This window comes from Streptomyces sp. NPDC056987 (assembly GCF_042673865.1).
Taxonomy (GTDB): Bacteria; Actinomycetota; Actinomycetes; order Streptomycetales; family Streptomycetaceae; genus Streptomyces.
Genome location: NZ_JBHURV010000012.1, coordinates 1 through 212,361, shown reverse-complemented (window position 1 = coordinate 212,361; position 212,361 = coordinate 1). Strand labels below are relative to the sequence as shown.

The 212,361-nt window shown below is 70.9% G+C and carries 184 protein-coding genes, 6 tRNA genes and 5 pseudogenes; 107 read left to right on the top strand and 88 right to left on the bottom strand.

Going from position 1 to position 212,361, the window contains the following annotated elements; genetic code table 11:
* Positions 1 to 54: 54 nt before the first annotated feature.
* Together ACFTZC_RS17030 and ACFTZC_RS17025 are read right to left on the bottom strand one after the other, a co-directional pair.
* Positions 55 to 1,575 (bottom strand): glycosyltransferase family 87 protein, encoded by a 1,521-nt coding sequence (locus ACFTZC_RS17030; RefSeq protein ID WP_382890346.1) that lies wholly within the window; start codon positions 1,573 to 1,575, stop codon positions 55 to 57.
* 171 nt (positions 1,576 to 1,746) lie between these two features.
* Positions 1,747 to 4,398, bottom strand: coding sequence for a transglycosylase domain-containing protein (locus ACFTZC_RS17025; protein WP_382890344.1), 2,652 nt, complete (start codon positions 4,396 to 4,398; stop codon positions 1,747 to 1,749).
* 380 nt (positions 4,399 to 4,778) lie between these two features.
* On the opposite strand from ACFTZC_RS17025, the gene ACFTZC_RS17020 reads away from it, so the two are divergent.
* From ACFTZC_RS17020 to ACFTZC_RS17010, 3 genes are all read left to right on the top strand, one after another.
* Complete coding sequence (locus tag ACFTZC_RS17020; RefSeq protein WP_382890342.1) at positions 4,779 to 5,495, top strand: helix-turn-helix transcriptional regulator; 717 nt, start codon at positions 4,779 to 4,781, stop codon at positions 5,493 to 5,495.
* Positions 5,496 to 5,553: 58 nt separating this feature from the next.
* Complete coding sequence (locus ACFTZC_RS17015; protein WP_382890340.1) at positions 5,554 to 6,636, top strand: inositol-3-phosphate synthase; 1,083 nt, start codon at positions 5,554 to 5,556, stop codon at positions 6,634 to 6,636.
* A gap of 171 nt (positions 6,637 to 6,807) precedes the next feature.
* A complete protein-coding gene (locus ACFTZC_RS17010) occupies positions 6,808 to 8,070 on the top strand; it encodes an MFS transporter (RefSeq protein ID WP_382890338.1) in 1,263 nt (420 codons plus the stop codon).
* Positions 8,071 to 8,133: 63 nt separating this feature from the next.
* Here the strand turns inward: ACFTZC_RS17010 and ACFTZC_RS17005 are convergent, their stop codons facing one another.
* A complete protein-coding gene (locus tag ACFTZC_RS17005; protein WP_382890335.1) occupies positions 8,134 to 9,600 on the bottom strand; it encodes a CCA tRNA nucleotidyltransferase in 1,467 nt (488 codons plus the stop codon).
* Between the two features lie 209 nt (positions 9,601 to 9,809).
* Here ACFTZC_RS17005 and ACFTZC_RS17000 point away from each other — a divergent pair, with 209 nt between their 5' ends.
* From ACFTZC_RS17000 to trxA, 7 genes are all read left to right on the top strand, one after another.
* Positions 9,810 to 12,299, top strand: a complete 2,490-nt coding sequence (locus tag ACFTZC_RS17000) for a DUF6049 family protein (protein ID WP_382890332.1) — start codon at positions 9,810 to 9,812, stop codon at positions 12,297 to 12,299.
* Between the two features lie 45 nt (positions 12,300 to 12,344).
* On the top strand, positions 12,345 to 14,486 hold the full coding sequence (murJ, locus tag ACFTZC_RS16995; RefSeq protein ID WP_382890330.1) for a murein biosynthesis integral membrane protein MurJ: 2,142 nt from the start codon (positions 12,345 to 12,347) through the stop codon (positions 14,484 to 14,486).
* 119 nt (positions 14,487 to 14,605) lie between these two features.
* A complete protein-coding gene (locus tag ACFTZC_RS16990; RefSeq protein WP_382890328.1) occupies positions 14,606 to 16,312 on the top strand; it encodes a protein kinase family protein in 1,707 nt (568 codons plus the stop codon).
* 25 nt (positions 16,313 to 16,337) lie between these two features.
* The gene (sigM, locus tag ACFTZC_RS16985) at positions 16,338 to 17,042 is read left to right on the top strand and encodes an RNA polymerase sigma factor SigM (protein ID WP_382890326.1); all 705 of its coding nucleotides are present in this window, start codon (positions 16,338 to 16,340) and stop codon (positions 17,040 to 17,042) included.
* The gene (locus tag ACFTZC_RS16980; protein WP_382890324.1) at positions 17,039 to 18,016 is read left to right on the top strand and encodes a hypothetical protein; all 978 of its coding nucleotides are present in this window, start codon (positions 17,039 to 17,041) and stop codon (positions 18,014 to 18,016) included. Before sigM ends, ACFTZC_RS16980 begins: the two co-directional genes overlap by 4 nt.
* 119 nt (positions 18,017 to 18,135) lie before the next feature.
* Positions 18,136 to 19,107, top strand: a complete 972-nt coding sequence (gene trxB / locus ACFTZC_RS16975) for a thioredoxin-disulfide reductase (RefSeq protein ID WP_382890322.1) — start codon at positions 18,136 to 18,138, stop codon at positions 19,105 to 19,107.
* Between the two features lie 42 nt (positions 19,108 to 19,149).
* A complete protein-coding gene (trxA, locus tag ACFTZC_RS16970) occupies positions 19,150 to 19,479 on the top strand; it encodes a thioredoxin (RefSeq protein WP_382890320.1) in 330 nt (109 codons plus the stop codon).
* Between the two features lie 100 nt (positions 19,480 to 19,579).
* Here the strand turns inward: trxA and ACFTZC_RS16965 are convergent, their stop codons facing one another.
* The 9 genes from ACFTZC_RS16965 to rpmH all read right to left on the bottom strand — a co-directional run bounded on the left by ACFTZC_RS16965 (position 19,580) and on the right by rpmH (position 26,459).
* Positions 19,580 to 20,197 carry a GNAT family N-acetyltransferase gene (locus ACFTZC_RS16965; protein WP_382890318.1) on the bottom strand — a complete coding sequence of 206 codons (618 nt, stop codon included), beginning with the start codon at positions 20,195 to 20,197 and terminating at the stop codon, positions 19,580 to 19,582.
* Between the two features lie 303 nt (positions 20,198 to 20,500).
* Positions 20,501 to 21,598, bottom strand: a complete 1,098-nt coding sequence (locus tag ACFTZC_RS16960) for a ParB/RepB/Spo0J family partition protein (protein ID WP_382890316.1) — start codon at positions 21,596 to 21,598, stop codon at positions 20,501 to 20,503.
* A complete protein-coding gene (locus ACFTZC_RS16955; RefSeq protein WP_382890314.1) occupies positions 21,595 to 22,671 on the bottom strand; it encodes a ParA family protein in 1,077 nt (358 codons plus the stop codon). Before ACFTZC_RS16955 ends, ACFTZC_RS16960 begins: the two co-directional genes overlap by 4 nt.
* Before the next feature lie 265 nt (positions 22,672 to 22,936).
* Positions 22,937 to 23,653: a 16S rRNA (guanine(527)-N(7))-methyltransferase RsmG gene (gene rsmG, locus ACFTZC_RS16950; protein ID WP_382890312.1), complete on the bottom strand. Its 717-nt coding sequence runs from the start codon at positions 23,651 to 23,653 to the stop codon at positions 22,937 to 22,939.
* Positions 23,654 to 23,757: 104 nt separating this feature from the next.
* Complete coding sequence (locus tag ACFTZC_RS16945; RefSeq protein WP_382890311.1) at positions 23,758 to 24,270, bottom strand: protein jag; 513 nt, start codon at positions 24,268 to 24,270, stop codon at positions 23,758 to 23,760.
* A gap of 14 nt (positions 24,271 to 24,284) precedes the next feature.
* Positions 24,285 to 25,568 carry a membrane protein insertase YidC gene (gene yidC / locus ACFTZC_RS16940; protein ID WP_382890309.1) on the bottom strand — a complete coding sequence of 428 codons (1,284 nt, stop codon included), beginning with the start codon at positions 25,566 to 25,568 and terminating at the stop codon, positions 24,285 to 24,287.
* Between the two features lie 3 nt (positions 25,569 to 25,571).
* Complete coding sequence (gene yidD, locus ACFTZC_RS16935) at positions 25,572 to 25,931, bottom strand: membrane protein insertion efficiency factor YidD (protein WP_382890307.1); 360 nt, start codon at positions 25,929 to 25,931, stop codon at positions 25,572 to 25,574.
* A complete protein-coding gene (gene rnpA, locus ACFTZC_RS16930) occupies positions 25,928 to 26,299 on the bottom strand; it encodes a ribonuclease P protein component (protein WP_382890305.1) in 372 nt (123 codons plus the stop codon). Before rnpA ends, yidD begins: the two co-directional genes overlap by 4 nt.
* A gap of 22 nt (positions 26,300 to 26,321) precedes the next feature.
* Positions 26,322 to 26,459 (bottom strand): 50S ribosomal protein L34, encoded by a 138-nt coding sequence (rpmH, locus tag ACFTZC_RS16925; RefSeq protein WP_003975051.1) that lies wholly within the window; start codon positions 26,457 to 26,459, stop codon positions 26,322 to 26,324.
* A gap of 399 nt (positions 26,460 to 26,858) precedes the next feature.
* On the opposite strand from rpmH, the gene dnaA reads away from it, so the two are divergent.
* The 11 genes from dnaA (at position 26,859) to ACFTZC_RS16870 (ending at position 42,160) form a co-directional block, all read left to right on the top strand.
* Positions 26,859 to 28,637: a chromosomal replication initiator protein DnaA gene (gene dnaA / locus ACFTZC_RS16920; RefSeq protein WP_382890303.1), complete on the top strand. Its 1,779-nt coding sequence runs from the start codon at positions 26,859 to 26,861 to the stop codon at positions 28,635 to 28,637.
* A gap of 936 nt (positions 28,638 to 29,573) precedes the next feature.
* A complete protein-coding gene (gene dnaN / locus ACFTZC_RS16915) occupies positions 29,574 to 30,704 on the top strand; it encodes a DNA polymerase III subunit beta (protein ID WP_365807550.1) in 1,131 nt (376 codons plus the stop codon).
* 77 nt (positions 30,705 to 30,781) lie between these two features.
* Positions 30,782 to 31,666, top strand: coding sequence for a phosphogluconate dehydrogenase (NAD(+)-dependent, decarboxylating) (gnd, locus tag ACFTZC_RS16910; protein ID WP_382890301.1), 885 nt, complete (start codon positions 30,782 to 30,784; stop codon positions 31,664 to 31,666).
* Between the two features lie 28 nt (positions 31,667 to 31,694).
* Positions 31,695 to 32,873, top strand: coding sequence for a DNA replication/repair protein RecF (recF, locus tag ACFTZC_RS16905; protein WP_382890299.1), 1,179 nt, complete (start codon positions 31,695 to 31,697; stop codon positions 32,871 to 32,873).
* Positions 32,870 to 33,478 carry a DUF721 domain-containing protein gene (locus tag ACFTZC_RS16900; RefSeq protein ID WP_382890297.1) on the top strand — a complete coding sequence of 203 codons (609 nt, stop codon included), beginning with the start codon at positions 32,870 to 32,872 and terminating at the stop codon, positions 33,476 to 33,478. The genes recF and ACFTZC_RS16900 overlap by 4 nt, the downstream gene beginning before the upstream one ends.
* Before the next feature lie 1,085 nt (positions 33,479 to 34,563).
* Positions 34,564 to 36,645 carry a DNA topoisomerase (ATP-hydrolyzing) subunit B gene (gene gyrB / locus ACFTZC_RS16895; protein WP_382890295.1) on the top strand — a complete coding sequence of 694 codons (2,082 nt, stop codon included), beginning with the start codon at positions 34,564 to 34,566 and terminating at the stop codon, positions 36,643 to 36,645.
* A 50-nt stretch (positions 36,646 to 36,695) separates the two neighbouring features.
* Positions 36,696 to 39,374 carry a DNA gyrase subunit A gene (gyrA, locus tag ACFTZC_RS16890; protein WP_382890293.1) on the top strand — a complete coding sequence of 893 codons (2,679 nt, stop codon included), beginning with the start codon at positions 36,696 to 36,698 and terminating at the stop codon, positions 39,372 to 39,374.
* An 86-nt stretch (positions 39,375 to 39,460) separates the two neighbouring features.
* Positions 39,461 to 40,156 carry a DUF3566 domain-containing protein gene (locus tag ACFTZC_RS16885; protein WP_382890291.1) on the top strand — a complete coding sequence of 232 codons (696 nt, stop codon included), beginning with the start codon at positions 39,461 to 39,463 and terminating at the stop codon, positions 40,154 to 40,156.
* Positions 40,157 to 40,215: 59 nt separating this feature from the next.
* Positions 40,216 to 40,289 (top strand) — tRNA-Ile (locus ACFTZC_RS16880).
* 216 nt (positions 40,290 to 40,505) lie between these two features.
* Positions 40,506 to 40,640 carry a DLW-39 family protein gene (locus ACFTZC_RS16875; protein WP_003958712.1) on the top strand — a complete coding sequence of 45 codons (135 nt, stop codon included), beginning with the start codon at positions 40,506 to 40,508 and terminating at the stop codon, positions 40,638 to 40,640.
* 194 nt (positions 40,641 to 40,834) lie between these two features.
* Positions 40,835 to 42,160, top strand: coding sequence for a hypothetical protein (locus ACFTZC_RS16870; RefSeq protein ID WP_382890289.1), 1,326 nt, complete (start codon positions 40,835 to 40,837; stop codon positions 42,158 to 42,160).
* Positions 42,161 to 42,293: 133 nt separating this feature from the next.
* On the opposite strand, the gene ACFTZC_RS16865 is transcribed toward ACFTZC_RS16870, so the two are convergent.
* Positions 42,294 to 43,691, bottom strand: a complete 1,398-nt coding sequence (locus tag ACFTZC_RS16865) for a serine/threonine-protein kinase (RefSeq protein ID WP_382890287.1) — start codon at positions 43,689 to 43,691, stop codon at positions 42,294 to 42,296.
* A 73-nt stretch (positions 43,692 to 43,764) separates the two neighbouring features.
* Positions 43,765 to 44,313 (bottom strand): DNA-binding protein, encoded by a 549-nt coding sequence (locus ACFTZC_RS16860; RefSeq protein ID WP_329822797.1) that lies wholly within the window; start codon positions 44,311 to 44,313, stop codon positions 43,765 to 43,767.
* A 185-nt stretch (positions 44,314 to 44,498) separates the two neighbouring features.
* On the opposite strand from ACFTZC_RS16860, the gene ACFTZC_RS16855 reads away from it, so the two are divergent.
* From ACFTZC_RS16855 to ACFTZC_RS16840, 4 genes are all read left to right on the top strand, one after another.
* A tRNA-Ala gene (locus ACFTZC_RS16855) sits at positions 44,499 to 44,571 on the top strand.
* A gap of 374 nt (positions 44,572 to 44,945) precedes the next feature.
* Positions 44,946 to 45,710 carry a rhodanese-like domain-containing protein gene (locus tag ACFTZC_RS16850; protein WP_382890286.1) on the top strand — a complete coding sequence of 255 codons (765 nt, stop codon included), beginning with the start codon at positions 44,946 to 44,948 and terminating at the stop codon, positions 45,708 to 45,710.
* Positions 45,711 to 45,912: 202 nt separating this feature from the next.
* The gene (locus ACFTZC_RS16845) at positions 45,913 to 47,283 is read left to right on the top strand and encodes a rhodanese-like domain-containing protein (protein ID WP_382890285.1); all 1,371 of its coding nucleotides are present in this window, start codon (positions 45,913 to 45,915) and stop codon (positions 47,281 to 47,283) included.
* A 169-nt stretch (positions 47,284 to 47,452) separates the two neighbouring features.
* Positions 47,453 to 48,202 (top strand): sulfite exporter TauE/SafE family protein, encoded by a 750-nt coding sequence (locus ACFTZC_RS16840; protein WP_382890283.1) that lies wholly within the window; start codon positions 47,453 to 47,455, stop codon positions 48,200 to 48,202.
* A gap of 27 nt (positions 48,203 to 48,229) precedes the next feature.
* On the opposite strand, the gene ACFTZC_RS16835 is transcribed toward ACFTZC_RS16840, so the two are convergent.
* On the bottom strand, positions 48,230 to 48,841 hold the full coding sequence (locus ACFTZC_RS16835; RefSeq protein ID WP_382890281.1) for a TetR/AcrR family transcriptional regulator: 612 nt from the start codon (positions 48,839 to 48,841) through the stop codon (positions 48,230 to 48,232).
* A 215-nt stretch (positions 48,842 to 49,056) separates the two neighbouring features.
* Here ACFTZC_RS16835 and ACFTZC_RS16830 point away from each other — a divergent pair, with 215 nt between their 5' ends.
* From ACFTZC_RS16830 to ACFTZC_RS16815, 4 genes are all read left to right on the top strand, one after another.
* On the top strand, positions 49,057 to 49,233 hold the full coding sequence (locus tag ACFTZC_RS16830; protein ID WP_382890279.1) for a hypothetical protein: 177 nt from the start codon (positions 49,057 to 49,059) through the stop codon (positions 49,231 to 49,233).
* A gap of 28 nt (positions 49,234 to 49,261) precedes the next feature.
* Positions 49,262 to 49,753, top strand: coding sequence for a nuclear transport factor 2 family protein (locus ACFTZC_RS16825; protein WP_382890277.1), 492 nt, complete (start codon positions 49,262 to 49,264; stop codon positions 49,751 to 49,753).
* A gap of 206 nt (positions 49,754 to 49,959) precedes the next feature.
* Complete coding sequence (locus tag ACFTZC_RS16820; RefSeq protein WP_382890275.1) at positions 49,960 to 50,946, top strand: PDR/VanB family oxidoreductase; 987 nt, start codon at positions 49,960 to 49,962, stop codon at positions 50,944 to 50,946.
* 77 nt (positions 50,947 to 51,023) lie between these two features.
* Positions 51,024 to 51,983: an MBL fold metallo-hydrolase gene (locus ACFTZC_RS16815; protein WP_382890273.1), complete on the top strand. Its 960-nt coding sequence runs from the start codon at positions 51,024 to 51,026 to the stop codon at positions 51,981 to 51,983.
* 41 nt (positions 51,984 to 52,024) lie between these two features.
* Here ACFTZC_RS16815 and ACFTZC_RS16810 read toward each other — a convergent pair whose 3' ends face one another.
* Together ACFTZC_RS16810 and ACFTZC_RS16805 are read right to left on the bottom strand one after the other, a co-directional pair.
* Positions 52,025 to 55,864 (bottom strand): hypothetical protein, encoded by a 3,840-nt coding sequence (locus ACFTZC_RS16810; protein ID WP_382890271.1) that lies wholly within the window; start codon positions 55,862 to 55,864, stop codon positions 52,025 to 52,027.
* Positions 55,865 to 55,884: 20 nt separating this feature from the next.
* On the bottom strand, positions 55,885 to 57,192 hold the full coding sequence (locus ACFTZC_RS16805) for an MFS transporter (protein WP_382890269.1): 1,308 nt from the start codon (positions 57,190 to 57,192) through the stop codon (positions 55,885 to 55,887).
* 229 nt (positions 57,193 to 57,421) lie between these two features.
* On the opposite strand from ACFTZC_RS16805, the pseudogene ACFTZC_RS16800 reads away from it, so the two are divergent.
* A pseudogene (locus tag ACFTZC_RS16800) lies at positions 57,422 to 57,751 on the top strand (DUF6344 domain-containing protein); the annotation flags it as partial.
* 241 nt (positions 57,752 to 57,992) lie between these two features.
* Here ACFTZC_RS16800 and ACFTZC_RS16795 read toward each other — a convergent pair.
* On the bottom strand, positions 57,993 to 58,730 hold the full coding sequence (locus ACFTZC_RS16795) for a DUF5324 family protein (RefSeq protein ID WP_382890267.1): 738 nt from the start codon (positions 58,728 to 58,730) through the stop codon (positions 57,993 to 57,995).
* Positions 58,731 to 58,995: 265 nt separating this feature from the next.
* Between ACFTZC_RS16795 and ACFTZC_RS16790 the strand changes: the two genes are divergently transcribed.
* Both ACFTZC_RS16790 and ACFTZC_RS16785 read left to right on the top strand, forming a co-directional pair.
* Entirely contained in the window at positions 58,996 to 59,523 is a 528-nt protein-coding gene (locus tag ACFTZC_RS16790; protein ID WP_382890265.1) for a peptidylprolyl isomerase, read from the top strand.
* Positions 59,524 to 59,668: 145 nt separating this feature from the next.
* Positions 59,669 to 60,571, top strand: coding sequence for a rhomboid family intramembrane serine protease (locus ACFTZC_RS16785; RefSeq protein WP_382890263.1), 903 nt, complete (start codon positions 59,669 to 59,671; stop codon positions 60,569 to 60,571).
* 287 nt (positions 60,572 to 60,858) lie between these two features.
* On the opposite strand, the gene crgA is transcribed toward ACFTZC_RS16785, so the two are convergent.
* Entirely contained in the window at positions 60,859 to 61,116 is a 258-nt protein-coding gene (gene crgA, locus ACFTZC_RS16780) for a cell division protein CrgA (protein WP_382890261.1), read from the bottom strand.
* A 139-nt stretch (positions 61,117 to 61,255) separates the two neighbouring features.
* On the opposite strand from crgA, the gene ACFTZC_RS16775 reads away from it, so the two are divergent.
* The 5 genes from ACFTZC_RS16775 (at position 61,256) to ACFTZC_RS16755 (ending at position 65,283) form a co-directional block, all read left to right on the top strand.
* Entirely contained in the window at positions 61,256 to 62,071 is an 816-nt protein-coding gene (locus ACFTZC_RS16775) for a DUF881 domain-containing protein (RefSeq protein WP_382890260.1), read from the top strand.
* Positions 62,072 to 62,184: 113 nt separating this feature from the next.
* Positions 62,185 to 62,358: a hypothetical protein gene (locus tag ACFTZC_RS16770; RefSeq protein ID WP_365807594.1), complete on the top strand. Its 174-nt coding sequence runs from the start codon at positions 62,185 to 62,187 to the stop codon at positions 62,356 to 62,358.
* A complete protein-coding gene (locus ACFTZC_RS16765; protein ID WP_382890257.1) occupies positions 62,355 to 62,993 on the top strand; it encodes an aminodeoxychorismate/anthranilate synthase component II in 639 nt (212 codons plus the stop codon). The genes ACFTZC_RS16770 and ACFTZC_RS16765 overlap by 4 nt, the downstream gene beginning before the upstream one ends.
* Positions 62,990 to 64,438, top strand: a complete 1,449-nt coding sequence (locus ACFTZC_RS16760; RefSeq protein ID WP_382890255.1) for a class E sortase — start codon at positions 62,990 to 62,992, stop codon at positions 64,436 to 64,438. The genes ACFTZC_RS16765 and ACFTZC_RS16760 overlap by 4 nt, the downstream gene beginning before the upstream one ends.
* A gap of 77 nt (positions 64,439 to 64,515) precedes the next feature.
* Positions 64,516 to 65,283 (top strand): class E sortase, encoded by a 768-nt coding sequence (locus ACFTZC_RS16755; RefSeq protein WP_382890253.1) that lies wholly within the window; start codon positions 64,516 to 64,518, stop codon positions 65,281 to 65,283.
* A gap of 130 nt (positions 65,284 to 65,413) precedes the next feature.
* On the opposite strand, the gene pknB is transcribed toward ACFTZC_RS16755, so the two are convergent.
* The 6 genes from pknB to ACFTZC_RS16725 all read right to left on the bottom strand — a co-directional run bounded on the left by pknB (position 65,414) and on the right by ACFTZC_RS16725 (position 73,601).
* Positions 65,414 to 67,456 (bottom strand): Stk1 family PASTA domain-containing Ser/Thr kinase, encoded by a 2,043-nt coding sequence (gene pknB, locus ACFTZC_RS16750; protein ID WP_382890251.1) that lies wholly within the window; start codon positions 67,454 to 67,456, stop codon positions 65,414 to 65,416.
* 167 nt (positions 67,457 to 67,623) lie between these two features.
* The gene (locus tag ACFTZC_RS16745) at positions 67,624 to 69,090 is read right to left on the bottom strand and encodes a peptidoglycan D,D-transpeptidase FtsI family protein (RefSeq protein WP_382890248.1); all 1,467 of its coding nucleotides are present in this window, start codon (positions 69,088 to 69,090) and stop codon (positions 67,624 to 67,626) included.
* Positions 69,087 to 70,502 (bottom strand): FtsW/RodA/SpoVE family cell cycle protein, encoded by a 1,416-nt coding sequence (locus tag ACFTZC_RS16740; RefSeq protein ID WP_382890246.1) that lies wholly within the window; start codon positions 70,500 to 70,502, stop codon positions 69,087 to 69,089. Before ACFTZC_RS16740 ends, ACFTZC_RS16745 begins: the two co-directional genes overlap by 4 nt.
* Before the next feature lie 26 nt (positions 70,503 to 70,528).
* Positions 70,529 to 72,052: a PP2C family protein-serine/threonine phosphatase gene (locus tag ACFTZC_RS16735; protein ID WP_382890244.1), complete on the bottom strand. Its 1,524-nt coding sequence runs from the start codon at positions 72,050 to 72,052 to the stop codon at positions 70,529 to 70,531.
* 141 nt (positions 72,053 to 72,193) lie between these two features.
* Entirely contained in the window at positions 72,194 to 72,712 is a 519-nt protein-coding gene (locus ACFTZC_RS16730; protein ID WP_365807604.1) for an FHA domain-containing protein, read from the bottom strand.
* Between the two features lie 10 nt (positions 72,713 to 72,722).
* A complete protein-coding gene (locus ACFTZC_RS16725; RefSeq protein ID WP_382890242.1) occupies positions 72,723 to 73,601 on the bottom strand; it encodes an FhaA domain-containing protein in 879 nt (292 codons plus the stop codon).
* A gap of 338 nt (positions 73,602 to 73,939) precedes the next feature.
* On the opposite strand from ACFTZC_RS16725, the gene ACFTZC_RS16720 reads away from it, so the two are divergent.
* From ACFTZC_RS16720 to ACFTZC_RS16705, 4 genes are all read left to right on the top strand, one after another.
* Positions 73,940 to 74,023: transfer RNA gene (locus ACFTZC_RS16720), tRNA-Leu, on the top strand.
* A 301-nt stretch (positions 74,024 to 74,324) separates the two neighbouring features.
* A complete protein-coding gene (locus ACFTZC_RS16715; protein ID WP_382890241.1) occupies positions 74,325 to 75,809 on the top strand; it encodes a DUF2252 domain-containing protein in 1,485 nt (494 codons plus the stop codon).
* A gap of 70 nt (positions 75,810 to 75,879) precedes the next feature.
* Complete coding sequence (locus ACFTZC_RS16710; protein ID WP_382890239.1) at positions 75,880 to 76,764, top strand: hypothetical protein; 885 nt, start codon at positions 75,880 to 75,882, stop codon at positions 76,762 to 76,764.
* Between the two features lie 89 nt (positions 76,765 to 76,853).
* Positions 76,854 to 77,198, top strand: coding sequence for a rhodanese-like domain-containing protein (locus tag ACFTZC_RS16705; RefSeq protein ID WP_365807610.1), 345 nt, complete (start codon positions 76,854 to 76,856; stop codon positions 77,196 to 77,198).
* 22 nt (positions 77,199 to 77,220) lie between these two features.
* Here the strand turns inward: ACFTZC_RS16705 and ACFTZC_RS16700 are convergent, their stop codons facing one another.
* From ACFTZC_RS16700 to paaA, 5 genes are read right to left on the bottom strand one after another with little or no spacing between them, the layout of a single operon-like run.
* Positions 77,221 to 78,279, bottom strand: coding sequence for a 2Fe-2S iron-sulfur cluster-binding protein (locus ACFTZC_RS16700; protein ID WP_382890237.1), 1,059 nt, complete (start codon positions 78,277 to 78,279; stop codon positions 77,221 to 77,223).
* The gene (gene paaD, locus ACFTZC_RS16695) at positions 78,280 to 78,828 is read right to left on the bottom strand and encodes a 1,2-phenylacetyl-CoA epoxidase subunit PaaD (RefSeq protein ID WP_382890235.1); all 549 of its coding nucleotides are present in this window, start codon (positions 78,826 to 78,828) and stop codon (positions 78,280 to 78,282) included.
* Complete coding sequence (gene paaC, locus ACFTZC_RS16690; RefSeq protein WP_382890233.1) at positions 78,822 to 79,556, bottom strand: 1,2-phenylacetyl-CoA epoxidase subunit PaaC; 735 nt, start codon at positions 79,554 to 79,556, stop codon at positions 78,822 to 78,824. The genes paaD and paaC overlap by 7 nt, the downstream gene beginning before the upstream one ends.
* Positions 79,557 to 79,582: 26 nt before the next feature.
* Positions 79,583 to 79,873 (bottom strand): 1,2-phenylacetyl-CoA epoxidase subunit PaaB, encoded by a 291-nt coding sequence (gene paaB / locus ACFTZC_RS16685; RefSeq protein WP_382890231.1) that lies wholly within the window; start codon positions 79,871 to 79,873, stop codon positions 79,583 to 79,585.
* Positions 79,870 to 80,865, bottom strand: coding sequence for a 1,2-phenylacetyl-CoA epoxidase subunit PaaA (gene paaA, locus ACFTZC_RS16680; RefSeq protein WP_382890229.1), 996 nt, complete (start codon positions 80,863 to 80,865; stop codon positions 79,870 to 79,872). Before paaA ends, paaB begins: the two co-directional genes overlap by 4 nt.
* A gap of 114 nt (positions 80,866 to 80,979) precedes the next feature.
* Between paaA and ACFTZC_RS16675 the strand changes: the two genes are divergently transcribed.
* From ACFTZC_RS16675 to ACFTZC_RS16665, 3 genes are read left to right on the top strand one after another with little or no spacing between them, the layout of a single operon-like run.
* Entirely contained in the window at positions 80,980 to 81,684 is a 705-nt protein-coding gene (locus tag ACFTZC_RS16675) for a DUF5819 family protein (protein WP_382890227.1), read from the top strand.
* A gap of 47 nt (positions 81,685 to 81,731) precedes the next feature.
* On the top strand, positions 81,732 to 83,078 hold the full coding sequence (locus ACFTZC_RS16670) for an HTTM domain-containing protein (protein WP_382890357.1): 1,347 nt from the start codon (positions 81,732 to 81,734) through the stop codon (positions 83,076 to 83,078).
* On the top strand, positions 83,079 to 83,756 hold the full coding sequence (locus tag ACFTZC_RS16665; RefSeq protein WP_382890225.1) for a TrmH family RNA methyltransferase: 678 nt from the start codon (positions 83,079 to 83,081) through the stop codon (positions 83,754 to 83,756).
* Between the two features lie 41 nt (positions 83,757 to 83,797).
* Here the strand turns inward: ACFTZC_RS16665 and paaN are convergent, their stop codons facing one another.
* Positions 83,798 to 85,504: a phenylacetic acid degradation protein PaaN gene (gene paaN / locus ACFTZC_RS16660; RefSeq protein ID WP_382890223.1), complete on the bottom strand. Its 1,707-nt coding sequence runs from the start codon at positions 85,502 to 85,504 to the stop codon at positions 83,798 to 83,800.
* Positions 85,505 to 85,707: 203 nt separating this feature from the next.
* Between paaN and ACFTZC_RS16655 the strand changes: the two genes are divergently transcribed.
* Both ACFTZC_RS16655 and ACFTZC_RS16650 read left to right on the top strand, forming a co-directional pair.
* Positions 85,708 to 87,231 carry a 3-hydroxyacyl-CoA dehydrogenase gene (locus ACFTZC_RS16655; RefSeq protein WP_382890221.1) on the top strand — a complete coding sequence of 508 codons (1,524 nt, stop codon included), beginning with the start codon at positions 85,708 to 85,710 and terminating at the stop codon, positions 87,229 to 87,231.
* Positions 87,228 to 87,818: a TetR/AcrR family transcriptional regulator gene (locus tag ACFTZC_RS16650; protein ID WP_382890219.1), complete on the top strand. Its 591-nt coding sequence runs from the start codon at positions 87,228 to 87,230 to the stop codon at positions 87,816 to 87,818. Before ACFTZC_RS16655 ends, ACFTZC_RS16650 begins: the two co-directional genes overlap by 4 nt.
* A 44-nt stretch (positions 87,819 to 87,862) precedes the next feature.
* On the opposite strand, the gene ACFTZC_RS16645 is transcribed toward ACFTZC_RS16650, so the two are convergent.
* On the bottom strand, positions 87,863 to 88,369 hold the full coding sequence (locus ACFTZC_RS16645; protein WP_365807627.1) for an Lrp/AsnC family transcriptional regulator: 507 nt from the start codon (positions 88,367 to 88,369) through the stop codon (positions 87,863 to 87,865).
* A 205-nt stretch (positions 88,370 to 88,574) separates the two neighbouring features.
* On the opposite strand from ACFTZC_RS16645, the gene pdhA (ACFTZC_RS16640) reads away from it, so the two are divergent.
* The 7 genes from pdhA (ACFTZC_RS16640) (at position 88,575) to ACFTZC_RS16610 (ending at position 96,723) form a co-directional block, all read left to right on the top strand.
* On the top strand, positions 88,575 to 89,756 hold the full coding sequence (pdhA, locus tag ACFTZC_RS16640) for a pyruvate dehydrogenase (acetyl-transferring) E1 component subunit alpha (RefSeq protein WP_382890218.1): 1,182 nt from the start codon (positions 88,575 to 88,577) through the stop codon (positions 89,754 to 89,756).
* Positions 89,753 to 90,778 (top strand): alpha-ketoacid dehydrogenase subunit beta, encoded by a 1,026-nt coding sequence (locus ACFTZC_RS16635; protein ID WP_382890216.1) that lies wholly within the window; start codon positions 89,753 to 89,755, stop codon positions 90,776 to 90,778. The genes pdhA (ACFTZC_RS16640) and ACFTZC_RS16635 overlap by 4 nt, the downstream gene beginning before the upstream one ends.
* The gene (locus ACFTZC_RS16630) at positions 90,778 to 92,211 is read left to right on the top strand and encodes a dihydrolipoamide acetyltransferase family protein (RefSeq protein WP_382890214.1); all 1,434 of its coding nucleotides are present in this window, start codon (positions 90,778 to 90,780) and stop codon (positions 92,209 to 92,211) included. Before ACFTZC_RS16635 ends, ACFTZC_RS16630 begins: the two co-directional genes overlap by 1 nt.
* Positions 92,212 to 92,280: 69 nt before the next feature.
* Positions 92,281 to 93,162 carry an NTP transferase domain-containing protein gene (locus ACFTZC_RS16625; protein ID WP_382890212.1) on the top strand — a complete coding sequence of 294 codons (882 nt, stop codon included), beginning with the start codon at positions 92,281 to 92,283 and terminating at the stop codon, positions 93,160 to 93,162.
* Positions 93,159 to 94,562, top strand: a complete 1,404-nt coding sequence (locus ACFTZC_RS16620; protein ID WP_382890210.1) for a molybdopterin molybdotransferase MoeA — start codon at positions 93,159 to 93,161, stop codon at positions 94,560 to 94,562. The genes ACFTZC_RS16625 and ACFTZC_RS16620 overlap by 4 nt, the downstream gene beginning before the upstream one ends.
* A 20-nt stretch (positions 94,563 to 94,582) precedes the next feature.
* Positions 94,583 to 95,638 (top strand): potassium channel family protein, encoded by a 1,056-nt coding sequence (locus ACFTZC_RS16615; protein ID WP_382890208.1) that lies wholly within the window; start codon positions 94,583 to 94,585, stop codon positions 95,636 to 95,638.
* 104 nt (positions 95,639 to 95,742) lie between these two features.
* Positions 95,743 to 96,723, top strand: coding sequence for an NAD(P)H-quinone oxidoreductase (locus ACFTZC_RS16610; RefSeq protein ID WP_382890206.1), 981 nt, complete (start codon positions 95,743 to 95,745; stop codon positions 96,721 to 96,723).
* A 144-nt stretch (positions 96,724 to 96,867) separates the two neighbouring features.
* On the opposite strand, the gene ACFTZC_RS16605 is transcribed toward ACFTZC_RS16610, so the two are convergent.
* The 6 genes from ACFTZC_RS16605 to ACFTZC_RS16580 form a co-directional block, all read right to left on the bottom strand.
* On the bottom strand, positions 96,868 to 97,410 hold the full coding sequence (locus ACFTZC_RS16605; protein ID WP_365807639.1) for a bacterial proteasome activator family protein: 543 nt from the start codon (positions 97,408 to 97,410) through the stop codon (positions 96,868 to 96,870).
* Between the two features lie 115 nt (positions 97,411 to 97,525).
* Entirely contained in the window at positions 97,526 to 100,369 is a 2,844-nt protein-coding gene (locus ACFTZC_RS16600; protein WP_382890203.1) for an ABC transporter permease, read from the bottom strand.
* On the bottom strand, positions 100,366 to 101,184 hold the full coding sequence (locus ACFTZC_RS16595) for an ABC transporter ATP-binding protein (RefSeq protein ID WP_382890201.1): 819 nt from the start codon (positions 101,182 to 101,184) through the stop codon (positions 100,366 to 100,368). The genes ACFTZC_RS16600 and ACFTZC_RS16595 overlap by 4 nt, the downstream gene beginning before the upstream one ends.
* Positions 101,185 to 101,675: 491 nt before the next feature.
* The gene (locus ACFTZC_RS16590) at positions 101,676 to 102,347 is read right to left on the bottom strand and encodes a PadR family transcriptional regulator (RefSeq protein WP_382890199.1); all 672 of its coding nucleotides are present in this window, start codon (positions 102,345 to 102,347) and stop codon (positions 101,676 to 101,678) included.
* A gap of 119 nt (positions 102,348 to 102,466) precedes the next feature.
* Entirely contained in the window at positions 102,467 to 103,336 is an 870-nt protein-coding gene (locus tag ACFTZC_RS16585; RefSeq protein WP_382890197.1) for a hypothetical protein, read from the bottom strand.
* Positions 103,337 to 103,445: 109 nt separating this feature from the next.
* Positions 103,446 to 105,125, bottom strand: a complete 1,680-nt coding sequence (locus ACFTZC_RS16580) for a protein kinase (protein WP_382890195.1) — start codon at positions 105,123 to 105,125, stop codon at positions 103,446 to 103,448.
* A gap of 438 nt (positions 105,126 to 105,563) precedes the next feature.
* Between ACFTZC_RS16580 and ACFTZC_RS16575 the strand changes: the two genes are divergently transcribed.
* Complete coding sequence (locus tag ACFTZC_RS16575; RefSeq protein WP_382890193.1) at positions 105,564 to 107,201, top strand: protein kinase; 1,638 nt, start codon at positions 105,564 to 105,566, stop codon at positions 107,199 to 107,201.
* Positions 107,202 to 107,272: 71 nt separating this feature from the next.
* On the opposite strand, the gene ACFTZC_RS16570 is transcribed toward ACFTZC_RS16575, so the two are convergent.
* The 3 genes from ACFTZC_RS16570 to ACFTZC_RS16560 all read right to left on the bottom strand — a co-directional run bounded on the left by ACFTZC_RS16570 (position 107,273) and on the right by ACFTZC_RS16560 (position 109,674).
* Positions 107,273 to 108,247 (bottom strand): phosphotransferase, encoded by a 975-nt coding sequence (locus ACFTZC_RS16570; protein ID WP_382890355.1) that lies wholly within the window; start codon positions 108,245 to 108,247, stop codon positions 107,273 to 107,275.
* A gap of 198 nt (positions 108,248 to 108,445) precedes the next feature.
* Complete coding sequence (locus ACFTZC_RS16565) at positions 108,446 to 108,865, bottom strand: pyridoxamine 5'-phosphate oxidase family protein (protein ID WP_382890191.1); 420 nt, start codon at positions 108,863 to 108,865, stop codon at positions 108,446 to 108,448.
* A 149-nt stretch (positions 108,866 to 109,014) separates the two neighbouring features.
* Positions 109,015 to 109,674, bottom strand: coding sequence for a response regulator transcription factor (locus ACFTZC_RS16560; RefSeq protein WP_365807704.1), 660 nt, complete (start codon positions 109,672 to 109,674; stop codon positions 109,015 to 109,017).
* Positions 109,675 to 110,007: 333 nt separating this feature from the next.
* Between ACFTZC_RS16560 and pdhA (ACFTZC_RS16555) the strand changes: the two genes are divergently transcribed.
* From pdhA (ACFTZC_RS16555) to ACFTZC_RS16545, 3 genes are read left to right on the top strand one after another with little or no spacing between them, the layout of a single operon-like run.
* Complete coding sequence (gene pdhA / locus ACFTZC_RS16555; protein WP_382890189.1) at positions 110,008 to 111,291, top strand: pyruvate dehydrogenase (acetyl-transferring) E1 component subunit alpha; 1,284 nt, start codon at positions 110,008 to 110,010, stop codon at positions 111,289 to 111,291.
* Between the two features lie 2 nt (positions 111,292 to 111,293).
* The gene (locus ACFTZC_RS16550; protein ID WP_382890187.1) at positions 111,294 to 112,277 is read left to right on the top strand and encodes an alpha-ketoacid dehydrogenase subunit beta; all 984 of its coding nucleotides are present in this window, start codon (positions 111,294 to 111,296) and stop codon (positions 112,275 to 112,277) included.
* A gap of 14 nt (positions 112,278 to 112,291) precedes the next feature.
* A complete protein-coding gene (locus ACFTZC_RS16545; RefSeq protein WP_382890185.1) occupies positions 112,292 to 113,800 on the top strand; it encodes a dihydrolipoamide acetyltransferase family protein in 1,509 nt (502 codons plus the stop codon).
* Positions 113,801 to 113,940: 140 nt separating this feature from the next.
* On the opposite strand, the gene ACFTZC_RS16540 is transcribed toward ACFTZC_RS16545, so the two are convergent.
* Positions 113,941 to 114,873 carry a D-alanyl-D-alanine carboxypeptidase family protein gene (locus tag ACFTZC_RS16540; RefSeq protein ID WP_382890184.1) on the bottom strand — a complete coding sequence of 311 codons (933 nt, stop codon included), beginning with the start codon at positions 114,871 to 114,873 and terminating at the stop codon, positions 113,941 to 113,943.
* 181 nt (positions 114,874 to 115,054) lie between these two features.
* Positions 115,055 to 115,987, bottom strand: a complete 933-nt coding sequence (locus ACFTZC_RS16535; protein ID WP_382890182.1) for a bifunctional DNA primase/polymerase — start codon at positions 115,985 to 115,987, stop codon at positions 115,055 to 115,057.
* Positions 115,988 to 116,384: 397 nt separating this feature from the next.
* Between ACFTZC_RS16535 and ACFTZC_RS16530 the strand changes: the two genes are divergently transcribed.
* From ACFTZC_RS16530 to ACFTZC_RS16520, 3 genes are all read left to right on the top strand, one after another.
* Entirely contained in the window at positions 116,385 to 116,699 is a 315-nt protein-coding gene (locus ACFTZC_RS16530; RefSeq protein WP_382890180.1) for a hypothetical protein, read from the top strand.
* A gap of 311 nt (positions 116,700 to 117,010) precedes the next feature.
* Complete coding sequence (locus ACFTZC_RS16525; RefSeq protein ID WP_382890178.1) at positions 117,011 to 117,604, top strand: SigE family RNA polymerase sigma factor; 594 nt, start codon at positions 117,011 to 117,013, stop codon at positions 117,602 to 117,604.
* 176 nt (positions 117,605 to 117,780) lie between these two features.
* Positions 117,781 to 119,463, top strand: coding sequence for a long-chain fatty acid--CoA ligase (locus ACFTZC_RS16520; RefSeq protein WP_382890177.1), 1,683 nt, complete (start codon positions 117,781 to 117,783; stop codon positions 119,461 to 119,463).
* Between the two features lie 95 nt (positions 119,464 to 119,558).
* Here ACFTZC_RS16520 and ACFTZC_RS16515 read toward each other — a convergent pair whose 3' ends face one another.
* On the bottom strand, positions 119,559 to 123,884 hold the full coding sequence (locus ACFTZC_RS16515) for a PAS domain-containing protein (RefSeq protein ID WP_382890175.1): 4,326 nt from the start codon (positions 123,882 to 123,884) through the stop codon (positions 119,559 to 119,561).
* A 232-nt stretch (positions 123,885 to 124,116) separates the two neighbouring features.
* Positions 124,117 to 124,590 carry an SSI family serine proteinase inhibitor gene (locus tag ACFTZC_RS16510; RefSeq protein WP_382890173.1) on the bottom strand — a complete coding sequence of 158 codons (474 nt, stop codon included), beginning with the start codon at positions 124,588 to 124,590 and terminating at the stop codon, positions 124,117 to 124,119.
* A gap of 228 nt (positions 124,591 to 124,818) precedes the next feature.
* On the opposite strand from ACFTZC_RS16510, the gene ACFTZC_RS16505 reads away from it, so the two are divergent.
* Positions 124,819 to 124,909, top strand: a tRNA-Ser gene (locus ACFTZC_RS16505).
* Positions 124,910 to 125,082: 173 nt separating this feature from the next.
* Positions 125,083 to 125,155: transfer RNA gene (locus ACFTZC_RS16500), tRNA-Arg, on the top strand.
* An 81-nt stretch (positions 125,156 to 125,236) separates the two neighbouring features.
* Here the strand turns inward: ACFTZC_RS16500 and xerC are convergent.
* From xerC to ACFTZC_RS16450, 10 genes and pseudogenes are all read right to left on the bottom strand, one after another.
* Positions 125,237 to 126,386, bottom strand: a pseudogene (xerC, locus tag ACFTZC_RS16495) (tyrosine recombinase XerC).
* A complete protein-coding gene (locus ACFTZC_RS16490; RefSeq protein ID WP_382890171.1) occupies positions 126,383 to 126,589 on the bottom strand; it encodes an excisionase family DNA-binding protein in 207 nt (68 codons plus the stop codon). The pseudogene xerC and the gene ACFTZC_RS16490 overlap by 4 nt, the downstream one beginning before the upstream one ends.
* Positions 126,586 to 127,875, bottom strand: coding sequence for a replication initiator (locus tag ACFTZC_RS16485; RefSeq protein WP_382890353.1), 1,290 nt, complete (start codon positions 127,873 to 127,875; stop codon positions 126,586 to 126,588). The genes ACFTZC_RS16490 and ACFTZC_RS16485 overlap by 4 nt, the downstream gene beginning before the upstream one ends.
* A 161-nt stretch (positions 127,876 to 128,036) precedes the next feature.
* Positions 128,037 to 128,306 carry a hypothetical protein gene (locus ACFTZC_RS16480; protein ID WP_382890169.1) on the bottom strand — a complete coding sequence of 90 codons (270 nt, stop codon included), beginning with the start codon at positions 128,304 to 128,306 and terminating at the stop codon, positions 128,037 to 128,039.
* Between the two features lie 14 nt (positions 128,307 to 128,320).
* Positions 128,321 to 128,518: a hypothetical protein gene (locus ACFTZC_RS16475; RefSeq protein WP_382890167.1), complete on the bottom strand. Its 198-nt coding sequence runs from the start codon at positions 128,516 to 128,518 to the stop codon at positions 128,321 to 128,323.
* Between the two features lie 15 nt (positions 128,519 to 128,533).
* Complete coding sequence (locus ACFTZC_RS16470; RefSeq protein WP_365639555.1) at positions 128,534 to 128,722, bottom strand: mobile element transfer protein; 189 nt, start codon at positions 128,720 to 128,722, stop codon at positions 128,534 to 128,536.
* 15 nt (positions 128,723 to 128,737) lie between these two features.
* Positions 128,738 to 129,379 (bottom strand): DUF2637 domain-containing protein, encoded by a 642-nt coding sequence (locus ACFTZC_RS16465; protein WP_382890165.1) that lies wholly within the window; start codon positions 129,377 to 129,379, stop codon positions 128,738 to 128,740.
* A 94-nt stretch (positions 129,380 to 129,473) separates the two neighbouring features.
* Positions 129,474 to 130,847 (bottom strand): FtsK/SpoIIIE domain-containing protein, encoded by a 1,374-nt coding sequence (locus ACFTZC_RS16460; RefSeq protein WP_382890163.1) that lies wholly within the window; start codon positions 130,845 to 130,847, stop codon positions 129,474 to 129,476.
* A 1-nt stretch (position 130,848) separates the two neighbouring features.
* The gene (locus tag ACFTZC_RS16455; protein ID WP_382890161.1) at positions 130,849 to 131,205 is read right to left on the bottom strand and encodes a hypothetical protein; all 357 of its coding nucleotides are present in this window, start codon (positions 131,203 to 131,205) and stop codon (positions 130,849 to 130,851) included.
* A gap of 206 nt (positions 131,206 to 131,411) precedes the next feature.
* On the bottom strand, positions 131,412 to 132,200 hold the full coding sequence (locus ACFTZC_RS16450) for a GntR family transcriptional regulator (protein ID WP_382890159.1): 789 nt from the start codon (positions 132,198 to 132,200) through the stop codon (positions 131,412 to 131,414).
* Between the two features lie 89 nt (positions 132,201 to 132,289).
* On the opposite strand from ACFTZC_RS16450, the gene ACFTZC_RS16445 reads away from it, so the two are divergent.
* The 7 genes from ACFTZC_RS16445 (at position 132,290) to ACFTZC_RS16415 (ending at position 139,099) form a co-directional block, all read left to right on the top strand.
* Positions 132,290 to 132,724, top strand: a complete 435-nt coding sequence (locus tag ACFTZC_RS16445; protein WP_382890157.1) for an NUDIX hydrolase — start codon at positions 132,290 to 132,292, stop codon at positions 132,722 to 132,724.
* Positions 132,725 to 132,770: 46 nt separating this feature from the next.
* Positions 132,771 to 133,196, top strand: coding sequence for an ATP-binding protein (locus ACFTZC_RS16440; RefSeq protein ID WP_382890155.1), 426 nt, complete (start codon positions 132,771 to 132,773; stop codon positions 133,194 to 133,196).
* On the top strand, positions 133,190 to 133,534 hold the full coding sequence (locus ACFTZC_RS16435) for a hypothetical protein (protein ID WP_382890153.1): 345 nt from the start codon (positions 133,190 to 133,192) through the stop codon (positions 133,532 to 133,534). The genes ACFTZC_RS16440 and ACFTZC_RS16435 overlap by 7 nt, the downstream gene beginning before the upstream one ends.
* Positions 133,531 to 133,926, top strand: a complete 396-nt coding sequence (locus tag ACFTZC_RS16430; protein WP_382890151.1) for a hypothetical protein — start codon at positions 133,531 to 133,533, stop codon at positions 133,924 to 133,926. Before ACFTZC_RS16435 ends, ACFTZC_RS16430 begins: the two co-directional genes overlap by 4 nt.
* Positions 133,927 to 134,196: 270 nt before the next feature.
* Entirely contained in the window at positions 134,197 to 135,528 is a 1,332-nt protein-coding gene (locus ACFTZC_RS16425; protein ID WP_382890149.1) for an AAA family ATPase, read from the top strand.
* Positions 135,529 to 136,359, top strand: coding sequence for a DUF4435 domain-containing protein (locus ACFTZC_RS16420; protein ID WP_382890147.1), 831 nt, complete (start codon positions 135,529 to 135,531; stop codon positions 136,357 to 136,359).
* A 1,213-nt stretch (positions 136,360 to 137,572) separates the two neighbouring features.
* Complete coding sequence (locus tag ACFTZC_RS16415) at positions 137,573 to 139,099, top strand: FAD-binding oxidoreductase (protein ID WP_382890144.1); 1,527 nt, start codon at positions 137,573 to 137,575, stop codon at positions 139,097 to 139,099.
* Positions 139,100 to 139,389: 290 nt separating this feature from the next.
* On the opposite strand, the gene ACFTZC_RS16410 is transcribed toward ACFTZC_RS16415, so the two are convergent.
* Positions 139,390 to 140,034 (bottom strand): dihydrofolate reductase family protein, encoded by a 645-nt coding sequence (locus tag ACFTZC_RS16410; RefSeq protein WP_382890142.1) that lies wholly within the window; start codon positions 140,032 to 140,034, stop codon positions 139,390 to 139,392.
* 244 nt (positions 140,035 to 140,278) lie between these two features.
* Here ACFTZC_RS16410 and ACFTZC_RS16405 point away from each other — a divergent pair, with 244 nt between their 5' ends.
* The 3 genes from ACFTZC_RS16405 to ACFTZC_RS16395 all read left to right on the top strand — a co-directional run bounded on the left by ACFTZC_RS16405 (position 140,279) and on the right by ACFTZC_RS16395 (position 143,037).
* Positions 140,279 to 140,908: a signal protein gene (locus tag ACFTZC_RS16405; RefSeq protein WP_382890140.1), complete on the top strand. Its 630-nt coding sequence runs from the start codon at positions 140,279 to 140,281 to the stop codon at positions 140,906 to 140,908.
* A 14-nt stretch (positions 140,909 to 140,922) separates the two neighbouring features.
* Complete coding sequence (locus ACFTZC_RS16400; protein WP_382890138.1) at positions 140,923 to 141,276, top strand: hypothetical protein; 354 nt, start codon at positions 140,923 to 140,925, stop codon at positions 141,274 to 141,276.
* Positions 141,277 to 141,429: 153 nt separating this feature from the next.
* Positions 141,430 to 143,037: a hypothetical protein gene (locus tag ACFTZC_RS16395; RefSeq protein ID WP_382890136.1), complete on the top strand. Its 1,608-nt coding sequence runs from the start codon at positions 141,430 to 141,432 to the stop codon at positions 143,035 to 143,037.
* Positions 143,038 to 143,231: 194 nt separating this feature from the next.
* Here ACFTZC_RS16395 and ACFTZC_RS16390 read toward each other — a convergent pair whose 3' ends face one another.
* Both ACFTZC_RS16390 and ACFTZC_RS16385 read right to left on the bottom strand, forming a co-directional pair.
* A complete protein-coding gene (locus tag ACFTZC_RS16390) occupies positions 143,232 to 143,954 on the bottom strand; it encodes a dienelactone hydrolase family protein (RefSeq protein WP_382890134.1) in 723 nt (240 codons plus the stop codon).
* A 185-nt stretch (positions 143,955 to 144,139) separates the two neighbouring features.
* Positions 144,140 to 144,601, bottom strand: a complete 462-nt coding sequence (locus tag ACFTZC_RS16385; protein WP_382890132.1) for a hypothetical protein — start codon at positions 144,599 to 144,601, stop codon at positions 144,140 to 144,142.
* Between the two features lie 65 nt (positions 144,602 to 144,666).
* Between ACFTZC_RS16385 and ACFTZC_RS16380 the strand changes: the two are divergent.
* From ACFTZC_RS16380 to ACFTZC_RS16340, 9 genes and pseudogenes are all read left to right on the top strand, one after another.
* Positions 144,667 to 145,577: pseudogene (locus tag ACFTZC_RS16380) on the top strand (DUF2797 domain-containing protein).
* Between the two features lies 1 nt (position 145,578).
* Positions 145,579 to 146,493 (top strand): amidohydrolase family protein, encoded by a 915-nt coding sequence (locus ACFTZC_RS16375; protein WP_382890130.1) that lies wholly within the window; start codon positions 145,579 to 145,581, stop codon positions 146,491 to 146,493.
* Between the two features lie 171 nt (positions 146,494 to 146,664).
* Positions 146,665 to 147,420, top strand: coding sequence for a response regulator transcription factor (locus ACFTZC_RS16370; RefSeq protein WP_382890128.1), 756 nt, complete (start codon positions 146,665 to 146,667; stop codon positions 147,418 to 147,420).
* Positions 147,417 to 149,057: a sensor histidine kinase gene (locus ACFTZC_RS16365; protein WP_382890126.1), complete on the top strand. Its 1,641-nt coding sequence runs from the start codon at positions 147,417 to 147,419 to the stop codon at positions 149,055 to 149,057. Before ACFTZC_RS16370 ends, ACFTZC_RS16365 begins: the two co-directional genes overlap by 4 nt.
* 25 nt (positions 149,058 to 149,082) lie before the next feature.
* The gene (locus tag ACFTZC_RS16360; protein WP_382890124.1) at positions 149,083 to 150,426 is read left to right on the top strand and encodes a glycosyltransferase; all 1,344 of its coding nucleotides are present in this window, start codon (positions 149,083 to 149,085) and stop codon (positions 150,424 to 150,426) included.
* Complete coding sequence (locus ACFTZC_RS16355) at positions 150,423 to 152,630, top strand: glycosyltransferase family 39 protein (protein WP_382890122.1); 2,208 nt, start codon at positions 150,423 to 150,425, stop codon at positions 152,628 to 152,630. Before ACFTZC_RS16360 ends, ACFTZC_RS16355 begins: the two co-directional genes overlap by 4 nt.
* A 113-nt stretch (positions 152,631 to 152,743) precedes the next feature.
* Positions 152,744 to 154,291: an MFS transporter gene (locus ACFTZC_RS16350; protein ID WP_382890120.1), complete on the top strand. Its 1,548-nt coding sequence runs from the start codon at positions 152,744 to 152,746 to the stop codon at positions 154,289 to 154,291.
* Positions 154,292 to 154,315: 24 nt separating this feature from the next.
* Positions 154,316 to 155,131, top strand: coding sequence for a TetR/AcrR family transcriptional regulator (locus ACFTZC_RS16345; RefSeq protein ID WP_382890118.1), 816 nt, complete (start codon positions 154,316 to 154,318; stop codon positions 155,129 to 155,131).
* A 135-nt stretch (positions 155,132 to 155,266) separates the two neighbouring features.
* On the top strand, positions 155,267 to 156,676 hold the full coding sequence (locus ACFTZC_RS16340; RefSeq protein WP_382890117.1) for a hypothetical protein: 1,410 nt from the start codon (positions 155,267 to 155,269) through the stop codon (positions 156,674 to 156,676).
* 33 nt (positions 156,677 to 156,709) lie between these two features.
* On the opposite strand, the gene ACFTZC_RS16335 is transcribed toward ACFTZC_RS16340, so the two are convergent.
* Both ACFTZC_RS16335 and ACFTZC_RS16330 read right to left on the bottom strand, forming a co-directional pair.
* On the bottom strand, positions 156,710 to 157,339 hold the full coding sequence (locus tag ACFTZC_RS16335) for a class I SAM-dependent methyltransferase (protein ID WP_382890115.1): 630 nt from the start codon (positions 157,337 to 157,339) through the stop codon (positions 156,710 to 156,712).
* Positions 157,340 to 157,623: 284 nt separating this feature from the next.
* Complete coding sequence (locus ACFTZC_RS16330; protein ID WP_382890113.1) at positions 157,624 to 158,142, bottom strand: ester cyclase; 519 nt, start codon at positions 158,140 to 158,142, stop codon at positions 157,624 to 157,626.
* A 63-nt stretch (positions 158,143 to 158,205) separates the two neighbouring features.
* Here ACFTZC_RS16330 and ACFTZC_RS16325 point away from each other — a divergent pair, with 63 nt between their 5' ends.
* A complete protein-coding gene (locus ACFTZC_RS16325; RefSeq protein ID WP_382890111.1) occupies positions 158,206 to 158,541 on the top strand; it encodes a winged helix-turn-helix transcriptional regulator in 336 nt (111 codons plus the stop codon).
* Positions 158,542 to 158,678: 137 nt separating this feature from the next.
* Here ACFTZC_RS16325 and ACFTZC_RS16320 read toward each other — a convergent pair whose 3' ends face one another.
* The gene (locus tag ACFTZC_RS16320; protein ID WP_382890109.1) at positions 158,679 to 159,527 is read right to left on the bottom strand and encodes a helix-turn-helix transcriptional regulator; all 849 of its coding nucleotides are present in this window, start codon (positions 159,525 to 159,527) and stop codon (positions 158,679 to 158,681) included.
* 136 nt (positions 159,528 to 159,663) lie between these two features.
* Between ACFTZC_RS16320 and ACFTZC_RS16315 the strand changes: the two genes are divergently transcribed.
* Positions 159,664 to 160,518 carry an NAD-dependent epimerase/dehydratase family protein gene (locus ACFTZC_RS16315; RefSeq protein ID WP_382890107.1) on the top strand — a complete coding sequence of 285 codons (855 nt, stop codon included), beginning with the start codon at positions 159,664 to 159,666 and terminating at the stop codon, positions 160,516 to 160,518.
* A gap of 204 nt (positions 160,519 to 160,722) precedes the next feature.
* Here ACFTZC_RS16315 and ACFTZC_RS16310 read toward each other — a convergent pair.
* Both ACFTZC_RS16310 and ACFTZC_RS16305 read right to left on the bottom strand, forming a co-directional pair.
* Positions 160,723 to 160,830 (bottom strand): annotated as a pseudogene (locus ACFTZC_RS16310) (hypothetical protein); the annotation flags it as partial.
* A gap of 65 nt (positions 160,831 to 160,895) precedes the next feature.
* A complete protein-coding gene (locus ACFTZC_RS16305) occupies positions 160,896 to 161,600 on the bottom strand; it encodes a GntR family transcriptional regulator (protein ID WP_382890105.1) in 705 nt (234 codons plus the stop codon).
* 159 nt (positions 161,601 to 161,759) lie between these two features.
* Between ACFTZC_RS16305 and ACFTZC_RS16300 the strand changes: the two genes are divergently transcribed.
* Both ACFTZC_RS16300 and ACFTZC_RS16295 read left to right on the top strand, forming a co-directional pair.
* Positions 161,760 to 162,299, top strand: coding sequence for a YbhB/YbcL family Raf kinase inhibitor-like protein (locus ACFTZC_RS16300; protein WP_382890103.1), 540 nt, complete (start codon positions 161,760 to 161,762; stop codon positions 162,297 to 162,299).
* A 508-nt stretch (positions 162,300 to 162,807) separates the two neighbouring features.
* The gene (locus ACFTZC_RS16295) at positions 162,808 to 163,044 is read left to right on the top strand and encodes a hypothetical protein (protein WP_382890101.1); all 237 of its coding nucleotides are present in this window, start codon (positions 162,808 to 162,810) and stop codon (positions 163,042 to 163,044) included.
* Between the two features lie 171 nt (positions 163,045 to 163,215).
* Here the strand turns inward: ACFTZC_RS16295 and ACFTZC_RS16290 are convergent, their stop codons facing one another.
* The 4 genes from ACFTZC_RS16290 to ACFTZC_RS16275 all read right to left on the bottom strand — a co-directional run bounded on the left by ACFTZC_RS16290 (position 163,216) and on the right by ACFTZC_RS16275 (position 167,875).
* Positions 163,216 to 163,680 (bottom strand): PPOX class F420-dependent oxidoreductase, encoded by a 465-nt coding sequence (locus tag ACFTZC_RS16290; RefSeq protein WP_382890099.1) that lies wholly within the window; start codon positions 163,678 to 163,680, stop codon positions 163,216 to 163,218.
* A gap of 100 nt (positions 163,681 to 163,780) precedes the next feature.
* Complete coding sequence (locus ACFTZC_RS16285; RefSeq protein ID WP_382890097.1) at positions 163,781 to 164,608, bottom strand: YceI family protein; 828 nt, start codon at positions 164,606 to 164,608, stop codon at positions 163,781 to 163,783.
* Positions 164,609 to 164,751: 143 nt separating this feature from the next.
* Positions 164,752 to 167,307: an MFS transporter gene (locus tag ACFTZC_RS16280; protein ID WP_382890095.1), complete on the bottom strand. Its 2,556-nt coding sequence runs from the start codon at positions 167,305 to 167,307 to the stop codon at positions 164,752 to 164,754.
* Positions 167,308 to 167,320: 13 nt separating this feature from the next.
* Entirely contained in the window at positions 167,321 to 167,875 is a 555-nt protein-coding gene (locus tag ACFTZC_RS16275; RefSeq protein ID WP_382890093.1) for a MarR family winged helix-turn-helix transcriptional regulator, read from the bottom strand.
* Positions 167,876 to 168,140: 265 nt separating this feature from the next.
* Between ACFTZC_RS16275 and ACFTZC_RS16270 the strand changes: the two genes are divergently transcribed.
* Complete coding sequence (locus ACFTZC_RS16270) at positions 168,141 to 168,350, top strand: hypothetical protein (protein ID WP_382890091.1); 210 nt, start codon at positions 168,141 to 168,143, stop codon at positions 168,348 to 168,350.
* A 284-nt stretch (positions 168,351 to 168,634) separates the two neighbouring features.
* On the opposite strand, the gene ACFTZC_RS16265 is transcribed toward ACFTZC_RS16270, so the two are convergent.
* The 6 genes from ACFTZC_RS16265 to ACFTZC_RS16240 form a co-directional block, all read right to left on the bottom strand.
* Positions 168,635 to 169,516, bottom strand: a complete 882-nt coding sequence (locus ACFTZC_RS16265) for an RNA polymerase sigma factor SigF (RefSeq protein WP_365810715.1) — start codon at positions 169,514 to 169,516, stop codon at positions 168,635 to 168,637.
* Positions 169,517 to 169,749: 233 nt separating this feature from the next.
* Positions 169,750 to 170,610: an RNA polymerase sigma factor SigF gene (locus ACFTZC_RS16260; RefSeq protein ID WP_382890089.1), complete on the bottom strand. Its 861-nt coding sequence runs from the start codon at positions 170,608 to 170,610 to the stop codon at positions 169,750 to 169,752.
* A gap of 200 nt (positions 170,611 to 170,810) precedes the next feature.
* Complete coding sequence (locus ACFTZC_RS16255; RefSeq protein WP_382890087.1) at positions 170,811 to 171,104, bottom strand: Dabb family protein; 294 nt, start codon at positions 171,102 to 171,104, stop codon at positions 170,811 to 170,813.
* Between the two features lie 94 nt (positions 171,105 to 171,198).
* The gene (locus ACFTZC_RS16250) at positions 171,199 to 171,363 is read right to left on the bottom strand and encodes a hypothetical protein (protein WP_365810710.1); all 165 of its coding nucleotides are present in this window, start codon (positions 171,361 to 171,363) and stop codon (positions 171,199 to 171,201) included.
* A gap of 388 nt (positions 171,364 to 171,751) precedes the next feature.
* Positions 171,752 to 172,396 carry a response regulator gene (locus tag ACFTZC_RS16245; protein WP_382890084.1) on the bottom strand — a complete coding sequence of 215 codons (645 nt, stop codon included), beginning with the start codon at positions 172,394 to 172,396 and terminating at the stop codon, positions 171,752 to 171,754.
* A 4-nt stretch (positions 172,397 to 172,400) separates the two neighbouring features.
* Positions 172,401 to 173,648: a sensor histidine kinase gene (locus tag ACFTZC_RS16240; RefSeq protein ID WP_382890082.1), complete on the bottom strand. Its 1,248-nt coding sequence runs from the start codon at positions 173,646 to 173,648 to the stop codon at positions 172,401 to 172,403.
* Positions 173,649 to 173,832: 184 nt separating this feature from the next.
* Between ACFTZC_RS16240 and ACFTZC_RS16235 the strand changes: the two genes are divergently transcribed.
* The 3 genes from ACFTZC_RS16235 to ACFTZC_RS16225 all read left to right on the top strand — a co-directional run bounded on the left by ACFTZC_RS16235 (position 173,833) and on the right by ACFTZC_RS16225 (position 178,144).
* Positions 173,833 to 174,657 carry an ABC transporter ATP-binding protein gene (locus ACFTZC_RS16235; protein ID WP_382890080.1) on the top strand — a complete coding sequence of 275 codons (825 nt, stop codon included), beginning with the start codon at positions 173,833 to 173,835 and terminating at the stop codon, positions 174,655 to 174,657.
* Positions 174,654 to 177,380: an FtsX-like permease family protein gene (locus ACFTZC_RS16230; protein WP_382890078.1), complete on the top strand. Its 2,727-nt coding sequence runs from the start codon at positions 174,654 to 174,656 to the stop codon at positions 177,378 to 177,380. Before ACFTZC_RS16235 ends, ACFTZC_RS16230 begins: the two co-directional genes overlap by 4 nt.
* 110 nt (positions 177,381 to 177,490) lie before the next feature.
* A complete protein-coding gene (locus ACFTZC_RS16225; protein WP_382890076.1) occupies positions 177,491 to 178,144 on the top strand; it encodes a TetR/AcrR family transcriptional regulator in 654 nt (217 codons plus the stop codon).
* Between the two features lie 28 nt (positions 178,145 to 178,172).
* On the opposite strand, the gene ACFTZC_RS16220 is transcribed toward ACFTZC_RS16225, so the two are convergent.
* On the bottom strand, positions 178,173 to 179,147 hold the full coding sequence (locus ACFTZC_RS16220) for an AraC family transcriptional regulator (protein ID WP_382890074.1): 975 nt from the start codon (positions 179,145 to 179,147) through the stop codon (positions 178,173 to 178,175).
* Between the two features lie 82 nt (positions 179,148 to 179,229).
* On the opposite strand from ACFTZC_RS16220, the gene ACFTZC_RS16215 reads away from it, so the two are divergent.
* The 4 genes and pseudogenes from ACFTZC_RS16215 (at position 179,230) to ACFTZC_RS16200 (ending at position 181,788) form a co-directional block, all read left to right on the top strand.
* Positions 179,230 to 180,069: an NAD(P)H-binding protein gene (locus ACFTZC_RS16215; protein WP_382890073.1), complete on the top strand. Its 840-nt coding sequence runs from the start codon at positions 179,230 to 179,232 to the stop codon at positions 180,067 to 180,069.
* A gap of 96 nt (positions 180,070 to 180,165) precedes the next feature.
* Positions 180,166 to 180,633 carry an Lrp/AsnC family transcriptional regulator gene (locus ACFTZC_RS16210; protein ID WP_382890071.1) on the top strand — a complete coding sequence of 156 codons (468 nt, stop codon included), beginning with the start codon at positions 180,166 to 180,168 and terminating at the stop codon, positions 180,631 to 180,633.
* A gap of 15 nt (positions 180,634 to 180,648) precedes the next feature.
* A pseudogene (locus ACFTZC_RS16205) lies at positions 180,649 to 180,972 on the top strand (two-component system response regulator); the annotation flags it as partial.
* A gap of 114 nt (positions 180,973 to 181,086) precedes the next feature.
* Positions 181,087 to 181,788, top strand: a complete 702-nt coding sequence (locus ACFTZC_RS16200) for an endonuclease (RefSeq protein WP_382890068.1) — start codon at positions 181,087 to 181,089, stop codon at positions 181,786 to 181,788.
* A gap of 31 nt (positions 181,789 to 181,819) precedes the next feature.
* On the opposite strand, the gene ACFTZC_RS16195 is transcribed toward ACFTZC_RS16200, so the two are convergent.
* From ACFTZC_RS16195 to ACFTZC_RS16155, 9 genes are all read right to left on the bottom strand, one after another.
* Positions 181,820 to 182,647 carry a hypothetical protein gene (locus tag ACFTZC_RS16195; protein ID WP_382890066.1) on the bottom strand — a complete coding sequence of 276 codons (828 nt, stop codon included), beginning with the start codon at positions 182,645 to 182,647 and terminating at the stop codon, positions 181,820 to 181,822.
* A 298-nt stretch (positions 182,648 to 182,945) separates the two neighbouring features.
* Positions 182,946 to 185,666, bottom strand: coding sequence for a cation-translocating P-type ATPase (locus tag ACFTZC_RS16190; protein WP_382890064.1), 2,721 nt, complete (start codon positions 185,664 to 185,666; stop codon positions 182,946 to 182,948).
* 65 nt (positions 185,667 to 185,731) lie between these two features.
* On the bottom strand, positions 185,732 to 186,691 hold the full coding sequence (locus ACFTZC_RS16185; protein ID WP_382890062.1) for a polyphosphate kinase 2 family protein: 960 nt from the start codon (positions 186,689 to 186,691) through the stop codon (positions 185,732 to 185,734).
* Positions 186,692 to 187,186: 495 nt separating this feature from the next.
* Entirely contained in the window at positions 187,187 to 187,498 is a 312-nt protein-coding gene (locus tag ACFTZC_RS16180) for a YidB family protein (protein ID WP_382890060.1), read from the bottom strand.
* The gene (locus tag ACFTZC_RS16175) at positions 187,498 to 187,632 is read right to left on the bottom strand and encodes a hypothetical protein (RefSeq protein WP_382890058.1); all 135 of its coding nucleotides are present in this window, start codon (positions 187,630 to 187,632) and stop codon (positions 187,498 to 187,500) included. Before ACFTZC_RS16175 ends, ACFTZC_RS16180 begins: the two co-directional genes overlap by 1 nt.
* A 352-nt stretch (positions 187,633 to 187,984) precedes the next feature.
* Positions 187,985 to 188,069: transfer RNA gene (locus ACFTZC_RS16170), tRNA-Ser, on the bottom strand.
* Positions 188,070 to 188,125: 56 nt separating this feature from the next.
* Positions 188,126 to 188,596 carry a tRNA adenosine(34) deaminase TadA gene (tadA, locus tag ACFTZC_RS16165; RefSeq protein ID WP_382890056.1) on the bottom strand — a complete coding sequence of 157 codons (471 nt, stop codon included), beginning with the start codon at positions 188,594 to 188,596 and terminating at the stop codon, positions 188,126 to 188,128.
* The gene (locus ACFTZC_RS16160) at positions 188,597 to 189,154 is read right to left on the bottom strand and encodes a hypothetical protein (protein ID WP_382890054.1); all 558 of its coding nucleotides are present in this window, start codon (positions 189,152 to 189,154) and stop codon (positions 188,597 to 188,599) included.
* Between the two features lie 289 nt (positions 189,155 to 189,443).
* Positions 189,444 to 189,653, bottom strand: a complete 210-nt coding sequence (locus ACFTZC_RS16155) for a hypothetical protein (RefSeq protein WP_382890052.1) — start codon at positions 189,651 to 189,653, stop codon at positions 189,444 to 189,446.
* A gap of 140 nt (positions 189,654 to 189,793) precedes the next feature.
* On the opposite strand from ACFTZC_RS16155, the gene upp reads away from it, so the two are divergent.
* Positions 189,794 to 190,429 carry a uracil phosphoribosyltransferase gene (gene upp / locus ACFTZC_RS16150; protein WP_365810687.1) on the top strand — a complete coding sequence of 212 codons (636 nt, stop codon included), beginning with the start codon at positions 189,794 to 189,796 and terminating at the stop codon, positions 190,427 to 190,429.
* 62 nt (positions 190,430 to 190,491) lie between these two features.
* On the opposite strand, the gene ACFTZC_RS16145 is transcribed toward upp, so the two are convergent.
* Positions 190,492 to 191,115 (bottom strand): LytR C-terminal domain-containing protein, encoded by a 624-nt coding sequence (locus tag ACFTZC_RS16145; RefSeq protein WP_382890048.1) that lies wholly within the window; start codon positions 191,113 to 191,115, stop codon positions 190,492 to 190,494.
* A 128-nt stretch (positions 191,116 to 191,243) separates the two neighbouring features.
* The gene (locus tag ACFTZC_RS16140) at positions 191,244 to 191,552 is read right to left on the bottom strand and encodes a type II toxin-antitoxin system VapB family antitoxin (RefSeq protein ID WP_382890046.1); all 309 of its coding nucleotides are present in this window, start codon (positions 191,550 to 191,552) and stop codon (positions 191,244 to 191,246) included.
* Between the two features lie 840 nt (positions 191,553 to 192,392).
* On the opposite strand from ACFTZC_RS16140, the gene ACFTZC_RS16135 reads away from it, so the two are divergent.
* The 3 genes from ACFTZC_RS16135 to ACFTZC_RS16125 all read left to right on the top strand — a co-directional run bounded on the left by ACFTZC_RS16135 (position 192,393) and on the right by ACFTZC_RS16125 (position 194,384).
* Entirely contained in the window at positions 192,393 to 193,355 is a 963-nt protein-coding gene (locus ACFTZC_RS16135) for a Scr1 family TA system antitoxin-like transcriptional regulator (RefSeq protein WP_382890044.1), read from the top strand.
* A complete protein-coding gene (locus ACFTZC_RS16130; protein ID WP_382890042.1) occupies positions 193,312 to 193,443 on the top strand; it encodes a DUF397 domain-containing protein in 132 nt (43 codons plus the stop codon). Before ACFTZC_RS16135 ends, ACFTZC_RS16130 begins: the two co-directional genes overlap by 44 nt.
* 161 nt (positions 193,444 to 193,604) lie before the next feature.
* Complete coding sequence (locus ACFTZC_RS16125; RefSeq protein WP_382890351.1) at positions 193,605 to 194,384, top strand: VOC family protein; 780 nt, start codon at positions 193,605 to 193,607, stop codon at positions 194,382 to 194,384.
* 92 nt (positions 194,385 to 194,476) lie between these two features.
* On the opposite strand, the gene ACFTZC_RS16120 is transcribed toward ACFTZC_RS16125, so the two are convergent.
* The gene (locus ACFTZC_RS16120; protein ID WP_382890349.1) at positions 194,477 to 196,036 is read right to left on the bottom strand and encodes a M20/M25/M40 family metallo-hydrolase; all 1,560 of its coding nucleotides are present in this window, start codon (positions 196,034 to 196,036) and stop codon (positions 194,477 to 194,479) included.
* Between the two features lie 172 nt (positions 196,037 to 196,208).
* Entirely contained in the window at positions 196,209 to 196,796 is a 588-nt protein-coding gene (locus ACFTZC_RS16115) for an HhH-GPD-type base excision DNA repair protein (RefSeq protein ID WP_382890040.1), read from the bottom strand.
* 155 nt (positions 196,797 to 196,951) lie between these two features.
* Between ACFTZC_RS16115 and ACFTZC_RS16110 the strand changes: the two genes are divergently transcribed.
* From ACFTZC_RS16110 to ACFTZC_RS16075, 8 genes are all read left to right on the top strand, one after another.
* Positions 196,952 to 199,348, top strand: a complete 2,397-nt coding sequence (locus ACFTZC_RS16110) for a germacradienol/geosmin synthase (RefSeq protein WP_382890038.1) — start codon at positions 196,952 to 196,954, stop codon at positions 199,346 to 199,348.
* A 162-nt stretch (positions 199,349 to 199,510) separates the two neighbouring features.
* Positions 199,511 to 200,701, top strand: coding sequence for a beta-ketoacyl-ACP synthase 3 (locus ACFTZC_RS16105; RefSeq protein ID WP_382890036.1), 1,191 nt, complete (start codon positions 199,511 to 199,513; stop codon positions 200,699 to 200,701).
* The gene (locus ACFTZC_RS16100; protein ID WP_382890034.1) at positions 200,685 to 202,139 is read left to right on the top strand and encodes a beta-ketoacyl-[acyl-carrier-protein] synthase family protein; all 1,455 of its coding nucleotides are present in this window, start codon (positions 200,685 to 200,687) and stop codon (positions 202,137 to 202,139) included. Before ACFTZC_RS16105 ends, ACFTZC_RS16100 begins: the two co-directional genes overlap by 17 nt.
* Positions 202,140 to 202,263: 124 nt before the next feature.
* Positions 202,264 to 204,447, top strand: a complete 2,184-nt coding sequence (locus ACFTZC_RS16095; RefSeq protein ID WP_382890032.1) for an acyl-CoA dehydrogenase — start codon at positions 202,264 to 202,266, stop codon at positions 204,445 to 204,447.
* 142 nt (positions 204,448 to 204,589) lie between these two features.
* On the top strand, positions 204,590 to 204,847 hold the full coding sequence (locus ACFTZC_RS16090; protein ID WP_365810667.1) for an acyl carrier protein: 258 nt from the start codon (positions 204,590 to 204,592) through the stop codon (positions 204,845 to 204,847).
* On the top strand, positions 204,844 to 206,088 hold the full coding sequence (locus ACFTZC_RS16085; RefSeq protein WP_382890030.1) for a beta-ketoacyl-[acyl-carrier-protein] synthase family protein: 1,245 nt from the start codon (positions 204,844 to 204,846) through the stop codon (positions 206,086 to 206,088). The genes ACFTZC_RS16090 and ACFTZC_RS16085 overlap by 4 nt, the downstream gene beginning before the upstream one ends.
* An 82-nt stretch (positions 206,089 to 206,170) precedes the next feature.
* Positions 206,171 to 207,049 carry an SDR family oxidoreductase gene (locus ACFTZC_RS16080; RefSeq protein WP_382890028.1) on the top strand — a complete coding sequence of 293 codons (879 nt, stop codon included), beginning with the start codon at positions 206,171 to 206,173 and terminating at the stop codon, positions 207,047 to 207,049.
* A 114-nt stretch (positions 207,050 to 207,163) separates the two neighbouring features.
* Entirely contained in the window at positions 207,164 to 209,365 is a 2,202-nt protein-coding gene (locus ACFTZC_RS16075) for a TerD family protein (RefSeq protein WP_382890347.1), read from the top strand.
* Positions 209,366 to 209,576: 211 nt separating this feature from the next.
* Here ACFTZC_RS16075 and ACFTZC_RS16070 read toward each other — a convergent pair whose 3' ends face one another.
* Positions 209,577 to 210,338, bottom strand: coding sequence for a hypothetical protein (locus ACFTZC_RS16070; protein WP_382890026.1), 762 nt, complete (start codon positions 210,336 to 210,338; stop codon positions 209,577 to 209,579).
* Between the two features lie 381 nt (positions 210,339 to 210,719).
* On the opposite strand from ACFTZC_RS16070, the gene ACFTZC_RS16065 reads away from it, so the two are divergent.
* Both ACFTZC_RS16065 and ACFTZC_RS16060 read left to right on the top strand, forming a co-directional pair.
* Positions 210,720 to 211,634: a PP2C family protein-serine/threonine phosphatase gene (locus ACFTZC_RS16065; protein WP_382890024.1), complete on the top strand. Its 915-nt coding sequence runs from the start codon at positions 210,720 to 210,722 to the stop codon at positions 211,632 to 211,634.
* A gap of 266 nt (positions 211,635 to 211,900) precedes the next feature.
* Positions 211,901 to 212,361, top strand: a 461-nt coding sequence (locus ACFTZC_RS16060; protein ID WP_382890022.1) for an MASE1 domain-containing protein, incomplete at its 3' end; no start/stop codon positions are given.

Here is a 212,361-nt window from a genome sequence, read left to right as displayed (position 1 = left end):
GGTGAAGGCGCCACCTCGCGCGAGGTGGCGCCTTCACCCGTTTCCCGGAGGCGATCAGCCGAAGTCGGGTGATCGTTCCTGGGCGCTCGGCAGGCTCTTGCGGACCCCCCATTCGAGCCTGACCCCGCCGAAGTGGGTGGCAGGCGTCCCGGCGGGCTCCGGCGCGGCCCTGCCGAGGACGAAACGGTCCTCCGCGCCGTCCAGGACGCCGCCGGAGGGGTCGTCCGAGCCGTCGGTGCGCACACCGTCCCGTTCGGGCAGGAGGATGTCCCGTACGACCAGGGCACAGAGATAGAGCGTGCCGAGCAGATGCAGGGCGATGGCGAGCTGGTAGCCCTCGGCGGGCAGCCCCTTGTGGGCGTCGCCGCTGGTCGTGTACGCGAGGTACATCCAGATCCCGAGGTAGTACATGACCTCGCAGGCCTGCCAGATGAGGAAGTCGCGCCAGCGGGGGCGGGCCAGGGCGGCGAGCGGGATCAGCCAGAGGACGTACTGCGGCGAGTAGACCTTGTTGGTGAGGATGAACGCGGCGACGACGAGGAAGGCGAGCTGGGCGAAGCGCGGCCGGCGGGGCGCGGTGAGGGCGAGGGCGCCGATGCCCGCGCAGGCCAGCACCATGAGGATCATGGCGTACGTGTTGACCGTGGTGACGTCGATCGACCGGCCGGTGCGCTGCGTGATGATCAGCCAGAAGGAGCCGAAGTCGATCTGGCGTTCCTGGCTGAAGGTGTAGAACTTCTTCCACCCTTCGGGGGCGAGCAGCATCACCGGCAGGTTCACCGCCAGCCAGGCACCGGCGGCGCCCAGGAGGGCCGTGCCGTACGCGCGGTAGCGCCCGGCGCGCCAGCACAGGACGAGCAGGGGCCCCAGGAGGAGTGCGGGGTAGAGCTTCGCGGCGGTGGCGAGTCCGATGAGGATGCCGAAGGCGAGGGCGCGGCCGCGGGACCACATGAGCATGGCGGCGGCGGTGAGGGCGACGGCCAGCAGGTCCCAGTTGATGGTGGCCGTGAGGGCGAGGGCGGGCGCCAGGGCGACGAGGAGGGCGTCCCACGGGCGGCGGCGGTGGGTGCGGGCGACGCAGACGGCGATGACCGTGGCGCAGATCATGAGCATGCCCGCGTTGACCATCCAGTACATCTGCTCGCGGTACTGGATGGAGCCGCCCGGGGTGAGCCAGGAGGCGACCTCCATGAAGAGGCCGGTCAGAACGGGGTACTCCAGATACTGCATGTCGCCGCTGAGCCGGTCGAAGTACGGCACGAGGTTGTCGGCGAAGCCGCGCCCGAGGAAGAGGTGCGGGATGTCCGAGTAGCAGGCGTGGGTGTACTGGGAGCTGGCGCCGCGGAACCACGCCCAGTTGTAGCAGGGCATCTTCTGCACCATGCCGAGTGCGAACATGCCGATCGCCACCAGCGCGACGACGCGTACGGGGGAGAGCCGCCCGCTGCCCGGCCAGGCCCAGCGTCCGGCGGGTCCGCCGATCAGCTCGCTGCCGGCCGTGGCGATCTCGTCCCGCCGGGTGGGCGCCACGTCCGGCCGGTCCTGGTGCACGGTTGTCTCTTCTGTGCTCGGCATGGCGCCCATCCTGCCGTATACCGCTGTGGACGGGGCGAGGGCCGCCGCACCGTACGTACATGGAGCTGTACGTGTCCGGTGCGACGGCCCTCGCGGGTGTCGCGTACATGTCCCCGGCCTGTCGTGACGGCCGTGCGGTGGCGCCCCGGGGTTCGCGGGCCCCGGGGCTGATCAGCCTCTCTGGCCTGCGAAGAAGCCGGTGTCGTTGGACTCTTCGTCGCTCGGTGAGGCCGAGGGGCTCTCCTCGCCGCCGCCTCCGCCGCCGTTGCCGTTTCCGCCGTTGTTCCCGTTGCCGCCGTTGCCGTTGCCGCCGTTGCCGTTGCCCTGGTTGGTGTTGCCCTGGTCGGCACATCCGAAGATGTTGGTGCACTCCTCGGTGTCGCCGCTCGGGCTCTCGGACGGGTCCGCGGACGGGCTCTCGGACGTGCTCTCGGACGGGTCCGCGGACGGGCTCTCGGGCGTGCTCTCGGACACGGTCGGCTCCGGGGAGTCGGCGCCGCCGCCGTAGTAGGAATCGCCAATGGGCTCGGGCTTGGGGAACTTCTCGACGGGCTTCCCCTTGAGGGCCTCCGTCATGTAGTCCTTCCAGATCTGGGCGGGGAACGAGTTGCCGTGGATCTTGTCCTCGCCACCCGTGCCGAACATCTTCTCGAACTGACGCTTCGCGTTCTTCGCGTCGTCGTCCATCCGGTACATGTCGATGGCGGTGGAGAGCTGCGGGGTGTACCCCACGAACCAGGCCGACTTGTTGCCGTCCGTAGTACCGGTCTTGCCGGCGGCGTCGCGGTCGGGGAGCTTCGCGGTGATTCCGGTGCCCTCCTCGACCACCGACTTCAGCACGTCGGTGACGTTGTCCGCGACCGCGGCGGGGAAGGCGCTGGTCGCCGTCGCCTTGTGCTGGTAGATGGTCTTGCCACCCTTCAGCACCCGGTCGACGGAGTACGGGTCACGCTGCTTGCCGCTGGTCGCAAAGGTCGCGTAGGAGCCGGCCATCCGGATGGCGCTGGGGTCGGAGATCCCGAGCGAGAAGGAGGGCACATTGGACTTGCTGAGGGAGTCCGGGCGCAGACCGGCGTTGATGGCGGCCTGGCGCACCTGGGGGATGCCTACGTCCATGCCGAGCTGCACATAGGGCGAGTTGGCGGACTCCTGCATGGCCTCCCGCAGGTCCATGTCGCCGTACGACTTACCGCCGTCGTTGGTCTGGAGCCACTCCTTGTCCTCTTCGTTGGTCCAGATCGAGCCGTCGTAGTTCTTGATCTTCAGCTTGTTGTCGCCGTTGTAGATGGCCTTGTCGGGCGCGATCTGTGTCCGCTGCTCGTTGGTCTGGTCCGAGGGGAGCTTGGGGTCGCGCACGCCGTTTTCCATGGCCGCGGCCAGGACGAACGGCTTGAAGGTCGAGCCGACCTGGGCACCGGTCTGGTCGGCGTTGTTGGTGAAGTGCTTGGTCGCGTCCTCGCCGCCGTAGATCGCGACGATCTTTCCGGAGGAGGGTTCGACGGAGGCGCCGCCGAACTGGACGTGGGTGTCGGTCTCCGGACGCTTCTCGGGGTCGATCTTGGCGTCGTAGATCTTCTTGACCGACTTCTCCAGCGCTTCGACCTTCTTCTTGTTGAAGGTCGTGTGGATCTCGTACCCACCCGCGCTGAGGTCGTCCGCCGTGGTGCCCTGGTCGTTGTTGTTGATGAAGTTCGCCTTGGCGAGGTCGACCAGGTACCCGACCTGGCCACCGAGTTCGTCGGACTTCTTCGGCGAGTCGGGCATCGGGAACTCGGTGTACTTGGCGCGCTCGGACGCGTCGAGCCGCTTGTCCTTCACCATCCCGTTGAGGATCGACTCCCAACGGATCTTGGCGCGCCGCGTGTTGTCCTCGGCGGTGGCGGCCGGGTTGAGCTCGGTGGCGCCGGCCGGGTCGTAGAGGGTCGCGCCCTTGAGCAGCGAGGCGAGGAAGGCGCACTCGCTCGCGTTGAGGTCCTTGGCGTCCTTGCCGTAGTACGTACGGGCCGCGGCCTGGATGCCCCAGGCGCCGCGCCCGTAGTACGACGTGTTCAGGTACCCCTCCATGATCTGGTCCTTCTTCATGTCCGTGCCGACCCGCATGGCGATGAAGAGTTCCTTGAACTTACGGCTGAAGGTCTGGCTCTGGTCACCCAGCCGGGCGTTCTTCACGTACTGCTGGGTGATGGTGGAGCCACCCTGCGTGTCGCCACCCATGGCCATGTTGAACACGGCCCGGCCCATGCCCTTGAAGTCGACGCCGGGGTCGTCGTAGAAGGTCTTGTTCTCGGCCGAGACGACCGCGTTCTGCATGGCCTTGGGGATCTCGGTGATGTTGATGATCTGCCGGTTGACCGCGCCGTCGGCGGAGGCCATCTGAGTGCCGTCGTCCCAGTAGTAGACGTTCTTCTGGGCCACGGACGCCTTGTTGACGTCGGGAACCTCGACCATGGCGTACGCGATGGTCCCGGCCGCCAGGATGGAGCCGACGAAGGCGATGGCGAGCCCGGTGGTCTGCTTCCAGGAGGGCACCCAGCGGCGCCACCCGTACTTGTTGTGACGCGGGTAGTCGATCAGCCGCTTCTTGTACGGCTCGGCGCGGCTGTGCCCGTCGTCCCCGCCGCGCCGGCGCCCGCCCCGCTGGGCCGCGCGTCTGGCCTCGGCGCGGCCGCCGTAGGCGGGCTCCTCCTCGTACGGCTCGGCAGGGGAGACCGTGGTCTCTCGTGACGGGGCTGCACGGCGACCGGACGGCTGCTGGGCCGCACGCCTGGACGCAGCACGGCCGCCACCTTGTGGCTGCGGTGGTTTGCGACGGTGCTCGCTCATCGAACGACTACTCCTCGGGCAGGCGCATACGCCTGGAAGCGGCAGTTGGGTTCCGGTCCCCCGAAATGAATACGGACCGGCCCGGCATAGGGCTCATCCGACATGCATCCGGTGAGCCGTCAGTCTGGACGCTCTGGGGCGTCGCTGGGTTCCCGGTGGTCTGCATGCCGCACAGACTACGCACGGTCAAAACCCTCCGAGAGCTGAAGTTCACCCTAAATCAGGCAAGTTGCATCATGAGAATCAGGGATGTGACGCCGTTCACTAAGGCCCCCCTTGTCCCTACCGACTCTCCGTTCTATCGTCGGGATGTATCGAGTCGATACATCGGTACGGCATAAGAGTCCGGGACCGTGTCCTGGACCGTGGAGGAGGCGAGGGTGAGCAGACGCTCGGGCATCCTTGAGTTCGCTGTCCTCGGCCTGCTCCGCGAGTCCCCCATGCACGGCTATGAGCTGCGAAAACGGCTCAACACCTCGCTGGGGATCTTCCGTGCCTTCAGTTACGGGACGCTCTATCCCTGCCTCAAGACGCTGGTCGCCAGCGGTTGGTTGATCGAGGAGCCGGGCAGCGCCCCGGAGGACGCGCTCGCCGCCTCGCTCGCGGGGCGCCGGGCCAAGATCGTCTATCGGCTGACGGCCGACGGCAAGGAGCACTTCGAGGAGCTGTTGTCGCACACCGGTCCCGACGCCTGGGAGGACGAGCACTTCGCTGCTCGGTTCGCCTTCTTCGGGCAGACGGAGCGCGAGGTGCGTATGCGGGTCCTCGAAGGCCGTCGCAGCAGGCTGGAGGAGCGCCTGGAGAAGATGCGCGCCTCTCTGGCCCGTACCCGTGAGCGGCTCGACGACTACACGCTTGAGCTGCAGCGCCACGGCATGGAGTCCGTGGAGCGCGAGGTGCGCTGGCTGAACGAGCTGATCGAGAGCGAGCGGGCAGGGCGGGATCAGATGCGGTCCGGCCCCGAGGACCCCGCCGAGCCGGAAGGCACATCCGGAGAAGCTGACGGCCTGCCCCGGCACCGGGACGCCGCGTCTCCCGGGGGCACGCCCCCGGGACGTCCAGGACCGCCGGATCCGTCCGCGGACCCCACCAAGTGAGGTCCTGCACCTCCGCAGGACCTCATCACGAACACTGATCACACAGGGAGCAACCGCAATGGGTTCGGTTCGCGTAGCCATCGTCGGTGTGGGCAACTGCGCCGCCTCGCTGGTGCAGGGTGTCGAGTACTACAAGGACGCCGACCCGGCGGGCAAGGTACCGGGTCTGATGCACGTCCAGTTCGGCGACTACCACGTACGGGACATCGAGTTCGTGGCCGCGTTCGACGTGGACGCGAAGAAGGTCGGCCTCGACCTCTCGGACGCCATCGGTGCCAGCGAGAACAACACCATCAAGATCTGCGACGTGCCCTCCACGGGCGTCACGGTCCAGCGCGGCCACACCCTCGACGGTCTGGGCAAGTACTACCGCCAGACGATCGAGGAGTCCCCCGAGGCCCCTGCCGACATCGTCCAGACCCTCAAGGACCAGCGGGTCGACGTCCTGGTCTGCTACCTGCCCGTGGGCTCCGAGGCCGCCGCGAAGTACTACGCGCAGTGCGCCATCGATGCCAAGGTCGCCTTCGTCAACGCCCTCCCGGTCTTCATCGCCGGCACGAAGGAGTGGGCGGACAAGTTCACCGAGGCCGGTGTCCCGATCGTCGGTGACGACATCAAGTCGCAGGTCGGCGCCACGATCACGCACCGCGTCATGGCGAAGCTCTTCGAGGACCGGGGCGTTGTCCTCGACCGCACGATGCAGCTCAACGTCGGCGGCAACATGGACTTCAAGAACATGCTGGAGCGTGAGCGCCTGGAGTCCAAGAAGATCTCCAAGACGCAGGCAGTCACCTCCCAGATCCCCGACCGCGATCTCGGCGCCGACAACGTGCACATCGGCCCGTCGGACTACGTGGCCTGGCTCGACGACCGCAAGTGGGCCTACGTCCGTCTCGAAGGCCGCGCCTTCGGCGACGTCCCGCTGAACCTGGAGTACAAGCTGGAGGTCTGGGACTCCCCGAACTCCGCGGGCGTCATCATCGACGCGGTGCGCGCCGCGAAGATCGCCAAGGACCGCGGCATCGGCGGCCCGATCCTCTCGGCTTCGTCGTACTTCATGAAGTCCCCGCCGGTGCAGTACTTCGACGACGAGGCGCGGGCGAACGTCGAGAAGTTCATCGCGGGCGAGGTGGAGCGCTGACCGCCGCGCCACTCGCGCCGGCCGTCGAGCGCTGACACCCGCACCGGTCTCGGTGCGGAGCGACCGCGGCAAGTACCGCCCTCGCGAGGGCCGTACGAGAAGGGGCACCGGACCGATGGGTCCGGTGCCCCTCTCGCGTGTGCCACAGGGCCGTATGTGACGCTGGCCCACATGCCTGTCGTACGGGATCTGCGCGTACTCCTGCGTCTCAGGGACTTCCGCCGGCTTCTTGCCGTCCGGCTGCTCTCGCAGGCGGCCGACGGCGTCTTCCAGGTCGCGCTCGCCGCGTACGTCGTCTTCTCCCCCGAGAAACAGACCTCGCCCGCCGCGATCGCCTCCGCGATGGCCGTCCTGCTGCTGCCCTACTCGCTGGTCGGCCCGTTCGCCGGGGTGTTCCTCGACCGCTGGCAGCGCCGCCAGGTCTTCCTGTACGGAAACCTGCTGCGCGCCCTGCTGGCCGGGTGCACCGCCCTGCTGATCCTGGCGTCGGTACCCGACTGGCTCTTCTACGCGTCGGCGCTCTCGGTGACCGCCGTCAACCGGTTCGTGCTCGCCGGGCTCTCGGCCGCCCTGCCCCGGGTCGTCGACGACGAGCGCCTCGTCCTGGCGAATTCACTCTCCCCCACCGCCGGCACCCTCGCCGCGACCGCGGGCGGCGGGCTCGCCCTCGTCGTACGGCTGACCGCGTCCGACTCGGATGCCGCGGTGATGCTGCTGGGCGCTGTCCTCTACATCTGCTCGGCGCTCACCTCGCTACTGCTGGCGCGCGGGCTGCTCGGCCCCGAGCGGGCGGCCGTACCACCCCGACTGGGGGCCGCACTCGCCTCGACCGCGCGCGGGCTCGCCGACGGAGTGCGCCATCTCTCCGAGCGGCGCCCGGCTGCGGGCGCGCTGGCCGCCATGACCGTGATGCGCTTCTGCTACGGATCGCTGACGGTGATGGTGCTGATGCTCTGCCGCTACGCCTGGACGGACCGGGAGTCCGACGGGCTGGCACTGCTCGGGCTCGCCCTCGGAATCTCCGGAGCGGGGTTCTTCGCGGCGGCGCTCGTCACCCCGTGGACGGTGGGGCGGCTCGGGGCTCCCGGCTGGATGGCGCTCTGCGCGGCCGCGGCGGCGGTGCTCGAACCTGCGCTCGGGCTGCCCTTCGCACCCGTTCCGCTGATGATTGCCGCGTTCCTTCTCGGCCTGATCACCCAGGGCGCGAAGATCGCCACCGACACCGTGGTGCAGACGACGGTGGACGACGCCTTCCGCGGCCGGGTCTTCTCCCTCTACGACGTTCTGTTCAACGTCGCCTTCGTCGGGGCCGCCGCGGTGGCGGCACTGATGCTGCCGCCGGACGGCCGGTCCGCACCCCTGGTGGTGATGGTCGCCCTTCTCTATGCGGCCGTGGCCACGGGACTGATACGCAGGAGGCGATGTTTCACGTGAAACATCGCCTCCTGAGAGATCGCGCACGCGTCATGTTTCACGTGAAACATCGCCCGCACCCCATCAGCTCTGCGTCGCCCACCACTCCGTGAGAGCGGAGACGGCGGCGTCCTGCTCCATCGGACCGTTCTCCAGCCGCAGCTCCAGCAGGAAGCCATAGGCCCGGCCGATCGCCGGTCCGGGACCGATGCCGAGGATCTCCATGATCTGGTTGCCGTCCAGGTCCGGCCTGATCGCGTCGAGCTGCTCCTGCTCCTGAAGCTGGGCGATGCGCTCCTCCAGCCCGTCGTAAGCGCGGGAGAGCGCGTTCGCCTTGCGCTTGTTACGGGTCGTGCAGTCGGAGCGGGTCAGCTTGTGGAGCCGGTCCAGCAGCGGGCCCCCGTCGCGCACGTACCGCCGGACCGCCGAGTCGGTCCATTCACCCGTGCCGTAGCCGTGGAAGCGCAGATGCAGCTCGACCAGGCGCGAAACGTCCTTCACCATCTCGTTGGAGTACTTGAGCGCCGTCATCCGCTTCTTGGTCATCTTCGCGCCCACCATCTCGTGGTGGTGGAAGGAGACCCGCCCGTCCTTCTCGAAGCGGCGGGTACGGGGCTTGCCGATGTCGTGCAGGAGCGCGGCCAGCCGCAGGACCAGGTCCGGTCCGTTCTCCTCCAGGTCGATGGCCTGCTCCAGGACCGTCAGCGAGTGCTCGTAGACATCCTTGTGACGGTGGTGCTCGTCGCTCTCCAGCCGCAGCGCCGGCAGCTCGGGCAGAATCCGGTCGGCGAGCCCTGTCTCGACGAGCAGCGCCAGCCCCTGGCGCGGGCGCGGCGCGAGGATCAGCTTGTTCAGCTCGTCCCGGACCCGCTCGGCGGAGACGATCTCGATACGTCCGGACATGTCCTTCATGGCCGCGACGACGTCCGGGGCCACCTCGAAGTCCAGCTGCGCGGCGAACCGCGCCGCCCGCAGCATGCGCAGCGGATCGTCGGAGAAGGACTCCTGGGGCGTACCGGGCGTACGCAGCACCTGAGCCGCGAGGTCCTCCAGCCCGCCGTGCGGATCGATGAACTCCTTCCGGGGGAGGGCCACAGCCATCGCGTTGACCGTGAAGTCCCGGCGTACGAGGTCCTCCTCGATGGAGTCGCCGTAGGACACCTCGGGTTTGCGTGACGTACGGTCGTAGGCTTCCGAGCGGTATGTGGTGACCTCGATCTGGAAGCGCTGGTCGACGTCCCCGACGCGGGCGTCCTTCTGGCAGCCGACCGTCCCGAAGGCGATTCCGACCTCCCACACCGCGTCCGCCCAGGGCCGCACGATCTTCAGCACGTCCTCGGGGCGGGCGTCGGTCGTGAAGTCCAGGTCGTTGCCGAGCCTGCCCAGCAGGGCGTCCCTGACCGAGCCTCCGACCAGGGCGAGACCGAATCCGGCTTCCTGGAAGCGGCGCGCGAGATCGTCGGCGACAGGGGACACCCGCAGCAGTTCGCTGACCGCGCGGCGCTGCACCTGGCTGAGTGCACTGGGGTTGTCTTCATTGGCTTTCGGCACAACAGAAAAGGGTACGTGCCATGACTCATCCGGTCGTCCCCGTTTCGGGCACGCCCTCCGATTCACGGGTTTCCGGCAGCGCATGAGATTCTTCCGATCATGTGGAGCAGTCCCCAGCACTTCGCCACAGCGCACATCGTTACCATGCGTGGACGCAGGAACCGACAACCACCGACGGCAGCAGACGATGACGAGGGACGGGCGAGCGCGTGGCCGAGGCGGCAGACTTCCAGGGGACGGGTCATTCCCCTGCCCGTCGATGGCTGCGGCGCACAGCCTCCCTCCTCGCCGGGGTACCGCTCGTGGCGGGTCTGCTGGCCGGCACGGCGGCTCCCGCGGCCCAGGCCGCGACACAGGCCACCGGGGGCCAGACGGTCCGTGTGGCGCTCGACACACTGGCGCCCAGCGCCCCGGTGAAGGGTGACACGCTCACCATTTCCGGGACGGTGACCAACGAAGGTAAAAGTCCCGTCACCGGTGCTCAGGTGGATCTACGGGTCGGGCCGCGGATGGCCGGCCGGACCGCCATCGACGACGCCGCGGCGCGCTCCGGCGTCTCAGGGGACGTGGCCCCGATCGGCGGGCCGTACAAGGTGGTCATCCCCCGGCTCCCGGCCGGCATCCCGCAGGACTTCGCCCTGTCCGTACCGGTCAGCAAGCTGGGGCTCGACGAGGACGGTGTCTACCAGCTCGGCGTCTCGGTGACGGGAAAGACCTCGTCCGCCCAGTACGACCATGTGCTGGGCATCCAGCGCACCTTCCTCCCCTGGCAGCCGGACGGCACGGACAAGAAGACCCAGCTCACCGTGGCGTGGCCGCTGATCTCCGCCACGCATCTCTCCGCCGAGACCGGGCGGGACGATCAGCAGACCCCTGTCTTCGAGAACGACGACCTGGCGGAGGAGCTGGCGTCCGGTGGCCGGCTGGAGCAGATGGTCTCCCTCGGCAGTCAACTACCGGTGACCTGGGTGATCGATCCGGATCTGATCGCCACCGCCGACGCGATGACCAGGAACTACCGCGTCAGAAGCGGCGACACGACGGTGCCGGGCCGGAACCAGGCCGTGGCGGTCAAGTGGCTCGACTCGCTGGAGAAGGCGGTCAAGGACAGCAAGGTCGTCGCGCTGCCCTTCGCCGACCCGGACCTGGCATCGCTCGCGCACCGCGGCAAGAGCGTCTCGGGGGCGCTCAGCCATCTCCAGCCGGCCACCGACGTGGCCGACGACACCGTGGAGACCATCCTCCACGTCAAGCCGTCCGTGGACTTCGCCTGGCCGGTGGACGGCGCGATCGACCCGTCGATCGTCGATGTGGCGACCTCGGCGGGTGCCGACAAGGTCATCACCCGCAGTGACAGCCTCCAGGACAACCTCTCGTACACCCCGAACGCCGCCCGGCCGATCGGCGGCGGCACGACGGCCGTCGTCTCGGACTACCGGCTCTCGACCGCCTTCCAGGGCGACATGTCGGCGTCGAGCAGCTCCACCCTCGCCGTCCAGAAGTTCCTCGCCCAGTCGCTGGCCGTGACGCTCCAGGAGCCCGGGAACGAGCGGAACATCGTGGTCGCCCCGCAGCGGACACTGACGGCGGCCCAGGCACAGTCGATGGCACGCGCGCTGCGCGCCCTGGAGCCCGAGCGCTGGACGGAGCCGACGGATCTGGTCGCCGCGGCGGCGGTCGGCCCGGACGAGGACGCCACCACGAAGGTGCCGAGCGCGGCCCGCTACCCGAAGAAGCTGCGTGCCCAGGAACTCCCGACCCGCACGTTCCTCGACATCAAGAACACGCAGGACCGGTTCGACAAGTTCCAGGCCATCCTCACCGCGCCGGACCGGGTCGCCGCCCCCTTCGGCAACGCGATCAGCCGGGCGATGTCGACGTCCTGGCGCGGCGACCCGGGCGGCGCCGAGCAGTACCGGGACACGGTCGACACGTATCTGCAGAGTCTCACCGACGAGGTACGGCTCATCCCCAAGTCCGTGCTCACCCTGTCCGGGCGCAGCGCGACGATTCCGGTGACCGTCCAGAACCAGCTGCTCCAGGGCGTCCAGAACCTCGTGCTGCGTCTGAAGTCGGACAACCCGACCCGGTTGAAGCTCGACGGCGATCTGGCGGTCGCGGAGCGGCCGATCAAGATCGACGGCGGGCACAGCCAGTCGGTGAAGTTCACCGGCGCGGGCAACGCCAACGGCCCGGTCCAGGTGACCGCCCAGCTCTACACGGTGGACGGCAAGCTGTACGGCGACCCGATGACCTTCCAGGTGAAGGTTTCCGAGATCACCCCCACCGTGATGCTCGTCATCGCGGGCGGTGTGCTGCTGCTGGTGCTCGCCGGGGTGAAGATGTACAGCCAGCGCAAGCGGGCCGTGGCACGCAAGGCCGGCGCCGGGCCCGCGGACGGCTACGGTGTCGGCGAGAGCGGCGGCGACGGCGAGGGCCCGCAGGGCGGCAACGGCGACGGCGACCGGGACGGCCGGGACGATCGGAGCGCCACCGGCCAGGACACCACCGGGCCCGTTCCTCCCGGGCCGTCCGGCTCGGCCGCGCGGGATACCACCGGGGACACGCACGGCACGAAGAACACGGCCGGCCCGAAGGCCGTCGAGGACACAGAACCCGGGCAGCCGAGTGACCCGACACCGGACACCGGTCCGGAAAGCGCGGACGCGTCGGGCGCGGGTGAGAAAGTGGACCGTTGAGCGATGTCGTGGCCGGTCGGCCGGGGACGATGAGGTGGGGTAACCATGAACGCGCCGTACGACGGTGACCGTGGGCCGGGCACGGGCGGCGATCCGGCAGGCCAGGTCCCGCCGCCTCCGCCACCTGCCCAGGATCCCTATGTCCAGGACGCCTACGCACAGGACCCCTACTGGGCACAGGACCTGTCCGCGCAGGACCCGGTGACCGAGGCGCTGTACGACCGCGCCTCGCACCCGCCGCCGCCTCCGGGCACCTACCCGGACCACCAGGACCTGTACCGGCAGCCGCGCGCCCAGCAGCCCGCGCCGGATCCGCGGATCTGGGCGGGGACCCCGCCGCCCGAGCCCTCGGGCCCTTCCCGCCTCCTGCCGTACGGGGACGACGCCCGGACCACCCAGTTCACCGGCGTCGACGAGCTGGTCACCCGGGCCGGTGACGAGAGCCCGGCACCGGACGCCTTCGCCCACCTCTACCGGGACCAGCAGGCCACGGCACAGGCCGTGGCGGCACCGGAACCCGAGGCGGCGCCCGCGCCGGCGCCCGCCAAGAAGTCGGGCGGCAAGGCCGCCGGTCTGCTCAAGTCCAGCGCGCTGATGGCCGCCGGCACCCTGGTGTCCCGGCTCACCGGCTTCGTACGGAGCCTGGTGATCACGGCCGCGCTGGGTGCGGCCCTCCTCGGCGACTCGTTCACCGTCGCGTACACCCTGCCGACGATGATCTACATCCTCACCGTCGGCGGCGGCCTCAACTCCGTCTTCGTACCGCAGCTCGTACGGGCGATGAAGAACGACGACGACGGTGGCGTCGCCTACGCCAACCGGCTGCTGACCCTCGTCATGGTCGCGCTCGGCGCGATCGTCGCGCTGGCGGTGTTCGCGGCGCCCGTGCTGGTCCAGGCGATGTCGGACCCGATCGCGAGTGACGCCGCCGCCAACAACGTCGCCGTCACGTTCGCCCGCTACTGCCTGCCCACGATCTTCTTCATGGGTGTGCACGTGGTCATGGGGCAGATCCTCAACGCGCGCGGGAAGTTCGGCGCGATGATGTGGACCCCGGTCCTCAACAACATCGTCATGATCACCACGTTCGGCCTGTTCATCTGGGTGTACGGCACAGCGGCCGACTCCGGCATGACCGTGCAGACGATTCCGCCGGACGGCGTGCGGCTGCTCGGCATCGGCACGCTTCTCGGCCTCATCGTCCAGGCGCTCGCCATGATCCCGTACCTCAGGGAGACCGGGTTCCGGTTCCGTCCCCGCTTCGACTGGAAGGGCCACGGCCTCGGCAAGACGGTCAGGCTCGCCAAGTGGACCGTCCTGTTCGTCCTCGCCAACCAGGCGGGCGTCCTGGTCGTCACCCAGCTCGCGACCGCCGCGGGCAAGGAGTCCGGCACCGACGGCGCCGGCATCCTCGCCTACAGCAACGCCCAGCTCATCTGGGGCATGCCGCAGGCCATCATCACCGTCTCGGTCATGGCCGCCCTGCTGCCCCGGATCTCCCGCGCCGCCAGCGACGGCGACCCGGGCGCGGTCCGCGACGACATCTCCCAGGGGCTGCGCAACTCCGCGGTCGCGATCGTCCCGATCGCCTTCGGGTTCCTCGCCCTCGGTGTCCCGCTCTCCGTCCTGATGTTCTCGTCCAGCGGCCTGGAATCGGCACGCTCCATGGGCTTCATCCTGATGGCGTTCGCCCTCGGTCTCATCCCGTACTCCGTGCAGTACGTCGTCCTGCGCGGCTTCTACGCCTACGAGGACACCCGGACGCCCTTCTACAACACGGTCATCGTCGCCGCGGTCAACGCCGCGGCCTCCGCCCTCGCCTATGTCCTGCTGCCCCCGCGCTGGGCCGTGGTCGGTATGGCGGCGGCGTACGGCCTGGCCTACGCCGTCGGTGTCGGCGTGGCCTGGCGCCGGCTGAAGAAGCGGCTGGGCGGCGATCTGGACGGCGGACGCGTCCTGCGGACGTACGCCCGGCTCTGCCTCGCGTCCGTCCCCGGCGCCCTCGCGGCCGGCGCGGTCGCCTACTTCGTACTGGAAGGCCTGGGCAGCACTGCCCTCGCCTCGGTCGTCGCGCTGATCGGCGGCGGCATCGTCCTGCTGGGGCTCTTCTTCGTGGCGGCGAAGAAGATGCGGATCGAGGAGATGAACGCCATGGTCGGCATGGTCCGAGGCCGTCTCGGACGGTGACCCGGCCCGGCCGAGTACAACCATCATCGGCTGCCGCGTGTCGTGCATAGCGTCCGGCTGTGGGCACAATTGGTTTGGCTGTTGGACAGGGCGCAATGGATGGGGAGGCAGGAGCGACGGTGGCGGAACGTAGCACGGCTGCCGTCGACGTGGCCGGCAACAGCGGCGATGAGCCGCTGACCGCCAAGGCGGACAAGGCCACGACCGACGGGTTGGCGGAAGCCCAGGACACGGCGGAGCAGACGACCGCCGACACGGGCAGTGAGCAGCGGGACACCGAGCCGGGCAGCACGGCTCCCGAACTCCACAGCGGCCACAGACTCGCCAGACGCTACCGCCTGGAGGAGTGCGTCACCCGTCTGGACGGTTTCAGCAGTTGGCGTGCGGTCGACGAGAAACTGCGCCGTGCCGTCGGGGTACACCTCCTGCCCGCCGACCATCCGCGAGCCCGTTCCGTGCTGGCGGCCGCGCGGTCCGCCGCCCTGCTCGGCGATCCCCGCTTCGTCCAGGTCCTGGACGCCGTCGAGGAGGGCGACCTCGTCTACGTCGTCCACGAATGGCTGCCGGATGCCGTCGAACTCACCACGCTGCTCGCCGCGGGCCCCCTGGAGGCCCATGAGGCGTACCAGCTCGTCAGCCAGGTCTCCCAGGCCATGGCCGCCGCGCACCGCGAGGGCCTGGCCCATCTGCGGCTGACACCCGGCGCCGTGCTGCGGACCTCCACCGGCCAGTACCGGATCCGCGGCCTCGCCGTGAACGCCGCGCTGCGCGGCATCCGCGCCGACCGCCCCCAGCGCACCGACACCGAGGCGATCGGTGCGCTCCTGTACGCCGCGCTCACCCAGCGCTGGCCCTACGAGAGCGATGCCCACGGCCTCTCCGGCCTCCCCAAGGGTGTCGGGCTGATCGCCCCCGACCAGGTACGCGCCGGTATCCACCGCGGTCTCTCGGAACTCGCCATGCGGGCCCTGGTCAACGACGGCGCCACGGCGTCCCGGCAGGACCCCCCGTGCACCACACCGGACGAGCTGTCCGCGGCGGTCGCGGAGATGCCGCGTATCCGGCCGCCGGAGCCCACGTTCACCGCCCCGCCGGAGTATCAGCGCACCACCTACCAGCAGGGCACCTACGGGCGGACCCAGCCGGGCATCGGCGTGACGGCCCCCGCACCGGTGCCCCCTCCGCCGCCCCCACTCCAGAGCCCTACCGGCAAGGCCCTCAAGTGGACCGTCGCCGCGCTCCTCATCGCCGCCCTGGGGCTGGGGAGCTGGCAGGTCGCCGACCGTCTCCTCGATGACCGCGGCACACCGGAGACGACTCCCACGCAGACCACCACCGATGACAGCGACAACGCCGTGAAACCCGCCAAACCCCTCAAAATCGACGGGGCGACGGAGTTCATGCCCGAGGGATCAGGGATAAGGCCGGAACTGGCGGCGAAAGCCACCGACGGCGACAGCGGCACGGCCTGGATCACCAAGCAGTACTGGAACTACCCCAATTTCGGCAACCTCCTTGATCAGGGCAGCGGAATCGTCGTCGACCTCGGCAGTGTGAAGGACGTGTCCGGTCTCGACATCCGTATGTACCGGTCCGGTCAGAAGGCCGAAGTGCTGGCCGCCGGCGCGGACGCCTCGGATCCGACCTCGCTCGCGGACTTCTCGCAGCGGCTCACCAAGCTGGAGACGGTGGGTTCCACTCTGAAGACCACCCTCGACAAGCCTGTGCGGACCCGGTACGTATTGATCCACATCACCGAGCTGCCGCAGGACGGATCCGCCACCCGCTTCCGCGGGGGCATCTCGGAGATCCAGATCACCGGCTGACCGGAAACAGGGGAGGGGCCCACCGTTGGACGACGCCGCACTGGGCGACTCGAGCGACCAGGACCTGCTGAGCGCTCATGTAGCGGGCCATCCTCGGGCCTTCGGCGAGCTGGTACGGCGCCACCGTGACCGGCTCTGGGCCGTCGCGCTGCGTACGCTCGGGGACCGCGAGGAGGCTGCCGACGCCGTGCAGGACGCCCTGGTGTCCGCCTTCCGGGCCGCCCACACCTTCCGCGGGCAGTCCGCCGTCACCACCTGGCTGCACCGCATCACCGTCAATGCCTGCCTCGACCGGGCGCGCAAGGCCGCCTCCCGCAGGACCTCCCCCGTGGACGACACCGAACGGCTGGAGCAGCTCCTCGAACCCCACGAGTCGGCCGAGGCGCCCGCCGAGCGGCAGGATCTGCACCGGGAGCTGCTGGCGGCTCTCGCCACGCTCCCCGTCGACCAGCGGGCCGCCCTGATCCTCGTCGACATGCAGGGCTACCCCGTGGCGGAGGCCGCCGCCGTGCTGGGTGTGCCCGTCGGCACGGTGAAGAGCCGGTGCGCACGCGGCCGGGCCAGACTTCTCCCCCTGCTCACTCATCTGCGCGGGGACACCAGGGATAACAGCGGTGCCGAGCGGGGAAGGAACCGGACGCCGCGGGCATCCGTCCCACCGGCATCGGGACCCAAGGATTCAGGATCGAGCGATCCTGCTGGAGTGAAGGGCGGAGGTGGGCGCACGTGACATCTACGACCGATACCGCTCAGCACCCGGATGTCTCGGAGATCTCCGACCTCGCCGAGGGACTGCTGTCCCCGGCCCGCAGCACCGATCTGCGGCAGCACCTCGACGGCTGCGAGCTCTGTGCCGATGTCCATGACTCCCTTGAGGAGATCAGAGGCCTGCTGGGCACCCTGCCGGGGCCGCCCCGGATGCCCGCCGATGTCGCGGGGCGTATCGACGCCGCGCTCGCCGCGGAAGCTCTCCTCGACGCGACCGCACCCGGTGATGCCTCGACTCCGGAGGAGTCCACAGCCGCCGCCGATGTTTCACGTGAAACATCATTCGCGCCGGAACCGTCGTCCCCGGCGGCCACACCGGCCGTCGCGGCGGGGACCGTACGGACCGACCGCCCCGCCGGCCGCCCGAAGGCCGCGACCGGGCCCGGTCGCGGCGGGTCGTCGCGCTGGCGGCGTCACCGTACCACTGTCCTGGGTGCCGCCTTCGGAGCGGCCTTCGTGGGAATCGGCGCGCTGCTGCTTCCGTCGCTCCAAGCCTCGGACTCCGACGTGACCTCCAAGCAGGCCTCCGCTCCGGCCAACTCCGCCGCGGGTGACCACGAGCTGTTCTCCGAGACGCGTCTTCAGGACCGCGTGGACACCCTGCTGTCCGCCGGCGCGGGGGCCTCGGAGGAGAGCGGGACCACTCCGGGGCAGCCACGCTCCATGGAGGGTGGCGACCGGAGCACATCGAACTCCCCCCTGCTCACGCCCGCACCCGACGTTCCCGCCTGTATCCAGCGGGGCATCGGCAGCAGCCTCTCGGCACTGGCCGCGGAGCGGGGTACCTACCAGGGAAGCGACGCGTATCTCGTCGTCCTGCCGGACTCAGGAGACAGCACCCGGGTCCAGGCCTATGTGGTCGACGCGGCCTGTGTGACGAAGGCTCCCACGACCGACGGAACCGTTCTGCTGACGCACTCCTACCTCCGGCGCTGAAGCCCCTCGCGTCGAGCCGGGCGACCTCGGGAATGCGGGACCCGTAGGATCCGTTGGATGGGGTGAAAGTCGTTGATCCGGCCCCAGTAGTGCAGTCTGCAGAGACGAGGAAGAATCCCGTGAGCGACGTCCGTAATGTGATCATCATCGGCTCCGGGCCCGCCGGCTATACGGCCGCGCTGTACACCGCGCGCGCATCGCTGAAGCCGCTGGTCTTCGAGGGCGCCGTCACCGCCGGTGGCGCCTTGATGAACACCACCGACGTGGAGAACTTTCCCGGCTTCCGCGACGGCATCATGGGACCGGACCTGATGGACAACATGCGGGCCCAGGCTGAGCGCTTCGGTGCCGAACTGGTCCCGGACGATGTCGTCTCGGTCGACCTCACCGGCGACATCAAGACGGTCACCGACACCGCAGGCACCGTGCACCGGGCGAAGGCCGTGATCGTCACGACGGGCTCCCAGCACCGCAAGCTCGGCCTGCCCAACGAGGACGCGCTCTCCGGACGTGGCGTCTCGTGGTGTGCCACCTGTGACGGCTTCTTCTTCAAGGACCAGGACATCGCCGTGATCGGCGGCGGCGACACCGCGATGGAGGAAGCCACCTTCCTTTCGCGCTTCGCCAAGTCCGTCACGATCGTCCACCGTCGGGACACGCTGCGCGCCTCCAAGGCCATGCAGGACCGCGCCTTCGCCGACCCGAAGATCAAGTTCGCCTGGGAGAGCGAGGTCGCCGAGATCCACGGCGAGCAGAAGCTCTCCGGCCTGACGCTGCGCAACACGAAGACCGGCGAGACCTCGCCGCTCGCGGTGACCGGCCTGTTCATCGCGGTGGGCCATGACCCCCGGACCGAGCTGTTCAAGGGTCAGCTCGGTCTGGACGGGGAGGGCTACCTGACCGTGGCCGCTCCGTCGACACGGACGAACCTCGCGGGAGTTTTCGGCGCCGGCGATGTCGTGGACCACACCTACCGCCAGGCGATCACTGCCGCGGGCACCGGCTGCTCCGCCGCCCTCGACGCCGAGCGCTTCCTCGCCGCGCTGAGCGACAGCGAGAACGCCGAGCCGGAGAAGACCGCCACCGTCTGATCAGCCCCCCATCCACACCCCTCAACCCGTAAGGAGGCCGCCGTGGCCGGCGACCTGAAGCATGTGACCGACGATTCCTTCGACGAGGATGTCCTCAAGAGCGACAAGCCCGTTCTGGTGGACTTCTGGGCCGCCTGGTGCGGACCGTGCCGCCAGATCGCCCCGTCGCTGGAGGCCATCGCCGCCGAGCACGGCGACAAGATCGAGATCGTCAAGCTCAACATCGACGAGAACCCGGGCACCGCGGCCAAGTACGGAGTCATGTCCATCCCGACCCTGAACGTCTACCAGGGTGGAGAGGTCGTCAAGACCATCGTCGGCGCCAAGCCCAAGGCCGCCCTCGTCCGCGACCTCGACGAGTACATCGGCTGACGCAGCCACAGGCGTCGTCAGACGCACGATGTTTCACGTGAAACGGGTCCGCCCCCACTCGGGGACGGACCCGTTTCACGTTCTCATCCCAGGGCCCGCCTCAGAGCGGTCGTAGCACCGGCTCCTTCTTCACCGCGCCCAGAAGCCGGTCGAGCGCCAGCTCCACGTCTTCTTTCCAGGAGAGTGTGGTGCGCAGTTCCAGCCGCAGCCGGGGATACCGCGTGTGCGGGCGTACGGTCTTGAAGCCCACCGCGGTGAGATGGTCGGCAGGCAGCACACAGGCCGGCTCTTTCCAGCGGGTGTCACCGAACGCCTCGATGGCCTTGAAATCCCGCCGCAGCAGATCCTTGGCCACGGTCTGTGCCATCACCCGGCCCAGTCCCTGCCCCTGATAGCCGGGCATGATCCAGGCGGTCATCAACTGGACGGCGTCCGGGGAGACCGGACTGGTGGGGAAGGCCAGGGAGCGCGGCACATACGCGGGAGGCGCGTACAGGACGAAGCCGACCGGCAGATCATCGATGTAGACGATACGGCCGCAGGATCCCCACTCCAGGAGAACGGCCGAGATCCATGCTTCCTTCTCCGCACCCGACCGGCCCGCTGCTACCGCGGCTTCACCGCTGACCGGATCAAGTTCCCAGAAGACACACGTACGGCAGCGATGGGGGAGGTCCGAAACGTTGTCCAGCGTGAGCGGTACGAGCCGACGCCCCATGGAGGCTGTTCCTCACTTCTTTCCCCTGCCGCGCCACGGGCGGCCGTCAGCGCGGTCCGTTCCCGGAGCAGGCCCCCGACGAAGCCACCGAGCACGCCGAGTCCCAGTCCGGCCGACACCAGTTGGCCGCGGCTCACCGATCGCATGGCCCTCGCTCTCCTTCTGAGGTGGATCAGAGTGGATGCGCCCTACCAGAACGCATCGTATCCACCCAGAGATGCCCGGGACACCGCGGGAGCGCAAAGGGCGGGCCGTGTTCCCGTCAGCAGGGAACACGGCCCGCCCCAAGAGCGCGGTGGAGCCTCAGCTCTCCTCTTCGTCCCCTGCGTCCTCGGTGAGTCCCTGGTCCAGGACGCGCCCCTCACCGGGGGCGAGGGTGCCGAGGATCCGGTCCAGATCGTCTATCGAAGCGAACTCGACGACGATCTTCCCCTTCTTCTGTCCCAGGTCGACCTTCACCCGGGTCTCGAAGCGGTCGGAGAGCCGCGACGCCAGATCGGTCAGCGCCGGCGACAGCCGGGCCCCGGCCCTCGGCCCCTTGGACTTGGCGGTGCTCTGAGGACGGGACCCCATCAGGGTCACGATCTCCTCGACGGCCCGTACGGAGAGGCCCTCGGCCACGATGCGGTGCGCCAGCCGGTCCTGCTCCTCGGAGTCGTCCACCGACAGCAGCGCCCTGGCGTGCCCCGCGGACAGCACTCCCGCCGCGACCCTGCGCTGCACCGGAGGGGAGAGACGCAGCAGCCGCAGCGTGTTGGACACCTGCGGACGTGAGCGTCCGATCCGATCTGCGAGCTGGTCGTGTGTGCAGTTGAAGTCCTTGAGCAACTGGTCGTAGGCCATGGCCTCTTCCAGCGGGTTCAGCTGGGCCCGGTGCAGGTTCTCCAGCAGGGCGTCCAACAGCAGCTTGTCGTCGTCCGTGGCGCGGACGATCGCCGGGATGCGCTCCAAGCCGGCTTCCCGGCAGGCGCGCCAGCGCCGCTCACCCATGATGAGCTCGTAGCGCTCCGCCCCCACCTGCCGTACGACGACGGGCTGGAGGAGCCCCACTTCCTTGATGGAAGTGACCAGCTCGGCGAGTGCGTCCTCGTCGAACACCTCACGGGGCTGCCGAGGATTCGGCGTGATCGAGTCGATCGGCACTTCGGCGAAGTGGGCCCCCGCGACCGCGAGTGCGGGCGCCGCCTCCGGCTCCGGTGCAACAGCCTCCGACTCCGGGGAGACGGTGGCTGTCGGCAGCGAGGTCACCTTCGCGGCGGCCACGCCCCGATCCGCCGTCAGCACCGGGGCTGTGCCCGGAGAGGCGGTGGTCACCCCAGAGGTGGCCACCGACTGCTCCTGCGGAGCGGCAGGGATCAGTGCACCGAGCCCACGCCCCAATCCTCTACGTCGCTCGCTCACTGGATCCCCTCCGACATGCTCTGCTGGCTGTTCTGGATACTCACATGGGCCTGCTGGGCGTCATAGTGCACCCCCACCCCCCGCAGGGCGATTTCACGGGCGGCTTCGAGATACGAGAGGGATCCACTGGAACCCGGATCATAAGTCAGCACCGTCTGGCCATAGCTCGGTGCCTCCGAGATACGGACGGACCGGGGAATGCTGGTCCGCAGCACCTCTTTGCCGAAGTGGCTGCGGACCTCGTCCGCCACCTGCGAGGCAAGACGCGTCCGGCCGTCGTACATGGTGAGCAGGATCGTCGAGACATGCAGCGTCGGGTTGAGATGCCCCCGCACCAGATCGACGTTCCGCAGCAACTGGCCCAGCCCCTCCAGCGCGTAGTACTCGCACTGAATGGGGATCAGGACCTCTGCTCCCGCGACCATCGCATTGACGGTCAGCAGGCCGAGCGAGGGCGGGCAGTCGATGAGGATGTAATCCAGCGGCTGCTCATACGCTTCGATCGCCCGTTGCAGTCGGCTCTCCCGTGCCACCAGCGACACCAATTCGATCTCCGCACCGGCGAGATCGATGGTGGCCGGGGCACAGAAGAGACCTTCGACGTCCGGGACCGGCTGGACCACGTCGGAGAGCGGCCTGCTCTCCACCAGGACGTCATAGATCGAGGGAACTTCGGCATGATGGTCGATCCCCAGCGCCGTGGAGGCGTTGCCCTGCGGATCGAGGTCGACCACCAGTACCCGCGCACCGTGGAGCGCGAGCGACGCGGCAAGGTTGACCGTGGTGGTGGTCTTCCCCACGCCGCCCTTCTGGTTGGCGACGACGATGACGCGTGTCTGCTCGGGGCGGGGCAGACCCTCGCCGGCCCGGCCCAGTGCCTCCACCGCCAGTTGGGCAGCACGGCCGATGGGGGTGTCGTCCATCGGGGGCGGTGTTTCACGTGAAACATCCTCCCCCGGCGACTCGGTACGGGGACCGGGGACCGGATCGGCCATCGGTCCCGCGATGTTGGCGTTGGACCGCAAGGATTCACTCTCCTCGACTTCAGACTCGCAATGGACAGAGCCTGCCATGCTTTCGGGGTCGTGAACCAGCGAGGCCCGTGGATCTGTGGATGAATCCGCGTCTGTGGACAACCCCGCCCCCCGTACGAGGGGTTTTCGGCCGCGCGGTGTGGCGGACGCGCGGCCTCGGGTGATGATGCCCTGCAGCAGTGAGCGACGTTTCACGTGAAACACGATGCACGCGCCGCAGAGCTAGACCATCACGACACTCCGCAATGCTTAGGTATGGCAGCTTGTATGGACCATCACTGATAGCCAGTGAGGACTGTACGGCTCAACGGCGGCGGCGCGCACGGCCGGCCCTCGCGGCCTTGGCCCGCTTCGCCGCGAATCTCACGCCTCCGGGGCTCTCCCCGACCTCCACCCGCACCACCGTGGCGAGCGGATCGACGATGCCCTGCCCGACCTGAAGCACCGAGGCCTCCACCACGCCGAGCTTGCTCAGCGCCGCCCGGGCCCCGTTGATCTCTTCCTCCGCCGTGTCGCCCTTCAGGGCCAGCATCTCGCCGTAGGGACGCAGCAGCGGCACTCCCCAGCCCGCCAGCCGGTCCAGCGGCGCCACCGCCCGCGCCGTCACCACATGGACCGGCTGAAGCGTGCCGAGGACCTCCTCGGCCCGGCCGCGTACCACCGTCACATGGTCCAGGCCCAGCAGCTCGACCACTTCCTGGAGGAAGTTCGTCCGGCGCAGCAGCGGCTCCAGCAGCGTGATCTTCAGGTCCGGCCGGACCAGCGCCAGCGGGATCCCGGGAAGCCCCGCGCCCGAGCCGACGTCGCAGACCATCACCCCCTCGGGCACGACCTCGGAGAGCACCGCGCAGTTCAACATGTGCCGCTCCCACAGGCGCGGCACCTCGCGGGGACCGATCAGACCGCGCTTGACACCCGCGTCCGCCAGCAGCTCCGCGTAGCGGACAGCCTCCGGAAAGAACTCACCGAAAACAGTGCGCGCCTCGTCCGGTGCGGGGGGAAGCTCTGCTGCCTCCGTCACGGGAACCGTCCTTCCATACCGAACCACCGACCGGTGGCTGACTATCAGGCTGACAAAGATCGGCCCCGCCTGCGCGACAGGCGGGGCCGAAGACGTTGAACCGCTCAGGCAGGGAGCACCACGACGAAGCGCTCGGGCTCCTCGCCCTCGGACTCGCTGCGCAGACCCGCGGCGGCGACCGCGTCGTGCACGACCTTCCGCTCGAACGGCGTCATCGGGTTCAGCTTCACCGGCTCACCGGTGCTCTTCACCTCGTCCGCCGCCTTGGCGCCCAGCTCTGCCAGCTCGGTGCGCTTCCTGGCCCGGAAGCCCGCGATGTCCAGCATGAGCCGGCTGCGGTCCCCGGTCTCTCGGTGAACAGCGAGCCGTGTCAGCTCCTGAAGCGCCTCCAGGACCTCACCGTCCCGCCCGACCAGCTTCTGGAGATCCCCACCGGCCGCGTCACTGATGATCGAGACCGCGGCCCGGTCTGCCTCGACGTCCATGTCGATGTCGCCGTCGAGATCGGCGATGTCGAGCAGGCCCTCAAGGTAGTCGGCCGCGATCTCCCCTTCCTGCTCCAGGCGGGTCAGGGTGTCGCCCCCCTCGGGGGCGGCGGAGATGGTGCCTTCCGTCACGGATGGACTCCTTCTTACTTCTTGGACGGGTGCTTGGGCCGCTGCTGGCCCTTGCGCTGTCCCGACTTGGCCTTCTGGCGTGTGGCACCGGCGGCGGGCTTGCCCGACGGCTTGGACGTGGTGTCCTGCGGCTCGTCCTTCTTCTGCAACGAGGTCTTCGCCTGCGGGGCGGCCGGCTCGGAGTCACCCGATGCCGGCTTGTCCGCCCCGGCCGTCTGGGAGCCGGCGGCCTGCCGCTGTGCCTTGGTCTGGCGCTTGGGCTGCTGACGCTTGGCGGCCGCACTCGCCTCGGCCTTGGCAGCGGCGGTGTCGCTCTTGATCACCGTGCCGTCGGGCTGCGCCGCCAGACCCGACTTGGCCAGGCCCACGACGAACTTGCGCTCGTTGTCGTTGCGGTCCGGACCCTTGGCCACGATCGCCTGCACGACGGAACGCTTGCGGCGGGACCGCACCTCGCCACGCGCGGTGATGGCCTTCAGCAGACGCTGCAGGTACTGGTCCTGCGCCTTGCTGCCCGGGGTCGGGTTCTGGTTGATCACGTACATCTGCTGGCCCATGGTCCACACGTTGGTGGTCAGCCAGTAGACGAGCACACCGACCGGGAAGTTCACACCGGTGACGGCGAAGATCACGGGGAAGATGTACATCAGCATCTTCTGCTGCTGCATGTACGGCGTCTTGACCGTCAGGTCGACGTTCTTCGTCATGAGCTGGCGCTGCGTGTAGAACTGCGACGCCGACATCAGGATGATCATGATCGCGGTGACGATCCGCACATCGGTCAGCGAGGCGTTGAGCGACGCGACCTTCTCACTGCTGTCCAGGAACTTGGCGGCCAGCGGGGCGCCGAAGATGTGCGCCTGCCGCGCACTGTCCAGCAGCCCCTGGTCGATCACGCCGATGGTCTTGCCGCTCGCGATGCTGGAGAGCACGTGGTACAGCGCGAAGAAGAACGGGGACTGCGCCAGGATGGGAAGACACGAGGAGAGCGGGTTGGTGCCCGTCTCCTTGTACAGCTTCATCATCTCTTCGGACTGACGCTGTTTGTCGTTCTTGTAGCGCTCCTGGATCGCCTTCATCTTGGGCTGGAGCACCTGCATGTTCCGCGTCGACTTGATCTGCTTCACGAAGAGCGGAATCAGGCAGATACGGATCAGTACCACCAGGGACACGATGGACAGTCCCCAGGCCCAGCCCGTGTCGGGGCCGAACATCATCCCGTACAGCGAGTGGAACTGGACGATGACCCAGGAAACAGGTGTGGTGATAAAACTGAAGAAACTGGCAATCGTGTCCACTAATCAGGCTCCTTGAGCTTTGGGCGAGGTCTCTGCGGCCGGACTGGAGGCGTCGGGGGCCGATCCCCCGGAAGGCACGCCAGCGGCGGGCCGCCCGCCCTTACCGCCGCGCCACGCATTGCGCAGCAGTTCATGCCATCGAGGCCGTTTGCGCGGCGGGACATGGTCCACACCCCCCGGCGACCACGGGTTGCACCGCAGAATCCGCCAGGCGGTCAGAGCCGTGCCCTTCACCGCGCCATGCCGGTCGATGGCCGTATATCCGTAGTGCGAACACGACGGGTAGTACCGGCAGACAGGCCCGAGGAGCGGGCTGATCGTCCACTGGTACAGCTTGATCAGAGCCAGCAGCGGGTACTTCATCGCGCGCCCCCTCCCAGCAGCCGCCGGAGAGCGGCGTCCAGGTCTCGGGCCAGTAGTGCATGATCGGCGTCGCCCGACCCGGGCAGCGCCCGTACGACAACCAGGCTACCGGGGGGCAGCGCGGACAAGCGGTCGCGTATGAGATGGCGCAGGCGCCGCTTCACGCGGTTCCGTACGACCGCTCCGCCCACTGCTTTGCTTACGACGAAACCCGCACGTACCGGGGAGGCGCTCTCCCCAGGCGCGTGCGGGTCCGTTGCACCGCTGTTCAGATGGACGACAAGGAGCGGGCGTCCAGCCCGGCGTCCTCGCCGTACCGCGGTCGCGAAGTCCTCGCGCCGCCTCAGCCGATTCTCGGTAGGCAGCACGTCATGACCTGTTTGTCAGCGATCAGGCGGACAGACGGGCGCGACCCTTGCTGCGACGCGTCGCGAGAATCGCGCGGCCGGCACGGGTACGCATCCGCAGCCGGAACCCGTGGGTCTTGGCGCGACGGCGGTTGTTCGGCTGGAAGGTGCGCTTGCTCACTCGAGGCTCCAGAAAATGATGTGTGGACGACGGGACATCGCCTGGCTGTCACCGTGCGCCCACGAGAAGCTTGAGAAGCTCGCGATCACGCCCGAGTGCACCGCTTCACAACCACAGATCGTGATCTTTGCCCATCGGAGGCAGGCGGCAGCAGCCATCGACAACTCGACCTGGTCACGGTACGCGCGGCTACGCCATCCGGTCAAACCAGCTCCGTGCCGGTCCCCATTGTGCACAGGCTGTGGACAACAACTTGAACCGCGCGGGTCAGCCTGACTACCTTGGCGGAGGCCGCCCCTGTATGCCGGTCGGTCTTCACCCCGGCTTTCCCTGACCGCCGGCCTTCCCACCCCGTCCCGGGAAGCACACATCCGTGGGACCAGCGAGAGAGCGTGCCTTGTGGCTGATGTACCTGCCGATCTTGCCGCAGTGTGGCCACGAGTGCTGGAGCAACTCCTCAGGGAGGGCCAGCAGGGCGTGGAGCCCAAGGACAAGCAGTGGATCGAACGCTGCCAGCCGCTGGCCCTGGTCGCCGACACCGCGCTGCTCGCCGTCCCCAATGAATGGGGCAAGCGCGTCCTCGAAGGACGTCTCGCCCCCCTCATCAGCGAGACCCTGAGCCACGAGTGCGGCCGGCCCATCCGGATCGCCATCACCGTCGACGACTCGGCCGGCGAGCCCACCCCGCCGGCCCCGCCCGTGCCCCAGCAGCACCGCTACCAGGGCCCGCTCCACGACGAACCGCGGCAGGACGACGCGTACGACGGCTACGGACACCGCCCCTCCGACGACGGCATGCCGTCCGTACGCCCCGCCTACCCGGACTACCAGCAGCAGCGCCCCGACCCCGGTGCCTGGCCACGCACCCAGGAGGACCTGTCCTGGCAGCACCGCCCCGGCGGCTACCAGGAACGGGACCCGTACGCCACCACCCGGCCGCCGCAGCACGACTACCGGGGGCCGCAGGGCCCCGACCGGTCTCCGTACGAGCGCCCCGCCAACCAACACGACCGGCACGACCAGCACGACCTCCAGGAGCCGCCGGCGCCCCGGCACGGCGGCGGGCAGAGCGTCGGCCGCGCGCGCGGCGGGGCACCGGGCCCGCTGGGCGCCCAGCCCGCCCCTGCGCCGGGCCCCGGTGAGCCGCAGGCCCGGCTCAACCCGAAGTACCTCTTCGACACCTTCGTCATCGGCGCGTCCAACCGTTTCGCGCACGCGGCGGCGGTCGCCGTCGCCGAGGCACCGGCCAAGGCGTACAACCCGCTCTTCATCTACGGCGAGTCCGGGCTCGGCAAGACCCACCTGCTCCACGCCATCGGGCACTACGCGCGCAGCCTCTACCCCGGTACGCGGGTGCGGTACGTCAGCTCCGAGGAGTTCACCAACGAGTTCATCAACTCGATCCGGGACGGCAAGGGCGACACCTTCCGCAAGCGCTACCGCGATGTCGACATCCTCCTCGTCGACGACATCCAGTTCCTGGCGTCCAAGGAGTCGACGCAGGAGGAGTTCTTCCACACCTTCAACACGCTCCACAACGCCAACAAACAGATCGTGCTCTCCTCGGACCGGCCGCCCAAGCAGCTGATCACCCTGGAGGACCGGCTGCGCAACCGCTTCGAGTGGGGACTGACCACGGACGTCCAGCCGCCCGAGCTGGAGACCCGTATCGCGATCCTCCGCAAGAAGGCGGTCCAGGAGCAGCTCAACGCGCCGCCGGAGGTGCTGGAGTTCATCGCCTCGCGGATCTCGCGCAACATCCGCGAGCTGGAGGGCGCCCTCATCCGGGTCACGGCGTTCGCCTCGCTCAACCGGCAGCCGGTGGACCTCGGGCTCACCGAGATCGTGCTGAAGGACCTCATCCCCGGGAGCGAGGACGCGGCCCCGGAGATCACCGCGGGCAACATCATGGCGGCGACCGCCGACTACTTCGGGCTGACCGTGGACGACCTCTGCGGCTCCTCGCGGAGCCGGGTGCTCGTGACGGCGCGCCAGATCGCGATGTACCTCTGCCGGGAGCTGACCGATCTCTCGCTGCCGAAGATCGGCGCGCAGTTCGGCGGGCGCGACCACACGACGGTCATGCACGCGGACCGGAAGATCCGTGCGCTGATGGCCGAGCGCCGCTCCATCTACAACCAGGTGACCGAACTCACCAACCGCATCAAGAACGGCTGACAGCGCTCACGAGGGCGCCCGGGGATCCCGTCCGCAACGGTTCCCCGGGCGCCTTTTCGCGCTCCCGGACGTCATGAGGAGCCGCTCTGGACGTCACGAGGAGCCGTCCTGGAGAGCCCGTGAGACCGCCCCCGGAGGCCCGCGGCGCCCTTCCCGAGGCGCGTGACGCCCTCCGCGGCGTGTCGCCGGCCGCCCTCGCTGTTCGAATCCGCGGCGGCGCGGGCGTCTTCTCCACAGATTCGGGCAGAATCTTCCGTCCACAGCCTGGGGACCCAGGAGTTGTCCCGATCGTATCCACAGGGGAACCGGCCGACCAGGCATCGCTCCAGGTCAGAAGGGTGTGGAATTGTGGTTGACGCCGCTCCACAGGCTGTGGACGGAAATTTCGTCCACAGGGCGTCCCGGATCTTGTCCACCGGCGGCCCACAGGCGGGCCGCCGTCGCCCACAGCTTCTCCACAGCCCTGTCCACTGTTCGGCAACGAAACACCCGGGATCGCTGAGTTGAGTGAAAGGCGTCACACCAAGGAGGTCGGTTGGGCTGTGGGGAACGTGGGTAAAGCTGGGGACGCGGCTGGGGAGAAGTCACGGTGTCCTGTGCATGGGGTGTGCAGAACTTTCCGCCATCCACAGAAGAGCCGAGTTCTCCACGGTCCCGCCCACAAGCCCGGTGGATAAAAAAACGGGCTTGACCTGCGCATACGGCGTTATCCACGGTTTCCACAGGGCCTACTACTACTACCCCTGAGAGTTAGCCAGGAGTCCGTTTCGAAGCAGGGCCTGTGCACAACTTCGCGGTCGGCCGTCCGGAGCGTCTCGCCCCGACTTGACCCGCGACAGCACCGACTGTCGGTGCCGTACGTCAGACTGGTCCCCGGCGTCACAGCCGACGACGAAGGCCAGCAGGGCGAGCCAGCAACAGCAGGAGGCGGTTCCGGTGAAGATCCGGGTGGAGCGCGATGTACTCGCGGAGGCGGTGGCCTGGGTGGCCCGTAGCCTTCCGGCCCGTCCGCCGGCACCGGTGCTCGCGGGCCTTCTGCTGAAGGCCGAGGACGGGGCTCTCAGCTTCTCCAGCTTCGACTACGAGGTGTCGGCGCGAGTCTCGGTGGACGCGGAGGTGGAGGAGGACGGCACCGTCCTCGTCTCCGGCCGGCTGCTCGCCGACATCTGCCGCGCCCTCCCCAACCGTCCGGTGGAGATCTCCACAGACGGTGTACGGGCGACCGTCGTCTGCGGCTCCTCGCGGTTCACGCTCCACACACTCCCTGTGGAGGAGTACCCGGCGCTGCCGCAGATGCCGACGGCCACCGGCACCGTCCCCGGTGAGGTCTTCGCCTCCGCCGCCTCCCAGGTCGCCATCGCCGCGGGCCGCGACGACACGCTGCCCGTGCTCACCGGCGTCCGGATCGAGATCGAGGGCGACACGGTCACCCTGGCCTCGACCGACCGCTACCGCTTCGCGGTCCGTGAGTTCCTGTGGAAGCCCGAGGCGCCGGACATCTCCGCGGTCGCCCTGGTGCCCGCCAAGACACTGCTGGACACCGCCAAGGCGCTCACGAACGGCGACACGGTCACGCTGGCGCTCTCCGGCTCCGGCGCGGGCGAGGGCCTGATCGGTTTCGAGGGCGCGGGACGGCGTACGACGACCCGGCTGCTCGAAGGCGACCTGCCGAAGTACCGCACGCTCTTCCCGACCGAGTTCAACTCGGTCGCAGTGATCGAGACCGCCCCGTTCGTCGAGGCCGTCAAGCGTGTGGCCCTGGTCGCCGAGCGGAACACGCCCGTACGGCTCAGCTTCGAGCAGGGCGTGCTCATCCTGGAGGCAGGGTCCAGCGACGACGCACAGGCTGTGGAGCGCGTCGACGCGCAGCTGGAGGGCGACGACATCTCGATCGCCTTCAACCCGACGTTCCTGCTGGACGGTCTGAGCGCGATCGACTCCCCGGTGGCCCAGCTCTCCTTCACCACGTCCACGAAGCCGGCGCTGCTCAGCGGCCGACCGGCCGTCGACGCGGAGGCGGACGAGGCGTACAAGTACCTGATCATGCCGGTACGCCTGAGCGGCTGACCCCACAGGTGAGTGCTCGGGTCCGGGCGTAGGCTCGGACCCGGGTACGAATCGCCTCAACGCTTAAGGAACGCCTGATGGAGCTCGGTCTTGTGGGTCTCGGCAAGATGGGCGGCAACATGCGCGAGCGCATCCGCCGCGCCGGCCACACCGTCATCGGATACGACCGCAATCCGGACCTCGCGGACGTCCACAGCCTGAACGAACTGGTGGACAAGCTCAAGGGCCCCCGCGTCGTGTGGGTGATGGTCCCCGCGGGCGGCGCGACCCAGGCGACCATCGACGAGCTGGCCGAGCTGCTGTCCCCCGGGGATGTCGTGGTGGACGGCGGGAACTCCCGCTGGACCGACGACGAGAAGCACGCGGTCGAGCTGGGCATCAAGGGCATCGGCTTCCTCGACTGCGGTGTCTCCGGCGGCGTCTGGGGCCTCGACAACGGGTACGCGCTGATGTACGGCGGCGACGCGGAGCATGTGGCGAAGGTCGAGCCGATCTTCGACGCGCTCAAGCCCGAGGGGAACTTCGGCTCCGTCCACGCCGGCAAGGTCGGCGCGGGCCACTTCGCCAAGATGGTCCACAACGGCATCGAGTACGCCATGATGCAGGCGTACGCCGAGGGCTGGGAGCTGCTGGAGAAGGTCGACTCCGTCACCGATGTCCGCGAGGTCTTCCGCTCCTGGCAGGAGGGCACGGTCATCCGCTCCTGGCTGCTGGACCTGGCGGTCAACGCGCTGGACCAGGACGAGCATCTGGACCAGCTGCGGGGGTACGCGGAGGACTCGGGCGAGGGCCGGTGGACGGTCGAGGCGGCCATCAACCACTCGGTGCCGCTGCCCGCGATCACCGCGTCCCTGTTCGCGCGGTTCGCGTCGCGCCAGGAGGACTCGCCGCAGATGAAGATGGTCGCGGCGCTGCGCAACCAGTTCGGCGGCCATGCCGTCGAGTCGGCCGACGACAAGTAGTGACACCGGGGGAGGTCCGCGCACAGCCATGCACGTGACGCATCTGTCGCTGGCCGATTTCCGGTCGTACGCCCGGGTCGAGGTGCCCCTTGACCCGGGCGTCACCGCGTTCGTGGGGGCGAACGGGCAGGGCAAGACGAATCTGGTCGAGGCGGTCGGCTATCTGGCGACGCTCGGCAGCCACCGGGTCTCGTCGGACGCGCCGCTGGTCCGGATGGGTGCCGAGCGCGCGGTGATCCGGGCGGCGGTCACGCAGGGCGCGCGCTCGCAACTCGTGGAGCTGGAGCTGAACCCCGGGCGGGCCAATCGGGCCCGTATCAACCGGTCGTCGCAGGTCAAGCCGCGTGATGTGGTCGGGATCGTACGGACGGTGCTGTTCGCTCCGGAGGATCTGGCGCTGGTGAAGGGCGATCCGGGCGAGCGCCGCCGGTTCCTGGACGAGCTGATCACCGCGCGCTCGCCGCGGATGGCGGGGGTGCGGTCGGACTACGACCGGGTGCTCCGTCAGCGGAACACGCTCCTGAAGTCCGCGGCGATGGCCCGGCGGCACGGCGGGCGTGGCATGGACCTGTCCACGCTGGACGTGTGGGACCAGCATCTGGCGCGCGCCGGGGCGGAACTGCTGGCACAGCGGGTCGATCTGATCGGGACGCTGCAGCCGCTGGCGGACAAGGCGTACGAGCAGCTGGCGCCGGGCGGCGGTCCGGTGGCGCTGGAGTACCGTTCCTCCGCCGGTGGCCCGGACGGTGACGAGGCCGGCGGTGCGCCGGGCGGCGGTGGTCCGGGCGAGCCGGGCGCCGGGTCCTCGCGCGACGAGCTGTACGCGCATCTGCTGGCGGCGCTGGCCGGGGTGCGCAAGCAGGAGATCGAGCGGGGCGTGACGCTGGTCGGGCCGCACCGGGACGATCTGGTGCTGAAGCTGGGCCGGCTCCCGGCGAAGGGGTACGCGAGCCACGGCGAGTCCTGGTCGTACGCCCTGGCGCTGCGGCTGGCCTCGTACGACCTGCTGCGGGCCGAGGGGAACGAGCCGGTGCTGGTGCTGGACGACGTCTTCGCCGAGCTGGACGCGCGGCGCCGGGAGCGGCTGGCGGAGCTGGTGGCTCCGGGGGAGCAGGTACTGGTGACGGCCGCGGTGGACGACGATGTGCCGGGTGTGCTGGCCGGGGCGCGGTTCGCGGTGGCCGAGGGCGCGGTGGAGCGCGTATGAGTCTGCCGGGAATGCCGGGGATCCCGGGAACACCGGGGTCCGAGGGCCGGTCCGGAGCCGGTCCGTCGGCGTCTGCGTCTGTGTCGGCGTCGGTGCCGGAGGCGTCCGGGGTGGATCTGGCGAGGGTCGCGCTGCGGGCGGCGAAGGAGCAGGCCCGCGCCCGGGGCAACGCCGTACAGCAGCGGAAACAGGCCAGGCGGGGCGGCGGGCTGCGGTCGGGGGCCCGGGCCGACGGGCGCGATCCGCTGCCGCTGGGCGCGGCGATCAACCGGCTGATCACGGAGCGGGGCTGGGAGACGCCGGCCGCCGTGGGCGGGGTGATGGGCCGCTGGCCGCAGATCGTCGGAGAGGACCTGGCGAAGCACTGTGTGCCGCAGCGGTACGACGACGCGGAGGACGCGCGGGTGCTGACCGTGCAGTGCGACTCGACGGTGTGGGCGACGCAGCTGCGGCTGCTGGCGCCGCGCCTGGTGGCCCGGCTGAACGAGGATCTGGGGCACGGCACGGTGCGGATGATCAAGGTGCTGGGGCCGGGCGGCCCGGCCCAGCGGTACGGACCGCTCCGGGCACCGGGCAGCTCGGGCCCCGGGGACACGTACGGCTGAGCCCGGGCCCGAGCCCGCGCGGCTGAGCCCGGGCCACGGGCGCGTGAGGCTGCGCCTGGGCCGCGCGGCTGAGCCCGGGGCGCGTGTGCGTGCGCTTGGGCGCTTGGATCCGTTGCCGCTGATGCCTCGGGCCGGTGGCCGCGTGAGCCTGGGTCCGGGCCCCGGGGCGGGGTGCCTGGGCCCGTTGCCGTTGACGGCCCCGTGCCGGTGGCCGCGTATGCCCGGGGCCGTTGCCGCTGATATTCCGGGTCGGCGGCCGCGTACACGAGGGCCTGCTGCCGCAGCCACCCGGGTATGTGCCCGCGTATGCGCGAGCCCGGTCCTGAGGGCATCCGGGCAGCTGCCCGCGTAGGACCGGCCTCGTTGCCGCGGTCACCCCGTATGCGCCCACGTGCGTCCGGGCCCGGTCCCGCGGCGGCCCGGGCAGGTACCTGTGCAGGACCGGTCCCGCAGCCGCAGCCGCCCGGGTACGTGCCCGCGTACGTCCGGGGCCCGGTCCTGCGGCGATCCGGTACCTGCCCGCGTAGGCAAGGTCCCGTTTCCGTAGCCACCCCGGTACGTGCCCACGTGCGTCCGGGCCCGGTCCCGCAGCCACGCCGGCCGGTGGCCACGTAGACCGGGCATGTCCAGGGCGCCCCCCCCGCGTGCGGCCCGCCGCGCGCTCGCCGCCCCCGGTCCGTTCCTCTGTTCCCCCGCCGTTCCTCCGCGTGCGGCGGTGACCGTGGGCGGACCTCACGAGCCGTCCTCCGCACGGGGACGGCTCGTCCCCTTCCGTCCCGCGCTGAGGGCGCTGTGACCTGGGAAAGCGCCTGGGGAGATTGAGGTGTCCCTCACCGTAGCCGGAGGTTGACAGGTCGAAGCGCTCAATGCCGGTGTGAGCCTCTTGGAGCCCCTTCCCGAATATGGGGAGTCGGAGGCCGCTCATCCAGGGCGGCACATGCGGACTCAGGTACCGGCAAACCCCCATTCGGGTCGGCGCTACCGGTAGACTGGTGGAAAATCCCGCGTGCTTGCGGGGAACCGTCAACAGATGCTGACACAAGCCGAACGACGCAGCCGACCCCGCTTGCTCGGAGAAACGGCCTGTGCTGTGCCAGAAAGGGCGCTTCGTGGCCGATTCCGGCAACCCCAATGAGAAGATCCCGTCCGCCGCGGCCGGTGAGAACGGTGAGGTGACCGCCTCGTACGACGCCAGTGCCATCACCGTTCTCGAAGGCCTGGACGCGGTTCGCAAGCGGCCCGGCATGTACATCGGCTCGACCGGTGAGCGCGGGCTCCACCACCTCGTGCAGGAGGTCGTCGACAACTCCGTCGACGAGGCGATGGCGGGCCACGCGGACACCATCGACGTCACGATCCTCGCCGACGGCGGGGTCCGGGTGATCGACAACGGCCGTGGTATCCCGGTGGGCATCGTTCCGTCCGAGAACAAGCCGGCCGTCGAGGTCGTGATGACGGTGCTGCACGCGGGCGGCAAGTTCGGCGGCGGCGGGTACGCCGTCTCCGGCGGTCTGCACGGCGTGGGCGTCTCCGTCGTCAACGCGCTCTCGACGAAGGTCTCGGTCGAGGTCAAGACCGACGGCCACCGCTGGACGCAGGACTACAAGCTCGGTGTGCCGACGGCGCCCCTCGCCCGTAACGAGGAGACGTCCGAAACCGGTACGACGGTGACGTTCTGGGCGGACCCGGACGTCTTCGAGACGACGGACTACTCCTTCGAGACGCTGTCGCGGCGCTTCCAGGAGATGGCCTTCCTGAACAAGGGCCTGACCCTGACCCTGACGGACGAGCGCGAGTCGGCGAAGGCCGTCGTGGGCGCGGACGTCGCGGGTACGGACGCGGTGGAGAGCAAGGACGAGGAGCCGCCGGCCCGTACGGTGACGTACTTCTACGAGGGCGGCATCGTCGACTTCGTGAAGTACCTCAACTCGCGCAAGGGCGAGCTGATCCATCCGACGGTCATCGACATCGAGGCCGAGGACAAGGAGCGGCTGCTCTCGGTCGAGATCGCGATGCAGTGGAACGCGCAGTACAGCGAGGGTGTGTACTCGTTCGCGAACACGATCCACACGCATGAGGGCGGCACGCACGAGGAGGGCTTCCGCGCGGCGATGACCGGGCTGGTCAACCGCTACGCGCGCGAGAAGAAGTTCCTGCGGGAGAAGGACGACAACCTCGCGGGCGAGGACATCCGCGAGGGTCTGACCGCGATCATCTCGGTGAAGCTGGGCGAGCCGCAGTTCGAGGGCCAGACGAAGACGAAGCTGGGCAACACGGAGGCCAAGACCTTCGTCCAGAAGATCGTGCACGAGCACCTGACCGACTGGTTCGACCGCAATCCGAACGAGGCCGCGGACATCATCCGCAAGTCGATCCAGGCCGCCACGGCCCGGGTCGCGGCCCGTAAGGCGCGGGATCTGACCCGCCGTAAGGGGCTGCTGGAGAGCGCGTCCCTGCCGGGCAAGCTGAGCGATTGCCAGTCGAACGACCCGTCGAAGTGCGAGATCTTCATCGTCGAGGGTGACTCCGCCGGCGGTTCCGCGAAGTCGGGCCGTAACCCGATGTACCAGGCGATCCTGCCGATCCGCGGCAAGATCCTGAACGTCGAGAAGGCGCGGATCGACAAGATCCTCCAGAACACCGAGGTGCAGGCGCTGATCTCGGCGTTCGGCACGGGGGTGCACGAGGACTTCGACATCGAGAAGCTCCGCTATCACAAGATCATTCTCATGGCGGACGCCGACGTCGACGGGCAGCACATCAACACGCTGCTGCTGACGTTCCTGTTCCGCTTCATGCGTCCCCTGGTCGAGGCCGGGCACGTCTACCTCTCCCGTCCGCCGCTCTACAAGATCAAGTGGGGCCGGGACGACTTCGAGTACGCCTACTCCGACCGGGAGCGCGACGCGCTGGTCGAGCTGGGCAAGCAGAACGGGAAGCGGATCAAGGAGGACTCGATCCAGCGCTTCAAGGGGCTGGGCGAGATGAACGCCGAAGAGCTGCGCATCACCACGATGGACGTCGACCACCGGGTGCTCGGCCGGGTCACGCTGGACGACGCCGCCCAGGCCGACGACCTGTTCTCGGTGCTGATGGGCGAGGACGTCGAGGCGCGGCGGTCCTTCATCCAGCGCAATGCCAAGGACGTCCGCTTCCTCGACATCTAGTCGGTCACTGCTGACGGATTCGACAAGGCCGAAAGGAACACTGACCAGCGATGGCCGACGAGAACACCCCCCAGACCCCCGCTCCGGACGACTCCGGTGACTCCGGCGCCCCCGGTACCCCTGGTACCCCTGTGGCTCAGGAGATCGCCGAGGCCGCCGTGGCGGTCGAGGGGCTGGCGATGCGCGTAGAGCCCGTCGGGCTCGAAACGGAGATGCAGCGCTCGTACCTCGACTACGCGATGTCCGTCATCGTGTCGCGCGCGCTGCCGGACGTACGGGACGGTCTCAAGCCCGTGCACCGCCGGGTGCTGTACGCGATGTACGACGGCGGTTACCGGCCCGAGAAGGGCTTCTACAAGTGCGCCCGCGTCGTCGGTGACGTGATGGGTACGTACCACCCACACGGCGACTCCTCGATCTACGACGCGCTGGTCCGTCTCGCGCAGCCGTGGTCGATGCGGATGCCGCTGGTGGACTCCAACGGCAACTTCGGTTCGCCGGGCAACGACCCGGCCGCCGCCATGCGGTACACCGAGTGCAAGCTGATGCCGCTGTCGATGGAGATGCTCCGGGACATCGACGAGGAGACCGTCGACTTCACGGACAACTACGACGGCCGCAACCAGGAGCCGACGGTCCTGCCGGCCCGGTTCCCGAATCTCCTGATCAACGGCTCGGCGGGGATCGCCGTCGGGATGGCCACCAACATCCCGCCGCACAACCTGCGGGAGGTCGCGGCCGGCGCGATGTGGGCGCTGGAGCACCCGGAGGCCTCGCACGAGGAGCTGCTGGACGCGCTGATCGAGCGGATCAAGGGCCCCGACTTCCCCTCGGGGGCCCTGGTGGTGGGCCGTAAGGGCATCGAGGAGGCGTACCGGACGGGCCGCGGCTCGATCACGATGCGCGCGGTGGTCGAGGTCGAGGAGATCCAGAACCGCCAGTGCCTGGTGGTCACGGAGCTGCCGTACCAGACCAACCCGGACAACCTCGCCCAGAAGATCGCCGACCTGGTCAAGGACGGAAGGGTCGGCGGCATCGCGGACGTCCGCGACGAGACGTCCTCCCGTACGGGGCAGCGCCTGGTCGTCGTCCTGAAGCGGGACGCGGTCGCCAAGGTCGTGCTGAACAACCTCTACAAGCACACCGACCTGCAGTCCAACTTCAGCGCGAACATGCTGGCGCTGGTGGACGGGGTGCCGCGCACGCTGTCGCTGGACGCGTTCATCCGGCACTGGGTGGCGCACCAGATCGAGGTCATCGTCCGGCGTACGCGCTTCCGGCTGCGCAAGGCGGAGGAGCGGGCGCACATCCTGCGCGGTCTGCTCAAGGCGCTGGACGCGATCGACGAGGTCATCGCGCTGATCCGGCGCAGCGACACGGTGGAGATCGCGCGTGAGGGCCTGATGGGGCTGCTCACGATCGACGAGATCCAGGCGAACGCGATCCTGGAGATGCAGCTCCGCCGGCTGGCGGCCCTGGAGCGGCAGAAGATCGTCGCGGAGCACGACGAGCTCCAGTCGAAGATCAACGAGTACAACGCGATCCTGGCGTCGCCGGAGAAGCAGCGCGCCATCGTCCGTGAGGAACTGGCCGTCCTCGTCGACAAGTTCGGCGACGACCGGCGGTCCAAGCTGGTTCCCTTCGACGGCGACATGTCCATGGAGGACTTGATCGCCGAGGAGGACATCGTCGTCACCATCACGCGGGGCGGCTATGTGAAGCGTACGAAGACGGACGACTACCGCTCGCAGAAGCGCGGCGGCAAGGGCGTCCGCGGGACGAAGCTCAAGGAAGACGACATCGTCGACCACTTCTTCGTCTCCACGACCCACCACTGGCTGCTGTTCTTCACGAACAAGGGCCGGGTCTACCGGGCGAAGGCGTACGAGCTGCCGGACGCGGGCCGGGACGCCCGGGGGCAGCATGTGGCCAATCTGCTCGCCTTCCAGCCGGACGAGCAGATCGCCGAGATCCTCGCGATCCGGGACTACGAGGCCGTTCCGTATCTCGTTCTCGCAACAAAGGCGGGGCTGGTCAAGAAGACGCCGCTCAAGGATTACGACTCTCCGCGGTCGGGCGGTGTCATCGCGATCAACCTGCGGGAGACCGACTCGGGCGCGGACGACGAGCTGATCGGCGCCGAGCTGGTGTCGGCGGAGGACGATCTGCTGCTCATCAGCAGGAAGGCGCAGTCGATCCGGTTCACGGCGACGGACGACGCGCTGCGGCCGATGGGCCGTGCCACGTCCGGGGTCAAGGGGATGAGTTTCCGCGAGGGCGACGAGCTCCTCTCCATGAATGTCGTCCGGCCCGGTACTTTCGTCTTCACTGCCACGGACGGCGGATACGCGAAGCGGACGGCCGTCGACGAGTACCGCGTCCAGGGCCGTGGCGGCCTCGGCATCAAGGCCGCCAAGATCGTGGAGGACCGCGGGTCGCTCGTCGGCGCGTTGGTGGTCGAGGAGACTGATGAGATCCTTGCCATCACCCTCGGCGGTGGTGTGATTCGCACGCGAGTCAACGAAGTCAGGGAGACGGGCCGTGACACCATGGGCGTCCAACTGATCAACCTGGGCAAGCGTGATGCCGTCGTCGGTATCGCGCGCAACGCCGAGGCTGGCCGTGAGGCCGAAGAGGTCGACGGGAGCGATGACCCGGCGGCCGAAGAGTCCGGTACGGCCGAGGTCGCCGGGGGCAGCAAGCCTCCGGCCGGGGAGCACGAGGAGTAAGCGTGAGCGGAGCCACGGGCGCCGGATCTGCCGCTTCCGGAGCGAACGGTGCCCGTGGCTCTGCCACGGACTCCCAAGGGAGTGCGGTGACCGATACCAGGGGGAACAAACCCCCGTACGACACCTATGGCGCTGGGCAGCCGCAGCCGGCCGCTCAGCCGTACCACCCGCCGCAGGCGTATCCCTCTCCGGGCGGCGGAGCCACTCAAGCCGGACAGGGACCCATGCCGACGGCACACCAGGGTCAACAGGGAGCTTCCGTGACATCTGCCCCTTCCGCCACCGGGACCGCCCGGACCACCGGGCCCGCCGGTGCCGCCGGATCCGCCGCGCCGCCGCCGGCGGGCCCGGCCGCCGCCTCCGCCACGGCGTCGGTGCGTCTGCCGAGGACGGGCGCGCGGACCACGCCCCGGACGCGCAAGGCGCGGCTGCGGGTCTCCAAGGCCGACCCGTGGTCGGTGATGAAGGTCAGCTTCCTGCTCTCCATCGCGCTCGGTATCTGCACGATCGTGGCGGCGGCGGTGCTGTGGATGGTCATGGACGCGATGGGCGTCTTCGCGACCGTCGGCGGGACGATCAGCGAGGCGACGGGGTCCAACGAGAGCAACGGGTTCGACCTCCAGTCGTTCCTGTCGCTGCCGCGGGTGCTCGTCTTCACGTCCGTCATCGCCGTGATCGACGTGGTGCTGGCGACGGCTCTGGCCACGCTCGGGGCCTTCATCTACAACCTTTCCGCGGGCTTCGTGGGCGGCGTCGAGCTGACGCTCGCCGAGGACGAGTGAGGTCCGGGTCATCGATTTTGGGGCTGGCCCTGAAGTGCGCTAATCTTCAGGGGCAGCGCGGGGCTATAGCTCAGTTGGTTAGAGCGCATCCCTGATAAGGATGAGGCCACAGGTTCAAATCCTGTTAGCCCCACCGCGAATGTCGGCCCGTACGGAGATTTCCGTACGGGCCGATTGCATGGTGCGGTTCTTTCCGTACTGTCCTGCTGAGCGACCGTTCTTTTACTGTCGGTGTCCACCCCTGACGAAGACGGCAGTTGGGGTGTGGACAGGTCACCGATCGATATCGATCGGTGTGTATAGTCGGGCGCCAGAAGTCCCCTACGTCAAGGAAAGACGAGGTCGCGCGGTGAAGAAGCTTCTCTTGGTCGCACTGGCCGCCATCGGCGGGCTCCTCGTGTACCGCCAGATCCAGGCGGACCGCGCCGAGCAGGATCTGTGGACGGAGGCGACCGACTCCGTGCCCGCAGGTTCGGGTGTGTGAGACGCAGCAGTCCTGATGCGAGCCCCGGTCGCCGAGCGGCCGGGGCTTCGTGCTGCCCGGGCACCGCCCGGCCCGCCGGCCCGTCGGGCCGTTCCGCCGGGCGGTGGAGGGACAGCGGGCAGACACGGGCGCGGCTGCCGGGGCAGGATGGGACCTCGCAGGCGGAACGTGGGCACAGGCAGGGGGAGAAGCGCGTGAACGGGCAGCGCAGCAGGGGCCGGGTGGCGTCGGCCGCGACGTCGGTGATGTGCGTGGCGGCGGCCATGGGCGCGGTGGTGGCAGTGCCGGGGCAGGCGTGGGCGGCCGGCGGGCCGGCTCCGTACGCCTTCGAGCCCGGCGGACGGCCGATCGCCGGCGCGACGACCACGAGCGACGCGAAGACGCTCGACACGGGCGCGGTCTACCGTGACGCGATCGAGCCGGGCGAGAAGCGCTTCTACCGGCTGGACCTGACGAAGAACACGAGCGACTACGTCTCGGCGGTCGCGGTGCCCGAGCCCGGTACGAAGGTCGCCTACGGGGACCAGATCGAGGTCTCCCTCCAGAACCGCGAAGGCACCGACTGCGGCTCGAACCGGTCGAATTTCGGTGCGCAGGGCGTGTACGCCCGGCCGATCGCCGCCTACGCCTACCGCGTGATCGAGGAGGGGGCGTCCACCTGCCAGGAGTCGGGGACGTACTACGTCGTCATCGAGCGCACCAGTGACAGCAAATCCTCTCCCGCGCCGTGGGAGCTGGAGATCCGGCACGTCACCGAACCCGGGCTCAAGGAGACCGGACCGGCCGAGGCTCCCTCCCAGTGGCCGAGCGCCTCCCCCGAGCCGGTCGCGGGAACCGTGCGCGAGCGGGCGGGCGGCAGCGGTTTCGCCGACGCCAAGGGGCTGGAAACGGGCGAGTGGACGACGCGGATCGAGCCGGGTGAGTCGCTCTTCTACCGGGTGCCCGTCGACTGGGGGCAGCAGCTCTTCGCCAGCGCGGACCTCGGCAGCTCGGACGGGGACAAGTTCGTGGGCGGCGCGTTCTCCGTGTCGCTGTACAACCCGGCGCGCGGGTTCGTGGACGGCAGCAACGCGGTGTCGTACGACGGCAAGCAGAAGACGACGGCCCTCGATCCGCTGCCGCCGGTGGCCTACGAGAACCGCTTCGGCAGCCGCTCCGGCGACCAGGACATGCGGTTCGCGGGCTGGTACTACCTACGGGTGGACCTCAGCCCGGAGATGGCCGCGGCGTACGGGAGGAAGCCGTACGGGCTGACGCTGCGGGTCAACGTCAAGGGCACGCCGAAGGCCGGACCCGGGTACGACGGGCCCGCGGGCCTGTTCGCCGTGACCGACGACGACCGGGACGCGGCCGCGTCCGGGCAGGGCGTCCAGGACGCGGCGAAGAGCGACACGATGGCGCTGGTCGCGGCGGGCGGGATCGGCACGGGCACGGTGCTGGTGCTCGGCCTCGGGGTGTGGACGCTGCTCGCGCGGCGCGGCGGCGACGGGGGCCGGGACGGGGCCGCACCGGCGCGGTGAGGCGTACCGCGGCGCGGTGAGGCGTACCGCGGCGCGGTGACGGCCACGCCGGCCCTAGCGGGCGCGCTGGGCCGCACCGAGCGCGCTGCGGCCTTACGCGGCGCGGACGGCCCGTACGCGTCGGCTCCGCGTGTCAGACCTGGGTCAGCGCCCAGAAGCCGACCGCGAAACAGGCCAGCGCCAGCAGCAGGACCGGGACCGTCACCTTCGGGGGCGGTCCCGGGCGCCTGCGGGGCGCGTGGTGGGCGACGGTACGGGGCGCCTGCGGGGTCTCGGCGGTGTACGGGCGCGTGAGGCTGTGGTCCTGCCGTACGGCCGAGGTCGGGGCCTGCGACTGGGCCAGCTCGGCCGGCGAGGGGTACGGCTGGGGCTGGGGCTGCGCGTACGGCTGCGGGAGGGGTGCCGCCTGGGGCTGCGGCCGGGACTCCTCGTGGCGGGCCGGCGGCGGGGGGAGATGGAAGCTGCCGGTCTCCGACATGGAGGTGGGGGGCGCAGGCGCGGGCGTGTGCGGGGACGCGGCGGACGGATCGGCGGGCGGCTCCGGCGTCGGTGCCGGTGTCGCCTGTGGGGCCGGAACCGGGGGCGGTGGCGGTGTCGGCTCGGGCTGCGGGGCCTGCTGCGGCTGCGGCTGGGGTTCCGGTGCCGGCTCCTTCACGGGGCCGGAGGGGCCGAACCCGGGCGGCAGCGGACCGATCTGGTCGAAGATCTCGACCGGCTCCTCGTCCTCCCCGGCCTCGGGCAGCAGATCCACGGCCGTCGTCAGCGCCTTGCGCGCGCCCGTGGCCGTACGGAACCTGGCGTGCGGGTCCGGCTGGACCAGCCCGGCCAGGACCTGCCACAGCGGCTCCGGGATGCCCTGCGGCGCGCCCGGGGTGCCATGTGCCTCGAAGTGTTCGACGAGCGCCTTGGCGTCGGGTTTCTGACCCTGCAGCAGGTAGAGCGCGACCAGGCCGACCGCGAAGAGATCGGCGGGGAAGTCGGGCTCCGCGCCCATCAGCTGCTCGGGCGCGAAGTAACCGGGTGTCCCCACCACGTAGTTGGTCTCCGTCAGCCGCGGCTCCCCCTTGCGCATGGAGATGCCGAAATCGGACAGGCGCAGGTGCGGCCGCGCCGTTCCGGTGGCGTCGAGCAGGATGTTGGCCGGTTTGATGTCGCGGTGCACGACCCCCTCCGCGTGCACCGCGGCCAGACCGGCGAGGAGCTGATCGAGCAGGGTGCAGACGAAGCGCGGCGGCAGCGGGCCGTAGTCGCCGATGACATGCGCCAGCGACCCGCCGGTCACCAGGTCCATGGTGAACAGCACCTTGTCGTCGTCCGCCGCCCAGCTCGCCGGGGCGAGGACATGCGGATGATCGATCCGGAGCGCCTGCTCGCGGACGAACCGGAGCAGGGTGTGCGCGTCGCTCTGCTGGAGGACCTTCGCGGCCACGTAACGGCGGCGCCGGTGGTCCCAGGCACGCCAGACGGCGCCCACACCGCCGCGGCCGATCGGGTCGATCAGCTCGTACCGCCCCGCGAAGACCTCACCCATGGTGCCGCGCTCGCTCCCCGTCGTCGTGTCCGGCGGACTTCCGCCCTTGCCCTTGCCCGTGGCCGGTACCGCGTCAGCTCTGGTGCGCCTCGTAGTGGGCGACCGCGTCCGCGGTGCGTCCGGCACCGTAGACCCGGAGGAACTCTGCCAGTTCGGGCTGGGTCGGGGCGAGGGAGTCCGCCGCGTCTATGATGTCGCCGGCCGCGGCGACCGACCGCAGCAGGGACTGGATCTCCCGCACGACCCGGCGCACGGTGGGCGCGCCCGAGCTGTTCGTGGTCTGGCTGGTCCCGGTCAGGACGGAGCCCCCCTGGGACTTCTTGATCTCCTCCATCCGGTCCGTGGCCTCCCCGGCGCTGACGCTGCCGTCCGCCACCTGACCCGCCAGATCCTGCAGCGCCTGCACCCGCTGGACCACCGCGGGGTTGCCGATCTTCGCGCGCTGGCCGCTCATCAACTGAGAGAGCATCGGAGCGGACAGCCCCAGCACGGCCGCGAGCCGCGCCTGGTTCAGGCCCAGGTCATCGATGAGGCGACGGAAGAGCGCCCCCAACGGCTCCCCGTACCAGCTTCTCTGGAGCTCTCTGGCTCTGGCAGTCGATTCCTGCTGTGCGGCATCCATACGCGTCTCCCCATCGCTTCCCCAATGCGGCAGCTTCACTGCTGCGAACCTCGTGGGGCATCTTACGGAGCGTGGTCGCGGACGGGGAGCCCCAATCGTTTTGCGGGATCACCTGGTGCACCCGGTACTCTGGTGCGCGGTGACGGGAGTGCCGGTCTCTGCTGGTCGGCGTACCCATTCGTCCCGGGGCCTTAGCTCAGTTGGTAGAGCGCTGTCTTTGCATGGCAGATGTCAGGGGTTCGACTCCCCTAGGCTCCACAAGTAGATGCCCTCTGGCCTGCGGAAACGCGGGTTATGGGGGCATTTTTCGTGCCCGTAGGTGGGCGCGTGGGTGCTCGTCGGCCCCTTGGGAGCCCTGGCCCGTCCCGCCCGCACCGTCCGCCCGCACCGTCCCGCCCGTACCGTTCGGCCTGCCCCGGCACGTCCGGCGGCGCATCGGCCGCACCAATGGTCACCGGCACTCTGCGCGTCCGTACGCGCTGCCCGCCCTCGTCCCCCGCCTGTCGGATCGGACCGCGCCGACCGTCTTGCCGGTTCGGCAAAGACATTTGCCGCTTGCGGACACGTGTGTGCAGGCTCCGTCCAGAAGGTTCTGGCTCACCACCGAAAGCCGGTGCCTCTTGGACTCGGTCGTGTTCCCGCATTCGCCGGGAACGCCTCCGGCTCGTCGAGCAGCCCGCCGGTGGTCGAAATACCCGAGGAAGCAGCAGATGGAAAACAGCCATGTCGTGATCATTCCGATTGAGATCGACGAGGAGAAGGAGAGCGCTTATCTCGACGCCTGGCAGGACGCCGCGGAGGTGATGGCGGCTCAGCCCGGTTTCATTCGGACGTACATGTTCCGCACGATCGTTCCGGGGAGCACATTCTCTCTCGTCAACGTGGCGGAATGGGAGTCCACCGCGCACTGGGAAGAGGCGATGAACGTCTGCCCGATGATGGGACAGCAGATAGCCGTCGTCCATGCCTCGAACTACGAGGCGGTCCGGACGGTCCTGCCCGCCACGAAGCAGGGCCCGGGCTCCGGCGACGGTCACCTGCCCGCCGACCTGTCTCCTGTCGAGGCGCGTCGCCGCGTCGTGGACGGGGAACTCACGCTGGTCGATGTCCGTGAGGACGATGAATGGGCGGCGCGTCACCCGGTCGGCGCCGTCCATGCGGCGCTCAGCACCTTGCCGGCCTCGCTGTCGGATCTGCCTGACGGCCCACTGGCCTTCGTCTGCCGCACGGGCACACGCAGCGTGCAGGGCGGCGCGCAGGCGATCCGCGCGGGCCGGTCCTCCGTCCACAGCGTGGCAGGCGGTCTTGAGGCATGGGAAGCGGCGGGGCTGCCGGTCACCCTCCCCGGCGCGGTGGACAACGGCGGCCGTGCCGAAGCCGCGGTACGTGAGGGCTGACGAAAGCAGAACCGGCGGACAACCGTCGCACGCGTCCGCCGGAATGAGGCCGGCCGGGTACGCCATCCGCCTCGCGTCCTTCGGGAATTCACCTGCGCCATTTCGGACCGCGGCTCGGAGTGGTGGGGGTGTTCCGGAGCTGCGGCGGCGGTTTCCCGAGAAGAAATCACCCGGGTACGTGATCCCGGAAAGGAGTCGCACCATGTTTTTTGTCGACACCCTGGAATTCGAGGGTCTGGGCAACCGTAGTTACCTGGCGGGCGGTCCGAGAACGGCGGTCGTGGTCGATCCGCCGCGGGACGTCGATCAGGTGATCGCCACCGCCGCTCGGCGAGGGGTGCGCATCGCGTATGTGGCGGAAACGCACCTGCACAACGACTACGTCACCGGCGGGCTGGAACTGGCCCGCCTCACCGGCGCCCGCTACCTGGTCCCGGCCGACGCCGGCGTCTCCTTCCCTCGCACCCCCGTCGCGGACGGGGACACGTCCGAGGTGGACGAGCACCTGGTGCTGCGTGCGATCGCCACCCCGGGCCACACCCCGCACCACACCTCGTACGTCCTGGAGGAGGACGGCCGCGCGGTGGCGGTCTTCACGGGCGGCTCGCTGCTGATCGGCTCCGTGGGGCGTCCGGACCTGGTGGACCCGCGGCTGACCGAGCACCTGGCCCGCGCGCAGCACGCCTCCGTCCACCGGTTGGGGGCGACGCTCGACGACGAGGTGCCCGTGCTGCCCACGCACGGCTTCGGCAGTTTCTGCTCCTCCTCCCAGGCCGAGGGCGATGCGAGCACGATCGGCCGGGAACGCGCCGGCAACGACGCTTTCACCCTGGATGCGGACACCTTTGTGAAGCAGATCCTGGCCGGGCTGGAGGACGTGCCCGCCTACTACACGCACATGGGCCCGGCCAATGCCGCCGGCCCCGCGCCCGTCGACCTGACCCCGCCCGAGCCCGCCGACGCCGCACAGATCGCCGAGCGGCTGGCGGCGGGTGAGTGGGTGGTGGACCTGCGCAACCGGGTTGCCTTCGCCGACGGCCATGTGGCCGGATCGTTCAACTTCGAGGGCACCGGCAAGTTGGCCACCTATCTGGCCTGGCTGATCCCGTGGGGCAAGCCGGTCACCCTGCTCGGCGACACCCCGGCGCGGATCGCCGACGCGCAGCGGGAGCTGACCCGGGTCGGTATCGACCGTCCGGCCGCCGCCGCCACCGGAGATCCGGCCACCTGGGTCCGTGCGGGGGAACCGCTCGCCTCCTTCCCCCGCGCCCGCTTCGCCGACCTCGCCGACGCACACGAGCGCGGCGAGGACGAGGGCGTGGTGGTGCTGGATGTGCGCCGGGATTCCGAACGCGCGACCGGCTTCATCGAGGGCTCCGTGCACATTCCGCTCCACGAACTGCACGGCCGGACCGGCGAGATGCCGGACGGCACGGTGTGGGTGCACTGCGCCGGCGGGATGCGCGCCGCGATCGCCGCTTCCTTCCTGGACGCGGCCGGACGGAAGGTCGTCGCCGTCGATGACGACTTCGAGGCCGCCGCCGGTACGGGCCTGAGCATCACCCGGCCCTGAAACCCCTGCTCCACCCGTACAGAAGGCATGCGATGCACCTCTTCCGCCACGGTCCCGGCCGCCTCTTCCGCCACGGTCCCGGCCGCCACGGCCCCGAACACGCCCACCCCCGCGTCACCGGGACCGGACCGCCGGTGACGGACGGCGGCGGACCCAGCGGGCGAATAGCGTGACCGCCCTGATCCTGGCCCTGATCGCGGGAGCCGCCGTCGGGCTGGCGCTCGGCGCCCTCGGCGGCGGCGGCAGTGTCCTGGCGGTGCCCGCGCTGATCTACCTGCTCGGCTTCACCCCTGCCGCGGCCACCACCGCCGGCCTGATCATCGTCACCGCCACATCCCTGACCGCCCTGTACGCGCACGCCCGGGCCGGGCGGGTGCGGTGGAAGGCCGGAGCGGCGTTCGCAGCCGCCGGGATCCTTCCGGCGGCTGCCGCCGGGGCCGCCGCCGCCCATGTGCCCCAGACCGTCCTCACCCTTGCCTTTGCCGCCGTAGCCGCCCTCTCCGCCGCCAACATGCTCCGGCCCGCCGACACCGCGCGCTCCGGGAGCGGCGGCGTACGGCCGGGCAAGGCAGCCGGGGCCGGGGCCGGCCTGGGCACGCTGACCGGACTGCTCGGCGTGGGCGGCGGCTTTCTCGCCGTCCCCACCCTGGTCACCGTCCTGGGCTTCGAGATGGAGGCCGCGGTCGGCACCAGCCTGCTGGTCATCACGGTCAACTCGCTCGCCTCCCTGGCCACTCGCTCCGGCACCGCCGCCTCGCTCGACTGGGCGGTGATCGGCCCGTTCGTCGGAACCGCGATCCTCGGCGCCTGGGACGGCAAGCGCATGGCCGCGAAGGTCTCCGGGCCCCGCCTGCAACGTATCTTCGCGATGGTCCTGCTGGCCGTGGCCGCCTTCATGCTCGCCGACGCCGTGACGTGACGGGCCTGCACCGTCCGACGGGTCGAATCAGCCGCTTGTCCCGACGCGCCGGGTGAAGGTGTCGGCGAGGCGGTGGGCCAGCGCGCTCGCCTCGTCAGGGGTGGCCAGGCCGGTGAGGGACTGCAGTGCGCCGCCGTGCACCAGCAGGACGAGTCCGTGTGCGGCGGCCCAGGCCAGCAGCGGCACATCGTGCGCGTCGGCACTGAGTTCCCCCGTGGTCTCCATCGCGGTGCCGACCAGGATCGAGAACGACTCGCGGTGCGCCCGGACCAACTCGGGGTCGTCGCGGTCGAGTTCGACGGAGCGGAACATCAGGTCGAACAGCTCCGGATTATCCAGGCCGAAGTCCATGTAGGTGCGCCCCAGCGCGGTGAAGCCGGCCGCGGGATCGGTCGAGTCCTTGACGGCTTCCGCCAGGGCGTCGCCGAGTTGCGCGAATCCCTCGACGGCGAGCGCGGTGAGCAGGCCGGCGCGGTTGCCGAAGTGCCACTTGGGGGTGGCGCGCGAGACCCCGGCGCGGGCCGCGATGGCCCGCAGACTGAGGCCGCCCGTTCCGTTTTCCAGCAGCTCGGCGCGGGCCGAGGCCAGCAGGGCGGCACGGACGTCGGTCGGATAGGTGGCGTCGGATGCGGGCGTCATGAAGCGATTCTGACAGAACGGTTTGACACCGTCAAAGTGGAGGAGCACAGTGGAGCCAAGAGACTTTGACGCCGTCAAACTAGGAGTTGGTCATGCCGGCCTCTTCCGCGAACTCCGCAATCCGACCCGTTCTCCCTGGCGCTTCGGCGCGTCGCGGCCGGTCGCCCCGCCGAGTCCGGGACACCTTCCGGGCGCTTCACCTCGGCGCCGCGGCCGTGCTGCTCGTGTACGTCTACGGGCCCGACGGCCTGACCGAGGCCATGCGGCCGTGGCTGCGACTGCTCCTGTTCCCGGTGCTGAGCCTGAGTGGACTCGCCCTGTGGAAGCAGGCACAGCTGCGCCGATTCCTTGCCGGGGTACGCGGCAAGGACCGCGCCCCCCTGTCGTCCTGAACCCCGCACCGACCCTTGGAGGTCTGTCATGTGTCGCTGGTTCGTCCGCCGTAACGTCCGCGCGGCCTTCGCCGCGCTCTCCCGCGGAGAGATGTCGCTGCTCGACACCATGGCCCCGGACGTGCATCACGCCTTCCCCGGCCGCGGCGCGCTCGGCGGTGAGCGCACCACCCGCGACGACGTCGCCGCGTGGCTGGCCCGGCTCCACCGCGTCCTGCCGGGCCTTCAGTTCCAGGTCCGCGCCGTCGCGGTCGACGGCTGGCCCTGGCACACCACCGTCGGCGTGGAGTGGACCAACGAAGCGCTCCTGCCCGACGGCAGCATGTACACGAACACCGGCGCGCACGTCCTGACCCTGCGCAACGGAAAGATCGTCGCCTTCCACGCCTATCTCCACGACGTCGAGGCCATCGACGACGCCTTGGACCGGGTCGCCGCGAGCGGCGTCGGCGAAGCCGCCGCCCCGGCCATCGTCTCCTCGCGTGGGGTGCCGGGGCCCGGCCCGGGGTGGCCGGAATGAGGCGCTCACCCTCGTCCGTAAGGTAACGATTCGATTACGCGCCTGCTGTGGGGCGGGTAGTGTTGATCTCGGGAAACGCCGTCCGTCGCCATGCCTTCCGTCGCGCGCCCATGACCTGACAGCCCCAGCGTCAGCTCATGCGCCGGCCCTCGTGGTGACAGGTGACATGGGTGTCGCTCCGTCTCCTGTGAAAGCGGGAAGCCTCTGTGAGCCATCCCTCCACTCCCGGTGAAGAGCTCTCGCTCGTCGTCGCGGAACGGGTCGAATCCGCCGACGACGTAGCCGCCCTGACCCTCCGCCACCCCGGTGGCGAGCCGCTCCCGCGGTGGCGGCCCGGCGCCCACGTCGACCTGCTGCTCGACAACGGGCAGGTCCGCACCTACTCGCTGTGCGGCGACCCCGGTGACCGGTCGTCCTGGCGCATCGGCGTGCTGCGCGTCCCGGACGGCCGCGGCGGCTCGGCGTACGTGCACGGCACGCTGCACGCCGGGGCGCCGGTACGGGTGCGGGGGCCGCGCAACCACTTCGCGCTGCGGGCGGCCGGGCGCTACCTGTTCGTGGCGGGCGGCATCGGCATCACGCCGCTGCTGCCGATGATCGCCGCCGCCGAGGCCGCCGGGGCGCGGTGGCGGCTGCTGTACGGCGGCCGGACGCTCTCCTCGATGGCCTTCCTGGACGAACTGGCCGGCTACGGGGACGCGGTGACCGTCCGTCCGCAGGACCGGTACGGCCTGCTCGACCTCGACGGCCTCCTCGGCGAGCCGGACGACGGCACCCTCGTCTACTGCTGCGGCCCGGAGCCGCTGCTGGCCGCCGTCGAGGAGCGGTGCCGCGCGTGGCCGCCCGGGGCGCTGCGGGTGGAGCGCTTCCGGGCCAAGGAGCCGGAGGAGCCGGAGCCGGAGGAGCGGGCGGCGGCGACGGGCGGCGTTGCGTTCGAGGTGGTCCTCTCCCGGTCGGGGCACACCCTTCAAGTGCCTCCGGGGAAGAGCGTATTGGAGACGGTGCGGAAGGCCGGGGTGTCCGCGCTCTCCTCCTGCGCCGAGGGCATCTGCGGCACCTGCGAGACCGAGGTGCTGGAGGGCGAGCCGGACCACCGGGACTCCGTGCTCAGTGCGGAGGAGCGGGGGTCCGGCGAGACGATGATGATCTGCGTCTCCCGCTCCCGCGGCCCCCGGCTGGTCCTCGATCTGTGACGGACGCGTCCCCCGAAAGCACCATCCGACAGGACGCCCGACCGTCGGGCGTCTCCCCTCACACGAGAGCGGAGTCCATGAGCACCACACAGGCAGACCAGGCAGACCAGGGAAACCGGGCGACTGACACGGCGACGGAGACCGGGAAGGGCTGGCACGTCGACGACCGCTGTCTGAACTGCAACATCGCCCGTCAGATCGCCCCCGGCATGATCGGCTACACGGAGGGCGGGGAGTACGGCGGCCTGTCGACGGTCATCCGCCAGCCCGAGACCGCGGCGGACGTCGAGAAGCTGTACCTGGCCGCGCACGCCTGCCCGACCCGTTCCATCCACCCCCCGGCCGACGACCTCGGGGCGGACTCGGACCCGTACCCGATGGCGCTGGACGAGGACGCGACCGTATACCTCTGCGGGCACGCCTCCCCGCAGACCTACGGGGCCACCTCGTACCTCCTGCGCCGTCCCGACGGCACCGGGATGATGATCGACACCCCGCGCTGGCGGCCCGCGCTCGCCCGGCGCTACGAAGAGAAGGTCGGCAGGATCACCGATGTCCTGATCACCCACCTCGACCATGTGGCGCACGCCCGGAAGTACGCCGACGCCTTCAAGGCCCGGCTGTGGATCCACGAGGGGGACCTCCACTCCCTCCCCTCGGCCGACCAGGTCATCCGGGGCACGGACCCGGTCGAGATCGGTCCTGGCGTGATCGCCCACCCCTTCCCCGGGCACACCGCGGGCTCCACGCTCTTCATCGCGGACGAGAAGTTCTGCTTCTCCGGCGACGCGTTCTTCTGGTCGAACGGTCAGCAGACCCTGGAGGTGGCCCACAGCGTCGTCTACGACTCGATCACGACCCTCGCCGAGTCGGTGGCCCGTGGCGCCGAGGAGCTGACCTTCGAGTGGGTGCTGCCGGGCCACGGTGATCTGCGGCACCTCCCCGCCGACGAGATGCGGGAGCGGATGCGCGGTCTCGGCCGCCGCGCCGCGACCTACCCCGCCGAGGGCATCGACTACGGGGCCGTCCGCTACTGACGGACCCCGGTACGGGCCGACCCGGGCCGCGGAGGAGACGCTTATGCCCTCTCCGCCGCGGCGCGGGGCGGCCCGTCGTGGCGTACCAGCCGTACCGGTCCGAAGAGGCCCGTACGGACCTGGCCCGCGGTGACCGCCGTCGTCGGGGACGCGTCGTCCAGGTAGCCCGCGAGGGTGCCGCGGACCACGATCTCCAGGTCGTTCTCCCCGGGGCGCAGGGCGCCGGTGACCTCGGTGCGCCAGGGGCCCCAGACGAGCCGGTCGACCAGCGCGCCGTTGACCAGCACGTCGGCCGTGCCGCGCACCTCGCCGAGGTCGAGCACCAGGCGACCGCCGGGCGGTGCGCGGAAGACCGTACGGTGGCGGACCTCGCCGCCCAGGGCGCGCAGCCCGAGCTCCTCCCAGGCCACCAGCTCCGCCGGGGCCTCGGCGACCTCGGCCTCGATCGCCGTGTCCAGCAGGGCGCCGCCGTGCCGGCCGTCGGTCGCCGTGACCCGCAGCAGGACCTCCGTCCCGGCGGGCAGCGGGGCGGGGAAGCGGACCCGGCCGTCCGCCGCCGGACGGTACGTGCGGTCCGCCGCCGTCACCGCCACATCGAGGGCGGTGGGGATCCGCAGCGCGGTCGTCCCCAGCGGCGCCGGGAAGCGGAGCCACTCGGTCCGTACGCCGGCTTCCCCGGCCGCCGGTGACCGGGGCACCAGGGGCAGTACGACACCGCCCGGCGCCGCGCCCGGCTCCAGCCAGCTCGCGCCGGGCAGCGGATGCGGTCTGACCCGGGCGCACAGGAAGCGCGGGTCGCGCGGGTGGTGCCGGCGCGGCGCGGCCGACACCCAGCCCGGGCCGCTGAGCACGTCCAGGGTGCGGGAATCCACCGTCGCCGCGCCGCCCTCGCCGAGCCGCAGCGTCAGCGTGTTCTCCCCCGGGCGCAGCACCGTGCGCAGGTCGTAGGGGTGCACCCGGATCTCGCGGTGGCCCGGGTACGGGTTGAAGTCGCCCTGGCGGCCCACCTCGACGCCGTTGACCAGCACCGTACAGGCGCCCTCGCAGCCGACCAGGACCTCCGCGTCATCCGGGACCTCCGCGAGCCGGAAGACCCGGGTGGGCTCCGTGCCGGTCAGCCACTCCGGCCTGCGGTAGGCGGCGGGGTCGGTGACCACGGCGAAGGAGGCGCGCAGCGGCCCGTCGTGCTCGGCGGTGAACTCGATCTCCACCTCGACCGAGCGCCCCGCCGTGTGCGCGGGCAGCGGGCTGAAGGACTGGTACCCCTCGCCCTCGGCCGGCAGTGCGGTGCCGTCAACCCGTACCCGGCGCGCGGCCCCCGCCCCCACGGCGAGCCAGCGCGCCGCCCCGTCGGGCTCGGGCAGCTCGATCCGGGTGCGTACGGCGACGGTGGCGCCGCGCGGCACATGGCGCCAGTCGAGGAACTCCTCCGGTACGTACCCCTTGGGGCCCAGCGGCCCTTGGTGCGCGGGGTCCTTGTGGATGCCGCGCGAGAGCGACCACCGCGCGGGGCGCCAGGTTCCGTCCGGGTCGCGGACCTCGGCGAACGGGCCGTACCCGGCGACGACCGGCCGCCAGCCGCCGGGCCTGTCGCCGTCGGGCCCGTCGCCGTCGGCCCGGTGTTCCAGGCGCCAGACCTCCAGAGGCAGGACGCCCGTACGGTCGGCGGCGGCCAGGTCGCCGTGGGTGTTGTCCAGCGTCGAGCGGGCCAGCGCCCGCCACGGGCCCTCGACCGGGGTGCTGTCCAGGGGCTCGCCCAGCGGCTCCCGGGTGGCGTCGGGCAGCTCCGCGCCGAGCACGAGCAGGGTCATGGGGCCGTCCGCGAAGTCGACCTCCACCGTCCAGAAGTCCCCGTCCCCCTCGTCGGCCACCGTCAGCTCCGTACGCGCCCCCGTCCGCGGGTCCCAGCGCTGCGCCCGCAGCGGCGGCAGGCCCTCGACGGTGACCCGTGCGCGCCGGTCGCCCGGCGGCACGAAGACGTAGCCGTCCTCCCGCAACTGGCGCCAGTACTCGTCCCACGGGAAGCCCGCGTCGGCCCAGTCGTGCCGGTCCAGCCCCTCCAGCCGCGTCATCGGCGCCTTCGTACCGCTCAACTCGTCGTGCGCGGCGAGCAGCACCACCCAGGTGTCGTCCGAGGGTCGCGCCGAGTTCTCCCGGGTCCCCAGCCGCCGCAGCAGATACGGCGCGTCGGCCCGTACCCGGACCGGCCCCGCCGCCAGCGCGGCCGGTACGTCCTCCGGAGCGGCGACCCGCACCGCGAGCCCGGCCAGGGCCGGGCCCACGGGGCTCCGGCCGACGCGGATCACCCGGCCGCCCGCCCGCGCGAACTCCGCGAGGACCGACTCCGCCGCCGCGTCGACGAGCGCCACGTCGGGGATCACCACGTTGCGGTAGGTCTCCCGGCCGATCCGCAGCCCTCCGTCCCCGGTGACCGTGGCGCCCGCGACGGTCGCCTCGTCCAGCGTGTCGTGATCGACTCCGGCCCGCTCCAGCACCCCGCGGCGCTCCGCGAACCAGGCGCTCACGCCGTTCAGTTCGTGGTACGCGGCGACCGCGCGCCGTGCGGGCGGCAGCGGCCCGTCCAGCGTCAGATACGCCTGGGCGGTGCTCGTCGGGGAGAGCAGCACCGTGTCGCAGACGTGCGTACCGGCCGACAGCACCGAGCAGAGCCGGGTCACCGCCCCGGCGAACTGGTGGTACGAGGGCCAGTACGGCTGACGCCAGCAGGTGGACGGCGGGGCCCACTCCCACCAGCCCCCGGCCGTCGAGTAGTAGACGGCGTGCGGGTCGTAGAGGTTGGCGCCCCGGCGCAGAAAGGGCGCGAGCCAGTCGTACGTCTCCTCCAGCGTGCCGCCCCAGCCGGAGGAGTGGAACGCCTCGATCCAGGTCCGCGGCCCGCCGTGCGCGTGCGCCAGCGAACTGTGCGCCTTCGGGTCGCCCCAGTGGTCGCTGCCGGGCGCCCCGTACCCCTTGTGGGTGCCCAGGTAGTCGCCGTAGAGCAGCACCCCGCCCACCGGGTCGCCCTCCCGCGCCGGGGACGCCTGGTCGAAGCCGCAGACCAGCCCCCGCTCGGCGAACCAGTCGTCCAGCGGGCCGAAGAACGCCCGGCGCGCCAGCGTGGCCCGGTGCGCGTGGTAGTCCCGGCGGACGGTCGCCGCGTCCCGGCTCACGGCCCCGAGATACCGGGCGCCCTCGGCACTCCGGCCGCCCGCGAACAGCGCGGAGCGCAGCGGCACCAGGTCGTACCCGTACGCCTTCTCGAACGTGGCCGCGAAGTCCCGCCCCCAGGTCGGCATCGGCGGCAGCTCGTCCTGGAAGAACCCGGGGATGACCGTGCCGAACCAGTGCCCCACCTGGCGCTCCAGCTCGCCGTGCACCTGGTCGAGCAGGGCCGCGCACGCCTCGGTGCCGAAGTAGTCGAAGCCGCTGACCCGCTCCTCGATCACCCCGTGGGCCCCCTGGTGCAGGGCGAGTCCGGCGAAATCGGGGCGTACGGCGGTCAGCCTGCCCTGGAAATTGGCGCCGGAGAAGCCGATCTGGTCGTACATCCACAGGTGGAAGCCCAGCTCGCGCGCGTCCTCGCAGGCGCCGTCCAGCAGCTCGATCCACCGCGGGCTGAGGAAGGGCGGATCGTCGGCGAGCGAGCCGAACATCGGCCCCGTCGGCGCCAGACACATCACCACGGCCTGCCGTACGCCCTGCGAGACCAGCTCCGTCATCTGGCGCCGCAGCCCCCGGCGCGTGACCTTCGCGCCGCTCCACCACCAGAGGGGCAGCGGGGTGTACTCCGGCCCCGGTGCGGTGAACCGGGCCAGCAGCTCGCCCGCGCTCGTGCGGGTGCCCGTGTGCGTCTTCGCGGACCCGCTTGATCCCGGATTCATGCCCGCATTCCTGCCCCTGCTCATGCCGTGGCACGCTCCGCCTCGATCAGCTCCAGCGGCTTGCCGGAGGTATTGGGCATGAAGAAGAACCCGACCACGCCGCTGACCAGCAGGAACAGCGACAGCAGACCGCCCACGACGCCGAGCCCGACCTGTGCGAGCGTCGGTACGAAGAAGCTCCAGACGCCGAGGAACATGCGTGCCACCCCGAAGGTGAAGCCCTGCGCCGTGCCGCGCAGCATGGTGGGGAACAGCTCCTGGCTGAAGACCTTGTAGAACGCCTCGCCCGCGAGCGCGCCGCCCGCGCTGAACAGCACGATGTTGACGATGATCACCGGGATCGTGAACGGCAGGACCAGGAAGAGCGCGTACGCCACGATCTGCAGCACCGAGCCGACGCCCCACAGCATCCTGCGTGTCCCGTGCGCACCGTCCGCATGCCGCATGAACACCAGCACCGTCACCGCGATGCTGATCACGAAGCCCGCGCACGACAGCGCCACGCCCGCCGCCTGGCCCCCGGCGCCCAGCGTCCTGACGAAGTACGGCGTGAAGATGCCCGCCGTACCGGCCGCCAGCCCCCAGAAGACATAGATCGTCCCGGTCCACGCCAGCGCTCGCAGATGGGCCCCGCGGAACAGGCCCCGTACGCCGTGGCACGCGACCGTCCCGGCGGCCGCCGCGGCGGCGGACGCGGCCTGCCAGCGCGGCGACTCGGTGAGCCCCTGGCGCAGCGCCCAGGTGATCAGGGCGACGACGAGCAGATGGAGGAAGACGATCCGGATGCCCAGCAGTCCCAGCGGGGCGAGCACCAGGGCCAGCAGCAGGACCACCACGGGCCCCAGCGACCAGGCCACCTGGGTGAAACCGAGCAGCCTGCCGCGCGACTTCGGCGGCGAGAACTCGCCGACCAGCGCCAGTGAGGTGGGCACGTCCGCGCCGACCGCCACCCCGATGACGAAGACCCCGAGGAAGAGCATGAGGGAGTCGAAGGAGAGCGCGACACAGAGCACCCCCGCCGCGTACACCAGCAGGTCGTACTTGTAGATGCGCTTACGGCCGAGACGGTCACCCAGCCGGCCCCCGATGAACGCGCCGATCGCGCAGCCGACCGCGTTCGGGCCGATCGCGGCGAGCGCGCCCACCACCGTGCTGCTCAGCTCCAGATACGTCTGGAACAGGGCCAGCCCGGCGCCGAGGGCCACGATCGATCCCGCGTCCAGGTAGGACGCCATACCGGCCAGGACGGACCATCTCCACTGCTGGGAGCTGACCTCCTCCCGGCCGACGGCTTCGCCAGGGGCAGCGCCGACCGTCCGCTGGGCCATGGCTGTTCCTCCTACACGACGTTGTGCCGGGGGGATTTCGGGGCCGGTTGGACCGTACGAGTGGTGTTCATCCGAAGAACTGCGAAGCGGCGGCGTAGCTCCTGGGTTTCTCAAGATGCGTACACATCATGAGGAAGGTATGTAGATCGCCCCGACCGAAAGCGCAACTCGAAGCTCATCCGAACGCGAAGCAACAGCAGATCCGAAGCTCGATCGAAAGCGAGGGGTCATGGCCGCCTTCAAGGTCAAGAAACTGTGGACCGTCTTCCTCACCGCGTTCTTCGCGGTGCTCGCCTCCCTGGGGCTCACCACCCCGGCCACCGCCGCCGCCCGTGGCGCCCAGCAGCCGGCCGACCGGTCCGGCGCCGACACCGCCGGCCGGCCGGCGCAGTCGCCCGCCGCCGCGCACCGGGCCGCCGCGTCCGTACCGGCGGCCAGATCGGCGGTACCCAGGGCGACCGTGCCCCGGGCCCTGCCGCGGGCCCGCTCCCTGCCGCCCACGATCAAGCAGCGCATCCGTGCCGAGGCGCACGGGTCGTCACCGTCGGTCCGTCACCTGCCGGCCCTCGCGGTGCCGGACGGTGAAGGCGTTCACTCCGGTGCCGGTGCCGGTGCCGGTGCCGGTGCAAGTGCCCGCTCGGACGCCTATTTCGCCGCCCACGGTGACACCCGCCCGGACGCCTCCTCCGGTGCCTACGCTGACGCCCGTCCGGACACCCGCTCGGACTCGGACGGCCGGCCCGGCGCCCGTGCCGCCGCGGCACTCGTCGCGGCGTGAGGCGCTCGTACGGTCCGGGTGGTCAGGGACGGTCGTCCCGGTTCCGGTCCCGGTCCCGCTCCGCGGCCTCCGCGTCGTCCTGCTTCGCCTGTACCTCGGCGTCGAGCGGATCGACCACATGGCTGCCCTCCAGGGGACTGCCGTCCACCGATGTCAGCGGGGCGCGCTCCGAGACCTCCGTGGCGGCCGGCGGCTCGACCAGCCAGTCCGGGTTCGCCTGCTTGTCCCACCACTTCCACGCCGCGAAAGCTCCACCGGCCACCACACCGGCGACCGCGAGGCCCTTGGCGATCCGGCCGGCCCTGGCCCGGCGCTCGTGCTTGCGCACCAGCTTCCGGATCTCCTTCGGGGTGACCTGTCCGCGCAGGGCGGCCAGCGCCGCAACCGAACGCGCCGCGGCCTGCTCCGCCACCGGCTGGGCCGTGGCCACCGCCAGACCGACCCGTGGCACCGTGTAGTCCGCCGCCTGACGGGCGGCCCTGCGGGTGCGTACGGCGGCACGGTGAGCCGCGTCATCGACCTTCGGGGGTACCCGGGGCGCTACATGGGCTCCGTACTGAACACGAGCCTGCTCGGCGGCTTTCGAGACCGCCGGCGCGAGCCGTACCCGTGCCTCGCGGGCGTACAGCGCCGCTTGTTCCTTGGCCAGAGTGGCCTGCTCCTTTGCCGTGCCGGCGTAAGGGGCCACCGCTTCCGCGGCGTGCTGCACGCTGTCCTTCGCCGAACCGGTAGCGGCGAGCACGCTGTCCATGCGGGTCACAGGATCATCCTCCTCGGTGGCGTTCCGTATGTCGCCTGTCCACCCTTTTCGAAATCATGCCTGCCGGTGACGATCCCGGCACGCTTTACGGGCATCCGTGTCATTCCGGGCGTCCGTCCCTTCGGCATGCCCGACGGGCCGTCTGAACCCGCCCTCCGGCCCTGACTTCCGGACCTTCCCCGGGACCTGCCGTCCGCAGCCGCGTTCCGCCGCTGCTTCCGTGCGAGGATCGTGCACGTCAGCGACGACTCACGGAAGGCACATCGTGGCCGAGCAGCTTTACGCCACCCTCAAGACCAGCCAGGGCGACATCGAGCTGCGGCTTCTGCCGTACCACGCGCCCAAGACGGTCAAGAACTTCGTCGAACTGGCCCAGGGCGAACGGGAGTGGACCCATCCGGCGACCGGCCGGAAGACGACGGACCCGCTCTACGACGGCACGGTCTTCCACCGCGTGATGAAGGGCTTCATGATCCAGGGCGGTGACCCCCTGGGCAACGGCACCGGCGGTCCGGGGTACGAGTTCGCGGACGAGTTCCACCCCGAGCTGGCCTTCGACAAGCCGTACCTGCTGGCGATGGCCAACGCGGGACCGGGGACCAATGGCTCGCAGTTCTTCATCACCGTCTCGCCGACCGACTGGCTGAACCGCAAGCACACCATCTTCGGTGAGGTCAGCGGCGCCGCGAGCAAGAAGGTCGTCGACGCGATCATCTCCGTCCCGACCAACCCGGGCACCCACCGTCCGCTCCAGGACGTCGTGATCGAATCGGTCGTCGTCGAGACCCGCTGAACCACCGGCCCCCGTGCCGACCCGCCGCCGACGGGTTTCCGCACTCCGGGAACCTTCCCGCCCTGCCCGTCCGTAGTGGTTACATACCGGACGGGCGGGGCGGTGCGCTGCGTACCGCCCGCCGCCACGAAGACCGAGGGGACCGATGGACCAGCCGCCAGGAGGCCGCGGAGGCCAGGACCAGCCCGCCGTCACCGACGGCCCGCCGAGCTGCTACCGCCATCCCGGCCGGGAGACGGGCATAAGCTGCACGCGCTGCGACCGGCCCATCTGCCCGGAGTGCATGATCAGCGCCTCGGTCGGGTTCCAGTGCCCCGAGTGTGTCCGACAGGGATCCGGTACGGGCCACGGCGCCACCGCCAACCTGCCGCGCACCCTCGCGGGCGGCACCGTCGCCGCCGACCCGCGGCTGCTCACCAAGATCCTGCTCGGTATCAACGTCGCCGTCTTCGTCGCCGTCCTCGCCGTGGGCGGCAACCGGCTCGTCATCGACCTCGGGCTCATCGGCGGCGCCTACAGCTCGGGCCAGGTCATCGGTGTCGCGGACGGCGAGTGGTACCGGCTGGTCACCTCGATGTTCCTGCACCAGGAGGTGTGGCACATCGCCTTCAACATGCTGGGCCTGTGGTGGCTCGGCGGTCCGCTGGAAGCCGCGCTCGGGCGCGCCCGCTTTCTGGCGCTCTACCTGCTCTCCGGGCTGGCCGGCAGCGCGCTCACCTATCTGATCGCCGCGCCCACCCAGCTCTCGCTGGGCGCGTCGGGTGCCATCTGGGGGCTGCTCGGCGCCACCGCCGTGCTGATGCGCCGGCTCAACTACGACATGCGGCCGGTCCTCGCCCTGCTGGCGCTGAACCTGCTCTTCACCTTCACCTGGAGCGGTATCGCCTGGGAGGCCCATATCGGCGGCCTGGTCGCCGGCGTCGCGATCGCCATAGGGATGGTCCACGCGCCCCGGGCACACCGGGCGGTGGTGCAGTACGGGACGTGCGCGCTGGTGCTGCTGGTGACGGTCGGGATCGTCGTGGCCCGGACGATGCAGCTCACCTGAAGCGCGCCGAAGGCTCAGCCGGGGCTCAGCGGGGGCTCACCTGAGGCCAGTTGTCCACAGAGTGTGCCGGATCTTGTGCATCGTGTGGGGAACATGCGTGCCCCTTGTCGCCGGTACGGGTTTGACCAGCGGAGACAAGGGGCTGTCACATGATCGGAGGGACCGGATCGGTCACACCGGTGTCAACGACCCGCGGGGTTATCCACAGATCTTCTGACCTTTTCCCCTGCCTGTGGATAACAATGTGGACAAGCGTGGGGAGAGCTTGACGGGAAGCGGCCGGGCCGCTACTTCCACTGGGTGGAGACGCCGAAGCCGGCCGCGATGAAGCCGAACCCGACCACGATGTTCCAGTTCCCGAAGCTCTTCATCGGGAGATCGCCCTCGGTCACGTAGAAGACGACGATCCACGCCAGCCCGAGCAGGAACAGGGCCAGCATGACCGGAGCCACCCAGCTGCGGTTGGTGAGCCTTATGGCGGTCGCCTCCTTCGCCGCCGGGGGCGGTGTGAAGTCGGCCTTCTTGCGGATACGTGACTTCGGCACGAGGGACTCTCCTGTCGATGCGCTGCGTGACCGCGCAGGGGACTGTTAACGGGTCCCGGGGCGGAGAGCAGGGGGAACCGCCGCCCCCGGGCGTCCGTTAGCGTAGTGCTTCCGCGGCGCCTAAGGAGATAAGGGTACGTTGAGCAATTCAGCCGACTCTCCCCCAGGGCCGGTGAACCGGCCGGACGAACAGCCGGGAAACCCGCCGGGCCGCCGGTCACGGATACGCCCCGTCCGGGGCCTCACGGCCGCCGTCTTCGCCCTCGCCGGGCTGATCTTCGTGACGAGCTTCAACACGGCCAAGGGCACCAACATCCGTACGGACACCTCGCTCCTCAAGCTCTCCGACCTGATCCACGAACGCGACCGGAAGAACGCCGAGCTGGGCGACACCACCGCCGCGATACGGCGGGAGAACGACCGGCTCGTCAGCCGCGACCACGGCACCTCCGAGGCGGAGAACGCCGAGCTGCGTGCCCTGGAGAGCGCCGCGGGCACCAAGGAGGTCACGGGCCCCGGCCTCACCGTCACCCTCGACGACGCCCCGCCCAACGCCACCGCCAACCCCGGCTACCCCGAACCGCAGCCCAACGACCTCGTCATCCACCAGCAGGACCTCCAGGCCGTGGTGAACGCGCTGTGGCAGGGCGGCGCCGAGGGCATCCGCGTCATGGACCAGCGGCTGATCTCCACCAGCGCCGTCCGGTGCGTGGGCAACACCCTGATCCTTCAGGGCCGCGTCTACTCCCCGCCGTACCGGATCACGGCCGTCGGCGACCGGACCAAGCTCCGCAAGGCGCTCGACAACTCGCCCGCGATCCAGAACTACGAGCTGTACGTGAAGGCGTACGGACTCGGCTGGAAAGTCGATGAGCTGCGCAAAGAGACACTCCCCGGCTACTCCGGCACGGTCGACCTGCACTACGCGACGCCCGCGGACGACGGGGACGAGTGACGAAGAGCAAGCCCGGAACCTCCGCGCAGCTGGCTCATCACCGCCCACGTGCCCCCGCGGCCCTTTAGTCTGGTGCCGTACCGCCTGGTGCGGTACCGAACGGAAGGGACAGCATGTACGGCTGGATCTGGCGTCATCTGCCGGGCAACGCATTGGTACGGGCGGCGATCTCGCTCGTGTTGGCGCTCGCCGTCGTCTACGCGCTGTTCCAGTACGTCTTCCCGTGGGCGGAGCCGCTGCTGCCGTTCAACGACGTGACGGTCGACGGAGCGGGGGCGGCCCGATGAGCGCGCGGATCCTGGTCGTGGACAACTACGACAGCTTCGTCTTCAACCTCGTCCAGTACCTCTACCAGCTCGGGGCCGAGTGCGAGGTCCTGCGCAACGACGAGGTGGCCACCTCGCACGCCGAGGACGGCTTCGACGGCGTCCTGCTCTCCCCGGGCCCCGGCACCCCCGAACAGGCCGGTGTCTGCGTCGAGATGGTGCGCCACTGCGCCGGGATCGGCCTGCCCGTCTTCGGCGTCTGCCTCGGCATGCAGTCGATGGCCGTGGCGTACGGCGGCGTCGTCGGGCGGGCGCCCGAGCTGCTGCACGGCAAGACGTCGCTCGTCACGCACGAGGGCAGGGGCGTCTTCGCCGGGCTGCCCTCGCCGTTCACCGCGACCCGCTACCACTCGCTCGCGGCCGAACCGGCCGAACTGCCGGCCGAGCTGGAGGTCACGGCGCGGACCGAGGACGGGATCATCATGGGGGTACGCCACCGTGAACTGCCCGTCGAGGGCGTGCAGTTCCATCCGGAGTCGGTGCTCACCGAGCACGGCCACCTGATGCTGGCCAACTGGCTGGCGCAGTGCGGCGATCCGGGCGCCGTGGACCGCTCGACGGGACTGGCGCCGGTGGTGGGCAAGGCGCTCGCGTGACCCCACCGCGCCCCGAACACGGCGCCGGTCACGGGTCCGCGTACGAGCCGGAGGGATACGGACCGGGCAGATACGGACCGGACGGGTTCCAGCCGGGTCCGTACGGGGACACCCGCGCGTTCGAGGCGGCGGTGGACGGCCTCGCCGACCCGCTGAACGACCCCCTCCCGGGGCAGGGTGCCCCGGAACAGCGACAGCCCCCGGAGCGGCGGCAGGGGCGGCACAGGGGCCCGCGGCGCGACGAGCCCCCGGCGCCGGGACCCGGGCGCCCGCCGGCGCCCGCGCAGGGGGCCGCGGCCGGGCCCGAGTGGTCCGGGGACTACTACCGGCAGTACGCGGCGGAGCCGCCACGGCCGCTGTACGACGGCGGGGCACCCGCGGCCCCGGCACCGCAGCAGGCGCTGCCCCACCCGGATCCGGCCCCGGCACCCGGCTCCATATCCACAGCCGGCGTGGCGGAGTTCGCGACGCAGCAGATGTCCGTGGTGGAGCCCGTGCCGGGCCCGGGACCGCTGCCGGCGGCCGTGCCCGTACCGGCGGCGACCGAGCCCCGTACCGGCGGCCGTGCGGAGCGCCGGAGAGCGGCGGCCAAAGGCGGCGGCAGGGGCCGCAGACGCGCCGAGGCGCCGGAGGACGAGGACACACCGGAAAGCGGCGGAAACGGCCGTAGCGGCCGGAACGAGGCGCAGCGGACGCCCCCGGGCCCGGCGTCGGCGGCGGCGTCCTCCCGGCCGCTCTCCCGGCTGGAGGCGCGGCGGGCGGCGCGCGCCCTCAAGGAGAGCCCCGCGGTGATCGCGAGCCGGGCGATCGGTGAGCTGTTCATCAGCTTCGGTGTGCTGATGCTGCTGTTCGTCACGTACCAGCTGTGGTGGACGAACATCCGGGCCGACCAGATCGCCGGCAAGGAGACGAACAAGATCCAGAGCAACTGGGCGGAGGGACGGCAGCCCGGGACCTTCGCGCCCGGTCAGGGCTTCGCCATCATGCACATCCCGAAGCTGGACGTCGTCGTGCCGATCGCGGAGGGCATCAGCAAGGCGAAGGTCCTGGACCAGGGCATGGTCGGCCATTACGCGGAGGGCACGCTCAAGACGGCGATGCCCTCCGACAAACAGGGCAACTTCGCGGTGGCCGGGCACCGCAACACCCATGGTGAGCCGTTCCGTTACATCAACCGGCTGCAGCCCGGGGACGAGATCATCGTCGAGACGCAGAACGCGTACTACACGTACGACATGACGAGCATTCTGCCGCAGACCCCGCCGTCGAACGTGAGCGTGATCACTCCGGTGCCGCCGGGATCCGGGTTCACCAAGCCCGGCCGCTACATCACGCTGACGACGTGCACCCCGGAGTTCACCAGTACCTACCGCATGATCGTGTGGGGCAAGATGGTGGAGGAACGGCCGCGCAGCAAGGGGAAGCCGGACGCGCTCGTCGGCTGAGACCCTCGGGGACCCTTGCGAGGCCCGACCGACGAACGAGCGGCCGGAATCACGACAGGGAAACGGGGACGGGTGCCGTGGCAGCGAGTACCGGGCACGAGGAACAGGCCCAGGAACAGGAACGCGACCCGGACCGGGACCCGGCGCCCGCCCCGGTCCGCCGCCCCCGGGGCCGGGTGGCCGCCGCAGTCAGCGTCTTCGGCGAGCTGCTCATCACCGCGGGGGTGGTGCTGGGCCTCTTCGTCGTCTACTCGCTGTGGTGGACGAACGTGCTGGCCGACCGTGCGGCGGACCGGCAGAGCGACGACGTACGGCACAACTGGGCGCGTGAGGCGACCGGTGGCGGCCCCAAGAGCTTCGACCCGGCGGACGGCATCGGCTTTCTGCACGTCCCGGCGATGGGCGGCAGCGAGGTGCTGGTGAAGAAGGGCACGAGTACGTCCCTGCTGAACGACGGCGTCGCGGGGTACTACACGGATCCGGTCAAGTCGGCGCTGCCCTGGGACGAGAAGGGCAACTTCACGCTGGCGGCCCACCGGGACGGGCACGGGGCGCGGTTCCACAACATCCACAAGATCAGGACGGGTGACGCGGTCGTCTTCGAGACGCGGGACACCTGGTACGTCTACAAGGTCTACAAGGACCTTCCGAAGACCTCGAAGTACAACGTGGACGTGCTGTCACCGGTGCCCAAGGAGTCGGGGAAGACCAAGCCGGGCCGCTACCTGACACTGACGACCTGCACGCCCGTCTACACCTCGGACTACCGCTACATCGTCTGGGCCGAGCTGGAGCGTACGGAGAAGGTCGACAAGGAGCGCACACCCCCGCCGGAGCTGCGCTGACGCCGGTCACGGCCGGGGGACTGCCGGACGGCCGCAGACACGCGCACTGCCCCGGTACCCATGAGGTGGGTACCGGGGCAGTGCGCTGAGCCGTTGAGCTGAGGTGGCGGGCCGGGGCGCCGGTGTCCGGCTACTGGTCCCCGTTGCGGAAGCCGGACTGGCCGGCGATGAAGCCGCCGCCGTTGTTGTTGCCGCCGTTGTCCCCTCCGTTGTTGCCTCCGTTGTTGCCGTTGTTCCCGCCGCCGAAGGTGGTCAGGGTGACCGTGTCGCCCTTGTTCACTTCCTGGCCGGGGCGCGGGTCGCTGTTGATGACGATGGCGTTGTCGTCGTTGGACGAGCCGCCCGCGACCGCGACGTTCAGGCCCTGGCCCTGGAGGGTGCCCCTGACCTCGCCGAGCCGCTTTCCGGCGAGGATGTCCGCGGGGATGGTCACCTTCTCCTGCTGGGGCCCCTTGGAGACGTCCAGGGTGATGGTGGCGCCCTTGGCGGCCTTGGTGTCGCCCGGCGGGTCCTGCTTGACGACGGTGCCCGGGGGCTGGTCGGAGTCGACCGGGTTGCGGACGACCACGAATTCGAGCGTCTTGAGCTGCGCCTCGGCGTCGTCCACGGCGTTGGTGGTCACGTTCGGGACAGGGATCAGGGTGTTCGTGGCGATCGTCAGCGTGACCGTGGAGTTCTTCTCGGCCTGGGTGTTGCCCTCGGGGTCCTGGGAGAGCACCGTGCCGGCGTCCCGGTCGGACTCCTCCTCCTTGTAGTCGACCTTGAAGCCCTTGTTCTCCAGCTGGACGGTCGCCTTGTCCTTCTGCTTGTCGGTGACGTCCGGGACCTCGATCTGCGGCGCGCCCTCGGAGACGACGACCTGGATCGTGTTGCCCTTGTCCATCTGGCCGCTCTCGGGCGTCTGGCTGCAGACGGAGCCCTTGGGCTGCTCGCAGCGCTCCGAGCTCGACTGGGCGACCTTCACGGAGGCGTTGTCCGCGAGGGTCTGGGCTTCTTCGAGCGTTTTGCCGACGAGCTGCGGGACCGGCACCTGGCCGGTGTCCTCGCCGCCGCTGCCGTCGAAGAGCCACTTGCCGATGAGGATCGCGCCGACCAGCACCAGGACGCCCGCGACCGCGAGCAGGATGGTCGACGTGTTGGACTTCTTCGGCTGCTGGCGGCGGCGGGCGGGGCGGTCGTCGTACCCGCCGAAGCCGCCGTCGTCCGGGTTGACCGGCGGGAGCATCGAGGTCTGGCCGGCCGGGTCGCCCGCGCGCATCGCCGTGGTCGGCTGGTCGGCGCCGTAACCGCCGCCGTAGCCGACCGCGCCCATGGCGGCGGTGGCGGCGACGGGCTGGCCGTCGAGGCAGGCCTCGATGTCGGCGCGCATCTCGTCGGCGGACTGGTAGCGGTAGTCCGGGTCCTTGACGAGGGCCTTGAGGACGATCGCGTCCATCTCGGGCGTGATCTCGGGGTCGAAGACGCTGGGCGTCTGCGGCTCTTCCCGTACGTGCTGATAGGCGACGGCGACCGGGGAGTCGCCGATGAACGGCGGCCGGACCGTGAGGAGTTCGTAGAGCAGGCAGCCGGTGGAGTAGAGGTCGGAGCGCGCGTCGACCTGTTCGCCCTTGGCCTGCTCCGGGGAGAGGTACTGGGCGGTGCCGATGACCGCCGAGGTCTGGGTCATCGTCATGCCGGAGTCGCCCATGGCGCGGGCGATGCCGAAGTCCATGACCTTGACCTGGCCGGTGCGCGTCAGCATGACGTTGGCCGGCTTGATGTCGCGGTGGACGATCCCGTTGCGGTGGGAGTACTCCAGCGCCTGGAGGATGCCCACGGTCATCTCCAGCGTGCGCTCCGGCAGCAGTCTGCGTCCGGAGTGCAGCAGCTCGCGGAGGGTGGAGCCGTCGACGTGCTCCATCACGATGTACGGGAGGGAGACCCCGTCGACGTAGTCCTCGCCGGTGTCGTAGACCGCGACGATGGCCGGGTGGTTGAGCGAGGCCGCCGACTGGGCCTCTCTGCGGAACCGGGCCTGGAAGGACGGGTCGCGGGCCAGGTCGGCCCGCAGGGTCTTGACGGCCACGGAGCGGCCGAGCCGGGTGTCATGGGCGAGGTAGACCTCCGCCATGCCACCACGACCGAGCACCGAGCCCAGTTCGTACCGGCCGCCGAGGCGACGCGCCTCTTCCATAACGTTCCAGCCCTCTCCGTCAGTCCCGACCGCACCGGCGAGTGGTCCGGCGGTGTGCTGTTCGCGCCTACGCTACCGGGCACGTCGTATGAGGTTGGCCCGTAACGGTGAGCTGATATACGACCGGTATCGCATTGTGCGGGTATGGACGTGCGTCGTGACGGGCGTCACTTCTTGCTGTCGATGACCGCCTTCATCACGTCCTTGGCGATGGGGGCCGCGAGGCCACCACCGGAGATGTCGTCACGGCTGGCATCGCTGTCGGCGACGACGACAGCGACGGCAACCGGGGAGCCGTCACCCGTCTTGGCGTACGAGATGAACCACGCGTACGGGTTCTTGCTGTTGTTCTCGCCGTGCTGGGCGGTGCCGGTCTTCCCGCCTACTGTGACGTTCGGGATCTTGGCGTTGGTTCCCGTGCCCTCGTCGACGACGGTCTCCATGATGCTCTGGAGCTTCTGGGCGTTCTCCTGCGAGAGGGGCCGGCTCAGCTCCTCGGGCTCGGTCTTGCTGAGCACATCGACGCCCGGGGTCTCCAGACGGTCGACCATGTACGGCTTCATCAGCTTGCCGTCGTTGGCGACCGCCGCGGCGATCATGGCCATCTGGAGGGGTGTGGCGCGGGTGTCGAACTGGCCGATGGAGGAGAGCGCCGTCTGCGAGCTGTTCATCTCCTCGGGGAACGCCGAGGCCGCCGCGCGGACCGGGACGAACTGCTCCTCGTTGAAGCCGAACTTCTTCGCGGTCTCCAGCATCTTCTCTTTGGTCAGGTCCGAACCCAGCTTGCCGAAGACGGTGTTGCAGGAGTAGCGCAGGGCCACCCGGAGCGTGGCGTCCTTGCAGGGGATGTTGCCCTCGTTCGGGAGCGGGGTGGTCGTCCCGGGCATGATCCAGGGGAGCGGCGTTTCGGTGGGGGCGTCGACGTCGCTGACCTTGCCGTGCTCCAGGGCGGCGGCGGCGGTCAGCACCTTGAAGGTGGAGCCCGGCGGGTAGGTCTCGCGCAGCGCCCGGTTGAGCATCGGGTCGTCGGGGTTCTTCTTCTTGTCGAGGGCGACCCAGGCTTCCGAGTCCTTCTCCGAGTTGCCGGCGAAGGTGGACGGGTCGTAGCTGGGGGTGGAGGCCAGCGCGAGGATCTTGCCGGTCGCCGGTTCGATCGCGGCGACGGCGCCCTTCTTCTTGCCGAGGCCCTCGTACGCGGCCTTCTGGGCGGCGCTGCTGAGCGTCGTGACGACGTTGCCGCCCTTCTTCTCGTCGCCGGTGAACATCGACATGGTCCGGTCGAAGAAGAGCCGGTCGTCGTTGCCGGTCAGGACGCCGTCCTCGATGGACTCGATCTGGGTGGCGCCGAAGGCCTGCGAGGCGAAGCCGGTGACGGGCGCCCACATCGCGCCGTCAGTGTAGGTGCGCTTGTACGTGAAGTCGGTGTCGTCGGTCTTGGCGGAGCCGGTTATGGGCTTGCCGTCGACGATGATGTTGCCCCGTGCGTTGCTGTACCGCTCGATCTGCACCCGGCGGTTGAACTCGTGCGAGGTGAGTTCGCTGGAGCGTACGAAGCCGAGCCAGTTCTCCCGGATCAGCAGGGCGAGCATGAGGAGCCCGCAGAAGATGGCGATACGGCGCAGGGGCTTGTTCACGGTCGGACCACCTGGGTCATCTCGGCGTCGGGGGACGGGGCGGGGGCCGGGGCGGGTCGGCGCGCGGTGTCGCTGATGCGGATGAGGATGCCGATCAGGGCCCAGTTGGCGAGGACGGAGGAGCCGCCGTACGCGACGAACGGCATGGTCATACCGGTCAGCGGGATGAGTCCCATGACGCCGCCGGCGACGACGAAGACCTGGATGGCGAAGGCGCTGGAGAGCCCGATGGCGAGGAGCTTGCCGAAGGGGTCGCGGGCGGCGAGGGCGGTACGTACACCACGCTCGATGATCAGCGCGTAGATCATCAGGACGGCCATGGTGCCGGCCAGACCCAGTTCCTCGCCGATGGTGGTGAGGATGAAGTCGGCGTTGGCGGCGAAGCCGATGAGGTCGGAGTTGCCCTGGCCGAGCCCCGTGCCGAGAGTGCCGCCGGAGCCGAAGGAGAGCAGGGCCTGGCCGATCTGCTCGCAGGCGCCGCTGTCCTTGTAGCAGGCGAAGGGGTCGAGCCAGGCCTCGACGCGGGACTGGACGTGCGACTCGAAGGAGGCGACGCCGACGGCCCCGCCGACCGACATCAGCAGCCCGAAGACGATCCAGCTGGTCCGCTCGGTGGCGACGTACAGCATCACCACGAAGAGGCCGAAGAAGAGCAGGGAGGTACCGAGGTCGGTCTCGAAGACCAGGATCAGGATCGAGATGGCCCAGATACCGAGGATGGGGCCCAGGTCGCGGCCTCGGGGCAGGTAGAGGCCCATGAAGCGGCGGCTGGCGAGGGCCAGGGCGTCCCGCTTGACCATCAGGTAGCCGGAGAAGAAGACCGCGATGATGATCTTCGCGAACTCGCCGGGCTGGATGGAGCCGAGGCCGGGGAGGGTGATCCAGATCTTGGCGCCGTTGATGGCGGGGAAGAACATCGGCAGGACCAGCAGGAAGAGCGCCAGAGCCATCGAGATGTACGTGTAGCGCTGCAGGACGCGGTGGTCCTTGAGCAGGACCAGTACCCCGACGAAGAGCGCGACGCCGACCGCGGAGTTGAGGAGCTGGCCGGGGGCGTCCGGGCTGTACGAGCCGAAGAGGATCTCGGCCCGCTTGATCAGCCGCGGCGACTGGTCCAGCCGCCAGATCAGCACCAGCCCGAGGCCGTTGAGGAGCGTCGCCAGCGGCAGGAACAGCGGATCGGCGTACGGGGCGAACTTGCGCACCACGAGGTGCGCGACGCCCGCGAGCAGGCTGAGCCCGGCGCCGTAGCCGAGCATGCCCGCGGGGACCTTGCCGTCCATGGCCAGCCCCACGTTCAGATACGCGAACACGGGGATGGCTACGGCGAAGGCGAGCAGGACGAGCTCGGTGTTGCGGCGGCTCGGTGCTTCGATCGCGCCGATGGTGGTCGTGTTGGTGACAACGCTCATGGTGGTGAAGGGCCCCCTACGGCCGGCTACTGCTGCTTACCGCAGTTCGAGGCCACTTTCTGCTCCTCTTCCGAGAGGCTGGGGCCTGGAGTGGGAGTCGCGGCTTTCGGGTTGACGGTGGACTGCGTGAGAGGCGTACCGGTCGTACCGCCGGCCTCTCCCTCACCTGTGACCACATTGGACTCTTGGTCGGCGGTGCGGCGCTGCTCTTCCTTCTTGCACGCCGACGCCTGGGTGGCGAGTTCCTCGATCTTCTTCCTGCCGTTGGCGAGGCTGCCTTCGGCGATGGTGTCCTCCACCTGCTTGCGCTGGTACGGAGGGAGGTACTTGAGTTCGATCTCGGGGTGGTCCTTCTCGACCTTCGAGAGCGAGAGCCAGGCGAGGTCCTGGCTGATGCCCCGGTAGAGGGCGACGTGCTGGTCGCTGGCGCCTACGTAGTACTGCGTCTGGGTCCAGCGGTAGCCGCTGTACAGACCGCCGCCGACGACGGCCAGGGCGAGCACGGAGTAGAGAGATCTTTTGAGCCACCGGTGGCGCGGGCGCTCCTTGACGAAGCCGTCCGAGGCGCTGTCGTACGCGCCGAAGCCGTCGGAGCCGCTGCCGGGCGGCATCGCGCCGTACCCGTAGTCGGTGTCGTCGCCGCTGCCGGGCGGGCCGAAGCTGCCCGCGGCCTGCGGGGGTACGGAGCGGCCGAGGCCGGCGGCGCGGCCGGCCGGGGTCTGCATCGCCGCGGCGTTCTCGGCGGAGTTCAGCGGGAGCTGGTTCTCGGCGACGGCGCCGACGACGACGGGGGTGTCGTTGAGCTGTCCCGCCAGGGTGTCGTTGGCCTCGGCGTCCAGGACGTCGGCGACGATGCAGGTGATGTTGTCGGGTCCGCCGCCGCGCAGGGCGAGCTGGATGAGGGCCTGGATGGTCTCCTGGGGGCCCTGGTAGCCGGCGAGGGTCTCTTCCATCGTCTGGTGCGAGACCACGCCGGAGAGGCCGTCCGAGCAGATCAGGTAGCGGTCGCCGGCGCGGACCTCACGGATGGAGAGATCGGGCTCGACGTGGTCGCCGCTGCCCAGCGCGCGCATCAGCAGGGAGCGCTGCGGGTGGGTGGTGGCCTCTTCCTCGGTGATCCGGCCCTCGTCGACCAGCCGCTGCACCCAGGTGTGGTCCTGGGTGATCTGGGTCAGTACGCCGTCGCGCAGGAGGTACGCGCGGGAGTCCCCGACATGGACGAGGCCGAGCCGCTGGCCGGTCCACAGGAGGGCGGTGAGCGTGGTGCCCATGCCCTCCAGCTGGGGGTCCTCCTCGACCATGACGCGGAGCTGGTCGTTGGCGCGCTGCACCGCGGAACCGAGCGAGGTGAGGAGGTCGGAGCCCGGTACGTCGTCGTCGAGCTGCACGAGGGTGGAGATCACCTCGGACGAGGCGACCTCTCCGGCCGCCTGGCCGCCCATGCCGTCGGCGATGGCCAGCAGCCGGGGGCCGGCATAGCCGGAGTCCTCGTTCCCCTCCCGGATCATTCCTTTGTGCGACCCGGCGGCGAAACGCAGAGACAGACTCATGCGCACCTCGCCCGTCGGCTCGCCGGTCGACTGTCGCGCCAGCCGGTCTCGAGCCACACTGCCCACCCTCCGGTCGGGAGCCTGCTGCGGTCCGCTGTGGGGACCGTCGCGGCTCGCTCGCTCCGCTCGCTCATTGTCGTACTACTTCCGCAGCTCGATGACGGTCTTTCCGATGCGGATCGGAGCGCCCAGTGCGATCGGCTGCGGGGTCGTGAGCCGGGTCCGGTCGAGATACGTGCCGTTGGTGGACCCGAGGTCCTCGACGATCCATTGACCGTCACGGTCCGGGTAGATCCTGGCATGCCTGCTGGACGCGTAGTCGTCGTCCAGCACGATGGTCGAATCGTGGGCGCGGCCCAGCGTGATCGTCTGTCCCTGGAGCGCCACCGTGGTGCCGGTGAGGCTTCCTTCGGAGACGACCAGCTTGGTGGGTGCTCCCCTGCGCTGCCGGCCCCCCTGCTGCTGTTGCTGGCGCTGCTGGGGCGGCGCCGCGGACTGGCGTCCCTGCTGCGGGCGGGCATCTGCGTTGCGGCGTGAGCCGCGCTGCGTGACGCGTGTTCCGAACAGGTCGCTGCGGATGACCTGTACGGCCACGATCACGAACAGCCACAGAACGGCCAGAAAACCTAGCCGCATGACCGTCAGGGTCAGCTCTGACATTGCCCCCGCTTCACCCTTCGGCTTGCCTGAAAACGATGGTGGTGTTGCCCACGACGATCCGCGAGCCGTCGCGGAGCGTAGCGCGGGTGGTGTGCTGTCCGTCTACCACGATGCCGTTGGTGGACCCGAGGTCCTGGATCGTGGAGGGCGTTCCTGCCCGGATTTCGCAGTGCCTGCGCGAGACCCCGGGGTCGTCGATCCGTACGTCGGCGTCGGTGCTGCGGCCCAGGACGAGAGTGCCGCGGGAGATCTGGTGGCGGGTGCCGTTGATCTCGATCCAGCGGCGCACCTGGCCGTGCGGCAGCGGGCCGGGGCCGGGGCCCGCGGGCCGGCCGCCGGGGCCGCCTGCCGGGCTTCCGGGCGGCGAGGAGGAGGGCATCGGGGGCACGGCGCTGGGCGGGTAGCCGTAGCCGCCAGGGGCGCCCCGGGGAGGCGAGGCGGGGGCCGCCGCGGGGCCGGGACGGCCGGAGGCGCCCACGGGTCCGCCGGGTCCGCCGGGTCCGTCCTGTGACGTACTCGACGCCAGGGTCCGGCTGCGTACCCGGTACAGACCGGTGTCGAGGTCCTCGGCCTTCTCCAGGTGGACCTTGATCGGCCCCATGAAGGTGTACCGCTGCTGCTTCGCGTAGTCGCGGACCAGCCCGGACAGTTCGTCGCCGAGCTGGCCGGAGTACGGGCTGAGCCGCTCGAAGTCCGGTGTGCTCAGCTCCACGATGAAGTCGTTCGGGACGACCGTCCGCTCGCGGTTCCAGATCGTCGCGTTGTTGTCGCACTCGCGTTGGAGGGCACCCGCGATCTCGACGGGCTGGACCTCGGACTTGAACACCTTCGCGAAGGTGCCATTGACCAAACCTTCGAGACGCTGTTCGAAACGCTTCATGACTCCCATGGGGCACCTCCTCCGTCGTTGCCGTCCTGGTACTGCTTACTGATCGTATCCACGCGTCGGGAAATCGGCTGGTTCCCCTTGTCTGCCCCGTCGATGAGTGTCACCTCTCACACGGATCGTAGAGGCGGCCCGACGCCAGTGTCCCGCACCCTGGGTGCACTCAGGAGGAGTGGGTGGCGCCCGTTGTCCGTTCCCTGCTTCCGCGGTCGATCCGTCGAAGGGTCCCGGAAACAAACGGATGTGATTCCACCCTCCGCAGCGTGCTAATCTTCTCGATGTCGCCAGGAGCACACACCAGCTCAACACCAGCAGGTGAAGCACCGGACGACACACCCAATGCGCGGGTGGCGGAATAGGCAGACGCGCTGGATTCAGGTTCCAGTGCCCGAAAGGGCGTGGGGGTTCAACTCCCCCCTCGCGCACAGCGGGTAGTCAGTGACTACCCACAGCGGATTGGTCGAACCCCCGCTCCGGAGATCTTCCGGAGCGGGGGTTCTTCCGTATGCCCGGACGGCGGCGTCGTGCGTGGTCAGGCGGGTGTGGGGCCAGTCTGTACGTGGTCCGGCTCTGTGACGCAGGTTACTGCCGGGCGGCCGGGCGCGGCCCGTTCCGGGGTTTTCCACAGGGGCGGGCACCTGGCCGAAACCGGCGGTACGGTCGTGAGCGGTTGATCTCACACGACGGGTCACGACGGGCAGACGAGTACGGGGGAGGCGGCGCGCCATGGGCGGTGTCGGGTCCGGGACGGCTGGGCCGCGGGCGGCGGGTCCGGCGACGGCGGCCGGAGCGGTACGGATTCCGGAGGTGCCGGGGTTCGCGCCGCGCGCCGTGCGGGCGGAGGCGGACGGCGCGCGGACGCCGAAGGCGCGGGGGCGCGCGCTGCGGGAGCGGGTGCCGCGCTCCTCGCACGCCGCGTGGGCCGCGGTGGCGGGGCGGCCGGACGCGGTGCGGGCCGTCGAGGAATCCGGCCGCGGCCGGGTGGCGAGGCTCACTCCCCTGCGGGTGGGGCGGATGGCCGCGACCCCCTTCGCCTTTCTGCGCGGCTCCGCCGGACTGATGGCCCATGACCTGACGGGCACGCCGGTCACCGGGGTCGGCGCGCAGCTCTGCGGTGACGCGCACGCGGCCAATTTCGGCCTGTACGGGGACGCGCGCGGCCGGCTCGTCATCGATCTCAACGACTTCGACGAGACCGTGGTCGGCCCCTGGGAGTGGGACGTCAAGCGGCTCGCCGCCTCGCTGGTGCTGGCGGGGCGCGAGGCCGGCGCCGACGAGGACACCTGCCGGGGCGCGGCGTACGACGCGGTCGGGGCCTACCGGCGCACGATGCGGCTGCTGGCGAAGCTGCCCGTGCTCGACGCGTGGAACGCCATCGCCGACGAGGAGCTGGTCTCGCACACGGACGCCCGTGATCTCGCCGGCACGCTGGAGCGTGTCTCGGAGAAGGCGCGCAACAACACGAGCGCGCGGTTCGCGGCGAAGTCGACCGAGGCGGTGGACGGCGTGAGCGGGAAGGGCCCCGCCGGGCGGCGCTTCGTGGACGCCCCGCCCGTGCTGCGGCGCGTGCCCGACGAGGAGGCGGCGGCCGTGGCCGCCTCGCTGGAGGAGTATCTGACCACCCTCCCGGCGGACCGGCTGCCGCTGCTCGCGCGGTACGCGATCCACGACGTGGCGTTCCGGGTCGTCGGCACCGGCAGCGTGGGGACTCGGTCGTACGTGGTGCTCCTGCTGGACCACCGGGGGGAGCCGCTCGTACTCCAGGTGAAGGAGGCGCGGCCGTCTGTGCTGCTGCCCCATCTGCCGGCCGTCGGTTTCGAGCCGCCGGAGGTGGCGCACGAGGGGCGGCGCGTGGTCCTCGGCCAGCAGCGGATGCAGGTGGTGAGCGACAACCTGCTGGGGTGGACGACGGTCCTGGGCAGGCCCTATCAGGTGCGCCAGTTCAGGAACCGCAAGGGCAGCGTGGACCCGGCGGCGCTCCCCGCCGACCAGGTCGACGACTACGCCCGGATGACCGGGGCGCTGCTCGCCAGGGCCCACGCGCACAGCGTGGACCCGCGCCTGATCGCCGGGTACTGCGGCAGGAACGAGGAACTGGACGCGGCCGTGGCGGAGTTCGCGGTGGCGTACGCGGACCGCACGGAGGCGGACCACTCGGAGCTGCTCGCGGCGGTGCGCGGTGGGCGGATCTCCGCCGAACTGGGCGTCTGAGCGGCCGGTACGGGCGCCCCGGGGGCCGGGGAGGGACGGGGGCAGGCGGATCCGCCCGTAGGCTGGGCGGGTGATGCACGACGCCCCTGGGGAGCCGACGATCCGTAACGACGACGAGCAGGACGTACGAGACGTGCCGGACGCCACCGCTTCGGTGCCGGACGCCACCGAAGCGTCCGACCCGCGCCCCGAGGCGCGCCTGGAGCGGGCCGTGCGCGCCGCCGAGCAGGCGCTGATCGAGTTCGAGATCGCCCTGGAGACGTTCCGGATCGAGGTCGAGAACTTCTCCCGGCTGCACCACCAGCGGCTCGGCCCGATGTACGCCCGGCTCGACGAGCTGGACGCGCTGATCGCGGAGGCCCGCGCCACCCGCTCGGGCGACCCGGAGGATCTGCGCAAGGCCCGTGAGGCGCGCGCGATGGTGCAGCCGATGCCGGGCGTGGAGGAGCTGTTCCACGATTGGCTCGATTCCGACGGTCTGTCGCCGGAGGCCTCGGCGATGCTCACGGACCGGCCCGTCCGCCCGCCCAAGCGGATCCGGCCGAGCGACGAGGCGCGCAAGCTCTACCGGGACCTGGTGCGCAAGTCGCACCCGGATCTCGCGCAGGACGACCGGGAGCGCTCGCGCCGTGAGGAATTCCTCACGCGGGTCAACTCCGCGTACGGGCGCGGGGACGAGGCGCAGCTGCTGGAGCTGGCCGCCGAGTGGGCGGCGGGGCCCGCGCCGCGGCCGGCCGAGCTGAGCGAGAGCGAGGAGCTCTACGCCCGGCTGGAGTGGCTGTCGCAGCGCAAGGAGACGCTGACGCTGGTCGCCCAGGAGCTGGAGCAGGGCGCGATCGGCGCCATGCTCAGGATGGCTCCGGACGATCCGGACCGGCTGCTGGAGGAGATCGCGGAGCAGCTGCTCGCGGAGGTCTCCGGGCGTGAGGCGGAGCTCGCCAGACTGGTGGAGTAGATTCCGGAGCCCGGGTCCCGCCACGGCGATCGCGCCCCGGCTCAGGCCCCGGTCCCGGTCCCTGTTCCGTACGAGAGAAGGCAACACCCATGAACTTCGCCCCGCTGCCCTCGGTCGATGCCGCGGCGGTGCCCTCCGACGCCCTGGTGCTGGACGTCCGGGAGGCCGACGAGTGGGCGGCCGGTCATGTCGAGGGCGCGCTGCATGTGCCGATGAGTGACTTCGTGGCCCGCTTCGGCGAGGTCACGGAGGCGGTCGCCGAGGGCCGGAAGGCCTTCGTGATGTGCCGGGTGGGCGGCCGGTCCGCACAGGTCACCCAGTATCTGGTGCAGCAGGGGATCGACGCGGTGAACGTGGACGGCGGCATGCTCGCCTGGGACGGCGCCGGGCGCCCGATGGTCGCCGACAACGGCACCGCGGCCTTCGTGCTCTGACCGCCGGAGTCGGGGGTCGCGGTCAGCGGTCGAAGTCCAGCTCCATCTCCGCGGTGGCCGGATGGGACTGGCAGGCCAGTACGTACCCCGCGTCGGTCTCCTCCGGTTCGAGCGCGAAGTTGCGGTCCATGGTGACCTCGCCCGAGACCAGGAACGCCCGGCAGGTGCCGCAGACCCCGCCCTTGCACGCGTAGGGCGCGTCCGCGCGGCTGCGCAACACCGTCTCCAGCAGCGATTCGCCCTCCTGGACCGGCCAGGTGCCGGAGCGGCCCCCGAGGCTCGCGGTGAGGGTGCTGTGCGCGGGAGCCCGGACGCCGGGTGCGGCTGAGGCGGCGGCGGAGGGCGCCTCGTCGACGTGGAAGATCTCCTCATGGATGCGGGCGCGCTCCACCCCGAGGCCGCGCAGCGCGCGTTCCGCGCCGGAGACCAGGCCGAGCGGGCCGCACAGGAACCAGCCGTCGACCTCGGCCACCGGGAGCAGCGCGGGCAGCAGCCCGGTCAGCCGCTTGCGGTCCAGACGGCCGGACGGCAGTCCCGTCTGCCGCTGCTCCCGGGAGACGACCGTGACGAGCTGGAACCGGTCGGGAAAGCGGTCCTTGAGGTCGGCGACCTCCTCCAGGAACATCGTGGACGCCACGGTGCGGTCGCTGCGCACCAGACAGAACCGGGCCGTGGGCTCCCGGAGCAGCAGGGTGGCCGCGATCGACAGCACCGGGGTGATGCCGCTGCCTCCGACGATCGCCGCGAAGTGCCCGGGGCGGGGCTCCAGGACGAAGCGGCCGGTCGGCTCCATGACCTCGACGGTGTCGCCCACGGCGAGCTCCTTGAGGGCGTACGTCGAGAACTCGCCGCCCTCGACCAGCCGGATGCCCACCCGCAGCGCCGGCTCGGGGCCCGCCGGGGCGCAGATCGAGTACGTACGCCGGATCTCCTCGCCGTGCGCGGTGCGGCGGCGCAGGGCGATGTGCTGGCCCGGCGTGTGCCGGAACGCCTCGCGCAGCTCGGGCGGGACGGCGAGGGTGAGGGCCACCGCGTCGTCCGTGAGCGGTTCGACCTCGCTGACCCGGAGCGGATGGAACATCTACAACTCCTTGAAGTGGTCGAACGGTTCGCCGCAGGCCGTGCAGCGGCGCAGGGCCTTGCAGGCGGTGGAGGAGAACCGGCTGAGCAGCTCGGTGTCGGTGGAGCCGCAGTGCGGGCAGCGCAGGGAGAGCGTTAGCGGCACCGGTCCGGCGGCGGCTCCCGGCGCCGGGCCCGGGCGCGGCGGCGCTATGCCGGACGCGGCGAGTTTGCGGCGCCCCTCGGCGCTGATGTCATCCGTCGACCAGGCCGGGGAGAGGACCGTGACGACCGAGACCTCCGGCACCCCGTGGTCGTGCAGGACGCGCTCGATGTCCGCGGACATCGTCCCGATGGCCGGGCAGCCGGTGTAGGTGGGGGTCAGCTCCACGCGGACCCGGCCGGGGCCGGAGAGACGCAGCCCGCGCAGCACGCCCAGCTCGGCCAGGGTCAGCACCGGCAGCTCCGGGTCGGGCACGGCGCCGGCCAGGGCGCGCAGCTCCTCCTCCAGCGCCGTCGTGCCCGCCGGTGCCGCACTCCTGTCCGGGGCCGTGCCCGGGGTTGTCACCATGACGCCCCCGGGTGGCTGCGGTGGAGATGCTGCATCTCGGCGATCATCCGGCCGAACGACTCCGTGTGCAGCCCCTGCCTGCCCGCGCCCGCCGTCCAGGCGCCGGACCGGGGGCCGTCCGGCACAGTCAGGGTCGCCCGGCGCAGCACATCGGTGACGGACGCGAGCCAGCTCTCCTCCAGGGCCCGCCAGTCGACGTCGAGGCCGTCGGGGTCGTCGGGTTCGGTGACGGGGTGGAACATCTCGCCGGTGAACCGCCAGAGCGCCCGGCAGGCCCGGTCCATCCGCTCATGGCTCTCCGGTGTGCCGTCCCCGAGCCGCAGCGTCCACTGCTCGGCGTGGTCCTGGTGGTAGGCGATCTCCTTGACCGCCTTGGCCGCGAGTCCGGTGAACTCGCTCTCCCCGGCGGCGAGCTGCCGGTACAGCAGGAGCTGGTAGGTGGAGAAGTAGAGCTGGCGGGCGATCGTGTGCGCGAAGTCCCCGTTCGGCTGCTCGACCAGGTGGAGGTTGCGGAACGCGCGCTCCTCGCGCAGATAGGCCAGCTCGTCCTCGTCCCCGACGAGGGAGAGCAGGAACCGCGCCTGGCCGAGCAGGTCCAGCGCGATATTGGCGAGCGCGACATCCTCTTCGAGGACGGGGGCGTGGCCCGCCCACTCCGCCAGCCGGTGCGAGAGCACCAGCGCGTCGTCGCCGAGCGCGAGAGCCGCCGCCTGGTGTGCGGGCCGCACGGGCCGTTCTGTCGCCGGTACACCGGTCACAGGTGCTTCACCCCCTCGGGGATCTCGTAGAAGGTCGGGTGCCGGTAGGGCTTGTCGGCGGACGGGTCGAAGAACGGGTCCTTCTCGTCCGGCGAGGAGGCGGTGATCGCCGACGACTCCACCACCCAGATCGAGACGCCTTCACCGCGCCGGGTGTACAGATCGCGTGCGTTGCGCAGGGCCAGCTCCGCGTCCGGGGCGTGCAGGCTGCCCGCGTGGGTGTGCGAGAGCCCGCGGCGGGAGCGTACGAAGACCTCCCACAGGGGCCAGTCGGCCGTACCGCTCATGCCGCCGCCTCCGTCCGTGCCGCCGGGCGGTGCTTCTCCGCGTACGCCGCGGCGGCCTCCCGTACCCACGCGCCCTCTTCGTGCGCGCGGCGGCGCTGGGTGATCCGCTCCTCGTTGCACGGCCCGTTGCCCTTCAGCACCTCGTGGAACTCCGCCCAGTCGATCGGCCCGAAGTCGTGCCGCCCCCGCTCCTCGTTCCACCGGAGGTCCGGGTCGGGGAGGGTCAGGCCGAGGGCCTCGGCCTGGGGGACGCAGATGTCGACGAAGCGCTGCCGCAGCTCGTCGTTGGAGTGCCGCTTGATCTTCCAGGCCATGGACCGGGCCGAGTGGGCCGACTCGTCGTCCGGGGGGCCGAACATCATCAGCGACGGCCACCACCAGCGGTCCACCGCGTCCTGGGCCATGGCGTGCTGTGCGTCCGTCCCGTTGCTCAGGGTCAGCAGCAGCTCGTACCCCTGGCGCTGGTGGAAGGACTCCTCCTTGCAGATCCTGACCATGGCCCGGGCGTAAGGGCCGTAGGAGCAGCGGCACAGCGGGACCTGGTTCGTGATCGCCGCGCCGTCCACCAGCCAGCCGATCGCGCCGACGTCGGCCCAGGTCAGGGTGGGGTAGTTGAAGATCGAGGAGTATTTCTGGCGGCCGCTGTGCAGCTTGTCGAGCAGCTCGTCACGGCCGGTGCCCAGCGTCTCGGCCGCGCTGTACAGATACAGACCGTGTCCCGCCTCGTCCTGCACCTTGGCGATCAGGATCGCCTTGCGGCGCAGGGACGGCGCGCGAGTGATCCAGTTTGCCTCCGGCTGCATTCCGATGATCTCGGAGTGGGCGTGCTGGGCCATCTGGCGGATCAGCGACGCGCGGTACGCCTCGGGCATCCAGTCGCGCGGCTCGATGCGCTCCTCGGCGGCCACGGCCGCGTCGAACGCCGCCTCGAAGGACTCCGCCGTCCTTTCCACCGTCGCCTCCTCGGCTGTCCCCGTGGTCACTGCCGTCATCCGGACCCCCTACCGACCGATCGTTCGGTTCATGGACTTCAATGGTGAGTCGGCGGCCCGTAGGGTGTCAACCCTGTGGATAACTGACCGGAGTACGACGGCGATCGGGGCGGGATGGATTCGTACGACGACCAAGGCGGGAAAGCCGGACCGCCACCCGGGGCCGGGATAGCCGGCCTCTCCTTCCGCTACCAGGTGGTGGCCGCCGTCTCGCTCGCGGTCATCGGACTGCTGGCCTGCGTGCACGTCGCGATGGTGTTCCTCCACGTCGCCCCGTCCAACACGCTCACCAAGCAGCACGGCAAGGCCGTCGACGCCTGGGTCTACCCCGAGTTCGAGCAGAACTGGAAGCTCTTCGCGCCCAACCCCCTCCAGCAGAACATCGCCGTCCAGGCGCGCGCCGAGACCGGGTCCGGCGCCGCGCGCCGGACCAGCGAATGGATCGATCTCTCCGCCGAGGACGGCGCCGAGATCCAGGGGAACCTCCTGCCCAGCCATGTCGACCAGAACGAGCTGCGTCGGGGCTGGGACTTCTTCGTCGGATCGCATGACAATCAGAACCGCCCGAACGGGCTGCGCGGCCAGCTCTCCGAGAGCTACATCCGCCGCATCGTGATGCTGCGGCTGGAGACCCACGACGTGGGCGGTCCGGTGGAACGTATCCAGGTCAGGTCGGTCACCACGGCCGTCGCCTCGCCGTCCTGGAGCACGGAGAAGATCAGCACACGCCCGTCCTACCGGGTCTATCCGTGGTGGACGGTGAACGCCGCCGACCTTCCCGGAGGCGTGAAGAACGGCAGCGCGGAGGCGGACCGGTGAGCGAACAGCCCGTGGAACCCTCGCAGCCACGACAGACCGCGGAGCCTGTGGAGCCCGTACGGACGGGAGCGACCGGTCCGCGGCCCGCCTCGGCCGCGGGCCGGCCGCGCCACCTCGAACAGCGGGCCGCGGCCGCGCTCCGGCGTGTCACGGGGTCCGCCCTCGGCCGCTACCAGAGCGCCGTCATCCGGATCGGCTTCGCCGGCACCTGGCTGCTCTTCCTGCTGCGCGAGGTGCCGCACCGCCATGAGCTGTACGGTCCCGAGGGCCCCTGGAGCTGGGACATGGCCCAGCAGCTCATCGCGAAGAACAGCGCATTCTCCGCGCTGATGTGGTCGGACAGCACGGTCTGGTTCGAGATCGTCTACGCCGTCGCCGTCGTCTCCAGCGCGCTGCTGATGCTCGGCTGGCGGACCCGCACCATGTCCGTGCTCTTCATGTTCGGGGTGCTCTCGCTCCAGAACCGCAGCATCTTCATGGGGGACGGCGGCGACAACGTCATCCACCTCATGGCGATCTATCTCGTGCTGACGCGCTGCGGGCAGGTCTGGTCGCTCGACGCCCGGCGCGCCGCCCGTGCGGCGCGCCGCACGGAGATATCCGCCGGGACGGGTGGACCGGACCCGTCGGGACCCGCCGGGGCGGGTGCGGCGGATGCCGTCAGGTCGGCCGTACGGGACCGGGTCGGCCCCGTCCTGTGGGCCGTCACCGGCACGGTCCTCCTCGTCGGCACGCTGACCGACCGGGTCCAGGCCGAGACCTGGCTGCTGGCCCTGTTCTGGGGGGCGTGGGCCGTGCAGGGGCTCTGGTGGGCCGTGAACCGGCGCGCTCCCCACGGCGAGCCGCGCGCGCTGCTGGACGTCCTCGCCAATCTGATCCACAACGCCGCGCTCGCCGTCATCATGGCCGAGGTCTGTCTCATCTACGCCACCGCCGGCTGGTACAAGATCCAGGGCTCGCGCTGGCAGGACGGCACCGCGCTGTACTACCCCCTCAAGCTGGACTACTTCGCCCCCTGGCCCGCGCTCTCGGACCTCTTCGCGTCCAGCGCGCTCGTCGTGATGGTGCTGACGTACGGCACGGTCATCGTGCAGGTCGCCTTCCCGTTCACGCTCTTCAACCGGCGCGTCAAGAACGTCCTGCTCGTCGCGATGATCCTGGAGCACGCGGGGATCGCCGTCCTGCTCGGGCTGCCGTTCTTCTCGCTCGCCATGATCGCCGCCGACGCCGTGTTCCTGCCGACGGTCTTCCTGCTGTGGCTCGGTGGCCGGACCACCGCGGTCTACGACCGGCTGCGTCAGCGGCTGCCCGGCCGGCGGCGCCCCCTTGCCGGGGCGGCCGCCCCGCCCGGGCAGCGGCAGGAGAGCTCCGAGCAGCCACGTACCCTCGTGTAGGTGATCAGCGAGACAGCGGACGAGGGCCTGGAGCCGGTCCAGTACGACGAAGGCTATGGGCCCCCGGTCGGCGTCGGACCGCACGGCGAGCCGTGGCCCCGGGGCGAGTGGTACGACCCGGAGCTGCTCGCCGCCGGTGACCGGCGCAATGTCGCCGACCAGTACCGCTACTGGACCCGCGAGGCGATCGTCGCGGACCTCGACACCCGGCGGCACGACTTCCACGTGGCCGTGGAGAACTGGAGCCACGACTTCAACATCGGCTCCGTCGTCCGCACCGCCAACGCCTTCCTCGCCAAGGAGATCCACATCGTGGGCCGGCGGCGCTGGAACCGGCGCGGCGCGATGGTCACCGACCGGTACCAGCATGTGCGCCATCACCCCGGCACGGAGGAGCTGACGGCCTGGGCGGCGGCCGAGGGGCTGCCGATCATCGGGATCGACAACCTGCCCGGCGCCGTCGCGCTGGAGCGGACCGAGCTGCCGCGCCGCTGCGTGCTGCTCTTCGGCCAGGAGGGTCCCGGCCTGACCGAAGAGGCCCGTCGGCACGCCACGATGGTCTGCTCGATCGCCCAGTTCGGCTCGACGCGCTCGATCAACGCGGGAGCCGCCGCGGCCATCGCCATGCACGCCTGGATCCAGCGGTACGCGGAGATCCCGGCGCCGCCCGCGCCCTGATCCGGCCAGGACCCGGACGCGCGACCTCAGGCCGGACGACCTCAGGCCGGGCGGCGGACCTCCACCGTCCGGAAGCGGTTCGCCACGAACGCCGCGTCGCACAGCGCCGCGTTCGCCGCCGGGTTGCCGCCCGAGCCGTGGAAGTCCGAGAACGCCGCCGTCTGGTTCACGTACACCCCGCCCGTCAGGTTGAGCGAGAGCTGCGCGGACTCGTCCAGGCACACCTCCTCGACCGCGCGCTCCGTCTCCGGGGACGTCGTGTACGCGCCGACCGTCATCGCGCCCTGATGGCGCACCGTGCGCCGCAGCAGCTCCAGCGCGTCCTCCGTCGAGTCCATGGCGACCGCGAAGGACACGGGCCCGAAGCACTCCGTGAGGTACGGCACCTCCTCGCCGCCCTGCCACGCCTTCTCCCAGACCTTGCGGGCGCCGTCGGCCTTCACGATCGCGGGCGTACGGACCACGGCGTCCGGGAAGTCCGGGTGGGCGATCTCCCGCGAGGCCAGCGCGATGTCCCCGAGCCCGTCGGCGCTCTCCAGCCGGGCCTTCACCCCGGGGTTGACCAGCGCGCCCAGCAGCGCGTTGGCCCGGGTGTCGTCACCCAGCAGCCCGGCCACCGAGGCCGCCAGATCGGCCACCACCTCGTCGTACGACTTATCGCCCGCGTCCGTGGTGATGCCGTCGCGGGGGATCAGCAGGTTCTGCGGCGTGGTGCACATCTGGCCGCTGTACAACGACAGCGAGAAGGCGAGGTTGGAGAGCATCCCCTTGTAGTCGTCCGTGGAGTCCACGACGACGGTGTTGACGCCCGCCTTCTCCGTGTACACCTGCGCCTGGCGCGCGTGGGTCTCCAGCCAGTCGCCGAAGGCCGTCGACCCCGTGTAGTCGATGATCCGGACCTCCGGCCGGACGGCCAGGGTCTTGGCGATGCCCTCGCCGGGCCGCTCCACCGCCAGTGCCACCAGATTCGGGTCGAAGCCCGCCTCGGCGAGCACCTCACGGGCCACCCGGACCGTCAGCGCGAGCGGCAGCACGGCGCGCGGATGCGGCTTGACCAGGACCGGATTGCCGGTGGCGAGGGAGGCGAACAGCCCCGGATAGCCGTTCCACGTGGGGAAGGTGTTGCAGCCGATCAGCAGCGCGACCCCGCGCGGCACGGCGGTGAAGGACTTCCGCAGCTCCAGCGGGTCGCGCTTGCCCTGCGGCTTGGACCAGCCGGCCGAGACGGGGGTACGCGTCTGCTCCTGGTACGCGTACGCCACCGCCTCCAGGCCGCGGTCCTGGGCATGCGGGCCGCCCGCCTGGAACGCCATCGTGAACGCCTGGCCGCTCGTGTGCATCACCGCGTGCGCGAACTCGTGGGTCCGTGCACCGATCCGCGCCAGGATCTCCAGACAGACCAGGGCGCGGGTCTCGGGCCCGGCCTCGCGCCAGGCGCCCATGCCCGCGCGCAGGGCGGGCAGCAGCACGTCCGGGTCCGCGTGCGGATACTCGATCTCCAGGGGCGGCCCGTACGGCGAGACCTCGCCGCCGGTCCAGCCGTCCGTGCCCGGCTGGTCCAGCTCGAAGCGGGTGCCGCGCAGCGCCTGGAAGGCGGCGAGCCCGTCGGCGGGGGCGCTGTCGCCGTACGCCTTGGGGTGTTCGGGGTGCGGGGACCAGTAACCGCGCGACCCGACCGTCTCAAGGGCCCGGTCGAGCGTGGGCCGGTGCTTCTCGGCGAGCTGCTGAGGGCTGAGCTGGGCGGCCATCGTGGACCAACTCCTCATCGAGTCAGGCAGGGGGAGCGGGGGGACAAGTACGGGCGGACAGGGTTAGAGTAACCGAACGATCGGTCGGGACAAGGGGATCCGGGCGATCCTGTGGAAAAGCGACGCCGACGGGCGCGCCACCGCCCCCGGAGCGAACGGTCACCCGCCGCCGTGCGCCCACCGACAACAGGAGGATTGCGGCCATGACAGCAATCGGGCCCGGCCGCGTCGTCGCGGTCGTCGGCAGCGGCACGATGGGCCAGGGCATAGCCCAGGTGGCGCTGGTCGCCGGCCACCCCGTGCGGCTCCACGACGCCGTGCCGGGCCTGGCCGGACGGGCCGCCGCCGCCATCGCCGGACGCCTGGACCGGCTGGTCGCCAAGGGCCGGCTCGACGCGGCGGTCCGCGACGCCGCGACCGCCCGGCTGTTCCCGGCAGCGGACCTCGCCGAGCTGTCCGACGCCGCGCTCGTGATCGAGGCGGTCCTGGAGGAGCTGTCCGTCAAGCGCGAGCTCTTCGCGGCGCTGGAGGACGTCGTCGCCGAGGACTGCCTGCTCGCCACCAACACCTCCTCCCTCTCCGTCACCGCCGTCGCGGGCGCCCTGCGGCTGCCGGGACGCCTGGTGGGCACGCACTTCTTCAACCCGGCCCCCCTCCTGCCCCTGGTGGAGGTCGTCGGCGGTCACGCGAGCGACCCGGACGCCGTGACACGCGCGTACGAGACCATGGCGGCCTGGGGGAAGACCCCGGTGCGCTGCGCCGACACGCCGGGCTTCGTCGTCAACCGCGTCGCGCGCCCCTTCTACGCCGAGGCGCTGCGGGTGTACGAGGAGAGGGCCGCCGACCCCGCCACCATCGACGCGGTCCTGCGCGAGTGCGGCGGCTTCCGCATGGGCCCCTTCGAGCTGACCGATCTCATCGGCCAGGACGTCAACGAGGCCGTCACCCGCTCCGTGTGGGAATCCTTCTTCCACGACCCGAAGTTCACGCCGTCGCTCGCCCAGCGCAGGCTGGTGGAGTCGGGCCGGCTCGGCCGCAAGACGGGCCGGGGGTGGTTCCCGTACGGCGAGGGCGCCGCCGCCCCCGTACCGCGTACCGAGGAGCCCTGCGAGGCCCCGGAGACGGTCGGCCTCCACGCCCGCCTCGGGCCCGCCGCCGTCCTGCGCGAGATGATCGAGGAAGCGGGCATCAAGGTCACCCGCGACCGCACCCCGCACGTCTCCGAGGGGTTCCTCGCCCTGCCCGGCGGCACGTCGCTGCGCCTCACCGACGGAACGAGCGCCACAGGTGACCCCTTCGGTCCGGCCATCCACTTCGACCTCTCGCTGGACTACCGATCCTGTACGCGCGTCGCCCTCGCGCCGGGCGACGACGTCGACCCCGCGGACCTGCGGGCGGCCGTCGGCCTCTTCCAGCGGCTCGGCAAGCGGGTCAGCGTCGTCGACGACGTCCCCGGCATGATCGTCGGCCGCACCGTCGCGCTGCTGATCGACTTCGCCTGCGACGCCGCCGCCCGTGGGGTGGCCGGTGCGGAGGACATCGACACCGCCATGAAACTCGGCGTGAACTACCCTGGCGGACCCGGCGAGTGGTGCGACCGGCTCACCTCGGAGTGGGCCCGGTGCTTCCTGTCGACCTTGGACGGGGCGTATCCCGGCGGCCGCTACGCCCCGTCCTCGGCACTGACCCGCCGTGCCGACACCGAAGCGAAGCAGGGGCGTTCATGACCACCGCCAGGCGCGACACCTACACTCCGGAGACCCTGCTGGCCGTGGCGGTCCGGGTCTTCAACGAACGCGGCTACGACGGCACCTCCATGGAGCATCTGTCCAAGGCCGCGGGGATCTCCAAGTCCTCCATATACCACCATGTCGTCGGCAAGGAGGAGCTGCTGCGCCGGGCCGTCAGCCGCGCCCTGGACGGCCTCTTCGGCGTCCTCGACGAGGACGGCGCGACACACGGCCGGGCCGTCGACCGGGTCGAGCACGTCGTCCGGCGCACGGTCGAGGTGCTGATGGCCGAGCTGCCCTACGTGACGCTGCTCCTGCGGGTCAGGGGCAATACGCAGACGGAGCGCTGGGCCATGGAGCGGCGCAGGGAGTTCGACCAGCGGGTCGCCGGTCTGCTCAAGGCCGCCGCCGCGGAGGGGGACCTGCGGGCCGATCTGGACACCAAGCTCGCGACCCGGCTGCTCTTCGGCATGGTCAACTCCCTGGTCGAGTGGTACCGGCCGCACGCGGCCGGCGGCTACGGACGCGACCAGGTCGCGGACGCGGTCGTACGGCTGGCCTTCGACGGCCTGCGCACTTCCTGACGGGCCGCGGGCCTCCTTTACGGACCGCGGGCACCGCCCGCCGCCTACAGGGGCGGCACCCCGCCCCCGCCCGGGTCCAGGTCCGTCTCCTCGAACACCAGCAGCGTGCGCGTCGAGAGCACCTCGGGAATCGCCTGGAGCCTGGTCAGGACCAGCTCGCGCAGCGTCCGGTTGTCCGGGGTGTGCACCAGCAGCAGCACGTCGAAGTCGCCGCTGACCAGCGCGATGTGGGTGGCTCCTGGCAGCTCCTGGAGCTGCTCGCGCACCGTGCGCCAGGAGTTCTGCACGATCTTCAGCGTGAGGTACGCGGAAGCCCCCTGACCGGCCCGTTCATGGTCGACCCTGGCGCTGAAACCACGGATCACCCCGTCGTCGATCAGCCGGTTGATCCGCGCGTACGCGTTGGCCCGCGAGACATGGACACGCTCGGCGACCGACCGTATCGAGGCGCGGCCGTCCGTCTGGAGGATGCGCAGGATGTCCCGGTCGATGGCGTCCAGCGGACGCGGTGGCTGCTCCTGCTCGGCGGCCCGTTCCGTGCCGTCGGCCATTTGTTCAGCTCCCCTGTCTCCCGGACTGCCCGCCATGGACGGCCTGCGTCCATCCCAGGCTGTGGAGAACCGTTTGTCCACAGGCTGGAGGCGTGTGTAGCCAAAATGGCCCGTCGACCGAACAATCGGTAGGGAGGGGGCGCCGCGATCCGGCGTCCGCCCGCTCGCCCGACGAGCCCGTTCGCCCCGACGAGGAGGTGCACGCGTGAAGAAGAGCAGCACGCCGGTCCAGGAACTGCCCACCGCCGCGGCCCGTCCACCCGCCCCGCCACCGGCCTGGCAGCCGCGGACCGACCCCGCACCGCTGCTCCCCGACCCCGAGCCGTACCGCGTGCTGGGTACGGACGCCGTGGCGGGGGCCGACCCCGCGCTGCTGCTGCGGCTCTACACGGAGCTGGTCCGCGGCCGCAGATACAACGCGCAGGCCACGGCCCTGACCAAGCAGGGCAGGCTCGCCGTCTATCCGTCGAGCACCGGCCAGGAGGCGTGCCAGGTCGCCGCCGCCCTCGCCCTGCGCGAGCAGGACTGGCTCTTCCCCAGCTACCGCGACACCCTCGCCGCCGTGGCGCGCGGGCTCGACCCCGTCCAGGCCCTGACGCTGCTGCGCGGCGACTGGCACACCGGCTACGACCCGCACGAACACCGGATCGCCCCGCTCTCCACGCCGCTCGCCACCCAGCTTCCGCACGCCGTCGGGCTGGCCCACGCGGCCCGGCTCCAGGGGGACGACGTCGTCGCGCTCGCCCTGGTCGGCGACGGCGGCACCAGCGAGGGGGACTTCCACGAAGCGCTGAACTTCGCCGCCGTATGGCGCGCTCCGGTCGTCTTCCTCGTCCAGAACAACGGCTTCGCGATCTCCGTACCGCTCGCCAAGCAGTCCGCCGCGCCCTCCCTGGCCCACAAGGCCGTCGGGTACGGCATGCCGGGGCGGCTGGTCGACGGGAACGACGCGGTCGCGGTGCACGCGGTGCTCGGGGAGGCGCTGGCGCGCGCCCGGCGCGGCGACGGCCCCACGCTGGTCGAGGCGGTGACGTACCGCATCGACGCGCATACGAACGCGGACGACGCGACGCGCTACCGCGGGCAAGAGGAGGTGGAGACCTGGCGCGCGCACGACCCGGTGCGGCTGCTGGAGCGCGAGCTGACGGGGCGCGGGGTGCTCGACGAGGACGGCGTCAGGGAAGCCGCCGCCTCCGCCGAGGCGATGGCGGCGCGGCTGCGCGACCGGATGAACGCGGATCCGGTGCTCGACCCCACGGACCTGTTCGCGCACGTCTACGCGGAGCGGACGCCGCAACTGCGCGAGCAGGAGGACCAGCTCCGCGCCGAGCTGGCGGCCGCCGCCGAGCCGGCCGGGGCCTCCGAAGGGTCCGGTGATCCGCGATGACCGACACGCTCACCGAGAAGGCGGCCGTCGCGGCGAAGCCCGCCACGATGGCGCTGGCGCTCCGGCGCGCGCTGCGCGACGCGATGGCCGAGGACCCCTCGGTCCATGTCCTCGGGGAGGATGTGGGCACGCTCGGCGGGGTCTTCCGGATCACCGACGGGCTCGCGGCCGAGTTCGGGGACGAGCGCTGTACGGACACGCCGCTTGCCGAGGCGGGCATCCTGGGGGCGGCCGTCGGGATGGCGATGTACGGGCTGCGGCCGGTGGTGGAGATGCAGTTCGACGCCTTCGCCTATCCGTCGTTCGAGCAGCTCGTCAGCCATGTGGCGCGGATGCGTAACCGCACGCGCGGCGCGCTGCCGCTGCCGATCACGGTGCGGGTGCCGTACGGCGGCGGGATCGGCGGGGTCGAGCACCACAGCGACTCCTCCGAGGCGTACTACATGGCCACGCCCGGCCTCCATGTGGTCACGCCCGCGACGGTCGAGGACGCGTACGGGCTGCTGCGGGCGGCCATCGCCTCCGACGACCCGGTGGTCTTCCTGGAGCCGAAGCGGCTCTACTGGTCGAAGGCCGCGTGGTCGCCGGAGGCGTCGGCCGAGGTCGCGCCGATCGGGCGCGCCGTCGTCCGGCGCCGGGGCTCCAGCGCCACGCTGCTCACGTACGGCCCCTCGGTTCCGGTCTGTCTTGAGGCGGCGGAAGCGGCCCGTGCCGAGGGCTGGGACCTGGAGGTCGTCGACCTGCGCTCGCTGGTGCCGTTCGACGACGGAACGGTGGCGGAATCCGTGCGCCGTACGGGCAGGGCGGTCGTCGTCCACGAGTCCACGGGCTTCGGCGGGCCGGGCGGGGAGATCGCCGCGCGGGTCACCGAGCGCTGTTTCCACCACCTGGAGGCGCCGGTGCTGCGGGTGGCCGGATTCGACATTCCCTATCCGCCGCCCATGCTGGAGAGGCACCATCTTCCGGGAGTGGACCGGGTGCTGGACGCGGTTGCGCGGCTCCAGTGGGAGACGGAGAGCTGATGGCGCAGGTGCTGGAATTCAAACTGCCTGACCTCGGTGAAGGACTGACCGAGGCGGAGATCGTCCGCTGGCTGGTGTCGGTGGGGGATGTCGTCGCCGTCGATCAGCCGGTCGTCGAGGTCGAGACGGCCAAGGCGATGGTCGAGGTGCCCTGCCCCTACGGCGGTGTGGTGACGGCGCGCTACGGCGAGGAGGGAACGGAGCTGCCCGTCGGGGCGCCGCTGCTGACCGTCGCGGTGGGCGCCTCGGCCCCGGCCGGCGAGTCCGCACCCGCTGCCGCCGCCCCCGCGCCGGATCCGGTGGCCGATTCCGCGCCCACGCCCGCGCGGGACCCCGCGCCGTCCCGGGAGGGCGCGTCGGGGAATGTGCTGGTCGGGTACGGCACGGGCGCGCCGGTGGCCCGTAGGCGCCGGGTCCGGCCGCCCGTCAACGGGGCCCGTACGGCCCCGTCCGCCGTCCGGGGCGGCGGGGCGGCGGGCGCACCGGGGCCGGTACCCGGGCCGGTCGCCGTGGTCTCTCCCCTGGTGCGCAGGCTCGCCCGTGAGCACGGCCTCGATCTGCGGACGCTCACGGGCTCAGGCCGGGACGGACTGATCCTGCGGTGCGACGTCGAGCGGGCGATACGGGAAGGCGTTACCGCGTCGCAGACCGAGGGGGCCACGGTGGCCACCGCCTCCACAGTGGGCACCGCCTCCACGCCGGCCGGCACTTCCACCGCGGCCACCGCCTCCACGACGCGGTCCGGGGCGACGCGGGTGGCGCTGCGGGGTGTACGGGGCGCGGTCGCGGAGAAGCTCACCCGCAGCCGGCACGAGATCCCGGACGCCACCTGCTGGGTCGACGCGGACGCCACGGAGCTGCTGGCCGCCCGGGCGGCGATGAACGCGGCGGGCGGGCCCAAGGTCTCGCTGATCGCGCTGTTCGCCAGGATCTGCACGGCGGCCCTCGCCCGCCACCCCGAGCTGAACTCCACCGTGGACACGGCGGCCCGGGAGATCGTGCTGCTGCCCGAGGTGCATCTCGGCTTCGCCGCACAGACCGACCGCGGGCTGGTCGTTCCCGTCGTACGGGACGCGCACACCCGCTCCGCGGAGTCACTGGGCGCCGAGTTCGCCCGGCTCACGGAGGCGGGCCGGTCCGGCGCGCTGACGCCGCGGGAGCTGACCGGCGGCACCTTCACCCTCAACAACTACGGGGTGTTCGGGGTCGACGGCTCCACCCCGATCATCAACCACCCCGAGGCGGCGATGCTCGGCATCGGGCGGATCGCGGCCAAACCCTGGGTCCACCAGGGCGAGCTGGCGGTGCGTCAGGTCGTTCAGCTCTCGCTCACCTTCGACCACCGGGTCTGCGACGGCGGTACGGCGGGCGGCTTCCTGCGCTACGTGGCGGACTGCGTCGAGCAGCCGGCGGTGCTGCTGCGCGCCTTGTGAGGAGGGCGAGTTCGAAGAACGGGCACCCTCGCGTGCTCCGTACCGGCGATCACGGCACATAATGCAGCCATGACCGCGTATGACGCCATCGTGCTCGCCGGAGGCGCCGCCAGACGGCTCGGCGGGGTCGACAAGCCCGGTGTACGGGTCGGCGGCCGGGCCCTGCTCGACCGGGTGCTCGCCGCCTGCGACGGGGCCGCCGACACCGTGGTCGTGGGCGGCCGGCGGCCGACGGCACGACCGGTGCGCTGGGCCCGCGAGGAGCCGCCGGGCGGCGGGCCGCTCGCCGCGCTCGACGCCGGGGTCCGCGGCGTCCGCCCCGATACGGAGACGGTGCTCGTCCTCTCCGCGGATCTGCCGTTCCTCTCCCGGCCCACGGTGCGCCAGCTGGTCGGGGCGCTCGCCACGAGCGGCGCGGAGGGGGCCCTGCTCACCGACGCCGACGGCCGGGACCAGCCGCTGGTCGCGGCGTACCGCGCCGAGCCGCTGCGCCGCGAGATCGCCCTGCTCCGTACCGAGTACGGCAGCCTCGCCGGGCTGCCGCTGCGGCTGCTCGCGCAGGAACTCGAACTCGCCCGGGTCGACGCGGGGCCTCTGGACTCCTTCGACTGTGACACCTGGGAGGACATCTCCACGGCCCGGGCCAGGATCAGGGAGCATGGGACCGTGCTGGACGAATGGATCACCGCAGTCAAGGACGAACTCGGCATCGAGCTGGACGTCGACATCTCCGTCCTCCTCGACCTCGCCCGCGACGCCGCGCACGGCGTCGCCCGGCCCGCCGCGCCGCTGACGACCTTCCTGGTCGGCTACGCGGCGGGCAGGGCCGGGGGAGACGGTCCCGAAGCCGTCGCGGAAGCGGCACGCAAGGCCGAGGCACTGGCCCTGCGCTGGGCGGCCGAGGCCGAGGCCGAGCCGGGGACCGGGGCCGAGGGAGCCGACGCCGGATGACCGCCCATGACCGTGAGGTCGACGGGGTCGAGGGGATCGACGGCATCGACGACGTGCTGGCGCTGGTCGGCCGGGGGCCGGCCGGCGCGGGCGGTGACCACGCCGGCGGTGCCGTGTCCGGGCGGCACCGCGCCGTGGCATGGCCCGACGCCCGCGCGCTCGCGGCCCGCTCCGGGCGTCCGGCACGGGCCGGGGGGCCGCCGGCCCGCTCCCGCGGGGTCCCCCTCGACCAGGCTCTGGGGCTCGCGCTCGCCGAGCCGCTGACCGCACTCACCGATCTGCCCTCGTTCGACACCTCCGCCATGGACGGCTGGGCGGTCGCCGGGCCGGGCCCCTGGTCCGTACAGAGCGGCGGCCGTGCCGGCGACGGCGGCAGCACCGACGCCGATGCGGGCGACCGCGGCGCCGGCCTGCTCGCCGGGCACGCCACGGCGGCGCGCCTCCCCGACGGTTCGGCCGTACGGATCGCCACCGGCGCCCGCATCCCCCCTGACGCGACCGCCGTGATCCGCCGGGAACACGCCCGTACCGACGGTGTCGGACAGCTCCATGCCGAGCGCCCGGTGACCCAGGGCCAGGACATCCGGCCACGCGGCCAGGAGTGCCGATCCGGCGAGCGCCTGCTGCCGGCCGGGTTCGTGATCACCCCCGCCGTGCTGGGGCTCGCGGCGGCGGCCGGATACGACGAGCTGCCCACGGTCCCGCGCCCCCGCGTCGAGGTGCTGGTCCTCGGTGACGAACTGCTCGTCGAAGGTCTCCCCCGCGACGGACTGATCCGCGATGCCCTCGGCCCGCTGATCGCGCCCTGGCTCCGCGCCCTCGGCGCCGAGGTCATCGCCACCCGCCGGCTCGGCGACGATGCCGAGGCCCTGCGCCGCGCCGTCTCCGAGTCCACGGCGGATCTCGTCGTCACCACCGGCGGCACGGCGGCGGGACCGGTCGACCATGTCCATACCGTGCTGCGGCAGACGGGCGCCGAGCTGCTGGTGGACGGGGTCGCCGTGCGCCCCGGCCACCCCATGGTGCTGGCACGGCGGGCCCCCGAGAAGCTGTTCATCGGGCTGCCGGGCAACCCGCTCGCCGCGGTCTCCGGGCTGCTGACGCTCGCCGAGCCCGTGCTGTGCGCGCTGGCGGGACGGGCGAGCCGGACGCCGTACCACGTACCGGTGAGGGACGCGGTGCACGGACATCCGTCCGACACCAGGCTCGTCCCCTTCGTCCACCGGGACGAGGGGCTCGTACCGTTGCGATTCAACGGACCGGCCATGCTGCGCGGTATCGCCGCCGCGGACGGGCTCGCGGTGGTGAAGCCCGGTGGCGCGCGGCCGGGCGACGATCTGGAAGTGCTCGACCTGCCGTGGAACGCCACGGCATCGGTCGACGGAGGGTGTTTCACGTGAAACTTCCCGGCCAGGATGCGATGGCCAGGCGCGCGGACGAGCATGTGGTCGCCGCACGGGTGAAGCTGCCGCGCCGCACGGCCGTACGGCCGCTGCTCCAGGTCAGCCGACGGCTGCTGATGGCGCTGTTCGTCCTCGCGCTGACGGTCTTCATCGTCTACATCGACAAGGAGGGCTACCACGACAACGCGGACGACTCCGTCGACTTCCTCGACGCCGTCTACTACGCGACCGTCACGCTCTCCACCACGGGGTACGGCGACATCGTCCCGTACAGCGACAGCGCGCGGCTGGTGAATGTCCTGCTCGTGACCCCGCTGCGGGTCCTCTTTCTCATCATTCTGGTCGGAACCACTCTTGAGGTCCTCACGGAGCGCACCCGGGAGGAGTGGCGGCTGAACCGCTGGAGGTCCAACTTGCGCGACCACACCGTCATCGTCGGCTACGGAACCAAGGGGCGTTCGGCGATACAGACCCTCTGCGCCACGGGTCTGAAGAAGGAACAGATCGTCATCGTCGACCCGTCGAACAAGGTGATCGAGGCGGCCAACGCCGAGGGGTTCGTCGGCATCGTCGGCGACGCGACCCGCAGCGATGTGCTGCTGCGGGCCGAACTCCAGCGCGCCCGCCAGATCGTGATCGCCACTCAGCGCGACGACACGGCGGTGCTGGTCGCCCTCACCGCCCGACAGCTCAACCGGGGCGCGAAGATCGTCGCCGCGGTGCGCGAGGAGGAGAACGCGCCGCTGCTGCGGCAGTCCGGCGCGGATGCCGTGATCACCAGCGCGAGCGCGGCGGGCCGGCTGCTCGGGCTCTCCGTGCTCAGCCCCAGCGCCGGCACGGTGATGGAGGACCTGATCCAGCAGGGCAGCGGCCTCGACCTCATAGAACGCCCGGTGATAAAGGCCGAGGTGGGGCGGAGCGTACGGGAGACGGACGACCTGGTGGTGAGCGTGCTGCGCGGGCACCGGCTCCTCGGGTACGACGACCCGGCCGCGAGCCCGCTCCAGCTCACGGACCGCCTGATCACCATCGTCCGGGCCACGAGCCCCGCGGAGTCCGGCCTGAGCGACTGACCTGACCGGCCGCCAGGGCGGTCTGACCGGCCGTCGGGCGGAGTCGGCCGACCGTGCGTCCGACCTGGCCTCTCCGCGTGACCCGCAGGAGTAGCCTCGCGGCCATGCATGCGATCACGATTCCGGAACCCGGTGGCCCCGACGCGCTCGTATGGGCCGAGGTGCCCGATCCCGTACCCGGTGAGGGCGAGGTGCTCGTCGAGGTGGTGGCGAGCGCCGTCAATCGCGCCGATCTGTTGCAGCGCCAGGGCTTCTACGATCCCCCGCCCGGCGCCTCCCCCTACCCCGGCCTGGAGTGCGCGGGCCGGATCACGGCGCTGGGCCCCGGCGTCGCGGGGTGGGCCGTCGGGGACGAGGTGTGCGCGCTGCTGGCCGGCGGCGGCTACGCCGAGCGGGTCGCCGTACCCTCGGGGCAGCTCCTGCCCGTGCCGGAAGGGCTGGACCTGGCCACCGCCGCGGCGCTCCCCGAGGTCACCGCGACGGTCTGGTCCAACGTCTTCATGATTTCCCATCTGCGGCCGGGCGAGACGGTCCTCCTGCACGGCGGCGCCAGCGGGATCGGCACGATGGCGATCCAGCTCGCCAAGGCCGTGGGCGCGCGGGTCGCGGTCACGGCGGGCGGTCCCGACAAGCTGGCGCGCTGCGCCGAGCTGGGGGCGGACATCCTGATCGACTACCGCGAGCAGGACTTCGTCGAGGAGATCCGCAAGGCCACGGACGGCGCGGGCGCGGATGTCATCCTCGACATCGTCGGCGCGAAGTATCTGGAGCGGAACGTGAAGGCGCTGGCCGTGAACGGCCGGCTCGCGGTGATCGGCCTCCAAGGCGGCGCGAAGGGCGAACTCAATCTCGGTGCCCTGCTGAGCAAGCGCGCCGCCGTCACCGCGACCTCGCTGCGCGCCCGTCCCCTGGCGGAGAAGGCGTCCATCGTGGCGGCCGTACGGGAGCATGTCTGGCCGCTGATCGCGGCCGGACAGGTCCGGCCGATCGTGGACCGGACGTTCCCGATGGAGCAGGCCGCCGACGCGCACCGTGCGCTGGAGAGCGGCACACACATCGGAAAGGTGCTGCTCCTCACCTCCTGAGCCGCCCGGTCCCGCCGGTCCTCGGAGTGTGGTCCGGCGCACGGCACACGCGCCGGACCACACTCGTGCCAGAGGCCGCGGCCGACTGCCGAAGGCCCTACCCGGTCGGCTGGCGAAGGCCTTACCCGGCCGGCTGCCGAGGGTTTACAGGTACGGGCCCGAGCGGATCGCGCCATGGCCCGGCTCGCCCTCTTCCTCCGGGACGGAGCCGGGCGGCAGAGCGCGCCGCATCGATTCCAGCTGGGCCCTGGCCGCCATCTGCTGGGCGAACAGCGCCGTCTGGATCCCGTGGAAGAGCCCCTCCAGCCACCCCACCAGCTGGGCCTGCGCGATGCGCAGCTCCGCCTCGGAGGGGATCGCCTCGTCGGTGAAGGGGAGCGAGAGCCGCTCCAGCTCCTCCACCAGTTCGGGGGCGAGCCCGTCCTCCAGCTCCTTCACGGAGCCGGCGTGGATCTCCTTGAGGCGTACCCGGCTCGCCTCGTCCAGGGGAGCCGCCCGCACCTCCTCCAGAAGCTGCTTGATCATGCTGCCGATGCGCATGACCTTCGCGGGCTGTTCCACCATCTCCGTCACCGGGATCTCACGCGCCTCGGCGTCGGCCCCGCCGCCGCCGAGCGCCATCCCGTCCTGTCCGACCACCAGGACATGGGGGCTCTCCTGCGACCGTTCGTTCCTCGGCATCTCCATGCGGTCCATTGTCTCGCACATGTGCGTCAGCACGCGGCGTGCCCCCGTACGAAGACGATCCGGCTTTCGGACGGTCCGTCTTTCGTACGGGGGCACGGTTCAGGGCGTGGGTACGTTACGTCGCGGCCCTGCGGCCCAGCGTGCGGTGCGAGCGGGTGACCAGCGCCGCCAGGAGCGCCGCGCCCAGCGGGACGGCGATCAGCAGGGCGGCGAGCGTGCCCCACGGGACGACGATGGGCACGTACGGCGCGGCCATCTGGCCGCCCTGGTCCAGTGCCTCCTGGTACCACTTGTCCTGCGCGCGCTCCTCGGTCAGGCGCAGCCCGATGGCGGGCAGCACGCCGGCCGCGGAGCCGAGGACGACCCCCATCACCGCCACCACCCCGCACTGGAAGCCGCTGAGCGTCCTGCGGACCCGCGCCGGGGCGCCGACGGCCGCGAGCGTCTTCAGATCGGCCTCGGCATCGGCCTGGGCGAGCCCGGTGGCGATACCGGCGGCGCCGATGGTGACCAGACCGGCGAAGACGGTCAGTGCCAGCAGCACGATGCTGGTCTCGCCGACGTAGCCCTTTTCGATCCTGAGGCTGACCTCGGAGCCGGTCTTGTTGATCTCACCGTCCAGCTTCTGCTGCTGGGCGCTGGTCGGCAGGGAGGTGGTCGAGTAGTACGCGCCGAGCGGGGCGGTGCCGACGCCCGCGGCCTTCGCGGTGGCCGGGGTCATGAGCATGGACAGGCCGTACGCGTTGGTGCCCTCGGGGGTCTGGTGCACCGGGAACGACTTGATCTCGCCCGGCGGCTCCTTGTCCTGCTCGATCGCCTTGTCCGCGGCCTCGATGTCGGTGATCAGGCGGATGTCGATCTTGCCGTCCTTGTTGATGTTCCGCTTGTCGAACGAGACGACCTTGCCCTCCGCGAGCGCCTTCTCGGCGGCCGGGTCCTTGATCCCGAGGACCTTCAGCACGTTGGCATCGCCGACCAGCACACCACTGTCGACCTCGGTGAAGACGTCGTCCTGCCAGCAGCGCCAGTCCTTGCCGAGCTTGCGGCGCTCGGCCGTGGTGAACTCCGTCTCCGAGTCGTCCGACTCCCACAGCGGGCACTGGTTGGCCTCGGGCACGATGACCTGGAACTGTCCGCAGCCCTCCTCGTCGCTGTACATCGAGCAACTGGGCTTGCCGACGTTGATGCGTTCCACTTCGGCCCGGACCTCGACGGGCAGGCTCTGCTGGACCGCCTGACGCACGGCGGGTACGTCCCGGCCGCCGCCCTCGGTGACTATGACCGAGACCGCGCCGTGGGGCAGATTGGGCACGTAACTGGCCTCGTTCTGGGCGTCGTTGCTCGCGGTGTACGTGGAGACGGCGACGGTGCCCGCGATGGCGGCCAGCACGGCGGCCACGGCGGGGGCCGTGCGCCCGCGGTTGCGTACGGAGTCCCGCAGCGCCAGCCGCGGCGAGAGCGGCAGCCAGCGGCCGATCCGGCCGAACAGCCCCACCAGGGCCGGGGTCAGCGCGACGACGCCCAGTTCGGCGATGGCGCTGCCGCCCGCGACGATGACGAACTGATCGGTCATCAGCGACCCGTACAGCGCGATCGCCGCGCCGACGGCGACCGCGATCAGCCCCACGACCGGCAGCACCCTGCTGGACTTGCGGACGCCGCGGCGTCCGGTGAGCGAGGCCAGGACGGTCTGCCGGGAGGCGGTGACGGCCGGGACGATCGCGGCGAGCAGACCGGTCAGCACGGCGAGCAGCGCGATACCGCCCAGCTCCAGCGGTCGGATGTCGAAGCTGCCGAACCGCGCGCCCATGTAGTCCTCAAGGACGGGCTGCAGGGCGAAGGTCAGGCCGATGGCGAGAACCGTACCGACGACCGCCGCGCTGACACCGATCACCAGACCGCCGCCGAGGACGATGGCCCTGACGTGGTGCCGGTCGCCGCCGTTGGCCCCGACCAGGCCGAGCTGGCGGCGCGAGCGCCGGGCCCCCACCGCGAAGGCGGGGCCCGCCAGCAGACAGATCTCCAGCATCGCGAGTCCGACGACGGTGCCGACCGCGGCCAGCTCGGCGGTCTGGGCGACGGTGCTCTCGTTGTAGTCGAGCCAGCCCTCCTTCTGGTACAGCGGGATGTCGGCGCGGGCCGGCGGATCCAGGGCCACGGCGCGCGAGGCGACCACGACACCCTTGTTGTTGATCTCCTGGACCATGTTCCACGTGAAACCACCGGAGCCGGCCAGCTTGACCAGATACGTGGTGTCGGGCTGCGTCCCGGGCAGCTCGGCGGCCTTCAGCGCCTTGTCGAGGGGGGCGAGCAGCGCGCCGGGGAGCGCGTTGACCTCGTTCGCGTCCAGGGCGTTCGGCAGCTCGTACGAGCCGACGATCCGGTACTCGGCGTCCAGCCCGCGGGCGGTCAGCTTCGACCCGACCCGCAGACCGCTCGCCTCCAGGAAGTGCGTGGTCGCCGCGACCTCGCCGCTCTTCTCCGGGAACCGGCCCTCGCCGAGGCGCATGATCCCCCGGGCCATCGGGTCCGCGGCCTTCAGCTCACGGATGTCGGTGTTCAGCAGTCCGTGCGTGGTGCGGAGCCTCCCGGAGCCCACGGAGTCCTCCAGGACGGCGGCGCCCGCCGGGATGGCCTTCTTGATGTCGGCGGGGCCCTCGGGGTACGGGTTCTCCTCGAAGTCCCCCTTCGGCTGGTAGGCCTCGCCCTCTGGATCCTGGAGGAGGGGTTCGCCGCCGAGTTCGGGATCGGAGAACCGGGCGTCGGCGTCGCCGAGTTCCCGCTCCATCGTCTCGGTGGCGGAGAGCTCCGAGCTGCGTATGGTCAGGTCGATGGCGCCCACGCCGAGGATGGGCAGCGCGATCATGGCCAGGACGAGAAAGCTGCGTCCCTTGTTGCGCACGGCGTCGCGGCGGGCGATACGGAGCGCGGCCCGCCAGGAGTGGTACCAGGTCTTCACAGCTCGGCCGCCTGGCCGGAGAGGAGCGAGTCCGCGTCGCTGCGCAGGGTCTGGTCGACGACGGCGCCGTCCCGCAGGAAGACCACCCGGTCCGCCCAGGCGGCGAAGCGCGGCTCGTGGGTGACCAGGATGCCGGCGGCGCCCGCGTCGCAGCGGGCGCGGAGCAGGGCGAGCACGGCTTCGCCGGTCTCGGAGTCGAGGGCGCCGGTCGGTTCGTCCGCGAGGACGAGGCGCCGGTCGCCGACGAGCGCGCGGCCGAGGGCGATGCGCTGCTGCTGGCCGCCGGACATCTCGTCGGGGAAGCGGTCGGCGAGCTGTTCGAGGTTCATTTCCGCGAGGGCGGCGAGCGCCTCGACGCGGGCCTTGCGGGCGGAGACGCCGTCCAGCTCGCGGGGGAGCGCGATGTTCTCGGCGGCGGTCAGGGCGGGGATGAGGTTGTAGTCCTGGAAGACGTAGCCGACGCTGCGGCGGCGCAGGGCCGCGAGCTTCTTGCGGTTGGCGGTGGTGATGTCCGTCCCCTCGATGATCACGCGGCCGGAGGTGGGGAGGTCGAGGCCGCCCGCGATCGTCAGCAGGGTGGACTTGCCGGAGCCCGACGGGCCCATGACGGCGACGAGTTCACCGGGGTAGACATCGAGGTTCACCCCGCGCAGGGCGTGCACCTCGGTGGCGCCGCTGCCGTGGACGCGGGTGAGCTCCTGGAGCTGGAGGACGGGGCTCTGCGCGCCGCCGGACCCGGACGGGGGGACCGGGGGTGAGCTGGGTAGCTGCTGCGCCTTCTGGGGCTGGTGGTGCTGCTGTGACTTTCCGGGCATGAGGTCCCCCTATGGGATGTCCGCGGTGGCGGTGCGAGCGGTCTGTGTGCTGCGTAGCTGCGTAAGTGAGTGCGTGCGTGCTGGTGCACGGGTGCGTGAAGTGCGTGGGGTGGTGCGTGTGTGCGGGTGCGGGTGCGTGTGGTGCGTACGAGTGCGGAGTGGACGAGGGCGTACGAAGGGGCGAGTGCGCGCCGGTCGCGTGGCGCGGGCGCGGTGTGCCGGCCGGGAGCCGGCCGGGCGGCGGAGCCTCGGCCGGGCGGCCGGACCGGGTGACACGACCGGCCGCGACAGCCGGCCACCGATGGCCGACCATCGGCGGTCGGCCTGTCGGTGCTCGGTGCTCGGTGCTCGGTGCTCGGTGGTCCGGGCTCGACGGCCGGTGCCCAGGGGGCCCTGCTCGGTGACCTGTGTGCGGCCGCCCGAGCTCGGCCGCGTGTGCGGCCCGCCCGAGCTCGGCCGCGTGTGCGGCCCGCCCGAGCTCGGCCGCCGGCTCAGCCGTCGGGCGTCGCTCCGCCGGGCTGGTGCGCCAGCTTCGCGGGCACCCCGCCGGAGACCTCACCGGGCGCCCCGTCCGGCGGGTCGTCCGCGAGTTCCCCGGCGCCCTCCGCCGCCCGGTCCTCGCGCAGCGGCAGCACCGAGAGCCGGATCAGCCGGACCTCGCAGTGGTCGAGCCAGCGGGCCTCGGCCTCCGTCTGGAAGATGAGCTGGTCCAGGACGAGCAGCCAGGCCACCTCGTCCCGGTCTTTCGGCACGGACTCCAGTGCCTGCGCCTTGAGCCGGGTGTAGTCCTGCATCGCCTTGATCGTGTGGCGGCGCTGCGACTGGATGACCTCCCGGATGTCGACCCCCGGCGAGCCCACCGCCATGGCCAGCTTGATCGCCAGCTCGTCCCGGGGCGGGCTGGCCCGGTCGACGGGGGTACGGAACCAGGACTTCAGCTCCGTACGCCCGGCGGGAGTGATCACGTAGAGCGCGTGTCCCGCCTCGTCCTCGCCGTCCTGGGCAACCATGCCGTCACGCTCCAGACGGCTGAGGGTCGTATAGACCTGACCCACGTTGAGCGGCCAGGTGGAGCCCGTGCGCGACTCGAACTCCGTACGGAGCTGAGAGCCGTAGCGCGGGCCACGTTCCAGGAGGGCGAGAAGCCCGTGGCGAATCGACATACTCAGTATGTATACCGAGTATGTCGTGGCCTGCAAGCGACCTGAGGCGGACCTCGTAAGTACGCCGTAAGTACTACCGCGGTGGGTGGGGAGAGGGAGACGGGCGGTAACGGAGCAGGTCAGTGCCGTCTCAGCCGCACTCCGAGGAAGCCGAGCCCGAGCCCGATCAGCGTGATTCCGGTGCCCAGGGTCAGTACGGAGACGGGACGTCGTGACGCGTTGGTGACAAAGCCGGTGTCCCGCTCGCGGGGTGCGTCCGCGCCCGGTGGGCGGGCCGCCGAGGACGCCTCCGGGATCTGCGCGACCCCCTCGGGCGGCACCTCGTCCTCCCTCGCCGTCCCGTTCTGGTCGGTTTCATCGGCTTCATCGGCTTCGTCGGCTTCGACGGTCCCGGCGTCCTTCCCGTGCCGGTCCGGCCGTGCGCGTGAGGGGGTCGCCGGGGTGGCCGAGGGGGGTGTCGTGCGGGCGGGGCGCGCGGCGTCGCCGGAAGGGGCCGTGGCGGCGGGGGGAGCGGCGGGTGACGCTCCGCCGGGGCGCCGGCCGGCCGCCGTGCCCGTGCCGGTCTCCTTGCCCGTCCCCCTTCCGGTCTCCTTGCCCGCCGTGCCCGTGGTGTCGGCCGTACCCGTCGTGCCCGTCCGAGGGGCGCGACCCGTGTCGCCGTCCCCACTGCTTTCCCGGCCGCTTCCCGTCCCGCCGCCCGGGTCGTTCTCGTGGTCGCTCCCGGGGGCCGTGTCCCGGCCGTGCCCGGGGCCGACGGCGGGCCCCGCCTCCTCGGGCCGTACGACCTGCCCGCCCGTCGGTCGGCCCGGACGGGGCCGCCCTTCGCCCGCGGGCCGCGCCGCCGACGCGACCGGCGCCGGCGCCGCCACGAGGGCCTCGGGCGCCACAGCCGCCCCGGCCTCCTCACCGGACGCGACGGGCGCGGCCAGCAGCAGCGCCGCGACGGCGACCGCGGTCGCGCCGGAGAGGCGAACGGAACTCGAACTCACCGATTCAGCGTCACATGTGACGCTGAAACCGGCATCTCGGGCATTTCGTTACGATCCGCCGTCGTGAGCCATCGGCGCGAGCCCGGCGTGATCCGGACGGCAGACGAGCCTAGCCCGCGTCCCCCGTGGAGATCGTCAGCTCGAACTCCTGGTCCTTCGGGCGGATGGCCGCGCCCGGCTCGGGGTACTGGGTGATCACGATGTCCTCGGCCTGCGCGCCGTCGTCCTTCTTCTTCGGCTCCGCCCAGGTCCAGCCGGCCTTACGCAGGCAGTCCTTCACCGAGATGATGTCCTTGTACCGCAGGTCGGGGGCCTGCACCTTCGACGGGTCCAGGCTGTCCTCGGACGCGGCCGTGCACTTGTCGGAGTCGATCGTCCGGTTGCGCTCCGGGTCCCGGTGGTCCGCCGAGACCGCCGGGCCGCTGGTGCTCGCGGAGGGATCGGTCTTGTCGTCGTCCGGGCCGCCGTTCATCGAGAGGGCCGCGATCAGGCCGCCCACCGCCAGGATCGCGACCGCGATCGAGCCCACGATCACCGGGGTGTTCCGCCGGCCGCCCCCGCCGCCCCCACCGCCCGCGCCGGATCCCGGGGAGCCCTGCGGGGAGATGCCGTACGACTGGGGCGACGTCGGCGCGGGGGTGTGGTACGCCGGGGACGACTGCGGATAGCCGTAGGCGGCGCTCTGCGGGTGGGCCGGCGGCGGTGTCTGCATCGGGCCGTACGCGGACGCCGGGGCAGGCGTCGCGGGGCCGTAAGGGCCGGGCTGGTACGGCGTCTGTACCCCCGGGGCGCTCTGGAAGGGCCCCGGGGTCTGGGCCGACTGGTCCACCGGCGGGAAGACCGCCGCGCCCACGCCCGCCCCGCTGCTGGTCCCCGAGGCTCCCGGCACGATCACCGGGGCGCCCGGCTGCCCGGCGGTCAGCACCCGCGCGCACTCGTCGCGCATCGCGTCCGCGCTCGGGAAGCGCTCGTTGGGGTTCTTCTTCAGCGCCCGCGCGACCAGCGCGTCCATCGCCGGTGTGACCGACCGGTTGATGGTGGACGGAGCGACCGGCTCCTCCTGGACGTGTGCATATGCGATCGCCAGCGGCGAGTCCGCGTCGAACGGCAGCCGGCCCGTCAGGAGCTGGAAGAGCATGATCCCGACCGAATACAGGTCGGAGCGCGCGTCGACCCCGCGTCCCAGCGCCTGCTCGGGCGAGAGGTACTGCGGCGTGCCGACGACCATGCCGGTCTGAGTCATCGACGTGACACCGGACTGCATGGCGCGCGCGATGCCGAAGTCCATCACCTTCACGACGCCGCGCTTGGTGATCATCACATTGCCGGGCTTGATGTCCCGGTGGACCAGGCCCATCTCATGGCTGGTCTCCAGCGCGGCCAGTACATCGGCGGTCACCTTGAGCGCCTTGTCGGCCGGCATCGCGCCGTACTGCCTGACATCCTGCTGGAGCGCGGAGCCGAGCGGCTCGCCCTCGACGTACTCCATGACGATGTACGGCATCACCGCACCGTCGAGGGTGTCCTCGCCGGTGTCGAAGACGGAGACGATGTTGGTGTGCGACAGTTTCGCCACAGCCTGCGCCTCGCGGCGGAAGCGCTCGCGGAAGGACTGCTCGCGCCCCAGCTCCGTGTGGAGTGTCTTGATCGCGACCTGTCGGTCGAGCGCCGAGTCGTACGCGAGGTATACGGAGGCCATGCCGCCTTCGCCGAGCAGATCGCGAAGCTGGTACCGGCCGCCCGCGACCGAACCGCCCGCATAGCGGCCCCGTGCGCCGTCGTGGCTCATGACTGTGCTCCCCCTCGGCGCGCGCGTACGCGGTCGTGCCTCGCGCGGCGGTCTCGCGTCGATACCGGCGATACTGGCGCCGTGATCCCGTTATTACTGGCCAAGTCTGCCGCAGGCCACTGACACGTCAAGCCGGGTGCCCGATCCGTGACCGTAGACACAGCAAGCGTCTCGGAAGCGTTACAGGAACCGCACGGAATTTGCATGGGCAGCGAGCCGGGGGGTTTCATGACCGGTCCGTCCTGGACCGGCGTGTCACACGGAGCCTGTAGCGTGATGGCCCACAGCCAACCCTGAGCAACTCCACCCCGTGGCACCGAGTATCCCGATTCCGCCAAAGACGCAGTCACACAAGCTTCACAAAGCTCCTGAGACAGACAGACCACCCGCGGACCGCGCGTGCGGCGCCCCCGCGGACAGACACGACGGCGAGGACTGATGGCACCCGAACCCGAAGCAGGCGGCGGAGTGCCGGATGCGGCGGACTCCTGGGGCGACAACGGATTGGTCGGCGGGATGGTCGGCGACGGCCGCTACCGCATGACCCATCGCCTCGGCCGCGGCGGCATGGCCGAGGTGTTCGCGGCGGAGGACGTACGGCTCGGGCGCATCGTCGCCGTGAAGCTGCTCCGTGGCGATCTCGCCGAGGACCCGGTCTCCAAGGCCCGCTTCACGCGCGAGGCGCAGTCGGTCGCGGGCCTCAACCACCACGCGGTGGTGGCGGTGTACGACTCCGGCGAGGACACGGTCAACGGGCAGACCGTGCCGTACATCGTGATGGAGCTGGTCGAGGGCCGGACCATCCGTGATCTGCTCGTCAGCGCGGAGGCCCCGCCGCCCGAGCAGGCGCTGATCATCGTCTCCGGAGTCCTGGAGGCGCTCGCCTACTCGCACCAGCACGGCATCGTCCACCGTGACATCAAGCCGGCGAACGTGATCATCACGGACGCGGGCGCGGTCAAGGTGATGGACTTCGGCATCGCGCGCGCCCTGCACGGCGCGCAGTCGACGATGACCCAGACCGGCATGGTCATGGGCACGCCCCAGTACCTCTCGCCCGAGCAGGCCCTCGGCAAGGCGGTCGACCACCGCAGCGACCTGTACGCCACGGGCTGTCTGCTGTACGAACTGCTCGCCCTGCGGCCGCCGTTCACCGGCGAGACCCCGCTCTCCGTGGTCTACCAGCACGTCCAGGACATCCCCGTGCCGCCCTCCGAGGTCTCGGACGTGGCGCCGCCGGAGCTGGACGGACTCGTCATGCGTTCGCTCGCGAAGGAGCCGGACGACCGGTTCCAGAGCGCCGAGGAGATGCGCGGGCTCGTCCAGTACGGCCTGCAGATGATCCAGCAGCAGGGCAGCCACACCGGCACCTGGAACACCGGCCCGGTCGACGCCCACATGATGGGCGGCAACACCCCGGCGATGGGCATGGCCCAGACGACCGCGATGGGCCACCCGCCGCACGGGGAGACCGCGCAGGGCCCGATCCTGCCGCCGATGAACCCGAACGACGGCGGGTACGACGGCGGCCACCACGGCAACGGCGGCGGTCGCGGCAAGCTCTTCCTCTTCGTCGCGCTCGCGCTGATCGCGATCATCGCGGGTGTCGCGTACGCGGTGAACAGCATGGGGACCACGGACAACGGGAACGACACCAAGAACCCGACCACCCAGTCCCCGTCCCAGGACCCGACGTCCGAGAGCCCGAGCCCGAGCGAGTCGGAGTCCTCGCAGGACAGCGACACGGACACCTCCACGGGCGGCAACGACTACCCGAGCTACGATCCGCCGAGCCGGCCGTCCTACTCGCCGACCGAACCGGACGAGCCGTCCTACTCGCCGTCCGCGCCCGACACGGGCACGGCGGACGGCGGCACGGACGACGGCGGGACCGGCGGCGACCCGACGGCCGACACGCCGAGCACACCGGCCGACAACGGTGGCGGTGGCAACGGCGGCGGCGGTGGCGGCGAGACGTCCAGCGGAACCGGCACGGACGCGGGCACTTCGGCGGGCGACACCTCGGCCGGCACGATTCAGGGCACCACCGAGGGCGTGGGCACCTCCCAGGGCTGAGGAGCCGACAGCGAGGCTGTCCGACCCGCTGACCGGGTTGCCCCGCCGACCCGCTGACCCGGGGCGGCGGGTCAGCCCGCGAAGGCCTCGCAGACAGCCTCGTACTCCCGCGTCCACCAGACCGCGAGGGCCGACACCGCGGCGAACAGCGGGTCGGCCCTCCGGTCGTCCAGCATGTAGCGCCACCGCAGTATCCAGAAGTCGTTGAGCCGCTCCCACCAGACCCGGTGGACCGCCGCGGCCAGCTCGGAGGCGCCCGCCCCGGCCGCCTTGCGGTAGGCCCGCGCGTACGCCCGTACCTTCGCCAGCTCCAGCTCGCCTGTCGGCCGTACGAAGAAGATCGCCGCGGCCCGGACGGCCTCCTCGGCACGCGGCTGGACGCCGAGGCGGTCCCAGTCGATGATCGCGGCCGGCTCCGCGCCCCGGTAGAGCAGGTTCAGCGGGTGGAAGTCGCCGTGCACCCACCCCGTGGCGGGCTCCGCGCCGGGCGGCGGCCGGCGGTGGGCGTGGCGCTCCAGCAGCGCCCTGCGCTCCACGAGCCGGTGCTCGGCGAGCGTGTCGAAGACCTCGCGGCGGGCCCGGCCCCGCGCCAGGACGAGGAGCTCGTCGATGAGCGCGAAGGTGTCGGCGGGGTCCGGGCTGACGTACGCGAGCGCCGCCGGGCCCGGTTCCATCACCCGCTCCAGGCAGGTGTGCACCCGCCCGAGCAGCCCGCCCAGGCGCCGCGACGCGCGGGCGGTGAGCTGCGCGCCGTCCCGGTGGCTGCCCTCGATCCAGGGATGCAGCGCGTAACAGCGCCCGCCGAGGACGGCGACGGTGTCCCCGTCGGCGCCCTCGACCGGCGGCGCGACGGGCACGCCGAGCGTCTGGAGCCGCTGGGTGGCGCGGTGCTGGCGGCGGATGGTGTCGCGGTCGCCGTCGAGGTGGTGCTTCAGGAAGTACGCGCCGCGCGTGGTGCGGAGCCGGTAGCCGTGGTTGAGCAGTCCCTGGGCGACGGGTTCGCACGACAGGGGCTCGCCCGTGTTCCGGTAGCGGCGCAGCAGCAGCCGTACGGGCGGGGCCGGGGCGCGCGGGGTCGTACGCGCGAGGGGTGGAGAAAGGGGGAGAGGTAAGGCAGGGGTGGCGAGGAGGGCGGTGACAGGCGGAGCTGTGTGGCTGGCACGAGCGGCGGTGGGCCGGGGAATGACGGCGGTCGCGGCAGGCGCAGCGAGTTCATATGAGCGCGGCACTTGTCAGATGTTAGATCACGCAGCGTGTTGACTCCGTCGCTCGTCTGCGTAGTCGAGCGTGTGTACGGTAATGAACTGGGGCGTAAGCCGCATGTAGACTGGATCGAACGGATTGCCGTCCACATGGTGAGGTTTGGCGCCGAACATTTCGATTTCCGAGGCCGTCGGCTCAATCACCTCGGCCGTCCCGGTGAACTGTACCGACCAGAGGTCGTCCGCGCCGCTGCCGTAGTTGTCCGCCCCGTACGCCACCACACCGCCGCCGCACGCCTGGTGGTATCCGTGGCCCGCGTGCATCCGCAGCAGGACCGAGCCGCCGCCCGTCACCACGTGGCGGGCGGGCGCCACGAACGGCATGGCCCGCATGCTCGTCGCCACGCGTCCGTACGGGACGCGGGTGAGCAGGTCGATGGCGCGGAGTTCCTCGGTGGACATGTCGTCCACTCTCCGTCACGGAAGCCGCTCCCAACAGGGGAGGCGGCCCCTGAACAACAGGACGTTGGTCCCGATTAGGACCAGGTCCGCCGCGGTACGACGCCGACCGGGCCGCTGTCGTACGACGCCGACCGGGCCCGGCGGGAGGGTCAGCGTTTCTCGGCCTGGAGCCGGGCCACGTACGCCGCCGCCTGCGACCGCCGTTCCATCCCCAGCTTGGAGAGCAGGCTGGAGACATAGTTCTTGATCGTCTTCTCGGCGAGATGGAGCCGCTCGCCGATCGCCCGGTTGGTCATCCCCTCGCCGATCAGATCCAGGATCCTGCGCTCCTGGTCGGTGAGGCCGGCCATCTTGTCGTCCGCCTTGGCGCTGTTCCCCGTACGCAGCCGCTCCAGCACCCGCGCCGTCGCCACCGGGTCGAGCAGGGACCGTCCCGCCGCCACGTCCCGTACGGCCGTCAGCAGTTCGTTCCCCCGGATCGCCTTCAGCACGTAACCCGAGGCGCCGGCCATGATCGCGTCGAAGAGCGCCTCGTCGTCCGCGAACGACGTGAGCATCAGGCACTTGACGGACTCGTCCCGGGATCTGATCTCCCGGCAGACCTCGACGCCGCTGCCGTCGGGGAGCCGTACGTCCAGCACCGCCACGTCCGGGCGTGTCGCCGGGATGCGGGCCATCGCGTCGGCAGCCGTGCCCGCCTCGCCGACGACCTCGATGTCGTCCTCGACGGACAGGAGTTCGAAGACGCCCCGGCGGACGACTTCATGATCGTCAAGGAGGAATACCGTGATTTTTCCTTCTTCGTGCACAGAATTCAGTCTCACACACTCACTCCTTCCCTGCCCTTCCCTGCCGCTGACCAGCGGGATAACGTGCCGTTGTTCCGGCGGCCTGCGAGGCTGTGACCAGTGGTTGTTCCCGACTTTGCCGATTTACTTGGAAATCCAATCAAAATTGCAGGTCAGATGGGGTTTCGCAGTAATGGTGCCCACTGGGTAACGTGCCTGTGACAGGGCGCTCGCCGGGGCACCTGTCACGTCTGTCCCGATCTGGTCGCACCCACCCTGTGCGCCGGGCGGTACAGGCGAGCCGCACTGGTTCCCGGCGGATCCCGGGGGCCGGACAGACGGAGGAGCACGCACGTGACCGTGGAAAGCACTGCCGCTCGCACACCGCGACCGAGCAGCGGTACCGGTACCAAGCGCGCGAGCGCGAAGAAATCGGCCCAGAAGAAAACGGCCCAGAAGAAAACGGCGGCGACCCCGAAGGGCGCGAAAGCGACCGGCCCCGGGCCCGGTTCCGAGCCGCAGCTCGTCCAGCTGCTCAGCCCCGAGGGCGAGCGCCTGGAGCACCCCGAATACTCGGCCCTCATCGCCGACATCACCCCCGAATCCCTGCGCGGGCTGTACCGGGACATGGTCCTGACCCGCCGCTTCGACGCCGAGGCCACCGCCCTCCAGCGCCAGGGCGAACTGGGGCTGTGGGCCTCACTGCTCGGCCAGGAGGCCGCGCAGATCGGCTCCGGGCGCGCGCTGCGCGACGACGACTACGTCTTCCCGACCTACCGCGAGCACGGCGTCGCCTGGTGCCGCGGGATCGACCCGACCAATCTGCTGGGCATGTTCCGCGGCGTGAACCACGGCGGCTGGGACCCCAACTCGAACAACTTCCACCTCTACACGATCGTCATCGGCTCGCAGACCCTGCACGCCACCGGCTACGCCATGGGCGTCGCCAAGGACGGCGCGGACTCGGCCGTGATCGCGTACTTCGGGGACGGCGCCTCCAGCCAGGGCGACGTGGCCGAGTCGTTCACCTTCTCCGCCGTCTACAACGCGCCGGTCGTCTTCTTCTGCCAGAACAACCAGTGGGCGATCTCCGAGCCGACCGAGCGCCAGACCCGGGTGCCGCTCTACCAGCGCGCACAGGGGTACGGCTTCCCCGGCGTCCGGGTCGACGGCAACGACGTCCTCGCCTGCCTGGCCGTGACCCGCGCGGCCCTGGACCGGGCGCGCCGGGGCGAGGGCCCCATGCTGGTGGAGGCGTTCACGTACCGGATGGGCGCGCACACCACCTCCGACGACCCGACGAAGTACCGCGCGGACGAGGAGACGGAGGCGTGGCAGGCGAAGGACCCGATCCTGCGGCTGCGCCGGTACCTGGAGCGCGAGGGCAACGCCGACGAGGCGTTCTTCGCGGCGCTGGACGAGGAGAGCGAAACACTCGGAAAGCGGGTACGTGAGGTGGTACGGGCGATGCCGCAGCCGGACCCCATGGCGATCTTCGACCATGTCTACGCCGACGGGAACGCGCTCGTGGACGAGGAGCGGGCGCAGTTCGCGGCGTACCAGGCGTCGTTCGTGGATTCCGGACCCGCAGATTCCGGTTCCGCCGGTTCCGCCGGTTCCGCCGAGGGGGGTAAGTGATCATGAGCGGCGTACAGAAGCTCCCGATCGCGAAGGCGATCAACGAGTCGCTCCGCAAGGCGCTCGAAACCGACCCCAAGGTCCTGATCATGGGTGAGGACGTCGGCAAGCTCGGCGGCGTCTTCCGCGTCACGGACGGCCTCCAGAAGGACTTCGGCGAGGACCGGGTCATCGACACCCCGCTCGCCGAGTCGGGCATCGTCGGCACGGCCGTCGGGCTGGCGCTGCGCGGCTACCGCCCGGTGGTGGAGATCCAGTTCGACGGCTTCGTCTTCCCGGCGTACGACCAGATCGTCACGCAGCTCGCGAAGATGCACGCCCGCGCCCTCGGCAAGATCAAGCTGCCGGTCGTCATCCGTATCCCGTACGGCGGCGGCATCGGCGCGGTCGAGCACCACAGCGAGTCGCCGGAGGCGCTGTTCGCGCATGTGGCGGGGTTGAAGATCGTCTCGCCGTCCACGGCGTCGGACGCGTACTGGATGATGCAGCAGGCCATCCAGAGCGACGACCCGGTGATCTTCTTCGAGCCGAAGCGCCGCTACTGGGACAAGGGCGAGGTCAACACGGAGGCCATCCCGGACCCGCTCCACGGGGCGCGGGTGGTCAGGGACGGTACGGATCTCACCCTGGCGGCCTACGGCCCGATGGTGAAAGTCTGCCTGGAGGCGGCGAACGCCGCGGCCGAGGAGGGCAAGTCGCTGGAGGTCGTCGACCTCCGGTCGATGTCCCCGATCGACTTCGACACGCTCCAGGCGTCGGTGGAGCGGACGCGCCGGCTGGTCGTCGTCCACGAGGCGCCGGTCTTCTTCGGCTCGGGCGCGGAGATCGCCGCCCGCGTCACGGAGCGCTGCTTCTACCACCTGGAGGCGCCCGTGCTGCGGGTGGGCGGCTACCACGCGCCGTATCCGCCGGCCCGGCTGGAGGACGAGTACCTCCCGGGCCTGGACCGGGTGCTCGACGCCGTCGACCGCTCGCTCGCGTACTGAGGAGTGCCGTGACCATGACTGCTGACATCGCCGCCCGGTACCGGGAGTTCAGGATGCCCGACGTGGGCGAGGGACTCACGGAGGCGGAGATCCTGAAGTGGTACGTACAGCCGGGCGACTCCGTCACGGACGGCCAGGTCGTGTGCGAGGTGGAGACGGCGAAGGCGGCCGTCGAACTGCCCATCCCGTACGACGGGGTGGTGCACGAACTGCGTTTCGGGGAGGGCGCCACGGTCGACGTGGGCGCGGCCATCATCACGGTGGACGTGGCCCCGGGGAGCGGCGGGGGGCAGGCTCCCGCTCCGGCTCCGGAACAGGCCCCGGATTCGGCTTCGGCTCCGGCCTCCGCTCCGGCTTCGGCTCCGGGAGCTTCGGCCCCCGCCGCCGCTCCGGCTTCCGGGGCCGGGGCGGCGGGTGGCGGCCGTACGCCGGTGCTCGTCGGCTACGGGGTGGCCGAGGCGCCCACGAAGCGCCGCCCGCGCCGGGGCGCCGCTCCGGCCGCCCCGGCGGCTCCGCCCGCCCCGGTGCCCGGCCAGGTGAACGGCCACGCGGGTACGGCGCCGGCCTCCCCCGCGCGCCCGCTGGCCAAGCCGCCCGTACGGAAGCTGGCCAAGGACCTCGGCGTGGACCTGGCGACGGTGACGCCGTCGGGCCCGGACGGGATCATCACCCGCGAGGACGTCCACGCGGCGACGGCCCTGCCGCGGGAACGGGCCGAGGCCCCGGCCACCGCACCGTCCGCGGCGCCGGCACCGGAACCCGTCCTCGACCGGGAACCCGTCCCCGCCCAGGCCACCGCACCCGCGTACGCCCCCGGAACCGCCCGGGAGACCCGTATCCCCGTCAAGGGCGTACGGAAGGCCACGGCCGCCGCGATGGTGGGCAGCGCCTTCACCGCGCCGCATGTCACGGAGTTCCTGACCGTCGACGTGACCCGCACGATGAAGCTGGTCGAGGAGCTGAAGTCCGACAAGGACATGGCGGGGGTACGGATCAGCCCGCTGCTCCTCGTCGCCAAGGCGCTCCTGGTCGCCCTCAAGCGGCACCCCGACGTCAACGCGGCGTGGGACGAGGCCAACCAGGAGATCGTGCTCAAGCATTACGTCAACCTGGGCATCGCGGCGGCGACCCCGCGCGGTCTGATCGTTCCGAACATCAAGGACGCGCAGGACAAGACGCTGCCGCAACTGGCCGAGGCGCTGGGGGAGCTGATCACCACCGCCCGCGAGGGCAGGACGACCCCGGCGGCGATGCAGGGCGGCACGGTGACCATCACCAATGTCGGCGTCTTCGGCGTCGACACCGGTACGCCGATCCTGAACCCGGGTGAGTCCGCGATCCTCGCGGTCGGCTCGATCAAGCCCCAGCCCTGGGTCCACAAGGGGAAGGTCAGGCCGCGCCAGGTCACGACCCTGGCGCTCTCCTTCGACCACCGGCTGATCGACGGGGCGCTCGGCTCGATGTTCCTCGCCGATGTGGGCGCGGTCCTGGAGCAGCCGAAGCGCCTGATCACGTGGGCGTGATCGGCGGAGCGTGACGTACAGAGGTGCGTGACGGACAGAGGTGGGGGACGGCCGCTCGGGCCGTCCCCCACCTCTGTCCCACTGCCGTCCCTCACTGCCGGTCGGAACCCCTCGTGGAGCCCGGTCGTAAGGGGGGCGGCTCAGTCGCGCTGAGCGTCCGCCGGGAGGGTCCGGAGCTTCATCGTCTTCGCGGTCGAGGTGCCGAAGCCGTGGTCGAGCATCTTCGCCGCGTCCTTGTACCGGTCGGAACCGTTCAGGACGACGCCGACGAGCGTCTTGCCGCCGCGCGTCGCGGCGAACACCAGGCAGGGCCCGGCGGCGGTGCCCGTGCCGGTCTTGATGCCGATGGCGCCGTTGTAGGAGCCGAGCAGCTTGTTGGTGTTGTACCAGGTGTACGTGCGCTTGCCGCCGTTCGCGGCCGGGGCCGTGGCCTTGTACGACGTGGCCTTGACGACCGCGCGGAAGTCCGCGTTCTTCATGGCGTACTGCGCGATCTTCGCCAGGTCGCGCGGCGTCGTGTAGTTGTTCCCGCCACCCGATATGCCGTCGAAGGAATCGAACTTGGTGTTGGTGAGCTTCAGTTCCTTGGCCTTGGCGTTCATCTTCGCGATGAACGACTTCGTGCGCGCCGCGTTGGTGGAGCCCGTGCCGTAGGTGTCGGCGAGGGCGTAGGCGGCGTCGCAGCCGGAGGGCAGCATCGTCCCGTAGAGCAGCTGGCGGACGGTCAGCTTGTCGCCGGTGCGCAGGTCGGCGGTGCTCGCGCCCTCCTTGGTGACGTAGTCGCGGTACGCCTGCTTGACGGTCACCTTGCGGTTGAGGTCCACGCCCTTGGTGCTGAGCACCACCGCGGCCGTCATGATCTTCGTCGTGCTGGCCATCTGGCGCCGGGTGTCGGCGGCCTTGCTGTAGACCGTGGCACTGGACGAATTGTTCAGCAGGAACGCGCCCTTGGCGGTGACGGCCGGGGCGGCGGCCGCCTGCGCGGGCGCGGCCAGGACGGTGACGGAGAGCAGGGCGCCCGCGCCGAGGGCGAGTACGGCGGACCTGCGCACGCCGGGGTGAGTGGATGTCAAGGAAACACTCCGAGTTCGCGAATGCGGGTGAAAACGTCGGTACATCGTCTGAGCGCTACGAACGCTGAACGCTACGTGTCAGACCCGCGAAGGGGCCTCAGAGATGTACGAACCCAGGTAATCATTCCGGAAAAACTGGTCCGCAGGGGCCCGGTGGTTTCGGAGTTGCCGATGTGCCGCCTCAGGAGCCGGAGGTGAGGCGGGCCGCCGAGGCGATCGTGGCGCGTGCCTCGCGCTCGTTCAGACCGGTCCGTACGGCCGCGTCGACCAGTGCCTCGGTGAGCGCGTCGCCGAAGCCGTGCTCGTACGCCCGGCAAGCGGCCCAGAACAGCCGGGTGTTGCGCTGCCCCTCGTGTGCGGCGAGCACGAACTGCACCAGGCCGTGGCCGCGCGCGGGCCGGTCCCGCGCGTGCCGGGGCCGGGCCGGCGGCGTCAGCAGGCGCAGCAGGGCGCGCGGGCAGGGCGCGGGCGCGAGCCCGGCCGTGCCCGGGGCGAGCCGGTAGGCGCCGCGGGCGGTGACCGAGCCGGGGCCCACGAGATAGCCGCCCGCGCCCCGTACGTCGATACCGGGCGCGAGCCGGCCGGCGGAGTTGGGCACGACGACGTCCGGCGGGCCGGTGAGCCAGATGTGCCGGCCGCCGCTGGGCGTCAGCACGACCACCGTGTCCGGCAGCGTGAAGAGGTGCTGGAAGGCGAGGTGCTGGAGCGCGGCCACGGAGTCCGGCGCGGGCCCCCGCAGGTCCCGCAGAGGGTTGGCCCTGGGGCCTCGCGAAGGGCCGGGGGCGACCGCCCCGTCCGCCGGGCCGACGTCGAGGTCGATGCCGATGAGCCGGTACGGCGGCCGGCCGCAGGCGATCCCGTACCCCGTGGCCCAGGGCACGGCGGCGAACAGCGCCCGTACCCCCGCCGGATCGGTGGTGGCGTCGTGCACGCCGTGGCCGGGACGACCGCACTCGCCACGGCAGAGGGAAGGGCCGCCGGGCTCGTCCCGGTGCGGTGAGCGCAGGGCGGGGAGCTTGGCGGGGGACAGGGGGAAGACGGGGAGCCCGCGCTCGGCAGCGGACAGCGCGTGCGCGAGGGCCGGGGTGGCGGTCTGCCGGAGGGTGGTGGCCATGGCTCCATGTTCGTACAGACGTTCGAAGAAAGGAAGGGGGGAGGGCCGGACGGCGGTACCGGAAGAGGCGTTACGGGATGGATTTCACCGCGGGGGCGGCGGTGGGTCGGAGGGGTGTGCTGAAACGCTTCACCTCTTGCGGTGTCCGGATTCCGAGGAGTTCTCGCCGGGGTCGGCCTCTGCGGCCGTGGTGTGATGCGGGGCTTTGGGGGCGCATTGGGGGTTTATCGACCTGTCCTCACGCTTGCGAGGGAATCAGCTCCTCCGGGGTGGTTCCGGACGGATTCGGTGGGCAATTCTGAGTTCGCGACGTCGCCACGAAGACCGGAGCGGCCGGCCAACCGCCCCGGATCGAACTGCACTTCCCGCCGTACTTCTGGTTCCTGGAGGAAATGACATGGCAAGCTTCCGTACCGCCCGTGCCTTCGCCGCTGTCGCCGCGCTGCCCCTGGCCGCCGCGCTCTTCACCGGGGTGGCCAACGCCGACAACGGCGCCCTCGCCAACGACGGATCGAACGCCAGCGCGGCCTCGATCAGCGGCAGCGGGGTGGGCGGTCACAACTTCGGCAACTCGACGACCACGCAGCAGGTGGCGACGGGTGCCGGGGCGTCCAACCAGAACAACACCGCGAGTGTGGTGGGCTCGGGCTTCACCTCGATCGACCAGTCCAACGAGAACGTCGAGGTGAATTTCACCAATCTGTGGTGGTGAACTCGGCCCGACGGGGGGCGTGACTGAGGGGTGAACGACGACCTGCGCGGCGGTGCGGAAGCACCGCCGCGCAGCCGTGTACGCAGCCTTGTGCGCGGACGGTGCGTCCGCGCGGCCGGCGGGGCGGACGTGCCGGAGGGACCGGTGCGGTCGCGTGGCGGGGCCGGTGCCAGGGTCGGCCCCTACAGTGCGCGTCCGCTTTCCTCCACCTTCAGGAGGTGTAGTCACCCCCACCCCTACACCCTGAGGCGGACACGTCTTCGGGACCTGGGGCCGATCCCTCGGCCGGGCCCCGCTCCTAGCGTGGAGCCATGACCACGCCTGTCTGCCCGAGCGCTTCCACAGCCGCCAAACCGGCCGCAACGCCGGCCGCGCAGTACGTGCCGTACGCCGCGCAAGCGACGTATCCGCCCTACACGTCGTTCTCGTCGTACGTACGGGCGCGGGGGCCCGTACTGCTGCGTACCGCCCGTTCGCTCACCGCCAACCCGTCCGACGCGGAGGACCTGCTCCAGACCGCGCTCACCAAGACGTACGTCGCCTGGGACCGGATCGAGGACCACCGGGCCCTGGACGGCTATGTCCGCCGGGCCCTGCTGAACACCCGCACCTCGCAGTGGCGCAAGCGCAAGGTCGACGAGTACGCCTGCGAGGAACTGCCCGAGCCCGCGGGCCTGCCCGAGCCGGATCCCGCCGAGCGGCAGGTGCTGCACGACGCGATGTGGCGCGCGGTGATGAGACTCCCCGACCGCCAGCGGGCCATGGTGGTCCTGCGGTACTACGAGGATCTCAGCGAGGTCCAGACCGCCGAGGTGCTCGGTGTCTCGGTCGGCACGGTCAAGAGCGCCGTGTCCCGCGCGCTCGGCAAGCTCCGTGAGGACCCGGAACTCTCCCCCGCACGCTGACAGCCCGATCCCTCCTCCCCCGACGCACGGGTGGCCCCGACGGATTCGGGGAACTTCCCGCGGTGGTTTCTACTCCTGGGTAGTGACATACCGGCCGGTACGCGCGCAGAATCTCGGCAGCGAAACACCGCCGCAACGAATCGCGACGCGACGCCAACACCCGCCGGGAGGACGCCGTGCTGAGCACCATGCAGGACGTACCGCTGACTGTGACCCGCATCCTGCACCAGGGGATGACCATCCATGGAGCGTCACAGGTCATCACCTGGACCGGGGAGAGCGAACCGCAGCGCCGCAGCTTCGCCGAGGTGGGCGGACGCGCGACCCAGCTCGCCCGCGCCCTGCGCGACGAACTCGGTGTCACCGGCGACGAGCCTGTCGCGAGCCTCATGTGGAACAACTCGGAACACCTTGAGGCGTATCTGGCGGTCCCCGCCATGGGCGCGGTCCTCCACACGCTCAACCTGCGCCTCCCGCCCGACCAGCTCGTCTGGATCGTCAACCACGCGGCGGACCGCGTGGTGATCGTGAACGGTTCGCTGCTGCCGCTGCTCGCCCCGCTCCTCCCGCAGCTGCCCACGGTCGAGCACGTCGTCGTCGCCGGAGCCGGCGACCGCACCGCGCTGGACGAGGCCGTGGCCGCGCGCACGGCGTCCGGGGCTCCCGTACGGGTGCACGCGTACGAGGAACTGATCGCCGGCCGTCCCACCGCCTTCGGCTCCTTCGACTGGCCGGAGCTGGACGAACGGTCCGGGGCGGCCATGTGCTACACCTCCGGCACCACCGGCGACCCCAAGGGCGTCGTCTTCTCGCACCGCTCCATCTACCTGCACTCGATGCAGGTCAACATGGCCGAGTCGATGGGGCTCACCGACCGGGACCTCTCGCTGGTCGTGGTCCCCCAATTTCATGTAATGGCCTGGGGGCTGCCGCACGCGGCGTTCATGACCGGCATCGGCATGCTGATGCCCGACCGCTTCCTCCAGCCGGCCCCGCTCGCCGAGATGATCGAACGCGAACGGCCCACCCACGCCGCCGCCGTCCCCACCATCTGGCAGGGGCTGCTCGCCGAGGTCACCGCCCGCCCCCGGGATCTGACGTCCATGGCCCATGTCACCATCGGCGGTTCCGCCTGTCCGCCGTCCCTGATGGCGGCGTACGACAAGCTCGGGGTACGGCTCTGCCACGCCTGGGGCATGACGGAGACCTCGCCGCTCGGCACGACGTCCAACCCGCCCGCCGGACTCACCGCGGAGGAGGAGTGGCCGTACCGCGTCAGTCAGGGCCGCTTCCCGGCCGCGGTGGAGGCACGGCTCGCCGGGCCCGGCGGCGACCTGCTCCCCTGGGACGGCGAGTCCGCCGGTGAGCTGGAGGTACGCGGACCGTGGATCGCGGGGGCGTACTACGGGGGCGCGGGCGCCGAACCCTTCCGGCCGGCGGACAAGTTCAGCGAGGACGGCTGGCTGCGGACCGGCGATGTGGGCGTCATCAGCCCGGACGGCTATCTCACGCTCACCGACCGGGCGAAGGACGTCATCAAGTCGGGCGGCGAGTGGATCTCCAGCGTCGAGCTGGAGAACGCGCTGATGGCCCACCCCGACGTGGCGGAGGCCGCGGTGGTCGCCGTACCGGACGACAAGTGGGGCGAGCGGCCGCTCGCGACGGTCGTCCTCAAGGACGGCGCGAGCACCGGATACGCGGAGCTGAAGGAGTTCCTCGCCGGGAAGATCGCGAAGTGGCAGGTGCCGGAGCGGTGGTCGGTGGTGGCCGCGGTGCCGAAGACGAGCGTCGGGAAGTTCGACAAGAAGATGATCCGCAGGCAGTACGCGGGCGGCGAGCTGGACGTGACGCGCTTGTAGGCGTGGCGGCGTGGCGGCGTGACTGTCCGTACGGCGCCGCCGACCTGCCGATCGGCGTCGACCGGCGCCGATCGGCAGGTCGGTTGGTCAGCTGGTCAGTTGGTACCGATCTTGGCGAGGAGGTCGACGATCCGGTCCTGCACCTCGGTGCTCGTGGAGCGCTCGGCGAGGAACAGCACGGTCTCGCCGGAGCTGAGCAGCGGCAGCTCCGCCTCGTTGATGCCGCCCGAGGTGTATATGACCAGCGGGGTCCGGTTCAACTGGCCGTTCGCGCGCAGCCAGTCGATGATCCCGGCGCGCCGGCGCCGTACCTGCATCAGGTCCATGACCACCAGGTTCGGCCGGATCTGGGCGGCGAGGTTGACGGCGTCGTTGTCGTTCGCGGCGCGCGCGACCTGGAGGCCGCGCCGTTCCAGTGTCTCCGTGAGGGCGAGCGCGATCTCCTCGTGCTCCTCGATCACCAGCACGCGTGAGGGGTGCTGCTCGCTGTCGCGCGGCGCCAGGGCCTTGAGGAGCACGGCCGGGTCGGCCCCGTACGCCGCCTCCCTGGTCGCCTGGCCCAGACCCGCCGTCACCAGGACGGGGACCTCGGCGGCGACCGCGGCCTGGCGCAGCGACTGGAGCGCCGTACGGGTGATGGGGCCGGTCAGCGGGTCGACGAAGAGGGCCGCGGGGAACGCGGCGATCTGCGCGGCGACCTCCTCGCGGGAGTGCACGACGACGGGCCGGTAGCCGCGGTCGCTCAGCGCCTGCTGCGTCAGGACGTCCGGCGCGGGCCAGACCAGCAGGCGGCGCGGGTTGTCGAGCGGCTCAGGAGGGAGTTCGTCGTCGACGGGCTGCGGCTGGGGGCGGTTGGCGACCTCGACCGCGCCACCGGGGCCGTCCAGCGGCTCGGGGCCCTCGGCACCCTCGTCGGGCGCCCCTATGGCGTACGAGCGGCCCGTGGCCGGCGCGGTCGGCAGCCGCAGGCCGCCGCCCTGGGTCTGGTGCTGACCCTGGCCCGGAGGCTGCGGTTGCGGCTGAGGGGAGGTGGCGGCCCCGGCCGGTTCGGGGCGCTCGGTGCCGGCGGGCGGGGTGCCGAGCTTGCGCCGGCGGCCGGAGGGGCCGGAGGGCGCGGTCGGCGGCTGGCCCTGCTGCGGGATCTGCTGCGGGATCTGCTGCCCCTGCTGGGCCAGGGGCACGCCCTGGCCGAGCGTGCGCACGCTGAAGGCGCGGCCCTGGGTGGAGTCCGGCGGGACCGGGACCGGGACGGGGGCCTCTTGCGGCAGGGGCTGCGCGGGCGGCAGCGGCTGGTGCGCGCCGAGCCGGGGGTGCGGTACGGAGGACTCGGCGGACGGCTCCGAGGCGGCGACCGACGCGGCGGCGGGCGTCGGCTCGGGCTCGGGAACGGGTGCCGGAGCCGGAACGGGTGCCGTTCCTGGGACCGGTGCCGGCCCCGCGACCGGCGCCGGAGCCGGAGCCGGAGCCGGGGCGGCGGGCGCGTCGGCGGGCGCGGGCTCCTCGGGCCAGCCCGGCGGCGGCGCCATGAACCCGAAGCCGGAAGTGGTCGGCATCCCCTGCCCGTTGGTCGCCGTCCCCGCGGGCCGGCCCGCACCCTGCCGGGGGAAGGCGCCGACCGGGGCGGCCGGTACGGGGCCGCCCCAGCCGTTCGGGTCCGGCGCCGCGGCCGTCTCGGCGGCGGGCACCGGGGCGGGGGCGGGAATGGGGCCGGGCTGGGCACGGCGCCCCGCGGCGGGCAGGGGGTGCGGCTGCGGTGGGGTGTGGTCGTCGTCCGGAGCCGTGCGTACGGCGTCGTGCCGGCCCGGCACCGAGGTGTCCTGGGCGGCGGGCGCGGGGACCCGGCGGTCCGCCTCGGCGGGCGGCAGGGCGAACGCGCTGCGGGCGCTGTCCGCCTCGGCCGGGGGCGGGACGCGCCGGTCCTGCGCGGGCGCGAGCGCTCGGCGCGCGCGGCGCCCGGCGGGCTGCTGCGGGGAAGGCTGCTGGGGCTGCGGCTGGGCGGGCACGGGCACGGGCCCCGCGACGGCGGGAGCCGGGGCCGGTGCCTGCGCGACCGGAGCGGCGCCCGCGACCGGAGCGCCCCCCTGAGGAGCGGACGGCCCGGAGGGCACCGACGGCACGGACGGCACCGACGGCCCGGACGGCAGCGCGGGAAGCGCCCGCTGCCCGGGCCCGCCGTGCCGCGCGCGGCGTTCGGAGCCCGGCTCGACCGGCACGCCCTGCGGCGGCACGGCCGCGCCGAGCGCCGCGAGCCCGGTCGGGTGCGCCCCCTCGGACGAGGTCACGACCGCGCCCTCCGACGGCGCGGGCACCGGCGCGGGCGCGCCGCCCGGCAGCGCGAGGGCGGCCCCGGGCCCGGCGGCGCCCGGCGCCGCGTCCTCGGCCGGGCTGGGCCGCCCGCGCCGCCGCCCCGTACCGCTCCCGGCGCCCGTGACACCGGCACCAGCCGTACCCTCGGCTCCAGACCCACCAGAGCCACCAGAGCCACCCGCGGCCCCGGCGCCGGTCCCGGACTCGATCGCGCGGGCCCTGCGCCGTCCCGTGGGCTCCCGATCCTGCTCGCCCGTGTCCTCCACCGGGGAGTCCAGGAACGCGTCCGTGGTCGCCCGCCGCGCGCGCCGCCTGCCGCCGCCCGAGGTCCCGTGACCCTGCCCGGGGCCCGGATGCGGCGAAGGCGCCTGATGCTGCGTTCCCTGCGTACCTTCCCCGCCGGGCATCGCGGAGGGCGGCGGAACCGCCCCCGAGCCCTCGCCCAGCGGCAGCTCCAGGACGTACGCGCTGCCGTTCATCCCGGGCACCTCGTGCGTCTGCAGCACGCCGCCGTGCGCCCGTACGATCCCGCGCACGATCGGCTCGTGCACCGGGTCCCCCCCGGCGAACGGCCCGCGCACCTCGATCCGTACGACGTCACCGCGCTGCGCGGCGGCCACCACGATGGTCGAGTCGACGTAACCGCCGGCCGGCGACGCCGTCTTCGTACGGCCCGTCGCGTCGACCCCGGCCACATCGGCGACGAGATGCGCGAGCGCCGTCGCCAGCCGGACGCCGTCCACCTCGGCCTCGATCGGCGGGGCGTGCACCGCGAACTGCGCCCGGCCGGGCCCGATCAGCTCCACGGCGCCCTCGACACCGGCCGCCACGACCCCGTCGAGCAGGGTCTTCGCCTTGGTGAGCGTCTCCGTACCGGCGTCGAGCCGCTGATAGCCGAGGACGTTGTCGACGAGCGTCGTCATCCGCGCGTACCCGGCGGCGAGATGGTGCAGGATCTGGTTGGCCTCGGGCCAGAGGTGGCCCGCCGGGTCGGCGGCGAGGGTGGTCAGTTCGCCGCGCAGCTCGTCCAGCGGCCCGCGCAGCGCCTCGCCGAGCACGGCGGTGAGCTGGGTGTGCCGGCCCGCGACATCCCCGTACCGCTCCGTCAGCCCCTCGATCTCGGCCGCGTACCGGTCGCTGCGGTCGGCCAGCTCGGCCGCGTGCCGCTCCTCGGCGGCGGCCAGTTCCGCGGTGAGCCGGTCGGTCGTCTCCGTCAGCTCGGCGGTGAGCCGCTCGTCGGTCTCGGCCACCTCCGCGGTACGCCGCTCCTCGGCGGCGGTCAGCTCGGCGGCGTGCTGCTCGATGAGTTCGTCGTACGGGCGCCGGTCGGTGAAGGTCATCACGGCGCCGACGAGCTGGTCGCCGTCGCGCACGGGCGCGGTCGTCAGATCGACCGGCACCTTCTTGCCGCCCTTCGCCCACAGGACCTGCCCGCGCACCCGGTGCTTGCGGCCGGAGCGGAGCGTGTCCGCGAGCGGGGACTCCTCGTACGGGAACGGCTCGCCGTCCGCGCGCGAGTGCAGGATCAGCGGGTGCAGCTCCTGCCCGCCCAGGTCGCTGGCGCGGTGGCCGAGGATCTGCGCGGCGGCCGGGTTGACGAGCACGACCCGCCCGTCGGTGTCCGTACCGACGACACCCTCCGACGCGGCCCGCAGGATCATCTCCGTCTGGCGCTGCGAGCGGGCCAGCTCGGCCTCGGTGTCCATCGTCCCCGACAGGTCCCGTACGACGAGCATGAGCAGCTCGTCGCCGGTGTAGCTGTGCGAGTCGTTGTACGCGTCCCGGCCGTCCTCCAGGCTCGCGCTGGTCACCTCGGCGGGGAACTCGCTGCCGTCCGTGCGCCGCGCCATCATGCGGGTGGGCTTCGTACGGCCGCGGGCGTCGGCGGAGGCGGGGCGCCGCATCGAACCGGGGATCAGCTTCGAGTCGAACTCGGGCAGCAGGTCGAGCAGCCCGCGGCCGACCAGGGCCGTGCCGGGGGCCTCGAACATCTCCAGGGCGATGGTGTTGGCGTTGACGACCGTGCCGTTGGCGTTGACGAGCACCAGGCCGTCGGGGAGTGCGTCGAGTATCGCCGCGAGGCGAGCAGCGCCTCGGGATGGCCTGCTGCTCACGACGACGCTTCCTCCCTGAACCACTGCACCTTGCGGACGGCCGCACCCATCTTGCCTCTCGGCTCCCGGCCTGTCACTGATGGGAGTCTAAGGGCTGGGACGGGGGCAGCGGCGGCGATGAGGGGTACCTCTCGCCGGGGCCGCGGCCCGGGGCGGGTGCGCGTGGCCTGTGCCATGGTCACATCACGTACGCCCGGGGCCCGCAGCGCCCCCGGTCCTGGTCCGCCGGTCCTTACTCACCGGCCCCGGGAAGAACGGGCTCCAGCGTCCGCCAGCGGGAGATCTCGCAGCCGTTCTTCTTGTCGAAGGCGGCGTCGACGGTGCGGCCCTGCCAGGTCCCGGTGACGCGGGCGGTGGCGGGACCGCCGTACTGCATGGTGCACACGGCGTCCCGGCGGACCGGCGCGAAGGGATCCCGGCTCTCCCGGGCGAGCTCCGCCAGCCGGTCGCAGGCGGCCCGCGCCCGCTGATGCGTCCCGCCGACGGGCCGGCAGGTCAGCCGGTACGTACCGTCGGCCGCGGCGGCCCCGGAACCGGCGACGCTGACCGTGAGCTGATCCCCGGGTGCCGCCGCCTCCTGCGGCCAGGCCTCCTCGGCGAGGGGCAGCGGTACGGGCGCGAGCGGGGCGCCGGTGGCGGCGGCGGACGTACCGACGAGGGCGGCGGACGCGGCGACACCGAGAGCGAGGAGACGCAGACGCAGCATGAGGGCTCCTGACAGTGACCTGGACCTGACGGACAACGGACAACGGCATACGCCGGGCCCCACGCCCGGCCCCCTGCCTAACGCGCGCCGGCCCCCGGCGTTGCGCACGGGTATGTGCTTTGCCCTGCGGCCCACCTGCCTAGTACCGTGAGGAGCGATTGGTGACACCCCACCTGGCTGTGTCATCATCTGCACGCACCCGTTTCGCGCCCGCGCGACACGGAAGCTGGAGGCGTCGCCTAGTCCGGTCTATGGCGCCGCACTGCTAATGCGGTTTGGGTCTTAAAGCCCATCGAGGGTTCAAATCCCTCCGCCTCCGCAGCGTCGATCACCGAAGCCCCGGCCCCACGGCCGGGGCTTCGGTCGTTCGTCCGAGGTTTTCGCCATCTCTGCAGGTCAGAGGGGGTGCGGGGAATGGATTTCACCTGACGCCGCAGGTCATGTAATGTTGTTCCCGCAACGCCGACCGGGAAGAAAAGCCCGGAACGCCAAGCACTCGTAGCTTAACGGATAGAGCATCTGACTACGGATCAGAAGGTTGCAGGTTCGAATCCTGCCGAGTGCACACAGGTGAGAGGCCCCCGGAGAAATCCGGGGGCCTCTCGCGTTGGGCCGTACAGCAGCGAAGTACAGCAACAGGCTTCGCCTAGTCGGTGGCGCTCCCACTCATGGCCGCCGACAGCCTGCCAATGGCCGCGCGTACCTCTTCCTCGCTCGCCTCCGCGTAGACCTCCATCGTCATGGCGATCTGGGAGTGCCGGAGGATGCGCTGAGCGATCTTCGGATGCACCTTGAGGGCGACCAGAAGCGAGCTGCATGTGTGCCGGGTGTTCCGCAGCGGGATCACCCGAAGGCCGGCCCGGCGGGCGCGCAACGCGAACATGCGGGTGAGGTTCCCCGGTTCGATCGGCGTCCCGTACTTCGTGGTGAAGACCAGATCGTGCCGGTTCTGCCAGAGATCACCCGCCGCTTTCCGGTCCCCGGTCTGCTGGGCACGGCGCATGCGCAGGGCCTTGAGGCAGAGCGCGGGCAGCGGCAGGAAGTCGTCCGACTCCTCCGTCTTGGTCTCGCGGTGCAGGATCTGCCGTCCGGCCCGCTGGATCTGGTGGTCCACGTACAGCTCACCGGTCTCGAAATCGATGGACTTCCAGGTCAGACCGAGTACTTCACCCCGGCGCAGCCCCAGGCAGAGGACCAGCACCCAGGCCGCGAACAGGTGATCGTCACGGGCCACTCCGTCGGCGAGGAAGTGGCCTGCCTCGGCCACGGACCACGGCTTGATCCGGCGGCGTCGCGGCTTGGGGACCTTGACCAGGGAGGCGACGTTCTTACCGATCTCCTCCTCGACCACGGCGTGCGACAGGGCGGCCCGCAGAGCGCGCTTGGCGTCCTTGCCCTGCGCGCAGCACTGGCAGATGCCGGCCAGCTTGGTCAGCCACTCGCGGACGTCCCGCACGGTGAGCTTGTCGAGGCGCTTCGTGCCGAGGTGCGGCGCGATGTAGAGCCGTACGGAGCCTTCGTACGAGACGTACGAGAGCGGGGCGAGATTCGGCCTCACGATGGAGTCGAGCCAGTACGTGAGAAAGGCGCCGAGGGTACGGTGACGGGTCGCCACAGGCCCCTTCTTGGCCTCACCGTGCAGCCGGATCCACTTGTCGTGCACGATGTCCCGGCTCGGCCCGTAGACGTACTTCCGCTTGCGTCTGCCCGTCGGGGGTGTCGACCCAGACGTACGCGGCGAAGCCGTTCTTGTAGGGGTAGATGGATCCTTCGCCGTTACCGCGCTTCCCGCTCATGCTGCCTTCTCCTCTGCTGCGGTGGCGACGCGCTGTACGTACTCGTCGACCCAGGCCGGGAGGATGCGGCGGTTGCGGCCGACCTTGACCGAGCGGATCTCGCCGGTGAGGACGAGCATCTTGGTTTTGGAGAGGCCGAAGCCGAGCATCAAGGCGACCTCGGCGGTCGTGTGCCACTTCGGCGTGATCGTGACCGTGGTCATCGGGACGGTTCTCCTTCGGTGCGGTCGGGGTGGAGTTGGTCGGTGAGCCAGGCTTCGTCTCGGGTGAGGCCGTTTCCGGCGTACTCCCAGCGGGAGAGGACGAGCGTGGAGGGCCCCGGGGCGTGGGGGTCCTCCACGCGTGCCAAGGCGGCTTGGAGGCGCTGCCATGCGGCGCGTGCCTCGCGAAGCGTGCCGAGCGTGGTCGAGTAGCGGCGGGTTTTGGTGGAGAAGTGGCCGCGGAAGCCGAGCATGTGGGCCCAGGCGCGGAGGCGGAGGTGTTCGAGGTCGGGGCGTGCGCCGAGGTCCCAGCAGGTGCGGACGAGGCGGCGGGCGTGTTCGGTGAGGTCGGTGTGGGCGAGTTCGGCCAGGAGGCGGATGCGGTGGTCAAGGGTGCCGGTGGCGGTCTCGGCGCCCTTGGTGGCGTACTTGGCGATGTAGCCGGCCACGGCGCGGTCGGTGAGTTCGGTGCTGCCCGCGAAGTCGGCGCCCCGGATGGTGCGTACGTCGAGCTGGCGGCCGAAGACGAAGGTGTGCGCGTGGCCGTCGAGGACGGGGCCGGTGACGTGGGCGGCGCGGGTGGCGGATTCGATGGCGTCGGTGAGGAGTTCGGCGGTGGCCCAGGCCGGGGGCGGGGTGGTGCCGCCGTCGGGGCCGTCGAGGCGGATGACGGCGTGGAAGTGGACGGCGCCGCGTCGCTGGTATTCGGCGACTTTGGCGAAGGAGACGCGGGCGTGCTGGCGGAAGGCGCGTTGGGTGAGTCCGGCGCGCTTGGCGATTTCGCGGCGGAGGTAGATGGAGAAGCGCCGCCACAGGGCCCCTGCGTGGGCGTTCCAGAGCACCGCGGCTTCGTAGTCGTACGAGTTCGGGTGGAGCGGGGTGCCGAGGGCGGGATCGTCGGTGGGGTGGGTGGTGCCGCAGCGGCAGGAGGGGCGGCCGGTGGGGCGGTTGTGGACGGGGCCGAAGCTGGGGGCGGTGAAGGTGGCGAAGACGCGCGGGTGATGCGCGACCTGTTCGGGGGTGCCTTTGCCGCCGCGTAGTCCGGCGGTGATCAGGTGGTAGGTGTCGCGGCGGTAGGTCTCGGCGCAGGTGGGGCAGCGGGTGGTGCGGCGGTTGTTGCACCGGACGAGGAGCTGTCCGGCGGGCAGCGCGGTGGATTCGAGGTGGTGGAGTACGGGGCCGATCTCGCCGGTGGTGGCGTCGAGGTGGTGTTCCGTGCGGTGCCCGGTGAGGCGGATGGGCCGGGTGCAGCCGCCGAGGGTGGTGAGCTGGCGCAGGAGTCCGGGCAGTTGGCCGTAGGTGGCGAGGCGGCGCAGTTCGGTGTGCGGCGGTGAGGTGTCGCGGGAGACGATGGTGCTGCTCCTTGGTCCGGCGTGGGTGTCGGGCGGAGGGGATGGGCCCACCGGGGCGGTGGATGCTTGGCGGTATCGAGGCCGCCCCGGTGGGCCGCTCAGCGGTGACGCTGGGAGGTGAGCAGAGAGCGCAGGACAACGGCGGCGACCGCCACGGAGACGGCCGTGACGGCGACGGCGGCCAGGAGCGCGGTGGCGACGACCCCGCCCACGAGTACGGCGGCGATGGCGCCGGTGCCGGGTATCGGCAGAGCGGATCGGCTCCGGGGCGCGGGGGCCTGGTGCTGGCAGGCGCACGGCGCGGCCGGCTGATGGACGGTCGGGGTCGGCAGGGGCGGCGTGCTGGGGAGCTGGGGGCGCAGGAGCATGGCGGCTGGTCCTTTCAGCGCTGGTCGGTGCCGTTGACGATGTCGACACCGGTGCGGGTGCCGGAGTCGATGGCGGGGGCGAGGAAGGTCTGGTTGAGGTAGAAGCCGAAGAGCGCGATGACGGCGACGACCCAGAGGCGGATGCCGAGGAACTTGATCGCGGTCCACGCGATGACGCCGAGGACCAGGACGAGCGGCAGGGACACGGTCACGGTCGGTATCTCCTGTCAGCGGGCGGGGCAGCGGTGGGTGCGGGCGGCGAGTTCGGCGGCGGCGCGGGAGTCGTAGTCGGCGGAGAAGCCGCAGCGGGGCGCGGTGCAGGCTGCGGTGTGCTTCTCACGGCCCCGGTTGTCGTAGGCGGTGCCGACCTGCACCGGGCCGATCCGGGTGAGGTTGCGAAAACGCTTGGGACGCATGGCTGGGCTGTCCTCTCAGGCGAGTTGGGCGGCGATCTGCCGGGCGAGTGCTGGGGGGACGCCGAGCCGGGCGCGCAGGGTGTCGGTGTCGATGGGTTCACCGGTGCGGTCCTGATGGGCGGTGGCCACCTTGCGGGCGTGCTCCACCAGGGCGGCCGGGACGGCGCTCGGTGCGACGGTTGGCGCGGCGGGACTCGGCGCCGGGCGCGGGGGCGGTTCGGGCGCAGGTTCTTCGGCAGGCTCGGGTGTCTCGGCGGGCTCAGGCGTCTCGACGGCCGGGGCCGGTGCGGTCGGGTCGGGGGTGTGCGCGAGGAGAGTTCCGCCGAGGAAGGCGATGGCGGGCCATCCGGCGACGAGGACGCGGAGCCAGGCCGGTATGGCGTCGAGGTCGAGGAGCCCGGCGGTGGCGACGTTCGCGCCGAGGGAGGCGATGAGGGCTGTGAGGAACCAGCACCAGCCGGACGCGATCGCGTGCCCGGAGCGCAGCCGCCGCCAGGCCGCGACAAGCAGCAGGTCGACGGAGACCGGGTAGGCCCAGGCTTTCCACCCGTGCTGTCCGGCGGCTTCGGCCAGGTCGTGCAGATGGGCGAAGGACAGCGCACCGGCGATCACGGCTTGGACGAGTACGGCGTCGACCCGGGCCAGGGAGCGGCGCATGACGGGACCTCCTTTCGGTTTCGGGCATGGCGGGGGTAGGGAATCGGCGCGGTGACGCCGTGCCGATCAGTGGCGTGGTGGAGCGGGGTGGCGGTCAGCCGAGGGCGGTTCGTGGCGAGGCCGGCACGGGCGAGGCCATCTCGTACGCGGGCACGGCGGGCCGGAAGCGCGCCAAGGCGGGCAGTTCGGGCACGAGCGAGGCGGTTTCCCGGCAGACGGCGGCGGCTTCGCTCAGTGAGAGGTACGGCGTGCGGATACGGGTCCAGCCGCCGGAGGTGTCCCCGGCGACGGCCAGGCCGGGGCGTTCAGGTGCGATGGAGCAGGCGGCGCCGACGGCTTCGGGGGCGATGTCGCCGAGCGCCATCTTGGCCGAGGCTTCGTCGTTGACGCGGTGGCAGACGCGGCCGGAGAGCTGGGCGCGGAGCATGGTGGCGCCCTTGCCGAGTTCGGCTCCGAAGCGCTGCCCGCTCACCTCCAGGTAGATCCCTGCGGCGCGGCCGAGCTGGGCGAGACGGATGAGCTGGGTGACCATCTCGTCCCGCCGCTCCTCGTCCTTCCTGGTGGCGACGAGGAAGAGTTCGGCCACCTCGTCCACGAACAGCACGACCGGTACCGGCCGCTCGTTCTCCGGGAGTCCCCAGATGTCCGAGGTGATGTCCTCGGCTCGGGTGCCGGGGGCGATGCCCTGCCGGGCCTTGACCAGGTCGTACCGGTCCTCCATTTCCTTGACGAGCACGGGCAGCAGCTCCCCTGCCTCGTGTGGATCGGTGGCGAGGGCGGACAGACGTGGCGCGAAGGGTGTGAGTTCGACGCCGCGTTTGCAGTCGATCCCGACCAGGGCGACGGGCTGCCGGGCGAGGCCGGTGAGGAGATTGCGCAGGTACATGGACTTGCCTGACAGGGTTGCGCCGAGGGTGAGTTGGTGCGGAATGGTGAGGTAGTCCCGTACGAAGGGCAGCGCGTCTTCGCGCAGGGCGACGGGTATTCGCAGCTCATCCGGGGTGCCCGTCCTTGGCATCCGGACGCGGGTCAGTACGTCGAAGCCGACCAGGCGCAGTTCGACCACGCCCGGCTTGATTGGGGCGACGTACACGGCGTGGACGCCCCAGGCGTGGCGCAGCCGTTCGGCGGACGCGGCCACGTCCGCCGGTTCCTGACCGGGGGCGAGGCGGAGCCGGAACCGCAGCCCGGTCGAGGTGGGCCGGATGAGCCCCCGCCGGGGCGGTACGGTCCGTATCTCCCGCCGGGTGGCGGCCCGTACGGCCAGCGCCCGGAGACGGGACGGCGCGACCGTGAGACCGCAGGCGTCCATGACGGATCCGTACGAGGTCAGCACACGTACGACGGAGAGCGGAAGGCCGAGGACGGCCCAGTACACGGCCGGATGCCGGGTCCGGGCCCGGACGGCCCCGGCGCCGAGTACGACGACGGAACCGCCCAGTATCAGCGCGGTCAGCAGGTCGGACACGTCAGGCTCCCGCACCGGCCGTAGCGGGTACGGCCCCGGCGGTGAGGGCGGCGGCGCGGTAGGCGATGCCGTGACGCTGCTGCCCGTTGAACACCGATTCCCACGGTCGGGCGATCAGCCCCGGCAGTGACACCGGCATTCCCAGGGCCAGGCCGTTCGTCACTCCGCTCTCGGGGACGGTGACGTGGATGAGCGACGACTCACCTTCGTCGATGTAGACGACGCCGACCTTCATCAGCGCCTCACCGCTCACCGCGTCCTTGGCGATCTCGCCGGTCTGCCGGTCGCGGACCTTCGGCTCAGGCGTCTCGGTCAGCAGGATCGTCGCGGTGGAGGTCTCAACTCGGATGGAACGCACGGGATGTCTCTCCTCAGGATCAGCCCCGACCCATGGCATCTACTCGTCTATACAAGATGCGCTCTGAATCGGCGACGTACGGGAACGCGACCTACTGTGCCACACATCTTGCCCACTCGTCTATACGAGTTGACCTGTCGGTGCATACGAGTCCGACAACGCGTGCTCTCCGGAGGCTTCGTCAGCATCCCGTGCACTCCCGGTCGTTACGTCGCGGGCAGGTGGTAGTTGAGGACGTATGCGTCGGCGGCCATGACGGTGTCGCACACCTCCACGGCGCGGCCCTTGGTGTCGAAGGCGGTGCGGATCAGATGGATCACCGGCACACCCGAGGCGAGCCGCAGCGTCTTGACTTCCTGGGGTGAGGGCATGCGGGCGCGGATCTCTTCCTCGAAGTGGTCGAGGTGGTGGCCGAGTTCTTCGAGTCGGGCGTAGATGCCGCCGGGGCCGGGGTTGGGCTGGGCGATGGGGGTGTCACGGGCCAGGTCGAGCGGGAGGTACGACACCGCGAACTCGACCGGCCGCCCGTCGAGCAGATACCGGCGCCGCCGCGCCAGCACGCGCCGGGGAGCACTCAGCCGGGCGGACACGTCAGCCGAGGGCCGCTCTTCCTTGACCTCCAGGTTGTCCACCTCCGGGCGGCTGCCGGCCGCGTCGGCCTCCACGATGAAGGCCGACTTCCCCTGTTCGCGGTGGCGCCGCGCGAACCGGTCGGAAGCCAGTCGCCGTACCGGCGGACGTGGTCGGACGAAGACGCCCTTGCCGTGTTCGGACGATACGAGTCCTTCGCTCTGGAGCATGGAGAGTGCGTTGCGGACGGTCATCCGGGAGACGCCGAAGTGCTCCACCAGTTCGGATTCCGAGGGCAGCTTGGCCCCTTCGGCGAAGCGCCCCTTGTCGATGGCTTCTCGCAGGTGATCGGCGATCTGCCGGAAGACGGCCCGGTCGCTGGTCGGGTCCAGCGAGCCGAGCAGACCGGAAGCTAGTGCGGCCATGTGTACTCCTTTGGATATCTAGACAAGAGGCTGAGTCCTGTTGCTACGGTGAAGAGCCTAGCCAGCCCCGTGGACGAGGAACGCCGAGAGTGACCACAGCCGAACGCCCCCATTCCGTGAGCGTCGCGGGAGTGATCGTGGACGACCACGGTCGCGCCCTGTTGATCAAGCGACGCGACAACGGGCACTGGGAGCCGCCGGGCGGCGTGGTCGAGGCTGGCGAGACGCTGCCCGACGCGTTGCAGCGGGAGGTCCTGGAGGAGACCGGTATCAAGATCGCCCTCCCGGCGACCCTGACTGGTGTTTACAAGAACATGACGGGCCTGATCGTCTCGCTCGTCTTCCGCTGCCAGGCGATCGAGGGGCAGCCCACCACCGGCGACGAGACCAAAGCCCTGCGCTGGGTCGCCCGTGACGAGGTGGCGGAGCTGGTCGACGAGGCGTACGCGATCCGCGTGCAGGACGCCCTTGACGAGGTGTCCCCGCCTGCCGTCCGTGCCCACGACGGCGTGAAACTCGTCTAGCACTACCCAACGGTCCATAGCCGCCCACCAGCGTAAAGGAACTTGTATGCACGAGTATACGAGCAGGGTGCGGGTCTGGGGGCTGACTTGCCCGGGTTTCCGGGAAGAGGTCAGCAGAGCGCGGCGATGGACCCGCGACATCCTCAGCGGCCACCCCAACGCCGACGACATCGCCCTCATCGTCAGCGAGCTGGGCACGAACGCGCTCCTCTACACGGCCAGCGGCACCGAGACCGGCGTCTTCCACATCGCACTCGCCCTCTCCGATCACGTGATCGCCGTCTCCGTCACCGACGCCGGAGGAAGCGACACCACCCCCAAGGCCACCTACGCCGACGACGACGCCCTACGCGGCCGGGGCCTGGACATGGTCAGCACGCTCGCCCACAGCGTCTCCATCCACGGCAACGACCAGGGCCACACGGTCACCGCGGAACTCCTCACGAACCATCCCGGAGGCCACCCGTGGTGACGCCCACCGAGACGCGCCCCTTAACGGCATGCGCACCGAGGGCCGGCTACTGGTGCGAGGCCAGCGCCCACACACCCGGAGCCCGCACTATCTGGCTCAACTCCCACCCGGCCAACAGCCCCCGCACCGCCCTGCGCTGGCTCCACAGCCGCGTCCAGGACCTCACCGACCAACTCGACCAGCCCTACGCACAGCCGGGCCACCACTGGCTCACCGACGAAGCCGAACACGAACGAGCCCGCACCACCCTGGCCCACGGCGAGACCTACGTACTCACCCTCCACGACGACATCACCCGCTACGTACTCTCCGCCCGCCCCACGGGAAGTGCCCGATGACCGAACCGGCACCGATACTCACCCACGCCTTCCAATGCGCATGCTGGATACGCCGCCCAACAACCACCCAAGCCCCGACCCTCATCGACTCCATCGCCATCGAGACCGCCACACAGGCCATCCGATGGATCAGAGTCGCCGTCCGCACTATCGCCTCATCCCTCGAACCCGACGCCCGCGACAGGGCCTGGGACTGGCTGTCAGCCGACCACCGCAACGACCTCCACACCCTCACCAGCGGCCAGCCGTGCACCGTCACCCTCCACGACAGCCGCACCACCATCCAATGGACCGCCCGCCCCATGACCTACCTCAAACTCGCCACCCGCCATGGCCTCAACCTCCCAGCCTGCGCAGAGCAGTACACACAGCCCCAACACCAGCGTGAGTAACAACTTTCTCTACGGTTTCAAGACGGCTCGCTCCGCTCCCCGCGCGCGGCCCGGCCCCCGGCCGGGCCTGCGCTCCTGTCTCCGCCCCGCTCCAGCCCGGCCAGCGCCCGTGCCGCGCCAAAGCGATCAGTGGTGCCCCCTTGGCTAGGACAGCTCCCATCCCACTGTCCAGCCAGAGAGGGCAGACCCTCGCTGTCATCTTGATGAAGCACCATGACCAATTGCCCTCAAAGCGGCCTGCACATCGCACCCAACCGCTACTCTCAGCGCATGGATCTGTACGAGCTACGCATCGAGAATCTTTTCGATGAATTCACGCATGTCATCCAGTTCAACACAATTGACGGCTTAACCCTTCTTCACGGCGCCAATGGAGTCGGCAAGACGACGGTGCTGAAGATAATTGACGCCCTCGCCAATCGACGGTTCTCGCTGCTACGGTCAATTCACTTCTCTGGCCTACAAGCCCGTTTCTCCAATGGTCAAACTCTGGCCGTTGCGCGAAAGGCTGACCAAGCGAATGGAAAAACGTCTCTCGAATTTCGACTGACCGAAGGTGGGGATCACCTGGTTCACCCGCCGTGGACGCTGGGCCAGAGCGCCGCAGACCTCGGAATTCCGAAAAGCGTGATCGAGGATATCGTTCACGAGCTCAATCAAACAGGAGCAAATGAATGGTTCGACATGGTAGCTGGAGACACGCTTGACCTAAATGGCGTAATTGATCGCTATGGAGATCGACTGAGTCAGTATTCCCACATGCCGGCACACGTAAAGAGCCCCGACTGGCTGCGGTCCCTGACGGCAAAATTTCCGGTCTTCTTCATCCGGACGGAGCGGTTGACTAGCGGTTCGCAGGACCGACCCGCGAAATATCGACAGCCTCGCGAAACACCGATGACTCCCACTGTGCGAACTTTCGCGCGAGACCTTTCAATGCGAATTCAGCAGAGTTTGGCAGAGTATAGCAACTATTCACAAAAGCTCGACAGTACCTTTCCCGCAAGGCTGCTTGATCCAGCCATCCATATCGAAACTCCTGGAGAGGACTCAATTCGAAAGCGTTACAACGAGGAGGCGGACAGACGGATTCGATATGTTGAATCCGGCTTGCTGGATCGGGACGCGGAGCTCGAACTGCCTCAGCGCGAGTTGGACGACGGCGAGCGGCGTGTACTGAACCTATACTTGGCGGATGTTCGCGATAAGCTCTCTCAGCTCGACAAAATTTCGGAAAAGATCGAGTTGTTCCTGCAGGTCATTACCGCAAAATTTCGACGCAAGCGTCTCTTTGTAGACCGTGAGCAAGGTTTTCGAATCGTCTCAACGCAAGGTCATCAACTGAGTCTCGAGTCACTGAGTTCAGGGGAGCAACAGGAGATCGTCCTGACCTATGGCCTCCTGTTCAGAGAACAGGTCGGAACACTCGTGCTAATTGACGAGCCGGAGCTATCTCTGCACGTGTCTTGGCAGAATGACTTCATTCCGGATCTGCTCAAAATTGCCGAGCTAGCAAAACTCAAGTTCTTGGTCGCCACGCATAGTCCTTCGATCATTAATGATCGCTGGGATCTGACGGTCGAACTAAGTGATGGTGAGTAGATGGCCCTGCAGCAGCATCAGAGCAATCCTGTTCGAATCGCCAACGAAGTCGGCATGCTCAGATCTGGAACGTCCGGGCCAATCGTTCTCGTGGAAGGGGCAACAGATACACGCCTCTTTCGAAGACTCTTCATTCCGTCGCCGCGAGCACGCGTTATTCACTGTAAGGGGAAGTCTAACCTTCTGGCAGCCATAGGGATGGTAACAAGTCGGGGGATCACCGGGGTTCTCGGAATATGCGATGCCGACTTCGACCGACTTTTAGGGGTTCCGGCAGTAAAAAATGTGTTCGCGGTCGACCATCATGACACTGAAATCATGATCAGCGCATCACCAGCCTTTTCCCATTTCTACGCGGAACTCTACGAGCGCGAGGCCGACGAAAGGGAAATGAGGCGCACCAGGGAGCGACTTCTTTCCTATGCGGCAACAATAGGGAAAATGCGCCTGTGGAGTCTACAGAATGGGGGAAAACTCGGCTTCAAGACCCTTGATGCTGGCGGATACATTGAGCAAGACGGGACGTTCAACCTAGAGTCCTGCATCGGCACTTTGACGGCAACAAAGGGTCTCGATGTCAATGCCCTCCTTTCGATCGCAACGACTAGCACTGAGTCTCCGGAGACTGAAATATCCTGCGGCCATGATTTGACTTCACTCCTCGACTCTGATGCATCCATTCGCAGGCGTTCGCAAACGCTCGGAAGAGATGTCATCGAGAAGATGCTTAGGCTCAGTTTTGACGCGCAAGCGTTTTCAACGACGAATGTCTACAGCACGCTTCGTTCGTGGGAGAAGCAAGAGCAGCTGAAACTAATCCCTGATAACTGAGCCACTCGCACTGGTGGGCTTGGTGTGCAGCGACCCCACTTAGTCAGAGTGCAAAAGACCAACAGGCGGAAATGCCCGCAGCCTCGCCCGAACCGCTCCCAAATGATCGCTGGTCCCAAGCTGCGGACCCCTCACCGTCATCACGAGTCGGCCGTCGCGGCTGCATCTGGTAGACGACAAATCGGTAGCGTGGCTGAGGTCGGTGGGGGTGCAGCGAGGCACACGCGCGCCTGGTCGGCCGTCGCACCCGCCGTCGTGGCTGACTGTCGTCGGCGAGGTTCGTGCCACCGCCGTGCCAGATGCAGGGGTCAGCCACGGTCAACAGGGGTGTCCTGCAGTCGAGTTTGCAGCCGCCTCAGCAGGTATCGAACGCGCAGGTCAGCGGCGGAACGCCCCCTCCTCTCTCCTAAGACGGTGCTCAGCATCGATTCTCCGGGCCGATACCGACTGCGCCCGAGCCAGGTTGTGTCGGCGCCGTGGCGCCGCCGTGGTCGAGTGCAGCGCCGTACCCCGCGCCATAGCAGCACCGTTTGGCGCATTGCGCCGCGCGGGGCAGGTCCGGGGGCTCCTCCGGACCTGCCCCGCCTACGCGGAACCTGGGTGCCGGTCGGAGGTTGCGGTACAGCAGGGGAGTACCGCAACCACAGTGACCTGCCATGTCCGGCGGTGGCCCTCAGGCGCCCAGCAGGAGCCTGTATAGCCGTCGTTGACCGATCTCTGTAGAGCTACGGATCAGAAGGTTGCAGGTTCGAATCCTGCCGAGTGCACACAGGTCAAAGGCCCCGCCGGTTCGCCCGGCGGGGCCTTTGACATCAACGGATGATGTCAGGCCGCCCGCCTGGTTGCTGTCGCCTCGGAGCGATCCTCCTGACGGTTGCCCGTGGTGGCCTTGGGGTGATTCGCGCGGAGGCGCGAATCGCCCCATGACAGGTCCGCCTTGCGGCCCATCATCTTCGAGAGCACCCGCGTATTTTGACCGCTTGGACCAAGGAACAGCTTCGAGCAGGACGCGGTGCATCCCGAACCGGCTATGCCGGGATCCCGCTGAGTTACTCCTTCAGGGTGCTGTCATCGCCATCAATTGGCGTGTCGGGAAACACCGCATGGTCGCCCCGTTACGGTGCGGGCGTCGACCCACAAAGGACTGCCCGGCGGCTGGCGGGTAAGGGCTCCCTCAGCGTAGCGGCGTAGCCTGATCGAGAGGATCTGGACCTTGAGCGACTTTTCCCGCCGCTACCTGCTCAGAGCGTCAGCGGCCGCCGGAGCCGGGGCGGTCGTCATCCCGGGCCTTACGGCCGCAGGCGCGCCGGACATTGCGGCCGCGCGCACCTCGGGCCTTCTGGCCGCGAGCGACCCGGCCAAAAGATCGACGGGATGTCCGCCTGCGGAGCTGACCGGTCGCGTCGTCCGCCCCGGTGACGCCTCGTACACGGATGACCGCATCGACTACGACCAGCTGTTCTCTCACTACCCGCTGGTCATCGTCTTCGCCCAGGAGACCCAGGACGTGGTGAACGCCCTCACCTGGGCGCGGCAGCACAACGTCGCACTGCGGGTACGCAGCGGCCGCCACGCCCTGGAGGGCTGGTCGAACATCGACAACGGCATCGTGATCGACGTCAGCCAGCTCAAGTCGGTCCACATCGACACCGACGCTCGTATCGCGACGGTCGGCGCCGGCCTGACCCAGTTGGAAGCGGTGACGGCGCTCGCCGAGCGGGACCTCGCGGTCACGACCGGAAGCGAGGGCAGCGTGGGCCTGGTCGGTGCGACGGTCGGCGGCGGCCTCGGCCCCCTCAACCGCTATCTCGGCATGGCCTGTGACAGCCTGATCGGGACCGAGATCGTCGTTCCGTCGGGTCACGACTGCGCCGAGGTGATCCGTGCCGACCTGAATGACCACTCAGACCTGCTCTGGGCGCTCCGTGGGGCGGGAAACGGCAACTTCGGAATCGTCACGCAACTCACCTACAAGGTGCACCCGCTCAAGCGCATCGCCTATGTGCAGGCGACCTGGGACGGCCTTACGGACCTGCATGGGATCTTCGACGCATGGCAGCGTACGGTGCCGTTCGCCGACAACCGCCTCGGGTCCGAAGTCGAGATCCACAAGTCCCAGATCCTGCTGTTCGGGTGGCTCGCGGAGGGCACGGAGGCAGAGGCCAGAAAGTTGCTGGCCCCGATCCTGTCGGTCGGCTCGCCCGATGTGAAGGTGGAGGTCGGTAACTGGGGCCCCATCTATGCCGAAGCCCAGGTCCCGCGCTCGCAGGAGCCCGCCAACGTCAAGTTCTTCTCACAGTTCGCCAAGAAGCTGTTCCCGAAGAAGGCGATCGACGTCATCGGCCACTTCATGCGAAACGCTCCCACGGAGGAGAGCAACTACTTCGTCGATGCCTTCGGCGGGGCGATCAAGGAGGAGCCTCGCGGCGGCACCGCGTTCGTGCACCGCGACGCGATCTTCTACGGCGAGATCGGCGCAGCCTGGGGGACTCCTTCGACGACACCAGGCGTCTGCGACCCGCTCACCTCGGAGTGCCAGGCCTGGACCGCCGAATTCAGCCAGGCGATGCGCCGCTTCGTGGACGGCGCCTACGTCAACGTGCCGAACGTCGGCATGCAGGAGTGGGAGACCGCCTACTGGGGGAGACAGAACTTCGAGCGGTTGCGCGAGATCAAGGCGAAGTACGACCCCAGCAACGTCTTCCAGTACGAGCAGAGCATCCCGCCCGCGTCACGCTGATCGACAGTTCGCCGTCGGGGTCCCGCCCCGGTCGGGCTCGGCCTTTCACGAGGAAGGGCCCGACGCAGTCGAAGTCGAAGGGGTGTCGTTAACCTCGGTCTTGCATGAGGGATCGTCGGATTGCTGACGATCCCTTTGCTCGTTCAGAGTGAAGATTTCTGCTTGCGGGCAGGCGTATCGTGCAGGGCAGGCTGCGCAGGCCGGGAGAAATCCGGGGGCCTCTCGCGTGGAAGGGCATCCGCTGGGGCGGATGCCCCCTCACCGTCGCAGCCTGAACGTGGGGCCCCGCCTCACCTTCGCCAGAACAGGTGGTGCGTCACGCCGCTCGGGCTGGGCACAACCTCCAGGTGGAACCGGTCGAGCAGTTCGTCGGGGGACTCCCAGAGCCGCAGTCCGGACCCCAGCCTTACCGGTGAGACCGCCACATGCAGGGTGTCGACGAGGCCGGCATCGAGGAACTGCCGGATGGTGGTGACCCCGCCGCCGAGTCGGACGTCCTTGCCCTGCGCCGCTTCCCGCGCCCGTTCGAGGACCGTGGCCGGATCGCCGTCGACGAAGTGGAACGTGGTGTCGGAGAGCGTGAACGACGGACGCGTGTGGTGGGTCATGACGAACACCGGCGTGCGGAACGGGGGCTCCTCCCCCCACCAGCCGCGCCATTCATGGTTCTGCCAGGGCCCGCGCTGGGGTCCGAACTTGTTGCGGCCCATGATCTCGGCACCGATGTTGCGCGCGAAGTCCCGCGTGAAGTAGTCGTCGAGGCCCCGGCTCCCGCCGGAATCCGTGCGCATGGGCCAGCTCGCCGTGGCTCCGGCCCAGGCGAACAGCCTATCGGGATGGTCGAAGCCGAACGGCCGCTCGAAACTCTGGGCCTCACCGGCTGCGATTCCGTCACTTGAGACGTTGAAGTTCATCACTCTCAGCAGTTGATCCATGTCTGTCCTCGTCAGGTCCTGTCGCGTCATCGTGCGGCGGAGCGCCGCACACCATTACGTCGAACGGGAGGTGGCCGGATCGACAGCGACGCGCGACTTTTTCCACGGCGTGCGAGGAATCGGCCCCCGTAGCGGCGGATCAGAGAGGTGCGGGTTCGGTGCCGGTTCCCGGTTAAGGTGACCGCTTGTATCGCATGACGGCTGGGGAGTCGGAGCATTCGTGCGAGGGGGTGGAGGGGCACTCATGAAGATCCGTACGGTCGGGGCGGGGCTCACGGCTGTGATGCTGGCCGCGCTCGTGGGGTGCGGGACCAGGGCGGGCCAAGAAGGTGGAGAAGCCCGAGAAGCCCGAGAAGCCGGAGAAGGTCGCCTCTCGTCCCGGACGCTGCAGGGCCGATGGTGGACCTGGGCGTCGACGGAGCCCGAGCGGACGAATCCGGTCGCCGATCAGAACGGAAGCGCGTGCGAGCGGAACCAGCCGGAGGACGTGTGGTTCCTGGCCGGTACCTTCGGCACCCGGGCCAAGCGCACGTGCGGCATCCCCGCCGGGATGCCCATCGCTTTCCCCCTCCTGAACCGGGTCGGTGAACCGGCCGACTGCGCGGGCTTCATGAGGACGGCCGAGGGCTCCGCTGTCCTGGACGGCAGGAAGCTCGCGTCGGACATCTACGAGGGAGAGCCGATCGAGGTGCGAAGCGTTGCCGGTAACCCCGTCACGGGTACGGACGGCCGCTTCACCACCATCGGCTGCGGACTCTGGGTCCAACTGCCCCCGCTGGAACCCGGCCGGCACACACTGACGATCCGTGGCCGGTCCGGCGACTTCTCGACCGGTGTGGACTACACGCTGACGGTGGACGCCGCGTCAGGGTGACACAGGATCTGCCCATGGAACGAGTCGTTGACCTCGATCAGGCGGCCGCGGTGATCGATGAGCGCGTCGCACGATGGCTGGAGGCCGGACTCGCCGTCGGCCGGACGACGTGGCGGGACGAAGCCGCGCCATGGCCACCGCAGTTGGAGACCGACCGGGAGTTGGTACGTGATCCCGATTCGGTCGGCGTGCGCATCTCCGGTCCGGCGGACACCGAGCTGGGCGTAGTGCTCTTCCGCGGTGGCTGGGCCGATGTGGAGTTCATCGCGGATCTCGACGATGCCGGAATGCTGCCGGCGTTCGGCATCGACTCGGCGGCGGCGTTCGGTGCCCGGCTCGATCAGTGGGTGCTACGGGTCTTCGGGTAGGTCGGCGCCCAGCAGAGGCACACGGGTGCCACGCGAGGCGCTGTCACAACGCGTTCCTTGCTATCCGCGAAGAGTTTCCCCGCTGCACCCCTTCTGTTGGCCATGCCTGGCTAATCTCCATTCGCCCCGATCTGGCTGAGGAGAGGTACGTCCATGAGCACCCCGGTCTACCGCCCCTCAACTCGGCAGTCCGTGGCTGCTCCGATGCCGAACCAGCAGCGCCGGGACCGTAGTCGGGACGGGAGTGTGTCCGGGATCTCGACGGAGCACGCCTTACTGGACATCCAGTCCAGCGCCGGTAACCGAGCCGCGACCGCGATGGTGCAGCGCGCCAGGGGTACCGCGAAGGGGAAGGCGCCGGAGAACGGCAACGAGAACGGCAACGCGAACGGCAACGCGAACGGCAACGCGGCCTCCGGGTCGAAGAGTTACCGCGACCGGATCGCCGGGATCCTCGACAAGCTCAAGAAGAATTTCGAGCTCATCGACACCTTCGTCAAGGGCGTCCATGTGCCCGCCAACGCGGGCTTCTCCCAGCAGGCCTCCGCCACCGTCAACGAAGGGCTCAAGCAGTCCGCCGGCTCCTCGGGGACCGCCGCCGCGTCGGGGAACCTCGTCACGGAGGCCGCCGGCACCCTGCTCAGTGGCATGGAGGCGGCCAAGGCCAAGAAGGACGCCAAGAAGCACAAGGACGGGGCCGCCTTCCACGGAGCGGACAAGAAGGCCAACACCAAGTCGGCCGACGCGGTCGTCGGCGCCGCCAGCTCCGGAAGCTACGCCCTCGGTATCGCCAAGGAGCTGACCAAGGCCCAGAAGGCGGCGGGCGCCGCGACGGCGTCCGAGGCGAGCGGCATCGGCTCCGGTGTTGTCGGCGCGGTGAAGGGGGCCCGGGCGGCGGGCCGGGTCGGGCTGACGGCCCGCAAATACCGCGCCCTGAAAGGGCTCGGGAAGTCGGACCGGGTCGACGACGAGGCACTGGCCCGGCTGAACCAGGCGCGGCAGCAGGCCGAGTGGGCCGCGGCCGAGGCGTATGTCGCGCTGGACGCCCAATGGGGCCACGAGGGCGAGGACCGGCTGGACCGCGTCCTGGAGGCCATCGACGTGGCGTGGACGGCGATGGGTGACGCCCGTGACGCCGCGAGAGACGTCCGGCAGGCCGAGGACATGAACACGATGGACACGGTGCACACGTACGCGCTCGGCAAGCAGCGCAACAAGATGGGCAAGCAGGCGTTGACCGCCGTGGGCGAGTCCACCAAGGCCGCGGGCGGCGTCGTGACGGCGGTCGCCGCCACGGCGGGAGGTGCCGGGCTGGCGAGCAACCCGGTCGGCTGGGGCCTCGCCGCGGGCGCGGCCGGCCTCATCCTCGGCGTCACCGCCTACCGGGCGGGCCGCGCGGGCAAGAAGCGCTACGACGGTGCCCGCCACCCCGAACGCTGGGCGGCGGACGAGACCCCGGCGGAGCCCGCCTCCCGCGAGGATGCGCTGAAGGAGGCCCTGAAGTTCTGGAAGAAGGTGGAGAACGGCGAGCGCCAGGCCATGGCTCGTAAACTCTACGGACTGGCCGCGGGCGCGGACATCAAGGGCAGCGGCGATACCTCGGCCCACATGCGGGAATCGGCCAGAGCCCTTCTCGTCGCGCTCAAATCAGGCCCCGCCAACCAGCGGCTGTCCCCGGAAGCGTGGGCGGAATCCCTCAACGACCCGGCGAAGAGCGCCGCTTGGATCAAGGAGATCGCGGAACAGCTGTCCTCGGCCTGATCGGTGGAAGGCACCGGCCGTGAAGGTGCGCCGGAGAAACCCGTCGTCGTGAGCCGAAGCGGTGCCGGGCGCCGTCATCGAGGAGGGCCGGGACCTGTCCCGGCCCTCCTCGGCCGGGACCTCTCCTCGACGAGCGGCATCCCGGCGGACAGCGCCCACCGCCTACCGTCCGCTGCCGGCCTTTCGGCCCGGCGTCACTTCAGGTGCCGGCCGAAGAACCGGTTCCCGTCGTCCACCTCGAACCACGGGGTACCGGTGTGCCCGCCCATATTGGCGTGCAGCGTCTTCTCCTCGGTGCCGAAGGCGTCGAACAGGTCCAGGGCCCGCTGCCGGGGGTTCCCCTCGTCGTCCCACTGCAGCAGGAGCAGCAGCGGAACGGTGACCCGCCGGGCCTCCTCGCGCTGGGCGTGGGGCACGTACCCCCCGGCGAAGAAACCGGCGGCCGCGATGCGCGGCTCGGCCACCGTCAGCCGGATGCCGACGGCGGTCCATCCCGAGTACCCGACCGGGCCGCCGATCTCGGGCAGGGCGAGGAGGGCGTCCAGGGTGGTCCGCCATTCCGGGACCGTCTTCTCGACCAGCGGGCCGATGAAGGACTCGAAGATCTCGTCGACCGGCTCGCCGGCCCGCATCGCCCGGCGGAGGTCGGCGCGGGCCTGCTCGTCGGCGGCGGAACGGGGCCGGTCGCCGCATCCGGGGGCGTCGATGGAGGCCACCGCGTAGCCGTACGACGCGGAGTGCCGGGCCCGGGCCACCAGCCGGGGTTCCCCCTTGGGCAGGCCGTTGTTGTGGGCCATCAGGATCAGCGGGACGGGTGCGGCGGATTCGGGCGTCCACAGGGTGCCGGGGATCTCGCCGAGGGTGAATTCGCGTTCGAGGACGCCGTCGTCGAGGCGATGTTCAGAAGTGAATCGCATGGTCGTGCCTTTCGGGAGTGCTCGTGAACGGCGCTCCCCGGGCGACCTATCGCCCGACCGTGACCCCGGAGGGGAGCACCCATGTCGATACTGCGTTCACGGGTACCACCTCCTCGTTCTCTCGCACGGCCTCCGGGAAGGTAGCAGTGGCCGCCGTGGTCCGCCAACGGGTTTTCGCGCGGCGGTCAGCGCCCCTTCCGGGCCGCGTCCGGACCGTACGGGACCACGACCACCTGGTACGCGTCCTCGTAGACCACCCTGCCCGGGTCCGTCGAGCGCAGTTCGTGCCAGCCGACGCCGTGCGCCGTGAGGAGTTCCAGGTAGCCGGACAGGCGGGCGATCAGTGGCTCCGCCTCGGGGGAGGACTTGAACCAGGCGACCGCTCCCGGGTTGTGGTCCGGGTCGTAGACCAGGGGGTCGACGGTGGACGGGTCGGGGTAGTTGGCGTCGTACCAGTCGTTGCCGGCCCGCCAGAAGCGCCACTGCTCCTCGGTCAGGGCGCCGCGCCTCGCCAGGCCGTTGGCCAGGGCGAAGACGCCGGGGTAGTGGCCGCGGGGGCTCCGGACCGTGCTCTGGTAGCGGGTGAACGCCGGGGGCTGGGGGTGCTTGGGTGAGTCCGCTTCGGGTGCCGTGTTCGGTTTGTTCATGGGGGTGTCCTTCCGGCCCGTCGAAGACGGCATTCTGGCATCACGGCACAGGAGGAGGTACGGGGATGGCGTGGCGGTGCGACGGGCTGCGGTGGGACGGCGGGGGCCCGTGCTGCGGTGGCGGCGGAGTGGGGAGCCGGGTGCGGAGCGGGGTGGGGAGCGGCGGGAGAGTGTGTTGGTGTACGGGCGTGACCTGGGGTTCCGTGCGGTCGGGGCGCGGGGGTGCGTCGGGGCGCGGGGGAATGTGTGCCCCCTCGGGGCGGTGGTCCCCGGGCGGAGTACCGGCGGGCGGTGCGGGGAGTGTGCGCGGCTGGAGCGGGCGCACTCCGTGGCCGCCGACACCCTCGCCGACGATCCGCGCACCTACCGCGTCTACCTGGCGTGGTTCGGGCCCGGCATGGTGAAGGTCGGGATCACCGCCGAGCAGCGCGGGTCCGCTCGGCTGCTGGAGCAGGGCGCGGTGGCGTTCTCCTGGCTCGGGCGGGGGTCGCTGATGGCCGCGCGGCGGACGGAGGAGCTGGTGCGCAGGGGGCTCGGGGTGCCGGACCGGGTCCCGTACGCGGCGAAGCGGGCCGTACGGTACGCGCTGCCGGGGGCGGTCGAGCGGGCGGGCCAGGTGGAGCGGCTGCACGCCCGGGCGGCGGCGCTGGAGGGGTGGCCGCAGTCGCTGGAGCGGATGGCTTTCGGCGCCGTCGACCACGCCGGGGTGTTCGGGCTGGAGCGTACGGATACGGCGGCCGTGAGCGGGGTGGTCGGCGAACTGGTCGACGGAGGGAGTGTCGCGGGGCGGCTGGTCGCCGCCGCCGGGCCCGATCTGCATCTTGCCCCCGCCGGTGACGAGAGGGAGGTGGTCGTGCTGGACACGCGGCTCATGAGCGGCTGGGAGCTGGTCGAGGGCGGCGGCGCGGACGCGGTCACCGTGCCCGTCGTGGAGGTACGGGGCGCCGGTGGCGATGTGCAGGACGGGCTGTTCTGACATGGGCGATGACATGGGCAGTGAGGTGGGCGACGAGGTGGGCGACGAGGTGGATGCCGTACGGCGGTTCCGGGAGCGGATCGGGGTGCCCGCCCTGGTCGACGTCCACACCCACTTCATGCCCGACCGCGTCCTGCGGAAGGTGTGGGCCTACTTCGACTCCGCCGGGCCCCTCACCGGCCGGGAGTGGCCCATCACCTACCGCCACGGCGAGGCCGAACGCCTCGCCCTGCTCCGTGCGTTCGGCGTGCGCGCGTTCACGTCGATGGTCTACCCGCACAAGCCGGGCATGGCCCGCTGGCTGAACGGCTGGGCCGCCGGCTTCGCCGACCGTACGCCCGACTGTCTGCGGACCGCCACGCTCTTCCCCGAGGAGGACGTCGGGCGGTATGTGCGGGAAGCCGTCGAGGGCGGCGCGCGGATCTTCAAGGCGCACGTCCAGGTGGGGGCGTACGACCCGAACGACCCGCTGCTCGGCCCAGCCTGGGGGCTGCTCGCCGAGGCCGGTGTGCCGGTGGTGATGCACTGCGGTTCCGGGCCCGTGCCCGGGAAGCACACCGGGCCGGGACCGGTGGGGCGGCTGCTCGCGGCGCATCCGCGGCTGCGGCTGGTCGTCGCGCACCTCGGGATGCCGGAGTACACCGACTTCCTGGATCTCGCGGAGCGGTACGGTGAGGTACGGCTCGACACCACGATGGCCTTCACGGACTTCAGCGAGGGGTTCGCGCCCTTCCCGGACGCGGAGCGGGCGCGGCTCGCCGATCTCGGCGACCGGATCCTGCTGGGCACGGACTTCCCGAACCTGCCGTACCCGTACGTCCATCAGCTCGAAGCCCTGGAACGGCTCGGGCTCGGCGACGGCTGGCTGCGCGCGGTCTGCCACGGGAACGGGGCCCGGCTCTTCGGGCTCGGATGAGGTGAGGGTCGCCGGGTTCGGATGACGTGCCCGCCGATGCCCGGACGACGCGCCCGGATGACGTGTCCGTCGCGGGCCCCGTGCGCCGCGTGCCCCGGCGGCCACGCATTCTCAGGGGATTCACAGGAAGCGGCAAGGTCTCTCTCAGAGCGCTTGCCCAAGGTGGGCACCATGACCCTCACCTCGCCCCGCGGGCGTACCGAAATGCTCAGGCCGGACGGGAGCCCCGTCCGTGTGCTCGTCGTCGACGACGAGACCTCGCTCACCGAGCTGCTCTCTATGGCCCTGCGGTACGAGGGCTGGGAGGTGCGCAGCGCCGGGGACGGCGCCGGTGCCGTGCGCGGTGCGCGGGAGTTCCGGCCCGACGCCGTGGTGCTGGACGTGATGCTGCCGGACATGGACGGTCTCGCCGTCCTCGGCCGGCTGCGCCGCGAACTGCCCCAGGTGCCGGTGCTCTTCCTCACCGCGAAGGACTCCGTCGAGGACCGGATCGCCGGGCTGACCGCGGGCGGGGACGACTACGTCACCAAGCCGTTCAGCCTGGAGGAGGTCGTGGCCCGGTTGCGCGGGCTGATCCGGCGCTCCGGGGCGGCGGCCGTACGGAGCGAGTCGCTGCTGGTGGTCGGGGACCTGACGCTCGACGAGGACAGCCACGACGTCACCCGCGACGGGCACTCCATCCACCTCACGGCGACCGAGTTCGAGCTGCTGCGCTACCTGATGCGCAACCCGCGCCGCGTGCTGAGCAAGGCCCAGATCCTCGACCGGGTCTGGTCGTACGACTTCGGCGGCCAGGCCAACGTCGTCGAGCTGTACATCTCCTACCTGCGGCGGAAGATCGACGCGGGCCGCCCGCCGATGATCCACACCCGGCGCGGCGCCGGCTATCTGATCAAGCCCGGCGAGCCCGGTGACGCCCCGCGATGACGCGTGCGAAGGGCACCAGAGGGGTGAAGGGGCGGCGCTGGTCGCTGCGGACCCGGCTGGTGGTGTCGGCGGTCGCGCTGATCGCCGTGGTGGCCGCGGTGATAGGGGCGGTCACCACGATCGCCTTCCGCTCCTATCTGTACGGGCAGCTGGACCAGCAGGTGCGGTCCGTCGCGGAACGCGCCGCGGGGCCCCGGGACGGGGCCGTCGCCGACACCCCGCCGCCCGGCGGGATCCCCGGCGGCAGCAAGGATCCGCTGGAGGTGGTCACCGGCGGTGGCGCGCCGCTCGGCACCGTCGGCGCGGTGGTCTCGGCCGACGGTACGGTCGGCCGCGGCCTCGTCAGCGATGAGCAGAAGAGCTCCCCCTCCTGGCCGCCGGTCTCGAACAAGGACCTCACCCCGGCACAGAGCGCCGCCCTCGCCACCGTCGCGCGGGACAGCGGCCCGCACACGGTCACGCTGCCGGGACTCGGCGACTACCGGGTCACCTACATCGAGGGCTTCAAGGGCGACTTCCTCGTCGGTATCCCGCTCAAGGACGTCCAGGACAACCTCAACACCCTTGTCCTCGTGGAGGTCTGTGTCACCCTCGCCGGTCTGGTCGCGGCCGGGATCGCCGGCGGGGCCCTCGTCGGGGTCGCGCTGCGTCCGCTGCGGCGGGTCGCGACCACCGCCACCCAGGTCTCCGAACTGCCGCTGCACAGCGGGGAGGTGGCGCCGCTCGTACGGGTGCCCGCCGCCGAGGCCGATCCCCGTACCGAGGTCGGGCAGGTCGGCGCCGCGCTCAACCGGATGCTCGGGCACGTCGGCTCCGCGCTCGCCGCCCGGCAGGAGAGCGAGACGCGCGTCCGGCAGTTCGTCGCCGACGCGGGCCATGAGCTGCGGACACCGCTGGCCTCCATCCGCGGGTACGCCGAACTGACCCGGCGCGGCCGGGAGGAGACCGGCCCCGACACCCGGTACGCGCTGGGCCGGATCGAGGCCGAGGCGGAACGGATGACCGGGCTGGTCGAGGATCTGCTGCTGCTGGCACGGCTCGACGCGGGACGCCCGCTCTCGTACGAGGCCACCGATCTCTCCCCGCTGGTCGTGGACGCGCTCAGCGACGCGCACGCCGCCGGGCAGGGTCACCACTGGCGGCTGGAGCTGCCGGGGCCCGAGGAGCCGCCCGCCCTCGTGCACGGTGACGCCTCCCGGCTCCACCAGGTCCTCGTCAACCTCCTCGCCAACGCCCGTACGCACACCCCGCCCGGCACCACCGTCGTCGCCCGCGTGCGCCGGGACGGTGGCTCGGTGGTGCTCGACGTGCGGGACGACGGGCCGGGTATCCCTCCCGCGCTGCTCCCCCATGTCTTCGAGCGCTTCGCGCGCGGCGACGCCTCGCGCTCCCGCGCGGCCGGGTCCACCGGGCTGGGTCTGGCGATCGTCCAGGCCGTCGTCACCGCGCACGGCGGGACCGTGGCGGTGGAGAGCGTGCCCGGCCGGACCGTCTTCTCCGTACGGCTGCCGTACGCGCCGGCCCCACGGGGCACGACAACCCCACAGGGTGCGGCAACCCCACGGGACGCGGAGGCGCCTCGGGGCCCGGTCCCGTACGACTCACAGACAGGGCACAGGCTCACCACACGGCCGTGACAGCGCGCCCCGCGAGTGTCTGATCATGCGAACCGACACTTCATGGGGCACCCTCCCGGCCCGGGAGCATCTCCCGGTCGAGGTGACCGAGGCCCCCGTACTCGACGTGACCGTTCCCGTCTACAACGAGGAGCAGGACCTCGAACCATGTGTGCGGCGTCTGCACGACCATCTCGCCCGTACCTTCCCCTACAGCTTCCGGATCACGATCGCGGACAACGCGAGCACCGACCGCACCCCCGAGGTCTCCGCCCGGCTGGACGCGGAGCTGCCGGAGGTACGGGCGTACCGCCTGGAGGAGAAGGGGCGCGGGAGGGCGCTCCGTACCGTCTGGTCGCACTCCGACTCGCCCGTCCTCGCCTACATGGACGTGGACCTCTCCACCGATCTGAACGCGCTGCTGCCGCTGGTCGCCCCCCTGATCTCCGGGCACTCCGATCTGGCGATCGGCTCCCGGCTCTCCCGGTCGTCGCGGGTCGTGCGGGGGCCGAAGCGCGAGTTCATCTCGCGGGCCTACAACCTCATTCTCAAGTCCTCCCTGTCGGCTCGGTTCAGTGACGCCCAGTGTGGGTTCAAGGCGATACGGCGCGATGTCGCCGAGCGGCTGCTGCCGATGGTCGAGGACACCGGCTGGTTCTTCGACACGGAAATGCTGGTGCTCGCCGAGCGCGCCGGACTGCGGATCCATGAGGTGCCGGTCGACTGGATCGACGACCCCGATTCCACGGTGAACATCATCAGCACCGCGACCGAGGATCTGAAGGGCGTCTGGCGCGTGGGGCGTGCGCTCGCGGTGGGCGCGCTGCCTTTGGACCGGCTGGCGAGGCCCTTCGGGGACGATCCGAGGGACCGCCGGATCAGTGGGGTTCCCGGCGGTCTCGCCAGGCAACTGGTCGGCTTCTGTGTCGTGGGCGCCCTGTCCACGCTCTTCTATCTTCTCCTGTACTCGCTCTTCCGCGCCACGGCGAGTCCACAACTCGCCAATGCCGCCGCCCTCTTGGTCTCGGCGATCGTCAACACCGCCGCCAACCGGAGGCTCACCTTCGGGGTACGCGGCCGGGACGGCGCCGTCCGCCACCAGGCCCAGGGCCTGGTCGTCTTCGCGATCGGCCTCGCCCTGACCAGCGGTTCGCTCGCGGCCCTGGACGCGGCCACCGGCAATCCCGCGCACTCCACCGAACTGGCCGTACTGATCGCCGCCAACCTCGCCGCCACAGTGCTGCGCTTCCTGCTCCTGCGCGCCTGGGTCTTCCCGGACCGGCGCACCGACGACCCCACGGACGCTCGCTCCGCCGCTCCCTCCTCCGCCGCTCCCTCCTCCGCCGCTCCTTCCTCCTCCGCCGCTGTCTCCTCAAGGAATGCCCGATGACCACGACCCTTCAGCCCGACGGGCCCGCCCTGGCGGCGGACCACCACGCCCGCGGCGCCGCCGGCGCCGGACGCGCCGCCCGCCTCTGGCAGGGCAGGCCGGAGGACCCGGCCTGGGTGCGCCCGGCCCTGCTCGCCCTCCTGCTGACCACCGCGCTCCTCCAGCTCTGGAACCTGAGCGCCTCGGGGTACGCCAACTCCTTCTACTCCGCGGCGGTGCAGGCGGGCAGCGAGAGCTGGAAGGCGTTCTTCTTCGGCTCCTCCGACGCCGCGAACTCGATCACGGTCGACAAGCCGCCGGCCGCGCTCTGGCCGATGGCCCTGTCCGTACGGCTCTTCGGGCTCGGCTCGTGGCAGATCCTGGTGCCCGAGGTGCTGATGGGCGTCGGCACGATCGCGGTGCTGTACGCCGCCGTACGCCGCCGCTTCAGCCCGGTCGCCGGGCTCACGGCGGGCGTCGTCCTGGCGCTGACGCCGGTCGCCGCGCTGATGTTCCGCTTCAACAACCCGGACGCGCTGCTCGCGCTGCTGATGACCGTCACCATCTACTGCGTGCTGCGCGCGCTGGAGGCGGGCCGGACGAAGTGGCTGGTGTGGGCGGGGGTCGCGGTCGGCCTCGCCTTCCTGACGAAGACGCTCCAGGCGTTCCTGATCCTGCCGCCGCTGGCCCTGGTGTACGCGGTCTGCGCGCCCACGTCCGTACGGCGCAGGCTCGGCCAGCTCGCCCTGGCGGCGGGCGCGATGGTGGCCGCGGGTGGCTGGTGGGTCGCGATCGTGGAGCTGTGGCCCGCGTCCTCCCGCCCGTACATCGGCGGCTCGCAGAACAACTCCTTCCTTGAACTGACCTTCGGCTACAACGGTCTCGGCCGCATCAACGGCAACGAGACCGGCAGCGTCGGGGGCGGCGGCGGAGGCGCCGGTGGCCCTGGCGGCGGCGGTGGCGGTGGTATGTGGGGCGAGACCGGCATCGGCCGGATGTTCAACTCCGAGGTCGGCGGCCAGATCTCCTGGCTGCTGCCCGCCGCGCTGATCCTGCTCGTCGCCGGACTCGTCATCACCCGCAGGAGCCCGCGTACGGACCCGGCGCGCTCGGCGTTCCTGGTGTGGGGCGGCGCGCTGCTGATGACGATGGGCGTCTTCAGCTTCATGGCCGGCATCTTCCACCAGTACTACACGGTCGCCCTGGCCCCGTACATCGCCGCCGTCATCGGCATGGGCGTCGCGGTGCTGTGGGAGGAGCGGGCGCACCTCCTGGCGTCGGCGACGCTCGCGGTGACGGCCGCGGCGACCGCGGTCTGGGCGTTCGTCCTGCTCGGCCGGACCACGGACTACCTGCCGTGGCTGCGCTGGGCGGTGCTGATCGGCGGTCTGGTGGCCGCGGCCGGACTGCTGTGCGTGGGACGGCTGGGACGGCGGCTTGCGCTCGGCGCGGCGGGTCTCGCCGCGGTGGCCGCGCTGGCGGGTCCGTTCGCGTACACCCTGACCACGGTCAACAGCGCGCACACCGGCTCGATCGTCACGGCGGGCCCGGCCTCGATGGGCGGCTTCGGCGGGGGCGGGCGGCGCGGCTTCCCCGGCGGCGGCCCCGGCGGGGGCGACGGCGCCGGAATGGGGATGCCCGGCCAGCAGGGCCAGGGCCAGGGGCAGGCTCAGGGGCAGGGCATAGGGCAGCCCCCGACCGGCGGCGGACAGGGGATGGGCCAGCCCCCCACGCAGAACGGCCAGACGGGCCAGAACAGCCAGAACGGCCAGAACGGTCAGCAGCAGGCCCGCGGGATGCCCGGCGGTGGCCTGCCCGGCGGCGGCGCCATGGGCGAGCGCGGCGGCATGGGAGGCGGCGGCATGGGCGGCCTCCTCAACGGCCAGAACGTCAGCACCGAAGTCGAGGCGGCCCTCAGGAAGAACGCCTCCGACTACACCTGGGTCGCCGCGGCCATCGGCTCCCAGAACGCCGCCAGCTACCAGCTCGCCACCGAGAAGCCCGTCATGGCCATCGGCGGCTTCAACGGCAGCGACCCGTCCCCGACCCTCGCCCAGTTCAAGAAGTACGTGGCCGACGGGAAGATCCACTACTTCCTCTCGGGCAGCGGCGGAGGCCCCGGCGGCAACGGCAGCTCCTCCATCACCACCTGGGTGGAGGCCACCTTCAAGAAGGTCACCGTGGACGGCACGACGCTCTACGACCTGACGGAGAAGGCCTCCTGACCGTGTTCGCCACCATGTTCACCCATATTGCCTATACGGCGTAAGGGAAAAACCTTGTACGGTGTATGGCGATGCGAGTCCCATACACCGTACAAGGCGTTCAGGAGTCCCTCATGCCGACAGCGCCCGCCGAGAACCCGGTCACCCCCGCCCCCCACCCCCAGCGCTGGCTCATCCTCGGTGTCATCTGTCTCGCCCAGATCACCGTGCTGCTGGACAACACCATCCTCAGCGTCGCGATCCCCTCCCTCACCCGCGAGCTGGGCGCCTCCACCGCCGACATCCAGTGGATGGTCAACGCCTATTCCCTCGTCCAGTCGGGGCTGCTGCTCACCGCGGGCAACGCCGCCGACCGCTACGGCCGCAAGAAGCTCCTGATCACCGGGCTCGCGCTGTTCGGGATCGGCTCCCTGGCGGCCGGACTCTCCCAGAGCGGCGCGCAGCTGATCGCCGCCCGCGCCGGCATGGGCGTCGGCGGCGCGCTGCTGATCACCACCACGCTCGCCGTCGTCGTCCAGATCTTCGACGACACCGAGCGCGTCAAGGCGATCGGCCTCTGGTCGACCGTCAGCTCCCTCGGTTTCGCGGCCGGTCCGCTGCTCGGCGGGGTCATGCTCGAACACTTCTGGTGGGGCGCGATCTTCCTGATCAACATCCCCGTCGCGGTGCTCGGACTGATCGCCGTCGCCGCCCTCGTACCCGAGTCGAGGACCAAGGAGGGCGACCGCCCCGACCTGCTCGGCGCGCTGCTCTCCACCGTCGGGATGACCGCCGTCGTGTACGCGATCATCTCGGGCCCCGACCACGGCTGGACCTCGGGCCGGGTGCTGCTCGCCGCCGCCGTCGGGGTCGTCGTCCTCGGCGGCTTCGTCCAGTGGGAGCTGCGGATCCCGTACCCGATGCTGGACATGCGCTTCTTCCGCGACCAGCGCTTCACCGGGGCGGTCGGCGGCGCCGTCCTCGTTGCCTTCGGCATGACCGGCTCGCTCTTCCTGCTCACCCAGCACCTCCAGTTCGTCCTGGGGTACGGGCCGCTCGACGCCGGGCTGCGCACGGCGCCGCTCGCGCTCACCGTCGTCGTCCTCAACCTGCTCGGCGTCGCGGCCCGGCTGCTGCCGAGGACCGGCACCCCGGGGCTCATCGCCATCGGCATGTCCCTGGTGGCCGCCGGGCTCGCCTCGATCGCGCTGCTCGGCGCCCACGGCTACGGCGGGATGCTGCTCGGCCTGGTCGTGATGGGCGCGGGCGTGGCGCTCTCCATGCCGGCCATGGCCAACGCCATCATGAGCGCGATCCCGCCGGAGAAGGCCGGGGTCGGCGCGGGGATCAACGGCACGCTGGCCGAGTTCGGCAATGGCCTCGGCGTCGCCGTCCTGGGCGCGGTCCTCAACGCCCGCTTCGCCGCCCTCGTTCCGGCGGCCGTGGGCGCCGCGTCGCTGCCCGCGGCGCTCGCGGCGGCGGACGGGGCGGCGGAGCGGCTGCGGATCTCGGAGGCGTTCGCCGCGGGGCTGGAGACGAGCCAGCTCGTCGGCGCCGTGGCCGTGCTCGCGGGCGGGGTGCTGGCGGCGCTGCTGCTGCGCAGGGCGGAGCGTACGGGGCGCGCGGGGCGTGCGGGCGGGAGAGCGGACGCGCCGTCAGACGCCGGTGCGGGTGCGGCATAGCATGAGATGTCCAGGAGGTTTCCCATGGTGTCCGAAGCCGGCAGCGCCAAGCGCCCCGTCCGTACCAGCGTATGGCTCGAAGGGAAACCGGCGGGCCGCGGCCGCAGGAACGACCGCGCGGACACCGGCACCGGCACCGACCATCCGGGCGGGCTCGACCGCGACCGCATCACCGCCGTCAGCGTGGAGCTGCTCGACGCGGAGGGCCCGGCGAAGTTCTCCATGCGCCGGCTCGCCGCCGAACTGGGGGTGACCGCGATGTCCCTCTACTGGTACGTGGACACCAAGGACGACCTCCTCGAACTCGCTCTCGACTCGGTCTTCGGCGAGGTCCGCGTCCCCGACCTGGCCGACGAGGACGCCGACTGGCGCGACCAGCTCCGCGAACTCGCCGCCAGCTACCGGGCGGTGCTGGTCGGGCACCACTGGGTCTCGCCGCTCGTCGGCAGGTTTCTGAACATCGGCCCGCGTTCGATGGAGTTCTCCGCGGCCGTCCAGGCGGTCCTGGGCCGTACGGGACTGGCGCGCCAGGACCAGATGGGCGGGCTGGCGGCGGTCTTCCAGTTCGTGTACGGATTCGGCACGATCGAGGGCCACTTCGTACAGCGCTGCGCGGACGCCGGGCTCACGCAGGACGCGTACTACCGGCAGGCGATGGGCGCCATCGAGGCGCAGCCCGGGTACGAGGGGACGTTCGACAACGCGGGCGAGATGATGGCGGCGCGCGGCGGCGACACGGTCGAGGAGATGCGCGAGCGCGACTTCGTCTTCGCGCTGGAACTCCTCATCGCGGGCATCGAGGCGATGCGGGACCGGAACCCGGCCGAGGACGGGGAATGACTCCCGGCCCGTCAGCCCGTCCATCAGTCGGCGCGCCGCCATCGCCACCGCCGTGCGGGCCCCTCGTCCGGCGCAGCCCCTACACGCGGGCGGCGGCGCTCCGCGCCTCCTCGGCGAGTGCCCGGACCCGGTCCGGTGGCAGCGCGGCGGGGTGACGTACGGGCACGGGCGCACCCCGGCAGGCCCCGCACTCCCCCTCGAGCCGACGACGTCGCGTCCATATGCCCGGACTGCGCGGGCTTCACCGTCTCCTACCAGTGCGTCCGCTGCGGACACGAGGGCAAACTCCACGCCCGGCACCTGTGCACTCGCTGCACCTTCGCCGACCGCCTCACCGAGCTCCTGGACGACGGCACCGGCCGGATCCGCCCCGAACTCGTCCCGCTCGCCGACTCCCTGCTCGCCATGGACAACCCTCTGTCCGGCCTGACCTGGCTCTACACCCGCGAGGGACGGACCGACTCGCCCGAACACCTGATGCGGCGCCTCGGCCGCGGGGAGATCGAGCTGACCCACGAGGCATTCCACCCTCTCCAGCCCTGGCGGGCAGCCTCCCACCTGCGGGAACTCCTGATGGCCTGCGGCGTGCTCCCCGCCGTCGACAAGCAGATCTGCTCCTTCGAGCGGTGGCTCGTCGGCCATCTCGCCGACATCACCGACGCGGACCACGCCCAACTCGTCCGCCGATTCGCCACCTGGGAAATCCTGCCGAAGCTCCGCACCCGGGCGGAGAAGAAGCCGCTCACCCCGGCAAGCCGCCGCTATGCCGGCGACCAGGTCAAGCACGCCACGGCATTCCTTGGATGGCTCGCCGAGCACGGCCTCACCCTGCCCACCTGCCGTCAGACCGACATCGATGCCTGGCACGTCGAGCACACCGAGCACGGCCGCAACACCATTCGGTCCTTCCTGCTGTGGTGCATGGCCAGCAAGCTCACCAGGCGCTTCCGTCTTCCTGCCGCAGTGATCCGCCAAGCGACACCGCTCCCTCAACACGAACGCATTGACCTGCTCGGACGCCTCCTGGCCGATCACGACCTGCCGCTCCGGCCCCGGGTCGCGGCCGCCATCGTCCTGCTCTACGCACAACCGCTCAGCCGCGTCGTCCGCCTCACCGTCGACGATGTGGTCCACGACGGCGGCCAAGTCCTCCTACGGCTCGGCGAACCACCTTCCCCGGTCCCCGGACCGGTCGCCGATCTCCTGCTCAGATGGATCCCCAACCGGGACAACATGAACACCGCGACAAACCGCGACTCGCGCTGGCTGTTCCCCGGGCGCAGGGCCGGACAGCCGATGCACCCCGACACTCTCTCGGCTCTGGTCAACGACCTCGGCATCCCCACCATCGCCAGCCGGGTCTCCGCGATCCGCCAGCACGTCCTGGAGAGGCCTGCACCCGTCGTCGCCGACGCCCTCGGCTACCACCAGGTCACCACCGCCAAGCTGGCCGCCCAAGCCGGAGGCACCTGGAGCCGATACGCCTCGGGAGATCACACAAGGTCACCAGTGGGCTGGGTTCCTCAGGGAACCGGCAACAGTTGAATACGAGAGCCCATCAGTACCGAAGGCCATGCTCTAGCGGAGGCGGGCCAGCAAGTGGGCGTCGAGGAAGCCCCGCTCAGAGGCCGGGTCGTGGAGCAGCCGGGCGAACGTGACGAGCCCGGCCCGATCCAGCAGCTCGGCGAACTGGTCCGCCGGCCAGCTATAGGCGGGCGTCACCTTGTGGTCGAAGCGGACCGGCTCGGGCCCGTCGGTCGCGAAAAACGAGGCCAAGAGCAGGCCCCCTGGTGCCAGGACACGCGCCTGCTCGGCGAGCAGCGCGGGCAGTTCCCCAGGAGGGGTGTGGATCATCGAGTAGTGGGCCAGCACGCCGCCGAGCGCGCCGTCCTCGACTGGCAGGGCCTCCATCCGCGCCTCGTCGAACTGCAGCGCCGGATGGGCCCGCCGGGCGTGGTCGACCATGGCTGGGGAGAGGTCGAACCCGAAGGCGTCCAGCCCCAGGTCATGCAGCATCGCCGTCAGATGTCCGGGCCCGCAGCCGACATCGGCTGCCCGCAGGTTCCCCGCCCCACGCACCAGCTCGGCAAAGATGCCGATCATGTTCCGCGAGAACGGCTGCGTCTCCAGCCGATCAGCGAACAACGACGCGTACAGCTCGACGACCCCGTCGTAGGCCGTCCTGGTCTCGTCCTGGTGCTCCACCACGGGGAGGAAGTTAACACCCGCCGTTCGCAGCTGTTCTCCCGCCCCGTCCCGAATCCCGCGCCCTCGCCGCGGATGCTCTCGGTTATCACGACAAGACCACCACCCGGCTCCGCAACGAGGCTGGTGGGACCTGGAGCCGATACGCCACTGGCGATCACAGTCGGTCACCAGATGGCTGGGTTCCTCGGAGAACCGGCGACAGTTGAATAGGAGAGCCCACCAGTATGGGACCCCTGAACAGCAACGGCCTCACGGGCGGCCGTCGCCCGAGAAGATCTCGACCATCACGCAGGCTGCGTGCCCGTGCTGATCTGCTGGGTGAGCTTGAGCATTTCTTCGATGTGGTACATCTCGCTGATCTTGCCGTCGACAATGCGCACGATGTTCTGGCCCTGGAAATCGACCGGGTTGCCGCTGGCGGCGAACCCGAACGCGTCTCCGGTGTGGGTCGCGGTCAGCTGCCACTGGAGGACGACCCAGCCGCCAGGCAGCTCCTCCTGGAACAGGATCCGGATCTGCCTGTTGGTGAATCCGTCACGGGTCGCGGCGATCAGCGCACGTATGCCGTCGACGCCCGAGACGGCATCGGAAGCGGGGTTGTGATCGATCAGATCAGGGGCGAACACCTCATCCGTCCCGGCGACGTCCCCGGCGACGTACAGCTCCAGCTCGCGCGCGGCGACCCGCAACGCGGTGGTCGTGGCCGAGCGCACCATCTCGCTTGCGGTGTTGGCCGTAGTGATCGCGGGCATGTCGTCCTCCATGTTGTGTGGTGCGGGCTGACCACGAAACGCGTAGGTCATGGACCTATTAGTGCACACACTGCACCGGTTACATCAACTGCACTAATGGCATAAACTCGAACCATGACTGCTGACCGTCTTCCGGAGTGCGGCGTCCCCCGGTTCATCACCCTGCTCGACGGGCCGTGGGCCACCCTTATCGTGCGCGAACTCCTGCGCGGACCCCACCGCTTCACAGAGTTGCGCGACGCCCTGCCCGGCATCAGCCCGCACACCCTGACCAGCCGGCTGCGCCGGTTCGAGCGACACGGCATCGTCCTGCGCACCGCCTATTCGGAGATTCCCCCACGGGTCGAGTACCGGCTCACTCCCCTCGGTGAAGGACTGCGCGCTGTCCTCGACACCATGGCCACCTGGGCCCTGACAGTCCCCGACGGCGAGCCAGCAACCACCGAGTGACCGTAGAAGTCGACAGTCGTCTGCCTTCCTGCGCCAGTGGCAGACGTTGTGCCGCTGTCGGCCCCGGATGGCGCGGAGTTCGGGATCGTGGGCGACGTGCGGTGGGCAGGGAGCGAACTTGAAAGGCGCGCAGGCGTTCAGGGGCTCGTCGGCGTCAGGTCCTGCGAGCCCACCACCCGCAACAACCGCAAGCGCTGGTACGACTCCGTGCCCGGGCGGGCCGTGTGGATGATGAGCTGCTGGTTGTGGTCGGAGTTGACGAGGACCTCGCAGTCGAGTTCGAGGATGCCGATCGCGGGGTGCCGGAAGCGTTTCGTGGTGGCGCGGCGTACGGCGACCTTGTGTTCGTCCCAGAGGCGGGCGAACTCCTCGCTCGCGGCGCGTAGTTCGGCGACGAGGGAGGAGGGTTCGAGGTCCGTGGGGCGGGCCGAGGCCACCGCTCGAAGGCCGGCGACCTGCTCGCGGGCGCGCTCGGGGCGGTCCTCGGGCGGGAACAGCTCCTGGGCCGCAGGGTCCAGGAAGAAGTGGCGGATCATGTTGCGTCCTTGGGGCGGGCGGGCGAGGACGTCCCCGCTCAGCGTCCGTGACAGCGCGTTCTGGGCTAGGACCTCGCCGTAGTCGGTCACCACCATCGCCGGGGTGTCGTGCAGCCGGTCCAGCACCAGGAGCAGGCTCGGGCGTACGTACGTGCTGGTCGCCTCCCGGCGCGGCGGCTGTTCACCGGTGAGGTGGAAGAGGTGGTCGCGTTCGTCCTCCGTCAGGCGCAGGGCGCGTGCCAGCGCGGTGAGCATCTGACGGGACGGGTTAGGGCCACGGGACTGTTCCAACCGTGTGTAGTAGTCCACGGACATGCCGGCCAGCTGAGCCACCTCCTCGCGGCGCAGCCCCGGCGTACGGCGGCGGGCGCCGGCCGTGAGACCCACGTCGGAGGGGTCCAGGCGGGTGCGGGCGCGGCGCAGGAAGTCGGCGAGTTCGCTCCGGTTCACCTCTCCAGGGTGGGGGAGGCCGGCCGGCTTATCCAGGGACTCCCGATCCCCTGATGAAGAGGTCTCTCCCGATCGTTCCCGCATCCGCCGAGGCTGGTCATCAACGACAGGCGACACGGTGCGTGAGGAGCACATCATGCTGACTTTGGTGACCGGTACGACGGGACAGGTCGGACGCCGCTTCGTGCCGAGGCTGCTGGCCCAGCGGCAGCCGGGCGAGCAGGTGCGGGTCCTGGTACGGGACGCGACCCGCGGCGAGCGCTTCGCGGAGCTGGGCGCCCAGGTCGCGGTAGGCGACATGTGCGACGAGGAGACACTGCGCAAGGCGCTCGTCGGCGTGGACGCCGTCGTGAACGTCGCCGCCTCCTTCCGCGGGGTGCCGGACGAGGAGGCGTGGGCCGTCAACCGGGACGCCGCAGTGGCCCTGGGCCGCGCCGCGCAGGCCTCCGGCGTGGAGCGGTTCGTGCAGGTCAGCACGGGCAATGTGTACGGCGTCGGGCGGGGCCGCCCGCTGACCGAGGAGGACGAGAGCCGACCGGGCGGCGAGATGTGGGGCGCCTACCCCGAGTCCAAGGCCGAGGCCGAGCGTGAACTGCTCGCGCTCAAGAGCCTGGACGTACGCATCGGGCGGCTCCCCTTCGTCTACGGTGAGGGCGACCCGCACCTCGCCAACTCCATGCACTGGGCCGCCGGTTGGGCGCCGCACCAGCGCCTGCAGATGGCCCACCACGCGGACGTCGCCCAGGGTCTGATGCGTCTGCTGTACGCGCCGGGCATCGCCGGCCAGATCTACAACATCGCCGATGACGCCCCCGTCACAACGGTCGAGCTGTACCAGCTCAACGGCGTCGAGGTGCCCGCCGGACTCCATGAGCTCACGGACCCCGACCCGTGGTTCGGGATCATGTCCAACCAGCGCATCCGCCGGGAACTCGGCTTCCGGCCGATCTACCCGAGCGTCTGGACGGCCCGGGACGCCGGAGCCCTGTGACCGGTCACTGGGCCGGGTCAGCCCACCCCTGTGATCGGCGCAGCCAGCACCCGGCTGCGGGGCACGGAGGCGGTGACATCGACTCTGCTTCGCGTGCTGCTGGTGACAGGTAGTGCGCCGTATCGGTGACAACCACTGTGCCTCGCCCGACTGAAGCCGCAGTTCAGCGGATGCCGGTGGTGACACCTATCCTGCTTCGGCTCACGTGACCGTGCCCGCACCGACCGCACCGAGCGGGGCAGCGCGGCCCGCGTAGTAGGACATGGCCCCGCGCTCCAGCCCGAGCGCCGCGAGTTCGTCCTGCCTCTCCGGTAGTCATGCTGTGGCTCCGGTGTCGGTGATCAGGCGTGGTCGTCCGGCCAGGCGGGCGAGGCGTATCAAACTTCCCTCTCGGGTTCGTGGTGGGTGCAGCCGGTCAGCCCGGCCGCGGTCTGGGTGAGGTGCCGGATCAGTAGCTCGGCTGCGGTGTCAGCGTCGCGGGCCAGCACCGCCTCCTCCAGTCGGCGGTGCTCGGCGGCGCCGTCCCGGTCGGGGTTGCGGTGCACCGACCAGCGCCGGGCCAGCTCGCTCGCGGTCCACAGCCGGTCGAAGGTCTCCAGCAGGACGAGATTGCCGCACCCCTCCAGCAGCGTGCGGTGAAAGAGGCGGTGGGCTTCGGCCCAGGCGCTGCTGTAGTGCTCGCCCTCCCCTGCCACGTACGCCGGGGTGCGGGTCAGACGGTGGTGGGAGGCTCGTACGCGGGCTTCCCAGTCCACATCGCCGCGTTCGACGGCCATGCGCAGCATGACCGGTTCGATCGTCCGGCGGGCCTCCCCGATCTCCTGCCAGCGGCGGTCGGAGTACGCCGGGATGGCGAAGCCGCGGTTGGGCAGCCGATCGGCGAGGCCCTCGCCGACCACCCGCACGAGCGCCTCACGCACGACGGCCAGGCTCACGCCCTGCTCTTTCGCGAGGTCCTGGGGTTTGAGGGCATCACCGGGGGCGTGGTCCCCACGCATGATTGCGTCCCGCAGGTGTGTGTAGACCTGCTCGGAGAGGATCTGCTTCCCCGCCGGGGGTGAGGTGTGAGTCGTCTGGGCCATGCCCACACAATAGACGATCTGATAAATAATCGATTATTAGTGTTATGATCGATCTTGGTGGTGAGCGGAAGCGTGACCACGTCGCCTCCTGGCGCCACCACGGCGGGACCTCCGCCGACCGCACCACCACCCCACAGCACACCTGAGAGGCACGACACCATGAGCTCCAACGACCCCTTCGCCCGTCTCCCCGAGGCGGCCTCTTTCACCGTTGTCAGCACCACCGTCACCGACGGCGCCCCCTGGTCGATCGAGCAATACTCCGGCCTCTCCGGCGTCCCTGGCGGGAAGGACGTCTCCCCGCAGCTTTCTTGGAGCGGCGCCCCGGAAGGCACCAAGAGCTACGCCGTCACGGTCTACGACCCCGACGCCCCCACCGGGTCCGGGTTCTGGCACTGGGCGGTCGCCGACATCCCCGCCACCGTCACCGAGCTGCCCGAAGGTGCCGGCGATGACACCGGCTCGGGCCTGCCCGGGGGCGCGTTCCAGCTGCCCAACGACGCCCGCGCGGCCCGCTTCATCGGCGCCGCCCCGCCGGCCGGACACGGCCTGCACCGCTACTTCACCGTGGTGCATGCCCTCGACGTCGACACCATCGGCGTCCCCGACGACGCCACCCCGGCCGCCCTCGGTTTCACCATGGCCGGCCACATCCTCGGCCGCGCGGTCCTGACAGCCACCGCTGAGACTCCCGCCTGAAGAACAGCCACAAGGCCCGCGCCGAGCGCAATCGGGCCCTCCACCTGGTCAACGTCCGACGCCAGCCTCACTGCGGCCGAAGATGTGGCAAGGCCCGGTCAGTACACGTGTTGGCGTCCGGACGCAGCAGCCTGCGCAGACGCTCCCCGAAGGCCGCGAGGGGTCCCGACTGGGGATCAAGCTCCTTACAGTTAGCCACTATTGAACCAACTATCAATCAACTGGGCGGAGGTTGAAGGCTCTTCGAGAATAGATCACCCTGGGCACCCCCGGTAGTGGAATCACTACAGAGGGGAGCCGCCCGTGATGCGTGAGCGACGTGCTTCCGGAATTCCGCCGGCCTTGATCCACCCCCCCCGATTGACCTGGCCCCGGTGCCTGGACGCGATCTGTGCGACTGGTGGGACAGGCGTCGGGAGAACGCCCGTCGCGGGATCGGGGAGGTCAGCGCCGCCTACTGCGCGCGCCAGATCGCGGCGCACCCGCACCGCCGGGCCGGTGACGCCGGATGGCGCCCGGCCCCGATCTGCGGATCGGCATGGCGGTGTACGACCGGAGAGCGAACATGCCGGGTGTCATCCGCTCCTTCGCCGGACCGGTGGTCTATCTCGTCCGTCCCTCGGGACACACCTGGCAGGCCGCGCTGATCGCGCTCCGTCCGGCGACCGGGCGGGAACGGGCCCAACTCGCCGGCCTCGCGCGACTCCACCGGCAGCAGCGGCCCCCCGCCGGGCGGCGGACATGAGTGCGGCACGCTCTCTACCACGTGACCGTGGTCTGCGAGGGGCCCGTCAACGGCACGTGGGTACGGGTCGTCCTCGCCGCCCGGCAGGCGGCCTCACCGGAGTTCGCCCTCTCCTTCCTCCGCCGCCGGGCCCCGCCCTTCGGGCCGGCGGCCCTGCCTCTGACACACGGCCTACGGCGCCAGGTGCGCCGGGAAGCCGCCCGTCGCGAGCGGGCCCCAGCGCTCCGGCGTGACGCGGATGATCGACTTGCCCTGCTTCACCATCGCCGCCCGGTACTCGTCCCAGTCCGGGTGCTCGCCCGCGATGTTCCGGTAGTACTCCACCAGCGGCTCGACCGACTCGGGGCAGTCGATGACCTCGGCCGTTCCGTCGACCTGCACCCACGGGCCGTTCCAGTCGTCCGACAGCACGATCACGCTCACCCGCTCGTCACGCTTGGCGTTGCGGGTCTTCGCTCGCTCGGGGTACGTGGAGACGACGATCCGCCCCGAGTCGTCCACCCCGCAGGAGAGCGGGGAGCCCTGGGGGCGGCCGTCGGCGCGGGTGGTCAGCAGGATCGCGCGGTGCCGGGGCCGTACGAACTCCAGCAGTCCGGCGAGATCCACGGTCGTGTTCGTTGCGATGTTCGGTGCCATGGCCCGCAGCCTATGACGTCCTGTGCCCCCGCGCCGGTACGCCCCTGCACGAGTACGCCCCCGCGCCGGTACGCCCCTACGACCCCCGGCAGTTTCTCCCCTACGCCTCCGGCAGGTTCTCCCCCTGCACCGCCTGGATCTCCAGCTCCACCCGCAGCGTGGTCCCGATCGCCGCGATCCCCGCCTGCACCACCTGGTTGTAGTTCATCGCGAAGTCCGAGCGCCGCAGCTCCGTCGTCGCGTGGAACGCCGCCCGTACGCCGCCCCACGGGTCCGGGCCCGTGCCCAGGTAGCTCAGGTCCAGGTCCAGTTCGCGTACGACGCCGTGCAGCGACAGCCGGCCGTGCACCTTCCAGCGGTCGGGGCCCGCCGGGGTCAGTCCCGTACTGCTGTACGTGATCTCCGGGAAGCGTGCCACGTCCAGGAAGTCCGGCGACCTGAGGTGCTTGTCGCGCAGCCCGTTGCCCGTGTCGATGGTGGCCGCGTTGATGACCGCCTCGACGCGCGCCTCCTCGGGCCCGCCGCCGGTGTCGAGGATCTCGATCCGGCCGCCGAACTCGGTGAACCGTCCGCGCACGCTGGAGATCCCGAGGTGCTGCGCCACCGCGCCCACCGACGAGTGCGACGGGTCGATGCTCCACACCCCCGGCGGCGGCAGCTCCACGCCGCCCTGCCTGACCAGCGTCACCGTGCCGAGGTCGGCCCGGCCGGTCCTGGTGACCAGCGCGGTCGAGGCGACCGGCGCGTAGCCGACGGCCGTGACGACCACGGTGTACGGGCCCGGCGCGAGCGGCGAGCTGTCCTGTACGGTCCCCTCCTCGTCGGCCCCGGTGCGCAGCACCTGCGTGCCGGTCATGTCGGTCATGGTCACGATCGCGTGCTGGACCGCCCAGCCGTCGCGCGTCCGTACCTGTCCGCGAAGTCCCATCCCTGTTCTCTCCTCGATCATGCCGATCCCGTACGGGATCCCGTACCGATCCCGATGCCGCCCGCCGACAGGGCCCCGATGCGGGGGGTGTGGGGCAGAGTACGGCCCCACACCCCCCGAGGTCCCCCAGACGGGAGGAGCAACTACGCGCCGGGGTGGGCGAGTTCGATGTCGTGGCCGTCGATGCCGCGTCCCGTGACCGTCAGCGCGCCGGCCACCGGCGGGTAGCCGGTCGCGATCACCGTGTACTCGCCCGAGTCCAGGTCGGCGAAGGCGTACGCCCCGTCGTCCCCGGTCGTCGCCGTGGCGACCACGTTCCCGGCCGCGTCGACCAGCGTCACCCGCGCGTCCTGCGCGGGGCGGCGGTCGGCGCCCGCCCGGATCGTGCCCTGGAGCAGGGCGCCGGCCCGGAGCGCGACCTCGACGCGGGTGACGCCCTGGCCGCCGATCTCCACCGGCAGCGCCTGCGGACGGAAGCCCGCCGCGTTCACCGCGACCGTCACCGCGCCGGGGATCAGCTCGCCGAACGCGAACTCGCCGTGCTCGGTGGACCTCCCCGTCGCCAGGACGTCGCCGCGCACATCGGTGACGATGACCATCGCGCCCTCGACGGCCGCGCCGCCGTCCGCCGCGCGCACGGCCCCGGTGAGGCCGCTCGTACCGGACAGGAGGATGTCGTACGCGAGCGGCTCGTCCCCGACGACCACTGTGGACGCCTGCGGCTGGAAGCCGTCGGCGGAGGCGATCAGGACGTACGAGCCGGGGCCCGGGGCGTCCAGGGAGTAGCCGCCGTCGGCCTGTGCGACGGAGCGGGCCAGCTGGCGCCCGGCCAGGGAGATCAGGGTGACGGCGGCCCGGGGCACCGGGGCGCCCTCGGAGCCGAGCACCAGACCCCGCACGGCGTTGTCGGCTCCGCCGGGGGCCCCGGCGGAGGCCGTGACCAGCGCCGTCGTGGCCGCAGCCGGGGCCGCCACGGGGGTGGTGCCCAGGGAGGCCGCCGGGGCCACGGAGGCCAGGGCGGCGGCGGGCGCCGCCGCGGCGAGGGGCGCCGTCTCCGCCGCCACCGCGGCGCTCGCGGTGGTCGTGCCGGTTGACGGGTTGTCGTCGCCGTCGGCCGTGGTCCGGGACTTCAGGGCGACCTCCTTGATGAACAGCGTCAGGATGAACGCGACCAGCGCCGCGGGAGCCGCGTACAGGAAGACGTTCGCGACGCCGTGGCCGTACGCCGCCTCGATGACCGGCCGCAGCGGCGCGGGCAGCGCGGCGATGTCCGGGATGGAGCCGCCGCCCGTACCGGCGTGGCCCAGCGACGCGCCCTGCGGGCCGAGGTCGGCCAGGCCTTCCTTCACGTAGTGCGTGATCCGGTTGCCGAGCACCGCGCCCAGCGCCGAGACGCCGACCGCACCGCCCAGCGAGCGGAAGAAGGTGACGGCGGAGCTGGCGGAGCCGAGGTCCTGCGGGGCGACCTGGTTCTGCGTGGCGAGGACCAGGTTCTGCATCATCATGCCGACGCCGAGACCCATGACCGCCATGTACGCGGCCACGTGCCAGTACGGGGTGTCGTACCGGATGGTGCCGAGCAGCGCCAGCCCCGCCGTGGTGAGGGCGCCGCCGCCGACCAGCCAGATCTTCCAGCGGCCCGTCTTGGTGATGACCTGGCCCGAGATGGTGGAGGAGAGGAACAGCCCGCCGATCATCGGGATGGTCATGACGCCGGACATCGTCGGCGACTTGCCCCGGGCGAGCTGGAAGTACTGGCTGAAGAAGATGGTGCCCGCGAACATCGCGACCCCGACGAAGAGCGAGGCCAGCGAGGCGAGGGTGATGGTGCGGTTACGGAACAGCCGCAGCGGGATGATCGGTTCCGTGGCCTTGGACTCGATGAGGATGAAGATCGCGCCGAGCAGGACCGAGCCGCCGACCATGGCGTACGTCTGCCACGAGACCCAGTCGTACTTGTCGCCCGCGAAGGTCACCCAGAGGAGCAGCAGCGAGACGGCCGCGCTGATGAAGAAGGCGCCGCCCCAGTCGACCTTGACCTCGCGCTTGACGACGGGGAGCTTCAGGGTCTTCTGGAGGACGATCAGCGCGAGGACCGCGAACGGGACGCCGACGTAGAAGCACCAGCGCCAGCCCAGCCACGAGGTGTCGGTGATGACACCGCCGAGGAGCGGGCCGCCGACGGTCGCGACGGCGAAGGTCGCGCCGAGGTAGCCGCTGTACCGGCCGCGCTCGCGCGGGGCGATCATGGCGGCCATGACGATCTGGGCGAGCGCGGAGAGCCCGCCGACGCCGATGCCCTGGACCACCCGGCAGGCGATCAGCATCCCGGCGTTCTGCGAGAGGCCCGCCACGGCCGAGCCCAGGACGAAGATGACCAGGGCTATCTGGACCAGCAGCTTCTTGCTGAAGATGTCGGCGAGCTTGCCCCAGATGGGGGTGGACGCGGTCATCGACAGCAGCGCCGCGGTCACCACCCAGGTGTAGGCGCTCTGGCCGCCCCCGAGGTCGGAGATGATCTCCGGGAGGGCGTTGGAGACGATCGTCGAGGAGAGGATCGCGACGAACATCCCCAGCAGCAGCCCGGAGAGCGCCTCCATGATCTGGCGGTGTGTCATCGGCGCGCCGCTCGCGGCGGCGGGGTCGCCTCCGCGCTTGGCGTGGCCGCCCCGCACACCCGTTGGTGTGGTCGTAGCCATGTGCTTCCTTGCCTTACGTCTGTTGCCGCGTGGGTGTACGGGCGTATGGATCTTCTGTTGGCTCTTCTGTGTCGTACGGCCGGCCGTTCTCGGGCCGGCCTTCCTGCCGGCCTTCGTACCGGCCTTCGTGCCGGTCGCGGCAGTCGCCGAAGCTGCTGCGCAGCCGTGCGAGCAGCGCGTTGAGCTGTCCGACCTCGTCGTCGGTCCAGTCGTCGAGCGTCCTGGCGAACATCTCGGTCACCCGCCGGTCCAGCTCGCCCAGCAGCTCCCGCCCCGGGGGCGTGAGCCGCAGGATGCGCGAGCGCTTGTCGGCCGGATCGGGCAACCGCTCGATCCAGCCACGTTCCGCGGCGTGCGCGACATGTCTGCTGGTCACCGACATGTCGACGGCGAGCAGCTCGGCGAGTCTGCTCATGCGCATCTCGCCGTGGCGTTCCAGCAGGGTCAGTGCGGCCGCGGAGCCGCCCGGGCAGTCGGCGGGCAGGATCCGCGCGAGGCTGCGTTTGACGGCCCCGACAGCGCTGAGCTGCCGGGAAAGTTCCGCGTACTGACTCCGTGCGGCCGCCATGGCCCCTCCCGACATCTTGTTGCTTAGGGCAACCATAAGACCATAGGATCAGTTGGTTGCTGAAGGCAAACTAAATCGGGCTCATCGCAGTAAAGGAACCCAAAAGACTTCGCCCGGGGAAGGTCATGAGGAAGGTCATGAGGAGGCCGCGGGGCGGCTCACGGGGTGTGCCGGGAGGATCGCGGGGTACGGAGCGGTCTCGACCGGCCATCGGTCGTGGGCCCGGGGTTGGGTGAGGTCCCGGTGTTCGCTAGGGTCCTGCCGTATGGCACACAACTCCCAAGCCCCGCAGGGACCCGAGGGTACTCCTGACCCGGCGGGCAGCACCCAGATGTTCCGCGCGTTCGTCGACGACGGGGAACCGCAGCGCCGGCAGGCGCCTCAGCAGCAGAGCGGGCCGAAGGCCGGAGTGGTCATCGGTGTGATCGCGGCCGTCGTGGTTCTGGCCGTCGTGGCCTGGCTGGCCTTCGCCTGACACCGGTCCGGTGGCCGGCAGCCGGTGGCCGCCGGCCTCGGAGGCACGGTGGCCCCGCGGGGCGGGCCGACAGGCTCGTGGCCCGGGGCCCGGAGTCCGCATCCGGGCGGATCCGGTGGATGCGCCAGACGCGGCGGATCCGGTCGCTGCGGCAGATCCGGTGGATGCGGCAGATCCGGTCGGCTCGTCGAACGGGTACCCCGCCCGCGTCGTCGTCCGTCGGCATCCCCGGAAATCTTCGATTCTCCGAGGGCCGGCCGGGCGGTGGGCGGGGTCCGCGTGCCTCAGTCCGAGATCAGGCCTTCCCGCAGCTGCGCGAGCGTGCGGGTCAGCAGCCGCGAGACGTGCATCTGCGAGATGCCGACCTCCTCGCCGATCTGCGACTGGGTCATGTTCGCGAAGAACCGCAGCATGATGATCTGCCGCTCCCGGGGCGGGAGTTTGGCGAGCAGCGGCTTGAGCGACTCGCGGTACTCGACGCCCTCCAGCGCCATGTCCTCGTAACCGAGCCGGTCCGCGAGCGAGCCCTCCCCGCCGTCGTCCTCCGGCGAGGGCGAGTCCAGCGAGGACGCCGTGTACGCGTTGCCGACCGCGAGGCCGTCGACCACGTCCTCCTCGGACACGCCCAGTACGGCGGCGAGTTCGGGCACCGTCGGCGAGCGGTCCAGCTTCTGCGCCAGCTCGTCGCTGGCCTTGGTCAGCGCGAGCCGCAGCTCCTGGAGCCGGCGCGGCACTCGTACCGACCAGGACGTGTCCCGGAAGAAGCGTTTGATCTCACCGACGACGGTCGGCATCGCGAACGTCGGGAACTCCACGCCCCGTTCGCAGTCGAACCGGTCGATCGCCTTGATCAGCCCGATCGTGCCGACCTGGACGATGTCCTCCATCGGCTCGTTGCGGCTGCGGAACCGGGCCGCCGCGTACCGCACCAGCGGCAGGTTCAGCTCGATGAGGGTGTCGCGTACGTAGGCGCGCTCCGGGCTCTCCTGGTCGAGCACGGCAAGCCGCAGGAACAGGGAGCGGGACAGAGTACGGGTGTCGATGGCTTCCGGCTGGGACGCCCGTGGCTGGACCGCCTGGTCCTGGTCCACATGGTCGAGAGCATCGGGCACGGGAGCGCTCTTCGTGAGCGTGAGCACCTTCGAGCTGCCCTGTTCTACGGACATGCCACCCCCTTGAGGTCGCGGACGGTCGCGTCGGCCGCTCCCGTCGGAGGAACGCAGCCTCCACCTGAATACCGGTGCCGAGGCCGCGGCAAACGCGGTTCCAGCAGAATGTCACATGTCGGCAACACGCTGTAGTGACATGTCGACATCTCGCTGTGGGGTATGTCCAACAAGGGTGGGATATGTGGTGTTTCGACCGGGGGCAGGAAGGTGCGGGGTTCTACCCCTGGGGGTTAAGCCTCGATCCGATTTGCGGATCGCAAGCGGGCGAAGCTGCGCGCGAGCAGTCTTGACACATGCATCTGGGAGACGCCCAGCTCCTGGCTGATCTGTGACTGCGTCAGGTTGTTGTAGTACCGGAGCATCAGGATCCGCTGCTCCCGTTCCGGCAGTTGCACCAGCAGATGCCGGACCAGATCGCGGTGCTCCACCCCGGCCAGCGCAGGGTCCTCGTAGCCGAGCCGGTCGAGCAGCCCGGGGAGCCCGTCGCCCTCCTGCGCGGCCTCCAGGGAGGTCGCGTGGTACGAGCGTCCGGCCTCGATGCAGGCGAGGACCTCCTCCTCGGAGATCTTCAGCCGCTCGGCGATCTCGGCGGTGGTGGGGGAGCGGCCGTGAGCCGTCGTCAGGTCCTCGGTGGCGCCGGTGACCTGGACCCACAGCTCGTGCAGCCGGCGCGGCACGTGCACCGTCCGCACATTGTCCCGAAAGTAGCGTTTGATCTCGCCGACGACGGTCGGCATCGCGAAGGTGGGGAACTGGACGCCGCGTTCCGGGTCGAACCGGTCGATGGCGTTGATCAGCCCGATCGTGCCGACCTGGACGACGTCCTCCATCGGCTCGTTACGGCTGCGGAAGCGGGCGGCGGCGTAGCGCACCAGCGGCAGGTTCGCCTCGATGAGCGCCGCGCGCACGCGGGTGTGCTCGCGGGTGCCCGGCTCCAGCCCCTTCAGCTCGCCGAAGAGGACCTGGGTGAGCGCCCGGGTGTCCGCGCCCCGGCTCTGTGGGGCGGGCTGCGGTTCGGGTTCCGTTCGTGGGCTGGGCTCGGTCCGCTGGGTGGGCTCGGTCCGGCGTTCGGTTTCGGTCTGGGGTGGCACTTGAGGCGTAGTACTGGCCGGCACGATTACGCCACCCCTTCGCGGTCGACTACGTCAACTCATCCGTCAAAAGCGGTCATAGCATCACAAGACATGTCCACTGTGTGCAAGCACCCGAAAAAACCGTGTTGACGGTGGGATGGGGTAATAAACCCAAAAGCCCCGCACCGGGGAGGTGCGGGGCGTGGGGAGTGAACGGCTCAGAACTCGTAGTCGGCGATCACCCAGGTGGCGAATTCACGCCACTGTGCGACGGCGGCCTGGTGATCCGGGTGGTCGAGGTAGCGCTGGAGCGCATCACGGTCCGGGACGGCCGAGTTGATCGCGAAGTCGTAGGCGATCGGGCGGTCGGTGATGTTCCAGGCGCACTCCCAGAACTCCACCTCCGGGACCTGTCCGCCCAGCTTCATGAAGGCCGCGGCGGCGGCGGCCACCCGCGGCTCGTCCCGCGAGACGCCCTCGTCGAGCCTGAAGAGAACCAGGTGGCGGATCAAGAGGCACTCCTGTCGTATGGCCGGGCCGGTCCGGTGTACGGCCCGGGCCGGTGTACGGGGCGGGCCGGTGTACGGGCCGGCCGGTCGGCGTGTCTCAGTTGACCAGCGCCGACATGAAGTCTCCGACACCCTGCGCGGCGCTCGAAATGCCTTCGAACCCTACCTGGACGAGGTCCGCGGCCCGGTCGGGGGAGGTGATGATCGTGTACAGCACGAAGACGGCGAGCCCGTACAGCACGATCTTCTTCGCTTGCCCCATCGGCCGCTTCCTCCCCGGTCTCCTCACGTGCGGTCGCGAGAGTCTAACCGTATGAACGCCAATGTCCTGAGGCCGGTTTTCTCTTGACGCGGCCTTTATGGACCAAGGACCCGGAAGTCCGGGCCCTTTGCCGGGTGGCGCGGGTCGGAGCGGGCCGCACGATGGAGAGGAGCCCTGCGGATCCGGCAAGAGTCCGCGGGCGACGAACCGGCCCCCCTCTGCGGGGTCCGTGCCGCGCACTCCCCCCTGACGCGCGCGGGCCCACGGGGCCGGTTCCCCCGGGGGGAGCGGCTCGCCCCCCCGAGGCCGCTCCCCCTGCCGCCGGTCCCCTGCCGTCACCCCCTGCCGCCGCTCCTCCTGCTCAGCGGCAGAGCGCGCTGTCGACGACTTATGCCTTCAGATAGGCGAGCACAGCCAGCACGCGCCGGTGGCCGGCGTCCGTCGTGGGCAGCCCCAACTTGGTGAAGATATTGCCGATGTGCTTGTGCACCGCGCCCGCGGAGACGGTCAGCAGACCGGCGATCGTCGCGTTGGAGTGGCCCTCCGCCATCAGCCCCAGCACCTCGCGCTCGCGCGGGGTCAGGCTGTGCAGCGGGTCGTCGGCCCGGCGCCGTACCAGCAGCTGGGCGACGACCTCCGGGTCCATCGCCGTGCCGCCGGCGGCCACCCGCTCCAGCGCCGCCAGGAAGTCGCCGACCTTCCCCACCCGCTCCTTGAGCAGATAGCCCACCCCGCCGCTGCCGTCGGCCAGCAGCTCGGTGGCGTAACTGTCCTCCACGTGCGCCGACAGGACCAGCACCGCGAGCCCCGGCTGCCGGCGCCGCGCCTCCACGGCGGCGCGCAGCCCCTCGTCGCGGTAGGTCGGCGGCATCCGTACGTCCACGAGCGCGAGGTCGGGGCGGTCGGCGGCGACGGCGGCCAGCAGGTCGGTGCCGTTGTCGACGGCGGAGCTGACCTCGATGCCCTCGGCGCGCAGCAGATGGGTGAGGCCCGCCCGCAGCAGGGCGTCGTCCTCGGCTATCACGATCCGCACGGGGTCACACTCCTAGGGGGATGGTGGCGCGCAGCACGGTGGGGCCGCCGCTCGGACTGGTGAGCCGGGTCGTTCCGTCGAACGCGGCCACCCGGCGCTCGATCCCGACGAGCCCGGTGCCGAGCGCCTCGTCGGCGCCGCCCCGGCCGTCGTCCGTGACCTCGACGGTGAGCAGGTCGCCGTCGGCGCGCAGGGATACGGTGATCCGCCGCGCCCCGCTGTGCTTGACGGCGTTGGTGAGCGCCTCGGCCACCACGAAGTAGGCGGCCGCCTCGACCGCGGCGGGCGCGCGCGGCAGCTCCTCCGCGTCGAGGGTGCCGTCGATCGCGCAGTGCGAGACCAGCGCGGCGACCGCGCCGGAGAGCCCGCGGTCGGCCAGCACGGGCGGATAGATGGAGCGGACCACCTCGCGCAGTTCGGCGAGCGCCTCGGTGGCCGCGTTCTGGGCGGTGAGCACCATGGGCGCGGCCGATTCCGGGTCGCGGTGCAGGGCGCGCTCCACCATCCCGAGGTGCATGACGACGGCGACGAGACGGTTCTGCGTGCCGTCGTGGAGGTTGCGTTCGATGCGCCGCAGCTCGGTGCCGTGCGCTTCGAGCGCGGCGGCCCGGGTCGCGGTGACCTCGGCGAGCCGCTCGACGAGGGAGGCCGTCGGGGGCGCGAGCCGCGCCGCGCTGCTCCGCGCGTACCAGCGGGCCAGCGGGGGGACGAGGAGCGCGCCGAGCGCCCCGTACCCGGCGGCGGTGGCCAGCGCGAGAAGGGCGTCGCCCCACGACTCGACGGGCGTGTCCAGCGTGGTCGCGGCGCCGGGCACGACCGGCCAGAGCACGGCGATCCCCACGTTCTGCAGCACGCCCGCGGGCGAGCCGACGGCCACCAGCCCGGTCAGCAGGCCGAACGTGGCCTGGAGGGTCAGCCAGCTCATGTCGCGCCGGGTGGCGCGGTCGGCCAGCGCGTCGACGAGGTCGTCGCCCTCCCCAGCCCGGCCCCGCCGGGGCGAGGGGATCGGCGTCCCGAGGAACGCGCCGGTGCGGCGGCGTTCGTACGCGGCGAGCCGGCGGATGAGCCGGATGGTGCGGGGCAGCAGCGGCAGCGTGACGATCAGCGAGGCCGTCAGCAGGAGCGCGGTCAGGGCGAACAGGGCGACGACGCCGGAACAGGCGCCGACGGCGAGGAACTTCCCCTGGCGCAGCGTGTTCCGCGCCCGCGTCTGGAGCCAGGGCCGCTCACGGCCCGGGGCGGGGTCGGTCACTTCTGGGATGCTCCCTGGCGCACGCATGGTGGAGTTGGCTCTACCTTCGATCATGGCATGTACGGGATGGTTCGTGTCAATGCCCGTGGCCTACCGTCGGTGCGTCGACACACGCGGCCCGACGGCCCGCTCCAAGTCGGCGTCTCCACTGTCGAGTTGAGCGAACGAAGGGTCAGGTCGGGGCATGGCGACGAAGGGGTGGCTCAAGGAGCCGGGAGGGACGCGCACTCCGGGGCCGTCGTCCGATTTCGCCGTACGGCTGGAGGGCGCGACAGCGGTGTACGGTCCGGGCGGTCCCGGCGGCGCGGGCGGACCCGGCGCGGCGGGCGACGCGGGGGCCGTCGTCGCCCTGCGCGAGGTGTCCGCGGGAATCCCGCGCGGCCGGTTCACCGCCGTCATGGGCCCCTCCGGCTCCGGCAAGAGCACCTTCCTGCACCTGGCGGCCGGGCTGGAGCGGCCCGCGTCGGGACGGGTGCTGCTCGGTGACACCGACCTGAGCACGCTGAAGGAGACGGCCCTGACGGAGCTGCGGCGCGACCGGATCGGCTTCGTGTTCCAGGCGTACAACCTGATACCCGCGCTCGGCGTCACCGACAACATCACCCTGCCGCTGCGCTTCGCGGGCCGCACCGCCGACCCCGAGTGGCTGGCCCAGATCGTGACCGCGGTCGGCCTCGACGGGCTGCTGGACCGGCGTCCCAATGAACTCTCCGGCGGCCAGCAGCAGCGCGTGGCCGTCGCCCGCGCGCTGGTGACCCGCCCCGACGTCGTCTTCGCCGACGAGCCGACGGGCGCGCTCGACACCAACACCGGGGCGCAGGTGCTGCGGCTGCTGCGGGGGCTGGTCGACACGCTCGGCCAGACCGTGGTGATGGTCACCCACGACCCGGTCGCCGCGTCGTACGCGCACCGGGTGCTCTTCCTCGCGGACGGCCGGTTCGTCGGCGAACTCGACGCGCCCACCGCGGAGTCGGTGGCGGCGCGGATGACGCACCTGGGGGACCGGTGAGGACCCCCGGCGAGAACCCGGACCCCGGCAGGAACGCGGACCCCGGCGAGAACCCGAGCCCCGGCAGCGGCAGGAACGCGCCCGCCACGACCTCCGGCCTCGCCTTCGCCTGGCAGTCCGTCCGGGCCCGCCGCGCCGGGTTCGTCGCGTCGTTCCTCGCGGTGCTCGGCGGCGCCGTCCTCGTCACGGCCTGCGGCGTACTCCTCCAGTCGGGCCTCTTCGCCGGGATCGCGCCGCAGCGGTACGCCGCCGCGCCGATCGTGGTCGGCGCCGCGCAGTCGGTCACGGCGGTGGACCCCGAGGGCCCGGATCTCGTGGAGACGCTGCCCGAGCGGGCGATGCTGCCGGCGGAGCTGGTGGAGACGATCGCCGCGGTCCCCGGCGTACGGAGCGCGACGGGCGAGATCAGCTTCCCGGCCACGCTCCTCACCGAGGACGGGCGCCCGGTCCCCGCCCCGTCCGGGCACGAGGTCCTCGGCCACGGCTGGGGCTCGGCGGAGCTGACCCCGTACACGCTGCGCGAGGGCGCGGCGCCGCGCGGCGACGGCGAGGTGGTGCTCGACGCGGCGACCGCCGGGCGCGCGGGCGCCGGGGTCGGCTCGACGGTGCGGATCGCGACGGCGGACGGCGCCGTACCGTACCGGGTCGTCGGAGTGGCGGCGGCGCGGGGCGCCGACGGACTGCCGCGCCAGTCGGCCCTGTTCTTCACCGATGACCGGGCGCGCGCCCTGTCCGGCCACCCGCGGGAGGTCGTGGCGGTCGCGGTCGTCGCGGACCCGGGCGTACGGACGGCCGCGCCGGCCGGTCTGGCCTGGCTGTCCACGTTCACGGACGACACCCTCACCCGGCGGGTGACGGACGCCCTGGAGAAGGAGGGGTACGGGACCGACCGCGCCGTGGTGCGCGCGGGTGTGGAGCGCGGCGAGGTCGAGTTCCTCGGGGCGGCGCAGTCCCGCTCCGTACTGACCCTGGTCTCCAGCTCGTTCAGCGGCTTCGTCCTGATGATCGTCCTCCTCGTCGTGGCGGGCACGCTCTCGCTGGTGGTGCACCAGCGGCGGCGCGAGATCGCGCTGCTGCGCGCGGTGGCGGCCACCCCCCGGCAGATCCACCGGATGCTCGCCACCGAGGTGCAGCTGGTGGCCGGCGCGGCGGCGCTGCTCGGGGTGGCGCCCGGCTATCTCGCGGCGCAGGCGCTGCGCGACGGGTTCGCCCGGATCGGCGTGATCGAGGAGGGCTTCACGCTCTCGCTCGGCCCGGTGCCCGCGGTGGTCGCCGTACTGCTCTGCCTGGGCACGGCGCGGCTGGCGGTGTGGGCCGCGGCCCGGCGCCAGGTGCGGATCGGTCCGGTGGCGGCGCTGCGGGAGTCCACGGTGGAGCGCCCGGACATCGGGCGCGGCCGGATCGCCGGCGGGTACGTCGTGCTGGGCCTGGCGGCCGTCGCGCTCGTCGCGGTGGCGTTCGTACCGCAGAACCTGGCCACGCTGCCCGCGGTGCTCTGCTCCATGCTCGCCCTGATCGCCGCCGCGATGCTCGGCCCGCGCCTGATGGCCGCGCTCGCCCGGATCGCCGGCGCGGGGCTGCTGCGCCACTTCCGGGTGTCGGGGTATCTCGCGGCGGCCAACAGCGCGGCGGGCTCCCGGCGGCTGGCGGCGGCCGTGACCCCGCTCGCGCTGACGATCGGCTTCGCGAGCAGCCAGTTCTACAGCCAGACCACGCTGTCGGAGGCGACGCAGTACCAGGCGCGGCAGGCGACCGTCGCACCGTACGTGGTGACGGGACCGGGCGGCGTCGCCCCGGACGTCGCGGCGGCGGCCCGGAGCGTACCGGGGGTGACGGCGGCGACCCCGCTGGTCGCCACCGAGGTGGTGGCGGTCGAACGGACCCTGCTCGACGAGCCGTTGTCGCGGTCGCGGGCGTACGGAGTCGACGCCGAGGGCCTGCGGGGCACGCTCGACCTGCCGGTCGCCGAGGGCACCCTGGACGACCTGCGCGGCGACACCGTCGCGCTGAGCGAGACGGAGGCGCTTTACCTGCGCAAGGGCATCGGTGACCGGGTGAACCTCGCCCTCGGCGACGGGACGCGCGTGAAGCCCCGGGTGGTCGCCGTGTTCCGCCCCAACCTGGGCTTCGGCGATGTCCTGCTCCCGGCCGCCACCGTCGTCCCGCACACCACGGACCGGCTCGCGGACACGGTCCTCGTCGCCACGGCCCCCGACGCGAACGGGGCGGCGGTGGCCGAGGCCCTGGGCGCTCTGTCGGCGGACCACCCGGGCCTGGCGGTGGGGGACCGTACGGCCCTCCAGGCGGCCCAGGACGCCCAGACCCGCTCCCAGGACTGGCTGAACCGGCTGCTGCTGGCGGTGATCCTCGGGTACGTGGCCCTCTCGTCGGCGACGACGCTGGTCACGACCACGACGGCGAGGACCCGCGAACTCGCCCTGCTCCGCCTCTCGGGCGGCACCCGCGCCCAGATCGCCCGGATGCTGACGGCGGAGACCACGTTCCTCGCGGCGACGGCGGCGGTCCTGGGCACGGTGACGGCGGCGCTCCCCCTGGCCGTCCTCTCCTTCCGCCTCACCACGAACCCCCTCCCCGCGGGCCCGCCCTGGGTCTTCGCGGCGATCGTGGCGACGGTGGTCCTGACCGCCCTCCTGGCCATCCGCATCCCGGCCGGCCGCGTCCTGCGGGCCCATCCGCTGGAGGCGATGCGCGCCCAGTCCTGACGGACGGCGCGCGGTACGGGCCTCGTGCGTACGGGGCCCGTACGTGTTCCCCGGGAGGCGTCCCCCGGGACGAGGTACCGGTTCCCGAAATCCGACGACGGTGGAAGAAGATGACGCGAAGATCAGGTCTCCGTGAGCGGAAGAAGCAGGAGACGCGTACGGCGCTCAGCCGCGCCGCCTGGAAGCTGCTGGCGGACGAGGGGCTGGCCGCCGTGACGCCGGAGAACGTGGCGGCCCGGGTCGGCGTGTCCGGCAACACGTTCCGCAACTACTTCGGCTCCCGCGAGGAGGCGATCGTCGAGGCGGTCATCCCCCGGCCCGGGTCGGTCGCGGACGCCCTGCGCGCCCGCCCGGCTGGTGAGCCGGTGTGGGACAGCCTCGCCGAGGTGCTGCCGGGCGAGGTGACCGCCATGGTCGGCAGCCACGCGGACGTCGTCGTGCTGATGCGGGTCGCCCAGGAGAACCCGACCGTCTTCGCCCAGCACCTGATCGCCGTCGAAACCGCCAAAAGACTCTTCGCGGAGACGATCGCCGAACGCTCCGGCGGCGACGGCCTGTCGTCCCTGCTGCTGGCCGAGGCGGCCGGCGCGGCGATCCGCGCGTCCGTCGAGACCTGGGCGGCCGGGGACGGAACGGCCGGGCTCGCCGACATCGTCCGGGAGAGCGTCGCCCAACTCCGCGCGGGCCTCCCGACGGGCAACCGTGCCCCGGCGGCCCTTCCTCCCGGGCCCGGCCCCGGTCCCGGCTCCGGGCCGGGTGCTTAGCTTCCGCACCGCGATCCGTGGAGCCGGTTTACGCGCCGGGGAGCCGGCGTCCGTCCGGAACGGCCGTCGCGGTGCGCCGGAACGCGCTCGGGCTGACGCCCCGGATCCGTTTGAACGCCGTGCTGAAGGCGAACGCGTCGGAGTAACCCACGGCGCGGGCGATCTCCGCGACGGTCGTCGCGTCCCGTTCGGCCAGCAGGTCCGCCGCGAGCGCCATGCGCCGGTGGGTGAGGTAGGTCAGCGGCGGTTCGCCCACCAGGTCGGCGAACCGCTTCGCCAGGGTGGCCCGCGACACCCCGGTCCGCCCGGCCAGCGAGGAGACCGTCCACGGCGCCGCCGGCTCGGCGTGCAGCAGCCGCAGCGCGTCGCCGACCACCGGGTCCCGCTGGGCGGCGTACCAGGCGGGCGGCTCACCGCCGGGACGGTCGAAGTACTCGCGCAGCGCGCACACCAGCAGCCAGTCCAGCAGCCGGTCGAGGACCACCTGCTGGCCCGGGATGTCGGCGGCGGCCTCGGCGGCCAGATGGTCCAGTACGGGGTCGGCCCCGCCACCGGTGGGGACGCGCAGCACGACGGGCAGCGCGTCCAGCAGTCTGCGGCTGATTTCGCCGCGCACCGGGTACGCGCCGACGACCAGCGTCGTCGTACCGGCACCGGCGTCAGCGTCAGCACCGGCGTGATCGTTCCAGCCGAGCCGGTGCCGGGTCCCGCCCTGCTCGGGCGTCGCGCACTCCTCACCGCACACGATCGGCTCGGCCCGCGTACCGACCTCGTCGACGAAGGTGAACGGAGCGGGGCCCCGCACGACGACCGTCTCGCCGGCGCCGAGCCGCTCGGGCGGGCGGTCCTCCGGCACGAGCCAGCCCGCCCCGCCGAGGACCGCGCACAACGTCAGCGGCGCGCCGTCCACGAAGTGCAGGGCCCAGGGCGGGGACAGGGCCGAGAGGCCGAACAACGAGCCCTGGGCCCGCACCCCGCGGAAGAGATCACCGAACGCGTCCACCCCACGCAGGTTAGACGATGACACAGGCAATCCGGCTTTTCACCCATGGAATCGTCCGAGCGGGCGCCGTTGAATCGGTGCCATGAGCAACAACGACACCACCCTTGTCCTCGGCGCCACCGGCAAGACCGGCCGGCGGGTCGCCGCCCGGCTCCGACTGCGCGGTACGCGGGTGCGCGCCGCGTCCCGGTCCAGCCGGACCCGCTTCGACTGGTCCGAGCCCGCGGGCTGGGATCCGGTCCTCCAGGGCGTCACCACCGTCTACGTGGTGCCGCCACCCGTGCCCGGGCCGGTGCACGAACTCGTGGCGCGCGCCGAGGCCGCCGGCGCCCGGCGCCTGGTGCTGCTCTCCGGGCACGGCGCCGACACCTGGGGCGACTCCGCCTTCGGGCTGGACATGCGCTCGGCCGAGGAGGCCGTGCGCGGCTCGGCCCTGGAGTGGACCGTCCTGCGGCCGGCGAACTTCATGCAGAACTTCGACGAGGACGTCTTCCACGCCTCGCTGACCGCCGGCGAACTGGCGCTCCCGTCCGGTGCGGTCCCCGAGCCGTTCGTCGACCTGGAGGACGTCGCCGACGCAGCGGCCGCGGTACTGGCCGAGCCGGGCCGGCACGCCGGGCGGACCTACGAGCTGACCGGGCCGCGCGCGCTGACCTTCGCCGAGGCCGTCGAGCTGATCTCCCGGGCGTCCGGGCTGCCCATGACCTACCGGCAGGTCTCCCCCGCCGGGTACACCGCGGCGCTGGTCGAGGAGGGCTGGGGCGAGGACGACGCCCGCCATCTCACCGCGATGTTCGAGCTGATGGAGCGCGGGCTGCTCGCCGGGACGACGGACGGCGTCGCCACCCTGCTGGGGCGCGCGCCCCGGACCTTCGAGGAGTACGCCGTACGGGCCGCGGCGGCGGGCGCCTGGCGGCGTTGACCCCGCACGGCATTGACACGGCATACCGGTACCGCGGTGCCGGTATGCCGCCCCGTGCACAACCGTCGGTCGACCGCCGGTCGCTATCCTGTCGACGTGGCCACCGATTCCGAGCGACCCGCGCTCGACGCACTCGACCGGGCCATCCTCGCGGAGCTGAGCCGGGACGGCCGGATCACCAACATCGAACTCGCCCGCCGCATCGGCCTGACGCCCGCCCCCTGCCTGCGCCGGGTCAAGCGCCTGGAGGAGGAGGGGGTGATCACCGGCTACCGGGCGGTGCTCGATCCCGTGGCGACCGGCCGTTCCTGCGAGATCGTCGTGGCCGTCGACATCACCGTCAACGACCGTCAGACGACGGAGGAGTTCGAGGAGGCGGTGACACGCTTCGACGAGGTGACCGAGGTGAGACGCCTGCTCGGCCGGCCCGACTACTTCGTCCGCGTCAACGTCGCCGATCTCGCGGCGTACGAGGAGTTCCTCATGAACCGCCTGGCCCGGCTGCCCGCCGTGCACCGGGTGGAGTCCCACCAGACGATGAAGATCGTCAAAGGCGGCCCCTGAGAACAAGGCGGCCCTGAGAACAGCAGCCTGGACAACACGGTGATCAGCGGCCGGGCCGACGTGGACCGCCTGCTCACCCGGCCCGCCGCGGCCCCGCCCCCGCCCGCGCCGGCCACGCCCAAGGGGATGAGCGCCGAGACGACCCGCCTGGTGATCACCGCGCTCCGCACCGCCGAAGGCACCCTCTCGGCCTCCGAGTGCGCCGGCCTCATCGGCATCTCCCGGGTCAGCGCCCGCCGCTACCTCGAACACCTGATGACCACGGGCAGTGACGACGTATCCCTCCGTTACGGCATGGCCGGCCGCCCGGAACGCCGCTACCGCTGGCGTTCGAGGTAGTCCAGAGGTAGGCCCCGGCCTCCGACCTGCGGCAGAACACCCCTTCTGAAATAATTTATCCGCACATTCATACGGAATCCGGGAAGCGCCGCACCACCGCTCAGGGAGGACACCATGAGCGCCACGGCCACGCGCCGCGAGACCGCCCGCGCACTGCTCGACACCCATGGACAGACCTACGCGGCCCAGGCGGGCATCCGGCTCAGGGACACCCCCCAGCCGCTCTACCAACTGCTGGTCCTCGCCTGCCTGCTCAGCGCCCGTATCCGGGCCTCGGTCGCCGTCAGCGCGGCCCACGAACTCTTCGAGGCGGACCTGCGCACACCCCGCCGCATGGAGGACGCCACCTGGCAGCAGCGGGTGGACGCGCTGGGCGCGGGCCACTACCGGCGTTACGACGAGAGCACGTCCACCACCCTCGGCAAGGGCGCCGTATTCCTCCGCGAGCACTACGGCGGCGACCTCCGCCGCCTGCGCGAGAAGGCCGGCGGCGACCCCGGCCGCCTGCGCGAACTCCTCCAGGAACTGCCCGGCATCGGCCCCGCCGGCGCGGACATCTTCCTCCGCGAGGTCCAGGGCGTCTGGCCCGAACTCGAACCGTACGTCGACACCAAGGCCGCCCAGGGCGCCCAGCGCCTCGGGCTCCCCACGAACCCCGGCGAACTGGCGAAGCTGGTGACGCCACAGCAACTGGCCACCTTCGCCGCGGCCCTCGTACGGGCGGCGCTCGACAAGTCCGTGGTGGAAGACGTAAAGGAAAAAACAACCCCGGCGCCGAAGCCGGCCGCCACCACGAAAGCCACCTCGCCCCGGTGAACGCTCCTCCGATCGGCGAGAGGAGGGGACGTCACCCGGAACTCTTCGCCAGGACCTCGTTGCGCGGGGCGCTGTTCCTCCGGTCTCGCACGTGGGCGTAGCCCACGAGACCGCCGAGGACCGCGAGGAGCACGGCCGACGAGCCCGCCGTGCCGAGGTCGAGGCCGCCCTTGGCGACGGGCTTGGTGAGGAAGTCACCGGCGGTGGCCCCGAGAGGGCGGGTGAGCACGAAGGCGATCCAGAACAGCAGAACGTTCGGGACGACACGTACGCGCATCAGGGCGAGGAGCCCCGCGAGCAGCCCGGTGATGAGGAGAGCGCCACCCGCGTAGCCGAGTCCGGAACTGTCGGACAGGAAGTCACCCATGGACGTGCCGAGCGTGTTCGAGACAAGGATCGCCGACCAGAAGAGGGCCTCGGCCCGGAAGGTGACGATGTCACGGATGACGAACGTCATCCCGGTGGATTTCCACAGGACGAAGATGGCGATCAGGATCGAGATCAGAATCGCCGCACCGACGGGATACCCCAGTCCCAGCCCTTGCGGCCCCCAGCCCAGCGACGTGGCCCCGGGGGAGAGGTACGTGCCGCTGGCGTCACGGTTCATGAAGTCGGACATCGTCGTGCCGGCCATGCTGGTGGACAGGATGACGGTCCAGTAGAAGAAGGGGTTGTACTGCTTGGACCTGAGCTGTACGACCAGTGTCACCACGAAGACCAGGAACAACGCGATCGTGGTGAGGAAGTAGCCCAGTTTGAGGGTCTGGGCGAAGAGGTCGCCGGCCGTCTCGCCCAAGGTGGTCGCGGCGATCTTCATGATCCAGAAGGCCAGAGTGACCTCCGGCAGCTTCCTCGGCACGTACCTCGCGGGGCCGGTTACCCCCGAATCGGTCAAGAGCTCAGGCTGTGTCATTTTCTGTCACTTTCGACGGAAGCAACCGAAGGAAGGCATCGTCGTCGCCCCGGTGGTCGCGGCTGTCGGGCAGGTCATGTGGTCCGACCCTGCCCGCCGGGACCTGAACACATCCTGAATACCGCCGGGCCGCGCGTCCGACGCCCCCAGGCTTGATGCGGATGGCGGTGGCGGAGGCGGCGCGTGAACCTCCAGAACCTGCCGGCGGGTTACTTGCTCTGCCGGGCCGTTGAGCGCAGACCCATCAGGTGCCTCTTGAGCGACGGGCCAGGAACTTTCCCAGTTCCCACACGAGCAGGAGCGCGAGAGCAGCCAGCAGCGCCCAGCCGAACTGGCGCGCGTTGATCTCGGTCGTCCCGAGGATGCGGCGGAAACCGTCCATCTGGGTCACCAGGACCGCGAGTACGAACTGGGCCAGTGCCACCCAGTTCAGCTGCCTGCTGTCGAAGGTGGACGCCGTCAGCACCGAGTCCGTCTCGCTGCGGCATTCAAACGCGGCGACGATCAGACAGAGGGCGAAGGCGGTGAACGCGATGGACTGACCGGTCTCGGCGCTGTCGAAGTGGGCCTGCCCGAGCTTGATCAGTCCGAGCAGGAGGACGGTGATCGCCAGTCCGCCGATTCCGACCGTGACCAGTACGGGCCGGGTGAGGACGGACTCCCCTCGTGGACGCGGCCTGCGCCGCATCAGTCCGGGGCTCTCCCGGTCGAAGCCGAGCGCGAAGCCGAAGGAGGCGTTGACCACGAAGTGGATCCACAGCACCTGCGGCGGGGTGAACGGCTCACCTGCGGCGATGTTGAAGACGGTGGCCCCGAGGAAGGTCAGGACGAAGGTGACGAGCAGGAGCAGGACGAACCGGATGTATTTGGTGAGGTTGTCGTAGATCCGCCGGCCCTGCTCCACGGCGTAGACGATGGTGGCGAAGCGGTCGTCGGAGAGGATCATGCGTCCGGCGTTCTTCGCCACGTCCGTGCCGCTGCCCATGGCGATACCGATGTCGGCGGCTTTGATGGCGGGCGCGTCGTTGACGCCGTCCCCGGTCATCGCCACGACCTCGCCCTTCTTCTTGAGGGTGTTGGCGAGCAGCACCTTGTGCTCCGGCGCGACGCGGCCCACCACACCGATGCCGTCGATGCGGGCGAGTTGCTCGTCCTCGCTCATGGCGGCGAAGTCGGCGCCGAGGACCGCCTCGCCGGGGATGCCGAGCTGCCGGGCGATCGCCGCGCCGGTGGTGACGTCGTCACCGGTCACCATGCGGACCCGGATGTGCCCCGCCCGCGCGCCGGCCACGGCTGCCTTGGCGTCCTCGCGGGGCGGATCGACCATGCCGACGAGGCTGTTCATCCGCAGCTCGGTGAGGTACGCGAGCAGGTCTCCGTCCGGATCGAAGCCGGCCGGGTCCAGATCACGGGTGGCCGCGGCCATCACCCGGTGCCCCTCGCCGCCCATCCGCCGGGTCTGTGCCTCGGCGCGCGCGATCAGTTCGGCGTCCCAGGGGATGGTCTCGCCCGCCGCGAGCGCGGTGGCGGCCCGCGCCACTACCGCCGGGACCGCGCCTTTGACGAAGCACCGGACGACCTGCCGCCCAGAGGCGTCGACCGCTCGGTTGAAGGTGGCCATCAGCTTGTAGTCCGGGTCGAACGGCAGCGTGGCGAGTCGGGGAAGGCTCTCCCTGGTGGCGTCGATGTCCAGCCCGGCCTTGTGCGCGAGTACCAGCAGCGCGCCCTCGGTGGGATCGCCCACCACCTCGCCGTCCACCAGTTTCGCGTCGCTGGCCACCACGTACGGGAGGATCGCGTCCTCGATGCCCGCGGAGGAGCCCGCGGCATGGTGGACCTTCCCGGTGAGCCCGTAGCCGGTGCCCGAGACGGTGTACCGGTCGGTAGGACTCACGACTTCGACGGCGGTCATCTGGTTCATGGTCAGCGTGCCGGTCTTGTCCGAGTTGATGGCCGAGGTGAACGCGAGTGTCTCGACGGACGGCAGTTCTTTGACGATGGCGTTCCGTTTCGCCAGGTTGAGGCTGCCGACGGACAGGATCGCCTGGGTCACGGTCGGCAGGGCCTCGGGGATGGCGGCGATGGCCAGCGAGACCGCGCTGACGAACAGGACGTCCCAAGCCTGGTCCCGGTGCCGTCCCAGCGCGAACATCACGATCATGGTCAGGGCCGCCGCTCCGGTGATCCACAGTGTCAGGCTGTCGAGCTCCCTGGTGAGTGGCGGTACCTCTTTCTCGGTGGCCGACAGCATTCCGGAGATCTTGCCGACCTCCGTTGCGGCGCCGGTCCCGGTGATGACGAGGACGCCGCTGCCGTGGGTGACCGGGGTGTTCATGAACGCCATGTTCGTCCGGTCGCCGGGCGCCGGCAGGGGGCCCGCCAGCGTGTCGGCGTCCTTCGCGGCGGGAACGCTCTCGCCGGTGAGCGCCGACTCGTCGATCTGCAGGGCACTGGCCTCGATGATGCGTCCGTCCGCCGCCACCTGGTCCCCGGCCGCGATGAGCACGATGTCGCCGACGACCAGCTGCTCGGCGGGGATCTCGGCCTCCGTGCCGTCCCTGCGCACCCGCGCCGTCGCCTCCATCATCGACTGCAGTGCGTTCATCGCGCTCTCGGCCTTGCCCTCCTGGCGCAGGCCCACGACCGCGTTCAGCAGGGTCAGGACGATCAGCAGGACTGCTGTGGTCCACTCCTGGATGAGCAGCGAGACGACCGCCGCGGCCACGAGGACGATCTGCATGTAACTGCGGTACTGCGCGAGGAACCGGCGCCAGGCCGCAGGCCGCTTCTCCTCGGGGAGTGAATTCGGGCCGTGCGCGTCCAGAAGTTGCGCGGCCCGTGCCGCGGAGAGCCCCAACGCCGGATCTACGCCGAAAGCCGCTGCGACCTCCTCGGGAGTGCGCGTGTACCAGCCGTCCTCCGAAGCCCGAGGCTGTTCTCCCACGGAATTCGAACGCACCGTCATCGCTCTGCCTCCGATCCGTGGCCGCGGATGCGTCCGGGCCGATCGCGCGCTGGGTTCGACGGGTCTCAGCCGTGCTTCTTCCTGGCCGACGGATGCCGGTCGGCGTACGGATCGGCCGATGCCCCGGCGGGGGCCTCCCGCTCCAGGTCCCGTTTGGTGACGAGCAGGTCCTTCCGTGCCGCCTGCCCCACGTCGGGGTAGTGAGGGTCGATGTCCATCAGGGTGTGCGCGAGGATCGCCGCCGAGCAGATCCGCTCGAACCACTTCCGGTCCGCCGGCACGACGTACCACGGCGCCCACTTCGTACTCGTGGCCGACAGCATCTCGGAGAACGCGTGCTGGTAGTCGTTCCAGTGGCGCCGCTCCCGAACGTCGGCCGCGGAGAACTTCCAGTTCTTCTCCGGCCGGTCGATCCGCTTCAGGAAGCGGGTGCGCTGCTCCTCCTTGGACAGGTTCAGGAAGACCTTCACCACCTTGAACCCGTTGTCCGTGAGATAGCGCTCCCAGTGGTTGATCTCCCGGTAGCGCCGCTGCCATATGTCCGGCCCGCGCGTACCGTCCGGCAGCTTCTGACGGACCAGGTTCTCGGGGTGGACGCGTACGACGAGGACCTCCTCGTAGTGCGAGCGGTTGAAGATGACGATCTCGCCGCGCGTGGGCAGGCGCTGGGCGTAGCGCCACAGGTAGTCGTGGTCGAGTTCCTCGGCGGAGGGCACCTTGAAGCTGCTGACCCGTACGCCCTGGGGATTGACGCCGCTCATCACATGGCGGATCGTCCCGTCCTTGCCACCGGCGTCGAGTGCCTGGAGGCACAGGAGTACGCCGTAGGTGTCCTGGGCGGCCAGCCGCTCCTGGTACTCGGCCAGCAGAGACACCCCGGTCCGCAGCAGCTCGATCCCCTCCCGCTTCTTCAGACCTGCCTTGTAGCGAGGATCGAAGTCCCGGTCGAGGCGCACCTTCGACCCCGGTTTCACCCGTAGGGGCGCGATGAAATCCGCGATGCGTTCGGCTCTCTTGTCCGACATCACGATCAGTCCTTCTCCGGTCCGGGGTGGGCGCGGCGCGTCTCGGGGGCCGCTCCGCGGTCGACGGCCTGACCGGGAGCGGTGCGGCAGGCGGCACGGAGCACCCTCCGGGACAGGTGTTCGGCCGGGATCGGGACGGTCGCGTGCCCTGCGGGATCGGTGCGCTTCACCGGCCCGGGGCGGCGGCTCAAGCCTCCGACGGGGAGGCATGCACCGACGTCAGAAGTCTGTTCTTCGACTGTCATGGCCGCATGTGTCCCATTTCCCACGACCTCCGGACCGCGGAACCACACATCCCGCCACGGCCGTGACAGGATCCCTCGCGCTCATTGTCTGTTCGCCCGTACAAGATCGCCCCTTGAGGCCGGGCGGCGGGAAACCGCCCAGGGAGGCGTCCGAGCGCGGTCGCACGGCGAGAGCGCCTTGCCGGGCCCCGGCCGACGGCGGGTGGGGGCAGCACCGCAGTGCCGGGCCCCGGCGTCCGAAGTGGTCCGCTCAGGCGTTCTGGAGGTGCCGGAATTCCTCGTCGTCCGGCAGTTCTCCTTGCGGGGTCGCCTTGTCCACGACATGCGGAAGCTGTTCCGCGAGTCCGTCGGCGAACTCCTGCACCGACACACCGGCCTCCGCAGCGGCGGCCGCCACCTCGTCGGCGTCCAGCACGGAGAGCAGTTGCTCACCGGTGATGGACCGGTTCCCCACCTGGTCGCTCACCCAGGAACCGACCTCGTCAGCGAGTCCCTTGTCCGCGAGGAGGACCAGGAAGTCCCCGAACTCCTCCGCACTGATCTCTTCATCGGCGTTCGTCATCACACCTTCTCCTTCTTCGCGGCCTCGGCGGCGAGTTCCTTCAGTCGCTTCTCTGCCGCACGCCTGAGCGCTCCGTTTTTGGCCGCTTCGCGTGCCGCCTGCTTGATCAAGCTCTTGGCCCATGACGAGAACACAAGGTCTCCTTACCGATTCGCACCAGCGGCTCTCACTGCATGTACGTGATTGCCTGCGCTGAGTCTCTGGCTTGATGATCGAGTCGGTAAGCCTGGAGCGGCATAAGAGCGGAATTGTCCGTTCCGTTTTCAGTCGTGCGAGGGAACGCCCAGTCGCCTGTTCCAGCAGCCTGGCCGGATGTCCGACCGTCAACTCGCGCGCGCACCAGGAGATACGCACGGTCGCGGCAACGCTGCCGGCGCGCGGGCCGGTTGTGCTCCTGCCGGGTCACGTTCCGCACGGCTGTGCGGAACGTGCCGCACGCAAAACACCCCCCTGGCCGCGATTTCGCAGGTCAGGAGGGTGTGAGAGCGGTAGCGGAGGGATTTGAACCCTCGGTGACTTGCGCCACACTCGCTTTCGAGGCGAGCTCCTTCGGCCGCTCGGACACGCTACCGAGAGAGAGCTTAGCCCAAGGTGGGCCGTGGTTTGAAATCGATAGGTGGTCGGGGGTCAGCGGGATCGGAAGAAGGTGGTCAGGAGGGCGGCGCACTCCTCGGCGAGGACGCCGTGGATCACTTCCGGGCGGTGGTTCAGGCGGCGGTCGCGTACGACGTCCCAGAGGGAGCCCGCCGCGCCCGCCTTCTCGTCGAGGGCGCCGAACACCACGCGGTCCAGCCGGGACTGGACGATCGCGCCCGCGCACATCGTGCACGGTTCCAGGGTCACCACCAAGGTGCAGCCCGTGAGGCGCCACGCGCCGAGCTTCTCGGCCGCCCTGCGGATCGCCAGGATCTCCGCGTGGGCCGTCGGGTCGCCCGTCGCCTCGCGTTCGTTGTGGGCCGTGGCCAGTGTCGTGCCGTCCGGGGACAGCACGACGGCACCGACCGGTACGTCACCGGACCCGCCGGCCCGTACGGCCTCGTCCAGGGCGAGGCGCATGGGGGCCGGCCACGGTGCGCGTACCGGGTCGGGCTCGTCCATCTAGCGCACGGTCTCCAGTACTTCCGCCGCGCCCAGGGCCTCCGCGATCTCGGCCATCGCGTCGCTCTCCAGCGCCAGCAGATCGGCCTCGGAGAGGCCCAGGTCGGACAGGATCTCCCGGTCGCCGACGGCGCCCGTGGGCACGGTTTCCGCGGCCGTGGCGGGGGTGTCGGTGTCAGTGTCGGTGTCGGTATCGGTTCCTTCGTACTCGTCGTCCGGTTCGCCGTCCTCCGTACCGTCGAGGTCCAGCGCGTCGAGGTCGTCGGCCGGGTCGTCCTCGTCCCCGCCGAGCAGTTCATCAATGAGGATCTCCCCGTACGAGGAGCGTGCGGCCGCGGCCGCGTCGGAGACGTAGATACGAGGATCTTCCTCGCCGTCCACGCGGAGGATGCCGAACCAGGCGTCCTCCTGCTCGATGAAGACGAGCACCGTGTCCTCGTCCACCGAGGCTTCGCGGGCCAGGTCGGTGAGGTCCGACAAGGTCTCCACATCGTCGAGCTCTGTATCGCTCGCTTCCCACCCGTCTTCGGTGCGCGCGAGCAGTGCGGCGAAGTACACCGTGACTCTCCCACTGGTCAGAGGTGTGACGGTCCGGCGGTGCGCTGCTCGGCGCCGCCTACTCGGAATCGTGGCAGAAACCGGCGCTTCGCGAGAGGTCTTCCGCCGTTGCGTCGTGGCGCCATTTTATTAGGCCCCTGTTCGGCCCCGGGTGTGGGACGCCTTCCTCCGGGCCCGCGGGTGGTCCGAAGGGCGGTCCGGTGGGCGGTCCTGGGGGTTTCGGGATCCGGTGCCGTGGCCGGGCGTGGCTCCCGGCGGTCCGGGCGTGGCTCCGGCGGGTCGGGCGTGGCTACCAGCGGAACGTACGCATCCGCATCTGCTGGCGCATCCGGGCCGCCCGTGCCTGCCGGGGCTTCACGCGCTCGCGCAGCGCCTTGGCCTCGTTCAGCTCCCGCAGGAACTGCGCGCGGCGCCGGCGGCGCGCCGCCTCCGTCTCGCTCTCGCCGTCCCCCGTGGTGTCCGGCTCCGGCTCGGGATCCGGGGGTGACTCGGGACTCATCGACGCCTCACCACCTCAAGGCTGTGTCCTTGGCCCTTCTACCTTCCCTCGCCCATGGGGGTTGATGCCAGCCCGTTCCCGGCATTCCAGACCTATCCTGGCAGCGCGTGAGGCATTGGCCCCCGGTTACTGTTGACGCCATGCGGATTCACGTCGTCGACCACCCGCTGGTCGCGCACAAACTCACCACCCTGCGCGACCGGCGCACCGACTCCCCGACCTTCCGGCGGCTCGCCGACGAGCTGGTCACCCTGCTCGCGTACGAGGCCACCCGGGACGTACGGACCGAACAGGTCGACATCGAGACCCCCGTGACGGGCACGACGGGGGTGAAGCTCTCCCACCCGCGGCCCCTGGTCGTCCCGATCCTCCGGGCCGGTCTCGGCATGCTCGACGGCATGGTGCGGCTGCTCCCGACCGCCGAGGTGGGCTTCCTCGGCATGATCCGCAACGAGGAGACGCTCCAGGCGTCCACGTACGCGACCCGGATGCCCGAGGACCTCTCCGGCCGGCAGGTGTACGTACTGGACCCGATGCTCGCGACCGGCGGCACGCTCGTCGCGGCGATCCGGGAGCTGATCAAGCGCGGCGCGGACGACGTGACCGCCGTGGTGCTGCTCGCGGCGCCCGAGGGCGTCGAGGTGATGGAGCGCGAGCTGGCGGGCACGCCGGTGACGGTCGTGACGGCTGCGGTCGACGAGCGGCTCAACGAGAACGGCTACATCGTGCCCGGTCTGGGCGACGCGGGCGACCGGATGTACGGCACCGTCGACTAGCTAGGGATTGTCCTTGGACGGGAAGGGGGCCGGGTCTTCAGTCGGAGGCCCGGCCCGCTCCGTCAGCAGGAGGGCTTCACCGGGGTGCTCAGTGTGGCCAGCGCCTGGTCGGCGTCCTTCTGTACGTCCAGCGCCTTGAAGGCCGTGCCGATGATCAGGTCGACGTCCTTCGTCGTACGGGTGTCGGCCTTGGACGTGGCGCCCTTGAGCTGGGTCCCGAGGACGGTGAGGGCGCTGTCCGAGGCGGTCGTCGCCCCGAGCAGTATCCCGGCGCCCGGAACCTTCTTGTCGTACGTCTCGGGGGCGTTGCCCACCTTCCCGATGACGAAGCCGCGTTTTCTCAGCTCGTCGGCGGTGGTCTTGGCGAGTCCCTCCCGCGGGGTCGCGTTGTAGACGTTGACGGTGATCTGGCCGGGCCTGGGGAGGGCCCTGACAGGTGTGGTGGGGGTGGGGGACGGTGTGCAGCGGGGCGTGTCCCGGCCGCCGGCGGCCGTGCTCTTCGTGCTGCCGCCGGAGAAGACGTCGATGAGCTGGAGTGTTCCCCAGCCGGCCAGGCCGAGGGCGACGACGGCGGCGACGGCCGCGAGCACGATCCTGCGGCGGTGACGGGGGCGGCGCATACGGGGGTATTTGGAACCCGTGATGCGGTACTTTCCGCCCATGCCGGGGGGAGTGAGCATGCTCATGGGCGCAGCGTAGTGCGCGCCGTGAGCGTTTCCTACTAAATGATCAACCGTTTGGGCGGTTGGAGTGCGGGAATGGGCCCAAAAGGCTCAGCGCGGGCCACTGCGGGGGTGCGGGGACCCGGCCCCCGTCAGCCCGTGCCCAGCTCCAGTTCCAGCACGCGCGCGTGCAGCACCTGGCGCTGCTGGAGCGCGGCGCGGACGGCGCGGTGCAGCCCGTCCTCCAGATAGAGGTCGCCCTGCCACTTCACGACGTGCGCGAACAGGTCCCCGTAGAAGGTGGAGTCCTCGGCGAGCAGCGTCTCCAGGTCGAGCTGACCCTTCGTCGTCACGAGCTGATCGAGGCGGACCGGGCGCGGCGCGACATCCGCCCACTGCCGGGTGCTTTCCCGGCCGTGGTCGGGATACGGCCTCCCGTTACCGATGCGCTTGAAGATCACACGGAAAGCCTACCGGGCGAGCGGCTCCGGGCGCAGCCATGACGCAGGAGCGCAAAGGTCTCATTCGGTGACATAGGGGGAGCGAAGTGTGGGCGGGACGCGAACGAAGCGGGAACGGGGCGTGCCCGGGCGACCCCGGGGGCGCTACACCGGGGGCGTGCCCGGCGGGGACTGGCGGCGGGGGTGCGGTGGCGGGTGCGGGCCGGGGCTTGCGGAGAACGCCCCGGGGCTCGCGGAGAACGACGGGGCGACCGGGTGGGCGCCTCTGCCGTCGCGCGCCGGCACCTTCACTCTCACCCTGCGCGGCATGAGTCCGTAGATTCCCAGCGGCGGAAAGAGGTCGACCCGCCTCGGATAGTTTCCCTGCGCGCATTCGAGACAGAGAAGATCTCGTGCGCCGTCCGGTGTGGTGCGTACCGCCTCGACGCTGTTTTTCCAGCATGCCTCGCAGTACCAGCAATCCCTTTTCGACAGCAGCACGGTCGCTCTGGTCAACGGGTCACCTTTCCTCGGCGGATTTTCCTCGACGGAGTTCGTGAGTCGGCTCAGAGAGGGGCGATGAGGGCCGTGGGGTCGGTGAGAGGGGTGGGGCGAGTGGGGCGGATGGGAGAGGCCGAGGGGACACCGGGTGTGCGAAGGGGCGGGAGAGGCGCGAACGGGTCCGCCGTGACGGCGCCCAATTCCGGTGCGGGGATAGGGATTGAGTTCGAATCACTGCGCATTGTCGTCCTCGGGGCGGTGCAACTACATTGCGTGCTACTAGCGTTGCTCTGCGCCAGGTGCGTGCGCAACGCCCCGTGCGTGCCAGACGCGATCTGTCACCCGAGAAAGGAAGGCCCAATGGGGCGGCGCAATGCGGAAGGCGGGGAGAAGGCGGCCGGTACGGCGGCCGTATTCGGTGAAGTGCTGAAGCATTCACGGGACTCCATCGGCATCACCCAGGCCGGGCTCGCGGAGAGAGTGCCGTGCGACAGGTCGTTCGTAGCACGTGTGGAGGCCGGGACGCGCGTTCCCGACGACAAGTTCACCGACACGTGTGACGTGGTGCTGCGGACCGGCGGGATCCTGCGCAAGCTCTGGGAGAGGATCGACTGGTATCCGGAGGTGGAACACCCGGACTGGTTCAAGCGCCGTGCCGCCATGGACGCCCAGGCGGTCGCGCTGCGCGAGTACCAGAACCAGGTGATGCCGGGACTCCTGCAGACCGAGGACTACGCGCGCGACCTTTTCGCTCAGGTCGCCACCGGCGACGAATTGGAGGAGATGGTCCGCGCGCGCCTCAGCCGGCAGCACCGGTTCCTTTCGACCGGAGGACCGCTTCTCATTGCCGTCCTGGACGAAAGCTGTATCCGGAACGCCGTATTCAGTGATGCCGTCATGCGGAATCAGTGTGCGCATCTGCTGCGGGTGGGGAAGCTGCCCAACATTCGTGTGCAAGTCGTCCCGGCCAACTCCCGGGGCGTGGTGCGTCCCAGTACCTCCATGTCGCTCATCACCATGCCCGACGGCCAGTTGTGGGTGTACTCGGAATCCCTCGACCGCGGACACTTCAGCGATGATCCGGAAGTCACCGCCCGTCATGCGCAGTCCTATGATGTGCTCAGGGCGGATGCCCTATCCGCTTCCGAGTCTGCCGCGCTGATCCGTGACGCGATGGAAGGGTATGGCCACCATGAGGAACCGCGATGGGACGGCGGCGGCGTGGGTGGCGGCGGCGTGGGTCAAGAGCAGCTACAGCAGCAACAACGGCGGAAACTGCGTGGAAATAGGCCTCGGTATCCCCGGCTCCGTTCCCCTTCGTGACAGCAAGAGCACCGGAGGCCCCGTGCTGGTTTTTCGTACCGGAGCCTTCGACACCTTCCTTTCGGGCGTCAAGAGACCCCTCTCCTGACCGGACCCGCCCGGACTTAGCCCGCTTGACCTGCCTCTTCCCTCTTACCGGGCGTCCTGGCGTTTCGGCGAGGTGCTTCCGGCCGATTCCGCCGTAATCTCTGGCGGAATCTCCGACATCTCCGAATTCCTCAGGAATGCAGGAAAGGCAGGGTGTACGACTTGCTCAGCACCGAGTTCGTGACCGGCTCGCCCAACTGGCTCGACGTGGCCGCCCCCGACATCGACGCCTCGGCCGCCTTCTACACCGCCGTCTTCGGCTGGACCGTGCAGTCGGCCGGTCCGGACGCCGGGGGCTACGGGTTCTTCCAGAAGAACGGCAGGACGCTCGCGGCCATCGGGCCGCTCGGCGGGGACGGCGCCGAATCCGCCTGGTCCGTGTACTTCAACAGCCCGGACGCCGACTCCACCGCCCGCTCGGTCACCCAGCACGGCGGCGCCGTACGGGTCGCGCCGATGGACGTGATGGACGCCGGGCGCATGGCCTGCTTCACCGACCCCCAGGGCGCGGACTTCGCCGTCTGGCAGCCCGCCTCCGTACGCGGCCTCGAAACCACTTCCGAGCCCGGCACCCTCTGCTGGGCCGAACTGCACACCGGTGACGGCGCGGGCGCGCTCGCCTTCTACCGGGCCCTCTTCGGCTGGCGCTTCCAGGAGCTGCCGGCGCCCGGCATGACGTACACCGTGCTCTCCACCGGCGAGGGCGACCAGCAGGACGCCTCGTTCGGCGGGGTCGCCCCGGTCCAGGACGGCGAGGGGTCGCGCTGGCTGCCGTACTTCGCCGTCGACGACGCCGACGCGGTGGTCGCCGCGGTCCAGGGGAACGGCGGCTCCGTCGTCATGCCCGCGACGGACGCGCCGGACATCGGCCGCATGGCGCAGCTCGCCGACCCCTTCGGCGCGCGCTTCGCCGTCATCAGGCCTGCCCCGCCGCAGGAGTAGCCGTACGGACCGGGGCCGCGTGGCGGAAGCGGGCGGGGCGCGCGGGGGATGACGACTCCCCGCGCGCCCCGCTTCCGCTTCTGCCGCTCGTGTTACGAGGCGGGCGTGTGGCCCTTGTCGCGCACCGGGGCCGTCGTCTTCCCGGCCGAGGTGCCGGCGCCCGTCGGTGCCGCCTGGGCCGACTGCTGCGAGGCCGCCGGCTTCTTCAGCGAGCTGAGGTCGTGGGCGTAGGTGCCCACCGCGTTCGCGATCACGTCGACGTTGATGTCGAAGGCCCGCATGCTGATGTTCGAGAGGTCGTCGCAGGCCGCGTGGTAGCACGTGTCGTACGCCACCCCCGCCTCGCCCCGGTACCGCTTCGCCTGCTCCTCCGACTTGACGCCCTCCGCGCCGGTGAACGTGCCGCCCGAGGCGATGCCCGCGTCCATGAAGGGGCCGTAGTCGGAGCGGCCGTCGAAGTCCGTGCCCTCGTGCGAAACGTTTCTGCTGTCGAGGAAGTCGGTGATGCCCTTCTCGATCTGCGCCGAGCCCTCGGGGCCCGGGCCCGCGCCCTCGCCGTCCGAGTCGTCGCCGTCGTAGACGAACTGGGCGTAGTTCGGTGAGGCGATCATGTCGAAGTTCAGGTAGAGCGAGATGTCCGCGCGCTGCCGGTCGGTGAGCTTCCCGACGTACGACTCCGCGCCCAGCAAGCCCAGTTCCTCCGCCGACCACCACGCGAAGCGCACCTTGTTCGCCGGCTTGTCGTGCGTCTTGGCGAGCTTGAGCGCGACCTCCAGCAGCCCCGCCGAGCCCGAGCCGTTGTCGTTGATGCCGGGGCCCTCGGTGACCGAGTCGAGGTGGGCGCCGAGCATCACCGTACGGTCGGACCTGCCGCCCTTGGTCTCGGCGATCACGTTACGGGTGGTGCGCTCCTCCTGGAGCTGGCGCACGTCGAGCGAGACCGTCACGGGCCCGGCCGCAGCCTCGGCGGCCAGCGCCTCGCCCGCCTCCTGGGTGACGCCGCCGGTGGGGATCACACCGGCCTCCGGGCCGCCGAGCGTGCCGTTGAGCGCGCCTTCGGTGTTGTTGTAGATGATGGCGGCGACCGCCCCCGCCGCGCCCGCCTCCCGCTGCTTGTCGGCGAAGGCGCAGCCCCCGCGCTGGATGAGCGCGATCTTGCCGGTGTAGTCGGCCGAGGCGTAGTCGCCCGGCTCGCACCCGGTCGTGGCGTCGAGCGGTACGGCGGCCAGCTCGGCCCGCACGCCGCCCTCCGGGGTGGACTTCGTGTACGACATGGCGGTGATCGTGATGTCGCGCGGCGTCGGCGCGGTGACCGAGAGCTTCTCGGCGAGCGTCTCGATGTACGTGATGTCGAAGGTGTCGTACGAGACCTTGTAGCCGGCCTTCTTGAGCTGGCCGTACACATAGGCGGCGGAGGCCTCGTGGCCCGCGGTGCCGGCGGCGCGGTTGCCGTCCGACTCCTCGGCGATCTGCTGGAACTTCTCCAGATGGCGGTACGCGTCCTGCGCGGAGGCCGAACGCACCAGCTTCTTCGAGAGTTTCGCGGCGTTCCGCGCGGCTTCCTTCGCCGGGTCGTGCGCTCGTGCGGCGGCGGGGGAGGAGGCGGAGAGCAGAAGCGGGGCGGCGAGCGCGGTGGCGGCCGCCGCGGCCATGAGTCTGCGGGACGTTGCGTTCACAAGGGTCCTTCCGGTGCGAACGAATGTGAGCGAATGTCGGAGAAAAGTAGCTGGGGTCGCGCCGCCTGGGAACAGGTGTGGCACAGGTCACGGAACGTTTCGGTCGATCATGCGTGGAACGACCCCGTCCGGCGCCGCCGGGCGGCCCTCAGTGCTGCTTCGCCGCCTTCGCCGCCCGCTTGGCCTCCTGCTTGAACGCCCGTACCTTCGCGAGCGATTCGGGGCCCGTGATGTCCGCGGCCGAGCGGTACGACCCCTCGTCGCCGTACGCGCCCGCCGCCGCGCGCCAGCCCTCGGGCCGTACCCCGAACTGCTTGCCCAGCAGCGCCAGAAAGATCTGGGACTTCTGCTTCCCGAAGCCGGGCAGTTCGTTCAGCCGGTCCCGTACCTCGGCGCCGGTGGTGATGTCGCGCCAGATCGCCGTGGGGTCGCCGTCGTACCGCTCGACCAGGTACTGGCAGAGCTGCTGGACGCGCCGGGCCATCGACCCCGGGTAGCGGTGCACGGCGGGCTTGTCGGAGAGCAGGGCGGTGAAGGCGTCGGGGTCGTACGCGGCGATCTCGCGCGCGTCGAGATCGTCGCCGCCCATGCGGACGGCGATGGTGTAGGGGCCCGAGAACGCCCACTCCATGGGGACCTGCTGGTCGAGCAACATGCCGACCAGGGCGGCCAGGGGGCTGCGGCCGAGCAGTTCGTCGGCCTCGGGCTGCTGTGCGAGCCGGATCGTGGTGCTCATGGGGCGATGATCGCCCGGGGCGGAGGGGAGGGGCGGACAACACGCACTGACAATGCGCTCATATGACTATTTTGTGGTCCGTATGGGGGAGTGGGGCGAGGGGTAGATCGCGGTGCAGGTAATTCGCCGTCGCATCCGTGAAAGGCCGCCCGCTCGTGACGCACCCCTTTGAACTGCCGGATTTCTACCTGGCCCATCCGGCCCGCCTCAATCCGCACCTGGAAGAGGCCAGGGCGCACTCCAAGAAGTGGGCCAGGACGATGGGGATGCTGGAGGGCTCGGGAGTCTGGGAGGAGCGCGACCTCGACTCCCACGACTACGCGCTGCTCTGCGCGTACACCCATCCCGACTGCGACGGACCGGTGTTGTCGCTGGTCACCGACTGGTACGTGTGGGTCTTCTTCTTCGACGACCACTTCCTGGAGGTCTACAAACGCCCGCAGGACCGGGCGGGCGGCAAGGCGTATCTCGAACGGCTCGCGGCCTTCATGCCGATGGACCTGGCGGCCGGTTTCCCCGAGCCCGCCAACCCCGTCGAGGCGGGCCTCGCCGACCTGTGGGCGCGTACGGTCCCGAGCATGTCCCTGGCGTGGCGCCGGAGGTTCGCCGAGTCGACGGAGAACCTGCTCAACGAGTCCGACTGGGAACTGGCGAACATCGACGCGGAGCGCGTCGCGAACCCCGTCGAGTACATCGAGATGCGCCGCAAGGTGGGCGGGGCGCCCTGGTCGGCGGGGCTCGTCGAGTACGCGGCCGGGGCCGAAGTGCCCGACGCCGTCGCGGACTCCCGGCCGCTGCGGGTACTGAAGGAGGCGTTCTCGGACGCGGTGCATCTGCGCAACGACCTCTTCTCGTACGAGCGGGAGATCGAGGAGGAGGGCGAGCTGAGCAACGGCGTGCTCGTCCTGGAGACCTTCCTCGGCTGTACGACGCAGGAGGCGGCCGACGCGGTCAACGACCTGCTGACCTCCCGGATCCAGCAGTTCGAGAACACGGCGCTGACCGAACTGGCGCCGCTCTTCGCGGAGCGGGGGCTCGGCCCGCGGGAGTGCGCCGACACGCTCGCCTATGTGAAGGGCCTCCAGGACTGGCAGTCGGGCGGCCACGAATGGCACCTGCGCTCCAGCCGCTACATGAACGGGGCGGGTGAGTCGGGGGCGGGCGAGTCCGGGACGGGCGGCTCGGGGAAGGACGGGGACCAGGCGGGCGCCGGGGGCGGGTGGCCCGGGTTCTCCATGACGCCCGTCGGGCTCGGCACGGCCGCCGCCGACCTCACGCGCGCCATGGGGCTGGGCACGGTCACCCCGCGCAGCGTCGGTGTGGGCGCGGCGGCGCGGGTGCGCAGCCACAGCCATGTGCCGTTCCGGCGTGTCGGGCCCTCCGTGCTGCCCGACTTCGAGATGCCGTACGCGCTCTCCCTCAGCCCGCATCTCGACCGCTCACGCGCGCACACGGTCGAGTGGGCCCACCGGATGGGACTCCTCGCGGCCCAGCCGGGGCTGCCGGGATCGGGCATCTGGGACGAGGAGCGGCTGCGCCGGATCGATCTGCCGCTCTGCTCGGCCGGCATCCAGCCGGACGCCACCCCGGAGGGGCTCGACCTGACCTCGGACTGGCTGACCTGGGGGACGTACGGGGACGACTACTACCCGGTGGTCTACGGCGCCGCGCGCGATGTCGCGGGCGCGAAGGCGTGCAACGAGCGGCTGGCCCTCTTCATGCCGACCGGGACGGGACCGACGCCGCCGCCGGCCACGGCGCTGGAGCGCGGGCTGGCCGATCTGTGGGTCCGTACGGCCGGTCCGATGGCGGAGCCCGCGCGGCGCGCGTTGCGCACGGCGGTCGAGGACATGACGGCGTCCTGGGTGTGGGAGCTGACGAACCAGGCGCAGAACCGTATCCCCGACCCCGTCGACTACCTGGAGATGCGTCGGGCGACCTTCGGCTCGGACCTGACGATGGCCCTGGCGCGGCTGGGCCACGGCCGCGAGCTGCCGCCGGAGGTTCGCCGGTCGGGGCCGATGAGGTCCCTGGAGAAGGCGGCGCAGGACTACGCGTGCCTGCTCAACGACGTCTTCTCGTACCAGAAGGAGATCGAGTTCGAGGGCGAGACGCACAATGCCCTGCTGGTGGTGCAGAACTTCTTCAACTGCGACTGTCCGGCGGCCTTGACCGTCGTGGACGACCTGATGAAGTCCCGTATGCGCCAGTTCCAGCACGTCGTCGCGGAGGAACTTCCGGTGCTGTACGACGACTTGGAACTGGACGCCGAGACGCGGCGGGCGGTGGACGGCCGGGTGCGGGAGTTGGAGAACTGGCTGGCGGGGATCCTCAACTGGCACCACGGGTGCAGGCGTTACAAGGAGCACGAGATCCTTGAGGACCGGAGCCGTACGGGCCGTTGGGCGCCCCCGGCCCCCACGGGCATCGGTGTCTCGGCGGCGCGCATCCACTTCCCGGGGTGGTCCGCGACCGGCGGGTCCGCGTTCTCCGCGCTGGGCGGGTCCGCGCCCTCGGCGCGCTCCTTCGCTGTCCCCCGAATGGCCCAGTAACCCCCTTGCCGGGCAGGGCGTTTGACATCCGGTCGAAGTGGTCGATCGTGATCGTGAACCGGATGGGGGCCGTGAGTGGCGAGCGGGCAGGCCCGGAGTCGGTGGGACTCGCGGGTCGTGCGGGGTGTGAGGGATACACGGGATGCGCGGGGTACGCGGGGTGTGCCGGGTGCGCGGGCGGCGGTGCTGGAGGCCGTCGCCGGATGGGTCCCGGGCGAGCCGGTCCGTAACGAGGCGCTGCCCGCCGCGTGGGGCGTGGACGACGAGTGGATCCGCAGGCGTACGGGCATCGCGGCCCGCCACCGCGCCGGGCCCGGGATGGCGACGGGGGATCTCGCGTACGAGGCGGCCCGGCTGCTGATCGGCGACGGGGGCCGGGGGCACGGGGGTTCCGGCGGATCCGGCGGAACCGGGGCGCACCGGGGCGGTTGCCGGGGCGGGGTGTGCGGGGCGGCGGTGGACCGGGCCGTGGACGGGGTCGATGTCGTGGACGCCGTCGTGCTGGCCACGGCCACCCCCGACCATCCCTGCCCCGCGACGGCGCCCGAACTCGCGGCGCGGCTGGGGCTCGGCGCGGTGCCCGCGTTCGATCTGGGCGCCGTGTGCAGCGGGTTCGTCTACGGCCTCGCCGTCTGCCACGGCCTGGTGGTGTCCGGGCTCTACGACCGGGTGCTGCTGGTGGGCGCCGATGTGTACTCGACCTGGCTGGACCCCCGGGACCGGGCGGCGGGCGTGGTGTTCGGGGACGGCGCGGGGGCGGCGCTGATCGGCGCGGGCAGAACCGGTTCGCCTGGTGAGCTGCTCGGCTTCGACCTGGGCAGCGACGGCTCGGGACGGGAACTGATCACCGTGGCGGGGGGCGGCTCGCGGGCCCGCTCCCAGGCGGCCGGCTCCGGCGGGCCCGGCGCTCCGGTCGCGGGGGGTGACGAGTTCTTCCGGATGCGGGGCCGGGCCGTCTACCAGCACGCGGTGGAGCGGATGACCGGTTCCTGCCGCGCCCTGCTGGGCACCGTGGGCTGGGATCCGGCCCAGGTGGACCACTTCGTACCGCACCAGGCCAACGCCCGCATCCTGCGGGCCGTCGCCGAACGGGTGGGCATCGGCGCGGACCGCTGTGTCACCCACCTCGATCGCGTCGGCAACACCGGCGCGGCCTCCATCCCCCTGGCCCTGGCGGACGCGGCGGCGCAGGGGCGTTTCCGCGCGGGCGACCGCGTGCTGCTCACCGCTTTCGGCGGCGGCCTCACCTGGGGGACGGCGGCCCTGAGCTGGCCCGGAACCGTACGGGCCGCGCCTTTCGACGACGGAAAGTACGCACCATGGGAAGGAACGCATCATGACGGGGACGGCTGAGCGGGTGGCGCGGGCCGGGGTGGCGGTGACCGGGCTCGGGGTGGTGACACCGGCGGGCGTCGGCGAGCCGGCCTTCTGGGCGGGGCTGTGCGCGGGCCGGTCCGTCGCCCGGCGGCGGCCCGAACTGGCGGGGATGCCGGTCGACTTCGTGTGCGCGATCGGCGACCCGTCGGAGCGGGGGCCTGAGGGAGAACCTGAACGGGGCGGGGACGGCGGCGACTTAGGGGCTGCCGCGAACGGAGCCCCGAACGGAGCCCCGAGCGGAAGGGCGAGCGGAAGGGCGTACGGCACCGCGAGCGGGACGGCGTACGGCACCGCTGACGGCACCGCGCGGGACCCGGCGCCCGGCGCGGCGCGTGACGCCGCGTACAGCGTGCTCGACGTGGACGCGGCGGTGGGCGGACGCTCCGTGTGGCGCATGGCGCGGTTCGTGAAGCTGGCCCTGATCGCCGCGCGGCAGGCGGTCGCGGACGCCGGTCTCGACCCCGTGACCTGGGACGGCGCCCGGGTGGGGGTGGTCCTCGGCGTCGGGGTGGGCGGTGTCTCCGTACTCGCCGACAACGCGCTCAAGCTCCAGGCGCACGGGCCGGAGTCCGTCTCGCCCCTGCTGGTGCCGATGATGATCCCGAACGCGGCGGCCGGCGAGGTCGCCATCGCGCTCAAGGCCAGGGGGCCCAGCCTGGCCCCGGTGACCGCCTGCGCGTCCGGGGCGACCGCGCTCGTCGTCGCGCGGGACCTGCTGCTCGGCGGGGAGTGCGACGTGGTGGTCGCCGGGGGCGCCGAGTCCGTACTGACCCCGCTGGTGGTGACGGCGTTCGCGCGGATGGGCGCGCTGTCGACCCGTACGGACGACCCGGCCGGGGCGTCACGGCCGTTCGCCGCCGACCGGGACGGGTTCGTCATCGGGGAGGGCGCGGGGATGCTCGTACTGGAACGGGAGGCGGACGCGCGCGCCCGGGGCCGGGTGCCGCGCGCGCTGCTGGCCGGCGCGGGCGCGAGCACGGACGCGCACCATCCGACGGCGCCCGCGCCGGGTGGCCGGATCGCGCAGGTGGCGGTGGAGACGGCGCTGCGGGAGGCGGGGTGGAGCGCGTACGACGTCGAGCACGTCAACGCGCACGGCACCTCCACGCCGCTCAACGACGCCATGGAGGCCGCGCTGATCGAGCGCGTCTTCCCGCACGGGCCGCCGGTCACGGCGGCGAAGGGTGTGGTGGGGCACACACTGGCGGCGGCGGGGGCGATCGAGGCGGTGGCGACCGTCCTGACGCTCGAACACGGACTCATCCCGCCGATCGCCAACCTGGACGCCCCGGCGGTCGAGTTCGACCTCGACTGCGTGACGAAGCAGGTGCGGCGCCAGCGGGTGCGGAGCGCGGTCAGCCACAGTTTCGGCTTCGGCGGGCACAACGTCGCACTGGCGTTCGGGAGGGTCTGACGGGGTGCGGAACGTGCTGGTGACGGGCGCGCGGGACGGATCGGCCGAACGAATGTCTTGTGGTCCTGGGTGCGGGAAATTCGTTTCTTCATCAACCGTCGCTCGTTCTTCTCAGGTGAGCGTAATGATCAACAGCGGTGCCGTGGACGCCGGGAAGGCGATGGCGAGGCAGCTGACGCGGGTGCTGTACGGGGACGATTTCGAGCGGGAGCACGGACCGTGGCGCCGGTTCGCCGCCGACGGACTGTTCCGCGACCGCCCGGACGCGACGGACGCCGAGCGGCTGTCCCTCGCGTACGACCGGCTGCGGGCCGTGAACGCGGCGATCGACAGCCCGGCGGGGCTCGCCGCCGACCCGCGCGGGGTCGCGGCGCTGCACGAGTGGCTGGGGCCGATCGACCCGTCCTTCACGACCGTGGCCGGCATCCACTACAACCTCTTCCTCGGCAGCCTGCTCGACCACGACACCGCCGCCGACGGCGACCCCGGGGCCGTGGAGCGCGATCTGACGGACTTCCTGACGCTGCGCCGGATCGGCACCTTCCTCTGTACGGAGGTGGCGCACGGCAACGACGCGGTCGCCCTGGAGACGACGGCCACGTACGACCGCGCCAGGGACGGCTTCGTCCTGCACACACCGCACGCGGGCGCGCAGAAGTTCATGCCCAACACCAGTACCACGGGCGGCGCGAAGAGCGGGGTGGTGGCCGCGCGGCTGCTCGTGGACGGGGCCGACCACGGCGTCTTCCTCTTCCTGGCGCCGCTGACGGACGGCTCCCGGACGCTCCCGGGGGTCCGGGTGCGGCTGCTGTCCGAGCGGTTCGGCAGCCCGCTGGACCACTGTGTGACCTCGTTCGACCGGGTCTTCGTGGGGCGGGAAGCGCTGCTGGGCGGCGTACGGGGGCGGCTCGGCCGGGTGGACGGGGACGGCGCGTTCAGCAGCGCGGAGAACAACCGGAGACGCCGCTTCCTGGCCTCGATCGGCCGGGTCACGGCGGGGAAGCTGTCGATGAGCGCGGGCGCCCTCGGCGGCGCGCGCGTCGCGCTGGCGCTCGCCGTACGGTACGGCGGGCACCGGATGATCTCGGGGCCCCGGGCGGTGGAACGGGTGCCGGTCTTCGCGCACCGCAGCCACCACGGGCCGCTGGCCGGGGGCCTGGCGACGCTCTTCGCGATGACACTGCTGCACCGTACGGCGGTCGACGCGTGGGAGACGCGCACCGAGGCGAACCGGGGCGAGACCGAGCGGCTGGTGGCGGTCGCCAAGGGGTGGATCACCTGGCGGGCCCGCGAGATCATCGTGGAGTGCCGTGAACGGTGCGGCGCCCAGGGGCTGTTGGAACACAACGGCATGACCGAGCTGCTCGCGAACATCGAGGGCGCGATCACGGCGGAGGGCGACAACACCGCGATCTACGCGAAGGCGGCGGCGGAGCTGCTCTTCTCGGCGAGGGCCCCGGAGCGGGTGACCGGAGCGGCGCGGCCGGGCACGGACGAGCCGGGGCCGACGCCGGCCCCCGGACATACGGACGGTGTCTCCCCGGAGTGGTACGACACGGGCCATCTGGGTGATCTCCTGGTGGCCGTCGAGCAGTTGTGGCTCGACCGCGCCCGCCGCCGGATGGCCCGCGCACCGCAGGGCGACCCCCTCTCCCGCTGGAACGCGGCGTCCGGCGCTGCGCTCCGCGCGGTGGAGGCGCACGCGTACAGGCGGGCGGCCGAGGCGTACGCGGCGGCGGAGCGGCGGCTGCGCGAACTGGAGCCGGAGCCGGAGCTGGAGCTGGTGCCTGGGCTGGAGCCGGAGCTGGAGCTGGAGCTGGTGCCTGGGCTGGAGCTGGGGGCCGAGCCGGGCTCCGGGGCCGGGTCCGGCGACGGTTGCGGGGCCGGCGACGGTTGCGGGGCCGGCTCGGCGCTCGGGACGCTGCGGTCGCTGCACCGGCTCTTCGCGCTCCAGTGGATCGACCGGAACAGCGGTGACCTGCTGGCCCACGCCCTGCTGACACCCCGTCTCGTCGACGAACTCCCGGAGGCGATCGAGCGGCTCATCGCCGAGCTGGCCACGTACGCGCCCACCCTGGTCGAATCCTTCGCGCTGCCCGAGGAGATGCTCGCGGACCGGCCCATCTCCGGCGCCGGGTACACCGACGCGTACGACGACCCGGAGGGCGGGTGGGCCGTACCGGAGACGCCCCCACGGTGCGCCGGGTGCCGTCGGATGCCGCCTTCCGTACCGCCCTTATCAGATCGGTTTCGTGTTGTCCATCGGCTTTTGAGGTTTATCAACACTTTGAGAAACTTGCCGCACTAGGCCCCTTGAGTACTTTGAGTACCTTTTGAAAGGACATGCCATGAATGCGACCCGTCCTGCCGCCAGTCCTGCAACCGGCCACGCAACCGGCCATGCGGTCGGCCACGCGACCAGCCACGCGACCTGTCAGGTGATCCGCCCGGTGACCCGTTCCGCGATCGCGATCCACCCGAAGATCACGGAGGTCCTCTCCGAGACCTTCAAGGTGCCGGCCGTCGAGATCCACCCCGAAGCCACCATGGACAGCCTGGAGATGGACTCTCTCGCGGTCGCCGAGTTCGCCGTCATCATCAAGGAGAGGCTCGGCGTCGTCGCCGATTCGGAGACGCTGCTCAAGGGCGCCACGCTCGCCGAGATCACCGCGTTCCTCGACAAGGCGGCCGTGGGCGTCGGCCGATGACCGGTGGTGCCGGGGCCCGTCCCGCCGTCGCCGTGACCGGGCTGGGGATGATGACCCCGGCCGGGAACGACACGGAGTCCACCTGGAACGGGGTGTGCGCGGGCGTCTCCCCCGCCCGTACCGTCCCCGGGCTGAGCGGGTGCGTCGTCGACTTCGCCTGTACGGTCGACGGCATCGACCTGGACGCCGCGATCGGCGGGCGGACGGCCTTCCGGATGGGCCGGCACGTGAAGTTCGCGCTGCTCGCCGCGCGTGAGGCGGTCGCCGACGCCGGGCTCGACCCGCGGAGCTGGGACGGAACCCGGGTCGCCGTCGTCGTCGGGACGAGCAGCGGCGGCTCCGCGAGCGTGACGGAGCAGGCCCTCGCGCTCGACCGGCGCGGGGCCGAGGCCATCTCGGCGACGGGCACGCTGCTGACCATCCCCAACATGGCGGCGGCCGAGATCGCCATCAAGATGCGGGCCACCGGCCCCAGCATGGCGCCCTGCACGGCCTGTTCCTCCGGGGTGACGGCCCTCTCCGTGGCGCGCGACCTGCTCACCACCGGACAGTGCGACATCGCGGTGGCGGGGGCCACGGAGGCCACCGTCTTCCCGCTCGCCATGATCGGGTTCGCCCGGTCGGGCGCCGCCGCGCTCGCCGGACCAGGCGACGACCCGGCGCTGCTCTGCCGCCCCTTCGCGGCCGACCGCGCCGGGCTGGTGATGGGCGAGGGCGCCGCGATCATGGTGCTGGAACGGGAGCGGGACGCGCGGGCCCGCGGTGCCCGGCCGCGCGCGCTGCTGGCGGGCGCCGGCGCCACGACCGACGCCCACCACCCGACGAGCCCGCACCCCTCGGGCGCCGTGGCACAGCGGGCCGTCGAGGTGGCGCTGCGCGACGCGGGGTGGCACGCGGGGGACGTCGAGCACGTCAACGCGCACGGCACGTCGACGCCGCTGGGCGACGCGACCGAGGCGGCGCTGATCAGCCGGGTCTATCCGCACCGGCCGCCGGTCACCGCGCCCAAGGGCGTGCTGGGGCACTGCATGGGGGCGGCCGGGGCGATGGAGGCGGCGCTGACCGTGCTCACCATCGAGCACGGGGTCGTACCGCCGATCGCCAACCTGGACGCGCCCGCCGTCGAGTTCGACCTCGACTGCGTGACCAAACAGCCACTGCGGCAGCGGATCGACCGGGCGGTCAGCCACTCGTTCGGCTTCGGCGGCCACAACGCGGTGCTGGCACTGGAACGTGCCTGAACACCGCTGTCACTCTCCGCGGCCCGTAGGCCCCCACTCCTGTCCCCACGCCCTGTTCCTGCCCCTGTTCGGAGGCCCATCCATGCGCAGGCGCCCGCCCCTCCGGGGGCGTACCGTCGTCATCACCGGAGCCGCCCGCGGCGTCGGCGCCCAGCTCGCCCGTACCGTCTCCGCGCGCGGCGCCCGGGTCGCCCTCCTCGGCCTGGGCGAGGCCGAACTGGCCGGTGTGGCGGGCGAACTGGCCGGTGAGGCGGCGTACTGGAAGGTCGACGTCACCGACGAGGACATGCTGCACCGTACGGCCCGCTCCGTCGAGGCGTGCTTCGGCACGGTCGACGTCGTCGTCGCCAACGCGGGCGTCGGGACGGGCGGCCTCTTCCGGCACGCCGACCCCGACGTGTGGCGGCGCGTTGTCGAGGTCAACCTGTTCGGCAGTGTGCACACCGCCCGCGCCTTCCTGCCCGCGCTGATCCGGTCCCGCGGCTACTACCTCCAGATCGCCTCCCTCGCCGCCCTCGCGCCCACGCCGGTCCTGTCGGCCTACTGCGCCTCGAAATCCGGGGTGGAGGCCTTCGCGCACAGCCTCCGGGCCGAACTCGCCCACCACGGCGCGCGAACGGGGGTCGCCTATCTGAGCTGGACGGACACGGACATGGTGCGGGCCGCCGAACAGGCCGATCAGGTGGGCGAGTTGCGCAGATCCCTGCCCTGGCCCACGCGCCGCGTCAACCCCCTGGTCCCGGCGGTGGACCGCCTCGCGACCGGCATCGAGCGCCGGGCGCGGTACGTCTACGCCCAACCATGGCTGCGCGCGGCCCAGTTCGCGCGCGGCGCCTTCCCGGGCACGACGGCCCGCCACGCCCACGGCGCGGTGAGCACACTGGAGGCACGGGCTTCGCATACGAGGCACCTCGACGCTCATCCCTGCAAAGCGCTATCAAGCAGGTACTTCGGACGCTAAGGTTCACTTCCCGTGCCGCACTTGTAGCGGCGTGTCACATGAGTGAGATGCGACGGGCCGCCCGTTCGGGGCGCGGCGGTCCCGCAGTGGGGGGTGGGTGCGGCGATGCACGAGATGACCAAGGGGGCCAATGTCGGGCTGGCGTCCCTGAGCGAGGACGCCACCACGGTGCGGGTGGGGCTGAGTTGGAGCAGTGAGACGGGCGACGGCGACGCGGATGTCTCCGTACTGCTCCTGGGGGACCGGGGAAAGGTCCGCAGCGACGCCGACTTCTTCTTCTACAACAACCCGGTGGCGGACGACGGAAGTGTGCAACTGCTCGGCAAGGCGCCGACGGACAGTGGCAGCGAGGACCGGATCAGTGTCGATCTGTCGGTCGTCCCGGCGGACGTGACACGGATCGTCGTGGCGGCCAGCCGGGACGAGGGCCAGCGCTTCGGGGACCTCAACGGACTGCGGCTGACGGTCGCCGACCAGGGCGGCGAGGGGCTGCTCGGGTTCTCCATCGATGACGCGGGGGCCGAAGGCGCCTTCGTCTTCGGGGAGTTCTACCGGCGGGGCGGTGCGTGGAAGTTCCGGGCCGTCGGGCAGGGGTACGAGACGGGGCTGGCCGGGCTGGCGACGGACTTCGGCATCGACGTCGACGATGCGGCGGACGCCGAGGAGGCCGGGGAGGTCACCGGGGCGGTGGAGGCGGTGGAGGCCACGGAGGACACCCCGGTGGGCGCCGCTTCCCTGGGTCCTGCGGGCTCCCCGGGCGGAACCGGCGCCGGGACGCCGACGGGCCCGGCCGGCCCGAGCGCCCGGAACGGCCCGGCCGGCCCGAGCGCCCCGAACGGTCCGGGGGGTGTGGCCGTTCCCACCCTCGTGCTGCCTGCCCAGGCCGCCGCCGCGCCCGCGCGACAGGCCGCTCCGGCCGCGCGCCGGCCCCGTACCGTACGGAAGAAGGTGACCCTGCCCAAGGTCGTCAGGAAGTCCCTCGCGGAGAACGACTCCTGGCGCTCCGCGCGGCTCTTCCCGGTGCCCTCGCTCAAGAGCGACCGCGAGCGCGAGACCCGCGCGACCTCCGTGCTGCTGTCGGTGATGGCACAGGTCCCCGAGTTCGGACGGCGGCTCACCGCCGGGTTCGGGGCGCCCGCCGGGCGGATGGAGACGTTCACCGAGGTCTCCCTCCCGTACGGTGACGCCCAGCGCGGCTCCACCCGCAAGCGCCCCGACGGGGTGATCCGGGTCGAGCGGGCGGGCAAACTGTGGACGGCCCTGGTCGAGACGAAGACGAACGGCAACCCGCTCAAGGCGCAGCAGGTGCAGGACTATCTGGACATAGCGGCCAGACGCGGGTACGAAGCGGTGATCACGCTGGGCAACGACGTCGCCCTGGAGGGCAGCCCGCTGGTCGACGTCAAGATCGACGGCAGGCGCAAGCACAAGGTCGTGCTGTGGCACCTGTCCTGGGCGGAGGTGGCCCACCAGGCGCAGTTGCTCATCCGTCACGAGGGGGTCGGGAACGCGGCGCACGCCTGGCTGCTCCAGGAACTGCTGCACTACCTCCAGCACGAGAACTCCGGCTGCCACGGCTTCCAGAACATGGGGCCGTCCTGGGTCCCGGTCCGCAAGGCCATCGACGACGAGACGCTGTGCCAGGGCGACGCGCGCGCCGTCGACGTCGTGGAGAGCTGGGAGCGGCTGGTCCGCCAGGTCTGTCTGCGGCTCGGCGGTGAGCTGGGCCAGAAGGTACTGCCCGTGCAGCGGGTACGGCGCGCGGCCGATCCGGCAGCCCGGCGCGGTGCGCTCGCGGATCTGCTCTGCCGTGAGGGGCGGCTCCAGGCGGAGCTGCGGATCGAGGGCCTCCAGGGGATCCTCGCGCTCACCGCGGATCTGCGCACCGGCAGGCTCCGTACCTCCGTCGACGTCCCGGCGCCCGACCAGGGGTACCCGCTCACCTGGGCGAAGCGGCTGATCCGGCAGCTCTACGAGGCACCGGCCGACCTGCATGTCCAGACGCTGCTGGCGGAGCACGGCGACGGGCCGCGCGGCACGCTGGAGCGGCTGCGCCCCGAGCCGGCGGATCTGCTGCCGAAGGGCGGCGGCGAGATCACCGGTTTCCGGCTCTCTCTGTTCAAGAGCATGGGCGCCACGCGCGGCAGCGCCGAGTCCGGCTTCATCCGGAGTGTGGACGATGCGGTGGACCGCTTCTGGGGGAGTGTCGTCACGCCCCTGGAGCGGCGGCTGGCTCCGGTACGTCCGGCTTCGCAGTCGCAGTCGCAGTCGGCTCCGACTCCGTCCCAGAGCCACGCGGCGGTGGGGCCGGGCTGAGCGGTGCCATCGCGACGTCGGAATGCCGCCGGATTCCTCTCCGGCGGCGCGGAAGCATCGTCGTGCAGGTGAAGCCGACAGAGAAGCGAGGCGAGGCCAAGAGGCGAGCAGTACCCGCTTGCGTAGGAGCTTGAAGCCGGCGCGTCCGCACATCTGCCGGGCCGGCTTCCGACTCCTTCGGAAACGAGTCCTGCGGAACGCGGCTCGGGGTTCAGTAGCGGAACCCCGGCCAGTGCGGGTCCTCCCAGCGGTCGGTGCAGGTGAGGCCGAGCAGCCGTATCCGGTGGAGCAGTTCTTCGGAAGCGCCGTGGGCCTGCAGTCGAGCGGGGGCATGGAGCAGCAGCCAGGCTGTCAGCCCGGTGCGCATGTCGTCCTCGTCGTGCCAGGTGTCCCAGGGGAGGTAATCCCCAAGCAGTTTGCACTCCCAGTGGGTCACTGCCTCCGCCAGGTGTTGGTCAGCCGTGGGGTGAGTCCGGGTTTCCCAGGCGATGAGCCACGGACCGAGCGTGGCGGAGGCTTCGGCGTTCAGGGCGAGGACTTCGTACGGCGGCACGGTGGGGTCCGGATCGGTGAGGACGTGGGCCCACCACGCGTGCAGGAATTCTTCCACTGCTGCGGCCTGCTCGGTGGGCCACTGCTGCCACTTGGCGCGGTGGAAGGTGCGTCCGACTTCCTCCATACCAAAATGAGGCGCGATGAGGCCGCGGGTGAGAGCCGTGGCGAACTGGGGCAGGATCCGGCGCAGCACGGAAGCCTTGTAGGTCCAGTCGGTCGCCTGCCAGGTGCGACGCAGAAGGTCGGGGTCGAGTTCCGTATCCGGCGTCTTCAGCAGCGCCAGGTCTTCCGCGCTTCCCCAGTGACATTCACAGTTGACTTCATCGGGGTGGGCGGACATCCCGCGAAAGACAGCGCTCAGGCCGTCCAGGGCGCTGTCGAGGCGAAGCCGTGCGGGTGTCCTGTCGCGGTTCTTCATGGCGTTCACCTTTGGGACTCCAGGAGACCGCGGCCACCCGAAGACCGCTAATCTACCGGGTCCGCCCCCACAGCCGACACCAAGAGCCAGGCCGCCGATCCATGGAACAAGCGTGGCGCCCTGTCGGTGACGGTCGGGATCGGTAGATCCTCTTCGTCTTTTGTCGAGTTCTGGGTCGTTACCCGTCGGTACTGGCTCGCGCCCGCGAAGTCTCGTGGGGCGGAATGGGCCGGGCGGAAATATGATGAATGCGGTGTTCCGGACGGGCCCGGCCGCTGGGTGGTGGGTGCCCGCTCGGGTCGCCGTGCGTACGCCGCCCCGAGGAAAACCCGGGGCGGTCCATGACACACGGTCCATGACGGACGTACCTCGGAGCGGTGGATGAGCCGGCGTCGTCCCACACGGTCCACCCCGTCCGCCCCGGCCACCAGCGCCGACGACCTGCTGACCACCCTCGGTCGGCTCACCGCCCAGGCGCGCCGGGGCGCGGAGCTCCAGCATGCCCGGGTGGAGCTGGCCGAGGCGTTGCAGCGGGAGATGCTGCCGGCCGTGCTGCCCGCGCTCCCCGGGCTGCGTACGGCGGCCCGGTACGCACCCGCGCGGACCGGGCTCGACATCGGCGGGGACTGGTACGACGGCTTCACCCTGCCCGACGGAGCGCTCGCGTTCTGCGTCGGGGACGTGCAGGGCCACGATGTCGAGGCCGCCGCGATGATGGGGCAGGTACGGATCGGGCTGCGGGCGGTGGCCGCGACGGCGACGGACCCCGGCCAGGTGCTGAGCCGGGCCAACGACCTGCTGCTCTCCGTGGGCTCCAGCCTCTTCGCCACCTGCTCCTTCCTCCGCTTCGACCCGGTCACCTGGGAGCTGCAGAGCGCCCGCGCGGGCCATGTCGCCTCGGTGTGGGCCACGGCCGGCGGCCGGTGGGGCATCGCGGAGGACGCGGGCGGGCTGCCGCTGGGCATCCAGCCGGGCGAGGTGTATCCGGTGACCCGGCGCAACCTCGCCGAGGCGGGCGCCTTCGTGCTGCTGACCGACGGGGTGGTGGAGGGTCCGTCGTTCCCGATCGACAAGGGGCTGGCGACGGCGGCGGAGGTGCTGGTCACGGGCGTGTGCGGGGGGACGGCTCCGGAGGAGCTGGCGGCCGGGGTGATGAAGGTGGCCGAGCTGACGGGCCACTCGGACGACGCCGCCGTACTGGTCCTGAGCCACGACGCGGGACCCGCCGAGGCCGTCGTACGGGCCCGGGGCGGCGCACGCCGGGTCGCGCGACTGACCGTACGGCCGCCCGGGTGAGTCCGCCCCGCTCGCCGTACGGTGACACGGTGTGACCGCTTCGGTGGCGCATCAGCGTGTCACGGCCGATCTGGGCGGAGCACGGCGGAGGGCACGGTCTGATGGCCGGTGTGGTGCGTACCGAAGAATTCCGCCGTCTCCGCCGTCTCCGCCGTCTCAGCCGTTTCCGTCGTCCTCTCGTTCGCGTTCTCCCGGCTCTCGGGGTCGCCGCCGCCTACTACGCCGTCGCGCAGCTCGGGCTGGCGAGAGGGGTGGACGTCAAAGGCGTGGTTGTCACGCCGCTGTGGCCGCCGACGGGCGTCGCCCTGGGCTCCCTGCTCTGGCTGGGCCTCGGCATCTGGCCGGGGATCTCGCTCGGCGTCCTGCTGACCATCGTCAGCATCGCCGGGTTCCGGCCCTCCGACATCGTGATCGTCGCGGGGAACACGGTGGGCCCGGTCTGCGCGTATCTGATGCTCCGCCGGGTCGGCTTCCGCCTCGAACTGGACCGGCTGCGGGACGGGGTGGCGCTGGTGTTCATCGGCGCGCTGGGCGGGATGCTGATCAGCGCGACCATCGGTACGGGCGTACTGGTGCTCAGCGACCGGCTGCCGAAGCACGGGTTCTGGCCCACCTGGACGGCGTGGTGGACCGGGGACGCCATGGGGGTTCTGCTGGTCACCCCGCTGCTGCTCCTGCTGCGCCGGGTCCGGCTTCCCCCCGTCGCTCGTCCCGGCCGCGGCCGGGA

What these genes read in the sequence shown, in the direction of transcription:
- ACFTZC_RS16580 (WP_382890195.1), bottom strand. Translation starts at nt 105,125, where the DNA reads ATGAGCCACGACGGCGCACGGGGCCGCTATGCGGGCGGTTCGGTCGCG.
- ACFTZC_RS16440 (WP_382890155.1), top strand. Translation starts at nt 132,771, where the DNA reads ATGCACGAGTATACGAGCAGGGTGCGGGTCTGGGGGCTGACTTGCCCG.
- paaN (WP_382890223.1), bottom strand. Translation starts at nt 85,504, where the DNA reads ATGGCCGCCCAGCTCAGCCCTCAGCAGCTCGCCGAGAAGCACCGGCCC.
- pknB (WP_382890251.1), bottom strand. Translation starts at nt 67,456, where the DNA reads ATGGAAGAGGCGCGTCGCCTCGGCGGCCGGTACGAACTGGGCTCGGTG.
- ACFTZC_RS16375 (WP_382890130.1), top strand. Translation starts at nt 145,579, where the DNA reads ATGGGCGATGACATGGGCAGTGAGGTGGGCGACGAGGTGGGCGACGAG.
- yidD (WP_382890307.1), bottom strand. Translation starts at nt 25,931, where the DNA reads ATGAAGTACCCGCTGCTGGCTCTGATCAAGCTGTACCAGTGGACGATC.
- ACFTZC_RS16735 (WP_382890244.1), bottom strand. Translation starts at nt 72,052, where the DNA reads ATGAGTCTGTCTCTGCGTTTCGCCGCCGGGTCGCACAAAGGAATGATC.
- ACFTZC_RS16155 (WP_382890052.1), bottom strand. Translation starts at nt 189,653, where the DNA reads ATGAGTCCCGAGTCACCCCCGGATCCCGAGCCGGAGCCGGACACCACG.
- ACFTZC_RS16900 (WP_382890297.1), top strand. Translation starts at nt 32,870, where the DNA reads ATGAGTCTGCCGGGAATGCCGGGGATCCCGGGAACACCGGGGTCCGAG.
- ACFTZC_RS16215 (WP_382890073.1), top strand. Translation starts at nt 179,230, where the DNA reads ATGAGCAACAACGACACCACCCTTGTCCTCGGCGCCACCGGCAAGACC.
- ACFTZC_RS16370 (WP_382890128.1), top strand. Translation starts at nt 146,665, where the DNA reads ATGACCCTCACCTCGCCCCGCGGGCGTACCGAAATGCTCAGGCCGGAC.
- ACFTZC_RS16845 (WP_382890285.1), top strand. Translation starts at nt 45,913, where the DNA reads ATGTTTTTTGTCGACACCCTGGAATTCGAGGGTCTGGGCAACCGTAGT.
- ACFTZC_RS16770 (WP_365807594.1), top strand. Translation starts at nt 62,185, where the DNA reads ATGTACGGCTGGATCTGGCGTCATCTGCCGGGCAACGCATTGGTACGG.
- ACFTZC_RS16190 (WP_382890064.1), bottom strand. Translation starts at nt 185,666, where the DNA reads ATGACGGTGCGTTCGAATTCCGTGGGAGAACAGCCTCGGGCTTCGGAG.
- ACFTZC_RS16305 (WP_382890105.1), bottom strand. Translation starts at nt 161,600, where the DNA reads ATGGCCCAGACGACTCACACCTCACCCCCGGCGGGGAAGCAGATCCTC.
- ACFTZC_RS16325 (WP_382890111.1), top strand. Translation starts at nt 158,206, where the DNA reads ATGACTGCTGACCGTCTTCCGGAGTGCGGCGTCCCCCGGTTCATCACC.
- ACFTZC_RS16385 (WP_382890132.1), bottom strand. Translation starts at nt 144,601, where the DNA reads ATGAACAAACCGAACACGGCACCCGAAGCGGACTCACCCAAGCACCCC.
- ACFTZC_RS16825 (WP_382890277.1), top strand. Translation starts at nt 49,262, where the DNA reads ATGTGTCGCTGGTTCGTCCGCCGTAACGTCCGCGCGGCCTTCGCCGCG.
- ACFTZC_RS16420 (WP_382890147.1), top strand. Translation starts at nt 135,529, where the DNA reads ATGGCCCTGCAGCAGCATCAGAGCAATCCTGTTCGAATCGCCAACGAA.
- ACFTZC_RS16655 (WP_382890221.1), top strand. Translation starts at nt 85,708, where the DNA reads ATGACAGCAATCGGGCCCGGCCGCGTCGTCGCGGTCGTCGGCAGCGGC.
- paaD (WP_382890235.1), bottom strand. Translation starts at nt 78,828, where the DNA reads ATGGTGACAACCCCGGGCACGGCCCCGGACAGGAGTGCGGCACCGGCG.
- ACFTZC_RS16345 (WP_382890118.1), top strand. Translation starts at nt 154,316, where the DNA reads ATGGTGTCCGAAGCCGGCAGCGCCAAGCGCCCCGTCCGTACCAGCGTA.
- ACFTZC_RS16225 (WP_382890076.1), top strand. Translation starts at nt 177,491, where the DNA reads ATGACGCGAAGATCAGGTCTCCGTGAGCGGAAGAAGCAGGAGACGCGT.
- ACFTZC_RS16810 (WP_382890271.1), bottom strand. Translation starts at nt 55,864, where the DNA reads ATGAATCCGGGATCAAGCGGGTCCGCGAAGACGCACACGGGCACCCGC.
- ACFTZC_RS16595 (WP_382890201.1), bottom strand. Translation starts at nt 101,184, where the DNA reads ATGCCCGGAAAGTCACAGCAGCACCACCAGCCCCAGAAGGCGCAGCAG.
- ACFTZC_RS16535 (WP_382890182.1), bottom strand. Translation starts at nt 115,987, where the DNA reads ATGGCCACCACCCTCCGGCAGACCGCCACCCCGGCCCTCGCGCACGCG.
- ACFTZC_RS16650 (WP_382890219.1), top strand. Translation starts at nt 87,228, where the DNA reads ATGACCACCGCCAGGCGCGACACCTACACTCCGGAGACCCTGCTGGCC.
- ACFTZC_RS16395 (WP_382890136.1), top strand. Translation starts at nt 141,430, where the DNA reads ATGAGCACCCCGGTCTACCGCCCCTCAACTCGGCAGTCCGTGGCTGCT.
- ACFTZC_RS16425 (WP_382890149.1), top strand. Translation starts at nt 134,197, where the DNA reads ATGGATCTGTACGAGCTACGCATCGAGAATCTTTTCGATGAATTCACG.
- ACFTZC_RS16280 (WP_382890095.1), bottom strand. Translation starts at nt 167,307, where the DNA reads ATGGCTACGACCACACCAACGGGTGTGCGGGGCGGCCACGCCAAGCGC.
- ACFTZC_RS16100 (WP_382890034.1), top strand. Translation starts at nt 200,685, where the DNA reads ATGACGGGGACGGCTGAGCGGGTGGCGCGGGCCGGGGTGGCGGTGACC.
- ACFTZC_RS16705 (WP_365807610.1), top strand. Translation starts at nt 76,854, where the DNA reads ATGAACTTCGCCCCGCTGCCCTCGGTCGATGCCGCGGCGGTGCCCTCC.
- ACFTZC_RS16805 (WP_382890269.1), bottom strand. Translation starts at nt 57,192, where the DNA reads ATGGCCCAGCGGACGGTCGGCGCTGCCCCTGGCGAAGCCGTCGGCCGG.
- ACFTZC_RS16865 (WP_382890287.1), bottom strand. Translation starts at nt 43,691, where the DNA reads ATGGGTGAGGTCTTCGCGGGGCGGTACGAGCTGATCGACCCGATCGGC.
- ACFTZC_RS16350 (WP_382890120.1), top strand. Translation starts at nt 152,744, where the DNA reads ATGCCGACAGCGCCCGCCGAGAACCCGGTCACCCCCGCCCCCCACCCC.
- ACFTZC_RS16550 (WP_382890187.1), top strand. Translation starts at nt 111,294, where the DNA reads ATGAGCGGCGTACAGAAGCTCCCGATCGCGAAGGCGATCAACGAGTCG.
- tadA (WP_382890056.1), bottom strand. Translation starts at nt 188,596, where the DNA reads ATGGACGAGCCCGACCCGGTACGCGCACCGTGGCCGGCCCCCATGCGC.
- ACFTZC_RS16645 (WP_365807627.1), bottom strand. Translation starts at nt 88,369, where the DNA reads ATGGCCGACGGCACGGAACGGGCCGCCGAGCAGGAGCAGCCACCGCGT.
- ACFTZC_RS16290 (WP_382890099.1), bottom strand. Translation starts at nt 163,680, where the DNA reads ATGGCACCGAACATCGCAACGAACACGACCGTGGATCTCGCCGGACTG.
- upp (WP_365810687.1), top strand. Translation starts at nt 189,794, where the DNA reads ATGCGGATTCACGTCGTCGACCACCCGCTGGTCGCGCACAAACTCACC.
- gnd (WP_382890301.1), top strand. Translation starts at nt 30,782, where the DNA reads ATGGAGCTCGGTCTTGTGGGTCTCGGCAAGATGGGCGGCAACATGCGC.
- ACFTZC_RS16200 (WP_382890068.1), top strand. Translation starts at nt 181,087, where the DNA reads ATGAGCGCCACGGCCACGCGCCGCGAGACCGCCCGCGCACTGCTCGAC.
- ACFTZC_RS16145 (WP_382890048.1), bottom strand. Translation starts at nt 191,115, where the DNA reads ATGAGCATGCTCACTCCCCCCGGCATGGGCGGAAAGTACCGCATCACG.
- ACFTZC_RS16355 (WP_382890122.1), top strand. Translation starts at nt 150,423, where the DNA reads ATGACCACGACCCTTCAGCCCGACGGGCCCGCCCTGGCGGCGGACCAC.
- ACFTZC_RS16470 (WP_365639555.1), bottom strand. Translation starts at nt 128,722, where the DNA reads ATGCGTCCCAAGCGTTTTCGCAACCTCACCCGGATCGGCCCGGTGCAG.
- ACFTZC_RS16180 (WP_382890060.1), bottom strand. Translation starts at nt 187,498, where the DNA reads ATGACGAACGCCGATGAAGAGATCAGTGCGGAGGAGTTCGGGGACTTC.
- ACFTZC_RS16510 (WP_382890173.1), bottom strand. Translation starts at nt 124,590, where the DNA reads ATGCTGCGTCTGCGTCTCCTCGCTCTCGGTGTCGCCGCGTCCGCCGCC.
- ACFTZC_RS16490 (WP_382890171.1), bottom strand. Translation starts at nt 126,589, where the DNA reads ATGACCACGGTCACGATCACGCCGAAGTGGCACACGACCGCCGAGGTC.
- ACFTZC_RS16815 (WP_382890273.1), top strand. Translation starts at nt 51,024, where the DNA reads ATGAGCACCACACAGGCAGACCAGGCAGACCAGGGAAACCGGGCGACT.
- ACFTZC_RS16625 (WP_382890212.1), top strand. Translation starts at nt 92,281, where the DNA reads ATGACCGCGTATGACGCCATCGTGCTCGCCGGAGGCGCCGCCAGACGG.
- ACFTZC_RS16315 (WP_382890107.1), top strand. Translation starts at nt 159,664, where the DNA reads ATGCTGACTTTGGTGACCGGTACGACGGGACAGGTCGGACGCCGCTTC.
- ACFTZC_RS16405 (WP_382890140.1), top strand. Translation starts at nt 140,279, where the DNA reads ATGAAGATCCGTACGGTCGGGGCGGGGCTCACGGCTGTGATGCTGGCC.
- ACFTZC_RS16410 (WP_382890142.1), bottom strand. Translation starts at nt 140,034, where the DNA reads ATGGATCAACTGCTGAGAGTGATGAACTTCAACGTCTCAAGTGACGGA.
- ACFTZC_RS16610 (WP_382890206.1), top strand. Translation starts at nt 95,743, where the DNA reads ATGCATGCGATCACGATTCCGGAACCCGGTGGCCCCGACGCGCTCGTA.
- ACFTZC_RS17015 (WP_382890340.1), top strand. Translation starts at nt 5,554, where the DNA reads ATGGGTTCGGTTCGCGTAGCCATCGTCGGTGTGGGCAACTGCGCCGCC.
- ACFTZC_RS16700 (WP_382890237.1), bottom strand. Translation starts at nt 78,279, where the DNA reads ATGTTCCATCCGCTCCGGGTCAGCGAGGTCGAACCGCTCACGGACGAC.
- ACFTZC_RS16465 (WP_382890165.1), bottom strand. Translation starts at nt 129,379, where the DNA reads ATGCGCCGCTCCCTGGCCCGGGTCGACGCCGTACTCGTCCAAGCCGTG.
- ACFTZC_RS16330 (WP_382890113.1), bottom strand. Translation starts at nt 158,142, where the DNA reads ATGACCTACGCGTTTCGTGGTCAGCCCGCACCACACAACATGGAGGAC.
- ACFTZC_RS16785 (WP_382890263.1), top strand. Translation starts at nt 59,669, where the DNA reads ATGGACCAGCCGCCAGGAGGCCGCGGAGGCCAGGACCAGCCCGCCGTC.
- ACFTZC_RS16085 (WP_382890030.1), top strand. Translation starts at nt 204,844, where the DNA reads ATGACCGGTGGTGCCGGGGCCCGTCCCGCCGTCGCCGTGACCGGGCTG.
- ACFTZC_RS16525 (WP_382890178.1), top strand. Translation starts at nt 117,011, where the DNA reads ATGACCACGCCTGTCTGCCCGAGCGCTTCCACAGCCGCCAAACCGGCC.
- ACFTZC_RS16300 (WP_382890103.1), top strand. Translation starts at nt 161,760, where the DNA reads ATGAGCTCCAACGACCCCTTCGCCCGTCTCCCCGAGGCGGCCTCTTTC.
- ACFTZC_RS16965 (WP_382890318.1), bottom strand. Translation starts at nt 20,197, where the DNA reads ATGGGGCGTCGGCTCGTACCGCTCACGCTGGACAACGTTTCGGACCTC.
- murJ (WP_382890330.1), top strand. Translation starts at nt 12,345, where the DNA reads ATGAACGCGCCGTACGACGGTGACCGTGGGCCGGGCACGGGCGGCGAT.
- ACFTZC_RS16765 (WP_382890257.1), top strand. Translation starts at nt 62,355, where the DNA reads ATGAGCGCGCGGATCCTGGTCGTGGACAACTACGACAGCTTCGTCTTC.
- ACFTZC_RS16360 (WP_382890124.1), top strand. Translation starts at nt 149,083, where the DNA reads ATGCGAACCGACACTTCATGGGGCACCCTCCCGGCCCGGGAGCATCTC.
- ACFTZC_RS16365 (WP_382890126.1), top strand. Translation starts at nt 147,417, where the DNA reads ATGACGCGTGCGAAGGGCACCAGAGGGGTGAAGGGGCGGCGCTGGTCG.
- ACFTZC_RS17010 (WP_382890338.1), top strand. Translation starts at nt 6,808, where the DNA reads ATGCCTGTCGTACGGGATCTGCGCGTACTCCTGCGTCTCAGGGACTTC.
- ACFTZC_RS16400 (WP_382890138.1), top strand. Translation starts at nt 140,923, where the DNA reads ATGGAACGAGTCGTTGACCTCGATCAGGCGGCCGCGGTGATCGATGAG.
- ACFTZC_RS16730 (WP_365807604.1), bottom strand. Translation starts at nt 72,712, where the DNA reads ATGTCAGAGCTGACCCTGACGGTCATGCGGCTAGGTTTTCTGGCCGTT.
- ACFTZC_RS16075 (WP_382890347.1), top strand. Translation starts at nt 207,164, where the DNA reads ATGACCAAGGGGGCCAATGTCGGGCTGGCGTCCCTGAGCGAGGACGCC.
- paaA (WP_382890229.1), bottom strand. Translation starts at nt 80,865, where the DNA reads ATGACGGCAGTGACCACGGGGACAGCCGAGGAGGCGACGGTGGAAAGG.
- ACFTZC_RS16275 (WP_382890093.1), bottom strand. Translation starts at nt 167,875, where the DNA reads ATGGCGGCCGCACGGAGTCAGTACGCGGAACTTTCCCGGCAGCTCAGC.
- ACFTZC_RS16185 (WP_382890062.1), bottom strand. Translation starts at nt 186,691, where the DNA reads ATGTCGGACAAGAGAGCCGAACGCATCGCGGATTTCATCGCGCCCCTA.
- ACFTZC_RS16615 (WP_382890208.1), top strand. Translation starts at nt 94,583, where the DNA reads ATGGCCAGGCGCGCGGACGAGCATGTGGTCGCCGCACGGGTGAAGCTG.
- ACFTZC_RS16590 (WP_382890199.1), bottom strand. Translation starts at nt 102,347, where the DNA reads ATGTCGATTCGCCACGGGCTTCTCGCCCTCCTGGAACGTGGCCCGCGC.
- ACFTZC_RS17030 (WP_382890346.1), bottom strand. Translation starts at nt 1,575, where the DNA reads ATGCCGAGCACAGAAGAGACAACCGTGCACCAGGACCGGCCGGACGTG.
- ACFTZC_RS16605 (WP_365807639.1), bottom strand. Translation starts at nt 97,410, where the DNA reads ATGGAGATGCCGAGGAACGAACGGTCGCAGGAGAGCCCCCATGTCCTG.
- ACFTZC_RS16725 (WP_382890242.1), bottom strand. Translation starts at nt 73,601, where the DNA reads ATGGGAGTCATGAAGCGTTTCGAACAGCGTCTCGAAGGTTTGGTCAAT.
- ACFTZC_RS16430 (WP_382890151.1), top strand. Translation starts at nt 133,531, where the DNA reads ATGACCGAACCGGCACCGATACTCACCCACGCCTTCCAATGCGCATGC.
- ACFTZC_RS16835 (WP_382890281.1), bottom strand. Translation starts at nt 48,841, where the DNA reads ATGACGCCCGCATCCGACGCCACCTATCCGACCGACGTCCGTGCCGCC.
- ACFTZC_RS16235 (WP_382890080.1), top strand. Translation starts at nt 173,833, where the DNA reads ATGGCGACGAAGGGGTGGCTCAAGGAGCCGGGAGGGACGCGCACTCCG.
- paaB (WP_382890231.1), bottom strand. Translation starts at nt 79,873, where the DNA reads ATGAGCGGTACGGCCGACTGGCCCCTGTGGGAGGTCTTCGTACGCTCC.
- ACFTZC_RS16250 (WP_365810710.1), bottom strand. Translation starts at nt 171,363, where the DNA reads ATGGGGCAAGCGAAGAAGATCGTGCTGTACGGGCTCGCCGTCTTCGTG.
- ACFTZC_RS16135 (WP_382890044.1), top strand. Translation starts at nt 192,393, where the DNA reads ATGGGGCGGCGCAATGCGGAAGGCGGGGAGAAGGCGGCCGGTACGGCG.
- ACFTZC_RS16115 (WP_382890040.1), bottom strand. Translation starts at nt 196,796, where the DNA reads ATGAGCACCACGATCCGGCTCGCACAGCAGCCCGAGGCCGACGAACTG.
- ACFTZC_RS16065 (WP_382890024.1), top strand. Translation starts at nt 210,720, where the DNA reads ATGAGCCGGCGTCGTCCCACACGGTCCACCCCGTCCGCCCCGGCCACC.
- ACFTZC_RS16545 (WP_382890185.1), top strand. Translation starts at nt 112,292, where the DNA reads ATGACTGCTGACATCGCCGCCCGGTACCGGGAGTTCAGGATGCCCGAC.
- ACFTZC_RS16480 (WP_382890169.1), bottom strand. Translation starts at nt 128,306, where the DNA reads ATGCTCCTGCGCCCCCAGCTCCCCAGCACGCCGCCCCTGCCGACCCCG.
- ACFTZC_RS16530 (WP_382890180.1), top strand. Translation starts at nt 116,385, where the DNA reads ATGGCAAGCTTCCGTACCGCCCGTGCCTTCGCCGCTGTCGCCGCGCTG.
- ACFTZC_RS16285 (WP_382890097.1), bottom strand. Translation starts at nt 164,608, where the DNA reads ATGGGACTTCGCGGACAGGTACGGACGCGCGACGGCTGGGCGGTCCAG.
- ACFTZC_RS16070 (WP_382890026.1), bottom strand. Translation starts at nt 210,338, where the DNA reads ATGAAGAACCGCGACAGGACACCCGCACGGCTTCGCCTCGACAGCGCC.
- ACFTZC_RS16450 (WP_382890159.1), bottom strand. Translation starts at nt 132,200, where the DNA reads ATGGCCGCACTAGCTTCCGGTCTGCTCGGCTCGCTGGACCCGACCAGC.
- ACFTZC_RS16390 (WP_382890134.1), bottom strand. Translation starts at nt 143,954, where the DNA reads ATGCGATTCACTTCTGAACATCGCCTCGACGACGGCGTCCTCGAACGC.
- ACFTZC_RS17025 (WP_382890344.1), bottom strand. Translation starts at nt 4,398, where the DNA reads ATGAGCGAGCACCGTCGCAAACCACCGCAGCCACAAGGTGGCGGCCGT.
- ACFTZC_RS16675 (WP_382890227.1), top strand. Translation starts at nt 80,980, where the DNA reads ATGGATTCGTACGACGACCAAGGCGGGAAAGCCGGACCGCCACCCGGG.
- ACFTZC_RS16635 (WP_382890216.1), top strand. Translation starts at nt 89,753, where the DNA reads ATGACCGACACGCTCACCGAGAAGGCGGCCGTCGCGGCGAAGCCCGCC.
- recF (WP_382890299.1), top strand. Translation starts at nt 31,695, where the DNA reads ATGCACGTGACGCATCTGTCGCTGGCCGATTTCCGGTCGTACGCCCGG.
- ACFTZC_RS16270 (WP_382890091.1), top strand. Translation starts at nt 168,141, where the DNA reads ATGGCACACAACTCCCAAGCCCCGCAGGGACCCGAGGGTACTCCTGAC.
- gyrA (WP_382890293.1), top strand. Translation starts at nt 36,696, where the DNA reads ATGGCCGACGAGAACACCCCCCAGACCCCCGCTCCGGACGACTCCGGT.
- ACFTZC_RS16860 (WP_329822797.1), bottom strand. Translation starts at nt 44,313, where the DNA reads ATGGATGCCGCACAGCAGGAATCGACTGCCAGAGCCAGAGAGCTCCAG.
- ACFTZC_RS16740 (WP_382890246.1), bottom strand. Translation starts at nt 70,502, where the DNA reads ATGAGCGTTGTCACCAACACGACCACCATCGGCGCGATCGAAGCACCG.
- ACFTZC_RS16265 (WP_365810715.1), bottom strand. Translation starts at nt 169,516, where the DNA reads ATGTCCGTAGAACAGGGCAGCTCGAAGGTGCTCACGCTCACGAAGAGC.
- ACFTZC_RS16620 (WP_382890210.1), top strand. Translation starts at nt 93,159, where the DNA reads ATGACCGCCCATGACCGTGAGGTCGACGGGGTCGAGGGGATCGACGGC.
- ACFTZC_RS16955 (WP_382890314.1), bottom strand. Translation starts at nt 22,671, where the DNA reads ATGGCAGGCTCTGTCCATTGCGAGTCTGAAGTCGAGGAGAGTGAATCC.
- ACFTZC_RS16295 (WP_382890101.1), top strand. Translation starts at nt 162,808, where the DNA reads ATGGCGCCCGGCCCCGATCTGCGGATCGGCATGGCGGTGTACGACCGG.
- ACFTZC_RS16095 (WP_382890032.1), top strand. Translation starts at nt 202,264, where the DNA reads ATGATCAACAGCGGTGCCGTGGACGCCGGGAAGGCGATGGCGAGGCAG.
- ACFTZC_RS16715 (WP_382890241.1), top strand. Translation starts at nt 74,325, where the DNA reads ATGGGCGGTGTCGGGTCCGGGACGGCTGGGCCGCGGGCGGCGGGTCCG.
- ACFTZC_RS16565 (WP_382890191.1), bottom strand. Translation starts at nt 108,865, where the DNA reads ATGTCCACCGAGGAACTCCGCGCCATCGACCTGCTCACCCGCGTCCCG.
- ACFTZC_RS16080 (WP_382890028.1), top strand. Translation starts at nt 206,171, where the DNA reads ATGCGCAGGCGCCCGCCCCTCCGGGGGCGTACCGTCGTCATCACCGGA.
- ACFTZC_RS16575 (WP_382890193.1), top strand. Translation starts at nt 105,564, where the DNA reads ATGGCACCCGAACCCGAAGCAGGCGGCGGAGTGCCGGATGCGGCGGAC.
- ACFTZC_RS16630 (WP_382890214.1), top strand. Translation starts at nt 90,778, where the DNA reads ATGGCGCAGGTGCTGGAATTCAAACTGCCTGACCTCGGTGAAGGACTG.
- ACFTZC_RS16120 (WP_382890349.1), bottom strand. Translation starts at nt 196,036, where the DNA reads ATGGCCGCGGCGGCCGCCACCGCGCTCGCCGCCCCGCTTCTGCTCTCC.